We start from the raw sequence: 230,686 nt of genomic DNA on the forward strand, positions 1-230,686 counted from the left end.
CTTCAAAAATTCCGTTAAAACACCGTGCGCCAGATTTCCTGCCGGATCAATCATAGTCGGCTCCACCACAAATTGAAAGCCAGTTTTTTCCTCCTGCAGATTGGCGGTAATCTGTTCACTATAGGTATAAGTGCTGGTTCTTTGAAAATTTTGCAGGTTTTCCATTACCTGCCTGCGCGTGATAACTCCTAAAAGACTGTAGTCTTCCTTAACCACCGGCAGCATATCATAATCTTCAAAAATCATTTTTTGGCTGATATTGGCCAGACTAAGTGTCGGTTTTGCAACTACAGGATTTTTAGTCATCAGCTGATTAAGAATCACATTGGGATCCTTGCCCGCTACATCTCTCATACTGATAACACCGACAACCATATTATGGCTGTTGATGACCGGATAGCGCACATGGTTGGTCTTTTTAATCAGATTGTTATAGTCTTTGACGGTGTCTGTGTCGTGCAGAAAGCCATGATAAATCTTTTCCTCATAAACTTCTTCAACGGTCTTAATATCAGTCTTGATGCGAACATTGGAAAGAGCTTGATTGATAAGTGTGGCAACGGTAAAAGTATCATAGTTAGATATCATAACTGGAATTCCCAGCTGATTGGACGTTTCACGCACTCTTTCAGACACAGGAAAACCTCCTGTTACGAGGATTGCGTTCTTATTTTGCAGAGCCAAAAGCTGAATATTTTCGCGGTCTCCGACAATCAAAAGACCATCCTTGGTCAGATAGCGGTGAATATTGTCAATGGTCATGGCACCGATAGAAAACTTGCTGAATTCATGGCTGAGTCCAGATTGGCCAGAGACACCTTCTGACTCGCTGATATTGGCAATTTCCTTGTAAGTCAGCTTATTTAAGCGCACACGCACCTTTTTTTCAACACGAATAGTCCCGCTGCGCGGCCGAGTCTCAACAATTCCGCGGTTTTCAGCTTCTTTAATAGCCCGATAGGCAGTCCCGTCACTAACTTTCAAATGATTTGAAATGCTTCTGACACTGACGCGTTTGCCGATGGCCAGATTTTCCAAATATTCTAAAATATCTTGATGCTTACTCATCTGTCTTCTCACCTATCCTTCGTTCATATCTTAAATAATCACGCATCTTATGAGTGTAGCGGTCGCTTCCTTTAAACTGTTTGACCAAACTAAAACCGGCTTTTTCTGCTACTCTGGCACTGGCTGCATTCTCCTTATGAATAACAATCTGCAGCAGCTTTAAATCAAATTCCTGAAAGGCCAGAAAAACCAGATTTTTGAGAGCCTCAGTTGTCAGTCCCTGTCCCCAGTAATCCTTATGCAAAAAATAGCCAATCTCCGCCCTTTTAGCCGTCACATCAAGTTTATCAAAACGGATAGCTCCTATCATTTTATGATTTTCCTTGTGCTCTAGAGCCCAGACACCCAAAGGATTTTTCATAAAATAATGAACGAGCAAAAAATCACTCTCAGCCAGACTAGCCTGATGAGGGAAAATAAAAGGCAGATTCTGTTTATTCCCAGTTATTTCATAAAAATCTTTGTGATCTTTAAAGGCAAAGGGACGCATAAAAAGATGCTGGGTCTCAAATTCTGAAAAACGTCCTAACTGTGTCCATATATCCATATTGTTATATTACAGTTTTTCGAGCCAAGAGTCAAAGAAAAATGCAGGCTTTTTTAAGAATTTAAGGGTTATAAAATACTATAACAGTTGTTTAACTAAAAAGAAAAATGCTGTCTGAATTTTTTGGCAGACAGCTATCAATTTTCTAAAAGTCAAAGAAAAAAACGAGACAGTGCAGTTCTTAGCTGGCAGTCCTTGCTTATTTCCGTCTTTTCCATCAAAGAGCTCCCACAACCTTATGAGGCAGGTATTTCTCATCCAGATAAGCCATATCTTCATCAGTCAGTTTTAGATCAAAAGCACCCATGAAATCATCAAGGTATTTTTCCTTAGTAACACCTACAATTGGAGAATCCATACCCTTTTGCCAAAGCCAAGCTAGAGCAATCTGGGCACGCGTATGGTCATACTTATCAGCCAGTTCTGCAACACGTCTGACGATGGCCATATCCTCTCCCTCTGTGCTGTCGTATTTTGTTCTGGCAAAACTGTCCGTATGGCTGCGGGCAGTATCTGCATCCCAGTCGCGAACGACCCGCCCTGCTGCAAAAGGACTGTAAGGAGCTAAGCCGACACCGGAGTCCTTGCAAAACGGAATCATTTCTCTTTCGTCTTCGCGATAGAGCATATTATAGTGATTCTGCATAAGGGAAAACTTGGTCCAGCCGTTTTTCTCAGCAAGGTACTGAGCCTTTTGGAACTGCCAGGCATACATGGCTGATGCTCCCAGATAGCGAACCTTGCCGGAGCGCACCAAGTCATTAAGTGCGGACATGGTTTCTTCAATCGGTGTATTGTAATCCCAGCGATGAATATAAAGAATGTCAATATAATCCATCCCCAAGCGTTTAAGACTGGCTTCAGCCTGATTGAAAATAGCCTTGCGGGAGAGCCCTCTCGTATTGCGGCCTTCATGCTGGCCATCACCAAAGAAAAGTTTGGTTGCAAGAACAATCTCATCACGATCAGCAAAGTCGCGGATGGCCCGTCCCATAAATTCTTCGCTGGATCCCTGCGTATAGGTATTAGCCGTATCAAAAAAATTAATGCCTAAATCCAGCGCCTTTTTCATAATCTGCCGTGTTTTATTCTCATCTAAAACCCAACCTTGATGCTGACCGCCAAGGCGACGGTCGCCAAAGCTCATGCCGCCCAGACAGATTTTTGAAACTTCAAGCCCTGTCTTGCCCAATTTTGTATATTCCATGATCGTTTCCTCCGTTCTTCTATCAGCACTTTTATCCATTTTGACGAACAGCGGCTCTTTGTTTTTTTAGATGTGATAAAAGACTCAGCTTAAATAGTTATTCTGCCGCTTGTTTAACAAGGTTTTCTTCTAAAACTAAATTGTTTTCAGCCAGTTCTTAATGCTGAAAGGACTTGATAAAATCCTGCCTTGCGGTAGCCTAAGACCAGTCCACTGCTCCATCGCCCTTTGCGCATCATAGTAATCAGAACCGCCTGAGGTTGCAAAAGCAGCCACTGCTTTTCCTGTCAGATCAAGATCTTCAAGAACCGTACGGATAATCTTGGGAGGGATTCCCCACCAAATCGGATGACCGATGATAATTTGATCATAAAGAGTCAAATCCGGCAGAGTGCCGCGGTAAGCAGGACGGCTGTCTTCGTCCTTTTGTTCCTGATTGGCTCGGCAGTTTGCATTGGTCCAAGTCAAATCTGCTGCCGTATACTCTTTTGCAGGCAGTATTCGGTAAAGATCGGCTCCTAATTCCTGGGCCAGCATTTCTGCAACTTTTTTCGTGTTTCCGGTATTTGAAAAATAGAGAACAAGCGTCTTTGCCATAGCTTTTTCCTCCTTTGTTTAAGCTGCTTCCATTATAAACCTTGAAGTCAGCTCCAAGTCAAGTAAAATAAGTATTTAAACTTTTGAAAGATCAAAAAACTCTTTCTCCTGGGGTTCAGCCAAATTGGAAAAGTTTGAATTATTCAAGTTTTCTAGACAGACAGGCTTTGTCTCATAGATCGCAAAAAAATCTGGGATCAAAAACAATCCCAGATTTTTACATAGATTTTATTTTACAAACTATGCCAAATATCCTTGTCATATTGTTCAATGGTTCTGTCTGATGAGAAGAAACCAGCTTTGGCAATATTTTGAATCACTTTTTGATTCCATAAATCTTGGTCTTCATAATCTGCCAGCATTTCTTCTTTCTTAACAATGTATTCCTTCAAATCAATCAAGGTCATGAACCAATCTTTATTAATAAGTTCATGGTAAAGGCGTTCCAAGCGTTCTTTTTTACCCAAAGCAAGAATGGCATCACTAACAATGAAATCTACAGCCTCTTTGATAGCAGCATCATTAGTATAGTAGTCTTTAGAAACATAGCCTTGCTTATCGTAGAGATCAATAATAGTATCTGAATCCTTACCAAAAATGTAAATATTATCTGAACCAACCAGCTCAGCAATTTCCACATTGGCACCATCCATAGTACCCAGTGTCAAAGCACCATTAAGCATGAATTTCATGTTACCTGTACCGGAAGCTTCTTTGGAAGCCAAAGAAATTTGTTCTGAAATGTCAGTAGCTGGAATCAATTTTTCAGCCACAGTCACATTGTAATTTTCAACAAGGAAGACATTCAGATAAGGGCTGACCTCAGGATCGTTATTGATTAGTTCTGATAAACAAAGAATCAAATGAATGATGTCTTGGGCAATGGTATAGGCAGGCGCTGCCTTACCACCAAAGATAACGGTAATTTTGCGTTTTGGAAGATTGCCTTTTTTGATTTCCAGATATTTATGAATGACATAAAGAGCATTCATTTGCTGACGCTTATATTCGTGGAAACGCTTGATTTGCGTATCAATAATAGAATTTTCATCAAGATTGATGCCCTTATTTTCCTTAAGATAACGCTTGAGAGCCAATTTGTTGTTAAACTTGATTTTTGCTAACTGTTCATGAACAGTCTTATCATCCGCAAAGGCCAGCAACTTTTCAAGCTCAGTAGCATCTTCAAGATAACCGTCACCAATTAATTCTTTAATATAGGCTGCCAAATCTTGGTTGGCAAATTCCAGCCAGCGGCGGAAGGTGATCCCATTGGTCTTGTTATTGAATTTTTCTGGATAGATATCATAGAAAGGTTTTAATTCACTGTTTTTCAAAATTTCAGTATGAAGAGCAGCAACTCCGTTAACACTGGTTGAAAAATGAATATCCATATGAGCCATGTGAACACGGTCATCCCTGTCAATGATTTGAACAGCATCGTCCTTATACTCACTGCGAACAATACGGTCTAAATGCTCAATGATGGTTACCAAATGCGGCACGACTTCATTAAGATATTCCAAAGGCCATTTTTCAAGTGCTTCTGCCAGAATCGTATGATTCGTATAGCCAATCATGTTTTTAACGATGTCTACCGCTTCATAAAAGTCCAAACCATGCTTTTCATTCAAGAGACGAATAAGCTCTGGAATAACCATGGATGGATGAGTATCATTGATTTGCACATAAGCATAGTCAGCTAAATCATGCAGATTTGAGCCACGTTCGATAGCTTCGTCAATCAAGAGCTGAGCTGCATTGGAAACCATGAAATATTGCTGATAAATGCGCAGCAACTCACCATTTTTATCAGAGTCATCAGGATAAAGGAAAAGAGTAAGGTTCTTCTTAATCTCTGTCTTATCAAAAGTAATGCCGTCTTTAATCAAACCATAATCAAGTCCGTCAATATCAAAGAGATTAAGGTAATTTTTACTATCCTTGTGATAGCCCAAAATATCAATACGATCCAGTTTTGACTTGAGAGTAAAATCACGGAAAGGGATATCATAAGAAATGTCAGTCGGCACCAGCCAAGAATCGTCTTCAATCCAGTAATTCGGTTCAGCTTCCTGCTGATTATCACGAAAAACTTGTTTGAAGAGTCCGCAATGATAGTTGAGTCCTACACCTTCACCATTAATACCAAGCGTTGACATGGAGTCTATGAAGCAAGAAGCCAAGCGTCCCAAACCACCATTACCGAGTGATGGTTCTAATTCCACATCTTCTACTTGACTAATAGATTTGCCAGCTGCAGCTAATTCATCTTTAACTGTCTTATAAAGACCAAGATTAATCAAATTATTTGACAGCAATTTCCCGATTAAGAATTCAGCAGAAATATAATAAACCTTGCGTTTAGACGTATTTTTAGGTATATCTTTTGCCGCTTCTTTGACAAAATGCAAGAGTTGAACATAAATCTCTTTATTACTTAATTGTGATAATTCTTGACCAGTTTTTTCCTGAACGTAGTTAGTAAATTGTTTTTTTGTCATTTTCTTCATTTCCCCTTTGATAAAGTTTTGTTAATTTGCTTAAAAAATCTTTTTTATCTTTTGTTAAATCTTTTGCTCTCATACGCCATTGCCAATTACTGCCAATCGTTGATGGAGTATTCATCCTAGAACTGGATGGTTTATTAAGCAAATCCTGCATGGTCAAAATGGCGGTATTGCTAACAGTTGCAAAGAGCACCCGCAGCATAGCCTGATTGACCGGCTCAATTGGTTTGCGATGAGTATAGGCATCTACAAACTCTTCTTGTTCAACACTAAGACTGTCATACCAGCCGTTAACAACATCATTATCGTGAGTCCCAATATAAGCAACACTGTTAGGAGTATAATGATGAGGAATATCAATACTGTGGCCTGTCAAATCATAAAAACCAAATTCTAAAATTTTCATGCCAGGGAATCCTGTATCTTTTAAAAGCTGTCTTGCTCTGTCATCTACATAACCCAAATCTTCTGCAATAATGGGCAGATCTCCCAGGACATTTTGAACAGCTCTAAAAAGTGCTATACCGGGACCCGGCTGCCATCTGCCCTTCTTAGCAGTCTTGGAATCACCCTCAATTTCCCAATAATCTGAGAAACCTTTAAAGTGATCTATCCGCAAAATATCATAAATTTTGAAACTTTCTTGAATACGGTAAATCCACCAAGCAAAACCCGTTTCACGATGGCTCTTCCAATCATAAATAGGATTTCCCCAAAGCTGACCATCATCACTGAATTCATCTGGCGGACAGCCTGCAACAAACAAGGGCTCTAAATCTACATCCATCTTGAAGAGTTCAGGCATCGTCCAAACCTCAACACTGTCCTTAGCTACATAGATAGGCATATCTCCGATGATTTTTATATTTTTCTTATTAGCATAGGCTTTCAGTAACAGCCATTGCTTAAAGAAGAAATATTGGGTTACTTTATAATAGTTAATCTCATCAGCTAAGAGACGGCGATAGTGTACGAGCCTCTCCTCATCACGCCGAATAGCTTTTTTGTCCCCCCACTCTTGCAGGCCCTTGTGACCAAAATGCTCCTTGATTGCCATAAATTCTGAGTAATCATCAAGCCAAGTATCATTTTCTTTTTCAAACTTAGCAAGTACTTTGATATTAGCTTCATCTGCTAAGAAATTAGCAACAGCCTTTTCTAAAATAGGACGGCGCACTTTAAACAAAAGCGCATAATCAACTGCTTCTTCATTGTCACCAAACGAAACAGTGTTATAATCTTCCTCCTTCAATAAGCCATCTTCTCGCAGCTTATCAAAATCAATGAAGTTAACATTACCCGCAACAGCAGAAAAAGACTGATAGGGAGAATCTCCGTAACTGGTAGTTGTTAAAGGAAGGAGCTGCCAGTAAGTCTGACCTGTTTCTTCTAGAAAATCAACAAAGTCATAGGCAGGCTGTCCAAAAGTACCTATCCCAAATTTTCCCGGAAGAGAGCTGATATGCATCAATACACCGCTTGCACGTTTTTCCATAGTTTTCTCCTGATTTCTTTGTTTCTAAAAAAAGTATAGCGCAAACGTTTGCACAAGTCAAGGATTTTTTGCAAAAAAATAAAAAGCTAGAAATTAAAGTACTGTAATCTCTAACTTTAGAAGGCAGTTAACCCTATTTTCAATATAAAATTTTTTAGTGAACATTTAAAGAATATTTCCTTATGCGCCAGAAAAGCGAGTTTTTCTCCTCCCGGCAGTTCAAAGACCTTGGCTTACATCTTAGGAAGGCAGTTCTATATATCACCACCCCTTCCTATCCTTGTAAGGAAGGTTTTAGCAAAAGACTTTGCCTTCAGTCTCAGGCGAACTTAAAGCAGCATAAGCTCTAGCCTTTTTTAAGATTACGAACACTCTCGCGTTCTTTTAAAGTAAAAGGGACTAGAACCCTTTGATTACCTGACTGATCTTCGCGAATCTTCTCCAGCAGGTAGGATAAACTCGTTCTCCCTAAACGATTAACATTAATATCAAATGTTGTTAAATAAGGATGCAAAATAGTTGCATAGCTAGAATTATTGAAAGAAACAATAGATATATCATCTGGTACTGTTATATTATAATAAGATAAGAATTGAATGATCCTAAGAGAGACGACATCACCAATAATAAGAAGAGCCGTTATCTTTTCTCTCTGAATTTTTTCAATAAAAGCTTCTAATATCGCCGCTTGTTTAGAATCAAAGAGAGCGCTATCATAGGATGTTAAGCCTAATGCCTGCATTCCTTTCTGATAGCCCTTAAAACGCTCAGTATAGATATCACTTTTTTGATCATTGGTAACAAATAGGATGCGTTCATGCCCTTTTTGATTAAGGTAATCCACGGCAGTCTTAGCCATCAATTGATTATCATTATCAATATAAGTCGTTTCATTTTCATAGCCGACTGGGGCACCGATAACAACAAAAGGAATCTTATTCTTTATTAGGTACTGACGTACAGGATCCTTTCTTTCCGAGTAGAGAACAATAAAACCATCAACGCGTCTTTGTCGGTACATCAGCTCTACCTGATTTTTCAAATCGTTTAGAGTGTCACTGGTCGCAATTGAAACCGTAAATTTGTTACGACTTGCTTCATCATTAATAGCAGTTAAAATTTCCATAAAGAAGGGCTCATTTAAGCGATCTGGACTCGTTAAAGGCGGCAAAACGACACCTACACAATCAGTCAAACCGCTAGCTAACATTTGAGCAGCCAGATTAGGCACATAACCTAAATCCGCCATAGCCTGTTTAACCCTATCTTTTGTTTTTTGTGAAATGGAAGAATTATTTTTCAAAACTCGGCTGACAGTGGAAGGATTGACACCGGCTTCTTTTGCGACATCTTTAATAGTAACCATTTGATTGTCCTTTGTACTCTAGTAAGTCTATTTTACAATAGTTCCCTGCCGCTTGCAAGATTAGTAAAATTCTTACACATTTCGAGAATCAGGTACCAGCTTTAATACCTTATCAAATAGCTTTCGAATGCTTACATTGCTATTTTATAAAAGATTTGCTTTTATATTCCCAAGCATGACTATTGGAGCGCAGAATTGATCTCTGCACTGTTCGTCCTACTAGCTAAAATAGCAAGAAAAATAACCTATTATGACTTAGTTGCTGACTGAAGGCAAAGTCTTTTGCTAAGACCTTCCTTGCAGGGTAGGAAGGGGCGGTGATATATAGAACTGCCTTCCTAAGATGTAAGCCAAGGTCTTTGAACTGCCGGGAGGAGAAAAACTCGCTTTCCTGCCACATAAGGGAATGCTCTTTAAATATCAGAGCTTAAAAAATTTTAAAAAAAGACTTGACATTTTTTGCAAACGGTTGCATAATAATTGTTGTAAGAAAAATTACAAAAAAGTTTCAGGAGGAAGCAGCTATGAAAACATGGCAAAAATTAGTCGTCGGTGGTGCGAGTCTTGCGCTTGCAAGCAGCATTCTCGTTGCCTGTGGATCAAAGGATTCCAAATCAAGCGGAGCGGATCCAAAAACAATAAAACTCTGGGTGCCAACAGGAGCTAAAAAGTCTTATGAAGGCATTGTCCAAAAATTTGAAAAGGATTCTAATTACAAGGTTAAGGTTATCGAATCTGAAGATCCTAAAGCTCAAGAAAAAATTAAGAAAGACCCTAGCACTGCTGCAGATGTCTTTTCACTGCCGCATGATCAGTTAGGGCAATTAATTGATTCTGGTGTTATTCAGGAAATTCCTGAAAAATATTCAAAAGAAATTGCTAAAAATGAAACTGAACAGGCTGTTGCGGGGGCTCAATACAAGGGTAAAACTTATGCTTTTCCTTTTGGCATTGAATCGCAAGTGCTTTACTATAACAAAACTAAATTGTCAGCTGACGATGTCACATCTTATGAAACCATTACCAGCAAGGCTACTTTCGGAGCAAAATTCAAACAAGTCAATGCCTATGCAACTGCACCTCTATTCTTGTCAGTAGGAGATACAATCTTTGGTAAAGATGGCGAAGATGCCGCAGGAACTAACTGGGGAAATGATGCTGGTGTTTCTGTCCTTAAATGGATAGCTGCTCAAAAAGACAACAAAGGTTTTGTCAACTTAGACGATAATAATGTCATGTCTAAATTTGGTGATGGTTCCGTAGCTTCCTTTGAATCAGGCCCTTGGGATTATGAAGCTGCACAAAAAGCTATCGGTAAAGATAAACTAGGTGTCGCTGTTTATCCAAAAATTAATATCAATGGTCAAGAAGTTCAGCAAAAAGCTTTCTTGGGAGTTAAGCTCTATGCTGTTAACCAAGCTCCTTCAAAAGGAAATACAAAACGTATTGCCGCTAGCTATAAATTAGCTTCTTATTTAACAAGTGCGGAAAGTCAAGAAAATCAATTTAAAACACAAGGACGTAACATTATTCCGTCTAATAAAACGGTTCAAAGCTCTGATGCCGTTCAAAAAAATGAACTAGCTCAGGCTGTTATCAAGATGGGTTCTTCTTCAGATTATACTAGTGTTATGCCTAAACTAAATCAAATGACAACATTTTGGACTGAAAGCGCAGCAATCCTTAGTGATACTTATAATGGAAAAATTAAGGAAAGTGATTACCTTGCTAAATTAAAACAATTTGATAAAGATTTAGCAGCTGCTAAATAAAACATTATAAGTGAGGGGAGATAAATCTCCTCACTTATTCTTTTAGCTAAATGAAATAATACAGCAAAGGAGATAAACATGATTAATTCATCTTCTCATGATCAGGTATCTGTACTTGAAGCCTTTAAAAAAGGAAAAGCAGATATCAAATTATCGTTTCTTATCATGGGATTTGCCAATTTAATGAATAAGCAATTTATAAAAGGAAGTCTCTTTCTTTTAAGTGAATTAGCTTTTCTAATTGCTTTTGTTACACAGGTTATTCCAGCCTTCTCAGGTTTGATAACTCTTGGCACCAAAACACAAGGGATGCAAGAAAAAATTGTAGACGGTGTTAAAATGCAAGTTGCCGTTGAAGGCGATAATTCTATGCTCATGCTAATCTTTGGCTTGGCATCATTGATCTTTTGTTTCGTTTTCGCTTACATATATTGGTGCAATCTTAAAAGTGCCAGAAATCTTTATGTTATTAAGAAGGAAGGGCGTCACATTCCATCTTTCAAAGAAGACTTTATGACCTTGGCGAATGGACGTTTTCACATGACCTTAATGGCTGTTCCTTTGACTGGTATCCTTCTTTTTACCATCTTGCCACTTGTCTATATGATCTGTCTAGCCTTTACCAACTATGATCATAATCACCTTCCTCCTAAATCACTTTTTGATTGGGTGGGGCTTGCTAACTTTGGCAATGTTTTAAATGGCCGTATGGCTGGAACCTTCTTCCCTGTTCTTTCTTGGACCCTTATATGGGCTGTTTTTGCAACTGTGACCAATTTTCTTTTTGGAGTCATTCTGGCTCTTATCATCAATGCTAAAGGTCTAAAATTGAAAAAGATGTGGCGGACTATTTTTGTTATTACTATCGCCGTCCCTCAATTTATTTCACTTTTGCTAATGAGAAACTTTCTCAATGACCAGGGTCCCCTCAATGCTTTTCTAGAAAAAATTGGACTGATTTCACATTCTCTGCCATTTTTATCCGATCCCACTTGGGCTAAATTTTCAATTATCTTCGTTAATATGTGGGTTGGTATTCCTTTTACTATGTTAATTGCAACAGGAATTATTATGAACCTTCCAAGCGAACAAATTGAAGCTGCAGAAATCGATGGCGCAAGCAAGTTCCAAATTTTTAAATCGATCACTTTTCCCCAGATTCTCTTAATTATGATGCCGTCTTTAATCCAGCAATTTATCGGAAATATCAATAATTTTAACGTTATCTACCTCCTTACGCAAGGGGGCCCAACTAACTCAAAATTTTATCAAGCTGGCAGTACCGACTTACTGGTTACCTGGCTTTATAAATTAACCGTCAATGCTGCAGACTACAACTTAGCTTCTGTTATCGGTATCTTCATTTTTGCCATCTCAGCTATTTTTAGTCTTTTAGCTTATACTCGCACAGCATCATACAAGGAAGGAGCTGTTAAATAATGAAACGAAAAAAACGTCTTCAGCTCGGTTTGATTTATGCCTTATTAGTTTTCTTATCTCTCATTTGGCTTTTTCCTATCATTTGGGTCATCTTAACCAGTTTTCGCGGTGAAGGTACAGCCTATGTTCCTTATTTTATTCCTAAAACATGGACTTTAGATAATTATATTAAACTGTTTACCAACTCTTCTTTTCCATTTGGACGCTGGTTTTTAAATACATTGGTAGTTTCAATAGCTACTTGTATCCTTTCAACATTTATTACCGTAGCAATGGCTTATTCGCTTAGCCGCATTAAATTTAAACATCGTAATGGTTTCTTAAAATTAGCCCTTGTTCTTAACATGTTTCCGGGGTTTATGAGCATGATTGCTGTTTATTATATTCTAAAAGCACTCAGTCTCACTCAAACATTAACCTCATTAGTTTTTGTCTATTCATCAGGAGCCGCTTTAACCTTTTATATTGCTAAGGGATTTTTTGACACTATTCCTTATTCACTAGATGAATCAGCTATGATTGATGGTGCAACACGTAAAGACATTTTCTTAAAAATTACTTTGCCGCTGTCTAAACCCATCATTGTTTACACTGCCCTTCTAGCATTTATTGGTCCTTGGATTGACTTTATTTTTGCTCAGGTTATTCTCGGTGATGCTACCAGCAAGTATACAGTAGCTATCGGTCTCTTCTCTATGCTTCAAGCCGATACTATCAATACTTGGTTCATGGCTTTTGCTGCAGGTTCTGTATTGATTGCCATTCCAATCACCATACTCTTCATTTTTATGCAAAAATATTATGTTGAAGGCATTACTGGCGGATCTGTTAAATAAAAAATAAGGAAGTATATTATGACAACTTTAAAACTTGATAAGATTTACAAAAAATACCCCAATAGTACTCACTATTCTGTCGAAGATTTTAATCTTGACATTAAAGATAAAGAATTTATCGTTTTTGTTGGACCTTCAGGCTGCGGTAAATCAACTACACTTCGTATGATTGCCGGTCTAGAAGATATCACCGAAGGTAACTTCTATATTGATGATAAGCTAATGAATGATGAAGCGCCAAAAGACCGCGATATTGCCATGGTTTTTCAAAACTATGCTCTTTATCCACATATGAGCGTTTACGACAATATGGCTTTTGGTTTAAAACTTCGCAAATATAAAAAAGATGAAATTGACAAGCGTGTGCGGGAAGCTGCTGAAATTCTTGGACTGACAGAATTCCTTGAAAGAAAACCAGCTGATCTTTCTGGAGGTCAGCGCCAGCGGGTGGCCATGGGACGCGCCATTGTTCGAGATGCTAAGGTATTCTTGATGGATGAACCACTGTCAAACTTAGACGCTAAGCTCCGTGTTTCCATGCGGGCAGAAATTGCAAAAATTCATCAGCGCATCGGAGCCACAACGATCTATGTTACCCATGATCAAACAGAAGCCATGACCTTAGCAGATCGTATCGTTATCATGAGTGCCACTCCAAATCCAGATAAGACTGGTTCTATCGGCCGTATTGAACAAATTGGAACACCTCAAGAACTCTACAATGAACCTGCTAATAAATTTGTAGCTGGTTTTATAGGAAGCCCTGCTATGAACTTCTTTGAAGTGACTGTTGAAAAAGGGCGCTTAGTTAATCAAGATGGTCTTAGCCTTGCCCTACCTCAGGGACAAGAAAAAATTCTTGAAAAACAAGGTTACCTAGGCAAAAAAGTTATTTTTGGAATCCGTCCAGAGGACATTTCAAGTGAACAGATTGTTCATGATACTTTCCCAAATGCTGATGTGACAGCTGAAGTTTTAGTGTCAGAACTACTAGGTAATGAAACAATCCTCTATGTTAAATTAGCTAATACTGAGTTTACTGCCCGTGTGAATGCCAGAGACTCTCATAATCCTGGTGAACACGTTAAATTAACCTTTAACGTTGCTAAAGGACATTTCTTTGACTTGAAAACTGAACAACATATCCAATAAGTTAAAAAGAACTGTTTTCTTATTCTATACAAAAAAGCATATCACTAAATTTTCCTTTAATTTAGTTAGATATGCTTTTTTTGTCTAAATATAGCATACAAGCCTATAAAAATAAGGCCCTTTAAGACCTTTATTCTTCAACAATTCGAATGTCTGCTCCGAGATTTCTTAATTTTTGAATGATATCAGAATAACCTCGGAGAATAAATTCAATGTTGGTAATGACTGTTTGACCTTTTGCCATCAGTCCCGCTGTAACAAGTGCTGCGCCTGCACGTAAGTCAGTTGCCTTAACAGGAGCACCTGTCAATTCATTTGGGCCTTCATAAACAATTTGACCGCCTAAAACAGAAATCTTCGCCCCCATTCGTGCCAATTCAGCCACATGGTTAACACGCTTTTCGTAGATGGTATCGCGGATATTGCCACGCCCCTCAGCGGTTAAGAGCAAAGGAGTGATAGGCTGCTGCAAATCCGTTGCAAAACCAGGGTAGGGAGACGTTTTAAGCGACACAGCTTTTAGTCCTCCTTGCTTTTCCACAAAAATACTGTCTTCTTCGATAGTCATGCGCACGCCCATTTCTTCTAATTTTGAAATGAAACTCTCTAAATGTTCATAAAGAACATTAGTGATTTTAACACCCTCACCGATAGCAGCTGCCATAGCAATGTAAGTCCCTGCTTCAATGCGGTCAGGAATGACCTGATGGCGTGTCCCGTGCAGTTTTTCAACACCTTCAATCGTAATAATATCAGTACCTGCACCGCGGATACGAGCTCCCATATTGTTTAAAAGGGTCGCAATATCAATGATTTCTGGTTCCCGCGCAGCATTTTCAATCACAGTACGGCCTTGCGCCTTACTGGCAGCAATCATGGTATTGATCGTTGCACCGACACTGACAGTATCCATATAAATATGGGCACCTTTAAGGGGCTTGCCTTCAGTTGATAAACGCATAGCTTCGCCTTCATAGGAAACGGTTGCTCCCATGGCCTCAAAGGCTTTCAAATGTAAATCAATAGGACGAGGACCTAAGTCACAGCCACCCGGAAGACCGACAACCGCTTGACCGAAGCGTCCCAGCAGACTGCTGTAGAAATAATATGAGGCTCTCAAACTATTGATTTTACCATAAGGCATGGGAATATCTTTCACACCGCGAGGGTCAATCTTAAGACTGTCCTCCTCTCGCTCAACGCTGGCTCCCATCAAAGTCATAATATCAATAAGACTGTCCACGTCACTGATAGACGGTACCCCATCCAGCGTTACAATATCATCTGCTAAAATAATGGCTGGAATCAGGGCGACAACACTATTTTTAGCACCTGAGACAGCAACTTCCCCCTTTAGGGATTTTCCACCATTAATGACAATTTTTCTCATACAAACAAAACTTTCTTAATATAGAATCCTAACCAAATTATTTTATCACATATCAGATAACATTTCAATCCAACTTAGCTGTAACATTCTAATCTCTAGCAGTTAAAGTACAAAAAAAGTGGACTGATCCACTTTTAATCTAGACCTGAACAGCTTCTTTCAAAGCTTCAGTTTTATCAAGTTTTTCCCATGGAAGGTCAATATCCCTACGGCCAACATGCCCATATGCAGCTGTCTGACGGTAAATAGGCCGTTTAAGGTCAAGCATTTTGATAATCCCTGCCGGACGCAAATCAAAAATCTGACGCACTGCCTGCTCAAGTTTACTTTCTGCGACAGTAGATGTTCCAAAAGTATCAACACGAATGGAAACAGGCTGGGCAACACCAATGGCGTAAGCCAGCTGAACTTCTGCTTTCTTAGCTAAACCAGCTGCAACAATATTTTTAGCGATATAGCGCGCTGCATAGGAAGCCGAACGGTCAACCTTTGTCGCGTCTTTACCAGAGAAAGCACCGCCGCCATGACGGGCATAGCCGCCATAAGTATCGACGATAATCTTACGGCCTGTCAAACCAGAATCCCCTTGAGGGCCGCCGATAACAAAGCGCCCAGTCGGATTAATCAAATATTTAGTCCTGTCATCTAAATATTTTTCTGGAATAACCGCCTTAATGACTTTTTCTATAACATCCTGATGAATCTCTTCATTGCTGGCTTCGGGATCATGCTGCGTTGAAATGACAACAGTATCAACACGAACGGGTTTATCATTTTCATCATATTCAACGGTTACTTGTGATTTCGCATCTGGACGAAGATAGGCAATCTCCCCAGATTTACGCAAATCAGCCAATTTTTTCACCAATTTATGAGAAAGTGAAATCGGTAAGGGCATGAGTTCCGGTGTTTCATCAACAGCAAAACCAAACATAAGCCCTTGGTCACCAGCACCAATCAAATCCAGAGCATCTTGCTCATTATGACCGCGAACTTCCAGCGCTTCATTGACTCCCTGAGCAATATCCGGAGACTGCTCTACCAATGACGGATGCACCCCAACTGTTTCTGCTGAGAAACCGTAATCGGTATCTGTATAACCAATCTCAGCAATAGTATCACGTACTATACGATTAATGTCCACATAGGCTTTGGTCGAAATTTCACCAAAAACATGCACAGATCCTGTATAAACAACCGTTTCAGCGGCCACATGGGCATCGGGATCCTGTGCTAAAATCGCATCTAAAATAGCGTCTGAAATCTGATCGGCAATCTTATCGGGATGCCCCTCCGATACCGATTCAGACGTAAACAGTTTACGTTCTGACATAAAATGTCCCCCTTTTAATAAAAATAAGTGCAATGAATCTTGTTGATAATTTAATTGTAAAAACAAAACGACTATCTTCTTGATTCCATTACTTTTACAGAGAAATAAAAAAGATTTTTTCCATTTCTCTTAATGATATCGCAAGAAAACCTATGTCTGTTGATCCTAACGAGTTACGATACCACAAGCTAAAATTCGATTTTATTTTTGGCTTGGGGCTAATAAGCCGCTTAGGAAAAATCCCATAGAATTTTCCGTAGTTTTATGAGCAAGCTGACTTGCCCTAAAACTTAGCGCGTTAAAAAGTTACAAAGAACCGGCAAAAAGTTAAAAACTTTCTAAGTCATCCCCATTTATAAAGATACTTTTTTGTGCTTATGTTTAGATGATGTTGTTGATGGACTTAAGACTGTCCGCAGCAAACAACAGAATTCAAGCACAAAAGCCACCTTTTCGGGACTCATTAACTTTACCATTGTACCATAATTAATCATAAAAAAGTTATATTTTTTCTAATGACTAGGTTATAACTTTTACTAATAGAGAGCTTTAATCCGGCACATACAAGGCACAAATCAGCTTTATGCCAGAAGAGTCAAACTTTAAGCGAAATAAAAAAGCCTCCGATCCATACAAGACCAGAGACTTTAGGAGATTTATGAAAAAGAAAAGTTTTAGGATTCCTATTGCTAGGATGACTATAGTATAAGAATAATTTCTTAATTTATCCTTAAACTTTTCTTTCACAAACCTTAAAGTGTCACAATTAATTAGCATTTGAAAAACCATTAAAGCCTGTTGAGTTTCCTTGATTGAGATGCTTAATAGAATCACTTCCCGGAATAGGCGGCAGACCAAATGAACCTTCTGAAGTAAAAGCCTGCAATAAACCAGGTGTCCAATGAGCCTTGGCTAACTGTTCTGGCGAAATTTCATGTACGATTGTATTTCCCTTACCTTCATCAATCTTTTTACCAAACTGAGGATCAACAATGGTACCGCGCCCTACTGCAATTAAATCTGTATAGTGCTCTATTGCATCTTGAGCGGCTTCTTCAGAAAAAACACCGCCAACAATGATTAATTTTGTCTTATCGTCCAAAATTTCCTTGAAGTATTCTGCAAAAGAGCGATCGGCTCCTTGCGGTTTAGAAGCATAGCCATTCCAAAGAGAAAGGTGAATATAATCCAGTTCATTTTTGATAACCTCCTTAATCAAAGCTAAGGCTTCCTTGTAGGTATAACCAACAGTATCGCCATGAATTTCCTCAGGACTGATGCGATAGCCAACAATAAAATCATCGGGTGCATACTCGGCAACCACCCGTTTGACCTCTCGAACGACCGCCAGAGGAAAGGCCATCCGTTTTTCAAGAGAACCGCCCCATTGGTCTGTCCTGTGATTTGAAAATGCTGAAAAGAATTGCTGAATACCATAGTGGTTAGCACCATGAATTTCTACACCATCAAAACCAGCATCAATAGCACGCTTGGCAGCACGCCCAAAATCTTTAATAATAGCTTCAATTTCCTCACCTGTCATTTCCCGAACAGGATAGGATAAGAATGAAAAATCAAGAGCAGAGGGCGCTAAAACTTCCTTACCTTTGGCTGCTCTGCCCATAGCTTCACGGCCGCCGTGATGAATCTGTAAAATAGCTTTATTTCCATCTTTTTTCAATGCTTGAGCAATGGATTTGATAGAGTCAAAATGATCATCATCATAAATACCTAATTGCTCTGGAACTCCTGCTGGTGTGCAAGGTCCGCCGGTTTCACTGACATAGTGATACTCAGTAATCAAGAGCCCTCCGGCCTGTGAACGCGCTTTGTAATAGTTTAAAGTATCTTCAGAAGCAAAGCCCCCTTCTCTTCCGGAAAAGGTCAGCATCGGCGGCAAAACAATACGATTATGCACAGCAGCACCATGTCTAAAAGTGACTGTGTCTGTCAGTTGATGAACCATTTTCTTTCCTCCTTTTATAGTTTAGCAAAAGCGTTTTCTTATCTTCATTATAGCACTTAAGAAAGAAAAAGGTGGATAAAAACAAGAGCAAGACAAAATTATCCTGCCCTATTAAAGAGGCAGGTCTAGGGAAATAATACAGTGAAAAATCACAAACAGCCAGTCATAGAAAATAGCTATATGATAACACCAACACCCTTCTTTTAAAACTTCTTACCTCCTGTAATTACAGCAAAAGATGGCGCTGTCCGCCCCCACAAATGTCTATTTATGCTACAATATCAGTAAGAAATTCATTTGTGGTTGAGGTTGGCTTATGAAAACTTATGAGAAAATTTATCAGGTGTTGGCACAGACAGATAATTTTGTGACGGGAGAGGTTTTGGGAAAAGAACTCAGTATTTCTCGAACAGCTGTATGGAAGGCTATTCAGACTTTAGAGGGTAAAGGACTTGTCATCGAATCTGTTAAGAATCGTGGTTATCGGCTGCTTTCGGGTGATTTATTTTTACCGGATGAAATTGAAAAGGCAACTGGACTCAAGATCTTTTTCAATGAGAAGAGTTCTTCGACACAGTTGGATGCTAAGGCAGGGATTGAAAAGGGAGATCCAAGTCCTGCTCTTTATTTGGCTCCCAGCCAAAAAGCTGCCAGAGGGCGCTTTAGCCGGCAGTTTTTTGCTCCTGAGGCTGGCGGCATTTACATGTCCTTGCATCTGCATCCAGAGTTACCTTTTAAGCAGCTGCCTTCTTACACGCTGATGGCTGCTACCAGCGTGGTTAAGGCTATTTCTCGCTTGACAGGGATTGAAACCGACATCAAGTGGGTCAATGATATTTACTTAGATGGTAAAAAGGTGGCTGGTATTTTGACTGAGGCTGTCTCATCTATTGAGACAGGTCTGATTACCGATGTTATCATCGGTATGGGCATTAATTTTCATGTCACTGATTTTCCTGAAGAATTGCAGAGCAAGGCAGCTAGCATTTTTTCTGAAAAGCCAACAATCACGCGCAACCAGCTCATCTCTGAAATCTGGAATATTTTCTTTAATATCCCTAAAGAAGATCTGATTAAAGTTTACAAAGAAAAATCACTCGTCTTAGACAGACAAGTGACCTTTGTTGAAAACGATATAACTTATAAGGGAATTGCGACAGATATTAGCGATACAGGACAGCTCATCGTCCAATTGGAAGACGGTCAGGAAAAAGTCCTCAACAGCGGTGAAATCAGTCTTTCTTCTTGGTAGCTGACAACATAGCTTTGGTAAATTTGGTGATAACGTAAGTCTTGCGCAAACTGCGAAAGAGCAAAAGTCCCCAAAAGCCAGCCCAAAAATACTGGCCGTCTAAAACAGCATTGTTCAAAAAAATCGTTTCAATCACGGTTGTAATCAGCATGATCGCAAAATCTTGTTTTAACATACTATTATTGTATCAAAAAAAGAAAATTCATGTCAGAATTTTCTTTTTTTCTTACTCTTCTTCAAGACTAATCTTATCCGCTAAGAAGTCAAAACCTTCTGGAATAAAATCAACTTCTTTTTCAGTCTTTTCTTGATTAGTCTTACTTACTTTGATGCTCTGAGCAAATTCACTGCGGATAGCATTGAAATCAGCCCGCGGAACAGCCATTATCTTAGGGGAAAAACCGAACTCCTGGCTCATGATATTGCCAAATATATCATTTAAATTGGAACGTTTCATGACCTGCTCGGCATTAAAAGCGGCATCAAAAGCTAAAATCGCATTTTCACTGTTAGCAAGGACAGGTTCAGACCCCAGCAAAAGAGCACGGTCTTGCACTGAAATATTGTCTAAGATCACATTCCAGGAGCTTTTAAGAGCATCCAGATATTGGCGGGACTTCTGACTGTCTACCACTGTTTCCTGCATAATGGTCATAACCTTTTCCTTATCCACCTTGTAGCGGAAGGTCTTGGTCTTTTGTAGCTGGGGTTCCTTGGCAGAATCTGCTTTTTTAACAGACTGAAGCGCCTGTTTTAACTCTTTAACTTCTGCTTTTAATCCGTCAATTTCCTGAGCAATATTGGCTGGAAGTTCCTGTGTCTGCGCTTCTTTTTCCTCTTCACTCAGGCGAATGGTCATCATTTCCGCATAGATTTTAGGCTGTGTTCCGTTTTTTATTTCCGGCAGGCTCTTAGTCACGAAATCAATCATTCGGAAAACAGCATCCTGCGACAGAGATAAATTATCCTGAAAGACCTTTCCTTGATGCATATTTTCACCGCCTGACTGAACGACTAAAATATCTCGGAGATAATTAAGCAAATCTGTCGCAAAACGGCTCATACTCTTGCCGCTGTCAAAAATAATCTCCAGATCATTCAAAGCCTGACTGGTATCATGGTTCAAAAGATCTGCCACATAATGATCCAGAGCACTCAGACTGATGCTGCCGGTAATTTCCTCAGCTATTTCCAGCGATACATGCTGGTCAGCAGTCAGGCTGAGAGCTTGATCCAAAATAGAAAGTGCATCCCGCATTCCACCTTCAGCACGTTTAGCAATCAAGCTGAGTGCTTCTTCATCAAAGCTAACCTCTTCTTTTTGAAGAATCTCTGCTAGATGCTCCTGAATAGCTTTGGTTTTGATTGTTTTAAATTCAAAACGCTGTACACGGGATAAAATGGTGGCTGGAATCTTATGCAGTTCTGTAGTTGCCAGAATAAAAACGACATTTCCCGTCGGTTCTTCAAGCGTTTTTAACAGAGCATTGAAGGCACCGGCAGACAGCATATGAACTTCATCAATGATATAAACCTTATAAGTCGCACGGCTGGGAGCATAGGTTGACTTGTCACGGATTTCCCGGATTTCATCAACACCGTTGTTAGAGGCCGCATCAATTTCAATCACATCTTCAAGACTGCCGTTGGTAATATCCTGACAAATATCACAATGATTGCATGGTTCTCCATCTTTTTGATTGGGACAGTTCATAGCCTTGGCAAAAATCTTAGCCGCACTGGTTTTCCCTGTTCCTCTAGGTCCTGAAAACAGGTAGGCGTGACTGATTTTTCCTGAGGCAACGGCCTGTTTTAACGTGGTCGCAACAACTTCTTGCCCAACCATTTCATCAAAAGTCTGGCTTCTGTATTTTCGATAAAGGGCTTGATACATCAGTTTTTTACTCCAAACATGTCAAAATTCCAATCCGTTTTTTCAAGCAAAAGTGCCACAAATCGTTCCAAATAAGTTTGATCAATGGCATCGTAATCTGCAAGCTCCGAAGAGTCCAAATCCAGAACTCCCACTAGCTGGCCGTCTACAACCATAGGCACCACGATTTCTGACTTAGCCGCAGAATCGCAGGAAATGTAGTTGGCATGCTTGGTCACATCCTCCACAATCAGCGTTTGACGCTTCTGAGCGGATTCACCGCAGACCCCTTTGCCAAGAGCAATATGCACACAAGACACCACCCCCTGAAAAGGACCCAAGATCAATTCACGGCCATCAAACAGATAAAAACCTGCAAAAACAGAGCGAGGCAGAGCCGTCTTCAAAAGAGCACTGGCATTAGCCAGATTGGCAAGTGCATTACGCTCATCAGCAAAAAGTGCTTTTGCCTGGGCCAGCATAAGTTTGTAATTTGCGATTTTTTCTTGCTCGTTCATAGTTTCCATTATAACAAAAAAGCTCTCAAAATGTATGATAAAAGAAAATCCCTGCTTCTTCAAGCAAGGAAAGTTTACTAAACAAATCTGCTTCTGTTAAAAAGCATGGTAAAATATCCAAGTCCGCTATTGACTGTTTTCTACTGTATAGTTATCATCGTTTACTAAAACAGCCTGTTGGTTAGTTAATTTAAGCAGCTTGAGCTGTCCTTCATAGACAGCTACTGTCTGCTCGGTGATTTCTTCAAAAGGAGATTCACCCCAATGCGGCAAAACAGAAAAATCAACTAGACCTAAGGCAGCATAATCTGTCAGATCTGATGCTAGACTCTTATCATCCATGATATGACTGTAGAAAATATCTTTTGAAGCAATAATAGCACCAGCTGATTCACCAATATAAACCATCCCCTGATTAATTCGTTTACGAATCAGAGGCAGCAAATTTTTTCTTTTTAATTCCTGCAAAAGATAGAAGGTATTGCCGCCTGAAATGTAGAGACAGGACGCTTGTGCTAGCTTTTCCCGCACCACCGTCTCTGTCGCTGCTGCTATATCCAGAGGAACAACATCAAATTGCAAATCTGCAAGAATATCTCTGCCTTCATCAATATAGTCCCTGTACTCTTCGACATCTCCAGCTGTGGGAATGAAAAGGACTTTCTTTTCCAACTCATATTGTTCTGCGAATTTCTCAAATAGAGGCTGCACTTTTGCAAAATAAGAACATAAGAATAATGTTTTCATGAATTGTCTCCCAGTCATGTTTTTTTAATTTTTTTCTCTAGCTCCAACAGATATTTTTTGCGCTCTTTTCCGCCGCCATAACCGCCCAAACTGCCGTCACTGGCAATAACACGGTGGCAAGGTATCAAAATAGCAATCTGATTAGCTCCGTTAGCATTGCCGACAGCTCTGACCTTGTTGTTATCACCTAGCTTTAGAGCCAAATCTTTATAGGTGACCGTTTTTCCAAGTGGAATTTTCTGAAGCAGTTTCCAAACTGCTTGCTGAAAGGCTGATCCACTCAAATACAGAGGAATGGTAAAACCTGCAAAGGTTCCAGAGAAATAGGCAGCTAGCTCTTTCTCCAATTGCTGTAAAAGAGTATTGGTTCCATGGATAATTCTTGCATTCAGTCTGCTGCGCAGCCGCTCTATTTCTCTTTCCAGTCCTCGTCGATTTTCAAATTCCAAAAGATAGAGATACTCCTCATCCGCCAGAGCCAGCATTCGTCCAATTGGTGTCGCGATAAAAGCAGCCGTCAGCACTTTAATAGTCGTTTTTTTGACTGGATTTCCCATAATACGGCTAAAGGCGTCATTGAAACCGCTAGAGGATTGATAACCCATAGCCAGCTGCTGATCAATGACTGTCTGTCCGTCCTTGATATTCTTAAAAGCCAGGCCCATCCGACGGGCACGCGCGTACTGAACAAAGGTTATATCGTAGACTTCTTTGAATTGTCGCCTAGCAGTTGCCGAATGAAGACCTAACCTCTTGAAATCTTCTTCTCTCCACCGCTTCTCAGGATTAGCTTCTACAGCTGTTATGAGCATTCTGACTTCTTCAGGAAGCTGATGCGGATATGACAGGGGCTGACAGATTTTGCATGGCCGATAACCAGCCAAAAGCGCTTCTTCTGCCTTTTCGTAAAAATCACAGTTTTCAAACTTAGGCTTTCTGGCCCGGCAGGTCGCATGACAAAAAATCCCCGTTGACTTAATGGCCGCAAAGAAAATCCCGTCAAACTGCTCATCTCGTTCCAGCAAAGCTTGATAATAACGCTCTTTTAGCTGTTCATTTTCTATCATTACAGTCTCCTCATTCATCAATTTTTATTATTATACCCTAAACCAAAGTGAATGACTTCCGAAAAATGAACAAGTAATTTAAAAGGTTAAAAACAAAGAACAGATCTTTATCTTCTAACAGAAAATGTTTAAGTTAGCACCTACTGTTTTGCAATCACATAACAAAGCCAAGCTGCCTGCTTTTGACAATCTAGCAAGCGCAAGCCCATTTTATCCAAATAGTTAGCAAACTCTTTATTGTCTTTCAAATCGGGTAAATAATAAGTCACTTTACTTTGCTCGCAAGCAATGATGAACCGCCCATCATCTGCCAGCACGCGCTTGATTTCAGATAGAGCCTGCTGTAAATCCGGCCAATGAAAATGCGTCTGAAAGGCGCAGACAAGCTCAAAACGGCCATCAGGATAAGACAGCTGACTGACGTCCATGACATCAAAAGTCACTCCTTCTAGCTGATAACCTTGCTGGGCTTGGGAAATAGCCTCCGCAGAAATGTCTATGCCCTTGATCTGACTCTGGGGAAAAAGTTGGTGAAGGTAGGCTGTTGATGCCCCATTGCCGACCCCAATATCCAAGATATGCCCATAAGATTTTTGAGGAAGCACAGACAAAGCCCACTGTGCCATCGGTAAGTAGGCCTTATTCCAAATTTTCATCATGCTCCTGCCAATGAATCCTGATGGGTGTTTCGATTGGCTGACGAGATACTTGAGCAAGATGTAAAAGGATACTGCTAAAACGACAAAAACAGCAAGGACTCTTATCATCAATACCTCCCCTTATAGTCTTTCTTAGCTTGTTGCGTGTATTTCTTAATGAAATCCGTCTTAGCATCTGTATAAGCATCACGGTTATGCTCGTACGCTTTCCATAAGGCAAGTTTCAACCCTTCATAGTCTTTGGCAACTTCCGGATGTTCTTTTAAATAATCTCTAAAATAAAGTTCATCATTATTACCCTGATAACGTAAGTGAAGATGAAAAACTTTCTTGGCAAAACCAGCTTCTGTATAGCCCTTATTAAAGGACATTTGATTTCCATCTTCAGACATCAGTAGATAGCCAGCATCTAGCAACTGCTTTTTGACAGATTGGACATCTGCTGTTTTGGGAACTTCCAAGAGGATGTCCACAATATTTTTAGCCCAGATATCGGGAATAGCTGTGCTGCCGATATGCGAAATGCTGCTGATTTCCCCCTTGGAAAACAGCCGCAAGAGAGCCTGCTTTTCTTCTTGATACCACTCCTTCCATTCTTCCTTAGGCGGCACAAGAAAGATTGGAAACAAGTGCCAGAGTTCTTCCAAAGTCATATCTGACAATGGTTTTGTCATACTTTTCTGCCTCCTCTTTTTAAAACTTACACACTCATTATAGCAGAAAATCATCCTTATCAGTAAATCCTTCTGTTTTAACAACGAAAGAACAAATCCCCGGACTCTTTGATAGCTTCTATTTTGTTTGTACAAATAAAATACTTCTTTTAAAATATTAATTTATAAATTTTAAAAGACTCTACTCTTAATAATTTTACAAAGGATTATGTTAAAATAAATTATCACATCCTAAGGAGATACCAGTGACTCACTTAAAATTGGAATTTCAAAAACTCTACTATAACTTAGATAAAATATTATTCTTGTTCTTTAGCCTTTTTGTGGCAATAGAATATGTCTGGATCCCCATTAATTCTTGGATTTCTGAAAAACTGTTAGCCTTGACAGGGTATCTTTATATCTCACCTAACAATATCGTCCCTATTTTCACACGCCACTGGTGGGTAACACTTACTTTTATCTTGCTTTTCATCCTCAATATTATGATCTCCTATTTACAAATTGGTTTTCTTTTTTCAGGTGTTCATCAATTATTAACCCAACATCCCAAAACATTGAGACAGTTCATCAAAACCACTTGGCAGGAATTTTTATCTATCGTTAGGCATATTAGTATTGGAAAAACTTTTTTTCTGCTTATTTATGCCTCCATTCTTCTTCCCTTTCTCAAGCGTATCCTAAATATTTACTATCTCAATAAATTTTTAATTCCTCAGTTTATTTGGGATTATCTAAACAAACAATATCTACTAGCTGGTTTTGTTTTGATTCTGACAGCTGTCTTTTTTCTGCTGGCTAGTCGTTTAATGTATGCTTTACCCAAAATTTATTTTGAACATTGGTCTGTAAAACAAGCTGTTCAATTCAGTTGGCAGCAAACTCAAAAAAAGACCCTAATTTCTCTATTTCGCTTATTCTTGATAATTATCCAAGCTGTCCTTATTTTTCTTTTATTGGCATTTTTAGCTTATGGCATTCAGCTGCTAGCAGATGAACTGCCAGATAAATTTTCTTTAATTTTTGCTACTATAAACTTTGTTTTCATTACATTTGCTTATTATATAAGCATTGCATTCTTTTTAGTTAAATTTGTTTCCTTACTGACAGATAAACATTTACCCAACGATAATAAATGGCTGCGCCAACGTTTCCAATTAAGCATTTTGTTTGTTTCTTCCTTGATTTTTGCTATCAATGGTTTTGCTTATTTAAACCATCCTTTTCAAAGTTTGCCACTCAGCATTTCACATCGCGGTGTTAACAATAACAATGGTGTCCAAAATACATTACAATCTTTGGAAAAAACAACTAGGTTAAAACCTGATTTTATTGAGATAGATATTCAAGAAACAGCAGATAAACAATTTGTCATGATGCACGATGCAAATCTTTCTAACTTGACTGGTCTTGACGGGGAAACTCATGATTTCACACTCAAACAACTCACCCAAATGACTGTCTCTGAAAATGGTCATGCCACAAAAATGACCAGCTTTGATGCTTATTTTGCTAGAGCAAATCAATTGGGGCAAAAGTTACTCATTGAAATTAAAACATCCTCTCGTGATTCAAAAAATATGATGACCCGCTTCCTCAACAAATATGCTAAACAAATCAAAAGCCATAAACATCAAATCCATTCTTTAGATTATCGTGTCATTGATAATGTTAAAAAGTACGATAAATCTCTTGTTGCTTACTTCATTCTGCCTTACAATACTATCTTCCCCAGAACCAAGGCCAATGGTTATACCATGGAATATTCCTCTTTGGATCAAAATTTTATGACTAAATTACTTATTAATCAGAAGAAGATCTACGCTTGGACTGTTAATGATGAAGCAGCCGTGACAGGAATGGTTTTGATGGGAGTTAATGGTATTATTACAGATAACCTGACTGATCTTAAAGCGAATCTTAATGACATTCGCTCTGATAAAAACTATTCCAGCTTACTTTTACTTCATATCCAAGAAATTTTAAATTTATTCTAATCAAACTTAAAAAGCGATAAAGACTTTTATGGCGAATGGTCATAAGTCTTTATCGCTTTTTTAGGGATTTAAAATTCCTATTGTTTCAAATCATACAATGTTTTGAGAATAAAACTAAAAAGAGAGGAGTTTGTCCCTCTCTTTAAATATTAAGATAAGTCCACCCACCATAGTTGACAAAGAGTCAATTTTCAAGGTAAACAGTTGGTGCAGCCAAAAGGAAACAGACAAAGACTGTACTTTCACAGTCCCTGCCTCATCGAATTTATTAGCTGCAGAATAATATTTTATTCTTCTGTGCCAATAAGCTTATCTCCAACGATAGCTGCAAGAATGCCGCCAACAATCGGTGCACAGATGAAAATCCATACTTGGCTGAGCGCTTCACCGCCGACAAAAAGAGCAGGCGCTAAGCTGCGAGCTGGGTTAACTGAAAGTCCAGTAATATTAAGACCAACAAGGATCATCAAAGTCAAAGTCAAACCAATGACAATACCCGCGATTTTTCCGTTCCCCTTGCTTTCAGATGTCACTGTTACAATCACTAAAACAAAGATAAAGGTTGCGATTGTTTCAAAGAGAAAACCTCCCAAAGGTGTGACACCATTTGCCAAGGCGTTTTGTCCAAGTCCAACCTTATCAAGAGACATACCTGAATTCGTCATCAGAAAGAAAACAGCTGCTGAGGCAACAATGGCTCCAACGACTTGTGCTACGATGTAGTTGATTAGTTCTTTAGCATCCATACGTTTGTTGACAAACATAGCGATAGACACGGCCGGATTGAGGTGAGCGCCTGAAACCGCTCCGATCGAATAGGCTGCTGCTACAATGGATAAACCAAAGGCAAGGGCAATGCCAAGGTGGCCAACTCCTCCGCTTCCTACACCATTACCAAAAACAACTGTCCCTGTTCCGACGAAAACAAGAATAAACGTTCCAGTTAATTCAGCAAAAAATTTTTTCATTTTCATGTCCCTCCCTAAATGGATATGTTTAAATACAAACCTATTATAGCCTCTCTTTTCTGATAATTCAATGGATACAGCTTGAAAATACAATAATTTTACAAAATTCGTTTTCAAAACCTTTTGACTTATCATAGATTTATGGAGATCTTTTATGCCCTCTGTTTTTGCAGTCTTTTCCTTATCTGTCTGTTCAGCTTCAGTGCTAAAGGTATCTGGTTTTTCAAAGACCTAACAGCCATATATTAACTTGATAAACAGATACCGCTCGTCCAGAAAAATTCTTTTACCCTAAACCAACTAGCTGCTGCTATCATAAAAAATCACCCTTTCGAGTGATTTTTTCAGCTTAATAGTACTCACCTTGGCGGTAATTCCATGAGTTAAATGTGTCTGATAAATGCATCATGATTTTATCAATATCAAGTCCCTTACGGATAACAACAGGGCAAGGCTCTACTGAGCGGCTGCCAGCTCCTTGTTCAGGAATTAGCTTACCATCAACATCAACCATTGAGACCATAACACCTTGTTCATAGCGCGTTTCCACGGTTTTATCCGGTTGGATAGATGCCACATAATCATCGGCTTCGATAACAAGGTCAACCATTGACTCGATACGCTCACCGATACCTTCAACTTTACCGCGATTTCCTTTACCTGATGGGTTAGCTGAGGAAGCATAGACCATACGGCCTTCCTTTTCCCACATTTCTTTGGCAATTTGTTCGCCAGCTACGCCGAATTTAATAACAAAGCAAGATGTTCCGCGAACGTCTGTCATCAACTCTTCGCGCCCATCACCGTAAGCTTGCAATTTTTCGTAAGCTTCTGGCTTCCACGGCAGGATACAGCCAAGAAGAATGTCTTCATCCCAATGTTTTTGGTAAAAGGCATCAATTTCAGGCGTCAATTGAGCAAGAACTCGCAGCTCATCCATGCTGCCGCACAAAACAACTCCTGGTTTGTTGCGATTGCGCTTTTTAGCTTCAAATTTACGCTCAAGACCCTTTTTATCTGAGGTCATGATAATGTAGCCAACCTTGGTTGGACAGACGATAACGCCGCCTTCGCCCTTAACAATTTCAAATCCTTCTTGCGAAAGATTGCCATCCCAATGGATATGTTTAGTCATTAGTTTTCTCCATCTAAATTAATAATACTTTTTTATTTTATCATGCTTAATCTCTAAAAGCAATGTTATTTATTGATTTTTCAGAACTTTCTAAACTTTATGAAACAGTTTACTGCCAATAAGCGGGACGGTTTTTCTCGTATTCAGTAATAAGGTCTTCATACTGAAGCGTAATACCGATATCATCCAAACCGTTTAAAAGCTTGTGCTTCCATTCACCATCAATGTCAAAAGTGAATTCTCCCACTGGAGAAAAGATTTTTTGCTCATAGAGATCAACTCTCACCTCATCTGTCGGTGCCAGCCCGGCTAATTGGTCACGAACTTCCCGCGGCTGAACAATAGGCAGGATACCGTTGTTTAGATCATTATTGTAGTGGATATCGCCAAAAGAACCTGCTATGATAACCTTAAAACCATAGTCTGCCAAGGCCCAGGCTGCATGCTCGCGCGAAGAACCTGCGCCAAAATTATCCCCAGTGATTAAAATACTGGCCTTACGATATTCCGGCCTATTAAAAACAAAGTCTGGATTCTCTGTGTAATTATGATCCAGATACCGCCATTCGTACATAAGGTACTTGCCAAAACCTTTTTTGTCAATTAATTTCAAAAACTGCTTGGGTAAAATTTGATCAGTATCAATATTGTCATTCATTAAGGGAACCGTTGTCCCACTATAGATTGTAAATTTTTCCATAATTAAACTTGTGCCTCCGGTAAGTGACGAACATCCACAAAGCGGCCTGCAATCGCAGCTGCCGCTGCCATAGCAGGACTGCAAAGATGGGTTTTAGCACCAACTCCCTGCCTATCTTCAAAATTGCGGTTGCTGGTTGAGGCGCAGTGCATACCTTCAGGCACCTTGTCAGGATTCATCCCCAAACACATGGAGCAGCCTGGATCCCGCCACTCAAAACCAGCTTCCATAAAGATCTTATCTAAGCCTAGCTTTTCAGCAGCTCTTTTTACAGGACGGCTTCCCGGAACAACAATAGCTGTCAGATGAGGGGAAATATGTTTACCAGCTACGTACTTAGCAGCTTCTTTTAGATCACTGAGTCTGGCATTTGTACAAGAACCTAAAAAGACATAGCCCAGCTCAATATCCTCGGCTGTCTGCCCCGGTTGCATATCCATATACTGATAAGCACGCTCATCATTCATATCCTTGATTTCAGGAAAGGCTTGACCAAACTCAACTCCCATTGATGGATTGGTTCCCCAAGTAACCATAGGGGCTAGCTCGGAAACATCCATTTCAATGACCTTGTCATACTGGGCATCCCTATCTGAAACTAAGGTTTTCCAATCTGCTACCGCTGCTTCAAAATCCTTAGGAGCACACTCTCTGCCTTTAAGATAGTCAAAAGTCTTCTGATCGGGATTCATAATCCCCATTTTAGAGCCAAATTCAATGGACATATTGCAAATAGTCATGCGTTCTTCCATGCTCAGCGCATCAACAGCTTCACCCACATATTCGACAACATGACCGACCCCAACAGCAACGCCATACTTGGCGATCAAAGCCAAAATATAGTCTTTAGAGTAGACTCCTTTTTGCGGCTGGCCAGTGAATTTGACTAATAATTTTTTAGGTTTCACCTGCCAAATTGTCTGTGTTGCAAAAACATGCTCTACTTCTGTTGTACCGATTCCAAAACCGATAGCTCCAAAAGCGCCGTGGGTGGCCGTATGGCTGTCCCCGCAGACAATAAATTTTCCTGGCTGTGTTCGGCCCGTTTCAGGTCCAACCATGTGCACAATTCCTTGATGTTCAGAACCGTGGTCAGCATGAGGAATCTCAAATTCAACAACATTTCTGGCAAGAGCATCCATCTGCGCCTTAGAGATAAGGTCACGAATGTCATAGATGTTAACCGTCGGCACATTATGATCAAAGGTGCCAAAGGTAAGATCGGGACGGCGGACTTTTCTGCCTGCATCCCGCAGCCCCTGAAAAGCCTGGGGACTGGTAACTTCATGGATATAGTGCTGATCCACATACATAAGCTGAGGTTCGCCTTCCTTACCAGTTACCACATGGCGTTCCCAAAGCTTATCAAAAATTGATTTGCCACTCATATTACATTCTCCAAACTAAATAAATCACAAAGCAATCAATAAAAATGCCTAGATACCAAACCAGATGAAAATACCATTTTCTGGTTTTATGGTGAAAGAGGATCCCGCCCAAAGCAGCACCTAAACCGCCCAAACAAAGACTAAGAAGTAAAAGATTTCTTTCAGAAATCCGCCATTGCTTTTTTACCGCTTTCCCTTTGTCAAGACCATAAAGGCAGAAGACCCCTATATTCCAAATAATCAGTACAAGCCAAAAATAAATCTGCTCTCTCATAGATTAGCAATAATAGCTACCGTCATCTGTTTTGTATCAGCTGAACCACCTAAGTCACGCGTTAGAATGCCTTGCGTCAAAGTCTTATCAACTGCCATTTCAATCATTTCAGCGCTAGCATTTTCACCAAAAGACTCACGCAGCATCATGGCAACTGACAAAATCATTGATATTGGATTGGCAATACCTTGTCCAGCAATATCTGGTGCAGAACCGTGAATTGGTTCATAAAGGCTCGGCCCATTTTCAGAATGGCTGGCAGATGGCATAACGCCAAGAGTACCAGGCAGAACAGAAGACTCATCAGATAAAATATCACCGAAAAGATTTTCCGTTACAACCACATCAAAACGTGCTGGGTTGGTAATCATAATCATAGCTGCGCTGTCCACCAATTGGTGTTCCAAAGCGACATCTGGATATTCTTTGGCCACTTCGTCTGCTACTTTACGCCAGAGTTTTGAGGTTGCCAAGACATTTTGCTTATCAATGCTGGTTACTTTTTTACTGCGTCCACGCGCAATCTCAAAAGCCTTGCGCATGATACGGCGAATCTCATCAGCAGAATAATCATTGATATCACGGGCCGAATCGTCATTCAAAGTATGTTCTCCAAAATAGATACCACCAGTCAATTCACGAACAACAACAAAGTCTACGCCTTCAATACGTTCTGGTTTTAAGGGTGATAAATGCTTAAGAGCATCAAAGATACGCACAGGCCGAATATTGGCAAAAAGATTGAGTTCCTTGCGAATAGCCAAGAGACCCTGTTCAGGACGAACAGGTGCACTGTCATACTGAGGACTGCCAATAGCAGCCAACAAAATAGCATCCGCAGATTTGGCCGCATCCAAAGTGTCCTTAGGCAGCGGATGGCCGCTAGCATCAATACCTGCTCCGCCGAAAGCCTTTGCCTGAGTTTCGTAAGCAAAACCAGTCTTAGCAGCAACTGCTGCTAAGACCTCTAGGCCAGCTGCCATGATTTCCGGCCCAATCCCGTCTCCTGCCAGTGTTACAATTTTTTTCATTCTTCTCTCCTAGTCGTTGCTTGGGTAATCACGTTCTGAAACTTTATGCCCAATTTCACCGGCGTTTTCCTTTTGGACAAAAGTATTAGCATTAATATAGGCAATAGCACTGGCTTTTAGAACATCAAAATCAAGACCAGAAGCATTGAAGATAGTATCCGTATCAACATTTTCAACGGAAACAAGTACACGCGCCTGAGCATCGATACCATCTGTAACAGCCTCGATATTGTAGCTGTCCAGCTTAACCGTTTGATTAAAGAATTTATCAATAGCATTGAAGATAGCTTCTACAGATCCCTTACCATTGGCAATAATTTCAACTTCTTCACCATCTCCATTGACCATGATAACCTGCGCTGTGATGGTATCATCTTCATTTGAAGTCAGTCTCAAATCTTTGAAATGGAAGCCTTCAGGATTTTCAACAGAGGTACCTGCAACTAAAGCTCTGATATCGGCATCAGTAATATCATGTTTTTTATCCGCCAAGGATTTAAATTTAGCAAAGAGAGCCGCAATTTCAGATTCTTCAAAATCCAGAGCCAATTCTTTTAATTTCTCAACAAAAGCGTGACGGCCGGATAATTTTCCAAGTGGTAACGAATTTTTCTTAACACCGACCAATTCAGGCGTGATAATTTCATAAGTCAGAGGATTCTTAAGCACACCGTCCTGATGAATACCAGATTCGTGTGAGAAAGCATTACCGCCGACAACTGCTTTATTTTTAGGAACAGCGATACCTGAAAAACGCGACACCAGCTCAGAAGTATTAACTGTTTCATTGAGAACAATATCTGAAGTAGCCTCATAATAATCCTCACGAATATTGAGAGCTACAGCGACCTCTTCAAGGGCAACATTACCAGCACGTTCACCAATACCGTTGACTGTTCCTTCAACACGTCCGGCACCGTTTTTAATGGCAGCCAGAGTATTTGCTGTTGCCATGCCAAGATCATCGTGGCAGTGAGGACTGAAGATGATTTTGCGGTCGGATTTAACATTTTCAATCAGGTATTTAAAGATATGACCAAATTCTACCGGTGTTGTAAAGCCGACAGTATCAGGAATATTAATGTAAGTAGCACCGGCATCTACAGCCGTTTGAACAACCTGAAGCAAGAAATCAAGCTCAGTACGTGTAGCGTCTTCTGGTGAAAATTCAACCACATCAAATTTTGAACAAGCATAGGTAACATGCTCTGTAATCGCCGCCAGAATCTCTTCTTTGGATTTCTTGAGTTTAAACTCACGGTGAATAGGACTGGTCGCAATAAAGACATGGCATTGAGGAAATTTAGCATCTTTGAGTGCTTCATAGCAGGCATCAATATCAGACTTAACAGAACGTGCCAATCCTGATACGGCTGTCTTTGTCATTGCAGCAGCAATTTGTTTAACAGCTTCAAATGAATCGGGACTGGCTGCCGGAAAGCCTGCTTCAATGGAGGAAATGCCCCATTTTTCCAGCTGCTTAGCGATTGCAACTTTTTCTTTTATCGAAAAATTAACGCCGGGCGTTTGCTCACCATCGCGCAGTGTTGTGTCAAGAAATTCAACCTTATGCATAAGATACCACCTTCTAATTAGAAAAATAAAGTAAAAAAACATCTCACTCAGAAACCCAAGCGAGATGTCTTTTCTTCCCGCTTGGTAAGCCAAACAGGACTAATGCTTTTGCACTAGCCCTCACACCTCAACAACAAAGCGTCATTTCGTGTAAACATTGACTTTTTTTCCTTTCAGATGTAACTTGTTACTATCATACCTTTTTTTAAAAAGATTGTCAATATCATTTAAGTAATTTTCTGAAAAATCAAACAATGAATTCCAGCTGCTTTTTCAAAAACCAAACAGTCACATAAATCAAGCCATCAGCTGCATCAATCTGCGGTAATAAACCGTTGCTTCTATTTATTTTCAGCCCTCTGGCATATTCATCTGGCTGATAATTGAGTTCTTTGATAGCAGCCTGTACTTTCTGGTAAGTGCTGTCTTTGACCCTAAGTCCGTTAAGACACGTAAAACAGTTTCAACACCAACTCCTGCCAATGCGGCAACTTCTTTCATCGTTACTTTCATAGCTTACTCCACTTCACTTTAATATATTTATTGCAGCACTGTCAGAAAGCGTTTTCTATCTTTTTATTCTTTTTTCAGCATCATTTTCATTTTGCCTATTTGCTGGTAAATAAAAAACACAGATTAACCTGTGCTTTAATAAGAATCCTTTAGAATGCTGGCAATTTTGGTATTGATCAAATCAATGGCTACGATATTAGTCACACCTTCCGGAATCACAATATCAGCATAGCGCTTGGTCGGCTCAATGAACTGATGGTACATGGGTTTAACGACCTCAGTGTACTGCTCAATAATACTGTCAAGACTTCTGCCGCGCTCTTCCATGTCACGTTTGATGCGCCGGATAATGCGAATATCATCATCGGTATCTACGAAAAGTTTAATATCCATTAAATTGCGCAGACGCTCATCTTCTAGTACCAAAATGCCTTCAACAATAAAGACATCCTGCGGTTCTTGACGGTAGGTTTTAGCGCTGCGTGTGTGCAGACTGTAATCGTAAATAGGAATATCTACCGGACGCCCCGCCTGCAGCTCTTTGATGTGTTCAATCATCAAGTCCGTATCAAAAGCCAGAGGGTGGTCGTAATTAGTAGTCACACGTTCTTCAAAGGTCAGGTGGCTCTGATCCTTATAATAAGAATCATGCTCAATCATCGCAATCTTAGCACTGGGAAAGTGAGATAAAATTTCCCGTGAAACGCTGGTCTTTCCTCCGCCGGAACCGCCTGTGACACCAATAATAATCGGTTTTTTTCGCATAATAAACAAGAAGGACACTAAAAACAGCTCAATTCCAATAGTACAATCTGGAAAAGTCCAGCAAACAGCATTAAGCCATTGGACAGCTGCATCAGCCCATCGCAAATGAGATTTGTCCTTTTTCATTCCTTTCTTTTACTTGGCAAAAATATCTTCCTATCTATTTTACACTAAATCATGTTATAATGAAATAAAAATTTACAGAGCTGGAGGCATCCTATGCTTAAACTTGGTATTATGGGAACGGGATCTATTTCCCATCAGTTTATTGAAGCAGCTGAGCTGTCGCAAAATTATCAGCTGACAGCTGTTTATTCACGCAGGCTGGAAACGGCTAAAAACTTTTCTGCCCGCTATCATGATGTCTTTTGTTATGAAGATTTGGCTGACTTTTTGAAACATGATTTTGATGTCCTTTATATTGCCAGCCCAAATGCTCTTCACTTTGAACATGCAAAAGCGGCCTTAAAAGCCGGAAAACATGTCATCGTTGAAAAACCTGCTTTTTCAAGACCGGAAGAATTGGCTGAGGTTATTCAGCTGGCTGCCGATACAAAGCGCTTTTTCTTTGAAGCAGCCAGAAATTACCATGAAGGATCACTAGCTGTTATCAAGGACTTTCTGGCTCATAAAACGGTCATTGGTGCTGATTTTTCTTATGCTAAATATTCTTCAAAAATGAAGGATCTGCTTGATGGCAAGATACCCAATGTCTTTTCAGACAGATTTTCAGGTGGTGCTCTTGTTGATTTGGGAATTTACCCTATCTATGCTGCCTTGAAACTGTTTGGTAAACCAAAGAGTGTCAACTATACTGCGACCCAGCTGGAAAATACTATTGATTTAAACGGCAATGGCAATCTGATTTATCCCAACTTTCATGTTTCTCTTAGAGCCGGAAAAAATTATAACGCCTTAGAATATGCTGAGATCTACACGGCAGAAGGTACTTTACGGCTCAATCACATTCAAGGTATCAGCTCTGCTATTTTCCAAAGACACGATGGCAGCCGTGAAAAACTGGCTCTCCCTGAAATAGAGCACCTGATGCTGGAAGAAGTCAATCATTTTGCCCAAATGATGGCAAATCCAGATGAAAGACTTTATCAGATTTGGCTGGAAGATGCAAAATCTGCCAGCCAGATTCTTTATCAAATGCGCCAGAGCGCAGGAATTGTATTTGAGGCGGACAAACAATGAAAACACACTTTCCAACAGGCTGGCAGGATAAACTCCAGCAGCTCCATTTTACAGACTTTACCCAGATTCAAAAGGAGGCCTTTGAGCCTATCAAAAATGGGCAAAACTTTCTGGGCATAAGCCCCACAGGAACCGGAAAAACACTGGCTTACCTTTGGCCCAGTCTGTTGAATCTTCAGGCTAAAAAAGCACAGCAGCTGCTGATTTTAGCACCCAACAGCGAATTAGCCGGGCAGCTGTTTGAAGTTACTAAAACATGGGCCCAACCCCTTGGCCTGACAGCTCAGCTTTTCTTATCGGGTTCCAGTCAAAAGCGGCAGATTGAACGTTTGAAAAAAGGACCTGAAATTCTCCTCGGGACGCCAGGCCGTATCTTCGAGCTGGTCAGACTTAAAAAAATCAAGATGATGGCTGTCAACACCATCGTTCTTGATGAATTTGATGAGCTATTAAACGATTCCCAGTACCAGTTTGTTGAAGGGATCGTCAACCGTGTCCCGCGCAGCCACCAAATGATTTACATGAGCGCTACCAACAAACTCAATCAGGGAGTTTTGGCAGAAGACACCCTTAGGGTCGATCTATCCAATCAACAATTGGACAGCATTTCTCATTATTACATCACTGTGAATAAACGGGAGCGCACAGAACTCCTGCGCAAGCTGTCCAATATTCCTGATTTTCGTGCTCTGATTTTTTTCAACAGTCTGTCTGACTTGGGAGCAAGCGAAGAACGCCTGCAATACAGAAATGTGCCAGCTGTCTCACTGGCCAGCGACATTAATGTGAAATTCCGCAAGGTCATTCTTGAAAAATTTAAAGAGCACGAACTGTCCTTACTTTTAGCAACTGATCTAGTTGCACGCGGTATTGATATTGATGATCTAGAGTATGTTATTAATTTCGACCTCGCACGTGACAAAGAGTCCTATACGCACCGCGCCGGACGCACAGGCCGCATGGGAAAAACAGGAGCGGTTATCACCTTTGTCAGCCATAAGGAAGAACTGAAAAAACTGAAAAGATTTGCCAATGTCTCAGAAATTTTCCTAAAAAATCAAATCTTGCAGATAAAATAAAGCAGGTGTCACCTATATACAATACAAGAAGGGAATGAAGCGAACAACTATGATGGTTGTTTGCCTCACTCTCTTCTTTTATATTGCACTAATGTGTGGCACAGCAGCTGGGAATCGAACTAATCATCTAAGCTAGTTGCAGTATTTACTTAGCGGGGGATTTCTGCCGAACCTTAAAAGGAACAACCGGCAGCTGCCAATTGTTCCCCACTTCCTTATTTCTGTGCATTCCACTATAAAAGGAGCTTATTTCAAATTATCAATGACCTCCTGCAAATGAGAGATAGCTTCTGCAGGCAGGGCTGACTTTGGATTCTTTTGGTTAAACGATTCCAGATACTGCAGGCGAACCTTCATGCGCTGACGGATAATTTTAACGTAAGCCTGATCAAAATTAGGAACTTTGTAGTCAGATGAAGCCAGATATTCAAAGCCTTTGACAGCACCGAATGGTTTAAATTCTGCCGTACCATCCACAACCTGTTCAATCACGTTTAAAGAAGTTTCTTTAGGAATCTTTTGACCTAAATAAGAACCTGTATTGATAATATAACACTTAACGCCCGATTCAAACAGATGCTGGAATTTCAGATAATCTTCCACCAGCGGATAAACACGGAATGGGTTGGCATAAGGTTCGATAATCAAGGTATCCAGACTGTCTGAAGTATTTTCAGCGGTTGAACGTGTAGTGATTAAAGTACAGCCCATCGTTGAAGCCATGACAGGGTCAGTAATTCTGATGAGCGGTGGCAGAGAGTCATCTTTCATAATCCAAAAGATTGATTGAATGGGAGCATCAATGCGGTCAACGCGGTTTGGTGTTGAGAAACGCGATTTGATTGTCCGACCATTGCCATTGCGGACATCTTCTGTTACCAGACGAAGATGACCTTCCTTATCCAGAGCAGCACCGCAATTTTGAACGGTTACAAAATATTTTTGTTCCCTGTGTCCTGCCGGATAATCACTGGTCTTATCGAAATAAGAAGGTTCAAGAGCGATTGTTGAGCCGTCCTCTTCAGAAATGACAAAAGCATCGTCATGCAGCACATTAATATTATATTTGCCATCATGCTTTGCATGCGTCAATGTTGATTTACCAGAGCCAGACAGGCCGAAGAAAGAGGCTACATGCGGTTTCAGGCCTTCTTTTTCAAAAATTTTTAGACCCCCGTGGCAGGCAACAAACTTGTTTCGATTAGCAGTACCCCAAGCCAAAGTCAGCGTAGCTTTCTTCAATTCACCAAAATAGTGAAGACCCAGAATAGCTGCACAGTTGTGATTGGTGTCAAAATAGACCAATCCATCCGGATAATCTGGGTGGCTCCATTCCGGATCTGAGAAGATATAAATATCCGTCTCTTCATAACGTTTGGAATTTTTCAAACGTGCACGATAGGTATCATTTAACATTTGAAAGTTTGTCAGCCATGAATATAGATTATTGATATCATCCTGCGGAACCATCAAATGAGCACGGAGCATGAAAGCTTCATCAAGACCTACGATAGCATCTGCCCGATAAAAAGTGCGGTGTCTGGCTTGGAAAATCGCTTCACGCACAATTTGCAAAATTTTAGCATCTTCTGCACTGTCGCGCCCAAAAATCCGACGAGCTTTGGCAGTCCGGCCGACAATACCGCCAGAATTTTCCAATAAGATTTTAGCATCCCGCGGAAGACCTAAATCTTCAGCGTGAGCAACAGGCGAATCTAAAACGATGGTATTGGGAGCCTTAGCAGCTAAGCGGTAAGCTTCCGCCAGCCCCTTTAGAGAAACTACGTGATTTTCATAAAAAGCAGTTTCGATAGTTGTCTTTAATGCTGAAAAATAGGGGTTATTTTTGCGCATAGACTCTTCTGAAAAATGTTGTCGTGTGACCATTATACTCCTCCTCAAAATATTATCTTCTACCATTATATCACATTTTTATGTAAACGTTATCATTTTTTTGAAAACTAAATGAAACTCAGCAAAAACCGAGTTTCATAAATGTCTATTTGATATCAAATACAACCGATTTAATTCTAGTCATAGCTTCGATAGAGTATTTAACTCCCTGAGTATTGACACCTGATTTTTTAGCACCCAAGAATGGGAAGTTATCTGTACCGCGCTGTGTTTTATTATTGATATGAACGGTACCGACTTCAAGCTGCTCTGCAATTTTGAATGCCAGTGGATAATCATTGGTGAAAACAGCACTTTGCAAGCCAAATTCAGATTGATTAGCAATGTGAACAGCTTCTTCAGCCGAATTGACACGGATAATCGGCAGCACCGGACCAAATGGTTCTTCCCAAGCCAAGCGCATATCCGTTGTAACATTGTCAAAGACTGTCGGATAGATCGTATTGCCCTCACGCTTAATATCTGTAAGAGCTGTTGCTCCTCTTTCTTTGGCGTCAAGAATAAGGCCTTCCACATAATCAGCTGCTTTTGTATCGATCAATGGCGTGATATCAGTATTATCTTCCGGTAATCCAACAGTTAAATTAGAGACCCGCTCAACAATAAGCTCAGCCAATTTATCTGCTACGCTGTCCATCACAAGCACACGCTTAACAGCTGTGCATCGCTGACCTGAGTAGCCAAAGGCACCATCAACGATATTTTTAGCTGTCAGATCGAGATCCGCATCTTCAAGCACGATGGCTGCATCTTTGCCGCCAAGTTCAAGCATAATTGGACGCATACCAGCCAAACGGCCGATATTTTCACCAACCGGTGTCGAACCAGTAAAGTTGATAAAATCAACAGCTTTATGCTCAACAATATAATCACCGATAACAGAACCCCGTCCGGTAATAGTATTAAAGACACCAGCCGGAAGCCCAGCTTCTGCAAAGGCTTCTGCCAAAAGAAGTCCTGAAATTGAACCTTGCGTCGGTGGCTTAAAGGCAACAACATTTCCTGTGATAAGTGCCGGAGCAATTTTTGAGCCAGCAAGGTTTACTGGATAATTAAAAGGTGAGATCGCTAAAACAAGCCCTACTGGTTCACGGCGAACCACGGCAATTTTTCTCTTGCTGGCAGCTTCAAAACTTCCGCCTTCAAGGACTTCACCTTGTGTACGAACTCCTTCAGCAGCCGCAAATTCCATGATTTCTACTGTACGTGTAACCTCACCGACAGATGATTTAAGCCCTTTGGCAATTTCTTTGGAAAGGACAGAACCGATTGCTTCTGCTTTGCTTTGCAAAATGTCAGCTGCTTTACGGATATAGTTAGCACGCTCCACATAAGAAAGCGCACGCCAAGCCGGAAAGGCAGCCTTAGCCGAAGCATAGACATAATCCACTTCATCAGTGCTCATAGCAGGAACAGAACCAAGTTCTTCACCTGAAGCAGGAGCGTAAATTTTAATCTCATCTTGAGAAAGTTTCCACTCACCATTGACATAATTTTTATATTGTTTTGTCAAAGTATATCTCCTTTTTACTGTAATACCCTTATTTTATCATTTTTTTTATATTTTTCAATCTTTTGTTACGATAAGATTCAGAAAATTAAGACAAAATATTTTACTTTCTTTTATTCTCCTAAAAAGGTAGTGATTCAGTTAAAAGTAAAAAATGAAAACTGGAGCAGAAAAAAAGACTGGAAATGGCATTTTCCAATCTTTTTCGTGCTTAATCAAAATCAATGTATTCTTTTTCAAGTTCAAGGACTTCTTCCATGGTAGCACATTCTGTAAGAGCACGCTCGGCAAGTTCCTGCATCTTAACAGTATCCAATTTTTTCATGAGACTGCGGGTGCGCAGAACAGAAGTGGCACTCATTGAAAATTCGTCCAGTCCGATACCAACTAACAATGGAACAGCGGTTTGGTCACCAGCCATTTCACCGCACATACCAGCCCATTTACCTTCAGCATGTGCCGCTTTAACAACGCGGTCAACCAAGCGAAGGATAGAGGGATTATATGGCTGATAGAGATATGAAACTTGTTCATTCATACGGTCAGCAGCCATAGTGTATTGGATGAGGTCGTTTGTACCGATAGAGAAGAAATCAACTTCTTTGGCAAACTGGTCAGCCAGCATAGCTGCTGCCGGAATCTCAATCATGATACCTACTTGAATATCATCAGAGACAGCCACACCTTCTGCCTTGAGATTAGCTTTTTCTTCTTCCAGAATTCCTTTAGCTTTACGGAATTCAGTAAGGAGAGCTACCATTGGGAACATGATGCGCAGTTGTCCATGTACCGATGCACGCAGAAGAGCGCGCAGCTGTGTGCGGAACATTTGATTGCCCGTTTCTGAAATTGAAATACGCAGCGCACGGAAACCAAGGAATGGGTTCATTTCTTTTGGCAAATCGAAATAAGGAAGTTCCTTATCTCCGCCGATATCCATAGTACGAACCACAACTGGTTTACCATTCATTCCTTCAAGAACAGCTTTATAAGCTTCGTATTGCTCATCTTCTGTTGGAAAGTCTTGAGAATCCATGTAAAGGAACTCTGTCCGATAGAGCCCTACGGCTTCAGCACCATTGCTGTTAACTCCTTCAACATCTTTAGGTGTACCGATATTAGCAGCCAATTCAAAATGTTTGCCATCAGCCGTTACTGTTTCAGCATCTTTAAGGAGAGCCCATTCAGCCTTTTGTTTAGCATAGGCTTCACCGGCTGCTTTAAATTCTGCCACTTGCTCATCAGTCGGATTAATAATAACCTGACCAGTGATACCGTTGACAGCAACAATATCTCCGTTTTTAACACGTTCAGTGATGTCATTTGTACCAAGCACAGCAGCAATTTCAAGCGTCCTTGCCATAATAGCTGAGTGGCTGGTGCGGCCACCGATATTAGTCACAAAAGCTTTAACAAAATTAGCATCCAGCTGAGCAGTGTCAGACGGAGTCAAATCATGCGCGATGACAATTGATTCTTCACTAATAGTCGCTGGATTTGGAAGTTCGGCACCGAGAAGGTGCGCTAAAACACGCTTAGCAACATCACGAATATCTGCTGCACGTTCCTGCATATAGGGGTTATCTTCCATGTTTTCAAACAAAGTCACAAACATGTCTGTTACTTCTTTAAGAGCACTTTCTGCATTGACTTGTTTTGCACGGATGTTTTCTTTGATTTGACCAATCATTTCCGGATCTGCAAGAACCATCAAATGAGCATCAAATACAGCTGCAGCTTCTTCGCCAAGGGTATCTACTGCTTTTGCACGGATAAGAGAAAGCTCGTTTTGAGAAGCTTCTAGAGCTGCATCCAAACGAGCTTCTTCGGCCTTTGTATCTTCGACAGAAACTGTCTCAAAGGACAAATCCGGCTGGACAAGCAGATATGCCTTAGCAACGGCAACACCGTCAGATGCTGCAATTCCTTTAAGCATTTCTGTCATATCTTTATGCCAATCCTTCTTTAGTCATTGTTTCATCAATAGCTGCAATTGCATCATCAGCATCTGCACCTTCAGCAGTGATTGTAACGTCTGCACCTTGACCAACACCAAGGCTCATAACACCCATGATTGATTTAAGGTTTACAGCTTTTCCTTTGTAATCAAGTGTAATATCTGAAGCAAATTTACTCGCTGTTTGTACAAGCAAAGTAGCTGGGCGCGCATGAATTCCTGTTTCTGCAACAATGTGAAAATCTTTTGAAGCCATAGTATGGTTCTCCTTTTAATATGTGTTTTTTTGAATTTTCCTAATGATAACCCTTACAATTTTAGATTATAGCATATTGAAATGCGATTTTCAAGAACTAAAGTAACAAATTGGAAGAATAATGCAAATCATTTTCAATAATTTACAGCGCTTTTTTATAAGAATTATGGCTGCTGCCACGGCACCTTACCAACACCTGATACTTCCCTATTTGAAAAATGCCGGAGAGCCTCTAAAGCAAGAAAGAAATGAAATAATGACAAATGTCATAACATCCGCTACTTCCAATATACTAAGAGTTAAAAATTGATTCTGACTTTCTTTTTCAGTTTTAAAAACTATTTCTTTCTTGTTTTATCTTTAAATGAAGCAGCTTGCTTACGAAGCTCAGTAACAAACGGAGCATCAATTTCTTTGAACTTGCTGTAATTTTTTAAAAGACGGCGCTGATTAAAACGCAAGGGGCGGATATTCTTGGCGTGCAGAAAGTCATTCAGATGAAGATGAAATTCTGCCAAACGCTGACTGAAAAGCTCAGCTTGTTCCGCTAAATCATCAATTTCCTGCTTGACAGATTCTCTGATATTTTCCTGCTCTTTTCGAATATGTTCTTCCAAGACAAGAGCGGCTTCATGAAACTGAACAGTATCCACTGCTGTCCAGATAAAATCAGACAGCATCAGAAAAGCAATTGGGGCAGCCCACCAATCATCAATTCTAAGCACAAGTGCCATGACGCTCGGCTGAATCAAGCGAACAAGAATTAAAATCCCAAATCCCCAAAAAAGAGAAATCGCGGGAGCAACCCTTCCTTTCAGGTTACCAAACTCCTGACTGTAATCCCACAATTTCATGTGAAAGAAAGTCTCTAAAAACCAGCCGGCAAAATATTCAAAGGCTGTCGCAATGACAATACCACTCAAAAAAAGACCGAGCAGATGTTTCTGAAAAGGTTCTGTAAAAATCAAAACAGTAGTTACTGCAAAACCATAAACCGGACAGTAAGGTCCAAATAAAAAGCCACGGTAGTCAAACCGCTTGTCCTTAATAGAACAGTAAACCGTCTCCCAAAGCCAGCCTATAAAAGAATAAATGAAGAAAAGAAAAATCACATCCGGAAGTGAATAGGGCATAAACGACCGCCTTTCTTATCAATATGCCAATATTATACCTCTTTAGCTTATTGATGCCAAACAAAATAGCCAAGTTTGCTAGTATTTCCTAACCAACTGAGAAAGGAGAAAATGAAACCGTTCAGCGGCCTGCTTCAAGCCTCAGGTTGAACACCTTAAAATAAGAAAGCAGGGAGAAATCAAATGCCTCAAACACCTGATTTCTCTCCCACCCTCAGTTTTTATAAATTTTCAGCCAGCACTTTGGCAAATGCGCTGGTTGAATAAGACGAAGCATTTCCCGCCAAATCTGCGGTAAAGCAGCCAGCAGCAAAGCTTTTTTCAATAGCTGCTGCAATGAGAGCAGCCGCTTCTTTCCAGCCTATATAATCAAAAAGCATACAGCCTGATAAAAGCAAGGAACAAGGATTAGCCTTATCTTGTCCGGCAATATCCGGTGCCGTTCCGTGGGTTGCCTCAAAGATAGCGTGACCGAATTGATAGTTGATATTAGCTCCTGGTGATATGCCAATGCCGCCAACCTGTGCTGCTAAGGCATCACTGGCATAGTCTCCATTAAGATTAGTCAGGGCAACCACATCAAAACGCTCAGGATTCAAAAGAATCTGCTGCAGGAAATTATCGGCAATAATATCATCAACAACTAAGCGGCCTGAGGCAAGTTCAGCAGCATATTCCTCTTGAGCCAGTTCATAGCCCCACTTTCTAAAACCACCTTCTGTAAATTTTTGAATATTGCCTTTATGCACCAAAGTAACCCTGCTAAGCCCTTTATCCAGTGCATAGTCAATAGCTGCGCGAATCAGACGTTTGCTGCCTTCAACAGAAATCGGCTTAATACCAATACTGCTGCTCTCAGGAAAACGAATTTTTTGAACCTGCATTTCGTCTTGTAAAAAGCTGATAACCTTTTGAACTTCTGCAGTGCCTGCTTCCCATTCAATCCCTGCATAAATATCCTCCGTATTTTCACGAAAAATAGTAATGTCTGTCTTTTCTGGATTTTTAAGCGGACTGGGAACGCCTTTGAAATAGCGGACAGGTCTGACGCAGGCAAAGAGATCCAGTTCCTGGCGGAGGGTAACATTTAATGAACGAATACCGCCGCCAACCGGTGTTTCCAAAGGTCCCTTTATAGCAAGCAGGTGGCTCTTAATCGTCTCTAAAGTCGCATCCGGCAGCCAAACACCCTCTTGATCAAAAGCCTTCTTCCCGGCCAAAACTTCCAGCCATTCAATTTGCCTTGTTCCTTTATAGGCTTTGTCAACAGCTCTGTCAAAAACAAGTTTAGCATTTTTCCAGATGTCACATCCCACACCATCTCCCTCAATATAAGGAATAATAGGGTAAGCAGGAACTTGTAATGTCCCATTTTCAAATCTTATTTTTTCTGCCATTTTATCTCCTTTCTAAAAGAATATATTTTAAATTCCTTTTGCCAGCATAGCGAGAACGCGGACGCAGCAGCTTGTTATTTCTTTGCTGCTCCTGAATATGAGCAATCCATCCTGCCACCCGGCTCATTGCAAAAATTAGAGTAAAGATAGAACTGTCAATTCCTAAAACATGATAAACAGTTGCGGAATAAAAATCAACGTTGGGAATGAGATTTTTGACTTCTTTCATATAAAACTCAATCTCATTGGACAGCTGGTACCAGATATCATTCTGAGTTCCTCGGGTCAGTTCTCTGGCCATTTCCCGCAGGTATTTTTCGCGGGGGTCTTGCTTTTGATAGACACGGTGGCCAAATCCCATTATTTTTTCCTTAGAATTGAGTTTTTTCTGCAGATAAGCCCCCACATCACCGCAATTACGAATTTCCTGCAGCATATCAAAAACCCGTTCATTAGCACCGCCATGAAGCGGTCCCTTCAAAGTTCCGATGGCAGCTGTCACACAAGAATAGATATCAGACATCGTAGAAGCACAGACCCTAGCAGCAAAGGTTGAGGCATTGAGCTCATGTTCAGCATGCAAAATAAGAGCTCGGTTCATGGCTAAGGTTTCAAGTTCATTGGGAATACTGCCTCTTAGCATGTACAGAAAATTCTCAGCAAAACCAAGATCGCTTCGGGGAGCAATCGGGGACAGCCCTTGATGCAGCCTTGCAAAAGCTGCAATGATCGTCGGTATTTTAGCCATCAGCTGAATACTTTGGTCATAAACGGCTTTAGGCGTCTGTTCTTCGGCACTGGGATTGTAGACACCCAGTAAACTGACTGTTGATCGTAAAACACTCATGGGGTGCAGATGCTGCCGCGATTGAATCAAAATACATTGTTCAACGGCATCACTGATTGCATAATTGCTGCGCAGTCTTTTTTCAAACTGTGCGAGTTCAGTCTGGCTGGGCAGGCGAAGGTTCCAAAGCAGGAAAATAACTTCTTCAAACTGAACGTGATTTCCCATCAGCTCAGCAATATCATAACCTGCATAGGAAAGTTTGCCATTCTCAATCGCACTGATTCTGCTTTCACAGGCAACAGTATCCTTTAAACCGTTTGTTTCTGTCATAGATTAACCTCCCTTTAACTTTTTACGAACAACCATAGGAAGAATGCCTCCATTTTCATAGTATTGAAGATCAGCGTCTGCATCAAAACGAAGGAGTGCCTGAAATTCCTTTACTCCTTGGTCCGAAACAGCCCTGACTGTTACCATGTCATGTACCTGAGGTTTTTTGGGAAGGACAACCGTGTAAGTCTCGTATCCTGTTAATTGGAGACTGGCTGCGGTCTGTCCTTCGAGAAATTGTAAAGGCAAAATCCCCATCATAACCAAATTAGAACGGTGAATGCGCTCGAAACTTTCTGCCAGAACAACTTTTACACCTAAAAGACTGGCTCCCTTAGCCGCCCAGTCGCGGCTGGAACCCATACCGTAATCTTTTCCTGCAATAACAATCGTGGAAATGCCTTCCCTCTTGTAATTCATGGCCGCCTCATAAACTGGCAGGACAGCATCTTTATATTTTGTGTAACCGCCAATTTTACCATCAGCCAGTTCATTTTTGATACGAATATTGGCAAAGGTTCCTCTCATCATGACCTCATGATTGCCGCGCCGGCTGCCGTAAGAATTGTAATCTGCATAAGCAACACCTTTTTCTTCCAGATAGCGAGCTGCTGGGCTGTTGCGCGCAATATTTCCTGCAGGCGAGATATGATCGGTAGTGACCGAATCGCCAAATTTAGCCAGCACTTTCAAGTCCGTCAAATCTGCTGCAGCAGCTGAATTGTTTAGATGCTCAAAATACGGCGGATTTTGGATATAGGTAGATTCCTGATTCCATTGATAATTAGCTGAACTTTCAGTTTGAATCTGATTCCACTTTTGACTGTCAGAAAAGACTTGTGCATACTCTTGAGCAAAAAGTTCAGCAGTGACATACTTATCAACATAAGCCATGACTTCTTCCTTGGCAGGCATCAGATCTTCTAAGTAGACCGCCTGATTATCTTTATCGTAAGCCAATGGTTCTGTTGTCAAATCAATTGCGGTGCTGCCAGCCAAAGCATAAGCAACAACCAAAGGCGGACTGGCTAAAAAGTTAGCCTTAACCAAGGGATTGACCCGGCCTTCAAAATTTCTGTTCCCTGAAAGAACAGCGCTGACAAGCAGGTCATTTTCTTGAACGGCTTGGGCAACCGCTTCTGGTAGGCTGCCTGAATTGCCAATGCAGGTTGTGCAGCCGTATCCGACTAGATGGAAGCCTAATTTATCCAGATATGGCTGAAGCCCGCTTTTTTTCAGATAAGCCGTGACAACTTTAGAGCCTGGTGCTAAAGACGTTTTAACTGACTTAGATACACTGAGTCCGCGTTCCACAGCTTTTTTGGCCAAGAGTCCGGCAGCCATAAGAACATAAGGATTGGATGTATTGGTGCAGGAAGTAATAGCAGCAATAGCAACATGCCCGGTTTTTATTTCAATATCTTCATCTTCAAAATGAGCAATTGCTGTTTTATCTAACTCAGTTTTATCTAAACCAAAGCCGCGGACACCTGCTTCCCGCACAAGGCTGGCTTCAAATTCTTCTTTTGCCTGGCTTAATTCGATTAAATCCTGAGGGCGTTTTGGTCCTGCAATGGAAGGCTTAACAGCTGACAGGTCAATTTCGATAATCTTCGTATAAGCAGGCAGTGTTTTGGTGTCATGCCAAAGACAGTTGCGCTTTGCATAGGCTTTTGTCAAAGCAATGTGTTCTTTTGAACGATTGGTCAGCCTCATGTAATTTAAAGTTTCCTCATCAATAGGAAAATAACCGCAGGTCGCTCCGTATTCCGGTGCCATATTAGCGACTGTTGCCCGGTCTGCTAAGGAAAGCTCTGCCAATCCGGGACCAAAAAATTCCACAAATTTTCCAACTACATTTTCCTTACGCAAAACCTGTGTCACTTTAAGCGCCAAATCTGTTGCTGTCGCTATTTTAGGGAGCTGTCCATAAAAGCGCACACCAATAACTTCCGGAACAGGAAAACAGGAGGCTTCTCCCAGCATAGCAGCCTCAGCTTCAATACCGCCGACACCCCAGCCAAGAACACCAATGCCGTTTATCATTGTTGTGTGACTGTCAGTGCCAAACATAGAATCCGGATACAAAAGTCCATCTTTTTCAATAATAACATCACTGAGAAATTCAATATTAACCTGATGAATGATTCCAGTTGCCGGCGGTACTGCCCGATAATTTTCGAAAGATTTTTCAGCCCATTTTAGAAACTCATAGCGTTCATTATTACGCTGAAATTCCAAATCAATATTATAATCAAAAGCTTCCTCACTGCCGAAAGAGTCAACCTGAACGCTGTGATCAATAACTAGGTCCACCGGTATTTCAGGATTGATCAAATCAGGACTGCCGCCATTTTTAACAACAGCATCGCGCATAGAAGCTAAATCCACAACAACCGGAACACCCGTAAAATCCTGCAGGATAACACGGCTGGGTTTAAAGGGAACTTCTCCCTGAGGATTATTGGGATCATAATGGAAAAGAGATTTTATGTTATGTTTTATCACATCTAAATTATCGTATTTCCTTAATAAACTTTCAATTAGAATTCGGATAGTGTAAGGAAGGCTTTCAAGCTCTATATTATAATCTTTAGAAGCTTTTACTAAATCAATGTAATGGTAGTTTTTCTCATTAAGAGAAAAATTTGATGCATAATTAATCATAATAAGTCTCCTTTTTGCGTGAATTAATTAAGATTATACAATTTTCTGAATCATTAAGCAAACATAAACTTGCATTTCATGTAATAAAATGTAACATATATTGTGTCGGCAGCTCAGAGAGACTAAAAACACTATATCTTGTGGATTTTTTCAAATAACCCTACTATATTTTGTGTTTTTTCAAGCAAATTTTCTTGCTTTTTTTCTTAAATTTAGATATGCTAATAAGGCAACTTGTAAAAAAATAAAAAATTTTAGGAGGGAAAAATGGCTAAAATAACTGTTTTTTCAAAAAATAACTGCATGCAATGCAAGATGACTAAGAAATTTCTGGAACAAAACCATGTTGACTTTGAAGAAATTAATATTGACGAACAACCAGAGAAAATCGACTATGTGAAAAGCTTAGGCTTTACTGCTGCTCCTGTTATTGAAGCAGGAGACGCTGTCTTCTCAGGTTTTCAGCCTGCTAGATTAAAAGCCCTTATCTAATATTTTGAACATCAAATCAGCAGTCATCCGCAAGGATTAGTACAAAACTTTCAACTGCTGAGCAAAAATCTCCTTAAAACAGGAAATGGGACAAAAATTGGTAAATCGTTATTAAAATGGCAATTTCGATTTTGTTGCCCCACCTGCACACAGTTTATTAGGTATTGACATGGACCAGCCTTCATAGAATCGGCTAACCTCCAACAGTTTCCCAGACTGTTGGAGCTATCACTTACCTAGCACTTAAACAGTCCAGTGGACTCTTTAAGGTGGACACCTGAAAATTAAGAGGTATCCAGAGAAGAACCGCTCTCAACCGCTGCGTCAAACAGTTGATGCTGCATAGATTGAAAGAGTTTAGGACTTTATACGCAATCTTCCTAGCTCACACCGTTTTGCGGGTGATTGCGCAGCAACTATGGCTGTCTGTCTCAAACTTCTTCTAAGAAATTAAGAAATATAAGGAATAGGAATTTATAGATGAGTCTTAAAAATCTCGGCGATGTCTCTTACTTTCGCCTTAACAATGAAATTAACCGCCCCATCAATGGACAGATTCCGCTTCATAAAGACAAGGAAGCCTTGAGCGCTTTTTTTGCCGAAAATGTTCATCCGAACACCAAATCCTTTGACAGCATTACTGATAAGATTCGTTTTCTGATTGAAAATGACTATATTGAATCAGCTTTTATTGCCAAATACAGACCTGAATTTATTGAGGAACTTTCTCAGTCTCTTTATGACTTTGATTTTCGCTTTAAATCATTTATGGCAGCCTATAAGTTCTATCAGCAGTATGCTCTCAAAACAAATGATGGTGAAGCGTATCTTGAAAATATTGAAGACCGTGTTCTCTTTAATGCTCTTTACTTTGCGGATGGCAACGAAAAGCTGGCACACGATCTGGCAATGGAAATGATTGCTCAGCGCTACCAGCCAGCAACGCCAAGTTTTCTTAATGCTGGCCGCAGCCGCAGGGGTGAGTTGGTTTCTTGTTTCCTCATTCAGGTCACCGATGATATGAATTCTATCGGCCGTTCTATCAATTCAGCTCTGCAATTGTCCCGTATTGGCGGCGGTGTCGGTATTTCTCTCAGCAATCTGCGCGAAGCCGGGGCACCAATCAAAGGTTTTGCCGGAGCAGCCTCTGGTGTCGTTCCTGTCATGAAACTTTTTGAAGACAGCTTTTCTTATTCCAACCAATTAGGTCAACGCCAAGGTGCCGGAGTTGTTTACCTCAATGTCTTTCACCCAGATATCATCGCCTTTCTTTCTACTAAAAAAGAAAATGCCGATGAGAAAGTCCGTGTTAAAACTCTGTCTCTCGGTGTTGTCATTCCGGATAAGTTTTATGAACTGGCTCGCAAGAACCAAGATATGTATCTCTTTAGTCCCTATTCTGTTGAACGTGAATACGGTATTCCTTTCAGCTACATCGATATCACTGAAAAATACGACGAATTAGCGGCCAATCCTAATATTATCAAAACTAAGATTCGTGCCCGCGATTTAGAAACTGAAATTTCTAAACTTCAGCAGGAATCCGGTTATCCTTATGTTGTCAATGTAGACACTGCTAACCGTGCCAATCCGATTGAGGGCAAAATTATCATGTCCAATCTCTGCTCAGAAATTCTTCAGGTTCAAACTCCAAGCCAAATCAACGATGCTCAGGAATTTGTTAAAATGGGAACTGACATTTCATGCAATCTTGGTTCCACAAATGTTGTCAATATGATGGCTTCTCCTGACTTTGGCCGTTCCATCAAGGCCATGACCCGTGCGCTTACTTTTGTCACGGATTCATCAAGCATTGAAGCTGTACCAACCATCAAACACGGAAATAGCCAAGCCCACACTTTCGGACTTGGTGCCATGGGACTTCACTCCTACTTAGCCCAGCACCATATCGAATACGGCAGCCCAGAATCTATTGAGTTTACCAATATCTATTTCATGCTCATGAATTACTGGACTTTGGTAGAGTCAAACAATATTGCCCGCGAGCGGCAGGAAACCTTTGTTGGTTTTGACAAATCAAAATACGCTGACGGCACTTACTTTGATAAGTATGTCACTGGTCAGTTTGTACCAAAATCCGACAAAGTCAAAGAACTCTTCAAAGATCACTTCATTCCTCAGGCTGCTGACTGGCAGGCATTGCGCCAAGCTGTTATGAAGGACGGACTTTACCATCAAAATCGCTTAGCAGTTGCTCCAAACGGATCTATTTCCTATATTAATGATGTTTCTGCTTCTATTCATCCAATTACACAGCGCATTGAGGAACGCCAAGAAAAGAAAATCGGTAAGATTTACTACCCTGCAGCTGGTTTGTCAACAGATACCATTCCTTACTACACATCCGCTTATGATATGGATATGAGAAAAGTTATCGATGTCTATGCCGCTGCGACTGAACATGTGGATCAAGGCCTGTCACTTACACTTTTTATGCGCAGCGATATTCCTCAGGGTCTCTATGAATGGAAAACAGAAAGCAAACAAACAACACGCGATCTGTCTATCCTTCGTAATTACGCCTTTAACAAGGGAATCAAGTCTATTTATTATATCCGCACCTTCACCGATGATGGCGATGAAATCGGCTCAAACCAATGTGAAAGCTGTGTGATTTAACTGAACAGTCAAACTTGGAGCTAAAGCTCCTATGTTTGGCACGCCAACCGCTATCGGCGGTTTGGCTAGTTCACTTACTAACTTCGTAGAAGGTGTATAATCGACACCTTCTACTGCGTGTCGTAACTTTCAATAAACTTAGAGCTAAAGCTCCTATGTTTGACACGCCAACCGCTGTACCGGATTAGCTAGGCTTCTCACTAACTTAGAAAATGAAGTGATATCAACTTCGTTTTCTATGTATCGTAAGTTTACTTTTCTTCTGATGCAATTTAAAACTGCGTCAAAGGGCGAACAGCATGAGCCCCACTCCGATACTTTTCGCAGCGCTATCAAAAATGGCATAGCCGCTTGAGAAGAAGCGTAAAGGCGCTCGCTTGCATCTCTATACCACTTCAGAAAAGTATCAAAAAAAAGAAAAGACGAACTAGCAACATTCTCACCCAATTAGGAGATATTCATGACAACCTACTACAAAGCAATAAACTGGAATGCTATTGAAGACGTTATTGATAAATCAACTTGGGAAAAGTTGACCGAACAATTTTGGCTGGATACGCGGATTCCGCTTTCCAACGACCTAGATGACTGGCGTAAGCTGTCAGCCCAAGAAAAAGACCTTGTCGGTAAGGTTTTTGGCGGTCTGACACTGCTTGACACCATGCAGTCTGAAACAGGGGTTGAAGCTATTCGTGCCGATGTACGTACACCGCATGAAGAAGCCGTTTTAAATAATATTCAATTCATGGAATCGGTTCATGCCAAGTCTTATTCCTCTATTTTTTCAACTCTCAATACCAAATCTGAAATTGAAGAGATTTTTGAATGGACCAATAACAACGAATACCTGCAAAGAAAAGCAGAAATCATCAACGAAATTTATCTTAAGGGCAATCCTCTGGAAAAGAAAGTTGCTAGCGTTTTCCTTGAAACCTTTCTTTTTTATTCAGGTTTCTTTACTCCCCTCTACTACCTGGGCAACAATAAGCTGGCCAATGTGGCTGAAATTATCAAGCTGATTATCCGTGATGAATCGGTTCACGGTACCTATATCGGCTATAAATTCCAGATTGGTTTTAACGAGCTGTCTGAGGAAGAGCAGGATAAATTCCGCGACTGGATGTATGATCTTCTCTATCAATTGTATGAAAATGAAGAAGGTTATACAGAAACCCTTTACGACGGTGTCGGCTGGACCGAGGAAGTGAAAACATTCCTGCGTTACAATGCCAACAAGGCTCTGATGAATCTGGGACAGAATCCGCTTTTCCCAGATACCGCTAATGATGTCAATCCTATTGTGATGAATGGTATCTCAACAGGAACATCAAACCATGACTTCTTCTCGCAAGTCGGAAATGGTTACCTGCTTGGTACTGTTGAAGCTATGCATGACGAAGACTATCTCATGGGAATGGAAAGATAAAGTCAAAAAGAATCGAAACGTAAATGTACTGCCCCCCAAAAAAAGTTAGACAGAAAAATCTAACTTTTGGGGGGCGGTTCAAAAAGTTTCGATTCTTTTTTAGGCATCTTTAATCTGATCCGTCAGAGACATCATCTCTAAAAGACTTTGAGCCGTTTCATAACCTTTGTTACCAGCCTTGGTGCCTGAACGCTCAATTGCCTGATCAATGTCTTCTGTCGTCAGGACACCAAAGATAAGCGGAATCTTACTTTCAAGATTGAGTTGACCAACCCCTTTTGCCACTTCATTGCAGACCAAGTCATAATGATTGGTGCCCCCGCGAATGACACAGCCTAAGGTCAAGATACCATCATAATCTTTATGTGCCAGTAATTGTTGTGCTAAATAAGGAATTTCAAAAGCTCCCGGCACCCAATAAACATCAATATTTTCTTCTGCTAGACCGTGACGCAGCAAATTGTCCTTAGCTCCCGCCAGCAATTTCGAGGTAATAAATTCATTAAATCGAGCAACAATAACAGCAACTTTTTTCTCTTGGTTTACATTAAATTGTCCTTCAAATACAGTCATCTTTTCAGCCTTTCTTATAATTGAATATCGTGTTGAAATTTTTCTTTTTTCGTTTTGAGATAAGTGATATTTTCCTGACGTGCAGGAATTTGAAGAGGCAGGCGTTCCGTTACACTGATATCTGCCGCCTCCAACTGTTGAACCTTGTCAGGATTATTGGTTAAGAGTCTAATCTTTTCTACTCCTAAATAATCCAAAACAGATTTGGCAAAATCATAATGACGCTCGTCTGCTGCAAAACCTAGTTCGATATTAGCATCATAGGTGTCAAATCCTTTATCTTGTAACTGATAAGCGCGCAGCTTATTTTTCAAACCAATACCGCGGCCTTCCTGTCTAAGATAAAGAATAGCACCACTACCTTCCTTTTCAATCAGTTTCATGGCTGTTTCCAATTGTTCACCGCAGTCACAGCGCACTGATGAAAAAATATCTCCTGTCGCACACTCCGAATGAATCCGAAAGAGCGGAGCTTCTTCTTGACTCAGGTCACCTTTTGACAAGAGCAGATTTTCCTTGCCTTGGCTATCCTCAAAAAGGGTTAAGTCAAAATGACCATAGCGGGTGGGTAAGGAAACCTTCACTGCTTCTTGAAAACGTAAATAAGTTGCCAATTCCTCTATAGAAATCAAAGGCATCTGCCATTCTTGAGCCAATTTTTCAAGATCTTCTCGTCTAGCCATGTGGCCGTCATCTTTAAGAATTTCACAAATATAGGCAGCCGCTGTCGAACCAGCTAAGGCAGCTAAATCAAGTGAGCCTTCTGTATGCCCGCGCCTTTCAAGAACACCGCCAGCTTTTCCTATCAAAGGAAAGATATGCCCAGGCCTATGAAAATCATGAGCTTTGCTATTATCAAGCACTAGAGCATGAATGGTAGCTGCCCGATCAAAAGCGGAAATGCCGGTTGAAGTCGTCTTATGATCGACACTGACTGTAAAAGCTGTTCCAAGGTCATCCGTATTTTCCTGCAGCATATCTGATAAATCCAGCCCTTCCGCAATTTCTTTGGAAATAGGTGCACAGATAAGGCCACGTGCATATTTGGTCATAAAATTAATGTTTTCTGCAGTGACTAAATCAGCCAGACCGACTAAGTCTCCTTCAGCTTCGCGATCATCATCATCAACTAGGATAATTAATCCTCCTCTTCTTAAACGCTCAACTGCTCTCTCTATTTTTTCAAACATATGCTCTCCTTTCACCATTCAACTGAGCTTTGATATATTTTCCTAAGATATCTGTTTCGATATTGACAGTATCTCCAAGCCTCAAATGACCAAGATTGGTTCCCTGACGGCTGTGCGGAATCAAAGAAACAGTGAAACCTTTTTCATCACAAGAAACAACCGTCAAGCTGACGCCGTTGATGGCAACTGAACCTTGAGGAATAATTTCACCTTCATGCCCCTTAGGATAGAGGAAAGTCAAAATCAAAGCATTCTCTAGATTCTTCTTAGCTAACAATCTCGTCTGAATATCAATGTGCCCCGTGACAATATGGCCTTCAAAGCGGCTGCTGGCAGACATAGCTGGCTCAATATTGACAGTGTCACCGACATGTTTTTGCGATAAGCACGTCCGTTTAAAGGTTTCTGGCATGATATCGACAGTGAACTGGCGACCTTTTTTAGAAATGCAGGTCAGGCAGGCACCATCAACAGCGATACTGTCACCGATTTTAATCTGAGCCAGTAAAGTAGCCGAAACTTGGCAGGTCAACTGAATGCCTTTGCTACTGTGATGAAGACGAATAATCTTCCCCTTTTCCTGAATTAATCCTGTAAACATGATGCTCACCTTCCTTTCTTGGCAGAAATCCGCCAATCCTGACCAATCTGACTCAAAGACAAATCTGATAAATACTTAACTGAACGCGAAGGTCTCAAACTGCTCATGTCCGGCAAAGCATCTCCCCCAAGAAGAGTCGGGCTCAGATAAAGCAGCCACTCATCCCACAAATCCGCCTCATAAAAAGCATCATGAATGCAGCTGCCGCCTTCAACATAGAGAGACTGGATACCTTCTTGAACTAATCTAGCGACAACTTCAGAGACCGTCCACTGCTCGGCTGTAAAAACCGTTACATGACTGGGCAAGTCTGCTACTTCCTGCTGACTAAAAATATAGACCGGCGCCTTATCATCAGTAAAAATGTGCAAATCCTTTTTAGCAAAGATTCTTCCTCTGCGATCTAAGACAATACGAATGGGAGGATAGAGGCTGCTGTTTTTTCCTAAAAGGCTGGGATTGTCCACCAAAACAGTTTCACTGCCAACCAAAATCGCCTGAAAACAGTCACGCTCCTCATGAATAAATTGATTTGCTACAGAACCAGTTAGCTGGGTTCGTTCACCCTTCAAAGCTATCTTCCCATCTAAACTCATAGCACTTTTTAAAACAATATAAGGTCTTTCCTCCTGATAAAAATGATTGTAATAAGGATTGAGAGCTCGTGCCTCTTCTCCTAAAAGACCAACTTCAACCGATACCCCCTGACTCTCCAGAAACTGCTTGCCTTTCCCTGAAACCATAGGATTAGGATCTAGCTGAGCAATGACCACCCTCTTAATTCCAGCCTCAATAATCGCTTGTGTGCAGGGCGGCTGCTTTCCTGTATGATGGCAAGGCTCTAGAGTGACATAAAGCGTAGCTCCTTGTAACTCTTCAGGAGTTGAACAAGTCTCTATAGCATTTCTTTCGGCATGATAGTCTCCATATTTCAAATGAGCACCGCATGCTATCACTTGATTATCTTTTACAATGACAGCCCCAACAAGGGGATTGGTATAAGTCTGTTTAAAGCCCTTTTTAGCTTCTTCAATAGCTAAAGCCATGAATGTTTTATCCATTTTAACTCCTCTCATTATGAATTCAAATAGACTGTCAACAGGAAAACAGGGAGAGTCTTTTCTTTGCTATATAGCCATTCAGTTTTTCTTTTATAGTCTTTTAGCTTATCTTTTATGACTTCGTTAGTTCGCTTTGCCGTACTCTATCGTTGCCTAGTCCTAAAAGCAAACTAAAAAACGATACAAAACAAAAACCCGCTATCTAAAGATAACGGGGCAAAAGTAAAAGAAACCAAATCAATAAAACAATTAATTAAGAGTACAAGTTCTGCAAAAACAGAAATTGGGTACATTTAAAAACAAAAATGATAGTTTACAATACACCAAAAAACATGAACTGCTTTTTAGCACTCTGATTTTTCTTCTCCCATCCAGACTATACTGTCGGTCCCAGAATCTCACTGGGTCAGCCACTTAAGCAGCTCACGGACTTCATGATTTCAATAAAAGCATGTCACCGTCGGTCGGGAATTTCACCCTGCCCCGAAGAACTCTATTTAATTGACTACAGGATAGCATGCTAAAAATAATTTGTCAACTGTATTAGCTCTCAAGCAAACACCTCTTTTAGAATGGTCAGACCTTGATCCAGTTCTTCTTTGGTTAAAGTCAAAGGAGGCAAAAGCCTGATAACATTGGTTCCAGCTGTAAGCACAATCAAACCTTTATCTCGCGCAGCCTGAACCAAATCAGCTAAATTCGCTGTCGTTTCAATACCAATCATATAACCAAGACCGCGAACTTGAGTGACCTTGAGATTATTAGCTAGGGCTTTTTTCAATTGGTCTTGAAGATAATTGCCATTTTCCCAAGCCTGCTCTAAGAAACCTGCTTGAGTCATAATATCAAGAACGGCTGAGCTGGCTGCCATGGCCAATTTATTCCCGCCAAAAGTTGAACCGTGCGAACCGGGACCAAAGGCGCTACCCAGCTGTGCTTTTGCCAGCATGGCACCGACAGGGACACCGTTGGCTAAACCTTTTGCCAGAGTAAAAATATCCGGCTCAATGCCGTAATGCTCAAACGAATACAGCTTGCCTGTCCGGCCCATGCCTGTCTGAACCTCGTCTATGATAAGCAGCAGGTCATTCTCCTGACAATAGTCAACCAGAGCTGTCACGAAGTCCTGCTTAGCAGGCAGCACACCAGACTCTCCCTGAACCAGCTCCAGCATCACAGCTGCCGTTTGAGCATTTACTAATTTTTTAACAGAATCCAAGTCATTGAAAACAGCGTAGTGAAAATGCGGGACACCCTCACCAAACCCCTCTTTTATCTTGTCCTGGCCGGTAGCAGACATAGAGCCAAATGTCCGGCCATGAAAAGAATCTTTAAAAGTGATGATTTCCTGCTTGCCTGTCGCCTTGCGGGCAATCTTGATAGCAGCCTCATTGGCTTCGGCTCCGCTATTGCAAAAGAAGGCCAGATAATCGCGATTGCCAATCAGTTTTTCTGCTACCTCTTCCTGAAGAGAATTCTGGTAGAGATTAGGGCTATGCCAAATGCGCTCAGCCTGCGCTTCCAGAGCTTTTTTCACCTGCGGATGAAAACCTAAATTGGTCACGCCGATACCCGTTGAAAAATCAAGGTATTTTTTACCATCTGCATCAAACAAATAATTTCCCTGTGCTTTGACAAATTCAATAGCAGCTCTTTTATAATTTTGAAATAATTTACTCATTTTTGTCTCCTGTCACTTCCGAAAGTTTTAGTTGATTGTGTTCTTTACCGGCAGTACTTTTTAGCCTTTATGAATTAAGGTTCCTTCTGTCAGGCCATCGCCGATTAAAACCTGTGCAACCCCTAACTCAACAGTCTTTGCGGCACTTTCAATTTTAGGAATCATACCGCCCGTAATAACACCGCCTATAATCTTTTTAGGAATCTGATCAACCGTTAATTCCGGCAGTACTTGTCCGTTTTCCAAGACCCCTTTGACATCTGTCAGAAGAATCAGTTTTTCAGCTGCCAGAGCAGCTGCTGTCGCCGTAGCCAGATAGTCAGCATTGATATTCAGCATGTCCCCTTCTTTGGAATAGCCTAAGGAAGCCAAAAGCGGGATTTTCCCCTCATTTAACACTTCTAAGACAGGGGCCCTTTGAATACTGGTGACTTCTCCTACGTAACCATAAGTATCCTTATCCAGAAAATCAGCTCTTATCAGTTGCCTGAGCTGCGAGGTCAGCTGCAGATTAGCAAGACCTGACTGAGTGAGTTTCTCACTTAAATCCTTGCCAACAATATCTAATAAGGCCTGACTGACTAGCTTCATGTCCGACTGGCTGGTCACGCGCAGACCCTTGACTTTTTTGATGGAAACCTTGTTTTCCTCCATGAGCCTGTTGATGGCAAAACCGCCGCCATGCACAATAACAAGGTGTTTGCCAGCATCCTGCCAGTCTTTGATCTGACTGAGAAACCCCATACTCAGCTGCTGAGCGGCTACTCCGCCAATTTTAATAACGATAAAATCTTTCATTTATTTTCCTTTGCTAATGGCTCAGCTGCTAAGTCCGATAAAGGGCATTGATTTTCACATAATCATAAGAAAGGTCACACCCCCAAGCGCTAGCTGCTTGTTCACCGGCATGCAGGTCAATACTTATCTTGATCTCATCAGCCTGCATAACAGCCTGCATCTCTTCCTCATCAAAGCTGACAGGGCTGGAAGCAATCATAACAGGAATATTTTCGAGATAGATATCAATATTATCCACAGCGATATCCGCTCCAGCATAGCCCACCGCCGCTAAAATCCGGCCCCAGTTAGGATCTTCACCAAAGACGGCTGTCTTTACAAGACTTGATCCGACAACACTTTTAGCCATCATGCGGGCATCTGCTTCATTGGGAGCATTGAGCACTTCAGCCTCTATAAGCTTGGTGGCTCCTTCACCGTCCTTGGCTATTTTCTTAGCCAGCTCTTGCATAACAAAATGAAGCATGCTCGAAAATTTGTCAAATTCTGGGGTGTCTGGCAGGATTTCGTCATTTAGCGTACAGCCGTTAGACATAACAAGTACCATATCATTGGTTGAGGTATCACCGTCAACTGTAATCTGATTGAAAGTTGTTTCGACATTTTGACTGAGGGCTAATTGCAGCGTTTCGCTTGAAATAACAGCATCACAAGTGATGAAGGCCAGCATGGTTGCCATATTAGGATGAATCATGCCCGAACCCTTGGCGACCCCTGCCATAGTGACCTCATCACGGCCAAATTGCTCGGTGACAGCTACTGTCTTGGTCTGTGTATCAGTGGTCAAAATCGCTTGGGCAAAATCATCTGAATTTCCATTGATAAGAATTTTTGACAATCCCTTTTTCAAGGTGTCCATAGGCATAAGTTCACCAATGACACCTGTTGAGGCAACACCGACAAGGTCACTATCGATACCCAGTTTTTCAGCTGTCCACTGCTGCATGGTCTGGGCATCTTCCATACCCTGCACACCTGTACAGGAATTGGCAACCCCTGAATTCACAACCAGAGCCTGCATCTTTTGCGTTTTTTTGACTGCATTTCTAGTCACAATCAAGGGAGCAGCAATTACCTTATTGGTCGTGTAGACACCAGCAACGCTGGCCGGGACTTCTGAAACAATCCAGCCGAAATCTTTTTTCCGTTTTTTAAAGCCTGCATGTAAACCATCTGCCGAGAAACCCAGCGGACTGGCAATATTTCCTTTAATAACTTTCATAACTCAACTACTAAGAACCTCAAAAACAATCTAAAGAGTCTGTTTCAAGCTCAGAGCGGCTAATGGAGATCTGACTCACCTTAGCCGTCAATAATGCTGTGCTTTTAGGCTTCTTGGTTCTATTCCTTTCTAAACTTATCCACTTTCAGCCTTATAAATAGCTGGGAGACATCAGCAGACCTTCTGTTTCATCAAATCCCATCATGAGATTGAGATTTTGAATGGCCTGACCAGCTGCTCCTTTAACCAAATTGTCAATAACAGATACAACCGTTAAGACATTAGTCACTTCATTGTAAGCAAAACCAATATCTGTAAAATTAGAACCAATGACATTGTGCAGCTCCGGAAGTTCCTCTTGCATGCGGACAAAAACCTTATCAGCATAGCAGGCATCATATATCTGATTAATCTCAGCCTCAGTCAGAGGTTTCTGTAACTTACTGTAGCAAGTTGCCATAATACCGCGGTTGACAGGCAAAAGCGAGGTTGAAAACTGAAGATGCTGCAAATCTTTGTCAAAGAGCTGCAGTTCCTGAACAATCTCAGGGATATGCTGGTGGCGGTTCAGTTTATAGGTCACATAATTATCATGTACATTGACAAAATGACTGGATTCAGACAGGGCCTTACCGGCTCCTGTCAAGCCTGACTTGGCATCAACGATAATGTTGTCTAAATCAGCTGCACCGGCCTTAATCAGGGGCAGCAGAGCAAGTTCTGTTGCTGTCGCATAGCAGCCGGGATTAGAAATAAATTTCTTTCCTTTGACATCAGTAAATTCAGCCAGTCCATAGGTAAATTTATCCAGATCTGACTGTTTGGCAGGTGTTTTTTGATACCATTTTTCATAAATCTCAGCAGGCAGACGGTGATCGCCAGAAATATCAATGACAGGAAAATCCGCAGCAAGGAAGTCTTGGGCCAGCTCCTTAGCAATACCGCTAGGTGTAGCAAAAATAACCAGGTCCGTTTCACTCATAATTGCTTGACTGTCAAAAGCCTGAATTTCTAAATCACAGATTCCCTTTAAGTATGAATAAATATCAGACAATCGTGTTCCAATCTCTTTGCTTGCATAGACCGACACAAGCTCTGCTTCTCTGTGGTTATTCAAGAGACGAACCAATTCTAATCCACTATATCCTGTAATACCAACGATTGAAACTTTCATGCTTAATCTCTCCTTTACTGAGTATGTTGATTATTTTAACGAATATTTATTCATAAGTCAAGAATAAAAATAAATTTAATATAAAAAATCTGTCTGCATATTATTGCGGACAGATGAGAAAATCAGCTGTAATAAAGCATTTTACTTATTTAAAGATAAACAGCAGGAAATAAATAGCAGATGGAAGATTATTCAATATATGAACCATCATGGAATCTCTAATATTGCCGCGGCGCTGATAAGCCAGATAAAGTATAGCACCAAGGCAGGCATAAATCAGAAACTCAAAGACCGTTGTCGCATGAGGAAAAGCAAAGACAGCGGTGGTCACAACACCGGCTAAAATTTTGCGATCATGCTTAAACAAAAGATGATCAGGAAAAGCACGGTAGGCCAACTCTTCAATTATAGGACCGATAATCCCTACTAAAATAATATATAAGAGGGTGTACAAAAAGAAGCCGCCAGCAAAGAAATTGGTTAAACTTTTCAGGCCAGCATCATTGACAGTTGTCTTTTGGCCTGACAGTATTTGATTGATCGAAGTTCCAGCAATAGCAACTGCCCTAGCAGCGAGGAAAAACAGCAGAGCAATAACAATATCTTTAGCAGTCATTTTTTGATCTGCCACTTCTGCTGGTTCATACTTTTTGTGAGCCTTCCACAAGAAATAGATAACAACAGCAATAAATACAATATAAGCAATTCCCAGCCCCCATTTTACAGGCAGAGAAAATGCGAACTGCCTTTGCAAAAGAATCATGGGAAGAATATTGCAAAGCAAAGAGAGAAAAATAAGGCCGATAACTTTAAAAACATTAATGATTAATTTCATAAGAATACTCTTTCTATTTATAATACGCTTTTGTCATTTTAAACTGCATTACCATAATGTAAAGATGGATAACTGCTGCTACCAGAATCCCTGTCACTTCAACTTTTTGAGTGATAAAAGACCAGAAAAAGAGAATGAGATAGATAGCAGGCAAGATAGCTCCGTTTAGATTCATGACAATATCAAAAGACATCTTATAGTTTGCTTCCAGCTCTGCTTCATCCATCTGCATGACATTAGCTTTTAGTTCTTTCAAAGTTGGGACAAGCGGCATTTTAATGTCACGAATACGGCTATAAACTTTGAGAATGTAGGTTTGAAAGACACTACCAGCCACGACAAAGACAAAATCAAAAATAGGAAAAAACAGTTCAGCCTTATCACTAGCAAAAGTAACTTTAAAGGATAGGACCAAGCTAACCATGGCAACACTTGTCGCCACACCATTAAAAACCGTCGCATAAGAATGCTTGCGATTCATAGCTCGATAAAGCTCTTCTGAATCGTCATCATCCATATTTTGATAGCGTTTGTAATCCTTCAACACTTGATAGATACACAATATAGACAAAAGCAAAGCAAGTAAATATACCACCCTCAAAACTAGCGTAAGAGTAACAATAACTGACTCCTGTGAAAAAGGCAGACCATTTTTATCAATATTAAAGGTTGCTACAGTGAAACCAACAACACCCCCCAGAACGCCTCCAATGGTGCCTCCAATAAGTAACTGCTTAGCAAATCTTGCTACAGTTCCGCTTTGTTTCTTCTGTTTCATTCCTCTACCTCCACTAGACTAAAGACATTTTCTACAGGTTCATCAAAGATTTTAGCAATCTTGAAGGCGATAACAACAGACGGTGTGTATTCATTACGCTCAATCAGACTGACTGTCTGGCGGGAAATACCAGCCAGTTTAGCCAGCTGTGTCTGATTGATACCGTTTCTGGCTCGCAATTCTTTGAGCCGATTCTTCAATATCAAAACCATGATTTCCTCCTTTGGACACACGCATTATCTGATTATTTGCTTGTGTTTTGTTGCCCAGATAACACCAGCTAAAGACAGCAGCAGCCATATTAGAAGAATCCAGAAACTCTTATCTGTCAGCTGATAGCTTAACCAGTCTGTACCGGCTCTTGTATAAGCTCCCATGTAAGTGTAAGCAATAAATTTTTCAATCCCTTTATCCATCATTGAAAATAAAGGCAGCAGGAAGGTCAGCATCATGACCGGCATTGCCAAAATGGTTGCGCGAGCCTGAGTATCTGTCAAAAGAGCTACCATCAAAAAAAGCAAAAAGACAACAAGAGAGGTCAAAAGCATGATAATCACATAAGACAGACCCAAGTCAGCAAATTTCACCTCTAGGTAGAGGGGTAAGAGAAACATGTAAAGCACATTTAGAATAAAAGGAAAAAATAAACTTGCCAACACATACTCCCAGCTCTTGACACCTGCTAAACGCAGACTGCGCTGATTATTTTTTTCAGCTTCTTCAGCTACTAAAGTTGGCATGATATAACCAATCAAAGCCGGAATCATCGGCGAAACCAGATACAAAATAACCTCATTCGTATTTTGCATTTTTAAGTTTTTATACATAAATTGATAAAGCAAAACCAGCAAAAATGGCATGAAAATATTGACAATAATCGGTTTATTGGCAAGTATCATTTCTTTTCGGCTCCAAATAAGGGCTCTCATCCGCTTAAACATTTAATTTACCTCCTGTCAGTGAGATGAAGATATCTTCCAAAGTAGGCTCACAAGAATGAATGGTTTCAATTTCATCCACTTGCTCCAGCTGAGATAATTCACTGTAAGGCAACTCTACTTCATGTCCATCAGTATAGAGAAGACGGACACGCTTGTCTTGATAATACTTTTGAATCAAATCTTTGGGACGCCCTGTTTCGACTAATTTTCCTTGATAAAGAAGGGAAACACGATCGCAAAGAAGCGTTGCTTCCTGCATGTCATGTGTTGTCAGAAAGATAGTTGTCCCTTCTTCCTTCAGCTCCAAAAGCCAATCGTGAATCATACGCGATGTTGCCGGATCAAGCCCGCTGGTTGGTTCATCTAAGAAAAGGAATTTAGGGCGGTTAATGAGAGCCCGTACCAAAAGCATGCGCTGCTTCATCCCTGTCGAGAGTTTTTCAGCAGGTTTATTACGGCTTTCATATAAACCGATGCGCTGCAGCAGTTCGTCAACGCGGCTGTTAGAAACCCCGTGCCACTTGCTGTAGACTTGGATATTTTTATAAAGTGTCATTTTCTCATAAAAACCGCTGGTATCACTGACTATACCAATCTGTGCCAAATCTTCGCTGTCCAAAGCAAGTACTTCTTTCCCAAAAATCTTTGCACTGCCGGAATTTATCAATAGCTGCCCTGTTAAAATATTAATCGTTGTCGTTTTTCCAGAGCCAGACGGTCCCAAAAATCCGAAAATTTCACCCTCTTTTATCTCAAAAGAAATACCGTCTAAGGCCGCTTGATCGCCAAAGCGTTTAACCAAATCTCTAACTTCAATAACATTTGTCATTCCAAACCTCCTTTTATTAAGATACAAAGGCGTAAAGCGACACACCGCAAAATAGGAAAACTGACGAAGATGCGACAGCATCTAGGCAGGTTTTATCTTTTTGCACAGTGTCGTAGCCGTGTTCAATTATTAAGATACAAAGGGCGTTAAGAAAGCGAGAAGAAAATAGGAGCCTAACGCCATGCGCTTTGCGCATAAGGCAGGCTATCTTTTTCTCGACGCTTTTAGCCCGTGTTCATTTATTTGCAGTTTTACACCACTTTTTCTCGCTGTTAAAAACAAGAAAAGATTTCTTTGACAATTTTAGTGTAACACATCATTTTATTTTTGACAAGTATAATAGTCAAATTTAAAAGAATAATATGCAAAAAAACGGAAACTAATACTCAATAAAAATCAAAAATAGACTAGGCGACAAAACACAGGCTGTACTGGAGTACGGCAAGGCGAAGTCAACGACCTATAATTTTGATTTTTGAAGAGTATAAATGATTCCCGTTTTTTTTATAAAAGCTATGGATAGGATAAAGCTTACATTTTAGTCAGCGGTAAAAGGACCTCCACCTTGGCGCCAGCGGTTTTAGCATCGTTAGATAAATTCAGGCTACCGCCATGTAAGCGAATGATATTGTCTGCAATAGTTAGCCCAAGACCGCTATGCTGGCGATTATGACGGCTGTTGTCATCTTTGAAAAACTGCAGCTTTGCCTTTTCTAAGGCTGTTCTTGAAAAACCCTGACCGCTATCCAGACAAGTAAACTGAAACAGAGCATCTTCCAGATGACAGACTAATTGCAGCTGACTGCCTTTGGGACTGTGCTCTACTGCATTGGCAATGATATTCATCAGCGCACGTTCCAACAATCCCTTATCCCAATAAGCGGTGAGTTGATTATCAGACAAATCATTGAAAAATTGAACCTTTATATCTTTCGTTGCAGCAAGAGCTTGGCTATTCTGGGATAATTCCTCCAAAAAGGCTGTGACCTTTATTTTTTCAGGATGGAAATCTTGTAATTGACTGTTTTTAGTTAGATAGGACAATTGCTGAAGGTAAGTCTCCACCTGTCCAATGTTCTTCAGACTGTAGCCCACAAATGTCTTTTGGTTTTCTGACAGTTCTGTTTGCATGAGCAGTTCAGTATTTCCTTTAATGACTGTCAGCGGTGTTTTTATATCATGCGTTAGGGCAGTTATTTGATCCTGCTTTTCCTGCTCCAATTGCCAGCTGCGCATCAAAGAATCCCTCAAGGCTGCTCGCATAGTATCCAAACTATTTAAAACTTGATTAAATTCTTTAATACCAGATGATTGTACCGTAAAATCCAAATCCTGCTTAGCTATTTTCTGCGTAGTGGCAATGATTGGAGACAATTGTCGCTGCAGTCTGCGGGCAAAATGAAAAGTTACCAGTACAAAAATCAGCAAATTAATTAAAGCAAAGATAAGAATAGCCAAAAACTGAGCGCTGGGCAGGTAGCGATTCATCCAAGAGAAGCGATAACGTCCAACGAGTTGATAATTCACCACCAGCAGGCCATCCTGACGCTCAAAGGTCATAAAATAGCCGTAAATGCTGGGGTCGGCTTCTTGGCCTTTAGCCACTCGCAAGGCTGCTGCTTGCAGTTTAGAGCTCATATTGCTCTTTTTGATCTTACCAGACTTGTCTAGCAAAATATAACGACTGTCCTTAGGCAATTGCTGCGGGTGAAAGTTTGCCGATTTCTCCAACTGCTTTTTTTGATGCAATAAGATTTTTTCGGTCTGGTTGGCTGGAATGGCCAAACCACTGTTATAGAGCATATTGAAAGCCAAAAGAACCAGCACCGCAGCCAGTGAGCAAGCCAGAATAATAGATAGAAAGTAAGTCCCAAAGATAAGCTTAAGAGAACGCACCGGTCTTTTTACTGCCATTTATACCCTATCCCCCAGACTGTTTCAATCGGCTCCTGCCCAACATTTCTAAACTTGGAGCGAATATTTTTAATGTGCTCTGCAATAGCTGCTGGAGTTCCGCGTTCTTCATAGCCATACAAGTGGTCATAGAGCTGGTCTTTAGAAAAGACCTGACCACGATGCTTGGCTAGTTGCTCGCAAATCTCATATTCTGACTTAGTCAAATCCAAGACTTGGTCACTAACCCTTACCTGCTTGCTGGATAAATCAAAATAAATATCACCCAAAAGCAAGGCTGCATGGCGCTCACGCTTTTCACGACGCAAATGAGCGTTGATACGCGCAAGCAGCTCCTCTACACCAAAGGGTTTAACCAGATAATCATCCGCTCCGTAAGCTAACCCCGTAACAATATCAGCTTCCTGTGTCTTAGCCGTCAGAAACAGGATAGGACAGTCTACCAAGGAGCGAATCTCTCGGCAGAAGCTCAGTCCATCCACATCCGGCATCATAATGTCCAGTAAAATCAAATCATAGCGCGCCAATCTTGAGCGGTCAACCTGTTCGGCGCTCGTGAAAGTCTCTGCCAGATAGTTCTGCAGCTGTAAGGTATTTTTTATCAGAGCCAAAATATCTGCATCGTCATCAATTACCAAAATGCGTGTCATACTAGGAAACCTCCTTCACTAGGATAACATATTTTATTCAACATTGCTCCGTCCTTGCCATCTGTCAAACCAAAGAAGACTGAGAAATAAACCAAGCAAAGTCACTGGAAAGGCAACTTCCAGCCAGAGGAGAAGCTGCTGGGCAAAAATAGGATTTTTATCTGGATATTGCAGCATGCTAAACCAAGTCCCCATCAATCGTGCTGGCCAGGCACAGGGAATAAATTGCCAAATGCCATCACCTAAGCCTGTTAGAAGCAGGGCTGAAATTAGGACTTCAAAAATGCCCAGACCAATAGTTGCCCCGCTGCCAAATAAAAAAGCAAGAACCAGATGCAGTAAATATAAGACAACGGTTGATCCCATTAAAAGCAACCCAGCATAACCGTAAAAGGCAAGATAAAAGATATTGGCATCGGAAGGATACAAGAGGCCAAAGACAGACAAAGCTAAGAAAACAGCGACAATTTCCATCAGGATAAGACTAACAAATTTTACAAAATAAAGGATTTTTCGTTGACTACTTGCTAAGACAGGTTGAAAGCAACCAGCTTCTGCCTCTAATTCAACGACTTTGCTGCAAATAATAGCAATGACTAACGGAAAAGCAAGCCCCAGTACTTGTAAATAGCCACTCGTAATACTTGCCCAAGAATAAGCAGGTGTCAGCCAACCAAAGACAGTAGTTAAAACAGCAACGCCAGCTGGTAAAAGCACATGTATCCAAGGCACAAAGGTACGTTTATATTTTAAAAACTCTGCCCAGAGCAATTGAATCATTACTTAACCTCCTGTTTTTCAAACCAAAGAGCCGTTAGCCAAGTTATCCCTGCAAAAAGAACAAACGCCAGCATTAAACTTAAGCATATAGACCAGCCGCTAGTTGCTAATAGCGGTGCCGCTGCCTCTGAACCTGCTTTTAGTCCATTGGGATATATTTTCATAAAGGGTATCATCAATCTCATACCCCAAGCATAGGGACACAGCCACCAATAAGCGGTCGTTGAAAAAGCAACTCCCAAAATAATATTAGCTGTAAAATTGACTAACAAGGTGATAATTAAGCCCAATTTCTTTGCTAACCATAAACAAAACGGGAATTGCCAAAGGACACTAAGCAGTAAGACCATAGAAGCAAGAAGCGTTTGACTAATAGGATAAGTTTCTCCATAGTGAGGAAAAATAAGATATTTCAACAAGACTAAGAGAAAACAATGCAAGAAACTGCTCAGGGTCAAATAATAGCTAAGGGTTGTAACCTTGGTCAGCCAAAATTTTCTTAAGGAAATTGGCAAGGGAAACACTGCCCGATAGTGCAGCTTTTTCTCTTCATAAGTATTTACTAAAGCAGCAAATAAAGTCAATAGTCCTGGCAAAATCATAACATACCACCAATTATAAGCATCTGTAATCAAATACTGAGGCACCATAAAACTGTGTATCGCTACCAATAACGGCCCTAAAATCAGTAATTTTTTCGCCATCGTCCTCTTCAGTTTTAAACGTTCAGCTTGAAACATGCCCAGCATATCACTCACCTCCCCGATACTTCATAACAACATCAGTAAAGAGCTTTTCTAAATCTTCGCCTTGATGAATTTTATCTTGATAGCCCAGTACGCCATTTGCAATAATTCCGATATGATCCGCTGTCATTTGAATTTCAGACAAAATATGGCTGGAAATAATAACTGTAATCCCCTGCTCAGGAAAGGAACGAATGAGCTCACGCAGTTCCTGAATACCGATAGGATCAAGCCCATTAGTCGGCTCGTCTAAAATCAAGAGTTTGGGATGATTAAGCAGAGCAATCGCGATTCCCAAGCGCTGTTTCATCCCCATGGAAAACTGACCAGATTTTTTTTGACCTGTATTAGTTAAGTCAACAATCTTTAAGACTTCATCAATCCGACTATCCGGTAGTCCTAACATCAAAGTTCTTACCTTTAGATTTTCACGCGCTGTCAGGTTTTCATAAAGCGGCGGCGATTCAATCAGAGCACCAATATTTTCTAAATCCTTGCGGCTCCAGTCATGTCCATCAATCAGAATCTGCCCAGATGTCTTTCTCAGCATTCCTGTGACCATCTTTAAAGTTGTTGATTTACCGGAACCATTGGGGCCTAGCAGACCATAAATCGAATGCCGTTTAACTTTTAAATTGAGCTGATTAACTGCCGTTTGCTGACCAAACTGCTTGGTTAAACCTTTTGTCTCTAACATATAATCCATTATGCTGTCCTCCTTATATAAGATACAAAGCCGTTAAGCGACTCCAAGAATTTTAGGGAACTTGACGACGATGCCCTAAGCATCTAGGAAAGTGACTCTAAATTCACAGAGTCGTCGGCGTGTTCAATTACAATAAGATACAAAGGGCGTTAAAAAAGCAAGAAGAAAATAGGAGACTAGCGCGGTGCGCTTGCGCACAAGATAGACTCTCTTTTTCTCGACGCTTTTAGCCCATGTTCAATTACAACAAGATACAAAGGGCGTTAAAAAAGCAAGAAGAAAATAGGAGACTAGCGCGGTGCGCTTGCGCACAAGATAGACTCTCTTTTTCTCGACGCTTTTAGCCCATGTTCAATTACAACAAGATACAACAGAGGCTTGTTATCTAAGTGCTTTGCACTTGATAACAAACGCCAATCACTATAGTGAATTGGCTGCCTCTCTCACTAACTTCGTTTGGTTAGTGAAATCGACTAACCAAACTGCGTGTCGCAAAGGGCACCCGTGGATAAAGTCAAAATAGAGAGTCCGACAACGAATCACTAAAGATGCTAGGAGGATTCATCTTTTTGACATAGTCCGCAGCCCGTATTCTGGTACCTGTATTAGTTATAAGATAAAAATTTAAGGATTTTATAAGGAAAAAGAAATTAAACATTTTTTTGACCAGCAAAGCGAGACTTTTCGCCGCTCTTTAGGAAGTTTGAGACCTTAAAAACACATCTTACGTCACCTAAGAAAAGTCCTAAAAAAGATTGTGTCTTCAAGTTGATTGAAAGCTTACTTTTATACTCATAAGATCTTTTTATAGTCTGGCATAAGTTTTTCTGATTATGCAAAATACAGTTGGGAGACTATAATGAGAAATAAGAAAGGAGTTAGTCATTTGAAAACACTAAAGGATTATTATCGGCTTTTCTTTGCTAGTGCTGCTATTTTGCTGACGATTTTGGCACAGCTGCTCATTCCTAAGTCTGCTGTTAGTTTCACTAAAATTCAGCCTTGGTATTTATACTTTCTCTGGCTGTCTTTGGTCCTTACACTTGCAGCGGCACTGCTCAGTATTTTTCGCCGAAAAAAGGGAGCCTTCTTTCACAAGAGCTATTTTATTGGTAGCAGCTATTTGCTACTAGCCGTCTATAATCTTGTCACCGAAAAACTGGTCTTACTGCCCGAGATTTTCTTCCCCAGTCCTAATAAAATTTTAGCGGTCTTTGTTAAAAATGGCTCTTTCATTTTAAAATGCGATCTTTTTTCACTGCGGCTGCTGGCTATTTCGTGGGCTATCGGAATTGCTTTAGGTTTACTGACAGGTATTCTAGTGGGTTGGTTTACCTCTTTTAATTATTGGCTGGATCCAATTATTAAAATTCTGGGACCGATTCCGTCTACAGCTTTTGTGCCTATAGCCTTAACAGCTTTCCCTACCAGTTTTGCCGCCAGTATTTTTCTGATCAGTCTCTCTGTCTGGTTTCCTGTGACAATTTTAACCAACTCAGGCATTCAGAATGTCAAAAAGACCTATTTTGAAGTCGCGGATACTCTTGGAGCTACGACTTTTCAAAAAATTGTTCATGTCGCCCTTCCGGCCAGTCTTCCCAATGTTTTTGTCGGCATTTTTAATGGTGCCTGTAGCAGTTTTATCACCCTGATGACAGCAGAAATGCTGGGCGTTAAATATGGTATTGGCTGGTATATCAACTGGCAGAGAGAAGTCTTAGGCTATGCCAATGTCTATGCTGGTCTGATTACCATTGCTATTACTTTCAGCTTAATTATCACGCTTCTTTTCAAGGTTCGTGACAGATTGCTTTCATGGCAGAAAGGATTTATTAAATGGTAGGATCACTCAAGATTAATCACATTCAAAAAGTCTTTAAAGCGACTGATGATGCACATACAGATATTGAGGCTTTGCATCAGATTAATACGACTATTGAACCTGGCGAGTTCATTTCCCTTGTCGGTCCTTCAGGAAGCGGAAAAACAACTCTGCTGCGTATTATTGCAGGTCTAGAGAGAGCCAGTCAAGGTGAAGTTTGGCTGGACGGGCAGATCATTACTCAGCCTTCGCGAAAGCTTGGGTTCGTCTTTCAAGAAGCAACCCTTTATCCGTGGCTGACTGTTTATGATAACATTGCTCTGGGCTTAAAACTAAACAAGGAAAAGGAGCGGCTGGCAGAAGTTAAAGATTATATTAACTTAGTTGGACTAAGCGGTTTTGAAAAAGCTTATCCTCATAATCTATCCGGCGGTATGCAGCAGCGGGTCAATATTGCCAGAGCGCTGATTAACAATCCTGATGTCCTGCTGCTTGATGAACCATTTGGCGCCTTGGATGCCTTTACCAGAAGCAAGATGCAGTCTGAGCTGATTGATATCTGGCAAAAACGCAAGATTACCATGATCATGGTAACCCATGATGTTGAAGAAGCTGTTTTTCTCTCTGACCGTGTATTTGCCATGACCCCAAGACCAGCTGTCATCAAAGAAATTGTTACAGTCGATTTGGACAGGCCTAGAGAAAGAGACTCACAAAATTTTATTGCTATTAAAGAAAAAATCTTACATACATTGAACTTCTAAAGAAAAGAGGACCACCTTATGCAAAAATTCCCAACCCTAAAATTTCTCAAACTTGGACTTATTTTATTTGCCATATCAGTGGGCTTAGCAGCCTGTTCAAATTCCTCTTCGTCAACCTCCAAAAACTATGATGCTTCTGAAAAAGATTCTTACGTCCTAAAAATTTCCGAAAACTCCGATCTTTGCGGTGCTCCACAGCAGATAGCTATTGAAAAAGGCTTCTTTGATAAGGTTGGACTGAAATATAAGGTCGTTAAAATCGGACAGGATACTTCTAATCTTGATGCCTTAAATGCCGGCAAGATTGATGCTTCCAATTCCTTAATGGCAAGTATTATTCAGCCTTTAGCCAACGGTGCTAAGCTAAAAATTACAACTGGTCTGCATACTGGCTGTCTGCAGGTATTAACAAAAGATGGCAAAATCAAATCTGCCGCTGATCTAAAAGGTAAAAAGATTGGGGTGACTGCTGTTGCTGGCAGCCCTGCCATCTTTGCTAAACGTGTTCTGTCAAAGGCTGGTTTGAAGGTTTCTGATGATAAAGGCGATGTCAGCTTTGTCACTTATCAAAGCGATCAGTTAGGACAGGTTCTGGACAAGGGTGAAGTTGATGCCATTGCCCTTGGCGATCCTGATACTGAGGTGCTGAAAAAACAATACGGTTTTAAAACACTGGCCAATTCATCAACTGACAAGGACTTTAAAGATGAATACTGCTGTGTCGCCTATGTAGCAAACGATATAGCCAAGAAACATCCAGCTGTAGCAGCCAAATACACACTAGCCATGCAAAAAGCAGCTGACTGGGTGCAAAAACACAAAAAAGAAACTGTTGATATTCAGCTGAATAAGAACTATGTTGCTGGCAGCAAAGACAGCAATCTCACCAGTCTAAACAGTTATACTTTTGAACCTAGCTATTCCGGTGCTTATGACAGCTTCGATTCTGTAGCCAGCGACTTACGAAAAGTTGGTATTTTATCTAATGATGTTGATCTAAAGGCTTTAAGAAGCAATTCCTTCTTAAAAGTGAAAGATGTCAAATAACTTATATTAAAAAGGTCTGATTCCTCCTTCGTGCGGAATCAGACCTTTTGATAACATTCTAAAATTCTGGCTCTATAATACCTGTAACGGGTGAGATTTCCACCAGAAGTTTAGAGCCTCTTTGAGTACACAAAAAGCCTCAGACGAACGCTTTAGAACTAGACAACTCAAACGCTAGATTTGAGGCGACTAACAAGCTCATCAAAGACATTAAGCGTCAATATCGCAATTTCCCTAACTTCAAGAAGCAAATCTTATTGTCACTGAATATCAAAAAGAGAGAATAAATGTCATTCTCCCCAGAACCTAGCTTTTCGCCAGCCACTGCAGTTGACAAGAAGCCTGAAATTATTAAACAGCCTAAAATCAGCAAATTGACGGTCATTTTTCAGCTATAAATGTAGTTATCGTCTTAAATAAGATTTAGGTTGAAAGCTAATTAACCAATTACCATCTTTTCTGATTTTATATTATTAAAAAAAGTAGTTATAGCTAGTTAGGTGTTGCTGTAACAACAGTAAGATCTCCTCCTGTTTCTGCTACATTGCTAACTTTAATTGTGACAGAAATACTACTAGCTGTTTTAATACTATCTGCTAAACTTTTAGTACAATATAACATCAAGTCTTCATTTTCAGGATCCCCACTATTAACATAAATGAGATACTTTGTGTTATCGGCATTCATTCCCCAAATATCTGTCCAAATTGGTGAGGTTGTAAACTGATATACTTCTCCATCTTTTAGTTCTCCAGCATCATACTTAGCTGTTAATTCAGATGCGCTAATTAAAATAGGTTTAGTTGATGAATTTGAAGAATTTGTAGATGGCGAACTGGATTCTGACGAACTAGAGGTGGAAGAATTTGTAGATGATGAACTTTGAGAAGTTGAAGACTTAGATTCACTAGAGGAACTATGTGATTTATTTATTGAATCTTTATCTTTTTCGTAATCGTTAGGAGTATAAAATGTTACATTCCAACTTTCAGGTGAATAACCATCATCTAAGATAATTGTTGCACCTTTTGGAATAGTTACTTTATAAACTTTTCCAATTGTATAAACCATCTCAAAAGTACCTGTAGAATCCCCTACAGCATCAAGAATTTCTAAAGTTAAATAGGCATTTTTCTTACTGTCATTAGAACTATATTGAATATCAGTCATTACAAAATAATAACTACCTGCTTGAATATCTTCCCCTTCAATATATTTACCTGGCGCAAAAAAAGATTTTGTAGTAATTTTTGGTTTAGGTTTAGGTTTTGATTTTGATTCAAGCTTTAAAACTTTTTCACGACTTACACTTTTATTTCCGATATAATTTACGGTAAAAAAAGTACCCAGTATAGCAACTAAAATAATAATGATACTAACTATACCAATAATAAATTTAATTTTTCTTTTTTTAGATGTCTGATTATTTAGAAAAGCAGTAAAGTTTGAATAACCACTTACACCATTGTTAGTATTATCAGCAAAAATCAAACCATTTTTAATTGCTGTCTCCACTTCTTCTTTACTAGGTTCACGCCCATTCTTCTCTTTAAACAGATGAATCCATTCGCTTTCTTTCATTTTCTCAAGCCTCTCTATTATTAATCTTTACTGATGTTATTAACCTATCAGTAATACAATTATAATATATATATATATATTTGTAAACATTTTGTCATTTTTCTAAAAAACACAGGCTCTAAAAAACCCAAGTCCAAACGAACTTAGGTTTTTTACATATTAGAAATGTTAACCCGCTAGGCTGTTCCAAATGACGGCGATAACAAGAGCCGGCAGGAGATTGGCGACTTTGACCTTTGTATTGAAGGCCAAATTGGTACCGACACAAAAGATGACTGCATTGCCTACGAGAGCTATACCGTCAACTGCTTGAGCCGATAGAAAATTTCCCGCTAAAGCTGCTAAAGCCGTGATACTGCCTTGAAAAATAGCTACTGGAATTGCTGAAAAGACAGCACCTCTGCCCAAAGAGGCCGACAAGATGGCAATGATAATCAAATCCAGTACACCTTTAGCCAGCAAAATAGACGTATCTCCGTAAATACCATCCTGAATAGAGCCGACAACAGCCATGGCACCAACACAGACGGTACAGGTGGCTGTAACAAAACTGTCAACAAACTGATTGTCTCCTTGGCTGCCTGTTTTTTGCTTGAGAAAATCGCCAAATTGCTCAATTCGCGCTTCAATCTGACAGAGTTCACCAAGAACAGCACCAAGAGCTAAACTGATGATGAGCAGAAAACTATGACCGCTTTGAAGCTGATTTTGAGTAACCATCATCATTTTCCCTAAAACACCGGCAATAGCTAAAAAGATGACTGCTACACCTGTTGCCTGCATTAATGTCTTTTGCAGCTGGGGCTTGAGGTGATCTTTAAATCCTAGTCCCAAACCACCGCCAACTATGATTAAAGCAACATTCATTACAGTACCCAAAATTAATATCTCCCCTTATAATACCAAGCTTGTCAAAAAATCAAGAAGAACAGCAATAGACCCTTAAGCACAAGCATTTTAGGCTCCAAAACAGCCACAGCTGTTTGAATTTTAAGGTTCACAGCTGTGGCTCTCTGCCATCATCCCATTCAGCCTTAAAGATAATCGGCAATAGCAGCGAGGAGCTCTTGAATAGCCCCTGCATCTGAACCACCGGCCATGGCCATGTCTGGTTTTCCGCCGCCGCGGCCGGAAACGATTGGTGCCAAAATTTTAATCAAGTTGCCAGCGTGAACATCTTTTGATTTACTTGCTACAAGGACATTGACTTTTCCGCCAATAGTTGCCGCCAATACAAGCACGTCAGAATAATCTTTTTGCTTCCACTTATCCGCAAATGTACGGAGAGCACCAGCGTCAGAAACAGAGACTTGGCTTGCGATATAGCGGACACCATTTGCTTCCTTAACATCTTTAAAGATATCGCCGGCTGCAGCTGCAGCTGCTTTTTCTTTGAGCTCGGCATTTTCCTTTTGCAGTTTATGCAATTGTTCTTGCAGCGAAGCCACCTTATTGGCTACCTGATTCATTTGAGGTGCTTTAAGGGTTGCGGCAATTTCTTTGAGTGTATCTTCTTCTTGACGGTAAGCTTCAAAAGCTTCCTTACTCGTTACAGCTAAGATACGGCGCGTTCCTGAACCGATACCTTCTTCTTTGACAATCTTGAAGATGCCAATTTCAGAAGTATTCTTAAGATGGGTACCGCCGCAGAGTTCAACAGAATAATCCCCAATAGAAACCACACGCACATTTTTACCGTATTTTTCACCAAAGAGAGCCATGGCACCCATACCCTTAGCAGTATCAAGGTCTGTTTCAATGGCTGTCACAGGAATAGCCTTCCAGATTTGCTCATTGACTTCTGCTTCAATACGGCGAAGTTCTTCTGATGTGAGAGCTTCGAAGTGGGTAAAGTCAAAGCGCAAAAACTCCACTTCATTGAGAGAACCGGCTTGGGTGGCATGATTGCCAATAACATTGTGCAGAGCTGCATGGAGAAGATGGGTGGCCGTGTGATTTTTCATGACCCGATTGCGGCGTTCATGATCAATTTCCAAGTGATAAGTTGTCCCTACTGACAAACTAGCCAAGACATCAACCGTGTGCAGGGCTTGACCATTTGGTGCCTTTTGAACATCAGTCACACGGGCAACAATGTCTCCCTTATCATTCTTGATGACACCGTGGTCTGCTACTTGTCCACCCATTTCAGCATAGAATGGTGTTTTAGCAAAGACAAGCAGGGCTTCTCCTTCTGATACAGCTTCTGTGCGTTCATTGTCAGCAATGATAACTGACAGGCTGCTGTCAAGTGCTTCTTTTTCGTAGCTGAAAACAGATTTTTCAGTAATGCTTGACAGGGTTTCATTTTGCATACCCATGGATCCGCCTTTGACAACGCTGGCACGAGCACGCTCTTGTTGTTCTTTCATAGCAGCTTGGAAGCCTGCATGATCAATCTTGAAACCTTGGTCCTCAGCCAATTCTTCTGTCAATTCAACTGGGAAACCGTAAGTATCATAAAGTTTAAAGATGGCTTTTCCATCCAAAGTGTCTTTACCAGCGGCTTTCAAATCAGCTAACAATTCATCAAGCATGCTTGATCCCGCATCAATGGTCCGTGCAAAGGTTTCTTCCTCACGCTTGATAATCTTTTCAATAAAATCTTGTTTTTCAAGCACTTCTGGGTAGTAAGATTCCATAATCTTACCAACGGTTGGCACTAATTTATACAAGAAAGATTCATTGATACCTAAACGGCGGCCATGCATAACGGCACGGCGCAGCAGACGGCGAAGGACATAACCGCGGCCTTCATTCCCCGGAAGGGCACCATCACCGATAGCAAATGAAAGTGAGCGGATGTGGTCAGCGATAACTTTGAAGCTCATATTGTCGCCATCTGGGTCATAAGTTTTACCAGATAATTTTTCAATTTCGCGAATGATTGGCATGAAAAGGTCGGTTTCAAAGTTTGTCTTAGCCCCTTGCATGACAGCAACCAAACGTTCCAAACCAGCCCCCGTATCAATATTTTTATGAGGCAATTCCTTGTATTCAGAACGCGGCACAGCTGGATCTGCATTGAATTGCGAAAGCACGATATTCCAGATTTCGATGTAACGGTCATTTTCGATATCCTCTGCCAAGAGACGCACACCGATATGGTCTGGGTCAAAGTCTTCCCCGCGGTCAAAGAAAATTTCCGTGTCCGGTCCTGAAGGGCCGGCACCAATTTCCCAGAAATTATCTTCAATAGGAATCAAATGGCTAGGATCAACACCGCATTCAATCCAGCGATTGTAAGAATCCTTGTCATCTGGATAGTAGGTCATGTAGAGCTTATCTTTTGGCAAATCAAACCATTCAGGACTTGTCAAAAGTTCAAAGCCCCACTTGATAGCATCATCACGGAAGTAGTCACCGACTGAGAAATTTCCCAGCATTTCAAACATGGTGTGGTGGCGGGCCGTTTTGCCGACATTTTCAATATCGTTGGTACGAATAGCCTTTTGCGCATTGGTAATACGTGGATTTTCAGGAATGACAGATCCGTCAAAATATTTTTTCAAGGTCGCAACACCTGAATTAATCCATAAGAGAGTCGGATCATTGACAGGAACCAAATTAGCTGATGGTTCTACTGAGTGACCTTTTGACTTCCAGAAATCTAGCCACATTTGACGTACTTGTGCACTTGTTAATTGTTTCATAGTTATGATACCAAGTTTGACCAGAAAGCGGCTGAACTTTAAGAACCTGTCTGACATCAGGATTGCAGACAGGTTATCTAAATTTCAAGCTTTCCGATCGGGTTCAATTAGACCTGCTAACAGAACCCTTTTCCCTTTCTTTGTTTTTATAAAATTTAGTTGGAACTGCTGTTTGCTGCGCTGTGTTCCATTTCTTTGACATAGTCAATGGCAATGACAAGTGATATAACCAAATCTGCATACTGATCATCATAAACATCAATGTTATAAGTCGACGTCAGGCGCAGCCACTCCTGAGAAATACTGGCAACTTCCTGACCATCTTTTAGGAGACGAAAATTCATGTCCCAAAAATCACCTTGAATTTCCATGCCTAGATCTTCGATTGTGTAATGAGGTTTAAAAAACGACAGATCTTTTTTCAAGAAAAATGATGAACCATCGCTTAGATTCACATAAAACTTAGGAAGCAAAGCCCACGTTTTCTTTTGAATTTGACTGATCTGCTTGCCCTGCATATCGTAAATTGTAAATGTTTTGGGAATTTGCATAAAACTTCCCACTACCTCGTAAGAAGGTAAACCAGCCTCATCTGTAATAGTAAATTTGCCACCAAGTGACCACATTTTTTGTTTAATCTGAAAGGTCTTCACAGCCTTACCTCCAAAAAAACAAGCTCACTGCACGAAGGGCGAAAAACCGCGGTACCACCTTCATTCAATGAACTTGTCATTCTTATTTTCATATTAAATTTAACAATCAAGCAGCAAGATTTTTCGCTCTGCATAGCTCGCATCAACCGCTATTTTTCTGAAGCAAAGGGATGAAAAATCAATTCTTGATAGGTCAATTATACTGTCTTTTCCAGTATTCGTCAATCCTTGAGGATTCATTCTGACGCTGTCGTTTCAGCATCTGTCGTTTGGTCAGCTGCTGTTGTTGTAGCTGCATCGCTTGAAGTTGCTGTTGTCGTGGTCGAAGCAGACGAGTCGCTTGCTGTTGCATATGGTGAAAGAATATCGCTGAATGTTTTGTCTTTAACTTTCACATTAGCCTTTTTAAAGGCCTTACCGATAACAGTATTGCGGAAATTAGTATCCGTCAGTTTTTGATTGATAATAATTTCTTTCAGGCGCTTTTTATAAGCTTTCCAATCAGCGTTTTTATTCTCTTTCTTAGTCACCTTGACAATGTAATAGACAGGCTTGTAAGTAGAAGAATCCGTTGTCGTGATAACGTCAGATATGCCGTCCTTATCAAGCGCTAAAGCGGCTGTTATAACTTGGCTGGGAAGATCTGTTGAGCCTGAATCAAACGTATACTCTGTCTTGTCACCCTTAGTATTTTCTTTGGCAATTTTAGCAAAGTCTGCGCCGTCTGCTTTGGCTTCTTCTAAAACAGATTTTGCCTTGCTTTCATCATCTAGCTGGATAACCTGAGCAGTTACTTCCGGTTTGTAGTCCTGATAAGCAGCCTTATAGTTAGCATCTGTCAGTTCTTTTTTAGCTTCTTCTTTCACCGCATATTCCAATAATTTTTCAGAACGAATTTGCTTTTTATAAGTTTCCTTGGTGTAGCCGCGAGAAGATAGAATACTTGAGAACGAATCACCGTAATATTTTACTGCTTCGTTGTAAGCCTTGGTTACTTCTTTGTCAGATACCTTGTCTCCGTATTGTTTTTCAAAGACTTTTGAAACGATAAGAGACAGCACAGCTTGTTTAGAAGCAGTTGATTCTTTAACTTCATTATAAAAGTCTGAGACAGTGATGGTGTCACCTTTCATCGTAATGATTTTACTGTTTTGTGTTGTCTTGGAACAGGCTGCCAATGTGACAACAGAAAGCAGGGTAACAAATCCTGTAACAATCGTACGTTTTTTCATTCTTGATAAGCTCCTTTTTGTCATTAACCCTTTTATTATATCATAATTTCTTAAAGATGACTTAATCAGACAGTCTGGCTTCCTCGCTGTTCTTACGAATCATGAGCAGACCGTCGCCAAGCGGCAAGAGACTAGCTGTCAGATCAGGATGCGCTAAAGTCGCATCAAATAATTTCTGCAGACCGCGATAGATGGCTCTTTGACTGCGATGAATTTCTTCAATGGGCTTTGTCACATCACCCCCCTGAAAAACATCATCCAAAATAACAAGACCGCCAACTGCCAGACGCTCTAAAACAGCCGGCAAAAAAACAATATACTTTGACTTGGCCGAGTCCATAAAAACAAAATCATAAGTCTCATCAAGCTCAGTTAAGATATCTGAAGCATCGCCTTCAAGCAGACGAATCTGTCCGCGGCTGTCGTATTTTGCAAAGTTAGCCTTAGCCAAAGCAATCATTTCAGGATTGCGGTCAATCGTTGTAATCTCGGATTTAGGAGCATTTTCAGCCATTAAAAGTGCTGAAAAACCAATAGCGGTTCCAATTTCCAAAATTTTTTGAGGCTGCAGGACCTGCATCAATAAACGAAAATAGGCCGCCGTTTCCTGCGGAATAATCGGTATATTTTCCTTGCGAGCAAAGTCTTCCAACCTCGCCAATCCCCCATCATTTTGCTGCTGCCGCCCTCGCATAAAGGCAAGAACGGCCTCAGAAACAATGGGCCGGCGCATATTGCGGTTGGCATTTTTACTATAAGTTTTAACCATAGTATTTATTATAACAAAAAATGAGAGGCAGGACAGTGAAAATTATGGCATGAAATTTTCTGCCAGACTTTTTCACATTAGTTCAAAAACAATTCAGCTGTGTCAGAGCCCAAAGATTTTCAATTTTTTGATTGATGGGAGAACTTGGCTGAACCAGATTGAGGGATTGAATTCCTGCATTTTCAGCAACCTCAACATCCAGACGCCTGTCACCAATATAATAAGTGTGCTCTTTGTTTAAAGCGTATTTTTCCAGCAGATAAAAAATCCCTTGCGGGTGCGGCTTACGTTTAAAACCTGACACACTGGTCAGCACCTCGGTAAAGTAGTCTTCAATGCCTAATTCTGCCAGCACTGCATTGGTAGAAGCTCCCTTGTGGGTATAGATAAATTGCTCGATGCCCTTTTCTTTTCCCCACTGCAGGACTTCCTTAGCAAAAGGCAAAAGTTTAATTTTGCAATCACGTTTTTGCTGTTCTTCTGTGAAAAAGGCCTTTAACTCAGAAGGCGAAAGCTTCTGCTGCTTAGCCATCTTATCTAAAAGCTGCCCCACAGACTCCTGCAAAATATAGTGCCTAATAAAATCAGCATCAAAAGGCAGATGATAATGCTTGTAGGTCTCATCTAAAGCCTCCATAATGGCATCGTAAGAATCAAGCAAAGTTCCGTCCAAGTCCCAGATAAAAGCTGTTTGCGGCATCGTTCCTCCTAGCTTCTCATACAATAAATAATTATCCTTAAAGAGACCATTTCATTATAACAAACACAGTCAAAAATCGCTAGAAACAATGCCTTTCCCCCATTTCTAACAATTTTTTAAGATTAAATATACTAATATTTTAGTGCCTATGCGCATTCAAAGCAGCATTAGACTTGTCTTTGATTACTTGTACAGGCCTTTTTCAACTAATTTTTCCAGCTCGGTCAGTCGCTCTTCAAAAACCTGAAAAGCCGCATCCAGATAATCTCCCTTGGTCATGTCAACACCTGCTTTGGCAATGATCTTAAGCGGATAGTCTGAGTTTCCCGCCTTGAGATAACTAAGATACTTATCCTTATCCTCCTGACTGCCGTACACAATCTTATGAGCAAGATAGCTGGCAGCAGCAAAACCAGTCGCATACTGATAAACGTAAAAATTATAGTAAAAATGCGGTATTCTGGCCCACTCATACTGAATTTCTGGATTGTCTTTTTTTGCCAAGCCGTAATATTTTTCATTTAAATCAGCATAAAGACTGCTCAGATAATCGCTGGTCAGCACCTCACCTGCTTGGGCTGTCTGGTGAATCAGCTGTTCAAACTCAGCAAATTGGCTTTGCCGAAAGACCGTTCCCTTGAAACCATCAAGGTAATGGTTGAGAATGGCGAAACGCTCTTTATCATCTGTCACCTCTTGTAAAAGCGTCTCTGTCAAAATGTTTTCATTGGTGGTTGAGGCAATCTCAGCCAGAAAAATAGAATAATCTCCATAGACATAAGGCTGATTTTCGCGGGTAAAGACTGAGTGCAGCGAATGCCCTGTTTCATGAACAAGCGTAAACAAATTGTCCAGCGTATCCTGCCAGTTGAGCAGGATAAAAGCATTTGTGTCGTAAGAGCCGCCTGAATAAGCACCTGAGCGTTTGCCTTTATTGACCTGAACATCAATCCAGCGTTCTGTAAAGACACGGTGCACGCGCTCTGCATAATCTTTACCAAAAACTGCCAGCACTTCTTGAGCCTTTTTTAAGGCTTGATCATAGGTAAAACTCATATCTGTCTTTGATAAAGGCGTATAGATATCATACATCTTAAGATCAGCAAGTCCCAAAATCTTCTGACGAAGTTTAACATAGCGCCTAAGCAAGGGAAGATGCTTATTAACAGCTTGCAGCAAAGTGTCATAGACACTCTCTGGAATAAAATTATCAGCCAGTGCTGCCTCACGCGCACTTTTATATTTTCTTGTCTTGGCCTGAAAATTATGAACCTTAACATTGGTCTCTAAGGTCTTAGCATAGGTGTGCTGAAATTGTTCATAGACACTATAATAAGCTTGGTAAGCAGCCTTTCTGACTGTGCGGTCTTTAGATTCCATCAAGGTAATAAAATTGCCGTGCGTCAGCTCAACTTCCTGATTCTGATCGTCCAAAACTGTCGGAAAGACAATATCTGCATTATCCAGAATCTCAAAGGTTTCACCGGCCGATCCAAAAATTTCACCCGCAGCAGCTAGCAGCTCTTCTTCTTTATGAGACAGGACATGTTCCTTTTGCTGAAACAATTTTTCAAAGAAATGACTGTAAGCTGTCAATTGAGGACATTCTGCTAAAAAATGCTGATAATTTTCTTTAGACAGCTGCATAAATTCAGGCTCATAAAAGGCAAAGGTCTGATTAAATTTAGCCGCCAGACTTATTGCTTTAGCCTGAAATTCTTGATATTTGGCGACTGTTGTGTCTTGGTCATTCTTCATAGAAGCATAAACATAAAGTTTTTCCAGACGGCGGCTTAAAGCCAAGTACTGATTAGTAATTTCTAAGAGATTTTGCCCTGAATCCAAAAGATGACCAGCAGCAGTTTTCACCTTTTTTAAATCTGCGCCAAGCGCCTCTTCTTCTTTTTCCCAATCCCTGTCCTTTGCAAAAATGGTGGTCAAATCCCACTGATATTTTTCTTCAATATGATCACGGTTGTTAGACATAAGGTAAGCACCAAGAACACTTAGATACAGCCAAATAAAAAGACATATTCAGGATTTCCATGCTTACAGCAAGCAGCCTAAATTTCAAGTGGCTGACCCGTGTTCTTTCCCTTTCTGCTAATGATATGATTACTCCTCATTTTATCATAAAAAGCAGGCGGATACAGTGTTTGAACAGCTTTATTTTCTTGATGTTGATAATAGCGGAAAAAAGCTGCGCAAAAAGGCTCTAAATCAGTTTGAATTTGACAAAAACCCTCTCTTGCCTCAGGCGGTCTTACCTGCGGGAAAAAATCAGCATCCGACTGCACTATCAGATTACGTCCTTGTAAATAAGCAAGTTCCTGCTGCCGCAGCCAGCGCGGATTCCCCGCCATGAGCTGCTTTTGAACCGCCAAGCCAACCTGCTCGCGCTGTTTAACATGATAGGAATGCAAGTTTTGCTGACGGTAAGGCAGACGCAAAAACTCCATGATATTGGCACCAAAGGGGCAAGTCTTAGTCTGATAATAGATCTTTCCAAATAAATCCTCATAAATCAGATACTTGAGCCGTAATTCACACCGATTAATATCCAATTCCCAGAGATGAAAACCCATATTTTGTGAAAAATAAAGGAACTGTTTTTGCAGGCTGGACAAGCGGCTGCCTAGCCAGAGCTTCTCACCCAGCAGCCAAAGTACCCGATAGCCATATTTCTGATAAGCCTTCGTTCGCTCACGCAGGCAGTCTTCAGACAAGCGTGAGCATTGCACTTCCAGTGCTAGCTTTTCATTGACCAAAAGATCCGCAATCTGCCCCATTTGGGGCAGAACCCGCTCCACTACAACCCGCTCAGTTTTTGACAAACCAGCATAAAGCTCTGCCTTAAGAGACAGATGCTCTGCCGATTCATTTTCACTGTAAAACCGGCATTTCTCAAGACTGATATGGGCAAAATGCGGCCGCATAACAGAACCATGCCTAAGACGAACTGCCTCTCCGCAGGCAGGACAGGTGAAGCGCTGTTTATGAGGAATGACCTCGGCCAGATTAACCAAAATTCCCTGTTCATCAAATGCTGCTAACATAAATGACCTCCTACCTATTTATACGAAAATCAAACATGAGCCGATAGCAGCAAAAATTCCTGCATCAACCAAGAAGCAGGATTTGAGAACTGAATTACAGGATTTCTGTCAACCAATCTGTGTGACAGATACCATAAATAACTTTCTGTAGAAGGACAACCAAACACCTCTATCAAATGCCCAGTATGGCTGCCAGAGGTAATTCTGACTGTATCAAAAATATAGCTGTGGCAGCCCAATGACTATCAATCCAACTAGTATTGTGCCAGTCAAATTAAAATTGGGTTAACCAAAAATCATGTTAGTTCTTTTTGGCTTGATTTTGCTCTTCTAATACCTGAAAAATAGTCGTTTTCAACGTCTCAATAGCTAACTGACTTTCTTTCGTTGAGCGGTTTTCTACAATAGATTGAATGTTGCACAAGACACAGGCCGCATACATCTCTGCAAGAATGGTTCTGCCTTTGACGTGACTGAAACGCTGCAAAAATTGTTCCTTAAATAAGGTTAAAAGATGGGCTTCTAAGCCAAAGTCTCGAAATTCAGGATCCATCAAGAGCTTGATGACATCCTTTTGCGGCTGGTAAAGCTGGCTTGAGAGCGTATCAATAACAGTCATAAATTCTTCCGGCTTTTCAAAGGTCTGCTTCATATAAGGACGAATCTGCTCAATGATTTCCTCAGAAATAGCATCAATAACCTGTTTTTTATTATCATAATGTGCATAAAAAGTTGAGCGGCTGCACTGGGCTTCCTTACAAATAGCATCAATTGTGATATCTGAAAAATAATGGCTGGCTAAACATAGCAGCATAGCTTTTTTGATACTTGTTTTTGTTTTGATAATTCTGCGATCCATAATATTTTTCCTACATTTAGCTTGATTTTGTTCGATAAACGACATATCGCACAAATTGTGCTGTATGATAGTGCTAATATTTATTATACTTGTCTTATAACAAAAATGAAAGCAGGCAGTTAAATGAGATTTACAGGTAATAAACAATTTGATTTTCAAATTGAACGCTTCACATCTCCTTTTATGGATGATCCAGAGGTTTTGAAAGACCGTCAGACAATTGGCTCGCACATTTCTGATTTTACATCTTGGCGGCAATGGTGGCAAGACAGAGCTTATTATTATGAAAAAGTAGGAAAACTAAGAATCGCATCCAGTTATTACAAGGCTGCTATGTTTTACCTCACTATGGAAGATGCAGAAAGAGAAGAACTCTACCAAGGTTTCCTAAGAAACTTTTATGCCAGTTTTACTGATTTCGATTACGATAAAGATCAGGTTCCTTATGAAAAAGGCTTTCTGCCAACTCTTCTCTTAAAAAATCCTAAAGCACGTCGCACGCTCTTAGTCTTAGGAGGCTTTGATGGTTTTCTGGAAGAAATCGCTGGCTTCTTTGCTGGCATGAAAAATACAGACTATAATATTCTTATTTTCGACGGGCCAGGACAAGGCAACACCATCAGTCAAGGGCTGCACTTTAGTCCAGACTTCCATAAACCTGTCTCAGCCGTTTTGGATTATTTTCATCTAAGCAGCGTTGATGCGATGGGGCTGTCTTGGGGAGGTCTCCTCGTCATGGAAGCAGCTGCCTTTGAAAAAAGGATTCGTAAAGTCATCGCCATGGATATCTTTTACACCCCCATGGACACCCTCAAAATGAGTCTGGGCAAAGCATCTTTTTCTAGCCTCTCTTTTCTGCTCAATCTAAGAGCCAAGCCGATTGTTAATTTTCTTATTAACAAAATGGCTAAGAAGGCAGTTGAATTAAGATGGGAACTCAATAACGGTTACATGCTGACAGGGGAAACCAATCCTTATGATCTCTTAGTCAACCTCAAACGGCATAATGCCGGTCGATTCCTCCCCCAAGTCACTCAAGACTGTCTGCTGCTGGCTGGGAAAGAAGATCACTATGTTCCCTACACGCGCATTGCTGATATCATACTGGAATTGACAAATGCCAGAAGCATTCAGGCTAATCTTTTTACCAGCGAGAGCGGCGGTGAAGAACACTGCCAATTTGGACACATGGATTTGGCTTTTAGAGAGATCAAGCATTTTCTTGACCTGACATAAGTACAGTTATTTCAAAGAGTGTAAGCTCGCAAGGTTTCTCCATGGCCCTGCCCTTGGCTGATTTGTCAGTCAGATTATCCAAAGTTCTGTATGAGGGACTTAGGCTAGTTTGACACGGTTAGAATAGATTGAGCTTGAGCGCTTAACAAAAAATCATCCTAATCGGATCTGACTTCAGCAGCTTTGCCATTGTCCCCGCAGATAACCTATCTGCTAAGCTTTGAGGCGGTATCCGCCTAGCAGTATGTGCGTTTCGGACACTTAGTCTTAGCAAATACTGGCTAGCAAAGATCAAGCTGCCAGGCATGGTATATCTGGCAGCTGTCGTATCCCCTGTTTTTTCTGCTTTTACATTTTTATAACATAATAAATTAAAGTTTGCTGGCTGCTGCCTCGTCTACAATAATCACAACATCAGGGTGCTTTTGCAGAATGCTAGCTGGCAGATCCTCTGTGACAGATCCATTAACCATACGTTCGATTGCGTCAGCTTTTTGTTCACCGTAAGCCATAAGAACAATGGTTTTAGACTTCATAACGGAAGCAATCCCCATAGAAATTGCCCGGGTTGGAACATCCTCCAGTTTGTCAAAAAAGCGGCTGTTGGCTTCAATGGTACTGGGACTTAAATCCACAACATGGGTGGTGCTGTCAAAAGCGGTTCCCGGTTCATTAAAACCAATGTGACCATTGCGCCCAATCCCCAAAATCTGAAAATCAATGGGGTGCCCCTCAATCAGCTCTTCATAGCGCTGGGCTTCTGCCTGCAAATCAGCTGCTAATCCATTAGGCAAAAAACTGTCCTTAAAAGGTTTAGCAGCAAAGAGATGCTGCTGCATGAAGTAAGCATAACTTTGAGGATTTTCGGCAGACAGGCCAACGTACTCATCCAAGTTAATGCTGGTCAGCTTAGACAGATCCAACTGGCTGTTGACGATTTCCTTGTAAAAAGCCAAGGGAGTGCTGCCTGTTGCTAAGCCTAAGGTTTTAGCGCCAGCCGCTAATTTTTCTTTGAGAAGGGTGAAAGCAAGCTTTCCTCCTTCTTCTTGATTGTTTATTGTAATGATTTTCATAAAGAACCTCCTTTGGTCTATACCGATTATCTATTTTTATTATACGGTATAGACCAATTTTTGTCAACTTATAAATTCCAGATGGTTACAAACAATCATTCCTATTTTTCTTATAAGCAATCTGGTGAATCCCTTATTTTGTGGCTGGCTGCGGGGCAATCTTGTATATTTTATAGATCATTTTCCAGATGACACTCTTCTGCGGGTGACGGCACCGCAATCCTAAATGCCTATCTCTTCCATTAACAAAAGGCCAAGACAAAAGTCTCAGCCTTTTAAAATAAAAACAAGAGGCAGACCGTCTTATCACAGCGAAAAGAGCTGGCCGATAAGATAGGTTGCAAGCATGGTCAAAAGACCGATAGAAACATTGCGGCGCATAGCCGGTCTAATCGGAGCATCTCCCAGACGGGCACTGACATAGCCGGTAATCAGCAGGGCCACGACTACAACGGCAACCGTAGCAATAATCCGAATGTTTTCTGGAAACAGCATGATAGCCGCCGTCGGAAATAAAGAGCCAATGATAAAAGAAATGAAGCTTGACACAGCAGCATGCCAGGGATTGGTAAATTCACCAAACTCAATGCCATATTTTTCCTCAACCAGCGTTTTAATGGGATTGTTAAGAAAGGCCTTGTTAACCAGAAGCTCTGCTGCTGTCTCGCATTCGCCCTTGATTAGATAAACATTGTAGAGCGATTTTCTGGCGGCAGCCGGATCTCTCTTTAGCAACTGCTGCTCACGAGCAACCGCTGCCTGCTCCGTATCTTTTTGAGTGCTGACACTGACATATTCTCCGCCTGCCATAGAAAAAGCCCCGGCCAAAATAGCTGAAAGACCTGATAAAAAAATGATCCATAAATCAGCTGTTGCACTGGCAACACCAATAACCACACCGGCAATAGAAATGATACCGTCATTAGCTCCCAGAACCCCTGCACGCAGAATATTCAATCGCTTTGAAAAACTTTGTTCCTGTTCCATAGATAACTCCCAACTATTTTTGTCTTTAAAATCTAGAATAAACCAGCATCTGTCAAATCTCCTTTTGATTGCAGATTTTTAGACATGTTTATGAACAATATTATTATACCTTGCATTTAAAATCCTTACAAATAAAATTTGCAAGGATGACTGAAAATCTATCTCATGTTATAATGGTAAAGCTGAAAAAGTGAATACTAGAGGAATAATATGAATACTACTGATTTTGATTTTGACCTGCCCGAAAATTTAATTGCCCAAACACCGCTCAAACAGCGTGACAGCTCCAAACTTTTAGTGATTGACCATAAGACCAAGGCCATGAAAGACACTCATTTTGATCATATCATTGATGAGCTCAACCCAGACGATGCCTTGGTTATGAATGACACGCGTGTACTTCCTGCCCGCCTGCACGGTGAAAAAGTCCAAACGCACGGTCATGTAGAGTTGCTGCTCTTAAAAAACACTCAGGGCGATCAGTGGGAGGTTCTGGCTAAACCCGCTAAACGCCTTAAGGTCGGCAGCCAGATTTCTTTTGGAGATGGCCGTCTAAAAGCTACCATCAAAGAAGAATTGAACCATGGCGGCCGCATTGTGGAATTTTCTTATGATGGTATTTTTCTAGAAGTTTTAGAAAGTCTCGGGGAAATGCCTCTGCCGCCTTATATTCATGAAAAATTAGAAGATCGTGATCGTTACCAGACTGTTTATGCCAAAGAAAATGGCTCTGCTGCTGCTCCAACAGCTGGCCTGCATTTTACAGAAGATCTCTTAAACAAAATCGAAGCCAAGGGTGTGAAATTAGTCTATCTGACCCTGCATGTGGGGCTCGGGACTTTCCGGCCTGTCTCTGTTGACAATGTGGATGAGCACCAAATGCACTCTGAATTTTACAGCCTGTCTCCGGAAGCTGCCCAAACGCTAAAAGATGTCAAAGCACAGGGCGGACGCATTGTTGCTGTTGGAACAACTTCAATTCGCACCTTGGAAACCATCGGCAATAAATTTGCTGGTCAAATCGAAGCAGACTCTGGCTGGACTAATATTTTTATCAAACCAGGTTACCAATTTAAGATTGTTGATGCCTTCTCAACCAATTTTCATCTGCCAAAATCAACTCTGGTCATGCTGGTTTCAGCCTTTGCCGGGCGCGAATTTGTCTTGGATGCCTATCAGCATGCCATTGACGAACACTACCGTTTCTTTAGCTTTGGCGATGCTATGTTTGTCAAATAAAGAATACAAAAACTATTAAAAAGTTAAGCAAAATAAGAGTTTAAATCAAACAGTTCGTTAATCGTATGACGATCTGTTAGTCTTGCCTACAAATACTTCTCAAAAAATTTGAGTGTCTTTTGCCAAGAATCATTCGTATCCGCCATCACTTTTTCAGGGACAATCTTTTTATAACGATGGTTGGGCTGATAGGCTACCGTCATCATATGACCACAATTTTCATAAATCTCGACCTGACAAGGATAGTTAAACTTTTTATCCCGCAAACGATTAGCTATAGTTAAAGCAGAACTGTAGGCATCCCAAATTTCGTCCTTCTTAGAAGCTATTATCAGCAAAGGTTCTTTAAGTCTCTCAGCAGGAATTACAGCCTGTTCATTAACAGGGTTTAGGTCTTTTTTAAAGATACAGCGTCTCAAAAAATCTTTCCACAAAAAGGGGTAATAAGGAATTTCTTGACCTTGATAAGTCCAGGAAGAAGTCTTAGAATTGCGCCACTTTTTAAGACCCTCCAGACAAAGGTAAGAAGGTGAATTAAGCACTAAGCATTTAAAATCTGTGTAATAACTGGCAGCTAAAAGAGCAAATTCTGCCCCCTTTGAACGCCCATAAAGTCCAAGACGCCCACTATCTGCATAGGGGGATTTTTTCAGATAAACGATGGCTTCTTGAATAATTTCAAGCGGAATTTTCTCTAGGTGAGGATTTAATCCCTCTAAAGCAAAATATGCAAGAGCTAGCGTTGTAAAACCATGACTGGCTAATAACTGCGCAATGTTTTGTGCCTTTTCAATTCTGCCATCACTGCCACTTAAAACAATAAGAGCTGGACGCTGAGACTGATTTTTATCATAAAAAAGCCGTCCTTTAGCCTTAGAAAAGTCCACATCTAAGTAACTAATGCTTGGAAGCTGGTAATAGCGCCTAAGGCTGGTCTCTCCCAATAAAGATTGCCCTTTAAAAATACTCATTTTGATGTCATAAAAGGGATTTAAAGGAATGTCCATTAAGTGCTGACTTAATTTTTCTCTCTTATAAGCTTTTGCTTGACTGTTAAAAAAGAGCTCCATAATGGACATATGGCCTTCATGATTAGATTCTGATAAATCCAATATTCCCTTATCATTTGAATAAAATAAGGCTTCTGCCTGCCAAAGAGTTTGAGAAGATAAATTCATTGGAGCATTGATATTATAATAATGCTCAAGATTTAGTCTCACCCTGACTTGGCAGCAAGCTGGTAAATGTTCAATGATAAGATCAAAAGGACTGTCTGCTAAATGATTTTGACTTTTTAGTTTAAATGTTAACATCTTCCCCCTCTGTATGTTAAGCTACTTAACAAAAGTTTTTAAAAAATTACCTTGCTAACCAAGGCAATTCTTGCCAAATTTTTTCCAAATCAGCCATCATAGCTTCCAAGTTTTCTAAAAAATCTTGAGGATAAGCCTGTAAAACAGCCATCACTTGCTGTTCAAGATAGGTGTGCTGTTTTTGATGAACCCGATAAATTTTCTGACCAGCAGGTGTCAGAGAAAGAAAAATTTCCTGACGGTTACTTTCATTAGCAACTTTAACTAAAAGCCCTTTGCCCTCTAATTTTGAAACCATTTGAGTAACCGCACTGCGAGAAATCCCCCGCAATTTTGACAGACCAACTAAATTGATGGGATGATTCTGAGCAATACTAACAAGAGTATGTACCTCTGCTGTATTGAGAGATAAGTCACCTTCTATTACATGCTGATTCTTCTCTAATTGGGCGTAAGCCTCAAGAAAATCTTGAAATTTCTGATTAAAAGCAATAAGTGATTGTTTATCCATAAAAAACCTCTTTGTTAAGTATCTTAACAAACCATCAAAAAAAGTCAAGATATATTAGAATTTTTTCTCACAGATAATTTCTAAACATTTTAACTTTCTATTTCTGTCAGGCATAATCCTGATCTATTCAGGTATTTGATAGCAGCTATGTGCTTGCAGATGGCAAAAAAAATAAACTTGACTGAATATATCAATCAAGTTTTTATCCGTTAATTGCGGTTAACCCGGTGCCATTCATTGATAATATAAGTAAGCTGACACAGCTGCGAATAGCCTACTCCATTAACCTCATCATTTTCAGATGTCACGCCGCCCAAGCCTGCTGTATAAAGCGCAATCAAATAAGGTGTTTGTTCATAGACAATGGCATCAATATTGAGCGCTTCACGGACATAACCCGGTTTTTGACGGATGTCTATATCGGGAAGGTAAGTTTCATAGTAAAGTCCCGGAAAAGACTGCCCCAAATAGTTAAGGATGTCAGCGTATTTATCTTGATGTTTCCAAAGATAGCTAAGCACCTGAATATAATAATCTGTGGTCGTCTTATTGCCATTTTGATCAATTGTTTTAATATCACCCTTGGACTGACCGTAGCGTTTAAACATAGGATAAACCTTATCAAAACCACCCAAGGCCTTAGCCATAGCATAAGCAGGGGTATTTTCAGAATAGATTAATGAATATTCCTGCATCTCAGGGATGGTCATATCATCACCAAACTGGTTGCGGTAAGCCTGATATTCGCCGATATATTCATATTCAAGATCCGTAATGTCATAAGGCTGTTCCAAGGAAAGTTTGCCTTTCTCTACAGCATCAACAGCCAGCATATTTAGAGGCAGTTTATAGGTTGATCCTGCAGTCATTGGCTGTGTCTCATTCATTGCAATCACTTCACCGGTTTTTGTATTCTTGTAAGAAAAAGCAATGCAGGAATGGTCAATCCCCATCTCATCCAGATACGTTTGAACGACCTGAGGAAGAGTCACATTGGCATAATCATAATGCAGCCCGATAGCATCCATTGTTGCTGCATCAGCATCCATAACAGCCTGTTTTTCTTCTGCTGTTTTTTCAACTGCCTGAGGGAGAGTTTTCTTCCCCCCGTGGTCATTTTTTATTGCACTAGTTTCACTGAGACTAGATGAGTTTTTTACCGACGAAGACCCGTTTTGCTTGATAATATTTTTAGGCTGTAAAAGAAAGATGCCTGCCAGTACTGCCAAAGCAAAAACAAATCCTGATACTGATATCATTAATTTTTTTCTATTCACAATTTTCTCCTGATTACCATTATAAAGGACTGGCAGTAAAATGACAAGACTGTTAAAAAATTTTCTTTAGTATTTCAACCATTTATTTTTAACCAGGAAAAATTTTCATTGCTCTAGCTCCCTTGCTAATTCAAAAATAAAATACTATCGACTTTACTGTTGAATGCCGTAGATCCGTTAATCAAAAAAGAGCAGGAAGTCCTGCTCCATATCTTATTTTGCTGCGGCGTAAAGTTCCGCAACCTTATCCCAGTTGATGATTTCAAAGAAGGCTTTGATGTAGTCAGGGCGTACGTTGCGATAGTTGAGGTAGTATGCATGTTCCCAAACGTCAAGGGCCAAGATTGGTTTTAAACCTTGCGAAATCGGTGTATCTTGGTTGGCTGTTGACATTACTTCAAGCTTACCTTCTGCGTTGACAACTAGCCAAGCCCAGCCTGAACCAAAGCGTGTTGCTGCTGCCTGAGTGAAAGCTGTCTTAAAAGCCTCAAATGAGCCAAAAGCTTCGTCAATTGCTGCAGCCACTTCTTTAGTAATCTCTGTTTTTTCTGGTGACAGAAGTTCCCAGAAAAGTGCGTGGTTAAGGTGACCGCCGCCGTTGTTAACAAGAGCCTGACGGATATCTTCCGGAATTTGCTGAACATCAGCCAAGAGAACTTCTAAATTTTCACCAATTTCTGGATGTTTTTCGAGAGCTGCATTAGCATTTGCCACATAGGTAGCATGGTGTTTATCATGATGAAGGGTCATTGTTTCTGCATCAATATAGGGTTCCAAAGCATCGTAAGCATAAGGAAGATTTGGTAAAATAATTGCCATATCAATTACCTCTTTTCTTTTTTATACACCATCATCATATCGTAAAAAAATAGAGCTTACAACTATTCTGCTCATTGTCTTTCATGTGCCATCTTCAAAATGGCCATATCAAACAAATAGTCCTTATCGTAGACGCCTCTTTTTATTTGATAGTCCGCATCAATAAGATAAACCATAGCCTTCTTAAGAAAAGACAGTGACAGACTGCGGCTGTCTCTAAGAGCAAATTTAACTTGATAGGGATTGACCCTTCGGCCTATAATATCAGACAATTCCGCCACTATTTGCTGCTCTGTTTTTCCTTGACTGCCCAGCAATTTAACTTGAGTAAACATACGAAACTGCCCTAGCATAACAGCGATCAATTTGATTTCATCTTCTCCCTGCAGCCGCAAATCACGGATTAAATTACGCGCCTCATCCACCTTACCCAATAAAACCAGCTGAGTCAGATCAAAAATATTATCCTGTAGTGTTTTAGGGATGGCCTTATGGATATCCTGACTTGTCACCTGACCGCCTGCCTTATAGGACTTTAAAAATGTTAGATTTTTGTTTACCTCACTAAAATCAAAACCTGACTTAGCAAGCAGTTCGTCAAAAACGCCGGACTCAAAAACCAAACCTTCCCTGTGAGCCAGCTTTTGAAAATAGGTTCGAAGCTCTGCTTCCTTTAAAAGCTTGGCTTCAAAAATCTGAGCATCTCGCTTCAATAATTTAACCAAGCGTCTCTTGCCATCCAATTTTCCTGAGGCACAAAGGATTAGCTTTGTACTCGCCAGAGGATTAGCTAAATAAGCTTCTAGACGCTTTAATTCTTTATCAGCAAGATAAGATTTTTTAGCCGTCGTGATATCAGCAACATTATCAAAAATGACTATTTTCTCATCAGCAAAAAAAGGCAGGCTCTCCAAATCCATTTCAGCATCCTGATAAACTGTTTCAGCCATATCAAAATAAGAATAATTCAAATCACTGGGATCAAAACCAATCTGATTCAAGAAGAGCTCTTTCATCTGGCTGTACTGCCCAAAATCTTCCCCAGTTAAAACAGTAATTGGGGATAGCTTATCCTTTTTTAAGCTTTCAATCATTTCTATAGCAATCATATTCCTATTATAACAGAATTTTATTAAGAGCATAGCATTCAAATAAAGGCAAACATAAAAAGTCTATCATGTTCAGTCCGTGGGGATCTTAGTTCAAGCTCCTACTTAAAAGCCTTCTGACTCAAACCTTCTTTAATTAACGCTCAATCAGCTGTAAGACTGTTTGAATTAAACAGGTAAATAAAAGGCAGCATTGTTTTAACTCTTTTTATTGAAAGCTAAAATCGACTCGATTATGAATTAATTGCAAGAGGGAATCAGCTGTATCAAACAATTTAAGGTAAAATTAAAGACTTGGGCAAACTGCTCAAGTCTTATTAGAAATTCTAATCATTATTGTTGCTGCTGGTTAGTTGGTGCTTGCTGCTGTACAGGCGCAGTAGCCTGGTTAGTTGGTGTTTGCTGCTGTGGAGTCTGTCCTTGATAAGGATTAGGTGCTTGCATTGGCTGAACTGGTTGTACAGGTGCCTGATAAGGTTTTGTCGGCTGACACAGCAAAATAGTATAGAAAATATTTGCGAACCCAACAAGAACAAATACAATTGCACGCAGGAAAGGCACAAACGACAGCAGTGAAAATACTAGTGCTCCTACCGGAACAAAGATAAGTGACCAATGGAAGCCAGCATCACGCAAGCGGCGAACAGAAATAGCCAGATTCGGTATTAAAATTGCCAAATAAAAGAGAAGAACAAGAACTGTAAGAATAATGATATCAACAGTAAAAAGATTCGGTGTCGGGTCAATCGTTAACGGATCAATCTCTCCAAGGAAAGACTTTGCTATATATTCATAATAATTTAAATAATAAATGGATCCAATCGCAGAAACAAAAGGCATCGTAATCAAGACATTACACAGAACTGCCCACCAATAATCCGTTCGATTGGTTCGACCTGTAAAATTAACATAATTTGTCCAGAATTTTTTATAAGCTGTAAACATAGATAAACTCCCTCGCTATTTTTTACTCTATCAGAATACCACAATTTCCGCAGGAAAACAAGAACGCTTCTATTTCCTGCTTGCTGCAACAGTATGGCAGGGTCTTGTCATATGATTTTCAAAAATCAGCTGCTCTCCCTACTGTGGAATCAGCCATTAGCAAGAGAAAAAACTGGGCAAGTACATTTACAGACTGAACTGACCGCAGTCAGCCCAAACAATGGTGCAGCACTGGCAATACTCCTCACTTAGTTCACTGTTTCAAGTGTCCAATTTTTAATTCCTGTGAAACGAAGGGCACCTTGCTGATCCGTCCGATAAATCTGGCTTCTAACCTTAATTAAACGTTTCAAAGTTTCTTGATGCGGATGCCTGTACCAGTTATTTTTCCCAGCAGAAATAAGGGTTGCTTGAGGTCGGATCTGCCTTAAAAACTCAGCAGAAGAAGCACCTTTAGATCCATGATGTCCTGCTTTTAAGATATCGGTTTTTAGTTTAGGGTAGGCCGCCATTAACTTATCCTCTCCCTCTTTTTCTAAGTCACCTGTAAAAAGAAAACTCAAATTTAGAAGCCTGCCATAGAGAACCACAGAATCATTATTGCCTCCATCTCCGGTTTTAAAAGGATAGAGCACCTGCAGCTGACTGCCCATGATAGGCAGTCTGTCTCCAGCCTTAAGAACACTGACTTTCACCTGCATCTTTTTTAATCTGGCTGCAAAACCTGCATTGGTCAGACTGCCGGAACTGACTAAGACTTGTCCAATTTTAAAAGCCTTTGCGACTGCCTCCATATCTCCCATATGGTCAGTATCCGTGTGTGTAAGAACCAGTTGATTAATTTTACTGACACCGCGGCTTTTCAAATAAGGAATCAGAGTTTTCTCAGCATTGGCATCGCTCATGCGCTGCTGCCACTCAGCTGACTTAGAAAAAGGCACCCGTCCTCCCACATCAATGAGAATTGTTTGTCCTTTGATATCTCGTAAAAAAATGCTGTCCCCCTGTCCAATATCAACCACGGTAACCTCATTGGCCGGGGGATTTTTTGTCATCAAAAATAAGAGAGCAAGAAAAACACTAAGCACAGCAGCCAGCAATCTTTTCTTCCGATAATCGTAGAGCAGGGCCAGAGCCAGCAAAATAAGTATTAATACCCACAAAGACGGTTTACCCAAAACAAAAGGACGGCTGAAAATCTGGTTAATATAAACAATAAATCGCTCTAAAATGATAAAAAATAAGTTAAGATTTGTCAATAATATAAAAGGCGACAAGAAGAAAACAATTGTCAAAACCGGCAGGATAAGACCGTCAAAAATAAAGGAAAAAAACGCTGTTAAAAAGACAGATAAGGGCTGAAAACTGCTAAAATACCACATTAGAAAAGGTAGAACACCCAAAGTCAATGTCAGTATCTGGGCAGCCCATCGCTTTGGCTGAGATAGGTGCTGAAAATCAGCCATTCCTAAAATAAACGCATAGACAAAACTGAGCACTCCGCCTGCTGTTAAGAGAAAATGCGGCATGATAAAAAACATAGTAAAGAGGGTCACTGCAAAATTATCCATCTTTGTAAGACCAAAATTAGACAGGTTCTTCTGCAGCAGGCTTCGGACAACAGATACTGAGAAGCCTGTTAAACCAGCATAAACCAAGGATAAAGGCACCTGCAGCCAATTCATATACTCTCTCCTTAGACCTAAGCGCAAGCCCAAGTAGCGAAAATTACCTATAAAAAAGCCAACCTGCATACCCGAGAGAGCAAAAAGATGAATGATGCCTAAGCTGGAATAAATATCACTCATTTCATCAAAGGACCTGTCTAAATAGCCAAAAAGCAAGCCGGTCATGTAATGGCGCATAGGAGCTGGAAACTTTTGATTGACGGAAACCAAGGCTCGACGCCGCCATTCATGCAGTCTTTCAAAAAAAGTTATGTCTTGCTCAGGCACTACCTTTTCTATCTTCTTGACACTAGCTAGGCGGTAAATCTTTTGTGTTTTTAAATAGCTTCGATAATCAAAACCGCCAAAATTCCGTTGACTGTCTGCTTCAGTCACATTAGCAGATACCTTTATACGGCTCGTTTTCCAAAGATTCTCAAAGTAATGCTTCTCTTTTTGAGATTTTAATGTGTAAAAAGCTTGATAGATGCAATGTCCTGACTTGCCCTGAAAACTAAGACTGTCACCATTAACACTGACAGTATCCGGGATAATTATGAGCTCCTCAGCTCGCTTAGGGACATTTTGATAGTCAGATTCTATCTTTTGATAAGAAAAATAAAAATAAAATCCAAAAAGCAGCAGGAATACGAAGGTTTTTAGACAGGTTTTTTGATCATACTGAGCAAGAAGAAAGATAAAGCTTAAAAAGGCCAAGAACACAGTTATGAAGGAGAAGCGATAGATTAAAAAATAAATCAAAATCGTTAAAAAGGCCAGATAAACAGGTCTTAACGGCAGCATCTTAATCAATACTCACCAAGTCTTTCAGCTTTTCAAATGTTTTTTCGCCAATGCCGGAAATATTTTTTAAGTCATCTATTGACTGAAAGCCGCCGTTAGCTTCACGATAATCAATAATATCCTGTGCCCTTTTTTCACCGATGCCCGATATTGTTTGGAGATCAGCAAGGCTGGCCGTATTTAGATTGATCTTATCCTGTACTGCTGGCTGAGAATTGCTGCTTTGATTAACCGCTGCTTTTTGAGAATTATCAACAACACTGATGTCTTCTCCGATGGATGCGACGTAAATAACAGCCTCATCCTGCAGCTTTTGCGCAAGATTGACTGACTTGCGGTCTGCTTTTTCAGAAAAACCGCCAGCCTTCTCAATAAGCTCGTTAACACGGCTGTCAGCCGGCAGACTGTACACGCCTTGTTTTTTCACTGCGCCTTTGACATCAACCATTATTGTTGAAGCAGCCTGGGTTTGCTTTGTTTGTTCCGAATGAGCAGATAAAGTTGCTGATGAAAGATACTGTTCTTGTGAGCGGTCCAAATGATTCTTATCCTCTTTTCCATTGGAAGACAAAAAATAAAGACCCAGTCCCAAGACAGCAAAAACAACGACTGCAGTAAGGAGCCGCTTATTTTCTCTAAATTTATCCAAAATTTCTTCTATCATATAATCCTCCTTACACCTATTTATTCGTAAACCAAAGAAAAAGCTGAGCAGCTAAAAAAGATTTTATCAAATAGCTCCTTCTTCTGCTTGCTAGGCAAAAATAAAAAATCGTTAGAAAGGCTGACCATTTCATTCAGCTTTTCCAACAATTTTCTTTAAATATAATTTATTTTAACGTCTTTTCCCGATGTTTTTCAGGATTCCAAACAAAGCTGGCAAACCAGGAAAAAAGATAGGTCAACCCCAGCACAAGAGCTACCAGAATCATAGCCGGTATGCGGTAAATTAAGCTCCACCAGCTTGGACGGCTGTCGTCTTTAAAGGTCGCAATTTCTGCATCCATCTGAGCAAATTCCTGTTCAATACGGTGGGAAACCTCTTCAATACCTTCATCATTCATGCGCTTAATATCTGAAATATCAATAGGATTTCCAAAAGTCACATCAATTCGGTCGTGCTTGAGAAGTCCCTTAATCGAAGTGGGACCCGCATAGGCAGCTGGCATGATCTTAACCTTGCTGGTTTTAGCGATAACAGCAACGCCCCCTTTAACATCGGAAGAGTGGCGGCTGCCGCTTGGAAACATAATAAGAGAACGGTCGCTCTTTCTAAGCATCTTTACAGGATAGCGGATAGCTTCAGTTCCCGGATTTTCCCGATTAATCGGAAAAGCTCCGCACATACGAATCCACCAGCCAAAAGCACGGTTGCCAAAAAGCTCCCTTTTAGCCATGAAGATAAATTGTTTGGGCCGAGCTGCAAATGCTAGAAAAATGGGATCCCAGAGAGTACGGTGGGGAGCTACCAAAACATAATTTTCATCCTGAGGTAAGAGCTTATTTCGATGGTGATAATGAATATTGCCATTGGCTGCCCAAATTAAAAAGACAAGCAAAGAGCGCAGGTAAGTGTAAAACACTGTCAATTCTCCTTTAATTAAGATACTAAGGGCGTTATGAAAGCGAGAAGAAAATAGGAGACTAACGCCAGGCGCTTTTGCGCATAAGGCAGGCTGTCTTTTTCTCGACGCTTTTAGCCCGTGTTCAGTTACCAAGATACTAAGGGCGTGAAAAAATCCGTATAAAAATAGGAAACGGACGCCGTGTCAATAAGACACAAGGACGTTTATCTTTTTTACTAGGATTTTAGCCCGTGTTCAGTTATTAAGATACGGCAGAGGATTGTTATCTAAGTGCTTCTCACTTGATAACAAACGCCAATCACCATAGTGAATTGGCTACCTCTCCCGCTAACTTCGTTTGGTTAGTAAGATCGACTAACCAAACGAAGTGTCTCGAAGAGCGTAAGCGGCACACAGCAAAATAGGAAAGCTGGCGAAGATGCTTAGCATCTAGGAAGTCTTTATGCTTAAAAGCCTCCATGTCTGTAATCAGCTAAAACTAAAACAATCGTGTCTCTTGTTGCACAGTGCCCTACAATTTTAATTACATGATAATGATTTCATTATACTAAAAATTTAACGTTTTTAACAGAAGAAATTTCACAGAGCTGCTTTTCAGTGTATAATAAAAGTGTTTGATTTTGATCAGCCACAGCGATTGTTATCTATACAGCTTACTTTATCTGATTTGGTTGGGTGGATTTGTAGCCTTTGGTTTACACCTGCTCTTTCATATCATACAAGCCCTTATCCTTAGACAGTATATTCCGGCTGTCGGAACAGCGCTTATATGCCTGCCAATCAGCTCTGCTATTATCCTTGGCAGTTGCCATCTTCTCCATGTAAACCTAATTGAATTGTTTACTTTTAGTTTGCTAGGAATGCTCCTTGTGATTTTTAATCTTTTTCTTGCCCTTGGGCTCGGCAAAAATTCTCAAGATGGCTGAACAAGTAATGTTTCAAACTATCCTCAGTGCTGCTTTTTTGCTATAATAAAAACTATGGCAAAATCGATTTTAAAGGGAAAAGAGCGCATTGACCAGCTCTTTTCAACTGATGTTAAAATTATTCAAAATAAGGAAGTCTTTTCCTATTCTATTGATAGCGTCCTACTCTCGCGTTTTCCGAAATTCCCCAGCAAGGGACTGATTGTTGACCTTTGTTCGGGTAATGGTGCTGTAGGTCTTTTTGCCTCAACTAAAACCAAGGCCAAAATCATTGAGATTGAAATTCAGGAACGGCTGGCTGACATGGGACAGCGGTCTATTGAACTCAATGGTTTAAGCGGGCAGGTTTCTATGGTTCATGATGATTTAAAAAATCTTATGAAGCATGCACCCAGATCTCGCGTTGACCTCATCCTTTGCAATCCGCCTTATTTCAAAGCGACAGAGACATCTAAGAAAAATGCTAGTCAGCACTATCTTTTAGCTCGGCATGAAATCACAACCAACCTTGACGAAATCTGTCAAATAAGTCAGCAGGCACTGAAAACCAAGGGACGCTTGGCTATGGTGCACCGGCCTGAGCGTTTTCTTGAAATCCTCGATACGTTAAAAAAATATAAACTGGCTCCCAAAAGAGTGCAGTTCGTCTACCCTAAGGCTAATAAAGAGGCTAACATGCTGCTGATTGAAGCCATTAAAGACGGTTCCCCTGATGGTATGAAATTCCTGCCGCCTTTGATTGTCCATAAGGATAATGGTGATTATACCAACGAGATTCACGATATTTACTTTGGCAAAGATCACAAAGCCTATATGTACGTGCTCAAATGTGCTGACGGCAGCCTCTACACTGGTTACACGACCGATATTGACAAACGCTTAGCGGCCCATCAGGCGGGCAAGGGAGCCAAATATACCAAAGCCAGACTGCCAGTTGAATTGGTCTATTTTGAAACATTTAACCACAAAAATGCTGCCATGAGTGCCGAAGCAAAATTCAAACAAAAAACACGCGATCAAAAACTGCATTACATTACCGAAAAAACAAAGGATAAAAACTGAAAACCCGCAGTCTCTTAAGCCTGTCCGCTTTCTTATGTAATACGCAGCACCGCAGCCAGAACTGCTCTTACTCTCTAAAGGTCTGCGGTACTGAGCAGACCCTTAGCTTCCGGCAGCAAAAATTCCTGTAAAATAAGATAAATATCCAGACTGCAGCGCTTAGCAAGATTGTCAGACCACAAAAAATTCTACAGCGCACAAAATTATTACATAAAAATCTCCTGAAATCATTTTGTCTCAGGAGATTTGATTTTTTATCTGTCACATTTATTGCTCTTATTTTGCAGAATATCCGAGATCCTAAAAAATCCCCGGCACCATGATGGAAGCCGGGGATAACGAATGCTCAGGCAAAGCATGAAATACTATTAAATACTTAAGCATCCCATTTAATTCCAGCATTTTTGATAGAAAATTATAACCGGGAAATAGGGGTGTGAATCGAATATCCAGCCAATCCAGCTAAAAGTCCGCCGATTATTGCGCCGCCAACTGTCATCAGCCAGCTGCCTGAAAAACTATAACATAACAGACCAAGTCCTAAGGCTCCAAAAAACAGTCCAACTAATCCTAAAATTATGGATTGCATTTTAATCATCTCCATTTTAATCATCTCCAATCTCCCATTCATTTAAACTAGTGAAATAGGGGCTGTGATTGCAAGTCCTGCAAATCTGCCAGCAAGCGCACCGCTGATTCCCTCTATATACCTAATTATTAACATAGCCATTAGAAGTAAAGAAAAATAAAATATCAATCAACGATTTTTATCTGTCTTTATCCACCTGACAATACCAGCAACCAGCAACATCGTTATTAAACCACAGGCTATAAGTGCTGCTGTACTGGCAACTGTCCCAGATATAGCATCAACTCTATATAGCAACCGCATAATTGAAACAACTGTAAGTATAATCAGCAGCGAGGATTCGATTCTAATCAGGGAAGTCATCTGATTGTCAACTGTCCGTAAAAAACTAGGAAGCAGCAACAAAGTAATAATAATCAAAAATAAACTAGAAAATGTTTCTTCTCCATTATTGAACGGCCAAATCATTAATAAATTAGCAATAACGTTCAGAGATGAACAAAAAATAAACGACCATTTTTTTGTCATTATCAATACCTCAAATGATTGAAAATACTATCATCAAATCATTCTAATCTAATGTTGCTGCACCGTAACCTATCATTCCTCCTGCAGCAGCACATGTAAGTAAATAAGCACCGCCAAGTCCCCATCCAATTGGACCAGAAACTGCACAAAGTCCCATTGTTGCTGCACCATAAGTAGCGACACCGGAAAGTATAGAGTCCACACCATCTCCAGCCTCTAAAGTGGAGAGTAGTTGACTATCTGCAACCTCAAAATTATCAAAGGCCATTGAGTCTAATGTTACTGTGTTCATAAAAAATCCTCCTAAAATTTCACAGTAAGCTTACAAGCTTACAAGTTTTTTAATTTTCACAAATTTCTAGAGAAGCATAAAATGTTTCTAAACGTTCCCTTGTGAAAATCACACGTACATTCTAATCCTTAATTTCTGTTTATTCAAGGGAAGTTGGTTTATTTAATAGAATTGATATCTAACAATAAAAAAAGAAAAATTTCTAAATACTTTTGGAATATTAACTTTGTTTATACAATAGATTAGCTTCTTAGTACAAAACTTCAGTAAATTTCTAATACTAAGCAACTAAACTTTCTTCTTAATATTCAAACTTTTCAAAAAAACTCTCCTGAAACACATGTTTCAAGAGAGTTTGAATGCTTATCTGTCACCTTTATTGCGAATGGTGAAGCCGTTTTTCTTTTCATTTGATGTACGGTGAGGGCGTTTATTTCCTTTATTTTCAAAATCTTTCCGATTTTTATTGGAAGTCCGTTTAAATTCACGACGACCACCATCACGCTGGTTGCGGCGATTGTCTCGTCCTCCTCGACGGTCATCACGACGACGATTGCCACCTTTTCCTTTACCTGCAAATTTAAAGGGCAGCGGTTTTTCACGGGCAATTTCGACCTTAGGCAACATTTCCGGATCCTGAACTGTCAAGGTCAGTATATACTGTGCCAGTTCTTCCGGTGAAAATTCAGCGACTAATTTTTCAGCATCATTGGTAAATTTTTCAAAATTGGAACGAATTTTTTCGTCTGCAAAGTCACCTTCAATTTTCTTAAGCGCAACCTTTTTACTTGCTTGAAAGGCTTCCTCAGCAGTTGCTGGTTTCATGCCTTTCATGCGTTTCTTGGTCAGATTTTCAATGATTTGCAGGTAGCCCATTTCATTTGGAGAGACAAAAGTGATGGACTGACCATGCTTGCCGGCACGGCCCGTACGGCCGATCCGGTGAACATAGCTTTCTGGATCCTGCGGAATATCATAATTGTAAACATGGGTCACACCTGAAATATCGAGACCGCGTGCAGCCACGTCTGTTGCAACCAAAATATCAAGGTTGTCATTTTTGAAATCACGGAGCACACGCAGGCGTTTGCCCTGATCCAAATCCCCATGGATTCCTTCAGCACGGTAGCCGCGCAGTTTTAAGCCGCGGGTCAGCTCATCTACCCGGCGCTTGGTGCGACCAAAAACAATAGCAAGATCTGGCTGCTCCACATCTATAAGGCGGGTCATGGTGTCAAATTTTTCATTTTCCTTGACGCGGATATAGTACTGATCAACCAAGTCTGTTGTCAATTCCTTGGCAGCGATCTTAACATGTTCTGGCTCTTTCATAAACTTGACACCAATACGTTTGATGGCATCCGGCATAGTTGCTGAAAAGAGCAGCGTTTGACGGCTTTCGGGCACACGTGAAATAATTGCTTCAATATCCTCTAAAAAGCCCATGTTAAGCATTTCATCAGCTTCATCCAAAATAAGGGTTTCAACATGATTCAGCTTAAGCGCTTTGCGTTTGATCAAATCAAGCAGGCGGCCCGGCGTTCCAACAACAATATGAGCACCTGACTTCAGAGCCTTTATTTGTTTTTCAATACTGGATCCACCGTAAACCGAACGAACCTTAACACCCTTTTCACGGCCAAAACGGAAGAGTTCTTCTTGAGATTGAACGGCCAATTCACGCGTAGGAGCAATCACAAGCGCCTGCACTAGATTGCTGGCAATATTAATTTTGTTTAAAGTTGGTAGGCCAAAGGCTGCAGTTTTTCCTGTACCTGTTTGTGCCTGACCAATGACATCTTTTCCTGCAAGAGCGAGAGGAATGGTCAATTCTTGGATAGGTGATGGCTCAGTAAAGCCAGCTTTTTCAACAGCAGAAAGAATGTCTTCTGTTAGGTTTAATTCTGTAAATTTCAATGTTTTTGTTTTCTCTTTCTAAAAAGCAGTGCGAAGCTGCTTTATTAAGCTTAGTAGTATGTGCAACCTAACCATTATAACATAAATAGTACAAATTGATAGTTTTTTATTTTGGAATAGAGCAATAACACGCTTTCAAAATAAAATACCTCCGAAAGAGGTGCTGTAAAACCAGCATTACTTTCCGGAGGTTTATTGTTAAGCAAAGAGAACATAACGGCGGATACCACTGTAGGATACATAGCTCATCCATTGATGACCGTCAGCTGTCAAAATCTTATCGTAATGAATACTTTCACCTGCTCTGAATGTGAATTGGGTCGGACTGGATATTTTAGCTTCATTTTTAACACTGACTTCCTTGGTAAAGGTATAGGTACCTTGAGCCGGAAGCTTTGGTTTTGCTGGTGCTGTCGGAGTCGGCTGACTGGAGCTGCCGCCGCTCTTTTGTGCAAGCACGGCTATTGGAGCATAACGGCGAATACCGCTGTAAGATACATAGCTGATCCATTGACGGCCATCCGTTTCTAAGACCTTGTCATAGAAGACCTTATCCCCTTTGTTAAAGAAGAATTGGGTCGGACTGGACATTTTGGCTTCATTTTTAACATCCGTCTTGCCTGTGAAGGTATAGGTTCCAGAAGCTGGAAGTTTTGATTTAGCTGGTGTTGTCGGAGCTGGCTTGAGGCTTTCAACAGTTGTTGCTGCAGATCCGACACCAAGCTGCTGACCGCTGCTCAGCAGGTAGTAAAGGTGAACATGGTATTTACCAGTATTATTTTTGTGTTCACTGATTTTCACAGTCACCTTATAGTTGCCATCTGCCTTCTTGTCAGCTTTATACCACACAATATCATCCTGGCCATTTTGATCGGACCAAACCGAAACCCTGACTTCTTTAATGGCTTGATTGCTTGAAACCTTAGAAATCAGAACATCAAATTGCTGACTGGTCTTATTTTGAATGGTAATACTGCCAGTTGCTTTCGGAGCTAACGGTTTTGGCTGCGGTTTGACTGGTGAATTCAGCGAAGCAATAACCACATAGCGACGGATACCGCTGTAAGAAATGTAGCTGATCCATTGATGATTATCTGCATTTAAGACCTTATCATAATAAACCTGATCACCCTTATAAAAGGAGAATTGGGTTGGGCTGGACATTTTAGGCTGATTTTTAACATCTGCCTGCTTGGTAAAGCGATAAGTTCCAGAAGCCGGAAGAGAGGATTTTGCAGCTGTTGGTTTTGGTGCTGCGGGAACAGAAGCTCTTACTCCAATCGGAGCATAACGGCGAATGCCGCTGTAGGAAATATAACTTAGCCATTGATGCCCGTCAGTATCCAGAACTTTATCATAATATATCTTATCTCCGGCATTAAAGAAGAATTGAGTTACACTGGCCATTTTAGGTTCATTTTTAACAGGCGTCTGCTTTTTAAAAGTGTAGTTGCCTTGGGGTGCAAGAGAAACTGCTGAAGCGCTCGCTTTCTTTTGAACTGACTGTGTTGAAATATGAGACTGTACAGCCTTTACACTGACCTTGCTACTAGCGGTGCGGTCTTGTGTGCTGACTGCAGATTTGCTGCTTGCAGGAGCCGTTTTTTCTATAGGCTGAGCGGCTGGTTTAACCTCGCTTGTCACATCAGAAGTTTTGACTTCACTGACTGGTTTTGAGGAAACTGCTGAAGAATTTTCAGAAGTAGGGCTGATAGCAGTGCTCGTGTTAGCTGCAGGAACCTCTGCTGTTTGCGTATTGCTTTCTGCTTCAGCCGCTTCACTTACAGGCTGAGCAGCAACAGATGATGCTGTGCTATTATCTTGATTAACTGTATTTTCAGAAACAGCTGGCTGAGCAACTGTCCTTTCAGTCGCTGAGAGCGGCTGTGTTACTTCATCGGCAGAAATATTGTGAGTTCCTAGAAACAAGAGGCAGCCAATCAGAACAGAAGCTGCTCCAAATGAGTATTTACGAATTGAAAAACGTTGTGCTTGATGATCCAAATAATCTTTTTTCATGATTTTCTCCTTCTATCTCCCTGTGTTTGAGCAGAGACAGCTGCTGTTTAGCAAAGCTGTTCAACTGATTTTTTAGTAAACAGGTTTTATATTACTTTTTACATCTTTATTGTAACATAAAAGAAATATAACGCAATATAATTGTAACAAAAACAAAATATTGTTTGACCTAATCTCACCAATAACAAAAAGCAAGGCTAAAATCCATCCCCAAGGGATTCATTTGCCTCACTCTTACTGTTAGTATACTTATGATATCCTGCTTCATATTGTTCGTGGACTATAAAAGAAGCAACTATACTTTTTTATTGGCAGTCAAATAGATAAAAGACCGGAGCTTATGTTCCGGTCTTTTATCCAAGACACATCAGTGTCCTTTCTTCTTTTGACGGCGCTTTTCCTGCTTTTGCCGATACCTGAGTTCTTTGGCCGCTTCACGTTCCTGTTTGTTTTGAGAACGACGCTCTTTTTTCAAACTGTCGTGAATTTCCTGCATGGCCATTTGCGCTTTGGTCGAAGTTATTGGCTTTTTCTTTGCCCTATTAATTTCTCGCTGCATGCGCTTGGGATTGCTTTTCTTTGGCGAAAGGGTTAAGCTGCCTGCCTCAATATGTGTGTCAATATGAGCATACTTGCTCTGCCATTTTCCCAAATCTCGATAAATGAAAGTAAGGATATCCTCGTCTTTAGGCTCCTTGCCAAAGACATAACGAAAAGCCTTGTATTGACCCTTAATGTCAACATACTCTACCAGAGCAGCCCAAAAGGCACCGTCAAAATAAACTGTCATTTTCATGCCAGCCCCTCCAAACTAAGAAACAAGGAAGCTTAACCCTTGTTCAATGATATGTATTTGGTATGGGACGACCTTGGAGGGAAGGTTACTGACATCTGATGATGCTTGCAGACTACCAACTGCAATGTGTTTTTATACCGCTTTTATTGTAACAAAAAAACCAAACAGGAACAAATTCCTTGGGAGCTGCTCATAAAAAATGTCTGAACTCGCTCTTGCCAGTTTAGGCTAAGCCTTACCGCGATGGCTGATGATTAAGCTGTCTCTTCTCAAATTGATCATGATTTTACAAACATCGGAAGCATTGGTTTGAATATTAGCTGCAATCGTCTCGTCTTTGAAAAAATCGGAATTGCTGTATAAATTACATAAACCATGATATGAATAGCATCACTGAATTGCACTGATGGTTTCATTTTACCCCAAGCAATAAAAATACATTTATAACCTATAAAGATACCTGCTCTCATCACTATTGCTGCATAAGATAAAGGAAATAAAATATTTGTGCTCTCCAAGGAAAGCCTTCAACCCCTGCTCTGCCAACAAAAAAGAACTGAAACGATCAGTTCTTAACAAAATAACTAAGCAGCTAATACTCATCTTAAGGCAAGGATATTTTATCCTTAAAAGATTGTTTTACATCTTTTCTTCCAATTCAACATCTGGATATTTATCTGCAAACCAGCGCAGGGCAAAATCGTTTTCAAAGAGAAAGACAGGTTTGTCAAAACGGTCACGCGCCAAGATATTGCGGCTGGAGGACATGCGCTCATCAAGATCTTCTTCCTTAATCCAGCGGACAGTCTTTTTCCCCATTGAAGTCATGACCACTTCGGCATTATATTCATTTTCCATACGGTGTTTAAAAACTTCAAACTGCAGCTGACCGACAGCCCCCAGCATGTATTCGCCCGTTTGATAATTGGTATAAAGCTGGATAGCCCCTTCCTGCACTAGCTGTTCAATACCTTTATGGAAAGATTTTTGCTTCATAACATTTTTAGCAGAAACTTTCATGAAAAGCTCAGGCGTAAAAGTTGGAAGAGGTTCAAATTCAAACTTATTTTTACCGACAGTCAGAGTATCCCCAACCTGATAGGTGCCTGTATCATAAACTCCGATAATATCTCCAGCAACAGCATTGGTAACATTTTCTCGGCTTTCTGCCATGAACTGGGTGACGTTTGAAAGCTTGGCACTCTTTCCGGTTCTGCTTAGATTCACTGACATGCCGCGCTCAAATTCACCCGAAACAATACGAACAAAAGCAATCCGATCACGGTGTCTGGGATCCATGTTGGCTTGAATTTTAAAGACAAAACCAGAAAAATCTTTGCTGAGCGGATCGATCATCGTTCCTTCAGTCGTTTGATGCCCATGCGGTTCTGGCGCAAAGTCCAAGAAGGAGTCCAAGAATGTCTGAACACCAAAATTAGTCAGAGCAGAGCCAAAGAAGACAGGTGTCAGTTCTCCTTTCAAGATAGCTTCTTTCGAAAATTCATTGCCGGCTTCCTGCAGCAATTCGACATCTTCTAAAACCTGCTCATAAAAGGGATTGTTGGCAAAAATTTCTGCACCTTTATCAAAATCTGCAAAACGCTCATCACCCTTATAGAGCTCTAAACGCTTATTATACAAGTCATAGAGGCCTTCAAAAGCTTTTCCCATACCGATAGGCCAGTTCATAGGGTAGCTGGCGATACCGAGCACTTCTTCTAATTCTTCTAGAAGATCAAGCGGTTCCCGGCCATCACGATCCAATTTGTTCATAAAAGTAAAGACTGGAATTCCGCGATGTTTAACCACTTCAAACAATTTCTTAGTCTGTGCTTCAATACCCTTAGCTGAATCCACAACCATGACTGCGGCATCCACTGCCATGAGGGTCCGATAGGTATCTTCTGAAAAGTCTTCGTGTCCCGGTGTATCAAGGATGTTGACACGTTTGCCCGCATAATCAAACTGCATAACAGATGAGGTGACGGAAATTCCGCGCTGCTTTTCAATATCCATCCAGTCTGATTTAGCAAAGGTGCCTGTTTTTTTCCCTTTGACCGTTCCTGCTTCACGGATTTCGCCGCCAAAATAGAGTAACTGTTCAGTAATAGTCGTCTTTCCGGCATCTGGGTGACTGATAATAGCAAAGGTGCGGCGTTTTTTAATTTCTTCTTGTAAATTCATAGATCCTCTTTTTACATTCATCATATACAATCTTTGATGTTTATCAGAGACGAAATCATCTAATGATAATCTTCCGTTATTTCAGCATACTAACCCTATTAGTATACTTAATTTTCAGCTTTTTTTCAATCATCTTCAAGCCTTTTGCTGCTATAAAAAAACAGAAGATCATCCTTAACGGACTCTTCTGCCTGTAAATACTTTAAAACACAAGTCTCTTCTTCCCAGTTCTTTTAAAAATCTCATCAATCAGCAGCAGCATAGCTATTAAAACTAAGGACACAGCCAAATACCTCACCCATAAAGCACTTTGGCTGATAAAGGGAGTATAGCGCAGGATTCCATAGTTGCCGCCGGTTACTTTATTAACAAAAACCAAAAAAAGATTAAACCCCAAGGTATAAACAATTATACTGCGCCGGCTGAGGAGACTATTGTCATAGTGATTGAGCAGATAAACCAAACCATTGACCAAAAGAGCATAATGGCCGATAATAAACGAAAAAGCTGTGATATGAGGAAAAGTGTAAGCATCCATGATAGGATAGCCTAGAGCAAAGACGGCCCCGCTTGTCCCCATCAAAGCAAAGTACTGCTTGAGCTTGGTCCCGTCAGGCAGCAGCAAAAGAGCAAACATAGCCAGCCTGCAATGATAGAGTGGCAGGCTGTTAGAAAGAGGAATAGCTGCAAACCAATACCAAGCATAGAGCGCTGTCAGCTGAAAAGCCTGAAAGAATTTAAAGGTTCTGACATAAACAGGATTTTGGTAATATTTAACAGAAGTATAAATCAATAAAAACAGCGCAGCCATCATCACCAGATACCACAAGAGGGAGATCTCGGGCGGCTGTGTCTGCTGGGAGGTTAAAAATGCCTTCATCATAAACTTTCTTTTTATTTTTATGAGCAGCTGGGTTTGCACTTCCAATTTCTGCCTACTTCAGACCTTGAATTTCTTCTGTGCTATGCGATGTTTCCTCAGGGACTGCAAAGTAATTAAACAGTAAAATCGTACAGATGCCAAGACTGACACCATAATCTTCAATCATCGCTATCAAAAAAGCTGACAAAATCAAGATAAAATGATAAAGGGTGAATCGTTTCTTTAAGGTCTGAAGGCCGATCATAATTGGAAACAAAAGATAAACCAGTATCCCCTGACGCATGAGAGAATCAACATAATAATTCTCATTAAAAATTCTGGCGCCGTTTGCATAGTGCAAATCCGGAACCCGTCTAGGCAAAAATTTAAATCCGTAAGCCTTGATATAAGCATGAGCATTTCTCAGACGGCCGGAGAATATTGAATTTAAAAAATCAAAAACAGATGACTTGGGCTGATAAAAATAGGAAAGCAGGGTGCCAAGTACAAAGACTGTGACAATTGATTGAAAGACAAATTTTCCTGATATCTTGTAAGCCAGCAGCTGCTTTTTAAACAAAGAAGTAAGCAAGATAACTGCAAAAATAAGAAGACCTGTCCGTGAATCCGTAATTGAAAAAACCAAAAGACCTAAAACAATCAGCCATAGAAGTTCAGACAGCGGCACTACTTTTTTACGCATGAGTGAAAAATCATAAAATAAACTTACGATAAACATACTCAGGGAATTAGGATGCATAAAACCATAAGAATGACGAACCAGATGTTTTGCAGGTCTATAAAGGGTAACGTCTGGTATCTTGCCGCTGATATAAAACAGCAAAATTCCTATGGCTAAAAGAATTTTAGCATAAAAAATAATCGTAACAAGGTTGGACTGCTTGGGATCAACCGAAACTGACAGTAAGAAAAAAGACAATAAGGAAAAATCCGGAGCAAAATCTATCAAATAAAAATCAGAAGGCAGCAAGATCAAACAGATCCCTACTGCAACTACTGCAAATAAGCTTTCCCTTGACCACTTATGCAAATAAAGATGCCAGATAAAGGTCACAAGGCTCAGCAGCAGAGAAAATAAGGTAAGTTCTACATAAGTATCATCTACCATATAACGTTTAAAAAAGTATGTATAAACGACAGTTATAAGTGCAATAGTATAAAAACATTGGTAAACTTTATTTTTATTTTCTAAGAAAAAGCGCCACTCTTCTTTTATTAAATTCATTTTTTTCTCCAAAAAAGCCCTTCTATCATCAAACTGGACTGCCGCCTAAAAATGAAGTTAAAGCAGCAGTTAATCTGCTTCTAAAAATTCTACGACCTTGCCTAAGTTCATTGAATTTGACCCTTTAAGAAGGATTTGATCCTTAGGCTGCAGGGTTTCCTTAAGTCGCTTAAGCAGCTCTTCAAACTGATCCTGGTCTGTTGTTTTTTTGAAATAATAAACCTTGCCCAGCGGAAATATCTGACTGGCCAACTGAGCCAAATCAGCAATATCTGCACCGTAAAAAATCACAGTATCCAAAACATCCGGATTCAGACTGGTAATCAGATTGGTATGCATCTGAACAGAATCTGAGCCCAACTCTTTCATGTCTGCCAGAAGAGCGATTTTTTTACCGCCTTCATTACTTGGAATAGCCGAAAAGGTTTCCAAAATCAAACGCATAGCCGTTGGATTGGCATTGTAGACATCTGAAAGAATGTCTGCCCCATTGGCAGCTTTTTTCCATTCTGTGCGATTGCGGGTTAGCTGAAGTTCAGACAAGGCAGCAACAATCTTTTTTTCCGGAACATTCAGCAGCTTGCCTACATAAGCGGCAATCATCGCATTGGCAGCATTGTACTTACCGGTAACAGGCAATGTGATCCTCTGCTCCAAAAAGTTAGTACCAAAGGTTAGAAAATCTTTATGCTCTTCTAATTCTGTCACATAAATATCCGCGTCAGAGCCAAAGCGAATAATCTTTTGATTATCCGGCAAGAATTGATTGATAATCTTATCAGCCGGTGCAATCAAAATACCATGGCCATCCATTCCTTGCGTAATCTGCATCTTTCCTTGGGCAATCTTTTCCCGGCTGCCGAAAAATTCCAAGTGCGCCTCACCAATTAAAGTCACCACAGCAATGTGCGGATGAGCCAGATTAGATAAAAGTGCAATATCACCCAAATGGTCCTGTCCCATTTCTAGAACGATTTTTTCGGTATCATCCGGCATATGCAAAACAGTATAGGGAAGGCCAATTTCGTTATTGTAATTGCCTTGGGTCTTATAAGTTTTATAGGTGCTGGCCAAAATATCTGCAATCATGTCCTTGGTCGTTGTCTTGCCATTCGAACCTGTCACAGTAATCACATCAACACGCATTTTTTCCAGATAATACTGAGCTAAATCCTGAAAAGCTTTTAAACAGTCATCAACCAAAATATGGGGTTTTGTATCGGCTAATTCTTTTTCTGAAAAAACGGCAGCAGCGCCGTTTGCAAAGGCCATGTCAATAAAATCATGGCCGTCTCGCGCACCCTTAAGCGGTAAAAAAAGATCGCCTTGCGCAATTTTTCGGCTGTCAAATTCAATCTGATGAAGAGCAAGGTCTTCAAAATGGGTCACATCATTTTTGGCACCAACAGCTTTGGCGGCCTCGTATAAACTTAATTTCATTTATAAATCCTTTTTAGGAAAATTCTAAAATCACTACGCCCATTATACCATAAATACTGGCCAACAAATGTCTTTATGATATAATATTATATTATCCACTGATTAAGTGACTGTTCCTTGCCTATGCGGCAGTGTTTTTCAGCCATCCTAAAAACAGGGTACTTATTTTAGGGAATTACTGTCTTTTGATAATTCTTTGGATGCCTGCTTTCTTGTTTGAAAGCTTGCAATCAAAGCTAAGCACCAGACATTGGGTCTTTTAGCCGCTGAAAGCCGGAGAAATTATTTCTTCATTTTAGGCCTTCTGAGGCATCGCCAAAAGAACAGCCTTTGTTTCTGAATTTTTTGGCTGAGAGCATCACTTTTTGCTTGGGTAAAAAAAGCAAAGTAATTTGCACAGAGTAGATGATTTGCGTCAAGTGTGTGTGAATGGGATGTTGTCACACAACGAAGCTAACGCGCGGTAAATCATTGCATCCGCTGTTTTCAAGTTTACTTGATGAACAGCTCCATTTATATTAAAAGGAGCAAATATGTTATCATTTTTCAAATTTCCCCAATTGACTGTTCAGCGTCTGGTCACCCTTGCTATGGCCATTGCCTTGTCCTTTATCATGGGAAAACTATCCATTCCTATTATACCTCAGCAGCTGGTAATCAGCCTGACCTTCATTCCCAATACTATTATCGGAATGATTGCCGGGCCTGTTTGGAGCTTCATAGCTCTGGGACTGCTTGATATTGTGGACACCCTTTCAGGCAATGCCGGCAATTTTATCATCTGGTGGACCCTTGTAGAAGCCTTTCAAGGACTGCTGTACGGACTTTTTTTCTATAGAAGATCCTTAAGCTGGACTTCTCAGAAAGACTGGTTTCATGTCATTTTAGCAACTACTGTCATTATGCTGGTGGGAAGCTTCATTTTTACACCCTTGCTCATCCAGATTTACTACGGTGTTCCTTTTATGGCTCAGTTTATCGCCGGACGCTGGTTAAAAATTTTTGAGATTCCCATTCGTGTCCTTGTGATTATGACTGTTATTCCACAGCTGCAGCGAATCCCTGAACTACAAAAACTAATGCATAAAACATAACCATAAAAATAAAAATCAGAGAATCATCCCATCTCTGATTTTTATTTTACTCAGCTTAAATTAAATGGCTTTCTCGCTTGGCAAACATCTCTTTTGCCAGCTGAACTAATGTTTCAATTAACTCCGGATAAGTAAGTCCCATATTTTCCCAAAGCAGCGGGTACATGGACCACTGGGTGAAGCCGGGCATGGTATTTAACTCATTGAGAAAAACATCTCCCTCAGCTGTCAAAAAGAAATCACAGCGCGACAAACCGCAACCTCCTAAAGTTCTGAAAGCTGCCGCCGCGTATGAGCGCATTTTTGCAGCCGTGCTGTCATCAACTGCTGCCGGAATAGCCATGGTAATTTTATTGTCAATGTATTTTGCTTCATAATCATAAAAAGCGACATCTTTGACAACTTCTCCGGGCAGGGTTGTATGAACATCCTTATTTCCCAGAATACCGACTTCAATTTCACGTGCATCAACACCTTGTTCAATTAAAATACGGCTGTCGTATTTCAAAGCAAGCTCAATTGCTGCTCTCAGCTCTGCTTGATGACTGGCCTTAGAAATACCCACACTTGATCCCATATTGGCCGGCTTGACAAACACTGGATAAGTCAGTTTAGCTTCGGCCTCAGCCAGCTTAGCCTCTACATCTTCTCCTTCAATAAAAGTCACATAAGCCACCTGAGGAATAGAGATACTTTCCAAAACTTGCTTGGTTGTAATCTTGTCCATAGCTACGCTGGAAGTCAGTATATTGGTTCCTACATAAGGCATCTTTAAAACTTCCAAAAATCCTTGAACAGAACCATCTTCTCCCATTGGTCCATGAAGGACAGGAAAAACGACAGCTCCTTCTTCATAAATATCACTAGGTTTTATTTTTTGAGAAAGAACAAGAGTTTCATTGGTCATTAATTTTTCCGAATCCAAGGGCCGATTGCTAAATTCCTGAGTCTTTATAAAATCACCTTCTTGAGTAATGAAATAAGTTTTGACCAAGAATTTATCATAATTCACTGCTCGCATAACACTCTCGGCTGAGAGTACCGAGACATCACGCTCAGCGGAACGGCCGCCATATAACAAAATCAGTGTTTCTTTTGACATAAATTACCTTTTCTATTTTTCTCATTTTTCATTTATCATATCATAAAAAAAGAACCTTTTCAAAAAATATTGAAAAGGTTCTTTTTAGCAGTTAACCCAGCAAAAACAAGGTGCAGCGTCTGCCGGAAAAAAAGCTTCCTTATAATTCTGTTCGGTTTTCAATAGCACGCAGGAGGGTCACTTCGTCGGCGTATTCAATATCTGAGCCAACAGCCAATCCACGCGCTAAACGTGTTACCTTGATTCCTGCTGGTTTTAGGACACGTGAGATATACATAGCGGTTGCTTCCCCGTCTGCTGTTGCGTTGGTTGCGATAATGACTTCAGTAATGTCACTATTATCCCGCAAGCGTGTCAAAAGGCTTTTCAGATTAATATCATCTGGGCCAATACCGTTCATGGGAGAGATGAGCCCATGTAAAACATGATAGAGGCCATGATACTCCTGAATTTTTTCCATAGCTGACACATCCTTGCTGTCTTCTACCACAAGAATAGTCGAATTATCCCTACTGTCATCTGTACAGATGCTGCAAGGATCATCATCGGTCAGATTGCCGCAGACTGAACAATAGGTCAGCTCCCGCTTGGCAGCTAAGAGGTTTTTGGCAAAGTCATTAACATCTTCATCGCTCATACCAATTGTATAGAAAGCTAGACGTGTCGCCGTTTTAATCCCAATTCCGGGCAGCTTGGTAAAGCTTTCAATCAATTTAGCTATGGGAGTTGGGTAAAGCATTCTTTTTCCTCACTGTTTCATCGGATTCATTTTTTGATAAAGATTGATAATATCCCGCGTAATAGCATGACTGGTTGTCCCATGCAAATCCGTTTCATGCGGCAGAACGACAGCTACAGCAACCTGCGGATTATTGCTGGGAGCGTAGGCGACAACATTCAGATTGGATGTATAGACAGATTTACCGTCTTCACCGGTCACATAGGCTTCGGCCGTACCGGTTTTAGCAGAAATAGGAACGCTGGCACCGTTAGCAAGAGTTTTCCCAGTTGCATAGCTGCCGCCATTAACAACATTATAGAAACCGTCTTTGATGATAGCCATATTATCACTGGAAATTGACACTTCATTTAATACCTTGGTATCAACAGACTGAACCAGCTTGCCCAAACCGCCGGTCTTATTGTTATCATAGATTCCCTCAACTAAATGGGGAGCAATGCGCTTGCCGCCGTTAGCCACAGTAGCGGCATACTGGGCCAGCTGCATAGCCGTATAGTTGTCAAACTGACCGAATGATTCTGTTAAAACATTGGCAACATCAAATTTATCCGGTGTGTAGCCTTTTGATTCTCCCGGCAGATCAATCTCGGTTGCCACACCAAGGCCGTACTGAGCATAAGTTGCCCTCAGCTTTTCCATGGCACTCTTATAGCCATCTGACGACAGAGTCATACCGCTGTAATAATCCTGTCCCATCAGTTTTAAAGCTAACTGAACCATGTAAGTATTAGATGAGTATTCCAAAGACTGACTGGCTGTCAGAGGAGTGGAACCATTGGTAAACCACGATTTGATAGGATTGGAGCCTGCAAACTGGATAGTTTGGTCATTGATTACCTGATTGCCTGACAAGACACCATTTTCCCAGCCAGCAGTTAAAGTCGCTCCCTTAACCACAGAACCGGGTGTAAAAACTTCTGTAATGGTGCCCAGCGCATTTGATGAGACCTCTCCAGATTTGAGATCATGTTCCAGACCGGCCATTGACAAAACAGCACCCGTATTAGGATTTAGAACAACAGCATAGACTCCTTCGGAATATTTAGTATTGCCAGCTGACAATTCAGAAGTAAAATACTGCTTCAGAATCTGTTCAACACCCTTTTGGAACTCAAGATCAATGGTTAATTTCAAGTTCTTGCCCTTGGTGCCTTTGGCGGTCGTTTTATTGCTGACAATCTTGCCTTCCTTATTAACCTTAATGGACTGAACCGTCCGGCTGCCCTGCAGGTAATTTTCATATTGCTTCTCCAAATAAGAAGTCCCAACACGGTCATTCAGCGAATAACCTTTTTTAACATAGTCGCTGGCTTCCTCGGCAGGCAGGCCTGTTTTCTGGCTGGAAACCTTACCGATAATGGAGGTAATTGAATTTTTATCAGCCTTACGCTCCCAGTCTGTCTTAACAGATATACCTTTCAAATCTGATTTGCTGGTAGCCAGCACAGCAATTTGTTCAGCTGTCAGATCTCCCGTTGTCAAAGAAACCGTGTTAAAAACTGATGTTGCATTCATCTGACTGAAAATATAGATAATTTTTTCTTCGTCCTCAGAATAATTAATCGCACTGTCTGGAACGGCTTTGACAGCATTGGCATAGATATCCGATTCTTTCAAATTATTGCCGAAATTATCATACTTTTTCTTATCAGGCAGCTTCTTAACCACTTTTTGATAGGTCTTTGGATCCGCCAAATAATAATCTTTTTTCTGACGCTCAGTCACCTTGCTTTCCGTCAGAGTCACCATGCTGGCTAACTTCTGAGCATTCTTTTTGATGTCTTCAGCAGTCATTGTATTGCTCCTGGTGAAAGCAACAACTTCCTTAACTTCATTTTCAACCAGAGGCACACCCTTGGCATCATAAATCTGACCTCTGGGACTTGACGTTTTTATCGTATAATTTGTTGATTCCGTTAATTTTGCCTTGTAAAATTTAGCATCGTAAATCTGCATCTGTGCCAATCTTAGCAGCAAGATTGTAAACAGGGCTACAATGAAGAAAAATAGGAGATTGATTCTGTTAGAGATAAGAACAAAAGTTCTGGACTGATTTTTCTTTGGTTTCTTTAGTTTGCCTACCATTTTTCCTCCTATTTTCATGAAACTACGTCTTTTATTTTATCACAATTTAACTAAAAACTTGTGACTTTTCTTTAAATCTGAGTAAAATTAACAGTTCTTGCAAGGAAAAAGCAAGACAGAAACTAAGCAATGCTAAACTTGTGATGCCTGTCCTACCGTTAGAGCCGCAGATAAGCCCGCTTGATCTCTGCCTATAGAAAATGAGATTGGAACGCAGCCAATCTCACTTGTTTCTCACTAAATAAATAATCCAGAACCTATTCTCCGAGGTAGTACTCAGCAGTCACGTTCAGATTTTCATCAAATTCAAAGACTAACGGTGGGAAATTAGGAATTTCAACACCCATGATTTCGTCATCTGATAATTGTTTGATGTGTTTGACAAGAGCACGAATCGAATTACCATGTGCACCCACAAAAACATTTTTACCATCTTTAAGTGCCGGAGCAATCTTATCTTCCCAGAATGGCAAAGCACGCTCAAGCGTTACTTTCAGGTTTTCAGCGTCTGGAATAACGGTATCATCAAGACTTGCATAACGGCGGTCAGTATGTGCAGAGTATTGATCGTCTTTAGCCATAGCCGGAGGCAAAACATCATAAGAACGGCGCCAAATGTGAACTTGTTCATCACCGAATTGTTCAGCAGCCTCAGCCTTGTTTTTGCCAGTCAAACCGCCGTAGTGACGTTCATTCAAGCGCCATGACTTTTCAACTGGTACCCAAAGCTGATCAGAGTATTCAAGAGCTAAGTTAGTTGTTTTGATAGCGCGTGTCAAAACTGATGTGAAAGCAAGGTCAAATTCAATACCTGCTTCTTTAATCAATTTACCAGCATCAATAGCTTGTTGCGTCCCTTTTTCTGAAAGATCTACATCAGCCCAGCCAGTGAAAAGGTTAGCTTTGTTCCATTCAGACTCACCGTGGCGAGCGAAAACCAATTTTACCATTAGTTATGTCTCCTTTTTATTTAGGCTTTACGCCATTTACTCTTTCCATTTTACAAAAAAAATAGGTAAAAATCTAGTCAAATCCATAATTTTCTTCAAAAGACTCAATAGTCACTTGTTAATTTTAAACCAATGATTCCAATTAATAATAGAGCCAAAAATAGATAAGATAGAGGTGATAAGCCATCTCCTAAAAAGACAACTCCAACAATCACAGTGCCAATTGCTCCAATTCCAGTCCAAATAGGATAGGCCAAACTCATTGGCAAATCTTTCAAAGCTCTGGAGAGTAGGTAAAAGCTCAACATCATGCCTAGCACAGTTATGGCACTGTAGCCGAGTCGACTGAATCCGTCACTTAATTTCATAGTTGTCGCCCATACGACTTCCAATATACCTGCTAAAATCAAATAAAACCACATCATATCATTTTCCTCCTCAACAAAATAAAATAAAAGGATAACAAGACTATTTCTTTATCCCAAAAGAGATATCCCTACGAAATAGTCTCATTATCCTTATCCACCCTCCGGGGAAGGTGGGGAATGATTATTATTTTAACAACAATGATTATAGGACATTCAGACATGCTTGTCAACTCAGCTCTTGAGGAAATTTTCAAAACTGCTGTGCTGCTAACTTTCAGCGAAAATCCAAGACACTCAACTTTGATCAGAGATTTTTTAACTCTCACGATTGAATTTCAAAGTTCTCAATGCATTAATCACAACTAGAACGGTCACCCCGACATCTGCAAAAATAGCCATCCACATATTAGCCACTCCTCCTGCTGCTAAAAGTAAAACTAAAATTTTCACAATAATTGAAAAGATTGCATTTTCATGAGCAATTCTGATGGTTTTTCTGGCTATCATAATTGCTTGTGCTATTTTGCTTAATTGATCATTCATAACAACAACGTCTGCTGCCTCTATCGCAGCGTCACTACCAAGTCCACCCATGGCAATACCAACGTCAGCTCTGGCCAAAACAGGAGCATCATTGATCCCATCGCCTACAAAGCCCACTGTTTTCTTTGCTTTTCTTTGTTCAAGGCATTGTTCTAACTCTGAAACTTTATCAGCCGGCAATAGGTTCGCCTTGTAGTCAGTTAATTCCAATTCGTCAGCTACAACTTTGGCAACTGTTTCATGATCTCCCGTTAGCATAACCAATTGTCTTATTCCTAACTTGCGTAACTCTCCTAGCGCTTTTTTTGTATCAGGCTTGATACGATCAGAAATAACAATATGTCCTGCATAGACACCATCAATGGCCACATGAACAATCGTTCCAATTTGATGACAGTCTTTCCATTTTACACCGAGATCATCCATGTATTTTGTGTTTCCGACAGCAACCGTCTGCTTGTTCACTCTCGCGCTAATCCCTTGACCTGCAGTTTCAACAACCTCGGAAATCAAGCAATCGTCCTCCTCTTTTTGATAAGCAGCTCGCAACGATTGGGCAATCGGATGGCTGGAAAAACGTTCTACGTGACTAGCTAAGTGTAAGAGTCTTTCTTCCTTAATTTTCTCAGGGTGCAGGGCGGTAACTGTAAAAACACCCTCCGTCAATGTTCCTGTTTTGTCAAAAACAAGCATGTCAAGCTTTGCTAGATTTTCTAAATAATGAGATCCCTTAACCAAAACACCTGCTTTTGAACTAGCTCCGAGACCACCAAAGAAACTCATCGGAATTGAAATGACAAGTGCACAGGGACATGAAATTACAAGAAATGTTAATCCTCTGCCTAGCCAATCTGGAAAAGTGCTGATAAAGTTATTTGAAAAAATTGGCGGCAAAAAGGCAATGAGTACTGCTAAAATCACCACGGTAGGCGTATAAACTGATGCAAAACGAGTCACTAACGCTTCATTTGTAGACTTATTCGCCGCAGAGTTCTCCATTAAATCTAGAATTTTGGATAAGGTTGATTCCTCTAAAGTTCGCATTACTTTGACTCGAATAAGCCCAGTCATATTGACAGTGCCCGATAGCACCTCGTCACCTACCCCAACCGTACGTGGCAAGCTTTCTCCTGTCAAAGCTGCTGTGTCAATTTGCGATTTTCCTTCAACAATGATGCCGTCTACAGCTACCTTTTCACCAGATTTAATTAGAATAATCTGATCTTTTTGAAGTTCTTGTGGCGATACAGTAACTAGACCTCCATCACTTTCCAACTGAACAGTATCAGGTCGTAAACTTAGCAGCTCTGAAATAGATTTTTCACTGCTCCCTTCTGCAATATGCTCAAAAAGTTCACCGATTTGATAGAAAATCATGACAAAAACAGCCTCTGCAAACTCTGGCTTACCTGTCATAAAACTCAATGCAAAAGCACCAAGTGTAGCCAAAGACATGAGAAAATGTTCACTAAAAACCTTGCCTTTACTCATTTTCTTAACTGCTTTAACCAGTACATCATGACCAACTAATAAATATGGTAGTAAATAGAGCAGGGCTTGCAAAGTCAATGATAAATCAGCTATCTTACTAAAAACATAAACTAAAAGTAGAAGCAAAGTTGCCGAAATAATGCCAATAAGTCGTTTTTTATCCTTATTTGCCATATCTAATCCTCCTGATAATGTTCAACCACCGAGGTCAAAATACGGTTGATATGCTCATCCGCTAATGAATAAACCTGATTTTTTCCTTCACGACGAGATGAAACGATATTAAGATGCTTTAGCAAGGTAAGTTGATGGGAAATTGCCGATGGGGTCATTTCTAAAACCTCAGCAAGTTCGCTCGATCGAAGCTCTCCTTGACTCAAACACCACAAAATTTGACTTCTGGTGTCATTTCCCAGAGCTTTAAAAAAATTTGAAACAGCATTTAATAAATCCACTTCTAATAATCTCTTGTTCTCCATTTGCTATTCTCCCGTAAAACAACATATTCAAACGATTGAACATTTGTTCAACTGTTCTTCATTTGTATTATACATTATTATAAAATAATTTACAACTTTTACATCATTTAAGAAGTTAGATTAGCATGTCCATCGTCATTGTTCGGGCAATATTTGCTTTTAGCTTTTTTTAATAGTAAAATAGAGTAAATTATTAAAAATAGGGGATCATTATGCCATCTACTGCAACAACAATCGGAAATTTTGCTTTTGACAACTGTCTGATGAATGCTGCCGGTGTCTATTGCATGACGCGTGAAGAATTAGATGCTATCGAACAGTCTGCAGCAGGGTCATTTGTGACTAAGACCGGCACTCTTGAAGAACGTGCAGGCAATCCTGAACCGCGTTACGCAGATACAGCACTCGGATCTATTAATTCGATGGGACTGCCTAATATGGGCTTCCAATACTATTTGGACTATGTCACTGAGCTGCAAAATCAGCCAAACAGCAAGAATCATTTTCTCTCTCTCGTTGGTATGTCACCAGAGGAAACCCATACAATTTTGAAAGAGATTGAAGCCAGCAGCTATCAAGGCTTGGTCGAACTCAATCTTTCCTGCCCCAACGTGCCCGGCAAACCACAGATTGCCTATGACTTTGAAACGACAGATCAGATTCTTGCGGAAGTCTTTTCCTATTTTACCAAACCTCTCGGGGTCAAGCTGCCGCCTTATTTTGATATTGTGCATTTTGATCAGGCAGCCGCTGTTTTCAATAAATACCCTCTCGTTTTTGTCAACTGCATTAACTCCATCGGCAATGGATTAGTCATTGAGGACGAAAAAGTCGTTATTAAACCCAAAAACGGCTTTGGCGGTATCGGTGGTGATTATGTCAAACCTACAGCCCTGGCTAATGTTCATGCATTTTACCAGCGTCTCAATCCGTCTATTCAAATCATTGGTACGGGCGGTGTCAAATCAGGCCGAGATGCATTTGAACATATTCTTTGCGGTGCTAGCATGGTGCAAATCGGAACTGCTCTTCACCAAGAAGGTCCGCAAGTTTTCGAGCGCATCACCAAAGAACTAAAAGATATCATGGCATCCAAAGGCTATAACAGTCTGGAAGATTTTCGCGGCAAACTCAACTATATTGATTAATAACTGACTTTCTTAACTCTCAGATTCTAATAGCTGAAAAATCTGAGAGTTTTTCTCGCTTTTTTTAGCCGCTATTTTCTTATAAAAGATAAGAATCATTATTATCACCTGCCCAAGTCGCAGGCCCTTCGTTAAAAAACTAAGGGCTTATGCCGCCTATGCATGCATGCTGTTAAAAAGACAGGAAAGTCACTCCCTTGCACCATGCGCATTAGGGTGCCCGTGCTATGGACAGGTCAAATAAAATGAAGAGGAGGTTGGACAAAAAGTCCAACCTCCTCTTCATGAGTATGAATCTCACAAAATTGGCTAAGAATTTGGCTACTAAAACGTCTAAAAATCAAAAACCACACTGTGATTCTTTCTTCTTGATTGGTTTCAAGATTGAGATCACAATGTGGTTTTATTTTGAAGCTAGTTTTTGCCCAGACTCATCAATTAGAGTTCGTTTTAACATCATAAGGGAGCGGTCCTTATCTGGATATCTCTTAATTTTCAGGTGTCCACCTTAAACAGTTTGGGGAACTGTTGGAGGATAGCCGATTTTATGAAGGCTGGTTCATGCCAATAGCTAATAAACTGTGCACAGGTGGGACAACAAAATCGAAATCACCATTTTAACAGCGATTTACCGATTTTTATCCCACTCTCTTTTATGAAAAATCGTCTTTACTATCCTTGTCCGTCTCAGACTGATTTTGCTCTTTTAAATCAGGAGCCTTCATTGTTTTGCTGACAAAAATAACACTGATCATTTTGGCAAGTGAAAAGATAATGAGAAAAACGAGAAACAATTTTTCCATAACAGCTCCCTCTCCTTTGGTTGCAGTACATGCAAGAACTGGCTCCTAACTTCTTCAAACACAAATAACATCAAATCATCTGGTCCGTTCAAGCTTTTATATCTTTTTTTCTCTTTGTTGACATTCCGGACAAAGGCCATATATCAGAAGCTGCGTCCGTGTAACGTCATAGCCGGTTTGCTGGCGCGCCTCCTTCTCAATTGAAGAAATATCGGCATCTGCAAAATCCGTAATCTTACCGTAGGACTCGCAAACAATATGCAGATGCCTATCACCCATAAAATCAAAATATGCCGTATTGTCATTGCTGAGTTTGAGCTCTACAACAAAGCCTTCATCTATCAAAACTTTGAGATTGTTATAAACGGTCGCTAAACTCATGCTGGGATATTGAGGAAGAAGGTCGCGGTAGATCTGCTCCGCACTCGGATGATGGTGAGCATTAATCATATAAGCAATAACTGCCTTGCGGGTCTCCGTAATACGAATATGCTTTCTCTTAAGGTGCGTCAACACATGATTGTAGGCAGCCTGTTTTGGATCATTATCATAGACATGCAGTACCATTCTTAGTCCCAGCTCCTTTCTATTTATCTTTTTTCTATTATACACTATTTTTACTTAAAGGCGTAAAAGAAGGCTTAAACGGCAAAAGAATGGTGCAGCCTTAGCTTATTTTGACAGTATAATCCAGCAAACTTATCGTTTGTCCATAAGATTAGAGCACAACAAAAACCCTGCTATGTGGGCAGGGTTTTTAGACTGTCCTATAATTATTTTACAGCGTCTTTAAGAGCTTTACCAGCTTTGAATGCTGGAACTTTAGAAGCTTTGATTTCGATTTCTTCACCTGTTTGAGGGTTGCGACCTTTGCGTGCTGCACGTTCGCGAACTTCAAAGTTACCAAAACCGATAAGTTGCACTTTTTCACCTTTTGCAAGGTATTCTGATACTGCTGCGAAAACTGCATCAACTGCTGCAGCTGAATCTTTCTTAGTCAATTCAGTAGCTTCTGCTACTTTTGCAATCAAATCTTGTTTGTTAGCCATTTAACAAATCCTCCAATAATTTTATAAGCCTTATAGGCTTTAACAGATTCTATCATACCTAAAAAACTTAGATAGGTCAAGTATTTAATGCCTTTTTAACGGTTTTTCTTTAAAATATCAAAGTTTATTTCATCAGTTGCCAAATTGATAGCTGTAGATTTCAAATAAAGACCGCTGTCATTGTTAATATTTTGCAAATTGATATTAACAACAGACTTCTTGGGGAGAATTTCAACAAAGCTTGGCAGCTTATAGCTGGATTTGATATAACTGAGTACCTCAGCTTCCGGCAAGGGCAGATTGCCTACTGACATTGAGGTCACTTTCAGCTGGATGGCTCCGCTTTTTAGATGATAAGGCTCAAAATAGATATAGAGCGGTACCTGAGATCCCAGAAGCTTATAACTTCCCTGAAATTCAATATTCGTTGATGTCAGGCGCACATTGTAGTTCATATCTTTAGACCGATAGTCATTTAAGTAGCTTGCCAGAGTTTGATTGAGTTCTTCTTTAGTTGTGGTAACGGTTCCGACCTTAACAGGATTTGTTATCGTCTGGCTGCTCTTAGAAGTACCTGCAGAGCCTCCCATTACCCGGATGATAATAACTCCCCAAAAGGCGATAGTAAGAGCTAATAAAAGCAAGAAAGCCCACTTCCACCAGTTTCTTTTAGTTCCAATTCTTTTTTGTTTCACTGATTTTCTCCATTACTGCTTTTGACATAATCTGATAACCGACATTATTGGGATGAAAGCGATCATCCTCGGAAAGGACATTGTTGGTTATCTGGCCAGAATCACTTTCACTGCTCGAACTTCCAACAGCTGCCTGGCCGCTGTCAGTACCCTTATAAAGCAATTCATTAATCGATACAAAATAAACATTCTTATATTCTGCGGTGACCTTCTGTGTTCCTTGGTTCCATTTGTCAATAATTTCCTGCATCTGCGTCAAATCAGGAAAATTTAAATAGTAGGGATTGTAGATGCCAACTACATAGATAGGCAGGTTCTTATTTTTTTGTCTGGCCAGCTCAATAATTTTCCTCAGATGCTTCTGATAGACCTGAGCCGGTTTTGTAAAAGAAGATACCTTCAAATTGGTCAAATCTTTTCGGATAACAGCCATAACATCGTTACCGCCGACTGTCAGTGTCATCAGATTAGCCCTTGTAAGACTTTTTTGAATCTTTTCTTCTTTTGACATCCGTGTCAGAATCTGCTGGCTGGTATTGCCTGAAACCCCGTAATTATCGCTGGCTACATCATAATGATAGCTTGTCTGCAGCTCCTGTGACAGCAGCGGAATAAAACCGCCCTGCTCTGTTGTGTCCCCAACCCCTTCTGTCAGGGAATCACCGATTGCAACATAATTAAACGTTGCTGATTTCTTTATGGGCAGCTTCTGTCCTGAGTGCTTAAGGCCAGACTCTCTGACCGGAATTAAAAAGTAAAATAAAAGACTGAAAATAAGAAGGCTTGCAAGAAAAAAAGCAAGTCCTTTAGGAAGTTTTTTATTCATAGTGCACCATCACCGCAAAAGCTCCTTCACCTGTGTGAGTCTGAATGATTGACCCTGTTTCCAAAACCGTAATTTCTTTTTCAACATAGGCCTGTAATTTATCTCTGAGACTCTTAGCAAGTTCGGCAGTTCCCGCATAAGAAATACCAATCTCAGCAATTTTTCGATCTTTAATGTGAGCAATAAAGCTATCCAGCCATTTATTGAAAGTCTTATTGCCCCGTCCTTTTGTAATTGGATTTAAAACATGGTCTTTGAGCTCCATGACCACTCTGATATTAAGCAAGGAACTGATAAGTCCTGTGACTCGGCCAATCCGTCCGCCCTTAACCAGATTTTCCAATGTTGAAACGCCAATGAATAGTTCCGTTTTCTTTTTAACTTCTTCGATCTTGGCCAAAACCTCTTCTAAGCTGCTGCCATTCTTAGCTGCTTGAGCAGCTGCAACAACTTGGAATTTCATGGCCTGATCCGTAAAAGAAGAGTCCAAAACAGTAACATTTGCTCCAGCAATATTGGCTCCCTGACGCGATGCTTCAACCGTTCCTGATAAAGCATGGGTAATATGGATAGCAACGATCTGCTCTGCCCCTTCTTTGAGAAGGTGCTCATAGGTTTCAGCAAATAATCCCACAGGCGGCTGACTGGTTTTAGGGAGTGTCTTGCTGTTTTTAGCCAGCTCACGAAACTTGCCTTCCTCCTTAAGATTATTATCGGAATAAACCACACCGTCAACCATAACAGTTAAGGGAACTACCGTAATATCCAATTCCTTAACCAATTCAGGCTCAATCGTAATCGACGAATCAGTGATAATTTTAATTTTACTCATTTTTGATCCTGTTTTATTTAGCTTTCTAATTTTATAGTATCGTCTTTATTATACCAAATAATCAGCTTTTAGGGGAAATTTTGCAGAAGAAAAAATAAGAAGGCACTGCAAGCTGTCAATATTTTCAGCTAAAAGGAGTTTCCCTGATATTTACTGAGCGTATTTATCAGTAAAAGCGATTTTAGCAAGAGCATTCTTTGCCCTTTTAAAACGATGAAATTTCCGTGCCTGAGAGCTATTTATACGCTGCTTACTCATTTGTTCAGCAATTCTTTGGCCTGTTCACGGGCAGCTGGGGTGACATTATCTCCTGCCAGCATCTTGGCAATTTCTTCAATTCTTTCATCCGGGGTTAGGAGACGGACAGTTGAAACAGTAGAGTCCTCGCTGCTTTGCTTTTCAATAAAATATTGATAATCACTGATGGCAATAACCTGGGGCAGGTGCGAAATAGCCAGAACTTGACCGTGTTGACCAATCTTATAAATCTTTTGAGCTATAGCCTGCGCCACACGGCCTGATACACCGATATCAACCTCATCAAAAACAATGCTTGTCTTGTCTTCACGGCGGGAAAAGGTTGATTTTATGGCCAGCATCAGCCGAGACAGTTCTCCGCCGGAAGCTACCTTAACCAAAGGTTTGAAGCCTTCCCCTGGATTTGCTGAAATATAAAACTCAACACTTTCATTTCCTTCACGGTTGAACTTTCCCTTGGTGAAAACTACTTTGAAATCGGCTTTATCCATGTAAAGCTCTTTTAATTCCTGCTTGATTTCCTTGGACAGGTGATCTGCAATGGCATGGCGCTTTTGGCTTAACTCTGCCGCTGATGCTACTAAAGACTGCTCCAAGGATTTTAATTCTTTTTCAATACCGTCAAAAGACAGATCATTTCCTGTTAAATGATCATATTCCTTGGCAATATTGTCAAAATAATCCAAGACATCATCTGCTGAACCGCCGTATTTGCGGGTAATCGCATTTATCGTATCCATCCGCGCCTCAATCTGAGCTAAGGCATTGGCATCAAAATCCAGACTATCCAGAATATCTCCCAAACGCTTGCTGACATCTTCCAAAATATAATAAGATTCGCTGAGACTGTCGGATAATTTCTTGTAATCAGTATCGTATTCTTCCAGACTTTGCAGATCATTCATGGCAGATCGAACATTAGCCAGACTGGAAAAATCATCATTGTCCAGTAAAACATAAGCATTGGTCAGAGTATCCACAATGAGCTTGTGATTCATAAGCTTATCGCGTTCTTTTTGCAGTTTCAGATCTTCGCCTGATTTAAGGGCAGCTGCTTCAATCTCAGCAATCTGATACTCCAGCATCTCAATGCGTGCCTGATGTTCTTGTTCATTTTTGCGCTGATCAAGGACACGTTTACGCAGACTTTTATAGCGGTCAAACAGCTCCTGATAAGTCTGCTTAACTGTTTGAAAATTCTCGTCGCCAAATGCATCTAACAGCTGGATGTGTTTTTGCGGACGCATGAGCTCTTCTTGGTCATGCTGACCGTGAATATCCACTAAATACTGACCTACAGCACGTAAGGTTGTCAAATTCACCATCTGGCCATTGATACGGCTGATACTGCGCCCGTTTTGCAGAATTTCCCGGCGAATAATCAATTCATCGGAAGGTTCTATGCCATTATCCTGCAGCAGCTGCTCTAAAAATGGATTGGCATCAACGGAGAAGAAGCCCTCGATTTCTGCCTTAGAACTGCCGTGGCGAATGACATCAGTACTGGCTCTGCTTCCCAGCATCATATTCATAGCATCGATGATAATGGATTTCCCTGCACCTGTCTCACCAGTCAAAACAGTCATCCCCTGCTCAAAGCTCAGTGAGATTTCTTTGATAATGGCAAAGTTTTTTATGGCAATTTCTAAAAGCATGCTCCCTCCTTTTCAATCTAGTCTTTCATCCAAGTCTTAATTTCCTGGCGGATTCTGTCACTGTCCTTAGGACTTTTAGCCAGTAAAAGCAGACTGTTATCATCAGCGATCAGACTAAAAATAAGCCCCTCAAACTGTTCGAGCAAGAAACGTTTAAGCAGGTAGCTGGTTCCCGGCACAACATCAATATGAAGGAAATTTTCCAAACCGGAAATTTCATCCGAGACAGCTTTAATTGAATTTTCTGTAGGTTTAGGCGCAGATGCTTCTTTTCGGGTGTTTCCTTTAGACAGACCGTAGATATATCGACCGTTTGCAGTCGGTACCTTAATAATTCCCACTTCATTAATATCACGGGAAATAGTCGCCTGCGTTGCCTGCAGACCTTCTTTTTCTAAAAGCCTAACCAATTCATTTTGAGTTTCGATATCATTTTCTAAAACAATCTTTTTGATTAATTCTAACCGTTCACGCTTTTTCATTCTTTTTAAATTCCTCGTGTGCTTGTTCCACAACAGCCTCAATACTTACTGCAGCCTTATTTTCAGGCTGGTCTGATTTTTCTAAATGGGCCAAAAATTCAATATTGCCGTGCCCCCCCTGAATGGGCGAAAAAGCCAGACTCTTAACTGTAAAGCCGCAATCTGCCGCAAAAGCTGTTACATCTTTCAAGACGTTTTTATGAACCTGCCTGTCCTTAACAATCCCATGTTTGCCAATTTGCTCACGCCCTGCCTCAAATTGTGGCTTGATTAAAGCAACTACTTGACCAGAATCCGCTAAAATATTGACTAATGCGGGCAAAATTAAAGCCAGCGAAATAAAACTCACATCAATAGATGCAAAGGCCGGCTGACCCTTTATAAAATCCTTTGGTTCTGCATAGCGAAAGTTGTACTGCTCCATACTCAGCACGCGCTCATTTTGGCGCAGTTTCCACACTAATTGATTGGTGCCAACATCAACGGCATAAACCAGCTTGGCACCATTTTGCAGCATAACATCCGTAAAACCGCCTGTTGAGGCACCGATATCCAAGGTTACCTTACCATCTACTGAAAGATCAAAAACCTTTAATGCCTTTTCTAATTTTAGCCCACCGCGGCTGACATATTTTAATTTCTCGCCCTTTAATTTTAATTCAGTTGCTGCATCAATTTTTTCGCCAGGTTTATCATAGCGCTGACCGTTTAAAACAGCCACGACCAAACCGGCCATAACTCCCCGTTTAGCTTGTTCTCTTGTATCAAAGAGGCCTTGTTTGTAAGCTAAAACATCCACTCTTTCCTTAGACATGGAGACGCAACCTTTCTATTATTGTTTCAATTCCTTTAGCATTAAATTGCTCTTCTAAGGCTAATTTTTGGAAAATAGCTTGCGCTTGGTTGAGGGAATCTTCCAAAATATCATAAGACTTATCCAAGCCTAAAAGACTGGGGTAGGTTGATTTTTCAGCACTCAAATCCTTTTGTGGTGTCTTGCCCAACTGAGCAAAATCAGCCGTTACATCTAAAATATCATCACGCACCTGAAAAGCCAAACCGACTAATTCACCTGCCTGACGCAGCTGAGCAAGGGCTTTTTCTGGCAGCTCTGCTATTATTCCCGCCGCCACAAAAGGAAAAGTCAAGAGTTTCCCTGTCTTATTGGCATGAATTTTGGCCAAATCTGCCAAATCCAGCTGAACATGTTCGCCCTTAATATCCAGCATTTGCCCGCCGACCATGCCATAGGTTCCTGCAGCATCTGACAACTCTGCTATCAACCTTACCTTTATATCAGCCTTTAAGTCAGCCTTAGCCAGCAAACCAAAGGGATCTAGAAAAAGACTGTCACCAGCTAAAATGGCTGTCGCTTCATCAAACTTCTTATGATTGGTCAGCTGACCCCGTCTATAATCATCATTATCCATAGCAGGCAGGTCATCATGAATCAAACTGCCGGTATGAATCATCTCTAGGCTTGCCGCCACCTGATAGTGGGCTTCTGTTAAGCTTAAGCCAAAACCTTGCAGAAGCTCTAAAAACAGCAAAGGTCTGATACGTTTTCCGCCAGCGTGAATTGAATATAAAACGGCCTCAATAAGATCTTTGGAGACGGCCTGTTGAGCATAGTAAGCCTGCAGAGCTCGGTCAATTTTTTTAATTTTCTTATCCACAATCAGTCCATTTCCGCTTCGCTGCCATCAGCCTGCATGACTTTGACCAGAGTCTTTTCAGCTGACTCCAATGTTTTTTGTAGGTCTTTAGAAAGCAGCATACCCTTTTGAAATTGAGCAATCGCTTCTTCAAGAGGAACTTCACCATTTTCCAATTGACTCACAATTTCTTCTAAATCTTGTAAATTCTCTTCAAATGTTTTTTTCTTATTTGACATCTTCTACCTCCACTTGAACATAGCCATCTTTCATTTCAAGCTTCAAGTGATCTCCTTTTTTGATTTGCTGGGTTGATTGAATAATATGATTATCCTTTTGAACAATAGCATAGCCACGCGCTACAATCCGAGTCGTATCCAAAGACAAAAGCGCATCCTGTGCCTTTTCAAAACGAGCTAACTTACTGTCATATTGGCTGCTCATATGGCTTAACAGCAAACGCTGATCTTGTTTTAATTGTTCTTGATAACGCTGAATGCGCTGGGATAAATCAAGAGACAGCAGCCTCTGCCTTAGTAGATTCTCCTTGCGGTCATAAGTATCATAAGTCTGCCGCACCTTGGTCAGCAAACGCGTTTTTAAGTGATCCAGCTTTTGAACATAAGCATCATAGAGCCTTTCGGGCTGTCTAAAAATAACTGAGTTCTGTAATTTTCTAACCTGTTCACCCTTTTGTTTAATCAGGCGCATAACCGCTTGGTAAGAGCGCATCTGTCTTTCTTGAAGGAAGGCCAATAAATCAGCCTTGGTCACAGGTGTTGCCAATTCAGCTGCCGCTGTTGGTGTTGCCGCCCTGCGATCCGCCACGAAATCAGCCAAGGTTGTATCCGTTTCGTGTCCAACACTGGAAATAATGGGCAGATGCGATTCAAAGATGGCCTCTACTACAATCTCCTCATTAAAAGCCCAGAGATCCTCAATGGAACCTCCGCCGCGGCCGACAATGAGCAGGTCTAAATCACCGCGTTCATTAGCCAAACGAATGTTGTCAGCCACTTCCTGCGCTGCCCCTTCACCTTGAACCTTGGTTGGAAACAGTAGAATATGAACTCCGGGAAAACGGCGTGAAACTGTGGTGATAATATCTCTGATAACCGCACCGCTAGGACTGGTGACAACACCAATCTTTTTAACAAACTGCGGCAATCTTTGCTTATGTCTATCGTCAAAATAACCAGCCTCAGCCAGCTTTTTCTTAAGCTGTTCAAATTGAATGGCTAGTGCACCAATACCATCTGGCTCTGCCTTTTCAATGATAATGGAATAAGATCCGCTGGGTTCATAGAGCTGTACACGGCCAATAACATTAATTTTCATACCTTCTTCAAGCTCAAAGCCCAATTTTTTATAAATACCGCCCCACATGGTCGCCTGAATGACAGCTTTCTCATCTTTAAGAGAAAAGTACTGATGATTGGGGCGCTTTCTGAAATTGGAAACCTGACCTGTCAGATAAACCCGTTCCAAATAAGGATCGCGATCAAATTTTAATTTCAAATACTTGGTTAAAGAAGATACTGATAAATAATCTGACATAAATCTTATCTAGTAGACAACGAAAAATAACCCTAAACATTATCTGAAACCCATAATTCCAGAACTAATAATATTTGTGATTTTTCAGCAGTCTTTATTCAGGCTCCTTTCTTTTATGCATAGATATAATCATTATACCAAAAAATGAAAATTTATACTGCCTTTTGAGATGGAAAATCAAAGAGACGGCTCACCTATACTTCCCTAAGAATCAAAAACAACAAAAAACTCAGATTCAGGATTAGTCTCATCTGGGCAGTTTGATCCTTCACTTTCAAAAACGGCAAGGCTTGAAAATCTAAAATAAAACGTTTACAATAGAGAACTAGAACAAGCTTACTCTATAAAGAGTTTCTTCAAGAGAAGCTCTCGCCGCAGACTGTTTAACCGTTGACAGCTATCTCGTCAGCATTAATAGTCAAATATAGGAGAATCGCATTATGTTAATGATATTATTGTTCCAGAGACTTGGTATTATCATGATTCTAGCCTTTTTACTGGTCAATAACAGCTATTTCCGACAGCTGATTGAAGAACGTTCCAAACGTGAAAAGCTGGTTCTCATTTTTATTTTTGGTATTTTTGTCATTATTTCTAATATGACAGGGATTGAAATCACTAGCGATAAAAGCTTAGTAGAGCGTCCTATTTTGACGACTATTTCCCATTCAGACTCTTTGGCTAATACCAGAACTCTGGTCATTACAACAGCTAGTCTGGTGGGCGGTCCCTTAGTTGGAACTGTTGTGGGTATTATCGGCGGCATCCATCGATTCTTCCAAGGAAATTTTTCAGGTGCCTTTTATATTGTCAGTTCTGCTTTGGTGGGATACATTAGCGGTCGACTGGGTGATAAATTGAAGGCTAATAACCTTTATCCATCTACTTCTCAAGTCATTGTTATCAGCATTATTGCTGAATGCATTCAAATGCTTTTTGTTGGTTTCTTTACAGGCTGGGATTTGGTCAAACTGATTTTCATTCCTATGATGCTGCTTAACAGTCTGGGATCGACTTTGTTCTTAGCCATTCTTAAAACTTACCTGTCTAATGAAAGACAGCTGCGTGCCGTTCAGACTCGGGATGTTTTGGATTTGACGCAGCAAACCTTGCCTTATCTAAGACAGGGGCTGAGTCAGCAATCAGCTGCTAAAGTCTGCAATATTATCAAGCAGCATACCAATTTTGATGCTGTTGGTCTGACTGATCGGACAAATGTTTTAGCTCATATCGGCGTTGGACAGGATCATCATATTTCGGGACAGCCTGTCAAAACTGACCTCTCAAAAAGTGTCATTTTAAGCGGTCAGCCGCAAGTTGCCTTAGATAAAAAAGCCATTGCCTGTCCAGATCAAGGCTGTCTCCTAAACTCAGCTATTGTTGTTCCGCTCAAAATCAATGATGAGACAGTTGGTGCCTTAAAAATGTATTTTTCCGGTGATAAAAAGATGACTGAAGTCGAAGAAAATCTCGCTCTGGGTCTCTCGCAAATTTTCTCTGGTCAGCTGGCTATCGGTATTGCTGAGGAACAAAATAAATTAGCCAGCATTGCAGAAATCAAGGCCTTACAGTCCCAGATTAATCCACACTTCTTCTTCAATGCTATCAATACTATCAGCGCCTTGATTCGTCTTGATGCCAATAAAGCCCGCTATGCTCTCATGCAATTAAGTACTTTTTTTAGAACCAGTCTGCAAGGCGGTCAAGATAGAGAAATTACTTTAGAACAGGAAAAAGCGCATGTTGATGCTTATATGAATCTTGAAAAGCTGCGCTTTCCTGATAAGTATCAGCTAGACTATTATATTACTGTTCCGAGCAAGATGACCTTGCCTCCCTTTGGTTTACAAGTCTTGGTTGAAAATGCAGTACGCCACGCTTTTAAAGATCGAAAAAAGGATAACCGTATCTGTATTTCTATAACGGATCAGGGAGATTGTTACAAGGTGGCTGTCAGCGACAATGGTCAGGGTATTTCTCCTAATATTATTGACAAATTAGGTCAGGAAACCGTATCCGAAAGCAAGGGAACGGGAACAGCCCTTGTTAACTTGAACAATCGCTTAAACCTGCTTTACGGCAGTGCTAGTCAGCTGCACTTTGACAGTACAGATAACGGAACAACCGTCTGGTATGAGATTCCTTATCAAAAAGGAGATAGAGATGAAAATTTTAATTCTTGACGACGAGATGCTAGCAAGACAGGAGCTTACTTTTTTAATTCAGCAAAGCAAGGAACTTGACCATCCTGATATTTTTGAAGCAGAAGATATTAGCAGCGCTGAAAAAATTCTTTTTCGTCAGCAGATCGATTTAATTTTTCTTGATATTTCACTCAGCGAGGAAAATGGTTTTACCCTAGCCAACCAATTAGAACAGCTAGCACATCCGCCGCTTGTAGTCTTTGCAACAGCCTATGATAATTATGCTGTCAAAGCTTTTGAAAGCAATGCTGCCGATTATATTTTGAAACCTTTTGAACAGGAACGCGTGGATAAAGCCCTAGCCAAGGTCAAAAAAATGCAGCATTTATCTGCAAGAGATGAACCAAGCCTAGCAGATAAGAAAGGCGTTGAATTACTCACATTGACTCTGGCAGACAGAAGTGTCGTCCTCAAGCTGCCAGATATTATAGCTGCCAGCATTGAAGATGGTGAATTGACTGTTAGCACCAAAAGCAATAGCTATACTATCAAGAAAACACTAAATTGGTTTAAATCTCGCGCCAAGACTAATTATTTTTTACAAATTCATCGCAATACTGTTGTTAATCTGGAAATGATTCAGGAAATTCAGCCTTGGTTCAATCATACACTCTTACTGGTGATGGTTAATGGTGAAAAATTTCCAGTCGGACGTTCTTATATGAAAGAGTTGAACGCTCATTTGACCTTATAAATGGATTAATTTCATTCACCCCTCAAAATTTTCATTTGACAATTTTGCATTGGCATTAAGGAGTTGAATATTGCAATTCAGCTTCTTTTTTTTGCAATCGGGGATAATTTTGAAAACGTTTTACACAAAATGAGCTACAATAACATTGTCAAGAAAGGAAGGAGTCATCAGTATTATGAAACACACTAGTAAAGTAACCCAATCAAAATCTGCACCCATGTTTATTCAAATGTCTATTTATGCTGCTATTCTGTTAGTTTCTCAAGTTATCTCAGAATTACTGCCTAAAACCTTACCGATTCCAACCACAGTCATCGGTTTAATCCTGATGTATATTCTCTTATGCAGTCATCTTATCAAGGTTGAATGGGTAGACTCCTTAGGTTCCTTACTCATTAGTATGATTGGTTTCATGTTTGTCCCATCAGGTATTTCCTTAGCGGCTAATTTAAATATTATCAAATCTGAAGGGTTGCAGTTAGTCATTGTTATCAGCCTGTCAACCATCTTGATGCTCATTATTGTGACCTATATGACATCTCTCATTCTATTGCTTAAAAAATTGAGCTTTAGCACTCTTTGGGAAAAATTAACGACTCACAGTTTTGATAAAAAACTGAGTAAGAAAGTAGGGGGAAAATAAAATGGAACTTTTAAAGACACCTGTTTTTGGGATTTGCTTTTCCTTAATCCTTTATACCATTGGACAGTATTTATTCAAAAAAAGCAAAGGATTCTTTCTCTTACAACCCCTCTTCTTTGCTATGGTAGTAGGGATTATCCTGCTTATGGTATTGGCTAAAGGACTGGGAACGAATGTTAAAATATTATATGATCAAGCTTACAAACCGGGAGGAGACTTAATTTTCTGGTTTCTAAATCCCGCAACCATCGCCTTTGCGGTGCCGCTTTATAAGAAAAATGATGCTGTCAAAAAATATTGGAAAGAAATTATCAGCAGTCTGATTATCGGTATGGTCGTCTCCTTAGTTATCATTGTTGCTATTTCAAAGGCTATCGGTTTAAGCCAAGCCAGCACTGCTTCTATGCTTCCTCAAGCAGCCACAACAGCCATTGCCCTCCCTATCGCCCACGCTATTGGCGGCAACACTGCTATCACTGCTATGGCCTGTATCCTAAATGCCGTCATCATCTATGCTTTGGGCAAAAAATTAGTAGCTTTCTTTCACCTCAATAAGAGTGAAATTGGCGTCGGCTTGGGCTTAGGAACATCGGGACACACAGTCGGCGCAGCCTTTGCTCTAGAATTAGGAGAATTGCAAGGTGCCATGGCAGCCATAGCAGTCGTCGTTATCGGGCTTGTCGTTGACTTGGTCATCCCCGTCTTTAGCTACATTATTGGTTTGGCTCACTAAAAACTAAAACTGCTATCGATAAGACAAAAGCCCTTAGCGGAAATTATCCGTTAAAGGGCTTTTTATTAGTTTTAATTTTTGATTAGATATAGAGCAGTTAAAAATTATCTGGTTAATAGAACGATTAAACTAAATTTTAATCTCTTCGTACGTTAAGTCAAATATCTGTTAGATTCACTCATCTCCTTCATCACTCTTGCAATCTCTGCACTGATTCTTGTTGGCAGGACAACATAGGTCTCTTGGCTCAGTTGGTCTGCGATGTAGGAATGGAGAAAGACAGCTGCGGCGGTAACCTCAAAGCGGTCTGAGTGAAATTGGGCAAGAAAGCCTGCAATCATGCCTGCCAAGGTATCTCCCATACCGCCTGTTGCCTGATAGGGACCGCCGACTTGGATGCGCCCGACTTGTTGGCCTTGATAAAGCTTGGTCTGATGAGACTTGGCAACTAGAATGGTTTCTTTTGGAAAATGATTCAGGGCTGCTTGTGTTGTTTTTTCTGTTTGCTCTGAGATGGTCAGTCCCGACAGTCTTTCCCATTCTTTTTGATGGGGCGTGAGGACAACTTTGGCTGTTGGCCAGCTGACTGGCTTTCTTTGGGCCAAGAGATTGAGGGCAGAACCATCAATGACCAAAGTCTGCTCCGCTGTAACGGTTTGCCAAACCAGATCAAAGGTCTTCTTAGCCAAGTCATCTTCAGCTAAGCCCGGTCCGATGAGAACCACATCTGCTGCTCTTACTTGTTCTAACAGACGGTTTCTTTCTGTCATATCAAAGGCCATAGCCTCAGGCAAATGACTGTGCAGAGCTGTAATATTGTCCTTGTGGGTAGCAACCGTCACCAAACCAGCTCCGCTATTGACACAAGCAAGGGCAGCCATAATGATGGCACCCCCGTATGGATAATTGCCGCCAATCAAAAGGGCACGGCCAAAAGTCCCCTTGTGACTGTCAAGAGGACGCGGCTGAATGATTTGTTTAGCTAAAGATTCATCAATAATCATCTGGTCACACTTCTTAAAGCTGCTTGGTAGGTTTGTTCCAAAAGCATGGTGATAGTCATCGGACCGACACCGCCTGGAACAGGAGTTATGAGACTGGCTTTCTTAGCGACTTGGTCAAAGTTAACATCACCGATCAGTTTGCCATTTTCGTCACGATTCATGCCAACATCAATGACAACAGCGCCTTCTTTGACAAAGTCTTCAGTGACAAAATGACCTTGACCGATAGCAACAATAAGCACATCAGCACATCTTGCCACTTCTGATAAATGTTTCGTTCTGGAATGCGTCAAGGTAACTGTTGCATTTTTTTCGAGCAATAACTGCGCCATGGGCTTACCAACAATATTGGAGCGGCCAATAATAACCGCATGCTTGCCTTCAAGATCCACCTGATAAGCACTCAGCATTTCCATGATGCCAGCTGGTGTGCAGGGAACCATGACTGATCTGCCGCTCCATAAATGTCCTGTATTCATGGGATGAAAACCATCAACATCCTTATGCGGATCAATAGCCAAAATGATTTTTTTATCATTAATATGAGCGGGAAGAGGCAGCTGTACCAGTATACCGTGAATAGATGGGTCTTGATTATAGCTTTCGATTACATCTATTAATTCTTCTTCACTGATGGCATCTGACAGGCGCACTGTCTCGCTTTTGAAACCAGCTTTCTTAGCTGCGCGCTCTTTATTATGGACGTAGACCTGACTGGCCGGATTATCTCCCACCAAAATGACTGCTAATCCCGGAACAAGATTGTATTTTTCTTGCATGCGTGCAACTTTCTCAGCCAGCTGAGCCTGCATCTTCTGTGCCAGTGCTTTACCATCAATAATTTCTGTCATTCTAATCTCCTGAAATAAATATTACTTTAATTATACCAAAAAAGGTGAGCAGATAATATGCTGCTGCACCTTTTTCTTATATTTAAATGTTATAAGCGGTTCAAATTAAGAAACACATTTTTAATGCACTTTATTAGAACGCTTTATCTCGTCTTTAACAGGACAGGCACAGTCACAATCACCGCAAGACCCTTTTTGTTTAATATAGTGACGTATACTTAGAACAACTGCAAGGACGATCAAAGCTGCAATAATTATAGTTGACATAGAGCTTCCTTTCGATTTAATCGTTGGCTAGACCCAGATTGTCTAGACTGATGACTTTTTCTTTTATTTGACGTGGCTTTCTGATGATAAAGTAAATCATTACAAGCAATACAACAACAGCCAATCCTGTCCAGAACCTTATTGGCTTGTCATAAAGAGCAACTAAGCCAATCTGATAAATGACCAAACTAATAAGGTAGGCAAGTCCTGTTTGATAAGCAATCGCTATTAAGGTCCACTTGAGGTTTCCCATCTCACGTTTGATAGCACCAATAGCTGCAAAACAAGGAGCACAGAGCAGATTAAAAGTTAAAAATGAATAGGCTGCCAAGGCTGTGTAATCTCCCTGCAGGCTGCTCCACAGCGAATGCGTAGTTTCCGTTGCATCTGGGTTATTATAGAGAATTCCAAAAGTTGCCACTACCGTTTCCTTAGCTGCAAGACCTGTAATAGCAGCAACCGTTGCCTTCCAGTTTCCAAAACCAAGTGGTGTAAAAATCCAAGCCAAGAGACGCCCAAGACTAGCTAAGATACTGTTTTCTGTATTAACTGCCTGCAAAGTAAAGTTATAGGAACTCATAAACCAAATGAGAACAGTCAAGCTAAAAATAATAGTTCCAGCACGCTTGACAAAACTCATAGCTTTACCAAAGGCATAACGTAAAACAGCCTCAGCTTTTGGCAAATGATAGCTTGGCAGTTCCATGATAAAAGGACTAGTATAACCGCCTAAAAAACTGGTTTTCTTAAGAGCAATCCCTGATAAAATAATGGCAATCATTCCCATGAAATAAGCACTGGGAGCAATCCAAGGATTATGCGGGAAAAAGGCACCTGCTATCAAAGCGATAATAGACAGCTTAGCCGAACATGGCATAAAGGTTGCTGTCATAATAGTGATACGCCGATCACGCTCATTTTCAATGGTCCGGCTGGCCATGATGCCCGGAACACCGCAGCCTGTTGAGATCAGCATCGGAATAAAGGATTTTCCAGAGAGACCGAAACGTCTGAAAATCCGATCCATAACAAAGGCAATTCGGCTCATATAACCAATATCTTCTAGAATGCCCAAACAGACAAAGAGAACAAAGATTTGCGGTAAGAAGCCAAGCACCGTTCCAACACCGGCAACAATTCCATCAACAATTAAGGATTGCAGCCAAGCCTGTACTTTCAAGGCTTCTAAAATACTTGTCACAAAGTCGGGCACATATTTGCCAAAAAGGACATCATTGATCCAGTCTGTTCCAATCGTTCCTACTGTTTGAATGGATAGATAATAAACCAAGAACATGACAATTGTAAAGATAAGCAAGGCCAAGATACGATTGGTGACAATCTTATCAACCTTATCAGAAGCAGACATCTTAAAGTCACTGTCCTGACTTTGTGCCATTTGACTAACACGCTCAATAAAGGCATAACGCTGATTAATGACGATAGATTCTGAATCTTCGGTAAAGATTTCCTCTGTGATTTGAATGATATCTTTTATTTCCTTCTTTTGAAAAGGAGATAAGTTTAATTCCTCTTCAACCAGACGGTCGCGCTCAAAGAGTTTGATGGCATAAAAACGGCTTGAGCGTTCTGGCACCGTCTGACCCAGCACTTCAATAATTTGAGCAATAGCTGCTTCAAATTTGGCATCATAAGTTGGATACTGAATATTATCAACACTGTTTTTCGTTGTTTGACTGGCTTTTTTGACAGCCTTATCAACCCCTGTATTTTTCAAAGCACTGGTCGCGACAACCGGCACGCCCATCTGATAAGCTAACTTATCGCTATTGATAGCTTTGCCTTGACTTTTCAAAACATCACTCATATTAAGAGCAATGGTTACAGGAATTCCCGTTTCAATTAACTGCGTTGTCAGATAAAGATTGCGCTCTAGGTTTGTCGCATCCACTATATTTAAAATACTGTCAGCATGATTGCTGAGCAGATAATCACGCGCCACCTTTTCTTCAGGACTGTAAGGAGACATGGAATAAATCCCCGGCAAATCCTGCACATTGACACCCTTTAGTTTTCTGACTTGGCCGCTTTTGCGTTCGACAGTTACACCAGGCCAGTTCCCAACATGCTGACGGGTGCCTGTCAGTAAATTAAAAAGACTGGTTTTTCCGCTGTTGGGATTCCCAATCAAAGCAATTTCTGTCATTTTTTCCTACCTATCTATCTTTACAACACTGATCATTTGCGCTTCCGATTTTCTAAGAGTCAGCTCATAGCCGCGCAGGCTAATCTCTATCGGATCTCCCAAGGGAGCGACCTTGCGAAGATAAACCTTGGTATGACGTGTCAGTCCCATATCCATTAAACGGCGTTTAGCCTCATTGACAGCAAATATATTGTCAATATAAGCAAATTCGCCGACTGGCAGCTCTGATAAAGGAAGTACTTCTTCATTTTCCTTATCTTCACCGACATCTATTTTAGCTAAAATAGAGTCATCAAAAGCAAGACGGCTTGATTTTAACATGACAATAGCGCTGGATTTTGTTTTTGAAATCAGCTTAACACGGTTGCCGACTTTCAAACCAAGATTAGAAAGATGCCTTATGCTGGTCTCCGGCAGATTGATGCTGACAATTTTATAAGGGGTGTTTATCTTTGCTTCTTGTAATATCACTACCACACTCTCCTTTTATTGGTCAGGTTAAGACCTTCCTGTCCTCATTATAGCATATAAAATGCCTTGATTTAAGCGTTTTTCAAAGATTGGAATCATTCCAAAAACCTCAAATGTATCAGAAACCGTCTTTTATTTTGGACAAGGAATAGACCTGACAATGGTATCAAGAGAATGTTTTTTAACCCTTTAAGATAGGAAAGGGTCCATGTTTGTGAAAAGACATAAAACACTTAATCGCTGGAAAACTTAAAGGCTGCCGTTCAGACCACCTGACAGCAACCTAAAAAGGACTCCGCTTTGTACACTGCAAAGCGAAATCCCTGACAAATTTTCTATTTGACTTAGAAAAGCAAAGCACAAATTTTGGTCACTTTTATTTACAAGACTTTTCCTAAGAAATCCTTGGTTCTTTCTTCTTTAGTATTTTCAAAGACTTCCTCAGGTGTTCCTTCTTCAACAATGACACCGTCATCCATAAAGATGACACGGTCGGCTACTTCACGTGCAAAGCCCATCTCGTGCGTTACAATAGCCATGGTCATCCCTGATTTAGCCAAATCCTGCATGACACCTAGCACTTCTCCAACCATCTCTGGATCAAGGGCAGAAGTCGGTTCATCAAATAAAAGAGCATCTGGATCCATAGCCAAACTACGGGCAATAGCAATCCGCTGCTGCTGACCGCCTGACAAGCTTTGCGGGTAAGCATCTGCCTTATCTCGCAAACCTACCTTATCCAAGAGCTGATAAGCCTTTTCTTCTGCTTCTTCCTTACTAAGTCCCTTAGTTTTAATTGGAGAAAGAGTAATATTTTCTAAAACAGTCATATTAGGAAAAAGATTAAACTGCTGGAAAACCATTCCCATCTTCTCACGCATTTTAAAAATATCATTGGATTTATCTGTAATATCTACACCCTCAAAAGTAATGCTTCCTTTGGTCGGTGCTTCCAGAAGATTCAGCGTCCGCAAAAAAGTTGATTTCCCAGAGCCAGACGGTCCAATAATTACCAGAACTTCTCCTTGTTTGATATCAAGGTCAATCCCTTTAAGCACCTCATTCTTACCGAAAGATTTATGCAAATTTTTAATACTGATAAGTGTTTCTGACATTAGTTTGTATCCCCTTTACCAAAACGATTTTCAAGATATTTGACAAGTGCTGACATCAGAGTTGTCACCATCAAGTAATAAAAGGCACCAAATAACAGGGGGGTCAAAGGCAGATAGGTTGCCGTTACAACTGACTGAGCGCCATTCCACAGCTCCATAACACCAATGGTCTGTAAAAGCGAGCTGTCCTTAATAATAGTGATAAATTCATTCCCCAAAGCAGGTAAAATATTTTTGAAAGCCTGCGGTAAAATAACATAACGCATCGCATTAACAGGCTTAATTCCTAATGAATAAGCAGCTTCTAACTGGCCCTTAGGCACAGCCTCAATACCGGCACGGACAATTTCTGAAATATAGGCGCCGCTGTTTAGCGACAAGACAATAATTCCGGGCAGCAGCCGTGAAAAATCTAGGTCCAAAACACCGAATTTAACAATGGGCATATTGGCAAAATGCAGAACAACGAAGGAAATCATAATCTGCACGACCATGGGCGTTCCGCGGAATATCCAGACATAAAATGACACCAGCCAGTTTAAGAATTTGATGTTGCTGCGTTTAATCAAAGCCACCAGAACACCGATAATAGTCCCGAAAAACACCACACAGGCCGAGATTATGATTGTAACCAGCACCCCATAATTAAAATAGGCCCAATATTTAGGTAAAAATGAAAAGTCCATAAACTGCTCCTCTGAAATGATATGACATATTATATTATATTTTGAATAAAAATACAAGCTCTTCTGATTAATCCTCAAAATTCAAAAAAGCAGAACCAGGTCTGGTTCTGCCCTTCATAGTCCCCATTAATAAAGTAAATCATAAATTTCCATTGCAATCAAATCAATACTGTCAAAAGTATAAGTTTCGCGTGCAGCAACATCCCGCAGTGTAAACACAGGACCGTTTTCTGGATCATTATTAAATGAAACTTCAGCAACGACAGCACCATCACGCTCAAAATGACGTTTCAAATTACTGCTGTCAGTTGTCATCAATTCTAAACGATTAATAATTCTCACTAAATGTGATTCCATGATATTCTCCTATCCGTTTTTTAACTCTTCTTATTTTAACACAAATAAGGCAAAAAAACAGTAAAATCATTCATTTTAGAGATTTTTTAGAGATTGATAGATAATCGCTTTTATAGAATGCAGGCGGTTTTCTGCCTCTTGGAAAATGATGCTGCTGTATTTTTGAAAAATAGTATCTGTAATTTCAAGCTCCTTATAACCATACTTTTCATAGATTTCCTGACCAATTTCAGTGTTAAGGTCGTGGAAAGCTGGCAGGCAGTGAAGGACAATAGCTTTGGGATTATTGACCTGATCAAGAAGACCCTGATTGATCTGATAAGGCAGAAGCAAATCAATTCTTTCTTTAAAGTCAACTTCTTCTCCCATAGAAACCCAAACATCTGTGTAAAGAATATCAGCATCGACAACCGCCGCAGTATCATCAGTAACTGTGATTTCTCCTCCTGTCTGATGCTTTTTAGCCAAATCAACAATTTCTGGTTCAGGCTGCAGTTCTTTAGGTGCAATGATTTTAACATTAATCCCCAAAATAGCTGCCGTCACCAGCAGGGAATTGGCCACATTGTTACGGCCGTCTCCCAAATAGGCCAGTGTCAGACCCTCTAATTTACCAAAGTGTTCTTTGACTGTCATAAAATCAGCAATCATCTGTGTAGGATGCCAAGTATCTGTCAAGCCGTTCCAGACAGGAACTCCCGAGAATTCAGCCAGCAGCTCCGCTCTTTCTTGTGTAAAGCCGCGGTACTCAATACCATCAAACATAGAACCTAGGACTTTAGCCGTATCAACAATTGATTCTTTTTTCCCTAATTGTATTTCATTGCTGCCTAAATAGGTCACATTCATTCCCAAATCCTGCCCCGCAACAGTGAAAGCACATCTGGTTCTCGTTGACGTTTTTTCAAAAATAAGAGCAATATTTAAGCCTTCCAGATATTTATGGGGAATTCTGTCATATTTTAGTTTCTTGAATTGCATAGAAAGGTCAATCAGGGCTTCTAGTTCTTCTTTCGTATAATCTATCTCTTTTAAAAATGATTTTGCAGCTGTCATTCGAATCTCCTTGTATTTTTATACTATATTTTTACATTTTTATTCACGATTGTCAAGTGTCTTTTTAAAATGCCTGCCAGCAGCAAATGTTATGTTGCAATCCTTTGTCTAAACCTTATCAAAGGTCTAACTTTCAATCTTTTTACTTGATTTATATCCAGATGGTGCTATAATTAATTTATAAAGTTTGACCATTATTGACCAAATGGGCTAATGTTCAAATCTTGTATTCTATGACGAAAGAGGTAGTAATTATGCTCTGTCAAAATTGTAATTTAAATGAAGCGACTATTCACTTGTACACAAGTGTTAACGGTCAGCAAAAGCAGGTTGATCTCTGCCAAAATTGCTATCAAATTATGAAAACAGATCCTGAAAACAACTTTTTGAATAATCCTTCCCATCAAAATTCTTCATCTATTAATCCTTTCTTTGATGATTTCTTTGGAGATTTGAATAATTTCCGAGCCTTTAATCAAGATCTGCCAAACTCCCCGCAGACTCAGTCAGGCGGCAATGGCGGCGGAAATAATCGGCGTCCCGGTGGACCTCGTCAGCAGGGTCCTCAAAGACCAAACGGTCTGCTGGAAGAATTTGGCATCAATTTAACAGATATTGCCCGCAAGGGAGAAATTGATCCTGTTATCGGCCGTGACGATGAAATTACCCGGGTCATTGAAATTCTCAACCGCCGAACTAAAAACAATCCTGTTCTCATCGGAGAACCCGGTGTTGGTAAGACGGCTGTTGTTGAAGGACTTGCTCAAAAAATTGTTGACAACGATGTCCCTCAAAAACTGCAAGGCAAAAATGTCATCCGCCTTGATGTCGTCAGCCTCGTCCAAGGTACAGGCATCAGAGGACAGTTCGAGGAGCGGATGCAAAAATTAATGGAAGAAATCCGGCAGCGCCAGGATGTCATCCTCTTCATTGATGAAATCCATGAAATCGTCGGTGCCGGTTCTGCCGGTGATGGCAACATGGATGCCGGTAACATTTTGAAGCCCGCTCTGGCCCGTGGAGAACTCCAGCTAGTCGGTGCTACAACGCTCAATGAATACCGAATCATTGAAAAAGATGCCGCTCTGGAGCGTCGGATGCAGCCAGTCAAGGTTGATGAGCCTAGTGTTGAAGAAACAATCACCATTTTAAAGGGTATTCAGCCTAAATACGAAGACTACCATCATGTCAAGTATACTGACGAAGCTATCGAAGCAGCTGCCAATCTGTCTAACCGCTATATCCAGGACCGCTTCCTGCCAGACAAGGCCATTGACCTGCTGGACGAATCTGGTTCTAAGATGAATCTGACGCTTAACTTTGTAGATCCAAAAGAAATTGATCACCGCTTGGCTGAAGCTGAAAATCTAAAAGCTCAGGCAACTCGCGATGAAGATTACGAAAAGGCAGCCTACTTCCGCGATCAGATTGCCAAATATAAGGAAATGCAGTCTGCTAAGATCGATGAACAAAACACACCAATCATCACAGAAAAGAATATTGAAGCCATTGTTGAACAAAAAACTAACATTCCTGTTGGTGAGCTCAAAGAAAAAGAACAATCGCAATTAATCCATCTGGCTGATGATTTAAAACAGCACGTTATCGGACAAGATGCGGCCGTTGACAAAATTGCTAAGGCTATCCGGCGCAACCGTGTCGGGCTGGGAACACCAAACCGGCCAATCGGAAGCTTCCTCTTTGTAGGACCTACCGGTGTCGGCAAGACGGAACTGTCCAAGCAATTAGCTATTGAGCTCTTTGGTTCTGCCGACAGTATGATTCGCTTTGATATGAGTGAATATATGGAAAAACATGCTGTCGCTAAACTTGTCGGAGCTCCTCCAGGATACGTTGGCTATGAAGAAGCCGGACAGCTGACGGAAAAAGTCCGCCGCAATCCATATTCTCTCATCTTACTTGATGAGGTTGAAAAAGCCCATCCAGATGTCATGCACATGTTCCTGCAGGTCTTGGATGACGGCCGCTTGACTGATGGTCAGGGTCGCACAGTCAGCTTCAAAGATACCATTATTATCATGACTTCCAATGCCGGTACAGGAACGTCTGAAGCCAGTGTTGGCTTTGGTGCCAGCCGAGAAGGCCGGACGAATTCTGTTCTCGGTGAATTAGGCAACTTCTTCAGTCCCGAATTCATGAATCGTTTTGACGGCATCATCGAGTTCCAAGCACTGAGCAAGGACAATCTGCTGAAAATCGTTGACCTCATGCTGGATGACGTTAATAACCGCTTAGCAGTTAATGACATTCATCTTGATGTTACTGACAAGGTTAAGGAAAAATTGGTTGATCTGGGTTACGATCCAAAAATGGGTGCGAGACCGCTTCGCAGAACTATTCAAGATCATATTGAAGATGCCATTACCGATTTCTACCTTGAAAACCCTGATCAAAAGAACTTAAAAGCTGTCATGACCAGCCAGGGAAATATCAGTATCAAGGCTGCTAATCATAAGGTTGAAACAGTAGCTAATACAGCGTCAGAGGCAGAATAGACCTGTAAAGAAGGCTGAGACAAAGGTCTTGGCCTTTTTTAATCTTCCTAGTGGTTAGTTCAGAGCGTATCCAAAACCCAAACAGTCCAGAGGCGGCTCCTGCTTCAACTTTTTAGCTGCAGTTGGTTTTGATTTTACACTGCACTAGGCAAAGAAGCTGTTTTTTAGTATAATAATAAACACTATTGAGATGATAACTGTGAAGGAGACTACATGAACCATCCAACTTTTGGCCAAAAAAAAGCAAACATTGATTATAAAGAGCGCTTTGGTGTCTATGCTGTTATTCCCGACAGCACTATGGAGAAAATTATCCTTGTTCAGGCACCAAACGGAGCCTGGTTTTTGCCGGGCGGTGAAATCGAAAAAGGCGAAAATCAACTGCAGGCCTTAGAACGAGAACTCCTTGAAGAACTAGGCTTTAGCGCTGCTATTGGTCAATACTATGGCCAAGCAGATGAATATTTTTACTCCAGCCACAGGGATACTTATTTTTACAATCCTGCTTATATTTATGAGGTAACAAGTTTTACAAAAGTTGGCAGGCCTCTTGAAGATTTCAATCACCTGGCCTGGTTCTCTGTTTCGGAAGCCAAGGAAAAATTAAAACGCGGCAGCCACAAATGGGGTATTGAATGTTGGCAAAAAGAGCACCAGAAAAACTAAATTCAGGCAGCATTTCTGCTCAAATCATGCTATAATATTATTACGAAACTACTACAGGAGGAAAGTTATGCGATTGATTAACACGACCAGCAGCCACCAGCGTCTGGTAAAAAATCAGCTGCAGCATACAGATGCGACACTTGTTGAAACTTATTCAGCCGGCAATACTGATGTTATTTTTACCCAAGCCCCTAAACATTATGAACTTTTAATTTCAAATAAACACCGTGCTATTAAAGACAGTGAAATTGAAGCTATCCGAGAATTTTTCCTCAAGCGTAAAATCGATAAAAATATTATTCTTTTAGATCAATTAAAAACCTTGCATACAGCAAATCTGATTGAAATTTCCATTCCGATAATTAACTAAAGTTAGGAACTTGCCTTCCTAACTTTTTCTTTAACCTGTCATGCCTTAGACATTGGCAATTGTTCTTATTGAGTCCTCTAACTTGCTTTTTGCACTAGTGCTGGTGATAGAATTGCTTACAATTCTATCACCAGAGATCAATTCGAGACTTTGGATCAGCAAAAAGGAATGAAAGTCAGAAACGAGGTCGCTTTTGCCCCCTCACTACATAAAGAATGCAAAAAATAAAATCAGATTTTGATTTTAACTGAGCATTAGACGAAAAAGACTTGGTCTCATCTTCACTTAACGGAAGATAAGTTCCAAGTCTTTTTGATTACTTATTTTCAAATCCTTGAACAAGAGCTTCTGGGAAATGCTCCTCCAGAATAGCTGCACAGTGATCGCAAATAACAGCATTATAAGAGCGTTCTTTAACACTTTCATCCACACGGCGGCAGCGGTCGCAGACCTGACCTTTGGCATGCTCAACAGCAAATGCGACATCTTCAAAAGCAAGTGCTGACTCTGGTGCTGCTTCTTGGGTCAATGTTAATTGTGATACAATAAGCAGCTGAGCCACATCGCTGTCAAGAGCTGTAAGAAGAGTCTGGACTTCCTCACTTGCATAAATAGTCAGATGGGCTTCAAGCGATTTACCGATGATCTTGGCATTGCGGGCTTCTTCAAGAGCCTTTTGCGCTTGATCGCGAAGCGACATGAAAGCGTCCCATGTGTCTAAAATCTCATCTTGATTGGCAAAATTTTGGGCCTGGGGCATTTCTGCCAGCTGTACAAACTCTTCTTTTTCATGTTCAAGATAGGACCAGATTTCTTCGCTGGTATGCGGCAAGATCGGTGTCAGCAGTTTTGTAATCTTGACTAAAATATCATAGAAAACAGTCTGCATCTGACGGCGGGCCAAGCTGTCTGCTGCTTCAATATAAACCACATCTTTGGCAAAATCAAGGTAGAAAGCTGACAGATCAATCGTCACAAAATTAACAACGGCCTTATAAATCGCCATGAAGTCATAGTCCTTGTACGCTTGATTAATGGCAGCCACCAGCTTGTTAAACTTAATGGTCATGTATTTATCAGCAGAGCGAAGGTTTTCAAAGGCAACCCTATCTGTCTGAGGATTAAAGTCAGCCGTATTGGCTAGCAAGAAACGAAGGGTATTTCTGATTTTACGATAGGTTTCTGATACCTGTCCTAAAATTTCCATAGATACGCGGACATCGCTGTTGGTATCAACAGAAGCCACCCACAGGCGCAGAATTTCAGCACCGTATTGTTTGGCAACATCATTTGGTGAGATAATATTGCCTTTTGATTTGGACATCTTTTCACCCTTGCCATCAAGCACAAAACCTTGAGACAGAACTGATTTATAAGGAGCATGCCCATTAACTGCAACAGAAGTAATCAAGGATGAATTAAACCAGCCGCGGTATTGATCGCTTCCTTCCAAATAAAGATCAGCAGGATAAGCGAGCTCTGGACGTGTATTTAAGACACCGTTCCAAGATGACCCTGAATCAAACCACACATCCATGATATCAGTTTCTTTGGTGAATTCCCCGTTAGGCGAACCCAGATGTGTAAATCCTTGAGGAAGCAGATCTTTGGCATCGCGCTGCCACCAGACAACAGACCCGTGTTCTTCAAACAGATCAGCAACATGATCCGTAACTTCCTTAGTCATAATGGCTGTTCCGTCTTCTGCATAGAAAATTGGCAGCGGCACTCCCCATGCACGCTGGCGGGAAATGACCCAGTCGCCGCGGTCACGGATCATATTGTAAAGTCGTGTCTTGCCCCAAGAAGGATAGAAATTAACTTTGTCAATCTCATCAAGAATGTCCTGACGGAATTTTGAAACCGAGGCAAACCACTGCGGCACTGCCCGCCAGATAATTGGTTTTTTCGTTCGCCAGTCAAATGGATAGGAGTGAGTAATGACCTCAGAAGCCAGCAGCAGATTACCTAATTTTTCCTTGACTGTCGGCAGAACCTTATCATAGAACTGCCCTTGAAAATCAGGACCGGCATTTTCCATCATAATCCCGCGCTCATCAACGGTAACAGCTACTTCAAGGCCATATTTGATCCCTACATTGTAGTCATCCTCACCAAAACCAGGAGCTGTATGGACAATTCCTGTACCAGAATCAAGCGTAACATGGTCGCCGTTCATAACCAATTCTTCCACATCATCATCCCATGGATGGGCTGTGACGATGCGGTCAAGCTCAAGTCCCTTATAAACTGCCAGAGTTTCTGGATTTTCCCAGCCAAAACGCTCTGATAATTCCAAAAGCAAGGCCTGTGCCACTACGAATTTACGTTCATCATTGGCCGGTTTCACCACAGCATAATCCATATCCGGACCAACAGTCAGACCCCGAGAGGCTGTAATGGTAAAAGGTGTTGTAGTCCAGACAGCAATATAAGTATCCGTATCCAAAACTCCCTTACCATCCTTAACACGGTTGGCATAGTAAAGTGAAGTAGATTCAATATCGTGATACTCAATTTCTGCCTCTGCCAGAGCAGATTCTGATGACCATGACCAGTAAACTGGTTTGGCACCGCGATAGATATAGCCCTTGTCAGCCATTGCACCAAAGACACGAATCTGAGCGGCTTCATATTCAGGCACCAGAGTTACATAAGGATTCTTCCAGTCACCAGCCACACCCAAACGCTTAAAGTCCTCACGCTGCTTATCAACCTGACTTAAAGCATAGTCGCGGCACATTTCCAAATATGTAGCCAAATCAAGTTCTTTGCGCTTAACACCTTTTTTAGCTAAGACTTGTTCAATAGGAAGTCCATGGGTATCCCAGCCCGGTACATAAGGAGCACGAAAACCAGACATAGACTTAGAACGTACAATAATGTCTTTTGAAATTTTATTGAGAGCATGCCCTAAATGGATATTACCATTAGCATAGGGAGGACCATCATGCAGGAAGAAGGATGGTTTATTGGCATTTAATTCCTGACGTTTAGCATAAATGTCGGCTTCATCCCATTGTTTTTGCCACTGCGGCTCTTTGTTGGGCAGCCCCGCACGCATGGGAAAAGGTGTTTTACCAAGGTTAAGCGTTTCTTTTAATTTCATTGTAACTCCTTATTCATTCTTCAATTCATTTGTAAAGGGATAACTGAGCTGTAAGAGCAAAGTCTCTGCTGGTTCCTGAGTAAAGAACAAAAAAAGAACCTTCATCAAAGGACGAAAGTTCGTGGTACCACCTTAGTTCAGACAGACAATGCCTATCCCTCTTGGCTTGTAAGGTAAGCTAAGCCTTCTATCCTAATTATTCAGATAGAAACTAACAAAATGATAAGACTTAATCAAGGGAGTGCAGATCTTCCACCATCACCTGCTCGCTGAACCTATTCATTAAGCTTGTGTTTTTGTTATTCGTTAATATTTAATTTAAAGGTTTGTGTCTCGTTCAAATTTAACTCTTCAGGCGTATCAGGCGCTGTTTCATGATTTGCTTCAATAATAATCGGCTGCTCATTGTCAGCTTGTGTTTCTTCCAATTTCTTATTGCTTTCAGCAACACGGCGGTGCAAATCTTCCAACTCTTCTGGAGTAAACTGACGCGTTACATCAATGGGCTCAGTATCTTCAGTATCCGGTACATGTTCATCTAAAACCTGTTCAACAACTTCTTTGAAGGCAGCATCTGAATTTTGCAGATAAACCGCTGTTGGCTGCAAAAGTTCTGTCCATTCCGGAGAATTAGCAAGAGTCAGCTGACCTTCTACCACAGATAAAAGGTGCTGATGGAACACACGGCTTTGGCGTTTCAGCTCTTCTGTTTCAACAGCAATACGCTTAGCTTCATCCGTAGCATCACGCAGAATTTCGTTAGCCTTTGCTTTGGCTGCATCAATCAATTGCTGAGACTCGTAAGTAGCCTTATTTAAAATGTTCGTTGACTCTGTACTTGCTGATGCCTTAACCTTCTCAGCTGTCTCCTGAGCTAAAATGACAGACTGACTAAGTGACTCTTTCATTTCATCAAAGTAGCCAAGTTTGTCTTCTAATTCCTTGATACGGTTATCTTTTTCACGATTCGTGCGTACCAATTCTTCATAGTCATCAACAACAATATCCAAGAACTCTTCAACTTCTTGAGTATTGTAGCCAAACATTTTCGTTCCAAAAGTTTTATCTTTAATTTCAAGTGCTGTAATTGCCATTTTATTCTCCTTATTTATGTATGATTCGGTCAATGGTCAGTTTATGTTTTCCATGCTTCGAAAAACCATTATCGCGTTTTACAGTAAATCTTCCGTAACCTCTGACACTGATTAAATTACCAACTTCAACCAGATGAGATACCTTAGGCTGAATGAGGTAATCCAGCTTCACCTTTTCGCTTTCGATTAACTTACTTGCCGTTCCCCGAGAAATCTTCAGAACTGCTGCAATAATTTTGTCTAATCGCATACTTGATGCTAAGATATCAACTTCTTTGGTACTGGATTGATTTTCCAGCTGTCTGTCAAAGGGGACTTCTTCAAAAATAACCGCCGCTCTTCCTATTTTACTCACCTGGATACTTAAATAGGAAACCATGCTTTTCTCAACAAAAACCTGCGCGCGATTTTCTTGAACTAAAATATCACCTAAAATATGACGTTCAATGCCTAATTTATTAATCAAGGTTCCCATAATCTGAGCATGCGTCAAATGATTAAATTTACTGTTGTATTTAATGTCCAGCAAGCTGATACCAAAGTCTGCCAGATCCAAACTATAGTAAGCCGGTGCTATCAGCAGCCGAGCATATTCGGAAGGTATAAAATCCGAGCTGACATAACATTTTAGATCTGTCTGCCCTACAATACTCTTCATGACTGCAATTTCTCTGGGATTTAAAAAATCCGTAAGACAAAAACTGTAGGTATCTTCTGCCTGTTTAATTAAATCATAAGCCTTTTCAACTAATTCTTGCTCTTCTAACCTAAAGTGCTGATAAATCTCTTGTTTTGCCATGTTAAATAAGAAGATTAAATAAAAACTGTTTTAATAAATTCAAAAGCAAAATAATGATAATGATTGTAAAATCCAGTCCTGCAAACTGCAGATTAAAACGTCTGAAAGGTTTTATGACTGGTTCCACAATATCAACTAACAGTCTCCCAAGCCAAGTATGGTAAGCATCAGGAAACCATGATAAGAGAGCATAAATCACCAGCAAGAAAGAATAGACTTCAATCGCTCTTGCCAGGATAAGCACAATATACACTAACATCGTTTAACGTCTCTTCATGTCGTAATTAAAGCTGACATCCTGACCATTGGCAGCAAGACTCATTTCTTCAATATCAACAATAACATTGATTGGTGTCAAAAGATACATTGATGCGCCAACCTTTTGCAGATTCCCTGCCAGCACCTTACTCGCTCCATCAATAAAGTCTAAGCAGCGTCTAGCTTGGGCTTCAAGCATATATTGAAAATCAATCAGCACACACTCATTTCGAATCAGCAGATCAACAATTTCCTCTGCATCCTCATATTTACGAGGGAATTTAAGGGCAATTGTTGTTTTTTCCTGCGCAGACTGCTGAGCATTATTGCGGCGGGTTGGCAGCGGGTGAATATTTTCTTCACTTGCTGGACGGCGCCCCTGTCCTGACTGTCCTTGGCTAGGCTGGTGACTTTTCTTTGCGTTTTGCTGTGTCTGCTGAGCAGCAGGACGTTTAGCAGATTCCTGCTGTCGAGCCGGTACAGCAACAGGTTCTTCCACTTCGCTGACTTCATCAGTGTCAAAGTAAGAAATAATTCTGTTAAAGCTATCTCTAAGTGCCATACGTATCTCCGTTTCATTTAAAGAATGCACTGCCTATCCGGACAAAGGTTGCACCATTTTGAACTGCAATCGGAAAATCACCGCTCATCCCCATGCTCAATTCATCCAAAGGCATATTCTTTAAGTTTTTTTCTTTTAGATTTTTTCTCAATGCATTGGCTTCGCTGAAAATTTTTGCCAATTCCTGCTCAGAAGCGTCTATTGGCGCCATCGTCATCAAACCAACAACTTTAATCTTATCAAATTTTTGAATTTCTTCAAGTATATTATCTACTTCTGACACTTTGAAACCATGTTTGCTTTCCTCGCCAGAAATATTAACTTGCAAAAAGCATTTAATATCATGTTCAGCCCGTTTTTGAATTTCAGCAGCCAACTTTACAGAGTCAAGGGCATGGAAATAATCAACTAGGTTGATAACATCCTTAACCTTACGCCGCTGCAAACTGCCAATCAGGTGCCATGTCAAATCATAGACCTGTAAAGCTTGATATTTGTCGAGAAACTTGTCAACCCTGTTTTCAGCAATATGCTTAACCCCTGTTTGAACAAGCTTTTCTGCCGTTTCACTGTCAGTATATTTAGTAACTGCAATAACAGTGACATCATCCTTACTGCGTCCGGCCGCCTGAGCACAGGCAGCGACTTCCTGAAAAATGCGATCTTTATTTGCTTGTAAGTTCATTGTTAACGGTTTTTAAAGAAAGGAGGTGTTTCCAATTCATCATCATCGTCTGAGTCAGCTGAAAAACTGCTCATTTTTAATTGACTGTCAATTTCACCTTCAGTAGGGCGGGCAATGCTTTCACGGCGAAGATCCCAGTCACCAAAGGCAGACTGCTGAGGCTGTGACTCTGATTGTGTTTGTCTTGGCTCTGCCGCTGGCATTTCATGGGATTCATTCAAATCAAAATCAAAATTTTGACGGCGTTCAAAGTTTGGCTGTGAAGCGTTTGAAGAAGGAGCTTGCTGCTGAGGTCTCGGCTGATTGTAAGGCTGTGACTGACGGCGAATGCCGGACACTTGCTCAACACGGTCAGGACGAACACCTGTAGCAACTACGGTCACGCGAATCTCGTCTTTCATAGATTCATCAATTGCTGTACCGAGCCAAATATTGACTCCGTGGCCTGCAGCCTGATTAACAATTTCCGAAGCTTCTTCAGCTTCTGTCAGTGTCATATCAAGACCGCCGGTAACATTGACAATGACATCTTCTGCCCCATCAATTGTTGTTTCAAGGAGCGGTGAATAAGTCGCTTTGCGAGCGGCTTCAATAACACGCTCTTCCCCGGTTCCGACACCAATTCCCATCAGTGCATTTCCTTTATTTGCCATGACTGTTTTAACATCAGCAAAGTCAAGGTTAATCAAACCGGGACTGGTAATCAAATCGGTAATCCCCTGTACACCTTGGCGGAGCACATTATCAGCTTCACTGAGTGCTTCAAGAAGCGGTGTTTTCTTATCAACAATTTCAAGCAAATTATTATTTGAAATAATAAGAAGGGTATCTACTTCATCGCGAAGTTCATCAATACCTTCAATTGCATAATTGCCGCGCTTGCTGCCTTCAAAACCAAACGGCCGTGTAACAACAGCAACGGTCAAGGCACCGACTCCTTTAGCAATGCGAGCGATAACCGGAGCAGCTCCTGTACCAGAACCACCGCCCATACCAGCAGTGATAAAGACCATATCAGCACCACTGAGAGCTTCTGTTAAGGCTTCTTCGCTTTCCTCTGCGGCTTTGCGGCCGATTTCAGGCTGGCCGCCGGCACCCAGTCCGCGAGTCAGTTTAGGACCGAGCTGAATCACCGTTTCAGCTTTAGAGCTGCTCAGAGCTTGGATATCGGTATTGGCTGCGATGAATTCAACACCAGAAACGCCTTCGTCAATCATGCGGTTGATAGCGTTGCCGCCGCCGCCGCCGACTCCAATTACTTTAATTACTGCACCTTGTACAGATGCTGCATCGAATGAAAATGCCATTTTAATCTTTCCTCACTTTAATTTTAATCAAACATACTGCCAAAGATACCACGTACGCGGTCACTCATCTTTTGTTTTGGCTTGGCTGCTTCTCCTTTTTTAGGAGGAAGCTCTTCCAGCTGCGACTCAAGAGTGGTAGATTCTTGTGTTTGAGCGAAACTTCTAGTTTTAGGAGCAACACCTGTCGGTTTAATATCAATTGGTTTTCTTCTCAATTTTTCATCACCAGAAACAGCTCCCTGTGCCAAGATATCAACCTCAGTCAGTGTCCCTACATACTCAACAATACTGATAATGTTAGCAAACATAGGGTTTCTGATACCTACTTGATTTGGAACATGAAGTTTGACATTGGCACCAAAGATTTCCTGAGCAACCTCTACAACACCGGGCATAATTGCAGCACCGCCAACGATAACGATACCGCCGGGCAGATCAAGCAGTCTGCCGCGTTCCAGATCTTGTTTGATACGATCCAGCAAGTGGCGGACACGTGCTGAAATAATTTCCGAAAGGTAACGTTCAGTGATCTCTATTGGATTTCTTTCACCGACAACTTCTACCTGCACTGTTTCTGTTGAGCTGGCTTCAGAGACATTGGCTTCTCCGAAATTAAATTTAAGTGCTTCAGCAACTTGGTGCGATGTTTTAAGAACTTTAGAAATATCCTTAGTGATGTAATCGCCGCCCTCTGCATAGGTATTTGTAAACTGCAGTTCTTGGGCACGCATTGAAGCAACGGTGGTCTGACCGCCTCCCATATCAATCACAGTGGCACCAAATTCGCGTTCTCCTTCGTTTAGCACTGATTTTGCCAGAGCAAGCGGCGAAATAATAATATTTTCAACCTCAATACCTGCACGCTCCACTGTTTTACGAAGATTATGCAGAATCGTGCTTGGACCAGTATAAATTAAGCCGCGCATTTCTAAGCGGATCCCCATCATTCCGCGAGGATCGCGGATACCCTGAAAACCATCTACAATGAACTCCTCCGGAATCAGGGAAATAACTTCACGTTCCGGTGTGATGCTCTTGGTCAAGGCTGAGCGAACCACACTGTCAACATCTTCGTCTTTGATTTCTTTAGATTCGTTGGGGACAGGAATCATTCCTTGGGTAGGCTCAATCTGCAGCAGATTTGCCGGCAGACCGACATTCACCTTGCTGATTGACATCCCCGCTTTTTCTTCAGCTTCTTCAATCGCTGCTTTAATAGCGTCTGCTGCAGTGTCTATATCAATGATAATACCATCTTTTACACCCGAACTTTTAACATTACTGACACCGATAACGTTCATACTGCCGTCAATAAATTCAGCAACCAAAACTTTAATCGAGCTTGTTCCTATATCCAATCCTGTAAAAAAGCCATTTCTAGCCATTCACTCGACCTCTCTATCTTTCCATTCTATTACTGTCAAAAACAGAATTATTCAGAAAATATTATACCATAAAAAAACGTAAAATGTTAAGCTTTTTACGTTTTTTGTTATAGAAACTTAATTTCTTGATTCTCATGAAAATCATGGAGCAGCAGTCGCTTCTGTCACCTGCTGAGTAGTTTCGCCTGACTCGGCAGACGAAGAAGACGAGTTGTCATCCGCTGACGGCTCGCTTGATTCTTCCTCAGAAGAGCTTTGACTGGTTGCAGATGACTTGTGTTCGGCAAGAGCAGCTTCAATATCTGAATTGGTACTGTAGAGACCAACTTCCATATCAACAATGCTGCTCCCTGTCAGATTCTTCTTGATTTTAGGATAGTAAGGCAGTTTGCTGTCAATTTCTGACAAAGGAACACGGACAGTATTGCCGTCTGTCATTTCCAGCAAAAGCAAATCTTTCGTAGAGTTCGAATTAGCTGAGGAAATAGTCTTAATTTCCTTAACTAATGCTTGATCTAATTTTGCTAATTTTTTAACGAGTACCTGTACATCCTGCACTTTATCAAGATTGATGGTCAAAAAAGATTCAGGCAGTTCTGAGGCATTGACTGTATCGGCCTGTGCACCGTTTTCTAAAATAGGGATATAGCCATTGTCAGTCTTCCTATAAGCAATGATGCTGCGCTCTTTTACCTTCAGCGTAAAATTATTAGGAAAATGGTAAATCAGATGGGCTTCTTTAATCCATTTATCCTTGGCTTTTAAGGTAGTCTCAAAACGGCTCCTGTCAAAAATCAAAGCTGTTAGATAATCTGATTTCTTAATACCTGAGCGTTCAATCAGCTGAGCTTCAATGGTATTTTTATTGCCTGAAACCTTTACCTTTTTTTGACGGCTGAACGGGCTGACCATAAACAAAGAAAACAGCAAAACCAGCACTGAAACGGTGATTACCAAAAAGGCCTGCCAAAAATCTTTGCGGGGAATGACCCGTGGTCTTTTCTTCTTGGGCTTTTTAACTTTCGCTTGTTTTTCTTTTGGCTTTTCCTGCTCAGCATCTCTGTCAGACACAGGCTGCTCTTTCGCCTTTGATTTGGCTTCTTTAGAGACATCTTTGTCAGTCTGAAACTGAGCTCTTTTTTCAGCTATCTTTTTTTCATTTAGTTTTTCTTTTTCAAGCTTTTCTTCCTGTTTTTTTCTGAGAAATTCCAAATTGCGCTGCTGCCACTCTGTTAAAGGAATTTCTTGCTTTTCTGTGTCTTTTTTATCTTTTGCCATTATTTTCCTTTTTTTCAGTTCCTATATCTTTTAACAAAAGACTGTAAAAATTGTCCGGAGAGGTAATCTCGTTTGACGAGGCCATATTCTTTTTATAAAAATCTTGATTAACTAGTAAGTTTTCGACTTTTTCAGTCAAATTAGCAGTATCTAAATATTCTTCAGGCAATTGCTGAGCATAACCTTTGTTTTCAAAATAAGCAGCATTTTCCAGCTGATCCCCGCGGCTGGCCTCTTTACCCAAAGGAACAATCACATGCAGTTTGTTCATCGCCAGAAGTTCAAAAATAGTATTGGATCCGCCGCGTGTAATAACAACATCTGCCAAATCCATGAGAGGCTGATAAAGGTCAGTTACATAATCTACCCGATAAAGATTTGGGCTCAGGCTGTTTAGCTCCTTATCGCCAGAAATATTGATAATATTATAATGTTCTATCAGCTCTGGTGTTTGTGAAATAAAATCATTAAAGATTTTTGCACCGGCTGATCCCCCAATAAAAAGCAGTGTTTTCAAATCAGGGTTAAACTGTTCTTTGACAGCCTCAATCTGCTCCGCCGCTGCTTGACTCAAATCTTTCCTGTCAATTTTAGTAATGGCGCCGACATGCTTTGTTTTAGCCAATGTATCTGCCTGTTCAAAAGTAGTATACATGGTCGTTGCAAACTTATAAGCAATTTTATTGGCCAGCCCCATTGATAAATCTGATTCGTGAACGAAAACCGGCACCCTTAAAAACTTGGCTGCGATCACAGGCGGAACTGATACAAAGCCGCCTTTAGAAAACAGCAGCTGCGGTCGAATTTTAGCAATAACAGCCAAAGACTGCAAAGTACCCCAGCCAACCTTAAAAGCATCCAGCAGATTTTGCCAGGAAAAATAGCGCCGCAGTTTGCCAGTCGCAATCGAATGAAAGCTAACATCAAGACCTGACTGCTTAATCTGCTCGTGTTCAATTCCGTGTTTATCACCAATGTAGTGCACTTCCCAGCCATCTTTAAGAAATTTAGGAATAAGAATCAAATTGAGAGTAACATGGCCGACAGTTCCGCCGCCTGTAAAAACAATTTTCTTTTTTGCCATGCTAGTCTCCCTTGATAGCTTCGAAGGCCGCAATAAACTCATCTCCGCGCACTTCAAAATTTTTATACATATCCCAGCTGGCGTTAGCCGGACTCAGCAGGACAATGTCTCCGGATTCAGCACTTTCAAAAGCAAGTTTTGCAGCCCCGGCTACATCTTCGGCTTCTAAATAGGCCACCTTTGCCTTATCTGCAGCACGCTTAACCCGAGGAGCTGATTCTCCTAAGATTACCATCTTTTTTAAACCGACAAGGTCGGGAATTAGGTCATCAAATTCATTGCCGCGGTCAAGTCCTCCTGCAATCAGAATAACTTTTGGGTTATCAAAGCCTGATAAAGCTTTCTGAGTCGCTAATATATTAGTTGACTTACTGTCATTATAAAATTTAACCCCACTGACTTCACCCAAATACTGCAGACGGTGTTTAACCCCGCCAAAATGAGCCAAGGTCTCTTTGATGGCCCCATCTGACACTCCGGATAATTTGGCCACAGCGATTGTTGCCAAAGCATTTTCAATATTATGGCTGCCCGGAACACCAAGCTCATCTGCTTTCATGACTGCTTGACCTTTAAAACAAAGCATTCCATCTTCTAAATAAGCACCGTCAACCTTTTCTTTTGTTGAAAAAGGCACAACCTTAGCATTGGTCCTTGCAGCCAAATCCTTGGCAAGTTCCTGATTAAAATTAAGGATAATGGTGTCAGCTGCCATCATATTTTTTTGGATATTCCACTTAGCCTCAACATAATTCTCGAAAGAGCCGTGGTAGTCGATATGTGTTGGCATCAAGTTCGTAATAACAGCAATTTGCGGGTGAAACTTTTCCGTTCCCATCAGCTGAAAGGATGACAGTTCCATAACCAAAGTATCTGTAGAAACTGCCGACTGAGCTACCTCACTGGCTGGATAGCCGATATTGCCTGATAAAAGCGCTGGCTGCCCGGCATGATTTAAGACATCTGCAATCATGGTCGTTGTCGTTGTCTTACCGTTAGAACCTGTAATGCCAATAATAGGTGCCTCCGAAATCAAATAAGCCAACTCAACTTCTGTGATAACTGGAATATTTTTATCTAAGGCACGGGTAACCATAGGGTTAGTATAAGGAATTCCTGGATTTTTAACCATATAAGCAAATTCCTCATCCAAGAGTTCTAAAGGATGGCTGCCGCAAATGACTTTGATGCCTTCTTCCAAGAGAGCCTGTGCAGAAGGATTTTCATCAAAAGGTTTGCCATCATTGACCGTTACAATGGCACCCAGTTTTGCTAGGAGGCGTGCGGCTGCTTCTCCCGATCGCGCTAAGCCCAGCACCAATACTTTTTTATTTTCAAATGTTTCGACATGTTTCATTTTGATATTTCTGACCTTCTCATTAACTATATACTCTAATATTTTACCCTGAATAGAAGACTTTTTCAAGATTTTAAAATAAGATGGGGACTTTCTTTCTCATCAAAGAGCCGCATGATAACATTTGGTAGAGGAAAGAGTTTGTTTAAGGATCAGCTGACCATTCATTCCTTTTTGACCTAACTCATAAATTTGTACTTTATCCGCCTGACTTAATTTTATAAAAACATACTAAGATTAGTAGTGAGGAAATCTCCAACGGGAGAAAGTACTCACTGCTTTTTCTTTATGTTAAAGTAGAGGTGTCTTGTTAAGTCGTGGGTGCTTTTGACGCTAGACGTCGCAATAAAAACTGGCAAGACACCTGTTTTAGGAAGAATGTTATCAAAGTATGTGGGGCGCCAGACGTCGCGTATTGAAAATGACATCACTAAAACAAGGAATCATTCAAGACAAAGAGGTAATAGCATGCGAGTAGTATTTGGGATTGACGTGAGTAAGGTAAGTTCAGAAGTGGCTATTCTAGTCAACGGCGAGAAGGTTCATGGCTATACCATGCCCAATGATGCCATTGGCTTTGCTCGGCTACTTGGCGATTTGAAAACCGTCCACAAGCCAGAAATCATCTTTGAAGCAACAGGTGTCTACTCTCGCCGTCTCCAAGCTTTTCTAGAAGATAATGGCTATGCTTACACACGACTTAATCCCTTAGAAGCTAAGAAGCAACTGGATAGCTTGCGTGTGCGTAAAACCGATCAAATTGACGCTGAAAAACTGGCTCAATCTCAATTTGTGCTGAATCGTAAACCGACTTATGTCCAAGAAGAAGTCTACCAAAACTTGCGGGATCTCAGCCGTTTCTATCAGAATCTGACTGAGGACATTGTTCGGGCCAAAAATCGTCTGCACAAGGTTTTGCAAGTCACTTTCCCAGAGTTGGAAAATATCTTGGCAACACCAACCGGTGAGCAATACTGGAACTTAGTTACTGCGTTTCCTTGCAAGGACTTCGTGCTTGAGGTAGGCAAAGATGAGCTCTCGGAGAGCATCCTTCAGTCCACTTCAAAACGGATTTCTGACAAACGTGTCGCTTACTTAGCAGAGAAGCTGACAGCACTAGCCAATCAGTCTTATTGTGCCGTTAAGAAAACCTCTCCAATGTTCGAAGAGATCCGTTACTATGCACAAGAATTACTCAGACTTTCTGAACGCAGGAAAGCTGTCTTAGACCAAATGGTTACTCTAGCTAAGCCTTTACCAGAATATGAGATCCTTCTCTCTATTCCTGGTATCGCTGAAACAACTGCAACAAGCATTATTGGTGAACTCGGTGACATTCGTCGGTTTCAGTCTGCCAATCAAATCAACGCCTTTATCGGCATTGATCTTAGGCACTATGAATCTGGAAACTTTTTGGCACAGGAACACATTACCAAACGCGGCAACCCTTATGCCAGAAAGATTCTTTTCAAATGCATTCACAATATCGCTTCAGCCAGTCATACCAATCCTTGCCATATCGCCGACTTTTATGAGAAACGAAAAAGACAATCGCAAACGACTTCAACTAAGCCGCACACGATTGCCTCCATACATCGTCTCATTCGGACAATGTATTACCTCATAACGCATAACAAACTTTACGATTATACTTCAACCCAAAATCAATAAAGGGGTTATGCACTATTATTGTAACACCTTATCAAAAAAATCACAAAATAAGGTGTTGGTTTAGTGTACACTTTTTAGATTTAAACAACTTAAAAAGATACAGTAGACTTTAAACATCTACTATATCTTTAAAAAATAGTTCTCAAAACCGTTGATAGACTTGACAAATGGTAGAAAGAGGTAACCTATGAAAATCGGAGAAAAACTAAAATCAGCACGCCAGCAATCACATCTTACTCAAGAAACAGTCGCTGACTTAATCTCAGTCTCAAGGCAAACCATCTCTAACTGGGAAAATGAAAAATCCTATCCCGATATCATCAATCTGATCAAACTCAGCGATCTTTATGACGTTAGTTTGGATACCCTGTTAAAGGGAGATGGAAAGATTATTGAACATCTAGATAAAATAACTAATATTGTCAAAAGCAATCAGAAACTACAGACTTTTTTGTTGACTTACTTATTGATGATAAGCAGTCTGCTGCTTTTGTCCTTAATTTTCCTAAAGAGCTATTATTTTTTCTTGCTGTTAAGTTTTGTCATGATTTTAAGTGTGCTTATCTTATTTTATCAAATCATAAAAAAAAAATTTAGAAGGTGATAACAATGATGGTAGGACAAATCATATTAACAATCAGTCTTTTTCTCTTTTTGAGCGGTGCTATCTTTACCAGCTATCAAATTTTTAAAATTGTCGAACTTGATGCGCGAGCTAGAGGTTTGAACGCTCCTAAGCTCTGGGGACTGTCTGCTGCCGGCCGAGGAAATCTTATCGGCCTTATTCTCTATTTCAAACATCGAGAAAATTATCCTATCAAAAACTTCCCACCTAACAAGCAGGCAGAAAGCTTAAAACGTAAGAGATGGGCTGTTTTTGCCCTTTTTTAGCTGGACTGGATGCTGTTGGTATTGTTTTAGCCACTTGTTGGCTCAATTAAGTTTAAAAATCGTCTGCCGTTAAGGAAAATTCCTCTCTGGCATCATCCTCCAGAGCAGTGACAGTTACACCTAAAAGACGGACACCAAAATGATTTTCTGTCAGACTATCAAAAATTTGATGAGCAGAACGTTCAATAACTGCAAAATCTTGTGTTGCTATGTCTAAAGTCTTTCGTTTTGTTAGGGTCGAAAAATCCGAGTAACGAACTTTGATGACGATAACTTTTCCCTTTCTCTCATTTTTTATTAAGCTGTCGGACACCCGTCTTGCATTTTTGGAAAGTTCCACTTTAATGTCCTCATCGCTGTAAAGGAGTTTACTGTAAGTTCTTTCACTGCCGATAGATTTTCGAATGCGGTTATTTTTGACAGGTGAATTGCTGATGCCGCGCGCCTTCCGATAGAGATCAAAGCCAAAACGGCCGAACAGATCGATCAGAGTCATTTCTGGTATTTGCTGCAAATCTTTACCAGTAAACACATTGAGCTCATGGAGTTTCTCAACCGATTTTTTACCCACACCGTAGAATTTTTCAATAGGCAGATCAGCTAAAAATTCCTCTGCCTCATCAGGCAAAATGACCGTCAAACCGCGAGGTTTATTATAATCACTGGCTAATTTAGCCAGAAATTTATTATAGGATACCCCGGCCGAACAGGTCAGATGCAGCTCATTCCAGATATCGTGCTGAATCAATTTAGCTATTTTAACAGCAGACTTAATCTTTGGCTTATTCTCCGTAACATCTAAATAGGCCTCATCAATACTCATAGGCTCTACCAAATCTGTATAACGTTTGAAAATATCTCGCACTTGCATGCCAATTTCACGGTATTTGGCGTAATTGCCCCTGACAAAGACAGCCTGCGGACATCGTTCATAAGCCTCTTTGGAAGACATGGCTGAATGTATTCCAAATTTTCGCGCTTCATAATTGCAGGTTGAAACTACACCGCGTCCGCCTGTCTGCCGGGGATCCGCGCCGATAACTAAGGGCTTGCCCCGCAGTTTGGGATCGTCCCGTTCTTCCACCGCAGCAAAAAAAGCATCCATATCAATATGAATGATCTTTCGCGATGTGTCATTAATCAGCGGAAAAATTAACATTGGACCTCCTTAGCAGGATCCTAAAGCATAAACGAATAAGTTACTCTCACCAAGGTTTTCTTCGACCAGAAGATCAACACTGCCCAATAAAAAGGCCCAGACTGGTGACAATTCTGTGGCCAATCATCTGAACTGGACTTGCCTTATTGAGTGACAGGCCGAGGAATTCCTCAATTAGCGCTAACAAAACTTCAAATAAGAAGGGAGCTGTCGTATATAAGGCCCACCATAAAAAAGTATACTCTGCAACACTTATTTGTTTTATAGCAGACAGATCTCCTTTAATATTTTAATGATTCTATTATCATTATACTCTATTTAGTTAATTTTTTCATTTATAGTACAGTTAAGCTTATTTTAACAATCTGTATTATAAAAGAAAGTGTTTACAACTAAAGCTTTTTGGTTGTGAAAACGGTTACTGTGTGATAAAATGTAACTGAAAAATGTAACAGATAGACTGTTACTAGAAAAAGAGGATATTTCATTATGGCAACTGTTAAAACTAACACTGACGTTTTTGAAAAAGCTTGGGAAGGTTTTAAAGGGACTGACTGGAAAAACAAGGCCAGTATCGCTCGCTTTGTACAAGCTAACTACACACCTTATGATGGTGACGAAAGCTTCTTGGCAGGGCCAACTGAACGTTCTTTGAAAATCAAAAAGATTGTAGAAGAAACTAAGGCTAAATATGAAGAAGCTGGCCGTTTCCCAATGGATACCCGTCCAACATCAATCGCTGACATTCCAGCTGGCTATATTTCAAAAGATGATGAATTGATTTACGGTATCCAAAACGATGAACTGTTCAAACTGAACTTCATGCCAAAAGGCGGTATCCGTATGGCTGAAACAGCTCTCAAGGAACACGGCTATGAACCAGACCCAGCTGTTCACGAAATTTTCACCAAATACGTTACAACTGTTAACGATGGTATCTTCCGTGCTTATACGTCTAACATTCGCCGTGCCCGTCACGCTCACACTGTAACCGGTCTTCCAGATGCATACTCACGCGGACGTATTATTGGTGTTTATGCACGTCTTGCTCTTTACGGTGCTGACTACTTGATGCAGGAAAAAGTTAACGACTGGAATGCTATCTCTGAGATCGATGAAGAATCTATCCGCCTTCGTGAAGAAGTTAACTTGCAATACCAAGCTCTTGGTGAAGTGGTTAAATTGGGTGACCTTTACGGAGTTGATGTGCGCCGTCCTGCTATGAACGTTAAAGAAGCTATCCAATGGGTTAACATCGCCTTCATGGCTGTCTGCCGTGTCATCAACGGTGCCGCTACTTCTCTTGGACGTGTACCAATCGTTCTTGATATCTTTGCAGAACGTGACCTTGCCCGCGGAACCTTTACTGAAAGTGAAATTCAAGAATTCGTTGATGATTTCGTTATGAAACTTCGTACTGTTAAATTTGCACGTACTAAAGCTTACGACGAACTTTACTCAGGTGACCCAACCTTCATCACAACTTCTATGGCTGGTATGGGTGCTGACGGACGTCACCGTGTCACTAAGATGGACTACCGTTTCTTGAACACACTTGATAATATCGGTAATGCTCCAGAACCAAACTTGACAGTTCTTTGGACTGACAAGCTGCCATATTCATTCCGCCGCTACTGTATGGTAATGAGTCACAAACACTCTTCCATCCAATACGAAGGTGTGACAACAATGGCTAAGGATGGTTACGGTGAAATGAGCTGTATCTCATGCTGTGTATCACCGCTTGACCCAGAAAATGAAGAACAACGTCATAACATCCAGTACTTCGGTGCTCGTGTAAACGTCCTTAAAGCTCTTCTTACAGGTCTTAACGGTGGTTACGACGATGTTCACAAAGACTATAAAGTATTTGACATCGAACCTATCCGCGATGAAGTTCTTGACTTTGATACTGTTAAAGCTAACTTCGAAAAATCACTTGACTGGCTGACTTCAACTTACGTAGATGCTCTTAACATCATTCACTACATGACAGATAAGTACAACTACGAAGCTGTTCAAATGGCCTTCTTGCCAACTAAACAGCGCGCTAACATGGGATTCGGTATCTGTGGTTTTGCAAATACTGTTGATACTCTGTCAGCTATTAAGTATGCTACTGTTAAACCAATCCGTGATGAAGATGGCTACATTTATGACTATGAAACAACCGGCGAATACCCACGTTGGGGTGAAGATGATCCTCGCTCAAACGAATTGGCAGAATGGCTGATTGAAGCTTATACTACTCGTCTTCGCAGCCACAAACTTTACAAGAACGCTGAAGCTACTGTATCACTTCTTACTATCACTTCAAACGTTGCTTACTCTAAACAAACTGGTAACTCGCCAGTTCACAAGGGTGTTTACCTCAACGAAGATGGCAGCGTAAACTTGTCTAAACTTGAATTCTTCTCACCAGGTGCCAACCCATCTAACAAAGCTCGCGGCGGATGGTTGCAAAACCTCAACTCTCTTGCAAGCCTTGACTTTGCCTATGCAGCTGATGGTATCTCATTGACAACGCAAGTTTCACCAAAAGCACTTGGTAAAACATTTGACGAACAAGTTGATAACTTGGTAACTATTCTTGACGGTTACTTCGAAAACGGCGGTCAGCACGTTAACTTGAACGTTATGAGCCTCAAAGATGTTTATGACAAGATTATGAGTGGTGAAGATGTCATCGTTCGTATCTCTGGTTACTGTGTAAATACTAAATACCTTACACCAGAACAAAAGACTGAATTGACACAGCGTGTCTTCCACGAAGTTCTTTCAATGGACGATGCTGCTGAAGCTATTTCAGGTCAAAAAGCTTAACCTTTAAAGCTAGCAGACGAGATTGGGATAGTATGTCTCAATCTCGTTTTTAGTGATTGCTATTTTAAAAAAAAACAGCAGTAATGCCTATGAAAATAAAACAAACACGCGATACCTTATCAACTACCTATCTTGATGCGGTTAAAATTAGAAATATCGTTTTCGTCCAAGGACAAGGTGTCCCATTAGCTATTGAAGTTGATAAAGACGAAGCGCATTGTATTCACTTCGTCCTTTACGACGATAATGACAAGCCTCTTGCCACCTGCCGGCTTCTGCCCAATCAGCAAAAAGATTCTGTGACCCTGCAGCGAATGGCTGTCCTTGATAGCTACCAAGGCCTGAGCTTAGGCCGGAAAATTCTGCAAGCAGCGGAAAAATTTGCCAAAGAGCAAGGCTTTAAAAAAGTTACCCTTCATGCTCAGATGGGCGCTTACAATTTCTATGCTAAAAATGGCTACACACCAGTAGGTGAGCGATTTTTAGAGGCCGGTATTGAACATATTATTGTTGAAAAAATTTTCTAAAGTAAAAAGGCTGGAATGGATCTGCGTGCTGACTGACAGTCAGGCAGAGTTGCTTCCAGCTTTTTCATTTAATTTTTTCTATCCATTTTTTTGAAAGCAGGCCACCTTGGCCTGCTTCTTTTATTTGCTTAAGCTGTTAACTCCTGCTCGATCAGAGCTATCAGCTCATTACGGTCCAATATCCATTGAGCCCGCTCATCTTTTTCGTAGGTTCGGTTGCTTAGAAAAATAGCTGCACGCTGCTTGGGAATATTAATAAGAACAAAAGTTCCCGTATAGCCAGTATGCAAAAGCCAGTCACCTTCCAAATCCCATGCCAGACTGCGCTCCTTAGCACTAAGGGAATAATTTTTAGTCAGACGTCTTGCAAAATCATCAGTCAGACAGTGATTGGCAAAAATTTCCAAATCTTTAAGTGTTGAAAATAATCCAGCTGAACCCGTATGAACACCTAAAACCTGAGCCTTAGGGTCATGGACCCTTCCTGATGGAATTCCTCTGACTGTCGGAACAGCTGAGGAGACCGGACCAAATGTTGTTTTACTCATGTTCCAAGGTTTAAAAATTTCCTGTTCAAAAAGAATATCTAAGGACTGACCAGTCAGATTTTCCAGCATAAAACCAAGTAAAATAAAATTAATATCTGTATATTTGAAAGACTTATCTGCGGTCACTTTAATGTGATTAACAGCATTTCTCAGCTCGGCTGCTGACAGACTGTTCCGATTGGGAATATAGGGATCAATACCGCTGGTGTGTGTCAGAAGCTGACGCAGCGTAACTGACTTATCATGAAAAGCAGGATAGTAAAACTGCAAAGACTGATCCAGTTCTAAAAGGCCGCTGTTTAGCATGAAAATACAAACAGTTCCAACACCGATAACCTTAGAAACACTGGCCAAGTCGTAAAAGAGATTAGGCCTTGTTCTTTCTAGAGGGGACGTCTCCCCCAGATAAAACTCTTGCCAGCTGTCATTTTCATAAAGTGCAAGACTTGCTCCTAAATAGATATGCTGGCTGATTTGGTCCTGAATCTTAGTTATTATCTTTTGATGGCTCATGGTAATTTACGAAACCAAATTTCAATGCGGCTGGGATCCGACAGAACCAAAACTTTTTCTTTTTTATCCAAATAGACGTCCTGTCCCTTTTCTTCAAGGTAGGCCTTCAGCTCTGCCAAATCATAGTCTGGAGCTACCTTAACTTCCAAAATTTCCAAATCCCAGGCGATATGCGGAGCAATTTCCAAATCATCTCCCTGCCCTTCGACAAAATCTACAGACAGCGGAAATTGATTTTGGAAAAGTCTTTGATAAAATTGCTGTGATTTACTTTTATCAGGAACATTTAAGATAAGTTTTTCCACCCTATAGGCAGACAGTCCTTTAAAATCCTCCTGCAGCCGGATATCTGGCTCTTCTACTTCTTTGAGAGTGCTCAGTTCATCTTCAGCATGAAGCAAAAAAAGATCATTGTCCGGTGACAGAGCTTCAAAAGCATAGCCCTTTGCCCCTTTAAAAATCCTGACAGCCTCAGCCCCGTTCGCTAATAAAGCCGCAATCTCATCGGCCTTATCAGCCTTGATAATTATTTTTTGCAGCTTTTTCAAACCTTTAACCGCTCTGGTTCTAACATCAGGTGATTCTTCAATAATAAAACGACTCCCAGAATGAGACCAATCCGTAAAAATAGCCAGTGCATTTTCTTCAGAAAACAGCCTAAAGCCCAAAGTCTTCTGATAAAAATCAATATTTTTATCGCGGTCATTAACCCTCAGAACCGGCGAGTGAAAATCCATTTGTTCAAATAAGCTCATTGTCCTATCCTCCCTTAATATTTCCATTTTAGACAAAATATGGCTATTTGACAAGAAATTATGTGCTCCATCAGGCATTTTCTATTAAAAAGGCAGCAAAAATCTGTTCCTACCTCATCATTCAATCTTATGGTTAAGCTGGACTGCTGCTCTTTTCAGCAGCCGTTGGGAAAGAAGTCACCATTTCGGTGTCATGCTCAAGTTCAGCTGCTTTACTTTTTCTAAGTACTTTATCTGTTTGTCCAATTTATCCGTTAAAAAGAAAAAGCCGGGGATTTCTCCCGGTCTTTAGATATTATTTCAAGTATAAATATTTAAATAAGGCAACGCCTGCGATAGCGGCAAGAATTGGTGCAATAACCGGCACCCACGCATACCACCATTTAGAATCACCTTTGGACTTACCAAGAACTGATTCTGGCAAGAAATGGTGAAGAAGACGCGGACCTAAGTCACGTGCAGGGTTAAGGGCAGGTCCTGTAGGTCCTCCTAAAGCTGCTACAAGAGCCATAACAAGGAAACCTAAGCCAAGGTGAGCTACTGCTAAACCAGAGTTAACATTAGCACCTACAGTCAGACCAACTTGAGAAAACTTAAAGGTAGATGATGTTACATCAGTCCCCATAGTATTCAATTGTTGAATAATTTCACCGCCAAAATAGTTTTTGGTAAGAGCAAGCGCACCAAAGAAAAGAACGAATGAACCGGCAAACTCATTGAGGAAACCGTTAATCAAGGACGCTTTCTTAGTTGCATCTGTGTCATCATCAACAGCTGATGCTGTTGAGAAAGTACCTAAAATAGCATTGGCATCTTCAGTTTGTCTGTAGTATGGTGCATGGGTTGCTACAACAACCAACTGACCAAAGATAGCTCCTAAAAACTGAGCCGCAATGTAAGGAAGGACTTGTTTCCATGGGAAAAGTTCTGAGACAGCAAGACCGAGCGTGAAAGCTGGGTTAATATGGTTGCCAGATACATTACCAAACATCAAAGCAGGCAGCATAACACCAAAACCATATCCTAAAGTGATGATTACCCAACCACTTTTATGACCTTTTGTTCCTTTTAATTCAACATTTGCAACGGCACCATTCCCCAAAATAATAAGGAGAGCTGTACCAATAAACTCTGTGATATACTTCACAGTCCATGTAACATCCATTTGTCTTTTTATCCTCCGAGTTCAAATTTTTTAGACATGTACCATTTTATCAAGTATAATAGATAATGTAAAGCCTCTTGAAAAATTAAAAACGTTTACTTTGAAAGGTTCCTTATGAATTACAATCAATACAGCTACATTCAGACATCGCTCCCTCAGGCAGAAAAAGAGCTGCAGGAGCTGGGATTTCGCTTAAGCAGTCAACAAACAAATAAGGAAAATTTGGCTGAGTTCATCAGTCGGATTTATTTTCACAACCCTGATAAAGATTATGTCTTTCAGAGCCTGATTGCTGACAGCAAGACTGATTTTGCTGCTTTTTTACAGTCTTCCCAAGAGCTGACAGATGAGATTTTCTATCTGCTTGCACTGCAGCTTTTAGAATTCATTCCCCATGCCGATTTCACAAGCAGCAAGTCTTTTGTCAAAGAAATCAATTTTCCACTGACTTTTGATTCTGATTATTTTCTGCTGAATCTCTATCAGCTGCTGGCAACTCGCACCAAAAACGGCATGACCCTCATTGACCGCTTAGTCAGCCAGGGTTTTCTTTCAGCTGACAATAGTTACCATTATTTTAATGGCAAAAGCTTAGCAACCTTTGACACGGCTGATGTGACCCGTGAAATCGTTTATGTTGAGGCACCGCTTGATAGCGATAAAGATGGAAAACGAGATCTTATTAAGCTCAATATTATCCGCCCTAAAACCGAGGAACTGCTTCCTGTTATCATGACCGCCAGTCCCTATCATCAGGGTATCAACGAAAAGCAATCTGACCAAAAACTACATCAAATGGAAGGTGAGCTGCCCGTCAAGCGAGCTGGTCATATCAAGGTTGCTGAGCCTGATTTTCAGCCGCTTGACACAAGCCTTCCTGACCTGCCGACAGGGCCCGCTCAGGAGAGCTTTTCCCATATTAGCAGTTATAGCCTCAATGACTATCTTCTGGCCCGCGGCTTTGCTAATATTTATGTATCCGGTATCGGCACCAAAGATTCTGAAGGCTTTATGACTAGCGGTGATTATACCCAAATTGAATCCTTCAAAGCTGTCATTGATTGGCTAAATGGCAGGGCAGCTGCCTACAGCAGCCACAAGCGTGACCGGCTGGTGATTGCCGACTGGACAAATGGCTCAGTTGCCACGACCGGAAAATCTTATCTGGGTACCATGTCCACTGGTTTAGCAACAACAGGAGTTGAGGGGCTTAAGGTTATTATTGCGGAGTCTGCTATTTCTTCTTGGTATGGCTATTACCGGGAAAACGGACTAATCTGCAGTCCTGGCGGTTATCCAGGCGAAGATTTGGATGTACTTACCGAGCTGACCTATTCGCGCAATCTAACAGCTGGTGATTATTTGAGAAACAATTCCCACTACCAAGAGATGCTCAAAGAACAGTCCGAACAAATAGACCGTATTAGCGGCGACTACAATCAGTTTTGGCATAACCGCAATTATTTACCTTATGCGCACAAAGTCAAGGCACATGTAGTTTATACGCACGGCCTGCAGGACTGGAATGTCAAACCTAACCATGTCTATGATATTTTAAATGCCCTGCCTTCCCATGTAGAAAAACATGCCTTTTTACATCAGGGTGAGCATGTTTATATGCATAATTGGCAGTCTATTGATTTTCGTGAAAGCATGAATGCCCTCCTGACGAAGGAACTTTTAGGGCTGGCTAACGGCTATCAGCTGCCTGCTGTTATTTGGCAGGATAATTCACAGTCCCATACATGGAAACATTTAGAACATTTTGGCAGCGATCAGACTGTTCAGTTTTCTCTTGGAGAAGATCAGCAGATGATTGACAATCATTATCCTGCTGCCGAGTTTAAAGGCTACAGCAAGGACTATCACCGTTTCAAAGCAGATCTCTTCGCTAAAAAAGCTAACGCAATAACTGTTGATCTGCCGATTCAAGAAGACCTCCTCATCAACGGCCAAATCACCTTAAATATCAGGCTCAAATCCAGCAGCAGCAAGGGAATCCTCTCAGCTCAAGTCTTAGATTTCGGCTGGAAAAAGCGTTTTTCTGATTCGCCAAGTATTGTAGAGCTCAACAGCATTGATAACGGCCAGAATTTCTCCCCTGAAGCCCTTCGTGAACTGCCCTACAAGAAAACACCTTACCGGGTTATCAGCAAAGGCGTTCTCAATTTACAAAACCGCACAGTTCTGTCAAAAATCGAAGATATCATTCCCAGAGAATGGATGACTGTACAATTTAAGCTGCAAGCAAGTATTTACCAGCTCAAAAAAGGAGATACGCTCAGACTTATTCTCTATACTACCGACTTTGAACATACCATTCGCGATAACAGCAACTATGCTCTGACGGTGGACTTAGCCAAGTCATCACTGGACATTCCGCACACGTCACTTGCAAAGTAAAATTCTCAAACTGTAAACGCAAAAAAGCGGCGAATCAGAAATCGGATCTTAACCGACAACTGAATTCGCCGCTTTTACAGTTCATGAAATCTGTGCTCTTTATTAGCCGACAGAGCCTTCCATTTCATAAGAAATAAGACGGTTGAGCTCAATCGCATATTCCATTGGCAGCTCCTTGGTGAAAGGTTCGACAAAGCCCATGACAATCATTTCGGTAGCCTGGCTTTCTGTCAAGCCGCGGCTCATTAAATAATAGAGCTGCTCTTCAGAAATTTTTGACACCTTGGCTTCATGCTCTAAGGCCACCTGAGAATTGTGAATTTCATTGAAAGGAACTGTATCAGACCGAGAAAGTTCATCCATAATAATGGTGTCACATTCAATATGGCTGACAGATTTTTGAGAATTTCTGCCGAATGTTACCTGACCTCGATAATTAACTTCTCCGCCTCCTTTAGAAATGGATTTGGAAACAATCGAAGAGCTGGTACGAGGGGCATTGTGAATCATCTTGCCGCCAGTATCCTGAACTTGCTTGCCATTAGCAAAGGCAATTGACAGCATGGTCCCACGCGCACCTTCTCCATCCAAAATAACAGACGGATACTTCATCGTTGTATGGGAGCCTAAATTGCCGTCAATCCATTCGACTGTGGCATTTCTATCAGCTTTGGCCCGCTTAGTCACCAAATTATAGACATTATCCGACCAATTTTGAATAGTCGAATAGCGCATATAAGAGCCTTCCAGAGCATAAACTTCAACAATGGCAGCATGCAGACTGGCGGTAGAATAGATGGGTGCTGTACATCCCTCAACATAATGAACACTGGCTCCCTCATCAACAATGATCAGGGTCCGCTCAAACTGTCCGGTTTCTTCATGGTTCATCCGAAAATAGGTCTGTAAGGGAATATCACATTTGACCCCTTTAGGAACATAAATAAAAGTACCGCCTGACCAAAAAGCAGCATTTAACGCTGAGAGTTTATTGTCCCCCGGTGTCACCAATTTCGCAAAATACTTCTTAAACAAATCAGGATATTCCTTGAGAGCCGTATCCGTATCAGTAAAGATAATTCCCAGACGGTCATATTCATCTTTCATGTTATGATAGACAACTTCTGATTCATACTGAACAACAGCGCCGGCCAAGTAATTGCGCTCTGCTTCTGGAATTCCAATCCGGTCAAAGGTTTCCTTTATCTTCTCAGGGACATCATTCCAGGAATATTCTGCCTGCTTTGAAGCCTTCTGATAGTATATAATCTCATCAAAATCAAGCTCAGACAGATCTGGCCCCCAATCCGGCATAGGCATTTTATGAAAGGTTGCAAGGGCCTTGAGACGGAAATCAAGCATCCATTCGGGTTCTCCCTTAGCTCGGGAAAGTGCACGCACAGCAACTTCTGTCGCACCTTTTCCAGTTGAAATAATCGGCTCGATATCGTCATGAAAGCCAAATTTATAATCACCTAAATCAATAGGCTTAGGAGTTACTTGTGTATTTGTTTCAGACATTGATTCACCTTCTTTAATATATCTAATATACTAAAATTTCTGATATTTTGCCATTTTTCGGACAGCATTTCTTTTTGCGTGCATCAAACTAAAGCCAATGTCTTGAGGCATGCAAAAAATAAGCCTCACATTTTAACAATGTCATCTTAGGCAGTTTTTCTGTGCTTAAACAAATCTGCGGAAAAATAAACTACTCCCCCTTTTATGCAAAACAGTACAAATTTAGGGATTTAAGTTACTGCTCAAAAATGATATAATCAATAGTGTACTTCAAGGCGCTTTCTTCCAAGAAAGTACCTGCTGTGACAGCTGCAAAATAAAGCAACAATATTAAAAAAACAAGGCTCAACCCCTTGCTACGAAAGGAATCTAGAAATATTTATGATGAATATGCAAGACCCCTAGTTCAGTTCTGTAAGTCTTGTAATCGTCAGAAACATTGATTTAAAAGGGTTTTAGATTCTCACAATTTTACAAAATGCATTAAAAATTTTAAAAGTGGTCACTTTTTGGTCACTCACTTACTAGCATTTTGAAGTACAATTGAATAATAACATTCCTATAAACTATATAACGTAGTTTTTCTATAGTTTATAGGAATCCAAAAAGCATGTTTTTGAACCTGCTTTTCCTTTATTTTATTACTTGCCCCAATCCCCAATAAATTCAGATGTTACAAAACTTAAATAGACATTTCTCATATATGAGAAATGTCTCAGACTGAAGACAAAGCTCTTGGAATTGCATTTCTAAGAGCTTTTTGCTCTGTTTAGGAGTATACTAAAAGAAAACGATTTGTGAGGTAAAGCCATGTTTCACAAAGAAAAGCCCGACTATAATCGTCATCAGTACGGGTTCTATACGCTTGACCAGCTTGTTCCTGAGGATCACTTTCTACGTAAAATCGAGGCCGTGATTGATTTTGACTTCATCTATGCCTTGGTTGAGGACACTTACTCTTGTGATAATGGGCGTCCGAGTTTAGACCCTGTGATGCTTATCAAAATCCCTCTCATCCAATGTTTTTATGGTATTCGCTCCATGCGTCAGACCATTAAAGAGATTGAGGTGAATATTGCTTATCGTTGGTTTTTAGGACTAACTTTAGATGACAAGGTTCCTCATTTTACGACCTATGGTAAGAATTACAGTCGGCGTTTCCAAGACAAACAGGTCATTTCTGAAATTTTTAATCAGGTGCTGAATCAATCCCTGATGGCTGGTTTGATTGACCCCAATGAGATTTTCGTGGATGGTACTCATGTCAAAGCTGCTGATAACAATCACAAGTATCGCACGGAAATGGTGAAACAACAGGCTAAATTTATGAGTGACCAGCTGGAACTTGAGATTGATTTGGACAGGAAAAAGCACGCAAAAAAGTCGCTAAAGCCCGCCACAAAAAGCGAGGCTAAAGAAAAGAAAGTCTCAACGACTTACCCGGAGAGCGGTTGGTTTCATAAAAGTGAGCATAAAGAAGTTTTTGCCTATAATGCTCAGGTTGCCTGTGACAAACATGGCTGGGCCTTAGCTTATAGTGTGGAAGCAGGGAATGTCCATGATAGTCAAGCTTTTCCTGCGCTTTTTGCCAAACTTGAGCCCTTCAGTCCTCACTTCCTTATCGCTGATTCAGGTTATAAAACTCCTTCTATCGCAAAATTCTTGCTGGATAAAAACATCACCCCTGTTTTTCCTTACACCAGACCGAAAGGAAAGAAAGGGATGTTACAGCCTAAGGATTTTGTTTACGATGCCTATTATGATTGTTACCTTTGCCCCGAAAATCAGACATTAGAGTATTGTACAACGACTCGTGAGGGCTATCGGGAGTATAAGAGTAAGGCCAAGATTTGTGCCACTTGTCCTTTATTAGGGAGCTGCACAGAGAGTCAGAAGCATCAAAAAGTCGTCACGAGACATCTTTGGAAAGAGGATATGGAGATTTGTGAGGACATTCGCTGTCAAAGAGGGATGAGGGAACGCTACTAACATCGAAAAGAAACAATTGAACGCCTCTTTGGGACAGCTAAAGAATATCACAATCTCAGATATACAAGAGAGATTGGCAAGTCCAAAATGGAAGACAAGGTTGGGCTGATTTTAGCGTGTTTAAATCTCAAAAAGCTAGTAAAAATGATGGCAGGAACGCCTTTTTATTTTGGACAGTTTCAGCTTTCTTATCCATTTTTCATCTTAAAGATAAGAGACACCAAAAAAGACAAACCTCCAAAAAGAAGTTTGTCTTCGGTCTGACAGGAAGCTAAAATTTAGCTTCCTGTTTTCTGTTCTGAACAATTACCTATCTTCTCCCAACATATTTTTTAATTAAATTTGTCTCTCATTAATTAATCTAGTTAAAAAATTATTTTGGCTTTTCTCAAATAAAATTACAGCTTTATACATTCTCTCAATTTCTTTCATTTGATCATAATCATCTGAATTTTCGTAATAATTCTTCTCATACATATAATTTGAGTCGTTTAATAAAACATCTTCGAATAATGATTCTCCATTTTCTAAGTATTCAATTAATTCAAATATGAGCATTTCATCTTCTTTTATATAAATTGCTTTAACTTTGCTATAAATGTCGTGTAACTCATTCTTCAGGAATTCATAATTCTCTTTTAATGTATTCCAAATTTTTTCATCTGAATTTAAATGAGGTTCTTCGTAGATTTTATCAAGTGGAAAAATTTCTGTATCAGGTTTTCTTAACTTTATTGTTATAAGTTCCCAAAATTGTTTATAAAAAGCCTCAACATAATCAAATGAATTATCTTCATTTCTCATAGTCAAATGATTACAAAGATTTCTGCTTTGGTCTCGAATAAAGCCTTCGGCATCGAATTTCTCTTTTGCGTTTTCAAAGATTTTTTTAACATCATTATTCTTCCTTGCCTCTATCTGAGTTTTCACAAATAAGAGTAGGTCGTTATTTTTTAAAACAGAATCCCTTACGTTATCAAAGTGTGCTCCGTAATTGATAAAGTTATCCAATTGCTTGAAACCATCATCTATTTCTTCCGCAATAGATTCAAAATCTTCTTTCTTTTTCAACTCAAAATTAACTGTCGAACCACACCTATAACTTTCTAAATCTTCATTACTAATTTGTTTATGTATCCAATCTTGAAATTCTTCATCATTATTTAAATATGTAAATGATTTATAAAATAACATTAGACTGTCTCGAAAGAATATATTTTTGATTTCTTCAAAGTCCTCATCTTCATACCTCATTACATAGCTCTCATCAATAATTTTTGATTTTAACCTATCTCTATCTCCCCAACTATTGATTAATGTTTTAATATAGTTGAAATACGTCCGTTCAAATTCATGTAAAACGTTACTGTATTTTGGAGTATCGATAAAAATACTTTGAAATCGATTGTTGTCAAATGAGTAACTACTAAAAGGGGTATCACTATAGGAGTTAAATAATTCTCCTATTCGCTTTAAATTAGCCTGTGATGGATAATCTTTTCCATTTTTCCATCTAGAAATTTGTGCTTCACTAACACCAATCAGTTTTGCTAGGCTTTTTTGAATCGCATTTTTTTCATCGGTATCTACATCAAATCCTATTAGTTTTAGTGATTGTAAAGTATCTAAAAATTCTCTTTTTTGATTTCCATTGAGAGTTAAATAATCTGATTCTTCCGTTGCATATTCTTGTTTATATGACTTAGAAACTGTAGTTAAAAATTCAATAAAGTCCGAAAAATTCTTATGGAACGTTTCCTTTCTATCAGCATTAAGAGATTTCTGAAGCCGTATATCACGTTTCATACTGTCTTCTTGAATATACATTACTAATTGTCTATCAATCTCTACCCTGAGCTGTTTAAATGCTGTTAAACTATCTCTATTAAGCGAAAGATTGATATTATAAATTTTTTCAAAGTTTTGAAGAAATTTATAGAATTTATCGAGTAATTCAAAAGTAGGCTTTGAATTTCCTGTTTTCCAATTGGTAAATGTATTTTTCGAAAAATCTAATTCTTTTGTAAGGTCTTTAGTCGTAATGCCAAAGTCCTTTTTTATTTGTATTAAAAATTCATTTAATAATTTACTAAATTTTGTTTCTTTCATAATTGAATTATATCAAAAAATCCCATCGTTTTTTTAAATGCCTAATTTGTAGTTTTTCGAATTGCTATCATTGTTATCGAAGAAGTTAATTCTTCAAAAAATTAAACATCGTTCTAATTGATGGCCATCAAATGGACGGATTGAAACATATATGACAATAAGACACTAAAAGTCTTATGTTGCATACAATTGTTTCGCCGTTTATTTGGTTGTGCCTTTTTGTCACGCTTGGCGTTCAATACTTGCTCATTGTTTTTCCTTTCCGTCCTAGGACAGAAAGGAAAAACATATGCTCAATTCTAAAATAAAAACTATCTATTGTGAACTGCTTGGAGAATCTCTAAAACAAAAACTACAAAAACTGGAAATCCCTCAAAATTCGGTCTCCTATTACTTTGCTGATGAAATTAAACTCATTCCAGCTACTACCATTAGCCAAATTTTAAAAGGAAAGAGAAATATAACACTAGACACAGTCGAAGCTTTACAAGATACTTTGGAACTCCCAAATATGAAAAGTGTTTTCTTTCCAAATATCAATTTTTGTGAATCTCTAATTCACAAGCTCATCCAATTTATTCTAACAGATGAACACTTTAATGGGGAGAATACTAAAAAACTCTTTCAAATCAAAGAAAAACAAATTCAAAAGAATATTTTTCACTTAGCAATTTCTCTCTATGAGTACTTTCCTGATTTTCCTTATGAAGAAACATCTTATCGAATTGCTGATAGTTTAACAGAATGGTTTATTGAATTTGTTGCATTAGTAGCACAATTATAAGTTTAAAACTTTCAAAAAATTCGAAATCGGATTATTGGCTAATATTCTATGATATGGATGCACTTGGCCAAGTGTTGAAAATGATAATTTTTGAATTAATAGAAATGAGGTAACTCACATGAAAACACGCAATCGTAAAACTGGCTATTCCTCTAATACTGCAAAAGAATACATTGATAACAAACAGGCTATTCACTGCCTAAGTACCGAACTAGAGCCACAACTAAAATTTGAAGATAATCAGCCTACTGGCGAAATCATTGCCTACAAGGCTTGGTTCTCTCAAAAAGGACTCCCTCCTTTCCAAGTAAAATTTGAGTCAGAAATTGACCTGCCAAGTTACATGGCTATGGTTGAATTTGACACTCTTGAAGCTTGTGAGGTTGGCTTTAATGTCTATTTCCGTGCTCAAAATATCAAGGAGGTCAAATAATGACTAAGAGAGAATTAGAACAATACCTTCTTCAGTCTTTAAATATGGGACTTGGAGCGTTGATGCAAGGTGAGACTAGCTATACAAATAGCTTTGATACCAAAATTATGTCTGATGGGTTCCTGTTTATTCCACGGCTTCCAGCAGGTTATATCATTGATGATGACTTGTATCAAAAAATCTTCCTGATTGCCAATGCATCACTTTACCCACGCTATACCCTACTCAAACAGAACTCTGCCTATTTCATGGCACTTGATACAGATGATATTCATGTACAACGTGGACTATTCTTTCCTTGGAAAAAAGGTGTTTCTGAGCGTCTAGTTATCTCAGACCTAGAGGAATTTGCTGGTGGACAAAATAAATATATCTTGCCTATCATGAAGAATCTATTTCTTAACTATAACAAGGTTACTTCACTAGCTATCGCTGGGAACAGTGGTTCAGGTAAGTCCTATGCGCTTACATACTTCCTGAGCTTACTCAAAAACTTCTCAGAGCTTATCATTGTTGACCCTAAATTTGATACTCCGTCACGCTGGGCACGTGAGAATGGTATTGCCGTGATTCACCCCCAAAAGAATCGCTCAAAATCTGATTTTGTTTCTGAAATCAATGAAAATCTGAGCTCATGCTTAGGACTCATTCAGCAACGACAAGAAATCTTATATGACAATCCTGAACATCAGTTTGACCATCTTACGATTGTCATTGATGAAGTCCTAGCTTTATCGGAAGGAGTCAACAAAACCATAAAAGACTCTTTCTTCTCTCTACTTTCACAAATTGCTCTACTTGGACGTGCTACGAGGGTTCATCTGTTACTGGTCAGCCAACGCTTTGACCACAATACCATCCCTGTATCAGTCCGTGAACAGCTCAATGTCCTCATTCAGATTGGCAATATCAATAAGAAAACGACACAGTTTTTATTTCCTGACCTTGACCCTGAGGGCATTGTCATTCCTATAGGCAAAGGAACAGGGCTTATTCAAATTATTGATAATGAACACCCTTATCAGGTGCTTCCGCTTCTTTGTCCTACTTACTACACCAAGAAAGGTATTTTGTAGCTATGAAAAAAAGCTTCTTTCAACGAACATATAACCTCGTTAATAACCTACTTCTATTGGGATTCCTCAGTGTGGTTATTAGTCTGGCTATGAGTTATCTTAGCTTCTTAATCGGAGAAATAACTCTATCAAGACTTACAAGTGAAATCAGTCTTGTTCAATCAAAGCTAAATATAGCTGAGTATTACACCAGCTTTTTGGGTGCTCTGCTAGTAATTAGTGCTATCTTTTTGATAAATACAGAACTATTAGAGCGTTTCTTGTATGATTCCATTTGGAATTACTTCAAGTCCATCTATCAAACGATACGCTTGCGGCACTTCTTGAAACAGGATGAAAAGTCTGAATCAGTTATTACCGTTGATAATCAGACGACTGTTACAAAGTTCAATCCAATTCTCAAGAACTTCAATAAAACCGTCACCAAGTGTACTGTAGATGTTCGAAAAGAATCCGTCTCAGTCTTTATCAAGTATCCTAGCACTCAGCAAGCACAGCAGTTACTGAGAGAAATGGAAGCTCATATCAAAGAAGAAATTTCAAGCAGAAATCCTAATTACTACTTCTCTTCTCCAAGTAGGGAAGGTAATAAGCTCTGGTTCAAAGGTGCTAAAAGATAAGCTAAAGGCGGTACTTGGCTCACAACGTGAAAGCCAAAAGTACCGCCTTTAATAATCTATTTCAGCCATGTAATGGGGCTACTACGACCCCCATTACATCAATAATCAGTAATCAACATTACCAAAATACTGATAAAAATCTCCTAATAAATAAGACCAATAGAAATGAGATAACTGCCTATGGCAAAAGATAAACGCTCGAACAAGTGGGCATTTCTACTCTATAAAGAAAGCGCTCCTGACAATTATTTGGATATTCTTGAAGAAATGCATATTCCATTTGTCCTAAGTCCTTGGCATGACAAAGATGTCAATAAGGAGACTGGGGAATTTAAAAAAGCTCACAAACATGGGGCTCTATTCTTTGACTCTCTAAAGAGCTATTCCCAAGTTTCTGAATTACTTACCAGTAAGTTAAACACACCAGCCCATGTAGAAATCGTAATGAGTCCTAAGGGAATGTATGACTATTTTATACACGCGGAAAATCCTGACAAAACTCGCTACAACATTGAAGATATTGAATCGGGCTGTGGCTTTGAGTTGGATAAGTTTCTTATTGATAATAATAGTGATGAATTTCTCTCATCGGTCATTGATATCATTGAGGAGCACAATTTCACTGAGTTTAACAACCTCGTTAGATATGCACGCAAAGAAGACACTGTATTACTAAATCTCATCGTAGATAAGACCTACTTCTTTGCCAAGTATCTTGATTCACGAAGACATAGCACAAACAAAGAAAGGAAAACGGATGATTAACATTGTAGATAAAGATGACCTTATGGTATTAACAGGGTATTCACAAAGTCAGTGTAAAAAATTGATTCGCAAAGCAAAAATCAAATTAGTTTCTGATGGGTTCTCTTGGTATGATAATAAGCGTGTCGGACGTGTTCCAATTAAGACTATAGAAGACATACTCGGCTTTAAGTTATCTTATAAAAATGGTATAATTCATGATGTACTTCAGAATGCTGGTCTACATGATACAGGAGAACAGCAATGACAGTTACAAAACAAACAAACGGAAAATGGTCTGTAGATATCAGTGATGGTTTTAGTCATTTGACAGGCGAGCGTGTCCGTCACCGTAAAAAAGGGTTCAAAACTCGTAAGGAAGCTGAACAGTATGAAGCGGATTACAGGCTTAATCATCTTCATAAGCACAAGCCTAACGATAAAATAAGTATCAATTACCTCTATTCTCTGGTTCGTCAAGAAGACGAATTGAGAGGAAACAAAAGAGGAACAATTGATACACAAGAATCCTATTATACCCAATATGTTTCCAAATTCTTCGCTAATGCTGATATGAAACTTGTTACGGTCAACGATATTAAGGAATATCGTGACTGGCTCATCCAGACACCAAGCGTAAAAGGAGGAACATTGTCAAACAGTCATATCAATCAACAAATGATTTTCATTCATAAGCTGTTTGAGGTAGCGATTGCTAAACGTTTTAGGACTGATAACCCTTGTAACGGACTCAAGCGTTTGCCTGAGCAACACAAGGAAATGTCTTATTACACACCTGAACAGTTTAAAATCTTTGATAGTTGTTTTACCGAAAGTGAATATCGCTATCAGCTACTTTATCGGGTATTAATGTTCACAGGTGCACGGCTTGGTGAAGCCTTGGCACTCACTTGGAATAAGGTGAACCTTGATGAGAATTATATCGATATTGTGTATAGTGCTTATTATCGTAAGAATCAAGTTCATATTGGAGCAGTGAAAACAACTCAATCACGAAGACGTATTTACATTCATTCTGCCTTTGCTGAAGAGTTGAAACAATGGAAAGAGCAACAGGGAGAACTCCTTTCAGAGTTCACAGAGGACCTTGAAAGTCTTCAAATCTTTCAAGACTCTCCTGAAAGCCTGACTTCTGCCAATGTCACCAATTTCAAGACAAAACTGAAAAAGCGACTACCTGAGAACATGAAGATGATTCGCAATCACGATTTCAGACATTCTCATGCTGCCTTCTTAATCAATCAAGGCCTAAGAAATGGAGAAGGAAAAGATTATATCTTCTTCACTCTCATGAAACGTTTGGGACATTCATCTATCAACACTACCATCAATGTTTACTCTCACCTTTTCCCATCACAACAAAAAGAGGTCGCCAATGCCTTTGATAACTTCTAAAAAAGTGGTCACGATTGGTCACCATTTCAAAACAAACAAGGTCTAACCCCTTGCTACGAAAGGAATTTAGAAATATTTATGATGAATATGCAAAACATGATGAAGCAAGCTCAAAAGCTCCAGAAACAAATGGAGAAAAAACAAGCTGAACTAGCTGATACGACTTTTGTCGGTAAATCGGCTCAAGATCTCGTTGTAGCTACCTTTACAGGTGATAAGAAACTTGTTTCTATTGATTTTAAAGAAGCCGTTGTTGATCCTGAGGACATTGAGACACTGCAGGATATGACCGCTCAAGCTGTAAACGATGCTCTCAGTCAAATCGAGGACGCTACACAAAAAACTATGGGAGCCTTTGCCGGTAAACTGCCATTTTAAAACTAGTCAAAAAATGGTATAAAAAAGCCCAGCGGACTGTGTAAAACAGAAACTTAAAAAATAAGACAGCGACTGTCCAAACCGCCGCGGCATCAGCCAATACAAAATTCAGGGAGTGGGATCAACCCAAAAATTGAAAATTTTGGTTCTCACCGCTCCCTAATTTCTAGGCGGTGACCTGAAACGGTCTCTCCCCAGACCGTTTCACTCCCACCCCCGCACAGTTGAATCGGTCAGCTCAAGAGCGTAAAACGCGAACGAAACTGCCATTCAACAGTGGCTCATCGGCACTAAAGTGCCTAATGAACTGTGCAGGGGAAACTCTAGGCTAGCTAAAGCTAACAGAGTTTCTCCATGCTTTCGCTGTCTGGTCAATTCCCTCAATTCTTGAATGGTTTCATCGAGGACGAAACTTCGAGGAAGCAGACCAATCCGTGTTCATTTATCAATCCAATGTGCATCTTTTTTATCCGTTTTCTGACCAGGGATGGCCTTCATATGGGCTGGCTGAGCGAGTATCAACTTGAAATCATCACATAGAGCATGCCAGACAGGCCGCCAATAGACACCTGTGCTTTCCATACCAAGGGCTTTCACATGAAATGGACGAAGAAAATCATGGCAAGCACATAGGCCTTTAGTTGTTGTCTCAAAGGTAGCCATCTCACGCTTTGGACGAGTTGAGATGAGTGAGCCGTGTAGGATACAGACAACAATATTGGCTTGATGGACATCAATACCTGCACAAGAGTGATAGAGAACATCCATGATAATTCCCTCCTTCTAAAAATATGAGAGCTTATCTACCGAATTTTAATCGTATTTTTATACTCATGCTTATTGCATATTTTAGGGTACTCGTCAGTAGAGTGGATCAGTTTGTCCCTCGATGACTAACATCATTAAGTCGTCAACCACAAAGCCCTCACTAAGATTATACACCTAGTGAGGGCTTTATATTCGTTTTCATTATTCTGTGGGTGAGGGCGAAGCCATCATGGATGTCTTGCCCAAGCTCTTCTTTTATTTACCAAACAATCTCGCAAAGAAGCCTTTTTTGATACCTTCCTGCTGATTTTGAATCTCTTCAACCTCTGCCTTGGCTTCATCCAGCTCCAGCTTCAGCTGTTCCTTATCCTGCATGGCTGTCAGGGTCAGCTGCTGCTGCTGATCAATTTGTTTATCCTTTTCAGCAATTTGAACATCCTTGATGCGCAGCTGTTCATCTTTTGAATCCAGCTGGCTGTCTTTGGCCTTAAGCTGCTCATAAAGGCGCGTGATCTCAGTATTTTTTTCATCGATTAAAATTTCAAGAAATTCCCGCTGCTTAACTTCTTCGCTGACTGGCTCGTCTTCAAAGATTGTTTTCTTGTAAATTTCCTCTAATTTAATAAGGCCGGCACGATTGACAACCGTAACCCCCTTGTCATTTTTTTCAACGTATTCTTCAGGAAAAGATTTAACACGGTTATTGACCGCTTGCCGGCTCACTCCCAGAATTTCAGCCAATTCGCTGACTGTCTTTTCAATTGCCATAATATCCTCATTTTTACAGAATTTATACTATGAAAATAGTATCATATCACCCTTAATCTGTCAATTTATGGCAGGACAGGCAGCGTTTTTAAGGAAGCTGTCAAAGCCAGTAATTTTATGCTAGAATGAATATATGACACATTTTGATACTATTGTTATCGGTGGCGGTCCCGCCGGTATGATGGCCAGTATTTCTGCCGGCTATTACGGACAAAAAGTCCTCCTCATTGAGAAAAACCGCAAACTGGGCAAAAAGCTCTCAGGCACTGGCGGTGGCCGCTGCAATGTCACAAATAACGGCACTCTTGATGATCTGCTGGCAGGCATCCCTGGCAATGGGCGTTTTCTCTACAGCGTCTTCTCCCAGTTTGACAACCACGATATTATCCACTTTTTTGAGGAAAATGGGGTAGCCCTGAAAGTTGAAGACCACGGGCGCGTCTTTCCGGTAACGGATAAGTCACAGACAATTATCCGCGCTCTGGCAGCAAAAATTCAAGAAACCGGCGGCACCGTTCTGACCAATACAGAAGTCATTTCAGTCAAGAAGAAGGATGGTCTCTTTCAGATCAAATCAAAAGACGCAGCATTTACCTGTCAGAAACTAATTGTTACAACCGGCGGAAAATCTTATCCTTCTACCGGCTCAACAGGATTTGGCCATGAAATTGCCCGCCATTTCAAGCTGGAAGTAACTCCCCTTGAAGCAGCCGAAAGTCCGCTGCTAACAAACTTTCCCCATAAGGCCTTGCAGGGGATCTCACTTGATGACATCACCCTTAGCTGCGGCAAACACCATATGACTCATGATTTGCTCTTTACGCATTTTGGGCTGTCTGGTCCTGCTGCGCTTCGTCTATCCAGCTTTGTCTCCGGCGGTGAAACAGCTAACCTAGACTTCCTGCCACAGATGACATCTGCTGACCTGCTCAGCTATTTTCAGGAAAATCGGGAAAAATCCTGCAAGAATGCTCTCAAAGGTTTGATACCGGAACGCGTGGCTGACTTTCTGACGGCAGACCTGCCGGATAAGATCAAGCACTTATCCCCAAGCCAAAGACAAGAACTTGCGGATAAGCTTAAAAAACTGCCTATCAAGATTACTGGCAAGATGTCTCTGGCCAAATCCTTTGTGACAAAAGGCGGTGTTGAACTAAAGGAGATTGACCCCAAGACCTTGGAAAGCAAGAAAGTGCCCGGCCTCCATTTTGCCGGCGAAGTGCTGGACATCAACGCCCATACCGGCGGCTTTAACATCACTGCAGCTCTCTGTACAGGTTGGGTTGCAGGGAGCAGCTCTCTGTAACTTAATTCGTCTTTGCATAAGATGACTGGTTCAACAGTCTATATATGCTTTTCTTTACTAAATTACTAAAGAGTTTGAGGCAAAGGTCTTAAACTCTTTCAATCTATGCAGCATCAATATTTGACGCAGTGGTTTATTGGGAGTTCTTGTCCCATTCTCTTTTACTGATACCCCATCTAAGTGCTCTGCCAAATGCCTTCACAGCAGTATTTGCGCTGAGCTCATGACTGTTTAAATTTTTCAAGGAATTTAGCCCTGAGCTGATCTCTGGTAGTTTCCAGATTTTTTAGCTGATTGACCTGATGAATGCCGTAAGCAATGTTGTAGGCTGAAGTCACAAAACGCGGCACAACCTTGCAGCAAATTTCTTGCTCAAAACGATAAAAGAACAAATTATAGGAGCTGCAGCGGCCACCGGCAAAGTCATTGAGCACGTAATCACTGAGCAGCTGGACACTATCTGCTAAGCGATCCAAGTCACCGCTATTAGAAATTCTGACATTAAATTCTGTAAAGTCCTGTAAGGGATACAAGGATATGCTAATTTCGATCGCATATTTTGCTTCTTTATATATTTCCAGTCCTGCAAAAGTTCTCTTATCCAAAGCTGCATAGGCATCTATATCTTTAAAGCCTACAAGCTGTGAATGCGGGTGTCTGAGGCTCCCGCCAGACAAGGGACCATAATTACGAAAGAGAACAACACTGCGATAGTCTTTGCGGGCTTCAAGCTCTGCCCATTTTGCAAACATAAAGGCGAAAAGCTGACGGTTAATGGACAAATCATAAGCTGAGATATCACCCTCGTGCCAGCTAGACTCAATAATTAGGGTCTGATAACTGTCTTGCAAAACAGGAAACTTATTTTCAACCCAAATCATATCCTTTTTCGTATCTAAAATTTTACCCAGCTCCGTCTGCTCGCAAAAGGGACAGACATCTTTGTTGCTAGGCTTTTGACTGGCAATATTGGGATTAAAAGTGAGCTTACGGTAAGTCATGATTTTTCCTTTTCTAACTGTTTATGAGACTATTCTAGCATAATTTTTTATGATTGAAGCAAAAAGAACCGGCTCTTTGCCGGATCTTGTTTACAGCTTGGATATAGATTATTTGCTGACTTTTTATCGTGCAGATTTATTAATACAGCGATTGTAGGCAGCATAGGTTTTTTCATCGAACAGGACCCATTTAATGAGGTCAAAGGCATCTGGATACTTCTGGATATAGCTGCTAACCTCAGCACAGGCAATTTGGGCAGCCTCATCAACAGGAAAATGATAGACGCCTGTTGATATGGAAGGGAAAGCAATCCTGCGAATGCCATACTGAGCGGCTAGCTTCAGCGATTCACGATAACAGGATGCCAGCAGTTCAGCTTCGTTTTTCCCGCCGCCCTGCCACACTGGACCAACTGTGTGAATAATGTAGCGGCAGGGAAGATTATAAGCCTTTGTCAGCTTTGCCTGACCGGTCTTACAGCCTCTAAGTTGCCGGCACTCTTCCAACAGCTCTTTGCCTGCAGCCCTATGAATCGCTCCATCTACACCGCCGCCGCCCAATAAAGTTTGGTTGGCTGCATTGACGATGGCATCAACGTCTTTGACCTTGGTAATGTCCCCTTGAATAAGCTCTAACATAAACTCTACCTCAATGATTTTTAGTGAAAATCTACTTAACATCCTGCTCACAGCCAGCTATTTTTAAAATAACAGACGAATCACGGCCATGGCCGCAATTCCTGTTAAGACAGCATAAAGTAAATTTTTGGACTTATAGGCAATGTAAAAAGTAGGGAGACTGGCTAAAACTTCCAGCCAGTGGACTTGCGGTAAACTTCCTATCTTTTCACTGAGAAGACTGGAAAAAGTCAAGGCAAAAAGAATGGATACCGGCAGATACTTCAGAAAACGCACCACAATATCAGGCAGCCCCTTATATTTAACCAAAATAAAAGGCGCAATCCGAGGCAGCCAGCTGACTACAAAGCCCAATAAAACAGCAGTTAAGACATAAGAATCAAGACTCATCCAGCACTACCCCCACTCCGCAGCCAATCAAAGTTGAACACAGCACTGCCAAAGCTTCTGACAACAGCATTGAAAGCAGCACAAAACTCACTGCAACTGTTATCAAAACCAGGACAACCTTTTTGGTGCCGTCTGTCAGCACCATGGCATCAAATTGACTGACTAAAAGCCCGATAAACATAGCAATCAGGGCAAAATCAAGACCGAAATTTTCTGGATTTGGAATGGTGTTGCCCAGTAAAGTTCCTGCAACACTAGCCCATACCCAGGCCAAATAACTCAGAAGATTATTGCCGTGCATCCAGCTGGCTTGGATGTTTTTATTGTGGACATTTTCCCCCAGCAGAACGCCGTAGCTTTCATCGGTAATCAGTGTACCGATACCGATATTCTGCCAAAGGCTGGACTTGGTAAAAATCGTTGTCGCATGCAGACTCATAAGCATATTGCGCAGATTAACTAAAAAAACAGTTAGGGTAATAGTTCCCAGATTCGCACCTGAAACAAACATAGCAACCATGGCAAACTGAGCAGAACCTCCGTAAATCAAGAGACTCATCAAACCAACCTCTAAAGGAGACAGGCCGGCAGCTGCTGCCACAATACCAAAGGCAAGTCCTATTGAAATATAGCCTAGTGCTGTTGGTGCAGCATCCTTCATTCCTTCCCAAAATCCTTTTTCCTGCATACAAACTCCCTCACAATTCATTTCACATTTCATTATAGCACACAAAAATACTCTTGAGTATGGAATCAAGAGTATTTTTATCTGTTTCCTTTTAGAGCTTATCTTCCTCTATCGCCTCAATCATGTCTAATCTCTTTTGATGACGGCCGTCTTCATATTCTGCATTCAGCCAACTGTCTACAATCATCTTGGCCAATTCAATTCCTACAACACGCGCTCCAAAAGCAAGAACATTGCTATTGTTGTGCTCGCGGGAAAGTTTGGCCGAATAAGGCTCACTGCAGATCACACAGCGAACGCCCTTTACCTTATTGGCTGAGATTCCGATGCCTACTCCCGTGCCGCAGATTAAGATTCCCTTGTCAACCTGACCACTGACGACTGCTTGAGCAACCGCCTTGCCTGATAGGGGATAGTCAAAACGTTCCAGACTATCTGTTCCAAAATTAATAACTTCATAACCGTACTTTTTTCTGATGTAGGCACTGATAGCCCTCTTATAGACTACGGCAACATGGTCATTGCCGATTCCGATTCTCATAGTTTTTTTAGCTCCTTCATTAACTCTTGGTAGCTTTTCCCCTGGTCAAAAAGCGCACTGGTCCCTAAAACAAACCCATCACAGCCCATTTTTGACAGCTCAGTTATAATTTGGGGACTGCAGGCTCCGTCAATGATGATTTTGTAATGGTAGTTTTCCTTCATATCAAGTAAAACTTTGATTTTTTCTTTAACGGCTGTCAGAAATGCCTGTCCGGCGAAGCCCGGATTAACTGTCATTACTAAAAGGTAGTCACACAAGTTCAAAACTTCTGTCACCGTTAAAGGGTTGGTATCAGGGTTAATGGCAAGACCTGCCAACCTCCCTCGGCTTTTGATATAGGCAAGCGTCTTTGAAACATAGCGCTCACTTTCAGGATGGATATAAAGCAAATCAATACCGGCATTGATGAACCAATCGATCTTGCTGCCGGGATTTTCGATCATGAGGTGGCAGTCTACCATTTTATCAGTATTTCGTCGGACAGCTTTAATAGCCATCATTCCCATTGCTATATTAGGGACAAAACTGCCGTCCATCACATCGCAGTGAAAAATATCGGCACCGGCTAAATCAAGTTCTGCCACTTCTTTTTTGAGATTGCCAAAATCAGCACACATCATGCTGGGACACAATAATTTTGACATACCTATTCTCCTTTTTTAAGTGAAGAATCCTCTTCCTGAAAATATCAGCAATTAGATTCTCATCATCAGAAGCAGGCATCATTTTACCTTCAGCGTGACAATATCATTAATTGTGGAATCGAATCGGTCAGAAATTACGGTAAGGTGTTTCAAATCAAAGGCCTTAACATTGGAGGTCTTGTGAAATTTTGAGCTGTCACACAGGAGAAACAAGTGGTTGGAATGTTCCTTAACAATTCTTTTTTTAACAGCTTCCGCCAGTGTCGGTGTCGTTCCGCCGCTGGCTTTTGACAGACCGTTTATGCCTAAGAAAGCCTTGTCAAAATACAGGTTGTCTAAATTTTCTTCGGTCAGACTGCCCTTCAACGAAGACGTTTTAGGATTGTATTCACCGCCCAGCAGAATAATTTTAGCAGCGATCGGTTCACGAAAGGCTAAAATATCGGTATTGGTCGTGTAAATGGTTATCCTCCTGTCAAAAATCTTCTCAAAAAGAGCCGAGCAAGTCGAGCCTGAATCAAGATAAATCACATCACCGTCTGCAATTTCTCTGGAAGCAATCTTAGCAATTTTTGCTTTCTTATCGCTGTTTAGAATACTTTTTTGCGAAATCGGTATCTCTCTGACTGTCGAATTAAGCTTGACAGCTCCTCCTGACAGAGCTTCAATCTTACGAGCTTTTTCCAATTCTTTCAAATCCCGTCTCAAGGTTGAAATTGATACACCGCTTATCAATTCTTGCAGCTGGTCAATTTTTACAATTTCCTTATTTTCAATAATTTCTAATATTTTTTGCTGTCTCTCATATGGAATCATTATCAGTCACCTTCACTTTATAGTAATAATGATACCATATTTACCCTGCATTTTCATTTACGCTAATTGATCTTCTTTTGCCGTGAAAATATAGCCTAAAATGCCGCCGACAAGCACTGAGATAGCAAGACCGATGATGCCGTTGATAACATTAGCATTCCCCGCAATAAAAGCCGGAAAAGTTGTCACACTGCCAAATACAAAGGCATTGGTCACCACTTTGGTAAAGCCTAAATAAGCTCCACCAACAGCCCCGCCGATAATTTGAGCCAGAAACAGTTTTTTATTTTTGACCAAGAGACCAAATAAGGTTGGCTCAATGATAGCTGATAAAGCAATTGTTACCACACCGGTCAAGGCAAAATTTTTCAGATTTTTGTCCTTTCCCTTGAGATAAACGCCGATTGCTGTTCCGATAACAGCAAAGTTACAGGCAAAGGTGAGAGGACAGATATAGTCGAAACCATTTTGAGAGATATTATTAATCATGATCGGATTGACTGCCCAGTGAATACCAAAGCTGACCAGTACACTCCAGCCACCGCCAATGACAACTCCTGTTAAAAGTCCGCTTCTTTCAATCAGCCAGTTAACACCATTAGCAATTAATTCACCGCCATACACACCCATAGGTCCGATAACAATTACCGTTAAAGGCACCATGATTAATAGAGAAATTAAGGGAACCATAACTAATTTCAGCGTCTCAGGAATATGCTTATCCAGCCATTTATAGAGGTAAGAATAAGCCCAGATAGTTAAAATAATGGGAACTACAGTTGAATTATAGTTCATCAAAACAACCGGAATACCAAAGAAATCAGTCATTGCTCCATTTCCTGTTTTACCCAGCAAGGCAATAAAATCCGGATGCAAAAGGGCAGCCCCAATCAAAGCAGATATATAAGGACTGGCACCAAAGCGTCTGGCAGAGGTAAAAGCCAGCAAAACAGGCAGGAAATAAAAGACACTCATTGACGCAGCAAATAAGATTGTATAAGTTCCGCTTTTTTCACTCACTAAACCCAGCTGTACTGCAAGAATGAGCAGACCTCTTAAAATACCAGAACCAGCTAAGGCTGGCAAGAGAGGCGCAAAAATTCCAGAAATAGCTGAGAAAACTTTACTGACGAGATTTCCGCCTTCTTCTCCCCCTTCACCAAGGCTGTTACTTTCATTTCCCTTAACCAGAAGTTCAAATTCATCATAGACATGAGGAACCTCTGTTCCAATCAAAATCTGATACTGGCCGGCCTTGTTGATGACATCTACAACTCCTTCAACATTTTTGATTGCTTCATCATCTGCTTTGGAGCTGTCTTTTAAGTTTAAACGCAGTCTTGTTGCACAATGTGTCATATTCAAAATATTTTCAGAGCCGCCAGTGTGACTCAGAATATCCTTGGCTGTTTTTTTGTAATCGACCATTTTATTCTCCTTTAGGTTGAAAGAAAAGTTAATTTCCTTTAAAAAACTCAAGCATCAGCTGACTTGCTGCCACTGCATCATTCTTGTCAATAACAGACTGTATATATTCCAGCCCCATCTTATCAATTAAACGCTCAAAATGCTCAATCATTTGTATATTTTGCTCACATTCCTTTGAAGCATTCTCAATAACAGGAAAAGTATCAAAATAGATAACTCCGTCAAAGTCGTGCTTTTTCAAATAATATAAGAGTTCTAGCGTCTTAAAAGGTGTTGAAGTTCCAACCATAAGCCCATCATCGTTAAGGCCATAGCCGTCATTGAGATGAATGCCGTAAAGTTTTTTTCGACTGCCAAAAATATCGGCCGCAAAGGCTGGGTTTTCATGCTTCATCAGCATATGACAGTAGTCCAATGTCACTCCAACATTTTCTCTGTTGACATCGTTCAGCATCATACCAGTCACACCCATACTGTCAATAAAAGCGTATGCCCGAGGCTGAAAAGGCTTGTACTCAATACTAACCTGCAAGTCAGGAGCATAGTCGGCAATCGCTTGATAAGCAGCCGTCAGCTGTTGCCAGACCTTTTGATAATTGATTTGAAAACTGTAATCAAAACCATCAAAGCCCAGCCAAATAGTAATGACTTTGCCGCCTGCCTGACGGCAGTAATCCACAGCATCCTTGCACAGCTGCATAGCCTCATTAGCAATCTGAGGGTCGGCATTTCCTAGTTCGCCATTGATAAATCGATCTCTAAAACGCAGGGCAAGTCCGTTCAGCCTTAAATGATTGTCAGCAAGCAGAGCCTTCATCTCTTTTGCCTCCCAGCCCTTCACATGTTCTGGATAGTTGAGATCTACATATCCCAGACCAAGTTTTTTGAAATGTTTGAACACCTCCTTGATAGCATTGTTACTTACTGGCAAAAATGAATTGATACGTGTTGCTAATTTCATGTTTTTCTCCTTTTTGTAGCTACAAGTGTATTATAATCTTTTTATAATTCAATTTCAATCATTTTTTGTCATTTTTTTTAATATTTTTTCATTTATTTCCGTGTTTCCTCTTTTAAGACAAAAAATAAGAAGCAAGAGACCAAGCAAAAACCCATTAGAATAGTAAAAGTCCTAAAATCGTGTTACCAAAAACATTGATTTTAGGACTTTTTAGCATTATTCTTTTTTAAATTTGAGTTTTTACTCGGTCTCTTGGAACTTGCTTTTTAACTGCATGTTTAGTCTAAGCCGTCAAAAGCCAAACTTGGTTTAGCATTTAAATCAAGTTCTGCAAAGCGGCCCTTTTCATATTCAACAGCTGCAGCATAAGCAATCATACCAGCATTATCACCGCAAAGACGTAAGGGCGGAATAACAACTTCTGCTTCTGTAATTTCATCTGCCAAACGTTCACGAAGACCTTGATTGGCTGCTACACCTCCGGCAACAACTAGGGTTTTCACGGGATAAGCTTGCAAAGCTTTTTTCGTCTTTGCTAAAAGAATATCTAAAACCGCTGCTTGAAAAGAGGCACATAAATCTTCCACGGGCAGCTCTTCTCCTTTTTGCTGAGCATTGTGATGAAGATTAATAAAGGCTGATTTAAGTCCAGAAAAGGAAAATTCAAGATTATCTTCCTTAATCATAGCACGCGGAAAATCATAAATATCTTGCCCCTTATGAGCCAGTTGATCAATCTCACGTCCGGCAGGATAAGTCAGCCCCATGACGCGGCCTACTTTATCATAGGCTTCACCGACAGCATCATCACGTGTCTCACCAATAATTTTGTAGTTTCCTGCTTCAGAAACATAAACAAGCTCTGTATGACCGCCTGACACCAAAAGTGCTAAAAGCGGGTATTGCAAATCAGCAATGCTCTGTGCTGCCATCAAATGCCCCGCCATATGATTAACTGGAATTAACGGCAAATGATTGGCCCAGGCAAAAGCCTTGGCAGCTGCCATTCCAACCAACAGAGCTCCTACAAGACCCGGACCATAGGTTACTGCTACAGCTGCTAAATCGCTCGCCCCAATTCCAGCTTCTTTTAAAGCATCCTGAATACACAGTGTAATAACCTCCACATGGTGACGGCTAGCGACTTCCGGTACCACACCGCCAAAACGTTTATGACTTTCTACCTGACTGGCAATAATATTGCTTAAAAGCTGATCTTCATTTTTTAAAACTGCCACACTAGTTTCATCACAAGATGATTCAATGGCTAAAATATATCTATCTGTCATTATTTTCTTCTTACCTTAATAACCTAGCAAACCTTCACGTTTCATTAAAATAGCATCTTCTTTGGGATTATGATAGTAGTCCTTTCGTTTAGCAACAATCTGAAAGCCAAATTTTTGATAGAGAGCCTGCGCTGTTTGATTGGAAGCTCTCACTTCCAAAAAAATCGGAAGCTCATCCCTCGTTAACATTTCCAACAATTGGCTGCCCAATCCCTGCCCTTGATAAGCTTTTTTAACAGCTAGGTTGGTCAGTTCTATTTCTCCCACCAAGTGCTGTATGGATAAAAAACCTACGATTTCCTTGTCATCATAAGCAAAAAAATAGTCTGCTTCCGGACGGTTTATATCTGCTAGAATTTGCTCCTTGCTCCAGGGAGCAATGTCATAAACATCTTTTAAAATAGAAAAGAGAGTAACTGCTATTTCTTGATTTTTCTCATCTTTCATCACTACACCCGTTTGATATAAGCATCCCCTGATTCCTCATGAGTTTTGAGCCAATTTTCTTCTGCTTCTACTCTCTTGAGATAGTTAGGAACAAAGCTGTGCACATCAGCTGGAGTCAGTTTTTGACCTGCCTGACCGATTTTAAAAGCAGATGGAAGGACTTCCAACACTTTAGCTTCAGGAAAGGTCTGACTTATTTCCTCACGAAAGGCGGCTACTTCTCCTACAAAGGTGACTTGCTCTTTCCCTTTTAAATGTTCTAAAACAGTATCAAAAAAAGCATGCCTGTCAGCCTCCACAGCTCTGCCATTTTCATAAAAACCAACATAGACATTACGGCGTCTGGCATCCATGATAGGAACAATGAGGCCTTCACTTGGACTGTTAAGCGCCAGCGCCGCTAAACTGGATACCCCAACCAAATCAATAGTAAGAGTATAAGCCAAGGTCTTAGCAGTTGCTACAGCCACGCGCAGACCTGTATAAGAGCCTGGACCTTCAGCAACAACAATCCTATCCAAATCCTGAGGACTTAAATTAACCGATTGCATCAAAAAATCAATAGTTGGCATCAGACTGATGCTATGATTTTTTTTGATGGCAAGAGTTGTGTCAGCCAATAACCTATCATCTTCTAAAATAGCGACAGAGAGTGCTGTGCTAGATGTGTCAAATGCTAAAACTTTCATGCAATTCCTTTCAATCTTCATTCCAGAGGGAGCGACGTTTAAGTTTTTCCTCGTAAAAACTGCCCTTAGTAAACTCCCTTAAAGCTTGACTGAAGTGTTCAATTTCTGGATATTCTTTTGCTAAATTTTGGTCAAATATACTTTCTCGCTCTTTAATTTTGGGAAGCAATTTTTGACCTGCGGGCGTTAAAGAAAGAAGAAAACTGCGGCCGTCTTTACTGGATTTCTCCTTTTTGACCAATCCCTTCTTAATAAGAGACTGCACCAGTCGGCTAGGACTTTTCTCCTCACAGATCAGCAGATTTCCCAATGCTTTTAAAGACAGCGGAGCATACTCATCTAGTACGATCATGACCTCTCCTTGATTGGGAGTTATTCCTAAAGGTTCTAATAATCTGCTTAATTCCTTCATGGCCAGTTTTTCAGCACTTCTAAATAAATACCTAAACTGAGAGTCCTTTGATGACATTTATCCATTCCCTTTTAAAAATAAGTTTAATCTCTTTTCTATTTTACACTAGTTTGGCTAAATTGTTGACAATTAACTATTAAAAATATAAAATGACTCTAAAAATAGATGACATGTCATCTATTTTTAAAAGACCTATTCACGTTTTCTAAATTATTCAAATCAGAAAAGGAACTTATCATGACAGACACTGCTCTATCAAAAAATCAAAGAACTGCTAAACATGCCTTCGTAACCGGTGCTACTGGACTTTTGGGCAATAATCTTGTTCGTGCTTTACTTGAGCAAGGTATAAAAGTCACTGCTTTAGTGCGCTCCATGGAAAAAGCTAAACTGCAATTTGGCGATTTACCCATCCAATATGTTAAAGGGGATATTCTTAATCCGGAAAGCTACCGGTCCTACTTATCCGACTGTGACAGTCTTTTTCATACAGCAGCTTTTTTCCGGGATAACCATAAAGGCGGAAAACATTGGCAGGAACTCTACGATACTAATATCACAGGAACTATTAATCTAATGCAGGCTGCTTATGACGCCGGTATCAGATCAATAGTTCATACTTCGTCTATTGCCGTACTAAAAGGTGAGCGCAATCAGCTTATTGATGAGACCATGTCACGAGATCCTAACACTAAATTAAATTATTATCGCAGTAAAATTCTAAGTGAAGATGCTGTGCGAAATTTTCTTAACAGTCATTCAGACCTATTTCTCTGTTATGTTCTGCCCGGCTCTATGTATGGTCCCGGGGATATGGGACCGACAGCTACCGGACAGCTGATTTTGGATTACATGCAGCAAAAATTACCAGGTATTATCAGCAAAGCCAGCTATAGTGTCGTTGATGCTAGAGATGTTGCCGCCATTCATATTTTAGCTCTAAAATACGGACGCAGAGGTGAGCGTTATTTGGCAGCAGGCCGTCATATGACTATGGAAACCATTATCAAAACCTTGGAAGAAATTACAGGTATCCCTGCCCCCAAACGTCATATTCCAAGTTTTCTGGTTCAAATCTTAGCACAGTGGAATGAGCTTTATCATAAGGTTACTGGTAAACCTGTTCTAGTCAGCAAGGAGGTTGCAGATATTACAGCAGAAGAATATCTTCGGACATATTTTAACCATGAAAAAACTGAGCAGGAACTTGGCGGACAATTCAGACCTTTTGAAGAAACCTTGTTAGATACTGTCCGCTGGTACCGCAATCATGGCTATCTGAACTAATATTAAAAGGAGCTTTTCTATGGAAAACTTAAGACCTTTGGGGCACTCGAACCTTCTCCTATCTCCTATAGGACTGGGAACTTGGCAATTTAGCAATCATGGTAAAAACTGGTGGAAACCTATTACAAGTCATTCGGTCTATAATATCATTAAGGCCTCTTTGCAAGGGGGCATTAATTGGCTTGATACCGCTGAGTATTATGGACATGGAAATTCAGAAAAATTTATCGGCAGTACTCTAAAACTGTTGGAAATAGAAGACAGCCTGACAGAACATATCTATATTGCTGATAAATGGTTTCCACTTTTGCGTTCTGCCAAAACAATTAGACAGACTTTCAGCGACAGACTGAGTAACCTGCAAAGACCCTGCATTGATCTCTACCAAATTCATCACCCTACTTCCATTTCCTCACTCAAAAAACAGGCTGAAGCATTGGCAAACCTGCAAGAGGAAGGACTCATAAAAGCCATTGGAGTCAGTAATTTTTCAGCCCATCAAATGGCTAAAACCGACGATCTTCTCAAGTCTTTCGGTCTGAGACTGGCTTCTAATCAAGTAAAATACAACCTTTTACATCGCAAACCAGAGCGAAATGGCGTTTTAGATGTTGCTAAAGAGCGGGGAATCTCTCTTATCGCCTACAGTCCTTTGCAGCAAGGTGTACTGACAGGTCGCTTTCATGCCAATCCAGACAGCATCAAAAAGCTCTCCACGTTGCGGCGATTAAATTCCGGACTAAGCAGCCGCAATCTTAAAAAAACTCAACCCTTAATCGATTTTCTGCAAAAACTGGCTGACAAATATAATAAGACACCTGCTCAGATTTCTCTTAATTGGCTGATCCATGCACATGGCAGCACCACTTTCGCTATCCCTGGTGCCAGCAATCTCAAACAAGCTAAAAGCAATCTTGAAGCACAAAACTTTAGGCTGACTGAAGCTGACCTGCAAAAATTAAGCGAAATCAGTGATACAGTCAGTTAGTGCGGCCTTTATTTAAGCTAAAATAAACTGTAAAAAATCTGTCAACTGCTTTTGTCTAAATACTTTCTAACTAAAAACAGACGCCTTTGCAGATCTAATATAATATTTTTCCTCAATATTTTTACTAACGTCTTAAATTATGGTATAATCTTAATAATTGCAACGAATCAAGGTTAAACCTATTACTCATAAAAATTTCATAATTTCCTGTCAAATATAGCAAGATCTTATATTTGACCGATTTTTTGTAGTTTGGATTAATCATGATATAACAGAAAGGAATAAAATGATTTACAAAGTTTTCTATCAAGAAACCAAAGACCGCAGTCCGCGCCGCGAACAGACAAAAGCTCTCTATCTCGATATTGATGCTAAGGATGAACTTGAAGGACGCATCAAAGCCCGCCAAATCGTAGAGGAAAAAACACCTTACAATATTGAATTAGTTGAATTGCTCTCAGATAAGCACCTCGAGTATGAAAAAGAAACAGGTGCCTTTGAACTAACGGAGTTCTAAAATGGCAAATATTAATTTAAAAGCCGAAGAAGTCGGTGTTTATGCTATTGGCGGACTGGGAGAAATTGGTAAAAATACTTACGGCATTGAATACCAAGATGAGATTATCATTGTTGATGCCGGGATTAAATTTCCTGAAGATGATCTCCTTGGCATTGACTATGTCATCCCAGATTATTCTTATATTGTAGATAATATTGACCGCATCAAGGCGCTCGTCATTACACACGGTCACGAAGACCATATTGGCGGCATTCCTTTTCTTTTGAAGCAGGTCAATATTCCTATTTATGCAGGTCCTTTGGCCCTTGCTCTTATTCGCGGTAAATTGGAAGAGCACGGTCTTTTGCGCGATGCTAAATTGTACGAAATTAACCATAATACTGAGCTAACCTTTAAAAACCTCAGCGTCACTTTTTTCCGTACGACTCATTCCATTCCGGAGCCACTGGGGATTGTTATTCATACGCCTCAAGGAAAAATTGTCTGCACTGGTGACTTTAAGTTTGACTGGACACCAGTTGGTGAGCCGGCAGATATCCACCGCATGGCTGCGCTGGGCGAAGACGGTGTCCTTTGCCTCTTATCAGACTCAACTAACGCTGAAATTCCGACCTTTACCAATTCTGAAAAAGTTGTCGGACAGTCTATTATGAATATTATTGAAGGCATTCACGGACGCATTATTTTCGCTTCTTTTGCCTCTAATATTTTCCGTTTGCAGCAAGCTGCCGAAGCAGCTGTAAAAACAGGACGCAAAATCGCTGTTTTCGGACGCTCCATGGAAAAAGCCATTGTCAACGGTATCGAACTGGGTTATATAAAAGTGCCTAAGGGAACTTTTATTGAGCCTAACGAAATCAAAGAATATCACGCCAGCGAAATCATGATTATGTGTACAGGTAGTCAGGGAGAATCCATGGCGGCTCTTTCACGGATTGCTAACGGCACACATCGGCAAGTTCAGCTGCAGCCCGGTGACACTGTCATTTTCTCATCCAGCCCAATTCCCGGTAACACAACTAGCGTCAATAAGCTAATCAATACCATTCAGGAAGCCGGCGTTGAAGTCATTCACGGCAAGGTCAACAATATCCATACATCCGGACACGGCGGCCAGCAGGAACAAAAACTCATGCTGCGCCTAATCAAGCCAAAATTCTTCATGCCGGTTCACGGTGAATACCGCATGCAGAAAGTTCATGCCGGTTTGGCTATTGATACTGGGGTTCCTAAGGATAACATCTTCATCATGGAAAACGGTGATGTTCTGGCTTTAACAAAAGATTCTGCTAGACGTGCCGGACATTTCAATGCTCAGGATATTTATGTAGATGGTAATGGTATCGGTGATATTGGTGCGGCAGTTCTGCGCGATCGCCACGATCTCTCTGAGGATGGGGTTGTTTTGGCTGTAGCCACTGTCGATTTCAAGACAAAAATGATTCTGGCTGGTCCAGATATTCTCAGCCGCGGTTTTATTTACATGCGGGAATCTGGTGATCTCATTCGCAGCAGCCAGCGAATTCTTTTCAATGCTATTCGCATTGCTCTAAAAAATAAAGAAGCTAGTATTCAATCGGTCAACGGAGCCATCGTCAATGCACTCAGACCTTACCTTTATGAAAAGACTGAGCGCGAACCCATTATCATTCCTATGATATTGACACCGGACAAACAGTGATGAATACAAAAAAAGATAGAAGCCGATGCTGCTTCTATCTTTTTTAGGTTAGGTCAAGAGCGTAAAACGCGAACGAAACTGCCATTCAACAGTGGTTCATTGGTGCTAAAGTACCTAATGAACTGTGCAGGTGAAACTCTAGGTTAGCTAAAACTGACAGAGTTTCACCTAACCACTGCCTTATGATCTTACAACGAACTCTAATTGAAGAGGCTGGACTTTTTGCCCCAGCCTCTTATTTAGCTATTAGGATAAATATAGCTGACATTACCCGGTGTACCGCTGTTGTTTGGATCAAACCAGCCGCGGTAGTTATCAAGCCACTGCTGATCTTTATAATTTGATTCCAAAACTTGAATTTTGCCATCTTCACCAACAGCTGTTACGTAGGCAACATGTCCATAACCGCCATCTGTCCAACACATGATGGAACCGACTGCAGGAGTATTGCCGACACTGTAACCCTGCGCTGCTGCGCTGGCAGCCCAGTCACCGCCGTTGCCCCACCAATCACCGGCCCATGATGCTACTTCCTTAACTCCCCAGGTACATTGACCAACGGGATAGGTGTTGCCATCGGCTGCCTGTGCTGCTTCTGTAGAATCTGCAGCTGGTGCTTGCGTCTGGCTAGTGTCTGCAGGCGCTGCAGAACTGTTAACCGTTAAGGTCTGTCCCGGTAAGATAAGACTGGTAATCTCTTTTCCGTTAAGTGCTGCCAATTCATAGGCATCCATATTGTACTTTTGGGCAACACTGAAAAAAGAATCGCCTTCTTGAAGGGTATAAGTGTCTGCATTTGCTATTTTATTTCCTAAAACAACTGTTGCTGCCGTAGCTACAACGGTAAAGGCTGCTTTTTTAAAAAACTGATTTTCCATAACTTCTATTCCTATCTTCTCCTTTTAGTAGTAATAACATCATATCGAATAATTATTTCAAACTTTTTAAGAAAAAGAACTTTTTCCATTACTAATTGATAACAAGAAAAGTCTGGGACACAATGTGCCCAGACTTATTAAATGTCAAAAATTCTCTGTGGTCTCTTATTGTTTTCATTGCAAAGACTAATAGCAAAAATGTCCAATTACTTCCTGTCATTATACCCATTTGGATGGCTTGAGTGCCATGCCCATGCTGAGGCAATGATTTTTTCTATGTCGTCAAATTGTGGTTTCCAACCAAGAACTTCACGCGCTTTTTCAGATGATGCAATCAAGGTATCTGGGTCACCAAGGCGACGGTCAGCTAGTTCTGCAGGAATTTCTTTGCCAGTCACTTTACGAGCTGCTTCGAGAATTTGAAGATTTGAAAATCCTGTTGAAGAACCAAGATTGAATGCCGTTGACGGATTACCTTCACGAAGGTATTTAACTGCAAGCAAATGCGCATCTGCTAGGTCAAATGGGTGAACATAATCACGGACATTTGTGCCATCTGGCGTGTTATAGTCGTCCCCAAAAATCATGATTTTTTCACGCACACCTTGTGCTACTTGCAAAATAATTGGTAACAAATGTGTTTCTGGACCATGGTCTTCACCGATTGAGCCGTCTGGTTTTGCACCAGCAACATTGAAATAACGAAGCGGTACAAATTTGATACCGTAAGCTTGGTCAGACCATTTCATGATGGTTTCCATCATGAGTTTACTTTCGCCATAGGGATTGATTGGGCGTTGTGGTGTTGTTTCTTTGATTGGAATTTCATCTGGAAGGCCATAAGTTGCTGCTGTTGATGAGAAAACAATGTATTTCACGCCAAATTCATTCATCACTTCAAGCAATTTGACCATGCCTGCTGTATTATTATCAAAGTATTTTAAAGGTTTTTCCATTGATTCAGCAACCAATGAATAAGCCGCAAAGTGAATGACTGCGTCAATATCTGGATTTTCTGTAAAGACTTTACGCATAAAATCTTGGTCAGCAAGGTCGCCTTGATAAAATGTCGCATCAGGGTGAACCGCAGCACGGTGTCCTGTCACTAAACTATCAACCACGACGACTTTTTCTTCTCCTTTTTCAACCAAACGGTCAACCATGTGAGAACCGATGTAACCAGCCCCACCAAGCACTAAAATTGACATGTATTTCTCCTATTCTAACCCCACGCTATCTACAAAACGCATAAAGGCTGCTTGCCCTTTTTCATCACGTTTGTAAACACCTGCGTCTTCTAAAACACGAACAAAGGTTTGCCCGACAGCTAGTTTGACGATTTCTGAAACAGTTGCTTCGCTCACATCAGGATGGTCTGCTTTGATGGCATCCGCCCAATCTTTGTGATAGTCTGCTACTTCATTATACTGGCTCAGGAGGTATTTTTCAACCTCTGTCAGTTCATTTTTGAGCCTTGGCGGCAAAATAGCTAAGCCCATGACCTCAATCAGACCGATATTTTCTTTTTTGATATGCTGCACATCAGCGTGCGGATGATAAACACCGTCTGGAAATTCAGTGGTCGTGTGATTGTCACGCAAAACAATATCCAGTTCAAAGACTCCATCACGTTTACGCGCAATTGGTGTCACGGTGTGGTGCGGTGTGTCTCCTGTATAAGCAACAACGTCAACACTATCATCAGAATAATCACGCCATGCCAAGCGAATGCTTTCAGCCAGTTCAATCAAACGGTTTTTATCAGCGCTACGCAAACGAATAACAGACATGGGCCAGTTGACAATGCCAGCTGTCACATCAGAAAAGCCTTTGAAGTGAAATTCACGGTCTAGCTCTGCTATTTCCATAGGAAAAACATGACGGCCACCTTGGTAGTGATTGTGGGTCAAGATAGACCCACCAACAATTGGTAAATCAGAATTTGACCCTGCAAAATAGCCTGGGAACATATCCACAATTTCCAATAATTGCGCAAAAGTATCCTTGCTAATAACCATTGGCACATGCTGGGTGTCGAGGAAAATGCAGTGCTCATTGAAATAAGCATAGGGTGAATACTGGAAGCCCCATTTTTCATCACCTAACTTCATACGGATAATGCGGTGGTTAGCGCGGGCAGGGTGGTTAATCCTACCTTGGTAACCTTCATTTTCCATGCAAAGTTGGCATTTTGGATATGAAGAAGCTTTGACCAGTTTAGCTTGTGCGATAGCTTTGGGGTCTTTTTCAGGTTTTGATAAATTGATTGTGATTTGAATATCGCCATATTGTGATGGTGTTGTAAAGGCAATATTTTTAGCAATGGCTGCTGTTTTGATGTAGTCATTACGCTTGCTAAGGTCGTAAAAATCTGAGATAGCTTGCCAGGGAGATTTTGCATAAGTATCCCAGAATTCACGGTTCACCTGACTTGGGACAGGCGTGATAAAATTCATTAGCTCAGCACCCAAACACTCTTTTTCTTCAGCCAATTCACCAACCTTGCCATTTTGCACGGCTAGATCAACCAGTTCATCTTTGAGAGCAATAAGCTCTGTTTGCTTCGTTTCTTGCTGTGCGCCTTCTTCGCCAACAAGAGCAAGGACACGATTACGCAAGTAAAACATATCATCTGCTGTGTAGTCGCTAACTGCAATGACTTTAGCAACAAAAGTATCTAAAAGTTTCATTTTTCTTCTCTAATCTTACTTATTTTCGAGACAAGACACGTGAGCCAGCTGCAATTTCAGCAATGTAGAAAGCTGGCGCATAGCCAATGATTTCTGTATAAACCTTGCCAACATTTTGGGTGAATTCATCAACTTTATCTTTAGCGACAATGGCAATACCGCAGCCACCAAAGCCCGCTCCTGTCATACGAGCTCCAAGGACACCTTCTTGTCGCCAAGCGGTATGAGCAAGGGTATCAAGCTCAATACCAGTCACTTCGTAATCATGCTCAAGTGATACATGTGAGGCATTGACCAAACGACCAAATTTTTCAAGTTCACCCGCAATCAAAGCTTCTTTAGCTTGAAGAGTGCGTTGATTTTCCCAAACAGCGTGACGAGCACGTTTGAGACGATTAGCATCTTTAATGAGATAACTGTATTCATCAAAGGCTTGCAAATCAAGTTCACCAAGCGTCTTGATATCAAGCACTTGATTGAGTTCTTCAACGGCTTTTTCACATTCGGCACGGCGTTCATTGTATTTTGAATCAGCCAATTCACGGCGTTTGTTAGTATTCATGATAACAATGACATTGTCACCTAAGTCAAGCGGCACAAGGTCGTATTCTAATGTGTTGGTATCAAGGTAAATAGCTTGCTTGTCAGCTCCCATACCAATAGCAAATTGGTCCATGATTCCTGAATTAACGCCGATAAATTCATTTTCCGTTTGTTTACCAATTTTTACTAAATCTAGACGTTCCAATTTAAGATTAAACAACTCTTCTGCCACGATACCTGTTAAAAGCTCTAGTGAAGCTGATGATGACAAGCCTGAACCGTTTGGAATATTCCCATTGACGTAAAGGTCAAAACCAGTAGCAATCGTATGCCCAGCTTCTTGCAAGAATTTGATAACTCCTTTTGGATAATTGGTCCAGCTGTCTTTTTTATCAAAGACAAGATTAGCAAGGTCAACCTCGATAATGCCTAAATCAGCAAAGTTTGCTGAATAAAAACGAAGTTTTTGGTCAGCACGTTTGCGAGCTGCACCGTATGTTCCAAGTGTGATAGCCGCTGGGAACACATGACCTCCATTGTAGTCCGTATGTTCACCAATCAAATTGATACGTCCTGGTGAGAAAAAGGTTGCGTCTGCTTCATTGCTAAATACGGCTGTGAAGGCTTCTTTTAATTCTGTAACTTTCATGAGGGTCTCCTTTGTAATTGCTTTGCTTTCATTTTACAGCCTCAGCAAAGACCAGTCAATATTTTTACTAAAATTTTACTAAAGTTTTTGTTTGTGCTATACTTAAAGCAGAGAGGTAATTTTTATGGCAACACTGAAAGATATCGCTAAACTAGCCAATGTGTCCCAAGCAACTGTTTCCAGAGTTTTAAACAAGGATAAAACGTTGTCTGTCAGCCAAGAAACCAGACATCGTATTTTAACCATCGCTAACGATCTTGCTTATCAAAAACATTTGAAAACCACTAATTCTCCTAAAGCTAGGCAAAAGATTGCTATTGTGCAATGGTACAGCCAGGAAGAGGAACTTAATGACCTTTATTATTATTCAATCCGTCTTGGAATTGAAAAACGGGCTCAGGAAATGGGTTACGATATTGTCCGTTCCTTCAACAACGAGAGCTTAGACTTGCCTAAAGATATTGTCGGTTTGATTGCTATTGGCAAGTTCAGCACCCATCAAATTGCAGAGCTGGAAAACTTATCTGACAAACTGGTTTTTGTTGACAGCGATACGCTCAATGCCGGACATCCTTGTGTCACAACAGACTTTGACAATGCTGTTATCAAAGTCTTGGATTATTTTTTAGAGCAGGGCTTAACTAAAATCGGGATGATTGCAGGCGAAGAACACACAACTGATGGAAAAGAAATTCTCATTGATCAGCGTTTTCGTACCTATAAAAATTATGCTTCTGAACATGGTCTTTACAAGCCTAATCATGTCTTTATTGGCTCCTTCTCCACAACCTCAGGATATGAGCTGATGAAAAGGGCCATCGCAGAGTTAGGAGATGACCTGCCACAAGCATTCTTCGTTGCCAATGACACTTTAGCTATAGGTGCTCTACGCGCCCTTCAAGAAGCCAACATCAGCGTCCCAAACCGTGTCAGTCTGATTTCTTTTAATGATACTCCGCTGACACAGCAAGTTTTTCCGACGCTATCAAGCGTTACTGTTTTTACCGAAGAAATGGGACGTACTGCTGTCGATGTCCTCAACAGACAGCTCCTTAACCTTGATGTCATTCCAAGCATGACCAGATTAGCAACCCAACTGACACTAAGAGACAGCAGCTTATAACCTGAGACACCAGAGGTGTCATGTAGATTTTTATAGGACAAGAACAATTGTAATTGATACTCAATGAAAATCAAAAGTAGCCTAGGAAACGAAGCCGACGATAGAACTGGAGTTCATCAAGGCAAGTTGACAACGGATAATTTTGATTTTCGGAGAGTATGAGTATAAGAAAAAATTGATGTGCTGTGACATCATGTAAAACTAAAAAGGAGACGACTTGCTTTAATCGTTTCCTTTTTAATTATAAGCTATCGAACTTTGATACAAAAGGCATCCCAAGGCTGCAGTTTGTGATTAACAAGAGCCGCGCTTTCATTTGTATTGCTGATAAGCGTTTCTTGATAGGTGGCAGATGTCTCGAAAACCTGTTCTTGATCGGAAAGATTGACAACAATAAGATAGGCTTCTTCGGCGGTCTGCCGCAAATAGGTAAAGACCTTGTCTGCTGTATCAAGTAATTCAAAATCAGCATCAACTAACCAAGCCTTCTCCTTGCGAAGCTGCACTAGTTTTTGATAAGTATAAAAGATTGAATTCGGGTTTTCTAAAGCTGTTTCGACATTGATTTTTTTATAATTTGGATTAACTGCTAACCACGTTTCATTTGCTTTGGAAAAGCCTGCATTTTGTGAAGCATCCCATTGCATAGGTGTTCTGGCATTATCACGGCCAATCATGCGGATACTATCCATAACTTCTGCTTCAGTTCTGCCTTTTTGAAGAGCTTCTTTAGCATAATTAAGGGACTCAATATCATCTACTTCCGTCAAATCTTTAAAGGGATAGTTGGTCATACCGATTTCTTCACCTTGGTAAATGTAAGGCGTACCACGCATGAGATGTAGAAGAATAGCTAATGCTTTGGCTGATTTCTCACGATATTTTCCTGTATCGCCCCAAATAGAAAGCACCCGCGGCAGATCATGATTATTCCAAAAAAGTGAATTCCAGCCTTGTCCTAATTCTAACTCCGTCTGCCACTTGCTAAAAATAGCTTTAAGAGCTGGAACATTCAATTCTTTTTCATAATCCCATTTAGGAGCATTAGGTTTATGCTGAAGACCAATGTGTTCAAATTGGAAGACCATGGAGAGTTCATGATGATCTGGATTTGAGTATTGTTTAGCAATTTCAGGTGTCGCTCCCCAAGTTTCCCCAACCGTCAGCAGATCATGCTGACCAAAACTAGCAGCATTCATTTCCTTAAGATAATCATGCAGTTTTGGACCATTATTGACAATATGCTGATCAGGAATTTTTCCAATCATATCAATAACATCCATGCGAAAACCACCAATTCCTTTATCAATCCAGAAATTCATCATATCATAAATCTTCTGACGCAAGGCTTTATTTTCCCAGTTGAGATCTGGTTGCTTTTTACTAAAGAAATGCAAATAATATTGACCAGACTTATCATCATACTGCCAAGCGGAACCACTGAAAATAGATTCCAAATCATTTGGCTGATCCCGCCAAATGTAAAAATCACGTTCTGGACTATCAGGATTGTCACGCGCTTCTATAAACCAAGCATGTTCATCTGAGGTGTGATTAACCACCAAATCCATGATAATTTTAATGCCGCATTTTTTGGCTTGCGCCAGCAATTCATCCATATCTGCCATACTGCCAAAAATATCAGCAATAGCTTCATAGTCTGCAATATCGTAGCCATTGTCATCCATAGGACTGTCATAAACCGGAGAAAGCCAAATAGCTGTAATTCCTAGTTTTTGCAGATAATCAAGCTTACTCGTAATTCCTTTAAGGTCACCAACCCCGTCACCATTTGCATCCATAAAAGATTTAGGATAAATTTGATAAATAGTTGCCTTATGCCACCAATGTTTTTGCATCTTATCACCACCTTTATTTATCATTAGTATCAAGTGATTTCCTGCTCAATAATCAGAAAATTTTATTTTCACCGAATGGCTACTTCTGTCTCTGCATCAAAGAAATGGCCCTTAGCCACATTAAAAGTGAGGGAGACTTTTTCTCCTGGTTCATGGAAATCCCTGGCATCAACACGTGCTGCAAATTCGGTCTGACCCAATTTGAGGTAAAGCATGGTTTCAGAACCCAGTAGTTCAGAAACCACTACCTCTGCATCAAGGCTAGCATCTGGATAAGTTTCCTGAACCAAGAGACTGCTCGAGATGTCCTCCGGACGAATGCCGAAAATAACCTTCTTATTCTTATAACCTTTGGCTTCAAGCAGCTTGAGCTGACCCTCTGTCACCGCTATATGAAGACCAGCATTATTAACCAGATATCCATTCTCAATCGTCACCTCAAAGAAGTTCATGGCCGGACTGCCAATGAAACCTGCCACAAATTTATTGGCCGGCTGGTTATACAATTCCTGCGGCGTTCCTACCTGCTCTACGCGGCCAATAGTACCTGAGCCGTCTTCATTTTTGGTAGAAGACATGATGACAATACGGTCAGCCAAGGTCATGGCTTCGGTCTGGTCATGGGTCACATAGATGGTTGTAGCACCGATACGACGGTGAATCTTAGCAATCTCTGCCCGCATGGATACCCGTAGCTTGGCATCGAGGTTTGAGAGCGGCTCATCCATCAGAAAGACCTTGGCATCCCGCACAATAGCCCGTCCCATGGCTACCCGCTGGCGCTGACCGCCAGAAAGATCGGCTGGTTTACGCTCAAGAAACTCTGTTAACCCGAGAATCTGCGCAGCTTCCTTCACCCGCTCATCAATAGCGTCCTTAGAATATTTGCGGAGTTTGAGCCCAAAGGCCATGTTGTCATAGACACTCATGTGCGGATAGAGGGCATAGTTTTGAAAAACCATGGCAATGTCACGGTCCTTAGGAGCCTTGTCATTGACCACCTCACCATCAATCTTTAACTCCCCCTTGGTGATGTCTTCCAAACCAGCCACCATGCGAAGGGTTGTTGATTTTCCGCATCCTGAAGGACCGACAAAGACGATGAATTCCTTGTCCTTGATGTCCAAGTCAAAATCTTCAACCGAATAATGACTGCTGTTGGGATACTTTTTGTAAATGTGATTTAAATTTAATTCAACCATAGTCTCTCTCCTAAATTATTCAAAGGTTACTGTTTGATGATTTTCGGTCACACTGTAAGTGAGGTCTTTAAGATTAATCTCTGCTTGTGCGACGTGACTGCCAGCTTTATTGTGACGTTTAATGATAATGGTTGCCTCATCTGGCGTCTCCACTTCAATACCGCCATCTAAATCAAAGGCTTCTGACTGATTGCGGTAAGTAAAGAGTTTTAAAAGAGCCTTGACAATAGGACGCTCCACTTCCTGAGCGATTTCCTCCTTGGTATAATAGTGGCGATTGATATTACGTCCCTCTTTAGTGCTCTCCAGTAAGTCAAGGTCATTTTTGCCCGCTAAAAATCCCACATAATAAACTTGAGGAATTCCTGGTGCAAAGGCTTGTATCAGACGGGCGATAAAGTATTTTCTGTCGTCATCGCCAAGGGCTGAATAGTAAGTTGAATTGATTTGATAGATATCCAAATTATTGTATTCAGCTGTTGAATATTTGCGATTGACATTGGCACCAACTTTATAGAGCTGGTCTGAGGTATAGGCAATTTCCTCGTCCGTTAAAATATCCTTGACATCCACCACACCAATCCCATCATGCGTATCCAGCGTTGTAAACTGCTTCATAGGACTCATTTTGAGCCATTTGGCCAGACGGTCAGCCTTGCCTGAATAGAGGCTGTAGAGTGTCACCATAGGCAGAGCAAAGTCATAAACAAAATAATCGTGATCGGCAATCTTAAACTGGATGGTATAATGTTCATGAATTTCTGGCAAGATGTCTACCCCAGATTGAGCTGCAATATCACGCACTTTAGCTAACAAATCCCAAATCTCTGGCTCCACAAAGAAATCGTTAGTATCCAATTTCTTAACCGCATAAGCGAAAGCATCCAGACGGATGAGATCGCAGCCATTAGCAGCCAAATGCTCAATGGTCTGCTTAATAAAGGCCATCGTCACTTCTTTGGTCACATCCAGGTCAATTTGTTCTTCCCCAAAAGTATTCCAAAGATGCTCAACAGAGCCATCCGCAAATTGAATCTCTTGTTTGGGGGCACGGTCTTTACGCTTGTAAATCAAATCCACGTCGGCCTGTGTCGGACGCATGTCAGGCCAGAACTTATCCCAGTTGAGAAACAAGTCCTTATAAGCACTGGCCTCATGTTTTTCCTGATAATCCTTGTAGTATTTTGACTGACGGGACAGATGATTGATCATAAAATCAAACATGAGGTAATACTTCTCACCCAGCTTTTTCACGTCACTCCAGTCACCGAAGGCAGGATCAACCTCATCATAATCAACCGGTGCAAAGCCGCGATCGCCGGTTGAAGGAAAGAAGGGCAGCAGATGCACACCGCCGACAGCAGTACCGAAGTAGCGCTCCAGATTGTCTTGCAATTCTTTTAAGTTCTTACCCAGACTGTCCGAGTAAGTGATTAACATTGTTTTATTCTGAATTCCCATAATGATTCCTTTGTTTTATTTTCGATGATTTATAGCCTTGTAAATACCCAGACACAGTTGAAGACGACCTATGAACTTGGCAAAATAATAATTCTTCCTAGAACGCTCGTGTTCTTCGTCTAAATTTCTACTTTCACTGTGCCCGCTATAAGCTTTAAATCTTACGACGTGAGAAAACAAAATCGATAATATTTTGTTTTCGAGCTAGTAAGGGGGCTAGCTAATCCGCCATTGCGGTTAGCCTTATTTGATGAGGTGCTTTAGCAACCATCAAATATAGCAAGTTAAGTTGAACTCGGGCTACGGGCTTGGTGAAAAAGAGGAGCCTCCTTGTGTCTGAGTGACACCGCGTCACCTCCCTATTTTCACTGTGCCCGCTATAGGCCCTCTGTATCCTTATTTCACCGCTCCATTACTCATACCAGCAATGATATGTTTTTGGAAAATGAGGTAGACAATCGTAATGGTAATGATTCCTACGATGTAAGAGGCAAAACTTGGGCCATAGTCATTAAAGTATTGCCCGCTGTAATTATATTGGAAAAGCGGGAGCGTCCACATACTTGAATCCTTATTAAGAATCAACAAAGGCAGCATAAAGTCATTCCAGAACCAAAGCGCATTAATAATCAAGGTTGTTGCATGCATTGGTTTTAACATAGGAAAAATAATTTTACGATAAGTTGTAAATTTATCCGCACCATCAATCTCGGCAGCTTCATCTAAACTGTCAGGAACACTTAATTTAATATAACCAACATAAAGAAAGAGGGTCTGCGGAATAGCATAAGTCAAATAGAGAATAATTAAGCCCCACATATTAGCTAGCCCTAATTTGCTCATCATAACCGTAATAGGAATCATAATAACTTGGAAGGGGACGAAAATTCCTAAAATCAAAAGACTGTACATGATATTAAAGGCACGTCTTTTAGACATATTACGGGCAATGGAATAAGCTGCTGCAGGAATAAAGAGCATAACCACTAGAACTGATAAGATGGTGATAACCGTTGAATTCCAAAAATATCCTCCAACACCATCAGCTAACAAACGTTTATAGTTATCCAAAGTAATGGGATTTGGAAAAGCAAAGAAATGATTCATAATATCCTTAGTTTTCTTAAAAGAACTAAAGACAGTGACCAAAAGGGGAATTAGAATTAAAATACCGCCTGCAGCCAAAAGAACATATTTCCAAAAATAATTCAATTTTTCGTCTTTTTTCATAACACTAATCTCCTTTAAACTTCAAATTTCTTAGAGAGTTTAATCTGCAGTACAGAAACAATTCCAATGATAATAAACAGAATCAAAGCGATAGCATTGGCATAGCCGTACTGATTGCTCTTAAAGGCATAGTTGTAGACCAAAAGACCTAGTGATGTTGTTGAATTATTTGGACCACCACCTGTTAAAGCAAAGATTTGGTCAAAGGCTGTTAAACCCGCTTTCAAAGCCATGATGAACACCATGGAAATACTTGGAAGTAAATAAGGCAGCTCGATTGACCAAAAAGTCTGTCTGCTGTCAGCACCATCAATTGCTGCTGCTTCGACAATTTCTGATGGAATACTTTGAAGACCTGAGAGAAAAAGAATGATAGGCATGGCGACACCTTGCCACAAAAGAACGAAAATTGAAGCAATAACAGCCCCGTTCGCTGTTCCCAACATACTTGTTTCTAAAAATTTAAGTCCCAAAGCACTGCCGATTGCTGGGAGGCCATAATTAAAAACTTGCTTAAAAATCAAAGATACAGTTAAGCCAGATAAAACAGCTGGGAAGAAGAACCAGGCTCTGAAAAAAGTTTTTCCTTTTATTTTAGCATTGAGAGCACGCGCGATAATGATGCCAAGGACAATTTCACCAACAATCAAGGCCAGAGTCAAAATTAAAGTAAAGCCAATAGCTTTCATAAATTTCCCATCAGTCATCAAAATCTTATAATTATTGATACCAACAAAATCAAAATTATAGGTCAGACCAGTCCAATTGGTAAAGCTGTAGAAAGCTCCTTGAATCATAGGGAAATAAAAGAATACAGCTTGTAAGATAAGGGGAACAATTAAAAATGCCCAACCCCAGTATTTGTTTAAAAATTTTCTGATAGTCATTCCTTATTCCTCCTAATCAACATCTGCTTTCATTGGATTAAAGAAAGCGTTAAGACCGTCGGCCAGCCCCTTACCATTTTTTGTCATTAGATAGTTTGTCGTCGTCGTGAAGAAATCATCTTCACTATTCCAATGCTGACCTAACCATACATAATGCTTATCGGTAAAGGCTAATTTATTCAGGGGCTGCAAAGGTGAATTCTTGTCTTCCTTAACCCCCTTAACTGCTACTGGTGAACCATCAACATCATAATATTTTTGCATAGCTTTAGCAGTTGTCATATATTTAATAAATTTTTCAGCCTCTTTAGGGTGCTTTGTTTTAGCGGAAATTGATAGGGCTAAATCTCCAGCTCCAACAGTTATTCCATCTCCAGACTTTTTACTCGGAAAAGCAAAGGTGCCAATTTCAAATTTTGGATCTTGCTGTTTAATAGCTGGCAATGCCCAGGAACCATTTGGTGTCATGAGAGCTTTTTCATTAGCAAAGGCCACAAGGGCATCATTATAGGAAGCACCTTTCCAGTTTTTTTGCTGGTTGCCCTCATCGGCTAAAAGATTAAGACGTGTCATGTCTTCTTTAAGCACTTTATCACTAGTCTTAATCGAATTTGGTTGTGAAAAACGAAGGTATTTATTGGCAGCATCTGCACTGCCAGTAATTGAAATCAAGGATAACTGATGGTAACCGTTTAAGGTCCAGCCTTCTGTTCCTGCTAGAGCAAATGGTGTTTCTTTCTTCGCCTTGATTTGTTCTACCAATTTAACGAACTCATCCCAAGTTTCAGGAACCTTTAAGCCCAGTTCTTTAAATTTCGTTTTATTATAATAAATCCCTGAAACATTAGCTGTCAAAGGAACGCTATAAACTTTTTTGTTAATCTTATATTCATTGGCATAGTGATTTTTTAAATTATTAAGATATGCTTTACCAGTCATATCATAAAAATAACCTGCTTTTGCCCATTCTTGAAAGTCCATATTTTGAGGATAAATATTAATGACATCAGGCACATCTCCTGCCAAGACGCGTGTCTTCAAGACTGTACCAGCATCTGGAACACTGGTCATCTTAACATGGATTTTAGGATTTTCTTTTTCAAAATCTTTAATGATTTCTTTTAAAGTAGCATCCATTTCTTTCTTCTGGTTAAAATATTCAATCGTAACTTTACCATCCTTTGATTGCGATGTCCGACCTTTACCACATGCAGCCAGTGTGACACTTACCAAACCAACAGCACCTAATAAACCAATCTTTTTATACCATTTCATAAATGTCTCCTTTTACTTTTTAATAAAATAGTATTGTTTACTCAAATAATCACCCTGAGGCATATCAACCGTTAAACCAGCATACATTAATTCCGCACCGGAAAACTCCTGCCCAGTTTCCTTTAGAATATAACTTGCCTCCTCATCCAGATCTTTTAATTTCAGAGTTGTCTCCATCTCTTCAATCGTCGATAAAAGACGTACATAAGTCACAAGCACCTGATTGTCATACTTGTACTGCACGGCTACTTCGTTTGAGTGAGCGTCAGGGTTGATTAAGCGATAAAGTGCGCCAAATTGCACAACAGACCTTATCTTTTTATAATGAGCAACTTGATCAGCAATAATCCTCCTTTCTTTTTCTGACAGGTCTGTTAAATCCAGCTCATAGCCTAGATTTCCCATCATTGCGACATGACCTCTTGTTTCAAGAGGTGTTTTACGGCCCATCTGATGGTTAGGGACTGCCGATACATGAGCTCCCATGGAGATAACTGGGTAAAGATAGGAGGAACCATACTGTATAGGCAATCTTGCAATGGCATCTGTATTATCGCTGGACCATACTTGAGGAAAATACCGCATCATCCCCAAATCATTACGGCCGCCCCCGCCCGAACAGGATTCAAATAAAATCCTGTGATGTTTTTCCGTTAAGTAGGAAACAATATCATATAAACCGAGCATATAAGCATGGGACTGCATCTGGGTTTCTAAGTAAGTTTTACCATTGCCGATATTAGTTATATTGCGGTTGTAATCCCATTTAACATAATCAATCTCATTTTCTGTCAGAATATCGTCAATAACAGTTTTAACATATGCAACAACATCAGGATTGGCTAAATTCAAGACCAATTGATTGCGCGAATAGGTATGTTCTCGCTTGTCTGTCTGAATAGCCCAATCTGGGTGAAGCCTATAAAGTTCGCTGTCAATTGATACCATCTCCGGTTCAAACCAAAGACCAAATTTCAGACCTTTAGCATGAATTTCCTTAATAAAATCTTTAAGGGAACCGCCTAGTTTTTCTTCATTAACAAACCAATCACCGAGTGCTCTATTATCATCAAAACGATTGCCAAACCAGCCATCATCAAGCACAAATAATTCAATGCCCAAATTGCTGGCTTCATCTGCCAACTTCAGCAATTTGCTCCGATTAAAATCAAAGTAGGTTGCTTCCCAATTATTAATGAGAATGGGACGTTCTTGGGCGGCAAAATTTTTCGGAATAATATGATCCTTAATAAATTCTTGGCTTTCCTGTGTCAAGTCTGTCAGCCCTTCACTCGCATAAGTTATTAAGGCTACAGGTGTCTCAAAACACTCACCTGCTCGCAGTTCCCATGAAAAATTGTCATCATTTAATCCTATGCCCAACCGAACTTCATTTAGTTGATTTTTCTGAATAAAGGCTTGAAAATTTCCACTATAAATTAACTGTAAAGCAAGAGCCTCTCCATAAGATTCATTACTGTCATGCTCTGTTAAAATAAGAGAAGGAGTTTGAGCATGACCCGAAGCTCCCCGATTGGAACTCACTTTAAAAAAGCCCTGTTCAAGCCGATGGCGGCGAACAGTTTTTTCTCGGGCATAAGCCCCTTGCAAAGTCAGCACATCATAATTACTGGCGGGCAAATCAAACATGGCTGACAAAGCCCGATGCAGGACAACTGGCTGATCAGATAAATTTTCAAATCTGATAAAAGTTGATAAGGTACTGCTATCATCATAAGCAGTATAATAAATAATCATGCGCAGCTTTGCCAAATCATCTTCCAGAATAAGGGCTAGAGTTTCAGCAGTTTCTTCTGTATGCGGATTGGGCAAGCCCTGCGCCTTAACAATTCCCTTAATGATCTTAGCCTTTTTAAATTTAAATTGCGTCAAATCATTATTATCATGCTGAAGAATTAAAGAAGGTGTTCTAAAATCACCAAAGCCATGTACACCAAATACCTGTCTTTGTGTATCATAACTATAGTTCCTATTAGCTGCTGCTGGATTTCCTGAGAAGGCGTGATCCTTTTCAAAGACTGTATTTGAAAAGTGATAGCTCTCAACTTTTCTGCCTAAATGTTTTAACAGTAAGTCGCCATTTCGCTCTTCAATAATCAGCGATGACTTTTTGGTATGTATGTAAAAAAGGTTATCTTTTATAACAATAGTCATTTAACTCTCCTTTCTTATTTCTTTTATTATATATTTTGTAAGCGCTTTTAAAAATAGGTGTTTGTTTCTAAAATATGGTAAAATGTTTCCTATAAGGAGTTATGATATGAATATTTTAAATACCTATAATGAATTTGATATTAATAATTTTGACCTGAGTATTGACCATTATGGTTCAGAAAAATGCGACAAAGGCTACTCTTTCGGTCCTGCAATTCGAGATAATTACGTCATTCACTTTATCCTTGAAGGAAGAGGACAATTTACCATAAATGACCAAACAGTTAAATTAAGAGCAGGTGATATTTTTATTTTACCCAAAGATATGACCACTTTTTATCAGGCAGATTCACAAATACCCTGGCATTACATCTGGGTAGGGTTCAGTGGTTCTCAGGCAGAAAGTATTCTTAAAAAATCAAGCCTTTGGGAAAATTTCTATGCTCATTCAAGTTTTATGTCAAAGATACTTTTACAGATGAAAAAAATTATACAGTTTTCTGATCAACCTTTGACAGATATAGGGGAATTATCAATGATTGGCGAACTCTATAAACTTCTAGCTGCCCTTATTGAAGAATTTCCCAAAACAAACTCTGAGGATAACCAATTAACAAAAACTTATATTAAACAGGCTAAAAAGATGATTCATTCTCAGTATGGCTCGCCTCTTAGAGTCAATGATATTGCCAAAAAATTAAACCTTAGCAGAAGTTATCTTTACAAAATTTTTAAAGATAATACTAATATCTCTATCAAAGATTATATTCTTCATATTAAAATGGATAGAAGCAAAACTTTACTAGAAAATCCAGACTTAAGCATTACTGAAATCTCCAATTCTGTGGGCTTTACAGATCCACTCGCCTTCAGTAAAACCTTTAAGAAATATTTCGGTAAGAGCCCCAGGACATTTAGAAAAGAGAGCCAAAAGAAATAAAAATTTCCCGACTATTCTGATTTCCTCTACAAAAATAATGGAAACTCCATTCGCAAACGTTTGCGATACACCTTTATTGTAGCACTATTTTAATTTTTGTAAAGCGCTTTCTTAGAAAATGTAGTGATCCTGCACCGATTGAGCCTTTTTCGGGCAGTTTAAGACAGAGAGCTGCAAGCTCAAAACCTACAAGACCTTTGAAGAGTTGAGCGCTGATATTGACCACTATATCTATTTTTACAACAATCACCCTTATCATAAGAGAAGCACAAGGGCCTCGCTCCTCATTTCGAGAGGAGCGAGGCCCTTGCCTAATCTTTTATTATGTGACCGTCTGCTTGACAGAGCTATTCATTCGGAATACCTTAACATCAGAAAACGGTGAGAAATCAAATGCTTAAGTGATTAATTTCTGTCCTACTCTCATTCCGTAACCATCATCCTAAGGTTTTGATCAATCTTTTCAGCTGTCTTACGGCCTTCTCGGATTCCCCAGATAACCAAGCTAGGACCGCGGCGTGCATCACCCGCAACAAAAACTTTTTCGTTGCGAGTTGAATAATCATCATAGACACATTCTACTTGGAATTGATCAAAGAGAGATTTTTCAGCTCCTGTGAAGCCCATAGCTAGAAGTACAAGATCAGCTTGAATCGTTTCTTCACTACCTTCAATGACTTTGAAACCGGGGCCAACTTTGACAGTCCTAGCGGCAGTTACCTGACCATTTTCTCCTAAAAATTCTACAGTAGAAGTTGTGTAGGCCGTTAATTCACTATCCTGTACAAAATTAGCTTCTTCTTGTCCATAACCTGTGCGATTAATCATTGGATATTGCGGCCAAGGATTTGTTGGCAGACGTTTTTCAGGCAATTGCGGTGTAATTTCTAATTGCTTAACACTAGCAGCCCCCAAGCGAACAGCAGTACCGATACAGTCATTCCCTGTATCACCACCACCAATGACTAAAACATGTTTTCCTTCAAGTGAGCGAGGAAGCTGCTCTGCCTTGCTGTCTAAAAGGTTCTTTGTGGTCTCTGTTAAGAAATCAACTGCAAATCGAATACCCTTTAAATCACGGCCCGGAACCTCTAAATCACGAGGTACACTGGCACCTGTTGCCAAGATAACACGGTCAAATTTATCCAATAATTCCTCTGCTGTAATGTCACGCCCAATTTCTGTATTGGCAACAAAGTTAATACCAATCTCAGCCATGGTATCAATACGGCGCTGAACAACCTTTTTATCCAGCTTCATATTTGGGATACCATACATGAGTAAACCGCCAAAACGATCAGAGCGTTCAAAAACAGTTACGCTGTGGCCAAGTTGATTGAGACGCCAAGCTGCCGACAAACCAGCAGGCCCTGACCCAACGACTGCCACTTTAAAGCCTGTACGTTCAGCTGGGCGGCCTGAATCAGCTACCCAGCCTTCTTCAAAGGCATTATCAATAATAAAACGTTCGTTATCATGGATAGTCACACCAGAGCCATTCAAACCTTCTGTACAGGCCTTTTCACAAGGAGCTGGACAAACACGGCCTGTCATCTCTGGTAATGGGTTGGTACGAGTCAGGCGTTCAAAAGCACGTCTGAAGTCACCTTTGTAGACCAGATCATTCCATTCAGGAATCAAATTATCGTTGGGACAACCTGAAACGGCACGTCCGCCGCCATAGAAAGTTCCTTCATGACAGAAAGGAATACCGCAGTTCATACAGCGTGCAGCTTGCTTTTGACGTTCTTCAACGGATAAGGTTGTTTGTAATTCTTTAAAGTCTTTAATACGTTCGTTAACAGGACGATATGGATTGTCCTTGCGATTATATTTTAAAAATCCAAATGGGTCTGCCATATCATTTTCCTCCTGTTACACTGGCCAACAAAGCCTGACGCTCTTGGGCTGTGGCATCTCCGCCAGTAGCCACTTCAAATGTATGCAATTCAAGTTCATCACCGCTCAGACCTTTTTGGCTGAGAGCATGTTCAATATCATTAATTTCATGGAAATCACTTGGGTAAACCTTGACGAATTTTGTCACTTCTTCATCCCACTTATCCAAAAGGCGTTTAGCTTTGGCGCTGCCTGTATAATCAAAATGTTTTTCAACCATTTCTTTTAAGACTTCATCACCGCGGGTTTCTCCAACTTTATAGAGGTCAACCATATCCATGTTAACTTTTTCAGCAAAGTCGCCATTGATATCATAAACATAAGCAACACCGCCGCTCATGCCAGCAGCAAAATTACGGCCTGTCGTTCCAAGAATAACCGCAACACCGCCTGTCATATATTCACAGCCATGAGCTCCGACACCCTCAACAACAACCTTGGCACCTGAATTACGAACACAAAAACGTTCACCAGCACGGCCAGCAAAGTAAGCTTCTCCCTTGACCGCACCAAAGAGTGACACATTCCCAACAATTGGTGAATTTTCAACATCATAAGCAGCATCATGCGGTGGTTTAACAATTAAACGGCCGCCTGACATTGATTTGGCAATGTAGTCATTGGCTTCACCAATCAAAGTGTATTCAAGACCTTGTGTAATATAGCTTGCAAAACTTTGACCTGCGATACCGGTGTAACGGTATTTAATTAGGCCTTCTTTCACTGTGTCATTGCCATAGCGCTCTGCCATCCAGCCGGCCATACGGCTTCCTACTGAACGATCAACATTATTAATAGTATTTTCAACAGTAACGCTGGTTTCATTTTCGATTGCTGCCGCAGCAAAACCATCTAACTCTTTCCATTGGCGTTCTTCAGCAAAAGGATCTTCATTTTTCCGACCAATTGGGAAACTATTACCAATAACTCTTGAGAAATCAAGAGATTTTGCTTTACCTTGTGCCACAAATCTTGATTTCAAGACTTCCGCGTGACCAACCATCTCATCAACAGAACGAAAACCTAGTTCTGCCATATACTCCCGCAGCTCCTCTGCCATAAACATCATCATGTTAATCACATGTTCAGGTTTACCAGCAAAATGTTTACGGAGTTCAGGATTTTGAGTCGCCACACCGACAGGACAGGTATTAAGCGAGCAAACACGCATCATGACACAGCCAATCGAAATCAGTGCTAGACTTGCAAATGAATATTCTTCAGCACCTAATAATGTTGCAATAGCAATATCACGGCCTGTCATCAACTTTCCATCAGTCTCCAAAGTCATACGCTGACGAAGACGATTCATGGATAAGGTTTGGTGCGCTTCAGCCAAGCCCATTTCCCATGGAAGCCCAGCATCACGAACAGAATTGCGAGGCGAAGCCCCTGTACCGCCATCATAGCCTGAAATAACAACCTTATCAGCACCAGCTTTAACACAACCTGTAGCGATAGTACCAACACCTGTACTTGAAACTAATTTGACATTAATTTTAGCATAAGGATTGATGGCTTTGAGGTCATAAATAAGCTGCGCCAAATCTTCAATAGAGTAGATATCATGGTGAGGTGGTGGTGAAATCAGGCGAACACCGGGCGTTGCACCGCGGATTTCAGCAACCCAAGGGAAGACTTTTTGACCAGGAAGCTGTCCGCCTTCACCAGGCTTAGCACCCTGTGCTAATTTAATTTGCAGTTCTTCTGCGGACATAAGATATTCTGCATTGACACCGAAACGACCAGAAGCCACTTGCTTAATTTTAGAATTAATATTGCGGCCATCGGCTTGCGGCTTGAAGCGTTTGCGGTTTTCACCGCCCTCACCAGAATTTGATTTAGCACCAATAGCATTCATAGCTTCAGCGATTGTTTCATGTGCTTCCTTAGAAAGTGAACCAAAACTCATGGCACCAACTTTGAAGCGTTTAACAATTTCCTTGGCGGGTTCAACTTCTGATAAATCAACCTTGGGACGATTAGAATTAAATTCCCAAAGAGACCGCAGAGTCGTCGGCTGTTTTAGAGCCTCATTATCCAATTCGGTTGAGTATTGCTTAAAGAGACCGTAATCCCCGAGGCGAATAGATTGCTGGAAATTATAAATTGTCCGCGGATTAAAGAGGTGATACTCACCATCTGTCTTATACTGATAGGAACCGCCGGAAGGCAGGAAATCATTGGCTCTTGGTCCAAAAGCGAAATCAACACGCTCTAAATATTCTTTTTCAATTTGATTTAAAGTCAATCCTTCAATACGTGTAGCCGTTCCCCTAAAATATTGCTTAACAACATCAGAGGAAAGTCCAAGGGCTTCAAAAAGCTGAGCTCCTTTATAGCCAAGTACCGTTGAAATTCCCATACGGCTCATGACCTTGACAATCCCTTTTTCGGCAGCCTTACGGTATTTTTCAAAAGAATCGCTGGTCTTATCAAAGGCTTCTAAGGTTGCATAAGCACCATAAGGGTGGATAGCTGTCGCGCCAAAACCAACCAAGGTTGCAAAATGATGAACTTCAAAAGCTTCTGCCGTATCAACAACAATTGAAAATTGACTAGCTTTTCCTTTGACAACCATATAATTATTCAAACCAGAAACTGCCAGCAAAATAGGAATCGCGATGCGCCCTTTAGTAACACCTCGATCTGACAAAATGATAATCTTACTACCCTGATTGACCGCTTCGTCAGCTTTTTTGAAAAGATCTTCCAAAGCATATTGCAGGCGATTATTATCAGAATCTCCTAAATCATAGACTGTTGATAGAGTTGTTGCTTTGTAACGCTTATCTGTCAGATTGGCTAATTTTGCAAAATCCTGACTGGAAAGTACAGGACTGTCAACCTGAACCTTGACACAATTATCAGCACTATCTTGGCGAATATCCCCATCACCGCCTAAAAAGACTGTCGTTGAAACCACTAACTGCTCACGAATGGCATCAATAGGAGGATTGGTTACTTGAGCAAATTGCTGTTTAAAGTAAGTGAAGAGAGATTGCGGCTTCTTTGACAATACCGCCAAGGGGCTATCAAATCCCATTGAAATAACAGGTTCTTCCCCTTTTTCAGACATAGGCAGAATAACCGTACGGATCGTTTCATCTGTGTAGCCAAAAATCTTCCACATTTGATTAACATCATAATCATTGGCAATTTCTTCCTGCTCAGCAAAATCATCCAAGAGGGCAATATTTTCTTTTACCCACTCTTGGTAAGGGTGCTGTTTAGAATAAGTTTCTTTGACTTCTTCATTTTTCAATACCAAGCCTCTTTTGGTATCAATGAGCATCATATTGCCGGGTCCAAGAACACCCTTTTCAACAACTTGACTAGGTTCTATATCAACTACACCGGACTCACTTGAGCAAATCAAAAAGTTATCTTTGGTACGGGAATAGCGGCTAGGACGAAGACCATTACGGTCCAAACGAGCCCCGACCATCTCACCGTCAGTAAATACCAAAGCAGCTGGTCCATCCCAAGGAGCAACAAAACTAGAAGCATACTCGTAAAAAGCTGTTAATTCTTCTGAAAGACCAGCTTCCCTACCCCAAGCCTCAGGCACCATCATCAGCAAGCTTTGCGGAATATCGCGGCCGTGACGGTAGAGATACTCCAAACAATTTTCCAGCTTAGCAGAGTCTGAATTTTCTTCATTATAAACTTCAATTTGATGGCTGTGCATCCAATTTTCAGCCCCGCGAAGCGTATTGATTTCCCCGTTATGCGCCAAAAAACGGAAAGGCTGAGCACGATCCCAAGATGGGAAAGTATTTGTTGAAAAGCGAGAATGGGTTAAGGCAATGTGTGATTTGAACCGTTCATCTGACAAATCAGGATAAAACAGACGAACCTGAAAGGCATGCAGCATGCCTTTATAAACGATTGTTTTGCTTGACAAGGAGCAAATAAAAAGCTCATCTGCAGCAAACGTTTTTTCCAACTTGCGGCGCAGACGGAAAAGCCTATCTTCAAATGCGCGTCCACTCTGTGTTTCAGTTGGCTTTTCAATGAAGAGCTGCACAAAACTTGGCATAATTTCTTGAGCAGCTGGACCACAATTATCATAATTAAAGGGAACATCACGTGACAGTAATATATGAAAACCTAATCTTTTGATTTCACTAATCAGACTGTCTGCTAAAATGGTTTTTGCCACTTTATCTTGGGGAAGAAACAATTGGGCAACGGCATAGTCTCCTAATGGCGGTAAATCAACTTCTTCCTCTTGAGCTTTTAATCTGAAGAATTCATCTGGCATGGCTAACAATACACCAGCTCCGTCTCCTGTATCAGGCTCTGCACCTGTACCGCCGCGATGATTCATTCTCTCTAACATCGTTAAGGCATAATCAATCAACTGATGGCTAGCAATCCCATCAATCTGAGCAACAAATCCCATACCGCAGGCATCCGATTCAAAAGACGGATCCCACAGAGTTGTTTGTTGTGCCTTTTTAATAACCTCTCTCATACCTTTACTCCTAACCACATTCAACTAAGTCTCAAATTTTTGAATAGACGGTTAAATTATACCACATATTTATGCAGAAAAACAAATTATCGTAAAAAAATTCTGAAAATTCAATTATTTAGTAGACAAAAAAACAGCCACAACTGGCTGTTTTTTTACTTTAATAAAGATCCAAATAGTTGTCAACTTCCCATTGTGATACAAAGGCAGCATAACTTGACCATTCAATACGCTTAGCTTCAAGGAAACTTGTGTAAATATGATTACCCAAAGCAGCTTTAACCACTTCATCTTCTTGTAAGGCTTTCAGCGCATTGTGAAGAGTTGACGGAAGATCCGCAATGCCAGCTGCCTTACGTTCTTCAACAGTCATTACATAAATATTTGATTCTACAGGTGCCGGTGCTTCAATTTTGTTTTCAATACCATCAAGTCCAGATTCCAAAAGAACAGCCAAGGCTAAATAAGGATTAGCTGTAGGGTCAACCGAACGCAGTTCCAAACGTGTGCTGACACCGCGCGAAGCAGGTACACGAATCAACGGAGAACGGTTACGTCCTGCCCAAGCGATATAAACCGGAGCTTCATAACCAGGAACCAAACGTTTGTATGAGTTAACAGTTGGATTCATGATAGCAGTGTAGCTGTAAGCATGTCTCACTAAACCGCCCAAGAACTGATAAGCAGTTTCAGACAGTTGCATTCCTTTTGGATCTTTTGGATCAAAGAAAGCATTCTTACCATCGTTGTTAAACAAAGACATGTTACAATGCATTCCTGAACCGTTAATACCAAATTTAGGCTTAGCCATAAAGGTTGCATACAAGCCATGTTTACGAGCGATTGTTTTAACAACTAATTTGAACAGCTGAATTTTATCACAGGCTGTTAAAACATCAGCATATTTAAAATCAATTTCATGCTGGCCAATAGCTACTTCGTGATGGCTGGCTTCGACTTCAAATCCCATTTTAGTCAGGACATTAACAATCTCACGGCGTGTGTTATCCGCAAGGTCCGTAGGAGCTAAGTCAAAGTATCCGCCTTTATCATTTACTTCAGTAGTCGGATTGCCAAATTCATCCATTTTGAAAAGGAAAAACTCGGGCTCTGGGCCAAGGTTAAAGGATTGATATCCAAGATTTTCCATATGACGCAAAGCTTTTTTCAAATTACCGCGCGGATCACCGGCAAAGGGTTCCCCTTCTGCTGTATAAATATCACAGATTAAACCAGCAACGGCTCCGTTTTCATCTCCCCAAGGGAAAACAGTCCAAGTATTAAGATCAGGATAAAGATACATATCTGATTCATTAATACGTACAAAGCCTTCAATTGAAGAGCCGTCAAACATCGCTTTATTTGCAAGTACTTTATCTAGTTGTTCCTCAGTAGCTGGGATTTCGACGTTTTTCATGATTCCCAAGATGTCTGTAAACATTAAACGGAGGAAAGTAACATTTTTCTCCTTAACTTCGCGACGAATGTCTGCTGCTGTGATTGCCATAATGGCCTCCTTTTAAAAATTAGATTTCACGTTACGCACTTATATACGTAAACCGCCAAGATGTTGTGTCGGACTCGAAAAACGGCCCTGATTTCGGAGTTCGTCATGCAAGATTCGTCGAACATCCGCATCTGTCAAAGCCTTTTGCTTTTTCAAGGCACGATCTTTGCGATCAGCATACTCTCTCTTGATAGCTGCGATATTTAATCCTTCATCCAAGAAGTCCTTGATTTCCAGTAAAACATCCATATCATTCAGCGAGTACAGACGTCGATTTCCAGAACTGCGATCCGGAGTCAGCAATCCTTGGTCCTCATAATAACGAATCTGACGAGCAGTTAAATCCGTTAATTTCATTACAGTCCCGATAGGAAAGACTGCCATTGATCGCCGAAGTTCTTTTTCTTTCATGATTTCCTCCTTTCATTGTCTATTATATTCTGAAAATTTATGGCTGTCAAGCCTATATGTTATATTTTCTAACATAAACATCAAACTTTTTCTTTCTTAAACCATTTTCGTATCTTATCGATGTCCGAATTAACAGTGATGGCAATGAAAACACCCATGAAAGTTTCGAAAATCCTAGCAAAAATATAAAGAATTGTTTCATCCTTGGGAATGGACAAGGTAATAATAAGCAAGGCTGAAACACCGCCGATAATCCCTGTTTTATTGTTCATGGCAACATTAGTCATAATAGTCAGCATGGTAAATATGGGAACAAAAACAACTGTGACCCAATATTGATAGTGAAACAGACTATTGATGAAAAAAAATACGAGCGAGTAAACACCTCCGATACTATTGCCGACTATGCGCGACGTCCCAAAATGGACACTTTTATCAAAGTCCTCACGCAAACTAAAAACAGCCGTCAAAGCACCAATTTGAAGGCCTTTCCAGCCAAATACGCC

At 40.6% G+C, this 230,686-nt stretch carries 202 protein-coding genes, 9 pseudogenes and 2 riboswitches (2 of these 213 only partly in view); of the genes and pseudogenes, 52 read left to right on the forward strand and 159 right to left on the reverse strand.

From position 1 onward, the window contains the following. From spxR to SRA_RS06645, 7 genes are all read right to left on the reverse strand, one after another. A protein-coding gene (gene spxR / locus SRA_RS06615; protein WP_003089010.1) for a CBS-HotDog domain-containing transcription factor SpxR crosses the window boundary here: on the reverse strand, positions 1 to 1,068 show its 5' portion. The gene continues 216 nt to the left of window position 1, outside the view; 1,068 of the gene's 1,284 nt are visible here — the first part of the coding sequence; it begins with the start codon at positions 1,066 to 1,068; the stop codon falls past the left edge of the window. Further along, positions 1,061 to 1,615, reverse strand: coding sequence for a GNAT family N-acetyltransferase (locus SRA_RS06620; RefSeq protein ID WP_003089013.1), 555 nt, complete (start codon positions 1,613 to 1,615; stop codon positions 1,061 to 1,063). The genes spxR and SRA_RS06620 overlap by 8 nt, the downstream gene beginning before the upstream one ends. A gap of 217 nt (positions 1,616 to 1,832) precedes the next feature. Then, positions 1,833 to 2,822: an aldo/keto reductase gene (locus SRA_RS06625; RefSeq protein ID WP_003089016.1), complete on the reverse strand. Its 990-nt coding sequence runs from the start codon at positions 2,820 to 2,822 to the stop codon at positions 1,833 to 1,835. Between the two features lie 135 nt (positions 2,823 to 2,957). After that, positions 2,958 to 3,419, reverse strand: a complete 462-nt coding sequence (locus SRA_RS06630; RefSeq protein ID WP_003089018.1) for a flavodoxin — start codon at positions 3,417 to 3,419, stop codon at positions 2,958 to 2,960. A gap of 233 nt (positions 3,420 to 3,652) precedes the next feature. Beyond that, a complete protein-coding gene (gene glgP / locus SRA_RS06635) occupies positions 3,653 to 5,923 on the reverse strand; it encodes a glycogen/starch/alpha-glucan family phosphorylase (RefSeq protein WP_003089021.1) in 2,271 nt (756 codons plus the stop codon). Continuing rightward, entirely contained in the window at positions 5,901 to 7,424 is a 1,524-nt protein-coding gene (malQ, locus tag SRA_RS06640; RefSeq protein ID WP_003089024.1) for a 4-alpha-glucanotransferase, read from the reverse strand. The genes glgP and malQ overlap by 23 nt, the downstream gene beginning before the upstream one ends. 346 nt (positions 7,425 to 7,770) lie before the next feature. After that, a complete protein-coding gene (locus SRA_RS06645) occupies positions 7,771 to 8,790 on the reverse strand; it encodes a LacI family DNA-binding transcriptional regulator (protein WP_003089026.1) in 1,020 nt (339 codons plus the stop codon). Between the two features lie 524 nt (positions 8,791 to 9,314). On the opposite strand from SRA_RS06645, the gene SRA_RS06650 reads away from it, so the two are divergent. From SRA_RS06650 to SRA_RS06665, 4 genes are all read left to right on the forward strand, one after another. After that, positions 9,315 to 10,562, forward strand: coding sequence for an extracellular solute-binding protein (locus SRA_RS06650; RefSeq protein WP_003089030.1), 1,248 nt, complete (start codon positions 9,315 to 9,317; stop codon positions 10,560 to 10,562). 78 nt (positions 10,563 to 10,640) lie between these two features. Continuing rightward, entirely contained in the window at positions 10,641 to 12,002 is a 1,362-nt protein-coding gene (locus SRA_RS06655) for a carbohydrate ABC transporter permease (RefSeq protein ID WP_003089032.1), read from the forward strand. Then, a complete protein-coding gene (locus tag SRA_RS06660; RefSeq protein ID WP_003089034.1) occupies positions 12,002 to 12,838 on the forward strand; it encodes a sugar ABC transporter permease in 837 nt (278 codons plus the stop codon). The genes SRA_RS06655 and SRA_RS06660 overlap by 1 nt, the downstream gene beginning before the upstream one ends. Positions 12,839 to 12,856: 18 nt before the next feature. After that, complete coding sequence (locus SRA_RS06665) at positions 12,857 to 13,990, forward strand: ABC transporter ATP-binding protein (protein WP_003089036.1); 1,134 nt, start codon at positions 12,857 to 12,859, stop codon at positions 13,988 to 13,990. A 130-nt stretch (positions 13,991 to 14,120) separates the two neighbouring features. On the opposite strand, the gene murA is transcribed toward SRA_RS06665, so the two are convergent. The 3 genes from murA to SRA_RS06685 all read right to left on the reverse strand — a co-directional run bounded on the left by murA (position 14,121) and on the right by SRA_RS06685 (position 18,679). Beyond that, a complete protein-coding gene (gene murA / locus SRA_RS06670; RefSeq protein ID WP_003089037.1) occupies positions 14,121 to 15,380 on the reverse strand; it encodes a UDP-N-acetylglucosamine 1-carboxyvinyltransferase in 1,260 nt (419 codons plus the stop codon). A 139-nt stretch (positions 15,381 to 15,519) separates the two neighbouring features. Then, positions 15,520 to 16,713, reverse strand: coding sequence for a methionine adenosyltransferase (metK, locus tag SRA_RS06675; RefSeq protein ID WP_003089039.1), 1,194 nt, complete (start codon positions 16,711 to 16,713; stop codon positions 15,520 to 15,522). A 766-nt stretch (positions 16,714 to 17,479) separates the two neighbouring features. Further along, the gene (locus tag SRA_RS06685; protein ID WP_003089044.1) at positions 17,480 to 18,679 is read right to left on the reverse strand and encodes an NADH-dependent flavin oxidoreductase; all 1,200 of its coding nucleotides are present in this window, start codon (positions 18,677 to 18,679) and stop codon (positions 17,480 to 17,482) included. 316 nt (positions 18,680 to 18,995) lie between these two features. Between SRA_RS06685 and birA the strand changes: the two genes are divergently transcribed. Further along, positions 18,996 to 19,931: a bifunctional biotin--[acetyl-CoA-carboxylase] ligase/biotin operon repressor BirA gene (gene birA, locus SRA_RS06690; protein WP_003089045.1), complete on the forward strand. Its 936-nt coding sequence runs from the start codon at positions 18,996 to 18,998 to the stop codon at positions 19,929 to 19,931. Here birA and SRA_RS06695 read toward each other — a convergent pair. From SRA_RS06695 to SRA_RS06725, 7 genes are all read right to left on the reverse strand, one after another. Next, positions 19,912 to 20,106 (reverse strand): DUF3272 family protein, encoded by a 195-nt coding sequence (locus tag SRA_RS06695; RefSeq protein ID WP_003089053.1) that lies wholly within the window; start codon positions 20,104 to 20,106, stop codon positions 19,912 to 19,914. The two genes, birA and SRA_RS06695, sit on opposite strands and share 20 nt — an antisense overlap. Positions 20,107 to 20,157: 51 nt before the next feature. Then, positions 20,158 to 21,825: a DNA polymerase III subunit gamma/tau gene (dnaX, locus tag SRA_RS06700; RefSeq protein WP_003089057.1), complete on the reverse strand. Its 1,668-nt coding sequence runs from the start codon at positions 21,823 to 21,825 to the stop codon at positions 20,158 to 20,160. Further along, positions 21,825 to 22,322, reverse strand: a complete 498-nt coding sequence (locus tag SRA_RS06705) for a GAF domain-containing protein (RefSeq protein ID WP_003090722.1) — start codon at positions 22,320 to 22,322, stop codon at positions 21,825 to 21,827. Before SRA_RS06705 ends, dnaX begins: the two co-directional genes overlap by 1 nt. Positions 22,323 to 22,448: 126 nt before the next feature. Then, positions 22,449 to 23,069 (reverse strand): Type 1 glutamine amidotransferase-like domain-containing protein, encoded by a 621-nt coding sequence (locus tag SRA_RS06710; protein WP_003089069.1) that lies wholly within the window; start codon positions 23,067 to 23,069, stop codon positions 22,449 to 22,451. Between the two features lie 14 nt (positions 23,070 to 23,083). Beyond that, positions 23,084 to 24,136, reverse strand: a complete 1,053-nt coding sequence (locus SRA_RS06715; protein ID WP_003089070.1) for a bifunctional transcriptional activator/DNA repair enzyme AdaA — start codon at positions 24,134 to 24,136, stop codon at positions 23,084 to 23,086. A gap of 140 nt (positions 24,137 to 24,276) precedes the next feature. Further along, positions 24,277 to 24,903 carry a class I SAM-dependent methyltransferase gene (locus SRA_RS06720; RefSeq protein ID WP_003089071.1) on the reverse strand — a complete coding sequence of 209 codons (627 nt, stop codon included), beginning with the start codon at positions 24,901 to 24,903 and terminating at the stop codon, positions 24,277 to 24,279. Beyond that, the gene (locus SRA_RS06725; RefSeq protein ID WP_003089072.1) at positions 24,903 to 25,469 is read right to left on the reverse strand and encodes a GrpB family protein; all 567 of its coding nucleotides are present in this window, start codon (positions 25,467 to 25,469) and stop codon (positions 24,903 to 24,905) included. Before SRA_RS06725 ends, SRA_RS06720 begins: the two co-directional genes overlap by 1 nt. Positions 25,470 to 25,729: 260 nt before the next feature. Here SRA_RS06725 and SRA_RS06730 point away from each other — a divergent pair, with 260 nt between their 5' ends. Further along, entirely contained in the window at positions 25,730 to 27,466 is a 1,737-nt protein-coding gene (locus SRA_RS06730) for a glycerophosphoryl diester phosphodiesterase membrane domain-containing protein (protein ID WP_404827189.1), read from the forward strand. 287 nt (positions 27,467 to 27,753) lie between these two features. On the opposite strand, the gene SRA_RS06735 is transcribed toward SRA_RS06730, so the two are convergent. From SRA_RS06735 to udk, 9 genes and pseudogenes are all read right to left on the reverse strand, one after another. Continuing rightward, complete coding sequence (locus SRA_RS06735; protein WP_003089082.1) at positions 27,754 to 28,434, reverse strand: MIP/aquaporin family protein; 681 nt, start codon at positions 28,432 to 28,434, stop codon at positions 27,754 to 27,756. Between the two features lie 349 nt (positions 28,435 to 28,783). Beyond that, positions 28,784 to 29,569 (reverse strand): L-threonylcarbamoyladenylate synthase, encoded by a 786-nt coding sequence (locus tag SRA_RS06740; protein WP_003089084.1) that lies wholly within the window; start codon positions 29,567 to 29,569, stop codon positions 28,784 to 28,786. A 109-nt stretch (positions 29,570 to 29,678) separates the two neighbouring features. Next, complete coding sequence (gene leuD / locus SRA_RS06745; protein WP_003089086.1) at positions 29,679 to 30,269, reverse strand: 3-isopropylmalate dehydratase small subunit; 591 nt, start codon at positions 30,267 to 30,269, stop codon at positions 29,679 to 29,681. A 2-nt stretch (positions 30,270 to 30,271) separates the two neighbouring features. Beyond that, positions 30,272 to 31,657 (reverse strand): 3-isopropylmalate dehydratase large subunit, encoded by a 1,386-nt coding sequence (leuC, locus tag SRA_RS06750; protein ID WP_003089088.1) that lies wholly within the window; start codon positions 31,655 to 31,657, stop codon positions 30,272 to 30,274. A 1-nt stretch (position 31,658) separates the two neighbouring features. After that, the gene (locus SRA_RS06755; protein WP_003089090.1) at positions 31,659 to 31,931 is read right to left on the reverse strand and encodes a DUF1294 domain-containing protein; all 273 of its coding nucleotides are present in this window, start codon (positions 31,929 to 31,931) and stop codon (positions 31,659 to 31,661) included. Then, positions 31,928 to 32,962 carry a 3-isopropylmalate dehydrogenase gene (gene leuB / locus SRA_RS06760; protein WP_003089092.1) on the reverse strand — a complete coding sequence of 345 codons (1,035 nt, stop codon included), beginning with the start codon at positions 32,960 to 32,962 and terminating at the stop codon, positions 31,928 to 31,930. The genes SRA_RS06755 and leuB overlap by 4 nt, the downstream gene beginning before the upstream one ends. A 9-nt stretch (positions 32,963 to 32,971) precedes the next feature. Next, positions 32,972 to 34,537 (reverse strand): 2-isopropylmalate synthase, encoded by a 1,566-nt coding sequence (locus SRA_RS06765; RefSeq protein ID WP_003089093.1) that lies wholly within the window; start codon positions 34,535 to 34,537, stop codon positions 32,972 to 32,974. A gap of 280 nt (positions 34,538 to 34,817) precedes the next feature. Continuing rightward, a pseudogene (locus tag SRA_RS10360) lies at positions 34,818 to 35,050 on the reverse strand (LacI family DNA-binding transcriptional regulator); the annotation flags it as partial. Between the two features lie 135 nt (positions 35,051 to 35,185). Beyond that, a complete protein-coding gene (gene udk, locus SRA_RS06770; protein WP_003089098.1) occupies positions 35,186 to 35,815 on the reverse strand; it encodes a uridine kinase in 630 nt (209 codons plus the stop codon). 219 nt (positions 35,816 to 36,034) lie between these two features. Between udk and SRA_RS06775 the strand changes: the two genes are divergently transcribed. Together SRA_RS06775 and SRA_RS06780 are read left to right on the forward strand one after the other, a co-directional pair. Continuing rightward, on the forward strand, positions 36,035 to 37,015 hold the full coding sequence (locus SRA_RS06775; RefSeq protein WP_003089099.1) for a Gfo/Idh/MocA family protein: 981 nt from the start codon (positions 36,035 to 36,037) through the stop codon (positions 37,013 to 37,015). After that, positions 37,012 to 38,094 (forward strand): DEAD/DEAH box helicase, encoded by a 1,083-nt coding sequence (locus tag SRA_RS06780; RefSeq protein WP_003089100.1) that lies wholly within the window; start codon positions 37,012 to 37,014, stop codon positions 38,092 to 38,094. The genes SRA_RS06775 and SRA_RS06780 overlap by 4 nt, the downstream gene beginning before the upstream one ends. Positions 38,095 to 38,340: 246 nt before the next feature. On the opposite strand, the gene SRA_RS06785 is transcribed toward SRA_RS06780, so the two are convergent. The 8 genes from SRA_RS06785 to acnA form a co-directional block, all read right to left on the reverse strand. Further along, entirely contained in the window at positions 38,341 to 39,981 is a 1,641-nt protein-coding gene (locus tag SRA_RS06785; RefSeq protein WP_003089101.1) for a phosphoenolpyruvate carboxykinase (ATP), read from the reverse strand. Positions 39,982 to 40,093: 112 nt separating this feature from the next. Further along, positions 40,094 to 41,521, reverse strand: a complete 1,428-nt coding sequence (locus SRA_RS06790; protein WP_003089102.1) for an NADP-dependent glyceraldehyde-3-phosphate dehydrogenase — start codon at positions 41,519 to 41,521, stop codon at positions 40,094 to 40,096. Positions 41,522 to 41,729: 208 nt separating this feature from the next. Next, the gene (ptsP, locus tag SRA_RS06795) at positions 41,730 to 43,463 is read right to left on the reverse strand and encodes a phosphoenolpyruvate--protein phosphotransferase (protein WP_003089103.1); all 1,734 of its coding nucleotides are present in this window, start codon (positions 43,461 to 43,463) and stop codon (positions 41,730 to 41,732) included. Positions 43,464 to 43,467: 4 nt separating this feature from the next. After that, entirely contained in the window at positions 43,468 to 43,731 is a 264-nt protein-coding gene (locus SRA_RS06800) for a phosphocarrier protein HPr (protein ID WP_003089104.1), read from the reverse strand. 338 nt (positions 43,732 to 44,069) lie between these two features. Then, positions 44,070 to 44,864 (reverse strand): putative ABC transporter permease, encoded by a 795-nt coding sequence (locus SRA_RS06810; protein WP_003089106.1) that lies wholly within the window; start codon positions 44,862 to 44,864, stop codon positions 44,070 to 44,072. 221 nt (positions 44,865 to 45,085) lie between these two features. Further along, positions 45,086 to 46,261: an NADP-dependent isocitrate dehydrogenase gene (gene icd, locus SRA_RS06815; RefSeq protein WP_003089108.1), complete on the reverse strand. Its 1,176-nt coding sequence runs from the start codon at positions 46,259 to 46,261 to the stop codon at positions 45,086 to 45,088. Between the two features lies 1 nt (position 46,262). Continuing rightward, positions 46,263 to 47,381, reverse strand: a complete 1,119-nt coding sequence (locus tag SRA_RS06820; RefSeq protein ID WP_003089111.1) for a citrate synthase — start codon at positions 47,379 to 47,381, stop codon at positions 46,263 to 46,265. Positions 47,382 to 47,384: 3 nt separating this feature from the next. Next, the gene (acnA, locus tag SRA_RS06825) at positions 47,385 to 50,048 is read right to left on the reverse strand and encodes an aconitate hydratase AcnA (protein ID WP_003089112.1); all 2,664 of its coding nucleotides are present in this window, start codon (positions 50,046 to 50,048) and stop codon (positions 47,385 to 47,387) included. A 267-nt stretch (positions 50,049 to 50,315) separates the two neighbouring features. Between acnA and SRA_RS06830 the strand changes: the two genes are divergently transcribed. The 3 genes from SRA_RS06830 (at position 50,316) to nrdF (ending at position 54,606) form a co-directional block, all read left to right on the forward strand. Next, positions 50,316 to 50,540, forward strand: a complete 225-nt coding sequence (locus tag SRA_RS06830) for a redoxin NrdH (protein WP_003089114.1) — start codon at positions 50,316 to 50,318, stop codon at positions 50,538 to 50,540. Positions 50,541 to 51,020: 480 nt separating this feature from the next. Further along, positions 51,021 to 53,180: a class 1b ribonucleoside-diphosphate reductase subunit alpha gene (gene nrdE, locus SRA_RS06835; protein ID WP_003089116.1), complete on the forward strand. Its 2,160-nt coding sequence runs from the start codon at positions 51,021 to 51,023 to the stop codon at positions 53,178 to 53,180. 460 nt (positions 53,181 to 53,640) lie between these two features. Further along, the gene (gene nrdF / locus SRA_RS06840) at positions 53,641 to 54,606 is read left to right on the forward strand and encodes a class 1b ribonucleoside-diphosphate reductase subunit beta (protein ID WP_003089117.1); all 966 of its coding nucleotides are present in this window, start codon (positions 53,641 to 53,643) and stop codon (positions 54,604 to 54,606) included. Between the two features lie 99 nt (positions 54,607 to 54,705). On the opposite strand, the gene ribH is transcribed toward nrdF, so the two are convergent. The 18 genes from ribH to SRA_RS06930 all read right to left on the reverse strand — a co-directional run bounded on the left by ribH (position 54,706) and on the right by SRA_RS06930 (position 71,085). Next, positions 54,706 to 55,179: a 6,7-dimethyl-8-ribityllumazine synthase gene (gene ribH / locus SRA_RS06845; protein WP_003089118.1), complete on the reverse strand. Its 474-nt coding sequence runs from the start codon at positions 55,177 to 55,179 to the stop codon at positions 54,706 to 54,708. A 14-nt stretch (positions 55,180 to 55,193) separates the two neighbouring features. Further along, positions 55,194 to 56,369, reverse strand: a complete 1,176-nt coding sequence (locus SRA_RS06850; protein ID WP_003089119.1) for a bifunctional 3,4-dihydroxy-2-butanone-4-phosphate synthase/GTP cyclohydrolase II — start codon at positions 56,367 to 56,369, stop codon at positions 55,194 to 55,196. Next, complete coding sequence (locus SRA_RS06855; protein ID WP_003089121.1) at positions 56,362 to 56,970, reverse strand: riboflavin synthase; 609 nt, start codon at positions 56,968 to 56,970, stop codon at positions 56,362 to 56,364. Before SRA_RS06855 ends, SRA_RS06850 begins: the two co-directional genes overlap by 8 nt. Before the next feature lie 5 nt (positions 56,971 to 56,975). Further along, a complete protein-coding gene (gene ribD / locus SRA_RS06860) occupies positions 56,976 to 58,031 on the reverse strand; it encodes a bifunctional diaminohydroxyphosphoribosylaminopyrimidine deaminase/5-amino-6-(5-phosphoribosylamino)uracil reductase RibD (protein WP_003089123.1) in 1,056 nt (351 codons plus the stop codon). Between the two features lie 355 nt (positions 58,032 to 58,386). Then, a riboswitch (FMN riboswitch) is annotated at positions 58,387 to 58,526 on the reverse strand. A 55-nt stretch (positions 58,527 to 58,581) separates the two neighbouring features. Continuing rightward, positions 58,582 to 59,712 (reverse strand): acetylornithine transaminase, encoded by a 1,131-nt coding sequence (locus tag SRA_RS06865; protein ID WP_003089125.1) that lies wholly within the window; start codon positions 59,710 to 59,712, stop codon positions 58,582 to 58,584. Positions 59,713 to 59,772: 60 nt separating this feature from the next. Further along, positions 59,773 to 60,510: an acetylglutamate kinase gene (argB, locus tag SRA_RS06870; RefSeq protein WP_003089126.1), complete on the reverse strand. Its 738-nt coding sequence runs from the start codon at positions 60,508 to 60,510 to the stop codon at positions 59,773 to 59,775. A 28-nt stretch (positions 60,511 to 60,538) separates the two neighbouring features. Further along, entirely contained in the window at positions 60,539 to 61,732 is a 1,194-nt protein-coding gene (gene argJ / locus SRA_RS06875; RefSeq protein ID WP_003089128.1) for a bifunctional glutamate N-acetyltransferase/amino-acid acetyltransferase ArgJ, read from the reverse strand. A 151-nt stretch (positions 61,733 to 61,883) separates the two neighbouring features. Next, entirely contained in the window at positions 61,884 to 62,906 is a 1,023-nt protein-coding gene (gene argC, locus SRA_RS06880; RefSeq protein ID WP_003089129.1) for an N-acetyl-gamma-glutamyl-phosphate reductase, read from the reverse strand. A 145-nt stretch (positions 62,907 to 63,051) separates the two neighbouring features. Then, positions 63,052 to 63,741, reverse strand: coding sequence for a CPBP family intramembrane glutamic endopeptidase (locus SRA_RS06885; RefSeq protein WP_003089131.1), 690 nt, complete (start codon positions 63,739 to 63,741; stop codon positions 63,052 to 63,054). A 13-nt stretch (positions 63,742 to 63,754) separates the two neighbouring features. After that, positions 63,755 to 64,519, reverse strand: coding sequence for a DUF3169 family protein (locus SRA_RS06890; RefSeq protein WP_003089132.1), 765 nt, complete (start codon positions 64,517 to 64,519; stop codon positions 63,755 to 63,757). After that, positions 64,516 to 64,731, reverse strand: coding sequence for a helix-turn-helix transcriptional regulator (locus SRA_RS06895; protein WP_003089134.1), 216 nt, complete (start codon positions 64,729 to 64,731; stop codon positions 64,516 to 64,518). The genes SRA_RS06890 and SRA_RS06895 overlap by 4 nt, the downstream gene beginning before the upstream one ends. A 24-nt stretch (positions 64,732 to 64,755) precedes the next feature. Then, entirely contained in the window at positions 64,756 to 65,460 is a 705-nt protein-coding gene (locus SRA_RS06900; protein WP_003089136.1) for an ABC transporter permease, read from the reverse strand. After that, positions 65,453 to 66,289, reverse strand: coding sequence for an ABC transporter ATP-binding protein (locus SRA_RS06905; protein ID WP_003089137.1), 837 nt, complete (start codon positions 66,287 to 66,289; stop codon positions 65,453 to 65,455). The genes SRA_RS06900 and SRA_RS06905 overlap by 8 nt, the downstream gene beginning before the upstream one ends. A 531-nt stretch (positions 66,290 to 66,820) precedes the next feature. Further along, the gene (locus SRA_RS06910) at positions 66,821 to 68,203 is read right to left on the reverse strand and encodes a HAMP domain-containing sensor histidine kinase (RefSeq protein WP_003089140.1); all 1,383 of its coding nucleotides are present in this window, start codon (positions 68,201 to 68,203) and stop codon (positions 66,821 to 66,823) included. After that, positions 68,194 to 68,853 carry a response regulator transcription factor gene (locus tag SRA_RS06915; RefSeq protein WP_003089143.1) on the reverse strand — a complete coding sequence of 220 codons (660 nt, stop codon included), beginning with the start codon at positions 68,851 to 68,853 and terminating at the stop codon, positions 68,194 to 68,196. Before SRA_RS06915 ends, SRA_RS06910 begins: the two co-directional genes overlap by 10 nt. A 33-nt stretch (positions 68,854 to 68,886) precedes the next feature. Further along, positions 68,887 to 69,633, reverse strand: coding sequence for a lantibiotic immunity ABC transporter MutG family permease subunit (locus tag SRA_RS06920; RefSeq protein WP_003089144.1), 747 nt, complete (start codon positions 69,631 to 69,633; stop codon positions 68,887 to 68,889). Continuing rightward, positions 69,633 to 70,382, reverse strand: coding sequence for a lantibiotic immunity ABC transporter MutE/EpiE family permease subunit (locus SRA_RS06925; RefSeq protein WP_003089146.1), 750 nt, complete (start codon positions 70,380 to 70,382; stop codon positions 69,633 to 69,635). Before SRA_RS06925 ends, SRA_RS06920 begins: the two co-directional genes overlap by 1 nt. A gap of 1 nt (position 70,383) precedes the next feature. Beyond that, positions 70,384 to 71,085, reverse strand: coding sequence for a lantibiotic protection ABC transporter ATP-binding protein (locus tag SRA_RS06930; RefSeq protein ID WP_003089149.1), 702 nt, complete (start codon positions 71,083 to 71,085; stop codon positions 70,384 to 70,386). Positions 71,086 to 71,941: 856 nt separating this feature from the next. Between SRA_RS06930 and SRA_RS06935 the strand changes: the two genes are divergently transcribed. The 4 genes and pseudogenes from SRA_RS06935 to SRA_RS10225 all read left to right on the forward strand — a co-directional run. After that, positions 71,942 to 72,928, forward strand: a complete 987-nt coding sequence (locus SRA_RS06935) for an ABC transporter permease (RefSeq protein ID WP_126417946.1) — start codon at positions 71,942 to 71,944, stop codon at positions 72,926 to 72,928. Further along, entirely contained in the window at positions 72,922 to 73,671 is a 750-nt protein-coding gene (locus SRA_RS06940; RefSeq protein ID WP_003089152.1) for an ABC transporter ATP-binding protein, read from the forward strand. The genes SRA_RS06935 and SRA_RS06940 overlap by 7 nt, the downstream gene beginning before the upstream one ends. A gap of 18 nt (positions 73,672 to 73,689) precedes the next feature. Then, complete coding sequence (locus tag SRA_RS06945) at positions 73,690 to 74,718, forward strand: ABC transporter substrate-binding protein (protein WP_003089155.1); 1,029 nt, start codon at positions 73,690 to 73,692, stop codon at positions 74,716 to 74,718. A gap of 128 nt (positions 74,719 to 74,846) precedes the next feature. Continuing rightward, positions 74,847 to 75,005: pseudogene (locus tag SRA_RS10225) on the forward strand (ISL3 family transposase); the annotation flags it as partial. Positions 75,006 to 75,210: 205 nt separating this feature from the next. On the opposite strand, the gene SRA_RS06950 reads toward SRA_RS10225, so the two are convergent. The 10 genes from SRA_RS06950 to SRA_RS06995 all read right to left on the reverse strand — a co-directional run bounded on the left by SRA_RS06950 (position 75,211) and on the right by SRA_RS06995 (position 87,221). Then, entirely contained in the window at positions 75,211 to 76,299 is a 1,089-nt protein-coding gene (locus tag SRA_RS06950) for a hypothetical protein (RefSeq protein WP_003089160.1), read from the reverse strand. 168 nt (positions 76,300 to 76,467) lie between these two features. Further along, positions 76,468 to 77,187 (reverse strand): DUF554 domain-containing protein, encoded by a 720-nt coding sequence (locus SRA_RS06955; protein ID WP_174267040.1) that lies wholly within the window; start codon positions 77,185 to 77,187, stop codon positions 76,468 to 76,470. Between the two features lie 146 nt (positions 77,188 to 77,333). Next, positions 77,334 to 79,952 carry an alanine--tRNA ligase gene (gene alaS, locus SRA_RS06960; protein ID WP_003089164.1) on the reverse strand — a complete coding sequence of 873 codons (2,619 nt, stop codon included), beginning with the start codon at positions 79,950 to 79,952 and terminating at the stop codon, positions 77,334 to 77,336. Positions 79,953 to 80,107: 155 nt separating this feature from the next. Beyond that, positions 80,108 to 80,605 (reverse strand): LURP-one-related/scramblase family protein, encoded by a 498-nt coding sequence (locus tag SRA_RS06965; RefSeq protein WP_003089165.1) that lies wholly within the window; start codon positions 80,603 to 80,605, stop codon positions 80,108 to 80,110. 236 nt (positions 80,606 to 80,841) lie between these two features. Further along, a complete protein-coding gene (prsA, locus tag SRA_RS06970; RefSeq protein WP_003089169.1) occupies positions 80,842 to 81,837 on the reverse strand; it encodes a peptidylprolyl isomerase PrsA in 996 nt (331 codons plus the stop codon). A 61-nt stretch (positions 81,838 to 81,898) separates the two neighbouring features. Then, positions 81,899 to 82,606, reverse strand: a complete 708-nt coding sequence (locus SRA_RS06975) for an O-methyltransferase (protein ID WP_003089171.1) — start codon at positions 82,604 to 82,606, stop codon at positions 81,899 to 81,901. Positions 82,607 to 82,688: 82 nt separating this feature from the next. Further along, positions 82,689 to 83,306, reverse strand: coding sequence for an HAD-IA family hydrolase (locus SRA_RS06980; RefSeq protein ID WP_003089173.1), 618 nt, complete (start codon positions 83,304 to 83,306; stop codon positions 82,689 to 82,691). A 183-nt stretch (positions 83,307 to 83,489) separates the two neighbouring features. Then, complete coding sequence (gene pepF, locus SRA_RS06985) at positions 83,490 to 85,292, reverse strand: oligoendopeptidase F (RefSeq protein WP_003089174.1); 1,803 nt, start codon at positions 85,290 to 85,292, stop codon at positions 83,490 to 83,492. A gap of 77 nt (positions 85,293 to 85,369) precedes the next feature. After that, on the reverse strand, positions 85,370 to 86,362 hold the full coding sequence (locus tag SRA_RS06990; RefSeq protein WP_003089179.1) for a competence protein CoiA: 993 nt from the start codon (positions 86,360 to 86,362) through the stop codon (positions 85,370 to 85,372). A 301-nt stretch (positions 86,363 to 86,663) separates the two neighbouring features. Beyond that, positions 86,664 to 87,221 carry a TetR/AcrR family transcriptional regulator gene (locus SRA_RS06995; RefSeq protein ID WP_003089181.1) on the reverse strand — a complete coding sequence of 186 codons (558 nt, stop codon included), beginning with the start codon at positions 87,219 to 87,221 and terminating at the stop codon, positions 86,664 to 86,666. 123 nt (positions 87,222 to 87,344) lie between these two features. Between SRA_RS06995 and SRA_RS07000 the strand changes: the two genes are divergently transcribed. Further along, entirely contained in the window at positions 87,345 to 88,457 is a 1,113-nt protein-coding gene (locus SRA_RS07000; RefSeq protein ID WP_003089184.1) for an alpha/beta fold hydrolase, read from the forward strand. Between the two features lie 371 nt (positions 88,458 to 88,828). On the opposite strand, the gene nagB is transcribed toward SRA_RS07000, so the two are convergent. Beyond that, a complete protein-coding gene (gene nagB, locus SRA_RS07005) occupies positions 88,829 to 89,530 on the reverse strand; it encodes a glucosamine-6-phosphate deaminase (RefSeq protein ID WP_003089185.1) in 702 nt (233 codons plus the stop codon). Between the two features lie 306 nt (positions 89,531 to 89,836). Then, positions 89,837 to 90,517, reverse strand: a complete 681-nt coding sequence (locus SRA_RS07010; protein ID WP_003089187.1) for a VIT1/CCC1 transporter family protein — start codon at positions 90,515 to 90,517, stop codon at positions 89,837 to 89,839. 210 nt (positions 90,518 to 90,727) lie between these two features. On the opposite strand from SRA_RS07010, the gene queA reads away from it, so the two are divergent. Then, positions 90,728 to 91,756 (forward strand): tRNA preQ1(34) S-adenosylmethionine ribosyltransferase-isomerase QueA, encoded by a 1,029-nt coding sequence (queA, locus tag SRA_RS07015; protein WP_003089189.1) that lies wholly within the window; start codon positions 90,728 to 90,730, stop codon positions 91,754 to 91,756. A gap of 86 nt (positions 91,757 to 91,842) precedes the next feature. Here the strand turns inward: queA and SRA_RS07020 are convergent, their stop codons facing one another. The 9 genes from SRA_RS07020 to SRA_RS07060 form a co-directional block, all read right to left on the reverse strand. Then, on the reverse strand, positions 91,843 to 93,069 hold the full coding sequence (locus SRA_RS07020) for an acyl-CoA thioester hydrolase/BAAT C-terminal domain-containing protein (RefSeq protein ID WP_003089191.1): 1,227 nt from the start codon (positions 93,067 to 93,069) through the stop codon (positions 91,843 to 91,845). Between the two features lie 46 nt (positions 93,070 to 93,115). Further along, a complete protein-coding gene (locus SRA_RS07025) occupies positions 93,116 to 93,580 on the reverse strand; it encodes a MarR family winged helix-turn-helix transcriptional regulator (RefSeq protein WP_003089195.1) in 465 nt (154 codons plus the stop codon). A gap of 209 nt (positions 93,581 to 93,789) precedes the next feature. After that, a complete protein-coding gene (locus SRA_RS10010) occupies positions 93,790 to 94,839 on the reverse strand; it encodes a serine hydrolase (protein ID WP_223101714.1) in 1,050 nt (349 codons plus the stop codon). Positions 94,840 to 95,070: 231 nt separating this feature from the next. Next, entirely contained in the window at positions 95,071 to 95,676 is a 606-nt protein-coding gene (sodA, locus tag SRA_RS07035; RefSeq protein ID WP_003089201.1) for a superoxide dismutase SodA, read from the reverse strand. 71 nt (positions 95,677 to 95,747) lie between these two features. Then, positions 95,748 to 96,785 (reverse strand): DNA polymerase III subunit delta, encoded by a 1,038-nt coding sequence (holA, locus tag SRA_RS07040; protein WP_003090709.1) that lies wholly within the window; start codon positions 96,783 to 96,785, stop codon positions 95,748 to 95,750. Positions 96,786 to 97,118: 333 nt separating this feature from the next. Continuing rightward, entirely contained in the window at positions 97,119 to 97,730 is a 612-nt protein-coding gene (locus tag SRA_RS07045) for a DUF805 domain-containing protein (RefSeq protein WP_003089215.1), read from the reverse strand. 248 nt (positions 97,731 to 97,978) lie between these two features. Then, positions 97,979 to 100,201 (reverse strand): DNA internalization-related competence protein ComEC/Rec2, encoded by a 2,223-nt coding sequence (locus SRA_RS07050; protein WP_003089219.1) that lies wholly within the window; start codon positions 100,199 to 100,201, stop codon positions 97,979 to 97,981. Between the two features lies 1 nt (position 100,202). Then, on the reverse strand, positions 100,203 to 100,865 hold the full coding sequence (locus SRA_RS07055; protein ID WP_003089221.1) for a helix-hairpin-helix domain-containing protein: 663 nt from the start codon (positions 100,863 to 100,865) through the stop codon (positions 100,203 to 100,205). 166 nt (positions 100,866 to 101,031) lie between these two features. Beyond that, the gene (locus SRA_RS07060; protein WP_003089224.1) at positions 101,032 to 101,784 is read right to left on the reverse strand and encodes a lysophospholipid acyltransferase family protein; all 753 of its coding nucleotides are present in this window, start codon (positions 101,782 to 101,784) and stop codon (positions 101,032 to 101,034) included. A 656-nt stretch (positions 101,785 to 102,440) separates the two neighbouring features. Between SRA_RS07060 and SRA_RS10015 the strand changes: the two are divergent. Continuing rightward, a pseudogene (locus SRA_RS10015) lies at positions 102,441 to 102,721 on the forward strand (HXXEE domain-containing protein); the annotation flags it as partial. Positions 102,722 to 102,767: 46 nt separating this feature from the next. Next, complete coding sequence (locus tag SRA_RS07065) at positions 102,768 to 103,775, forward strand: GIY-YIG nuclease family protein (protein WP_003089235.1); 1,008 nt, start codon at positions 102,768 to 102,770, stop codon at positions 103,773 to 103,775. Positions 103,776 to 104,190: 415 nt separating this feature from the next. Here the strand turns inward: SRA_RS07065 and SRA_RS07070 are convergent, their stop codons facing one another. From SRA_RS07070 to SRA_RS07120, 10 genes are all read right to left on the reverse strand, one after another. After that, on the reverse strand, positions 104,191 to 104,388 hold the full coding sequence (locus SRA_RS07070) for a hypothetical protein (RefSeq protein ID WP_003089239.1): 198 nt from the start codon (positions 104,386 to 104,388) through the stop codon (positions 104,191 to 104,193). A 144-nt stretch (positions 104,389 to 104,532) separates the two neighbouring features. Next, entirely contained in the window at positions 104,533 to 104,892 is a 360-nt protein-coding gene (locus tag SRA_RS07075) for a hypothetical protein (RefSeq protein ID WP_003089240.1), read from the reverse strand. A 43-nt stretch (positions 104,893 to 104,935) separates the two neighbouring features. Then, a complete protein-coding gene (locus tag SRA_RS07080; RefSeq protein ID WP_003089243.1) occupies positions 104,936 to 105,184 on the reverse strand; it encodes a hypothetical protein in 249 nt (82 codons plus the stop codon). Between the two features lie 363 nt (positions 105,185 to 105,547). Then, complete coding sequence (cshA, locus tag SRA_RS07085; protein WP_003089246.1) at positions 105,548 to 107,101, reverse strand: degradosome RNA helicase CshA; 1,554 nt, start codon at positions 107,099 to 107,101, stop codon at positions 105,548 to 105,550. Between the two features lie 198 nt (positions 107,102 to 107,299). Continuing rightward, positions 107,300 to 109,120 carry an SH3 domain-containing protein gene (locus SRA_RS07090; RefSeq protein ID WP_003089249.1) on the reverse strand — a complete coding sequence of 607 codons (1,821 nt, stop codon included), beginning with the start codon at positions 109,118 to 109,120 and terminating at the stop codon, positions 107,300 to 107,302. A 367-nt stretch (positions 109,121 to 109,487) separates the two neighbouring features. Continuing rightward, positions 109,488 to 109,916, reverse strand: coding sequence for a YjdF family protein (locus tag SRA_RS07095; protein WP_003089251.1), 429 nt, complete (start codon positions 109,914 to 109,916; stop codon positions 109,488 to 109,490). 639 nt (positions 109,917 to 110,555) lie between these two features. After that, entirely contained in the window at positions 110,556 to 112,100 is a 1,545-nt protein-coding gene (locus tag SRA_RS07105; RefSeq protein WP_003089258.1) for a peptide chain release factor 3, read from the reverse strand. 202 nt (positions 112,101 to 112,302) lie between these two features. After that, positions 112,303 to 112,980, reverse strand: a complete 678-nt coding sequence (locus tag SRA_RS07110; protein WP_003089262.1) for a YwaF family protein — start codon at positions 112,978 to 112,980, stop codon at positions 112,303 to 112,305. Between the two features lie 55 nt (positions 112,981 to 113,035). Then, entirely contained in the window at positions 113,036 to 114,208 is a 1,173-nt protein-coding gene (locus SRA_RS07115; RefSeq protein ID WP_003089263.1) for a hypothetical protein, read from the reverse strand. A gap of 69 nt (positions 114,209 to 114,277) precedes the next feature. Continuing rightward, positions 114,278 to 115,648, reverse strand: a complete 1,371-nt coding sequence (locus SRA_RS07120) for a UDP-N-acetylmuramoyl-tripeptide--D-alanyl-D-alanine ligase (RefSeq protein WP_003089265.1) — start codon at positions 115,646 to 115,648, stop codon at positions 114,278 to 114,280. Between the two features lie 395 nt (positions 115,649 to 116,043). Further along, positions 116,044 to 116,133, forward strand: a riboswitch (THF riboswitch). A gap of 48 nt (positions 116,134 to 116,181) precedes the next feature. Here SRA_RS07120 and SRA_RS07125 point away from each other — a divergent pair. After that, positions 116,182 to 116,742 carry a folate family ECF transporter S component gene (locus SRA_RS07125; RefSeq protein WP_003089267.1) on the forward strand — a complete coding sequence of 187 codons (561 nt, stop codon included), beginning with the start codon at positions 116,182 to 116,184 and terminating at the stop codon, positions 116,740 to 116,742. 55 nt (positions 116,743 to 116,797) lie between these two features. On the opposite strand, the gene SRA_RS07130 is transcribed toward SRA_RS07125, so the two are convergent. The 7 genes from SRA_RS07130 to SRA_RS07160 form a co-directional block, all read right to left on the reverse strand. Then, positions 116,798 to 117,844 (reverse strand): D-alanine--D-alanine ligase, encoded by a 1,047-nt coding sequence (locus tag SRA_RS07130; protein WP_003089269.1) that lies wholly within the window; start codon positions 117,842 to 117,844, stop codon positions 116,798 to 116,800. Positions 117,845 to 117,983: 139 nt separating this feature from the next. Further along, positions 117,984 to 118,583, reverse strand: a complete 600-nt coding sequence (gene recR, locus SRA_RS07135; protein WP_003089271.1) for a recombination mediator RecR — start codon at positions 118,581 to 118,583, stop codon at positions 117,984 to 117,986. 9 nt (positions 118,584 to 118,592) lie between these two features. Beyond that, a complete protein-coding gene (gene pbp2b, locus SRA_RS07140; RefSeq protein ID WP_003089273.1) occupies positions 118,593 to 120,671 on the reverse strand; it encodes a penicillin-binding protein PBP2B in 2,079 nt (692 codons plus the stop codon). Positions 120,672 to 120,928: 257 nt separating this feature from the next. Next, positions 120,929 to 121,621, reverse strand: a complete 693-nt coding sequence (locus SRA_RS07145; protein ID WP_003089274.1) for a phosphoglycerate mutase — start codon at positions 121,619 to 121,621, stop codon at positions 120,929 to 120,931. Positions 121,622 to 121,725: 104 nt separating this feature from the next. Beyond that, on the reverse strand, positions 121,726 to 122,046 hold the full coding sequence (locus SRA_RS07150) for a DMT family transporter (RefSeq protein WP_003089277.1): 321 nt from the start codon (positions 122,044 to 122,046) through the stop codon (positions 121,726 to 121,728). Between the two features lie 258 nt (positions 122,047 to 122,304). Next, entirely contained in the window at positions 122,305 to 124,197 is a 1,893-nt protein-coding gene (locus tag SRA_RS07155) for a heavy metal translocating P-type ATPase (protein ID WP_003089279.1), read from the reverse strand. A 2-nt stretch (positions 124,198 to 124,199) separates the two neighbouring features. Then, complete coding sequence (locus tag SRA_RS07160) at positions 124,200 to 124,502, reverse strand: ArsR/SmtB family transcription factor (protein WP_003089281.1); 303 nt, start codon at positions 124,500 to 124,502, stop codon at positions 124,200 to 124,202. Between the two features lie 212 nt (positions 124,503 to 124,714). On the opposite strand from SRA_RS07160, the gene SRA_RS07165 reads away from it, so the two are divergent. Both SRA_RS07165 and SRA_RS10470 read left to right on the forward strand, forming a co-directional pair. Further along, the gene (locus SRA_RS07165) at positions 124,715 to 125,650 is read left to right on the forward strand and encodes a dihydroorotate oxidase (protein WP_003089283.1); all 936 of its coding nucleotides are present in this window, start codon (positions 124,715 to 124,717) and stop codon (positions 125,648 to 125,650) included. A gap of 278 nt (positions 125,651 to 125,928) precedes the next feature. Next, positions 125,929 to 126,162 (forward strand): annotated as a pseudogene (locus SRA_RS10470) (hypothetical protein); the annotation flags it as partial. Positions 126,163 to 126,303: 141 nt separating this feature from the next. On the opposite strand, the gene SRA_RS10235 reads toward SRA_RS10470, so the two are convergent. The 12 genes from SRA_RS10235 to xseA form a co-directional block, all read right to left on the reverse strand. After that, complete coding sequence (locus SRA_RS10235; protein WP_003089285.1) at positions 126,304 to 126,453, reverse strand: hypothetical protein; 150 nt, start codon at positions 126,451 to 126,453, stop codon at positions 126,304 to 126,306. 96 nt (positions 126,454 to 126,549) lie between these two features. Beyond that, on the reverse strand, positions 126,550 to 127,020 hold the full coding sequence (locus SRA_RS07170) for a Fur family transcriptional regulator (protein WP_003089286.1): 471 nt from the start codon (positions 127,018 to 127,020) through the stop codon (positions 126,550 to 126,552). 206 nt (positions 127,021 to 127,226) lie between these two features. Beyond that, entirely contained in the window at positions 127,227 to 127,502 is a 276-nt protein-coding gene (locus tag SRA_RS07175; protein ID WP_003089289.1) for an HU family DNA-binding protein, read from the reverse strand. 95 nt (positions 127,503 to 127,597) lie between these two features. Beyond that, a complete protein-coding gene (locus tag SRA_RS07180) occupies positions 127,598 to 128,197 on the reverse strand; it encodes a YpmS family protein (protein WP_003089290.1) in 600 nt (199 codons plus the stop codon). Beyond that, positions 128,172 to 129,023, reverse strand: a complete 852-nt coding sequence (locus tag SRA_RS07185; RefSeq protein ID WP_003089291.1) for an SGNH/GDSL hydrolase family protein — start codon at positions 129,021 to 129,023, stop codon at positions 128,172 to 128,174. Before SRA_RS07185 ends, SRA_RS07180 begins: the two co-directional genes overlap by 26 nt. Next, positions 129,016 to 129,855: a DegV family protein gene (locus SRA_RS07190; protein ID WP_003089294.1), complete on the reverse strand. Its 840-nt coding sequence runs from the start codon at positions 129,853 to 129,855 to the stop codon at positions 129,016 to 129,018. Before SRA_RS07190 ends, SRA_RS07185 begins: the two co-directional genes overlap by 8 nt. A 254-nt stretch (positions 129,856 to 130,109) precedes the next feature. Then, positions 130,110 to 131,768 (reverse strand): DNA repair protein RecN, encoded by a 1,659-nt coding sequence (gene recN, locus SRA_RS07195; protein ID WP_003089298.1) that lies wholly within the window; start codon positions 131,766 to 131,768, stop codon positions 130,110 to 130,112. 17 nt (positions 131,769 to 131,785) lie between these two features. Then, the gene (locus SRA_RS07200) at positions 131,786 to 132,250 is read right to left on the reverse strand and encodes an arginine repressor (RefSeq protein ID WP_003089300.1); all 465 of its coding nucleotides are present in this window, start codon (positions 132,248 to 132,250) and stop codon (positions 131,786 to 131,788) included. Beyond that, positions 132,237 to 133,064, reverse strand: a complete 828-nt coding sequence (locus SRA_RS07205; RefSeq protein WP_003089303.1) for a TlyA family RNA methyltransferase — start codon at positions 133,062 to 133,064, stop codon at positions 132,237 to 132,239. The genes SRA_RS07200 and SRA_RS07205 overlap by 14 nt, the downstream gene beginning before the upstream one ends. After that, positions 133,057 to 133,926, reverse strand: coding sequence for a polyprenyl synthetase family protein (locus SRA_RS07210; protein WP_003089307.1), 870 nt, complete (start codon positions 133,924 to 133,926; stop codon positions 133,057 to 133,059). Before SRA_RS07210 ends, SRA_RS07205 begins: the two co-directional genes overlap by 8 nt. A 2-nt stretch (positions 133,927 to 133,928) precedes the next feature. Further along, positions 133,929 to 134,144 carry an exodeoxyribonuclease VII small subunit gene (locus SRA_RS07215; RefSeq protein WP_003089310.1) on the reverse strand — a complete coding sequence of 72 codons (216 nt, stop codon included), beginning with the start codon at positions 134,142 to 134,144 and terminating at the stop codon, positions 133,929 to 133,931. After that, a complete protein-coding gene (gene xseA / locus SRA_RS07220; RefSeq protein WP_003089313.1) occupies positions 134,134 to 135,462 on the reverse strand; it encodes an exodeoxyribonuclease VII large subunit in 1,329 nt (442 codons plus the stop codon). Before xseA ends, SRA_RS07215 begins: the two co-directional genes overlap by 11 nt. A 440-nt stretch (positions 135,463 to 135,902) precedes the next feature. On the opposite strand from xseA, the gene lytS reads away from it, so the two are divergent. The 4 genes from lytS to lrgB all read left to right on the forward strand — a co-directional run bounded on the left by lytS (position 135,903) and on the right by lrgB (position 139,736). Then, positions 135,903 to 137,645 (forward strand): two-component system sensor histidine kinase LytS, encoded by a 1,743-nt coding sequence (gene lytS / locus SRA_RS07225; RefSeq protein ID WP_003089315.1) that lies wholly within the window; start codon positions 135,903 to 135,905, stop codon positions 137,643 to 137,645. Beyond that, positions 137,626 to 138,360: a LytR/AlgR family response regulator transcription factor gene (locus tag SRA_RS07230; protein ID WP_003089316.1), complete on the forward strand. Its 735-nt coding sequence runs from the start codon at positions 137,626 to 137,628 to the stop codon at positions 138,358 to 138,360. Before lytS ends, SRA_RS07230 begins: the two co-directional genes overlap by 20 nt. Positions 138,361 to 138,535: 175 nt before the next feature. Beyond that, positions 138,536 to 139,003 carry a CidA/LrgA family protein gene (locus tag SRA_RS07235; protein ID WP_003089318.1) on the forward strand — a complete coding sequence of 156 codons (468 nt, stop codon included), beginning with the start codon at positions 138,536 to 138,538 and terminating at the stop codon, positions 139,001 to 139,003. A 1-nt stretch (position 139,004) separates the two neighbouring features. Beyond that, positions 139,005 to 139,736, forward strand: coding sequence for an antiholin-like protein LrgB (lrgB, locus tag SRA_RS07240; RefSeq protein ID WP_003089319.1), 732 nt, complete (start codon positions 139,005 to 139,007; stop codon positions 139,734 to 139,736). A gap of 152 nt (positions 139,737 to 139,888) precedes the next feature. Here the strand turns inward: lrgB and SRA_RS07245 are convergent, their stop codons facing one another. The 9 genes from SRA_RS07245 to argF form a co-directional block, all read right to left on the reverse strand. After that, a complete protein-coding gene (locus SRA_RS07245; protein ID WP_003089322.1) occupies positions 139,889 to 140,740 on the reverse strand; it encodes an NAD(P)H-hydrate dehydratase in 852 nt (283 codons plus the stop codon). Next, on the reverse strand, positions 140,737 to 141,591 hold the full coding sequence (locus SRA_RS07250) for a bifunctional methylenetetrahydrofolate dehydrogenase/methenyltetrahydrofolate cyclohydrolase (RefSeq protein WP_003089324.1): 855 nt from the start codon (positions 141,589 to 141,591) through the stop codon (positions 140,737 to 140,739). The genes SRA_RS07245 and SRA_RS07250 overlap by 4 nt, the downstream gene beginning before the upstream one ends. 120 nt (positions 141,592 to 141,711) lie before the next feature. Continuing rightward, positions 141,712 to 141,858: a FeoB-associated Cys-rich membrane protein gene (locus SRA_RS10025; protein WP_037610332.1), complete on the reverse strand. Its 147-nt coding sequence runs from the start codon at positions 141,856 to 141,858 to the stop codon at positions 141,712 to 141,714. Positions 141,859 to 141,874: 16 nt separating this feature from the next. After that, on the reverse strand, positions 141,875 to 144,025 hold the full coding sequence (feoB, locus tag SRA_RS07260) for a ferrous iron transport protein B (protein WP_003089326.1): 2,151 nt from the start codon (positions 144,023 to 144,025) through the stop codon (positions 141,875 to 141,877). Between the two features lie 6 nt (positions 144,026 to 144,031). Beyond that, positions 144,032 to 144,496 carry a ferrous iron transport protein A gene (locus SRA_RS07265; protein WP_003089329.1) on the reverse strand — a complete coding sequence of 155 codons (465 nt, stop codon included), beginning with the start codon at positions 144,494 to 144,496 and terminating at the stop codon, positions 144,032 to 144,034. A 380-nt stretch (positions 144,497 to 144,876) separates the two neighbouring features. Next, a complete protein-coding gene (locus SRA_RS07270; protein WP_003089331.1) occupies positions 144,877 to 145,611 on the reverse strand; it encodes an amino acid ABC transporter ATP-binding protein in 735 nt (244 codons plus the stop codon). Next, positions 145,611 to 146,297: an amino acid ABC transporter permease gene (locus SRA_RS07275; protein WP_003089332.1), complete on the reverse strand. Its 687-nt coding sequence runs from the start codon at positions 146,295 to 146,297 to the stop codon at positions 145,611 to 145,613. Before SRA_RS07275 ends, SRA_RS07270 begins: the two co-directional genes overlap by 1 nt. Before the next feature lie 126 nt (positions 146,298 to 146,423). Continuing rightward, the gene (locus tag SRA_RS07280) at positions 146,424 to 146,654 is read right to left on the reverse strand and encodes a DUF1797 family protein (RefSeq protein WP_003089333.1); all 231 of its coding nucleotides are present in this window, start codon (positions 146,652 to 146,654) and stop codon (positions 146,424 to 146,426) included. Between the two features lie 75 nt (positions 146,655 to 146,729). Continuing rightward, positions 146,730 to 147,710: an ornithine carbamoyltransferase gene (argF, locus tag SRA_RS07285; RefSeq protein ID WP_003089335.1), complete on the reverse strand. Its 981-nt coding sequence runs from the start codon at positions 147,708 to 147,710 to the stop codon at positions 146,730 to 146,732. A 254-nt stretch (positions 147,711 to 147,964) separates the two neighbouring features. Between argF and SRA_RS07290 the strand changes: the two genes are divergently transcribed. The 3 genes and pseudogenes from SRA_RS07290 to SRA_RS07300 all read left to right on the forward strand — a co-directional run bounded on the left by SRA_RS07290 (position 147,965) and on the right by SRA_RS07300 (position 151,262). Then, entirely contained in the window at positions 147,965 to 150,226 is a 2,262-nt protein-coding gene (locus SRA_RS07290) for an ATP-dependent Clp protease ATP-binding subunit (protein ID WP_003089336.1), read from the forward strand. A 190-nt stretch (positions 150,227 to 150,416) separates the two neighbouring features. Next, positions 150,417 to 150,892: pseudogene (locus tag SRA_RS07295) on the forward strand (NUDIX domain-containing protein). 67 nt (positions 150,893 to 150,959) lie between these two features. Continuing rightward, positions 150,960 to 151,262 carry a DUF1827 family protein gene (locus SRA_RS07300; RefSeq protein ID WP_003089340.1) on the forward strand — a complete coding sequence of 101 codons (303 nt, stop codon included), beginning with the start codon at positions 150,960 to 150,962 and terminating at the stop codon, positions 151,260 to 151,262. A gap of 316 nt (positions 151,263 to 151,578) precedes the next feature. Here SRA_RS07300 and ileS read toward each other — a convergent pair whose 3' ends face one another. The 11 genes from ileS to murD all read right to left on the reverse strand — a co-directional run bounded on the left by ileS (position 151,579) and on the right by murD (position 164,180). Next, the gene (gene ileS, locus SRA_RS07305; protein ID WP_003089342.1) at positions 151,579 to 154,371 is read right to left on the reverse strand and encodes an isoleucine--tRNA ligase; all 2,793 of its coding nucleotides are present in this window, start codon (positions 154,369 to 154,371) and stop codon (positions 151,579 to 151,581) included. Positions 154,372 to 154,670: 299 nt separating this feature from the next. Next, complete coding sequence (locus SRA_RS07310) at positions 154,671 to 155,465, reverse strand: DivIVA domain-containing protein (RefSeq protein WP_003089343.1); 795 nt, start codon at positions 155,463 to 155,465, stop codon at positions 154,671 to 154,673. A 10-nt stretch (positions 155,466 to 155,475) separates the two neighbouring features. After that, a complete protein-coding gene (locus SRA_RS07315; RefSeq protein ID WP_003089345.1) occupies positions 155,476 to 156,264 on the reverse strand; it encodes a YlmH family RNA-binding protein in 789 nt (262 codons plus the stop codon). A 1-nt stretch (position 156,265) separates the two neighbouring features. Then, on the reverse strand, positions 156,266 to 156,523 hold the full coding sequence (locus tag SRA_RS07320) for a YggT family protein (RefSeq protein ID WP_003089347.1): 258 nt from the start codon (positions 156,521 to 156,523) through the stop codon (positions 156,266 to 156,268). Positions 156,524 to 156,526: 3 nt separating this feature from the next. Then, positions 156,527 to 157,084, reverse strand: a complete 558-nt coding sequence (locus SRA_RS07325; protein WP_003089348.1) for a cell division protein SepF — start codon at positions 157,082 to 157,084, stop codon at positions 156,527 to 156,529. A gap of 13 nt (positions 157,085 to 157,097) precedes the next feature. Then, positions 157,098 to 157,769 carry a YggS family pyridoxal phosphate-dependent enzyme gene (locus SRA_RS07330; RefSeq protein ID WP_003089349.1) on the reverse strand — a complete coding sequence of 224 codons (672 nt, stop codon included), beginning with the start codon at positions 157,767 to 157,769 and terminating at the stop codon, positions 157,098 to 157,100. Between the two features lie 2 nt (positions 157,770 to 157,771). Continuing rightward, positions 157,772 to 159,076 carry a cell division protein FtsZ gene (ftsZ, locus tag SRA_RS07335; RefSeq protein WP_003089350.1) on the reverse strand — a complete coding sequence of 435 codons (1,305 nt, stop codon included), beginning with the start codon at positions 159,074 to 159,076 and terminating at the stop codon, positions 157,772 to 157,774. A gap of 23 nt (positions 159,077 to 159,099) precedes the next feature. Further along, complete coding sequence (ftsA, locus tag SRA_RS07340; protein WP_003089351.1) at positions 159,100 to 160,461, reverse strand: cell division protein FtsA; 1,362 nt, start codon at positions 160,459 to 160,461, stop codon at positions 159,100 to 159,102. 141 nt (positions 160,462 to 160,602) lie between these two features. Next, a complete protein-coding gene (locus SRA_RS07345) occupies positions 160,603 to 161,739 on the reverse strand; it encodes a cell division protein FtsQ/DivIB (RefSeq protein WP_003089352.1) in 1,137 nt (378 codons plus the stop codon). After that, positions 161,726 to 162,823 (reverse strand): UDP-N-acetylglucosamine--N-acetylmuramyl-(pentapeptide) pyrophosphoryl-undecaprenol N-acetylglucosamine transferase, encoded by a 1,098-nt coding sequence (locus SRA_RS07350; RefSeq protein WP_003089353.1) that lies wholly within the window; start codon positions 162,821 to 162,823, stop codon positions 161,726 to 161,728. Before SRA_RS07350 ends, SRA_RS07345 begins: the two co-directional genes overlap by 14 nt. A 1-nt stretch (position 162,824) precedes the next feature. Then, a complete protein-coding gene (gene murD / locus SRA_RS07355; RefSeq protein ID WP_003089355.1) occupies positions 162,825 to 164,180 on the reverse strand; it encodes a UDP-N-acetylmuramoyl-L-alanine--D-glutamate ligase in 1,356 nt (451 codons plus the stop codon). A gap of 468 nt (positions 164,181 to 164,648) precedes the next feature. Here murD and SRA_RS07360 point away from each other — a divergent pair, with 468 nt between their 5' ends. From SRA_RS07360 to SRA_RS07370, 3 genes and pseudogenes are all read left to right on the forward strand, one after another. Further along, on the forward strand, positions 164,649 to 165,851 hold the full coding sequence (locus SRA_RS07360) for an IS110 family RNA-guided transposase (protein WP_003089357.1): 1,203 nt from the start codon (positions 164,649 to 164,651) through the stop codon (positions 165,849 to 165,851). Between the two features lie 187 nt (positions 165,852 to 166,038). Then, positions 166,039 to 166,455: a helix-turn-helix domain-containing protein gene (locus SRA_RS07365; protein WP_003089359.1), complete on the forward strand. Its 417-nt coding sequence runs from the start codon at positions 166,039 to 166,041 to the stop codon at positions 166,453 to 166,455. A gap of 5 nt (positions 166,456 to 166,460) precedes the next feature. Then, positions 166,461 to 166,792, forward strand: a pseudogene (locus SRA_RS07370) (hypothetical protein). Between the two features lie 2 nt (positions 166,793 to 166,794). On the opposite strand, the gene dinB reads toward SRA_RS07370, so the two are convergent. After that, entirely contained in the window at positions 166,795 to 167,901 is a 1,107-nt protein-coding gene (dinB, locus tag SRA_RS07375) for a DNA polymerase IV (protein ID WP_003089361.1), read from the reverse strand. A gap of 489 nt (positions 167,902 to 168,390) precedes the next feature. Between dinB and pflB the strand changes: the two genes are divergently transcribed. After that, a complete protein-coding gene (gene pflB / locus SRA_RS07380; RefSeq protein WP_003089362.1) occupies positions 168,391 to 170,724 on the forward strand; it encodes a formate C-acetyltransferase in 2,334 nt (777 codons plus the stop codon). A gap of 89 nt (positions 170,725 to 170,813) precedes the next feature. Next, the gene (locus SRA_RS07385; RefSeq protein WP_003089364.1) at positions 170,814 to 171,251 is read left to right on the forward strand and encodes a GNAT family N-acetyltransferase; all 438 of its coding nucleotides are present in this window, start codon (positions 170,814 to 170,816) and stop codon (positions 171,249 to 171,251) included. A 128-nt stretch (positions 171,252 to 171,379) separates the two neighbouring features. On the opposite strand, the gene SRA_RS07390 is transcribed toward SRA_RS07385, so the two are convergent. The 3 genes from SRA_RS07390 to gla all read right to left on the reverse strand — a co-directional run bounded on the left by SRA_RS07390 (position 171,380) and on the right by gla (position 174,232). After that, entirely contained in the window at positions 171,380 to 172,312 is a 933-nt protein-coding gene (locus SRA_RS07390; RefSeq protein ID WP_003089365.1) for a serine hydrolase domain-containing protein, read from the reverse strand. Beyond that, positions 172,309 to 173,067, reverse strand: coding sequence for a CppA family protein (locus SRA_RS07395; RefSeq protein WP_003089369.1), 759 nt, complete (start codon positions 173,065 to 173,067; stop codon positions 172,309 to 172,311). Before SRA_RS07395 ends, SRA_RS07390 begins: the two co-directional genes overlap by 4 nt. A 295-nt stretch (positions 173,068 to 173,362) precedes the next feature. Continuing rightward, positions 173,363 to 174,232 (reverse strand): aquaglyceroporin Gla, encoded by an 870-nt coding sequence (gene gla / locus SRA_RS07400; protein ID WP_003089372.1) that lies wholly within the window; start codon positions 174,230 to 174,232, stop codon positions 173,363 to 173,365. A 114-nt stretch (positions 174,233 to 174,346) separates the two neighbouring features. Between gla and SRA_RS07405 the strand changes: the two genes are divergently transcribed. Beyond that, the gene (locus SRA_RS07405) at positions 174,347 to 176,635 is read left to right on the forward strand and encodes a Xaa-Pro dipeptidyl-peptidase (protein ID WP_003089375.1); all 2,289 of its coding nucleotides are present in this window, start codon (positions 174,347 to 174,349) and stop codon (positions 176,633 to 176,635) included. 102 nt (positions 176,636 to 176,737) lie between these two features. Here SRA_RS07405 and sufB read toward each other — a convergent pair whose 3' ends face one another. Then, positions 176,738 to 178,156 (reverse strand): Fe-S cluster assembly protein SufB, encoded by a 1,419-nt coding sequence (gene sufB, locus SRA_RS07410; protein WP_003089378.1) that lies wholly within the window; start codon positions 178,154 to 178,156, stop codon positions 176,738 to 176,740. Positions 178,157 to 178,966: 810 nt separating this feature from the next. Between sufB and SRA_RS07415 the strand changes: the two are divergent. Next, a pseudogene (locus SRA_RS07415) lies at positions 178,967 to 180,485 on the forward strand (IS1182 family transposase). Here SRA_RS07415 and SRA_RS07425 read toward each other — a convergent pair. Then, positions 180,482 to 182,254, reverse strand: coding sequence for a helix-turn-helix domain-containing protein (locus SRA_RS07425; RefSeq protein WP_003089386.1), 1,773 nt, complete (start codon positions 182,252 to 182,254; stop codon positions 180,482 to 180,484). The pseudogene SRA_RS07415 and the gene SRA_RS07425 overlap by 4 nt on opposite strands. 289 nt (positions 182,255 to 182,543) lie before the next feature. Between SRA_RS07425 and SRA_RS07430 the strand changes: the two genes are divergently transcribed. The 8 genes from SRA_RS07430 (at position 182,544) to SRA_RS07465 (ending at position 187,705) form a co-directional block, all read left to right on the forward strand. Continuing rightward, positions 182,544 to 183,038 carry a helix-turn-helix domain-containing protein gene (locus SRA_RS07430; protein ID WP_003089388.1) on the forward strand — a complete coding sequence of 165 codons (495 nt, stop codon included), beginning with the start codon at positions 182,544 to 182,546 and terminating at the stop codon, positions 183,036 to 183,038. Between the two features lie 118 nt (positions 183,039 to 183,156). Further along, entirely contained in the window at positions 183,157 to 183,471 is a 315-nt protein-coding gene (locus tag SRA_RS07435) for a hypothetical protein (RefSeq protein WP_003089390.1), read from the forward strand. Next, positions 183,471 to 184,547 (forward strand): ATP-binding protein, encoded by a 1,077-nt coding sequence (locus SRA_RS07440; RefSeq protein ID WP_003089392.1) that lies wholly within the window; start codon positions 183,471 to 183,473, stop codon positions 184,545 to 184,547. Before SRA_RS07435 ends, SRA_RS07440 begins: the two co-directional genes overlap by 1 nt. A gap of 2 nt (positions 184,548 to 184,549) precedes the next feature. After that, complete coding sequence (locus SRA_RS07445) at positions 184,550 to 185,167, forward strand: hypothetical protein (RefSeq protein WP_003089394.1); 618 nt, start codon at positions 184,550 to 184,552, stop codon at positions 185,165 to 185,167. Positions 185,168 to 185,347: 180 nt separating this feature from the next. Beyond that, a complete protein-coding gene (locus SRA_RS07450; RefSeq protein ID WP_003089395.1) occupies positions 185,348 to 185,932 on the forward strand; it encodes a replication protein in 585 nt (194 codons plus the stop codon). Beyond that, positions 185,925 to 186,179 carry a DUF3173 family protein gene (locus SRA_RS07455; protein ID WP_003089397.1) on the forward strand — a complete coding sequence of 85 codons (255 nt, stop codon included), beginning with the start codon at positions 185,925 to 185,927 and terminating at the stop codon, positions 186,177 to 186,179. Before SRA_RS07450 ends, SRA_RS07455 begins: the two co-directional genes overlap by 8 nt. Then, complete coding sequence (locus SRA_RS07460; protein ID WP_003089399.1) at positions 186,176 to 187,327, forward strand: site-specific integrase; 1,152 nt, start codon at positions 186,176 to 186,178, stop codon at positions 187,325 to 187,327. The genes SRA_RS07455 and SRA_RS07460 overlap by 4 nt, the downstream gene beginning before the upstream one ends. 78 nt (positions 187,328 to 187,405) lie before the next feature. Beyond that, positions 187,406 to 187,705, forward strand: coding sequence for a YbaB/EbfC family nucleoid-associated protein (locus SRA_RS07465; protein WP_003089401.1), 300 nt, complete (start codon positions 187,406 to 187,408; stop codon positions 187,703 to 187,705). A 354-nt stretch (positions 187,706 to 188,059) separates the two neighbouring features. Here the strand turns inward: SRA_RS07465 and SRA_RS07470 are convergent. Beyond that, positions 188,060 to 188,473, reverse strand: a pseudogene (locus SRA_RS07470) (IS110 family transposase); the annotation flags it as partial. A 255-nt stretch (positions 188,474 to 188,728) separates the two neighbouring features. Next, a complete protein-coding gene (locus SRA_RS07475; RefSeq protein WP_003089405.1) occupies positions 188,729 to 189,241 on the reverse strand; it encodes a DUF536 domain-containing protein in 513 nt (170 codons plus the stop codon). Between the two features lie 133 nt (positions 189,242 to 189,374). On the opposite strand from SRA_RS07475, the gene aao reads away from it, so the two are divergent. After that, positions 189,375 to 190,547: an aminoacetone oxidase gene (gene aao, locus SRA_RS07480; protein WP_003089407.1), complete on the forward strand. Its 1,173-nt coding sequence runs from the start codon at positions 189,375 to 189,377 to the stop codon at positions 190,545 to 190,547. 221 nt (positions 190,548 to 190,768) lie between these two features. Here aao and SRA_RS07485 read toward each other — a convergent pair whose 3' ends face one another. The 13 genes from SRA_RS07485 to SRA_RS07545 all read right to left on the reverse strand — a co-directional run bounded on the left by SRA_RS07485 (position 190,769) and on the right by SRA_RS07545 (position 200,552). Next, positions 190,769 to 191,548, reverse strand: a complete 780-nt coding sequence (locus SRA_RS07485; protein ID WP_003089409.1) for a DUF4931 domain-containing protein — start codon at positions 191,546 to 191,548, stop codon at positions 190,769 to 190,771. Positions 191,549 to 191,671: 123 nt separating this feature from the next. Continuing rightward, complete coding sequence (locus tag SRA_RS07490; protein WP_003089411.1) at positions 191,672 to 192,187, reverse strand: O-acetyl-ADP-ribose deacetylase; 516 nt, start codon at positions 192,185 to 192,187, stop codon at positions 191,672 to 191,674. 63 nt (positions 192,188 to 192,250) lie between these two features. Beyond that, entirely contained in the window at positions 192,251 to 192,577 is a 327-nt protein-coding gene (locus SRA_RS07495; RefSeq protein ID WP_003089413.1) for an AzlD domain-containing protein, read from the reverse strand. Continuing rightward, positions 192,567 to 193,265, reverse strand: a complete 699-nt coding sequence (locus SRA_RS07500) for an AzlC family ABC transporter permease (RefSeq protein ID WP_003089415.1) — start codon at positions 193,263 to 193,265, stop codon at positions 192,567 to 192,569. The genes SRA_RS07495 and SRA_RS07500 overlap by 11 nt, the downstream gene beginning before the upstream one ends. Positions 193,266 to 193,356: 91 nt before the next feature. Beyond that, positions 193,357 to 193,806 (reverse strand): ribose 5-phosphate isomerase B, encoded by a 450-nt coding sequence (gene rpiB / locus SRA_RS07505; protein ID WP_003089417.1) that lies wholly within the window; start codon positions 193,804 to 193,806, stop codon positions 193,357 to 193,359. Next, positions 193,803 to 194,453 carry a ribulose-phosphate 3-epimerase gene (locus SRA_RS07510; protein ID WP_003089419.1) on the reverse strand — a complete coding sequence of 217 codons (651 nt, stop codon included), beginning with the start codon at positions 194,451 to 194,453 and terminating at the stop codon, positions 193,803 to 193,805. The genes rpiB and SRA_RS07510 overlap by 4 nt, the downstream gene beginning before the upstream one ends. 78 nt (positions 194,454 to 194,531) lie before the next feature. After that, positions 194,532 to 195,269: a DeoR/GlpR family DNA-binding transcription regulator gene (locus SRA_RS07515; protein ID WP_003089422.1), complete on the reverse strand. Its 738-nt coding sequence runs from the start codon at positions 195,267 to 195,269 to the stop codon at positions 194,532 to 194,534. 57 nt (positions 195,270 to 195,326) lie between these two features. Continuing rightward, a complete protein-coding gene (locus SRA_RS07520) occupies positions 195,327 to 196,697 on the reverse strand; it encodes a PTS transporter subunit EIIC (protein ID WP_003089424.1) in 1,371 nt (456 codons plus the stop codon). Between the two features lie 28 nt (positions 196,698 to 196,725). Beyond that, positions 196,726 to 197,658, reverse strand: coding sequence for a sugar phosphate isomerase/epimerase family protein (locus tag SRA_RS07525; RefSeq protein WP_003089426.1), 933 nt, complete (start codon positions 197,656 to 197,658; stop codon positions 196,726 to 196,728). Between the two features lie 278 nt (positions 197,659 to 197,936). Continuing rightward, positions 197,937 to 198,947, reverse strand: a complete 1,011-nt coding sequence (gene tsaD, locus SRA_RS07530; RefSeq protein WP_003089427.1) for a tRNA (adenosine(37)-N6)-threonylcarbamoyltransferase complex transferase subunit TsaD — start codon at positions 198,945 to 198,947, stop codon at positions 197,937 to 197,939. A gap of 15 nt (positions 198,948 to 198,962) precedes the next feature. Continuing rightward, positions 198,963 to 199,397, reverse strand: a complete 435-nt coding sequence (gene rimI / locus SRA_RS07535; RefSeq protein WP_126417952.1) for a ribosomal protein S18-alanine N-acetyltransferase — start codon at positions 199,395 to 199,397, stop codon at positions 198,963 to 198,965. Continuing rightward, positions 199,397 to 200,083, reverse strand: a complete 687-nt coding sequence (gene tsaB / locus SRA_RS07540) for a tRNA (adenosine(37)-N6)-threonylcarbamoyltransferase complex dimerization subunit type 1 TsaB (protein WP_003089432.1) — start codon at positions 200,081 to 200,083, stop codon at positions 199,397 to 199,399. The genes rimI and tsaB overlap by 1 nt, the downstream gene beginning before the upstream one ends. A gap of 10 nt (positions 200,084 to 200,093) precedes the next feature. Next, positions 200,094 to 200,552, reverse strand: a complete 459-nt coding sequence (locus SRA_RS07545; RefSeq protein WP_037611166.1) for a MarR family winged helix-turn-helix transcriptional regulator — start codon at positions 200,550 to 200,552, stop codon at positions 200,094 to 200,096. A 180-nt stretch (positions 200,553 to 200,732) separates the two neighbouring features. Between SRA_RS07545 and SRA_RS07550 the strand changes: the two genes are divergently transcribed. From SRA_RS07550 to rnjA, 4 genes are all read left to right on the forward strand, one after another. Then, positions 200,733 to 201,782, forward strand: coding sequence for an SDR family oxidoreductase (locus SRA_RS07550; RefSeq protein ID WP_003089435.1), 1,050 nt, complete (start codon positions 200,733 to 200,735; stop codon positions 201,780 to 201,782). A 19-nt stretch (positions 201,783 to 201,801) separates the two neighbouring features. Further along, positions 201,802 to 202,770 (forward strand): aldo/keto reductase, encoded by a 969-nt coding sequence (locus tag SRA_RS07555; RefSeq protein WP_003089437.1) that lies wholly within the window; start codon positions 201,802 to 201,804, stop codon positions 202,768 to 202,770. 286 nt (positions 202,771 to 203,056) lie between these two features. Further along, positions 203,057 to 203,287 carry a DNA-dependent RNA polymerase subunit epsilon gene (locus tag SRA_RS07560; RefSeq protein WP_003089440.1) on the forward strand — a complete coding sequence of 77 codons (231 nt, stop codon included), beginning with the start codon at positions 203,057 to 203,059 and terminating at the stop codon, positions 203,285 to 203,287. A gap of 1 nt (position 203,288) precedes the next feature. Further along, positions 203,289 to 204,971, forward strand: a complete 1,683-nt coding sequence (rnjA, locus tag SRA_RS07565) for a ribonuclease J1 (RefSeq protein WP_003089442.1) — start codon at positions 203,289 to 203,291, stop codon at positions 204,969 to 204,971. Positions 204,972 to 205,210: 239 nt separating this feature from the next. Here rnjA and SRA_RS07570 read toward each other — a convergent pair whose 3' ends face one another. From SRA_RS07570 to SRA_RS07585, 4 genes are all read right to left on the reverse strand, one after another. Next, entirely contained in the window at positions 205,211 to 205,849 is a 639-nt protein-coding gene (locus SRA_RS07570; protein WP_003089443.1) for a COG3942 and LysM peptidoglycan-binding domain-containing protein, read from the reverse strand. A 206-nt stretch (positions 205,850 to 206,055) separates the two neighbouring features. Next, complete coding sequence (gene galE, locus SRA_RS07575; RefSeq protein WP_003089445.1) at positions 206,056 to 207,057, reverse strand: UDP-glucose 4-epimerase GalE; 1,002 nt, start codon at positions 207,055 to 207,057, stop codon at positions 206,056 to 206,058. Positions 207,058 to 207,066: 9 nt separating this feature from the next. After that, a complete protein-coding gene (gene galT / locus SRA_RS07580) occupies positions 207,067 to 208,539 on the reverse strand; it encodes a UDP-glucose--hexose-1-phosphate uridylyltransferase (RefSeq protein WP_003089447.1) in 1,473 nt (490 codons plus the stop codon). 19 nt (positions 208,540 to 208,558) lie between these two features. Continuing rightward, on the reverse strand, positions 208,559 to 209,731 hold the full coding sequence (locus tag SRA_RS07585) for a galactokinase (protein WP_003089449.1): 1,173 nt from the start codon (positions 209,729 to 209,731) through the stop codon (positions 208,559 to 208,561). 124 nt (positions 209,732 to 209,855) lie between these two features. Here SRA_RS07585 and SRA_RS07590 point away from each other — a divergent pair, with 124 nt between their 5' ends. Then, entirely contained in the window at positions 209,856 to 210,854 is a 999-nt protein-coding gene (locus SRA_RS07590) for a LacI family DNA-binding transcriptional regulator (protein ID WP_003089454.1), read from the forward strand. 248 nt (positions 210,855 to 211,102) lie between these two features. On the opposite strand, the gene dexB is transcribed toward SRA_RS07590, so the two are convergent. From dexB to SRA_RS07625, 7 genes are all read right to left on the reverse strand, one after another. Then, the gene (gene dexB / locus SRA_RS07595) at positions 211,103 to 212,713 is read right to left on the reverse strand and encodes a glucan 1,6-alpha-glucosidase DexB (protein ID WP_003090861.1); all 1,611 of its coding nucleotides are present in this window, start codon (positions 212,711 to 212,713) and stop codon (positions 211,103 to 211,105) included. Positions 212,714 to 212,781: 68 nt separating this feature from the next. Beyond that, positions 212,782 to 213,915, reverse strand: a complete 1,134-nt coding sequence (locus SRA_RS07600) for an ABC transporter ATP-binding protein (RefSeq protein ID WP_003089458.1) — start codon at positions 213,913 to 213,915, stop codon at positions 212,782 to 212,784. Positions 213,916 to 213,930: 15 nt separating this feature from the next. After that, positions 213,931 to 215,376, reverse strand: coding sequence for a sucrose phosphorylase (gene gtfA / locus SRA_RS07605; protein WP_003089460.1), 1,446 nt, complete (start codon positions 215,374 to 215,376; stop codon positions 213,931 to 213,933). A 396-nt stretch (positions 215,377 to 215,772) separates the two neighbouring features. Next, positions 215,773 to 216,606 (reverse strand): carbohydrate ABC transporter permease, encoded by an 834-nt coding sequence (locus SRA_RS07610; protein ID WP_003089462.1) that lies wholly within the window; start codon positions 216,604 to 216,606, stop codon positions 215,773 to 215,775. 14 nt (positions 216,607 to 216,620) lie between these two features. Continuing rightward, positions 216,621 to 217,493, reverse strand: coding sequence for a carbohydrate ABC transporter permease (locus SRA_RS07615; protein ID WP_003089465.1), 873 nt, complete (start codon positions 217,491 to 217,493; stop codon positions 216,621 to 216,623). A 12-nt stretch (positions 217,494 to 217,505) separates the two neighbouring features. Continuing rightward, positions 217,506 to 218,768, reverse strand: coding sequence for an extracellular solute-binding protein (locus SRA_RS07620; protein WP_003089467.1), 1,263 nt, complete (start codon positions 218,766 to 218,768; stop codon positions 217,506 to 217,508). Positions 218,769 to 218,780: 12 nt separating this feature from the next. Then, entirely contained in the window at positions 218,781 to 220,943 is a 2,163-nt protein-coding gene (locus SRA_RS07625; RefSeq protein WP_003089468.1) for an alpha-galactosidase, read from the reverse strand. Between the two features lie 106 nt (positions 220,944 to 221,049). Between SRA_RS07625 and SRA_RS07630 the strand changes: the two genes are divergently transcribed. Both SRA_RS07630 and SRA_RS10565 read left to right on the forward strand, forming a co-directional pair. Beyond that, positions 221,050 to 221,883 (forward strand): AraC family transcriptional regulator, encoded by an 834-nt coding sequence (locus tag SRA_RS07630; protein WP_003089469.1) that lies wholly within the window; start codon positions 221,050 to 221,052, stop codon positions 221,881 to 221,883. Between the two features lie 193 nt (positions 221,884 to 222,076). After that, positions 222,077 to 222,268, forward strand: a pseudogene (locus SRA_RS10565) (hypothetical protein); the annotation flags it as partial. A 38-nt stretch (positions 222,269 to 222,306) separates the two neighbouring features. Here the strand turns inward: SRA_RS10565 and SRA_RS07640 are convergent. From SRA_RS07640 to SRA_RS07660, 5 genes are all read right to left on the reverse strand, one after another. Continuing rightward, the gene (locus SRA_RS07640; protein ID WP_003089472.1) at positions 222,307 to 223,743 is read right to left on the reverse strand and encodes a glutamate synthase subunit beta; all 1,437 of its coding nucleotides are present in this window, start codon (positions 223,741 to 223,743) and stop codon (positions 222,307 to 222,309) included. A gap of 1 nt (position 223,744) precedes the next feature. Continuing rightward, complete coding sequence (gltB, locus tag SRA_RS07645) at positions 223,745 to 228,262, reverse strand: glutamate synthase large subunit (RefSeq protein ID WP_003089473.1); 4,518 nt, start codon at positions 228,260 to 228,262, stop codon at positions 223,745 to 223,747. A 160-nt stretch (positions 228,263 to 228,422) separates the two neighbouring features. Continuing rightward, complete coding sequence (gene glnA, locus SRA_RS07650) at positions 228,423 to 229,769, reverse strand: type I glutamate--ammonia ligase (RefSeq protein WP_003089474.1); 1,347 nt, start codon at positions 229,767 to 229,769, stop codon at positions 228,423 to 228,425. A gap of 39 nt (positions 229,770 to 229,808) precedes the next feature. Beyond that, positions 229,809 to 230,180 carry a MerR family transcriptional regulator gene (locus SRA_RS07655; RefSeq protein ID WP_003089475.1) on the reverse strand — a complete coding sequence of 124 codons (372 nt, stop codon included), beginning with the start codon at positions 230,178 to 230,180 and terminating at the stop codon, positions 229,809 to 229,811. Between the two features lie 80 nt (positions 230,181 to 230,260). Further along, a protein-coding gene (locus tag SRA_RS07660) for an FUSC family protein (RefSeq protein ID WP_003089477.1) crosses the window boundary here: on the reverse strand, positions 230,261 to 230,686 show its 3' portion. 93 nt of this gene lie beyond the right edge of the window; only the last 426 of its 519 coding nucleotides appear in the window; its start codon lies off the right edge, out of view; it ends in the stop codon at positions 230,261 to 230,263.

Source organism: Streptococcus ratti FA-1 = DSM 20564 (genome assembly GCF_000286075.1).
Taxonomy (GTDB): Bacteria; Bacillota; Bacilli; order Lactobacillales; family Streptococcaceae; genus Streptococcus; species Streptococcus ratti.

Bases quoted from the DNA above. Each gene is read 5' to 3' on its own strand.
- SRA_RS07245 (WP_003089322.1), bottom strand. From the start codon at position 140,740: ATGATTATTGATGAATCTTTAGCTAAACAAATCATTCAGCCGCGTCCT.
- recN (WP_003089298.1), bottom strand. From the start codon at position 131,768: ATGCTTTTAGAAATTGCCATAAAAAACTTTGCCATTATCAAAGAAATC.
- SRA_RS07020 (WP_003089191.1), bottom strand. From the start codon at position 93,069: ATGTTAACATTTAAACTAAAAAGTCAAAATCATTTAGCAGACAGTCCT.
- SRA_RS07545 (WP_037611166.1), bottom strand. From the start codon at position 200,552: ATGTCATCAAAGGACTCTCAGTTTAGGTATTTATTTAGAAGTGCTGAA.
- SRA_RS06620 (WP_003089013.1), bottom strand. From the start codon at position 1,615: ATGGATATATGGACACAGTTAGGACGTTTTTCAGAATTTGAGACCCAG.
- SRA_RS07235 (WP_003089318.1), top strand. From the start codon at position 138,536: ATGAAACACACTAGTAAAGTAACCCAATCAAAATCTGCACCCATGTTT.
- SRA_RS07275 (WP_003089332.1), bottom strand. From the start codon at position 146,297: ATGGACTTTTCATTTTTACCTAAATATTGGGCCTATTTTAATTATGGG.
- SRA_RS07130 (WP_003089269.1), bottom strand. From the start codon at position 117,844: ATGTCAAAAGAAACACTGATTTTGTTATATGGCGGCCGTTCCGCTGAG.
- SRA_RS06765 (WP_003089093.1), bottom strand. From the start codon at position 34,537: ATGCATAAGGTTGAATTTCTTGACACAACACTGCGCGATGGTGAGCAA.
- SRA_RS07075 (WP_003089240.1), bottom strand. From the start codon at position 104,892: ATGACAAAAAAATGGTCGTTTATTTTTTGTTCATCTCTGAACGTTATT.
- SRA_RS06940 (WP_003089152.1), top strand. From the start codon at position 72,922: ATGGTAGGATCACTCAAGATTAATCACATTCAAAAAGTCTTTAAAGCG.
- SRA_RS06780 (WP_003089100.1), top strand. From the start codon at position 37,012: ATGAAAACACACTTTCCAACAGGCTGGCAGGATAAACTCCAGCAGCTC.
- SRA_RS07520 (WP_003089424.1), bottom strand. From the start codon at position 196,697: ATGGTCGATTACAAAAAAACAGCCAAGGATATTCTGAGTCACACTGGC.
- SRA_RS06995 (WP_003089181.1), bottom strand. From the start codon at position 87,221: ATGGATCGCAGAATTATCAAAACAAAAACAAGTATCAAAAAAGCTATG.
- SRA_RS07630 (WP_003089469.1), top strand. From the start codon at position 221,050: ATGAATATTTTAAATACCTATAATGAATTTGATATTAATAATTTTGAC.
- dexB (WP_003090861.1), bottom strand. From the start codon at position 212,713: ATGCAAAAACATTGGTGGCATAAGGCAACTATTTATCAAATTTATCCT.
- SRA_RS06775 (WP_003089099.1), top strand. From the start codon at position 36,035: ATGCTTAAACTTGGTATTATGGGAACGGGATCTATTTCCCATCAGTTT.
- ftsA (WP_003089351.1), bottom strand. From the start codon at position 160,461: ATGGCTAGAAATGGCTTTTTTACAGGATTGGATATAGGAACAAGCTCG.
- dinB (WP_003089361.1), bottom strand. From the start codon at position 167,901: ATGTTAATTTTTCCGCTGATTAATGACACATCGCGAAAGATCATTCAT.
- gla (WP_003089372.1), bottom strand. From the start codon at position 174,232: ATGGATGTTACATGGACTGTGAAGTATATCACAGAGTTTATTGGTACA.
- SRA_RS07585 (WP_003089449.1), bottom strand. From the start codon at position 209,731: ATGAAAGTTACAGAATTAAAAGAAGCCTTCACAGCCGTATTTAGCAAT.
- SRA_RS07055 (WP_003089221.1), bottom strand. From the start codon at position 100,865: ATGATAGAAGAAATTTTGGATAAATTTAGAGAAAATAAGCGGCTCCTT.
- rnjA (WP_003089442.1), top strand. From the start codon at position 203,289: ATGGCAAATATTAATTTAAAAGCCGAAGAAGTCGGTGTTTATGCTATT.
- SRA_RS07435 (WP_003089390.1), top strand. From the start codon at position 183,157: ATGAAAACACGCAATCGTAAAACTGGCTATTCCTCTAATACTGCAAAA.
- SRA_RS07110 (WP_003089262.1), bottom strand. From the start codon at position 112,980: ATGAAGGCATTTTTAACCTCCCAGCAGACACAGCCGCCCGAGATCTCC.
- SRA_RS07215 (WP_003089310.1), bottom strand. From the start codon at position 134,144: ATGTCAAATAAGAAAAAAACATTTGAAGAGAATTTACAAGATTTAGAA.
- gltB (WP_003089473.1), bottom strand. From the start codon at position 228,262: ATGAGAGAGGTTATTAAAAAGGCACAACAAACAACTCTGTGGGATCCG.
- SRA_RS10010 (WP_223101714.1), bottom strand. From the start codon at position 94,839: ATGATATCAGTATCAGGATTTGTTTTTGCTTTGGCAGTACTGGCAGGC.
- SRA_RS07190 (WP_003089294.1), bottom strand. From the start codon at position 129,855: ATGAGTAAAATTAAAATTATCACTGATTCGTCGATTACGATTGAGCCT.
- SRA_RS06920 (WP_003089144.1), bottom strand. From the start codon at position 69,633: ATGATTCAATTGCTCTGGGCAGAGTTTTTAAAATATAAACGTACCTTT.
- SRA_RS06820 (WP_003089111.1), bottom strand. From the start codon at position 47,381: ATGACAGAAACAAACGGTTTAAAGGATACTGTTGCCTGTGAAAGCAGA.
- SRA_RS06650 (WP_003089030.1), top strand. From the start codon at position 9,315: ATGAAAACATGGCAAAAATTAGTCGTCGGTGGTGCGAGTCTTGCGCTT.
- SRA_RS07350 (WP_003089353.1), bottom strand. From the start codon at position 162,823: ATGGCAAAAAAGAAAATTGTTTTTACAGGCGGCGGAACTGTCGGCCAT.
- SRA_RS10235 (WP_003089285.1), bottom strand. From the start codon at position 126,453: ATGGAAAAATTGTTTCTCGTTTTTCTCATTATCTTTTCACTTGCCAAA.
- SRA_RS07325 (WP_003089348.1), bottom strand. From the start codon at position 157,084: ATGGCACTTAGAGATAGCTTTAACAGAATTATTTCTTACTTTGACACT.
- SRA_RS07430 (WP_003089388.1), top strand. From the start codon at position 182,544: ATGCTCAATTCTAAAATAAAAACTATCTATTGTGAACTGCTTGGAGAA.
- leuD (WP_003089086.1), bottom strand. From the start codon at position 30,269: ATGGAAAAATTTACAATCTATAGTGGGACAACGGTTCCCTTAATGAAT.
- SRA_RS07170 (WP_003089286.1), bottom strand. From the start codon at position 127,020: ATGGTACTGCATGTCTATGATAATGATCCAAAACAGGCTGCCTACAAT.
- SRA_RS06950 (WP_003089160.1), bottom strand. From the start codon at position 76,299: ATGAAAGAAAGCGAATGGATTCATCTGTTTAAAGAGAAGAATGGGCGT.
- SRA_RS07175 (WP_003089289.1), bottom strand. From the start codon at position 127,502: ATGGCTAACAAACAAGATTTGATTGCAAAAGTAGCAGAAGCTACTGAA.
- lrgB (WP_003089319.1), top strand. From the start codon at position 139,005: ATGGAACTTTTAAAGACACCTGTTTTTGGGATTTGCTTTTCCTTAATC.
- SRA_RS07205 (WP_003089303.1), bottom strand. From the start codon at position 133,064: ATGTCTAAGGAAAGAGTGGATGTTTTAGCTTACAAACAAGGCCTCTTT.
- icd (WP_003089108.1), bottom strand. From the start codon at position 46,261: ATGGCAGAAAAAATAAGATTTGAAAATGGGACATTACAAGTTCCTGCT.
- ileS (WP_003089342.1), bottom strand. From the start codon at position 154,371: ATGAAATTAAAAGAAACGCTTAACCTTGGTAAAACACCTTTTCCCATG.
- galE (WP_003089445.1), bottom strand. From the start codon at position 207,057: ATGTCAATTTTAGTGCTTGGTGGGGCTGGTTACATCGGTTCTCACATG.
- SRA_RS07465 (WP_003089401.1), top strand. From the start codon at position 187,406: ATGATGAATATGCAAAACATGATGAAGCAAGCTCAAAAGCTCCAGAAA.
- SRA_RS06830 (WP_003089114.1), top strand. From the start codon at position 50,316: ATGGCTAAAATAACTGTTTTTTCAAAAAATAACTGCATGCAATGCAAG.
- ptsP (WP_003089103.1), bottom strand. From the start codon at position 43,463: ATGACAGAAATGCTTAAAGGAATTGCAGCATCTGACGGTGTTGCCGTT.
- SRA_RS06915 (WP_003089143.1), bottom strand. From the start codon at position 68,853: ATGACACGCATTTTGGTAATTGATGACGATGCAGATATTTTGGCTCTG.
- metK (WP_003089039.1), bottom strand. From the start codon at position 16,713: ATGTCAGAACGTAAACTGTTTACGTCTGAATCGGTATCGGAGGGGCAT.
- SRA_RS06740 (WP_003089084.1), bottom strand. From the start codon at position 29,569: ATGACTAAACATATCCATTGGGATGGCAATCTTTCGCAAGAAGGATTT.
- SRA_RS07280 (WP_003089333.1), bottom strand. From the start codon at position 146,654: ATGGAATCACATTTAGTGAGAATTATTAATCGTTTAGAATTGATGACA.
- SRA_RS07555 (WP_003089437.1), top strand. From the start codon at position 201,802: ATGGAAAACTTAAGACCTTTGGGGCACTCGAACCTTCTCCTATCTCCT.
- gtfA (WP_003089460.1), bottom strand. From the start codon at position 215,376: ATGGGAATTCAGAATAAAACAATGTTAATCACTTACTCGGACAGTCTG.
- xseA (WP_003089313.1), bottom strand. From the start codon at position 135,462: ATGTCAGATTATTTATCAGTATCTTCTTTAACCAAGTATTTGAAATTA.
- SRA_RS07320 (WP_003089347.1), bottom strand. From the start codon at position 156,523: ATGTTAGTGTATATTGTGCTTATCCTGGCAAGAGCGATTGAAGTCTAT.
- SRA_RS06925 (WP_003089146.1), bottom strand. From the start codon at position 70,382: ATGCTGGGCATGTTTCAAGCTGAACGTTTAAAACTGAAGAGGACGATG.
- SRA_RS06800 (WP_003089104.1), bottom strand. From the start codon at position 43,731: ATGGCTTCAAAAGATTTTCACATTGTTGCAGAAACAGGAATTCATGCG.
- malQ (WP_003089024.1), bottom strand. From the start codon at position 7,424: ATGGAAAAACGTGCAAGCGGTGTATTGATGCATATCAGCTCTCTTCCG.
- alaS (WP_003089164.1), bottom strand. From the start codon at position 79,952: ATGAAACAATTAACAAGTGCACAAGTACGTCAAATGTGGCTAGATTTC.
- SRA_RS06720 (WP_003089071.1), bottom strand. From the start codon at position 24,903: ATGATAAGAGTCCTTGCTGTTTTTGTCGTTTTAGCAGTATCCTTTTAC.
- SRA_RS07080 (WP_003089243.1), bottom strand. From the start codon at position 105,184: ATGAACACAGTAACATTAGACTCAATGGCCTTTGATAATTTTGAGGTT.
- recR (WP_003089271.1), bottom strand. From the start codon at position 118,583: ATGCTTTACCCAACTCCCATAGCTAAATTGATTGAAAGCTTTACCAAG.
- SRA_RS07250 (WP_003089324.1), bottom strand. From the start codon at position 141,591: ATGACAGAAATTATTGATGGTAAAGCACTGGCACAGAAGATGCAGGCT.
- SRA_RS07145 (WP_003089274.1), bottom strand. From the start codon at position 121,621: ATGGTAAAATTGGTTTTCGCTCGCCACGGTGAGTCTGAATGGAACAAA.
- SRA_RS07510 (WP_003089419.1), bottom strand. From the start codon at position 194,453: ATGTCAAAATTATTGTGTCCCAGCATGATGTGTGCTGATTTTGGCAAT.
- nrdE (WP_003089116.1), top strand. From the start codon at position 51,021: ATGAGTCTTAAAAATCTCGGCGATGTCTCTTACTTTCGCCTTAACAAT.
- prsA (WP_003089169.1), bottom strand. From the start codon at position 81,837: ATGAAAAAACGTACGATTGTTACAGGATTTGTTACCCTGCTTTCTGTT.
- SRA_RS06855 (WP_003089121.1), bottom strand. From the start codon at position 56,970: ATGTTTACAGGATTAATTCAGGAAAAGGGGAAGATTATTCGTCTTCAT.
- rpiB (WP_003089417.1), bottom strand. From the start codon at position 193,806: ATGAGAATCGGAATCGGCAATGACCATGTTGCCGTAGTCTATAAGAGG.
- SRA_RS07115 (WP_003089263.1), bottom strand. From the start codon at position 114,208: ATGAATTTAATAAAAGAAGAGTGGCGCTTTTTCTTAGAAAATAAAAAT.
- SRA_RS07515 (WP_003089422.1), bottom strand. From the start codon at position 195,269: ATGATTCCATATGAGAGACAGCAAAAAATATTAGAAATTATTGAAAAT.
- SRA_RS06890 (WP_003089132.1), bottom strand. From the start codon at position 64,519: ATGAAACAGAAGAAACAAAGCGGAACTGTAGCAAGATTTGCTAAGCAG.
- birA (WP_003089045.1), top strand. From the start codon at position 18,996: ATGAAAACTTATGAGAAAATTTATCAGGTGTTGGCACAGACAGATAAT.
- SRA_RS06810 (WP_003089106.1), bottom strand. From the start codon at position 44,864: ATGCCCTATTCACTTCCGGATGTGATTTTTCTTTTCTTCATTTATTCT.
- SRA_RS07445 (WP_003089394.1), top strand. From the start codon at position 184,550: ATGAAAAAAAGCTTCTTTCAACGAACATATAACCTCGTTAATAACCTA.
- SRA_RS06905 (WP_003089137.1), bottom strand. From the start codon at position 66,289: ATGACAAATGTTATTGAAGTTAGAGATTTGGTTAAACGCTTTGGCGAT.
- aao (WP_003089407.1), top strand. From the start codon at position 189,375: ATGACACATTTTGATACTATTGTTATCGGTGGCGGTCCCGCCGGTATG.
- SRA_RS06625 (WP_003089016.1), bottom strand. From the start codon at position 2,822: ATGGAATATACAAAATTGGGCAAGACAGGGCTTGAAGTTTCAAAAATC.
- SRA_RS07405 (WP_003089375.1), top strand. From the start codon at position 174,347: ATGAATTACAATCAATACAGCTACATTCAGACATCGCTCCCTCAGGCA.
- SRA_RS07460 (WP_003089399.1), top strand. From the start codon at position 186,176: ATGACAGTTACAAAACAAACAAACGGAAAATGGTCTGTAGATATCAGT.
- SRA_RS06885 (WP_003089131.1), bottom strand. From the start codon at position 63,741: ATGAAATTAATCATTAATGTTTTTAAAGTTATCGGCCTTATTTTTCTC.
- SRA_RS06665 (WP_003089036.1), top strand. From the start codon at position 12,857: ATGACAACTTTAAAACTTGATAAGATTTACAAAAAATACCCCAATAGT.
- SRA_RS07070 (WP_003089239.1), bottom strand. From the start codon at position 104,388: ATGATTAAAATGGAGATGATTAAAATGCAATCCATAATTTTAGGATTA.
- pbp2b (WP_003089273.1), bottom strand. From the start codon at position 120,671: ATGGTAGGCAAACTAAAGAAACCAAAGAAAAATCAGTCCAGAACTTTT.
- SRA_RS06710 (WP_003089069.1), bottom strand. From the start codon at position 23,069: ATGAAAACATTATTCTTATGTTCTTATTTTGCAAAAGTGCAGCCTCTA.
- SRA_RS06930 (WP_003089149.1), bottom strand. From the start codon at position 71,085: ATGGATTATATGTTAGAGACAAAAGGTTTAACCAAGCAGTTTGGTCAG.
- tsaB (WP_003089432.1), bottom strand. From the start codon at position 200,083: ATGAAAGTTTTAGCATTTGACACATCTAGCACAGCACTCTCTGTCGCT.
- leuC (WP_003089088.1), bottom strand. From the start codon at position 31,657: ATGAGTGGCAAATCAATTTTTGATAAGCTTTGGGAACGCCATGTGGTA.
- SRA_RS06630 (WP_003089018.1), bottom strand. From the start codon at position 3,419: ATGGCAAAGACGCTTGTTCTCTATTTTTCAAATACCGGAAACACGAAA.
- SRA_RS06655 (WP_003089032.1), top strand. From the start codon at position 10,641: ATGATTAATTCATCTTCTCATGATCAGGTATCTGTACTTGAAGCCTTT.
- SRA_RS07500 (WP_003089415.1), bottom strand. From the start codon at position 193,265: ATGCAGGAAAAAGGATTTTGGGAAGGAATGAAGGATGCTGCACCAACA.
- sufB (WP_003089378.1), bottom strand. From the start codon at position 178,156: ATGTCTGAAACAAATACACAAGTAACTCCTAAGCCTATTGATTTAGGT.
- SRA_RS06660 (WP_003089034.1), top strand. From the start codon at position 12,002: ATGAAACGAAAAAAACGTCTTCAGCTCGGTTTGATTTATGCCTTATTA.
- SRA_RS07290 (WP_003089336.1), top strand. From the start codon at position 147,965: ATGCTCTGTCAAAATTGTAATTTAAATGAAGCGACTATTCACTTGTAC.
- SRA_RS07315 (WP_003089345.1), bottom strand. From the start codon at position 156,264: ATGGCAAAACAAGAGATTTATCAGCACTTTAGGTTAGAAGAGCAAGAA.
- SRA_RS06975 (WP_003089171.1), bottom strand. From the start codon at position 82,606: ATGGTTAAAACTTATAGTAAAAATGCCAACCGCAATATGCGCCGGCCC.
- SRA_RS07360 (WP_003089357.1), top strand. From the start codon at position 164,649: ATGCGAGTAGTATTTGGGATTGACGTGAGTAAGGTAAGTTCAGAAGTG.
- SRA_RS07560 (WP_003089440.1), top strand. From the start codon at position 203,057: ATGATTTACAAAGTTTTCTATCAAGAAACCAAAGACCGCAGTCCGCGC.
- SRA_RS07065 (WP_003089235.1), top strand. From the start codon at position 102,768: ATGGCAAAATCGATTTTAAAGGGAAAAGAGCGCATTGACCAGCTCTTT.
- queA (WP_003089189.1), top strand. From the start codon at position 90,728: ATGAATACTACTGATTTTGATTTTGACCTGCCCGAAAATTTAATTGCC.
- SRA_RS07655 (WP_003089475.1), bottom strand. From the start codon at position 230,180: ATGAAAGAAAAAGAACTTCGGCGATCAATGGCAGTCTTTCCTATCGGG.
- SRA_RS07160 (WP_003089281.1), bottom strand. From the start codon at position 124,502: ATGGAGAACAAGAGATTATTAGAAGTGGATTTATTAAATGCTGTTTCA.
- glnA (WP_003089474.1), bottom strand. From the start codon at position 229,769: ATGGCAATCACAGCAGCAGACATTCGTCGCGAAGTTAAGGAGAAAAAT.
- SRA_RS07025 (WP_003089195.1), bottom strand. From the start codon at position 93,580: ATGGATAAACAATCACTTATTGCTTTTAATCAGAAATTTCAAGATTTT.
- SRA_RS07330 (WP_003089349.1), bottom strand. From the start codon at position 157,769: ATGAACTTACAAGCAAATAAAGATCGCATTTTTCAGGAAGTCGCTGCC.
- SRA_RS07200 (WP_003089300.1), bottom strand. From the start codon at position 132,250: ATGAAAAAGCGTGAACGGTTAGAATTAATCAAAAAGATTGTTTTAGAA.
- SRA_RS07600 (WP_003089458.1), bottom strand. From the start codon at position 213,915: ATGGTTGAATTAAATTTAAATCACATTTACAAAAAGTATCCCAACAGC.
- SRA_RS07495 (WP_003089413.1), bottom strand. From the start codon at position 192,577: ATGAGTCTTGATTCTTATGTCTTAACTGCTGTTTTATTGGGCTTTGTA.
- dnaX (WP_003089057.1), bottom strand. From the start codon at position 21,825: ATGTATCAAGCCCTTTATCGAAAATACAGAAGCCAGACTTTTGATGAA.
- SRA_RS07425 (WP_003089386.1), bottom strand. From the start codon at position 182,254: ATGAAAGAAACAAAATTTAGTAAATTATTAAATGAATTTTTAATACAA.
- sodA (WP_003089201.1), bottom strand. From the start codon at position 95,676: ATGGCAATTATTTTACCAAATCTTCCTTATGCTTACGATGCTTTGGAA.
- SRA_RS07120 (WP_003089265.1), bottom strand. From the start codon at position 115,648: ATGAAATTAAGTTTATACGAGGCCGCCAAAGCTGTTGGTGCCAAAAAT.
- SRA_RS07485 (WP_003089409.1), bottom strand. From the start codon at position 191,548: ATGACTTACCGTAAGCTCACTTTTAATCCCAATATTGCCAGTCAAAAG.
- ftsZ (WP_003089350.1), bottom strand. From the start codon at position 159,076: ATGGCATTTTCATTCGATGCAGCATCTGTACAAGGTGCAGTAATTAAA.
- SRA_RS06895 (WP_003089134.1), bottom strand. From the start codon at position 64,731: ATGGTTTTGATATTGAAGAATCGGCTCAAAGAATTGCGAGCCAGAAAC.
- SRA_RS07440 (WP_003089392.1), top strand. From the start codon at position 183,471: ATGACTAAGAGAGAATTAGAACAATACCTTCTTCAGTCTTTAAATATG.
- SRA_RS07230 (WP_003089316.1), top strand. From the start codon at position 137,626: ATGAAAATTTTAATTCTTGACGACGAGATGCTAGCAAGACAGGAGCTT.
- SRA_RS07450 (WP_003089395.1), top strand. From the start codon at position 185,348: ATGGCAAAAGATAAACGCTCGAACAAGTGGGCATTTCTACTCTATAAA.
- nagB (WP_003089185.1), bottom strand. From the start codon at position 89,530: ATGAAAATCATTACAATAAACAATCAAGAAGAAGGAGGAAAGCTTGCT.
- SRA_RS06865 (WP_003089125.1), bottom strand. From the start codon at position 59,712: ATGAGTAAATTATTTCAAAATTATAAAAGAGCTGCTATTGAATTTGTC.
- murA (WP_003089037.1), bottom strand. From the start codon at position 15,380: ATGAGAAAAATTGTCATTAATGGTGGAAAATCCCTAAAGGGGGAAGTT.
- ribD (WP_003089123.1), bottom strand. From the start codon at position 58,031: ATGGATAAAACATTCATGGCTTTAGCTATTGAAGAAGCTAAAAAGGGC.
- SRA_RS07590 (WP_003089454.1), top strand. From the start codon at position 209,856: ATGGCAACACTGAAAGATATCGCTAAACTAGCCAATGTGTCCCAAGCA.
- SRA_RS07550 (WP_003089435.1), top strand. From the start codon at position 200,733: ATGACAGACACTGCTCTATCAAAAAATCAAAGAACTGCTAAACATGCC.
- SRA_RS07090 (WP_003089249.1), bottom strand. From the start codon at position 109,120: ATGAAAAAAGATTATTTGGATCATCAAGCACAACGTTTTTCAATTCGT.
- pepF (WP_003089174.1), bottom strand. From the start codon at position 85,292: ATGTCTAACAACCGTGATCATATTGAAGAAAAATATCAGTGGGATTTG.
- SRA_RS10025 (WP_037610332.1), bottom strand. From the start codon at position 141,858: ATGTCAACTATAATTATTGCAGCTTTGATCGTCCTTGCAGTTGTTCTA.
- nrdF (WP_003089117.1), top strand. From the start codon at position 53,641: ATGACAACCTACTACAAAGCAATAAACTGGAATGCTATTGAAGACGTT.
- udk (WP_003089098.1), bottom strand. From the start codon at position 35,815: ATGCGAAAAAAACCGATTATTATTGGTGTCACAGGCGGTTCCGGCGGA.
- SRA_RS06705 (WP_003090722.1), bottom strand. From the start codon at position 22,322: ATGAACGAGCAAGAAAAAATCGCAAATTACAAACTTATGCTGGCCCAG.
- SRA_RS06755 (WP_003089090.1), bottom strand. From the start codon at position 31,931: ATGAGAGAGCAGATTTATTTTTGGCTTGTACTGATTATTTGGAATATA.
- argC (WP_003089129.1), bottom strand. From the start codon at position 62,906: ATGAAAGTTTCAATCGTTGGTATTACAGGATATAGTGGATTAGAATTG.
- SRA_RS07105 (WP_003089258.1), bottom strand. From the start codon at position 112,100: ATGAATTTACAAGAAGAAATTAAAAAACGCCGCACCTTTGCTATTATC.
- SRA_RS07490 (WP_003089411.1), bottom strand. From the start codon at position 192,187: ATGTTAGAGCTTATTCAAGGGGACATTACCAAGGTCAAAGACGTTGAT.
- SRA_RS06980 (WP_003089173.1), bottom strand. From the start codon at position 83,306: ATGCCGCAAACAGCTTTTATCTGGGACTTGGACGGAACTTTGCTTGAT.
- murD (WP_003089355.1), bottom strand. From the start codon at position 164,180: ATGAAACATGTCGAAACATTTGAAAATAAAAAAGTATTGGTGCTGGGC.
- acnA (WP_003089112.1), bottom strand. From the start codon at position 50,048: ATGATTAATTATGCATCAAATTTTTCTCTTAATGAGAAAAACTACCAT.
- SRA_RS07390 (WP_003089365.1), bottom strand. From the start codon at position 172,312: ATGAGCCATCAAAAGATAATAACTAAGATTCAGGACCAAATCAGCCAG.
- tsaD (WP_003089427.1), bottom strand. From the start codon at position 198,947: ATGACAGATAGATATATTTTAGCCATTGAATCATCTTGTGATGAAACT.
- SRA_RS07525 (WP_003089426.1), bottom strand. From the start codon at position 197,658: ATGAAATTAGCAACACGTATCAATTCATTTTTGCCAGTAAGTAACAAT.
- SRA_RS07345 (WP_003089352.1), bottom strand. From the start codon at position 161,739: ATGGCAAAAGATAAAAAAGACACAGAAAAGCAAGAAATTCCTTTAACA.
- SRA_RS07610 (WP_003089462.1), bottom strand. From the start codon at position 216,606: ATGAAAAAAGACGAAAAATTGAATTATTTTTGGAAATATGTTCTTTTG.
- SRA_RS07165 (WP_003089283.1), top strand. From the start codon at position 124,715: ATGCCATCTACTGCAACAACAATCGGAAATTTTGCTTTTGACAACTGT.
- SRA_RS06900 (WP_003089136.1), bottom strand. From the start codon at position 65,460: ATGTTTAAGCGGATGAGAGCCCTTATTTGGAGCCGAAAAGAAATGATA.
- SRA_RS07010 (WP_003089187.1), bottom strand. From the start codon at position 90,517: ATGGAACAGGAACAAAGTTTTTCAAAGCGATTGAATATTCTGCGTGCA.
- SRA_RS07050 (WP_003089219.1), bottom strand. From the start codon at position 100,201: ATGCTGCCGTTAAGACCTGTTTATCTGGCCTTTTTAACGATTTTGATT.
- pflB (WP_003089362.1), top strand. From the start codon at position 168,391: ATGGCAACTGTTAAAACTAACACTGACGTTTTTGAAAAAGCTTGGGAA.
- SRA_RS07475 (WP_003089405.1), bottom strand. From the start codon at position 189,241: ATGGCAATTGAAAAGACAGTCAGCGAATTGGCTGAAATTCTGGGAGTG.
- SRA_RS07150 (WP_003089277.1), bottom strand. From the start codon at position 122,046: ATGATGTGGTTTTATTTGATTTTAGCAGGTATATTGGAAGTCGTATGG.
- SRA_RS07365 (WP_003089359.1), top strand. From the start codon at position 166,039: ATGAAAATCGGAGAAAAACTAAAATCAGCACGCCAGCAATCACATCTT.
- SRA_RS06990 (WP_003089179.1), bottom strand. From the start codon at position 86,362: ATGTTAGCAGCATTTGATGAACAGGGAATTTTGGTTAATCTGGCCGAG.
- SRA_RS07640 (WP_003089472.1), bottom strand. From the start codon at position 223,743: ATGGCAGACCCATTTGGATTTTTAAAATATAATCGCAAGGACAATCCA.
- glgP (WP_003089021.1), bottom strand. From the start codon at position 5,923: ATGACAAAAAAACAATTTACTAACTACGTTCAGGAAAAAACTGGTCAA.
- SRA_RS07095 (WP_003089251.1), bottom strand. From the start codon at position 109,916: ATGAAAATGACAGTTTATTTTGACGGTGCCTTTTGGGCTGCTCTGGTA.
- SRA_RS07045 (WP_003089215.1), bottom strand. From the start codon at position 97,730: ATGTTTACAGCTTATAAAAAATTCTGGACAAATTATGTTAATTTTACA.
- SRA_RS06785 (WP_003089101.1), bottom strand. From the start codon at position 39,981: ATGGTCACACGACAACATTTTTCAGAAGAGTCTATGCGCAAAAATAAC.
- lytS (WP_003089315.1), top strand. From the start codon at position 135,903: ATGTTAATGATATTATTGTTCCAGAGACTTGGTATTATCATGATTCTA.
- SRA_RS07300 (WP_003089340.1), top strand. From the start codon at position 150,960: ATGCGATTGATTAACACGACCAGCAGCCACCAGCGTCTGGTAAAAAAT.
- SRA_RS07455 (WP_003089397.1), top strand. From the start codon at position 185,925: ATGATTAACATTGTAGATAAAGATGACCTTATGGTATTAACAGGGTAT.
- SRA_RS07310 (WP_003089343.1), bottom strand. From the start codon at position 155,465: ATGGCAATTACAGCACTTGAAATTAAAGATAAAACTTTTGGAACGAAA.
- holA (WP_003090709.1), bottom strand. From the start codon at position 96,785: ATGATTGCTATAGAAATGATTGAAAGCTTAAAAAAGGATAAGCTATCC.
- SRA_RS06715 (WP_003089070.1), bottom strand. From the start codon at position 24,136: ATGATAGAAAATGAACAGCTAAAAGAGCGTTATTATCAAGCTTTGCTG.
- SRA_RS07185 (WP_003089291.1), bottom strand. From the start codon at position 129,023: ATGAATAAAAAACTTCCTAAAGGACTTGCTTTTTTTCTTGCAAGCCTT.
- argF (WP_003089335.1), bottom strand. From the start codon at position 147,710: ATGACAGCTGCAAAATCATTTTTAAAAGAGATAGATTATACGAAAGAA.
- leuB (WP_003089092.1), bottom strand. From the start codon at position 32,962: ATGAAAAAAATTGTAACACTGGCAGGAGACGGGATTGGGCCGGAAATC.
- SRA_RS06725 (WP_003089072.1), bottom strand. From the start codon at position 25,469: ATGACAAAACCATTGTCAGATATGACTTTGGAAGAACTCTGGCACTTG.
- SRA_RS06735 (WP_003089082.1), bottom strand. From the start codon at position 28,434: ATGAAAAAATTTTTTGCTGAATTAACTGGAACGTTTATTCTTGTTTTC.
- SRA_RS07620 (WP_003089467.1), bottom strand. From the start codon at position 218,768: ATGAAATGGTATAAAAAGATTGGTTTATTAGGTGCTGTTGGTTTGGTA.
- feoB (WP_003089326.1), bottom strand. From the start codon at position 144,025: ATGACAGAAATTGCTTTGATTGGGAATCCCAACAGCGGAAAAACCAGT.
- argB (WP_003089126.1), bottom strand. From the start codon at position 60,510: ATGAAAGATTTTATCGTTATTAAAATTGGCGGAGTAGCCGCTCAGCAG.
- galT (WP_003089447.1), bottom strand. From the start codon at position 208,539: ATGAAACTTTTAGATACTTTTGTTGCTAAAGTCATTGCAGTTAGCGAC.
- SRA_RS07385 (WP_003089364.1), top strand. From the start codon at position 170,814: ATGAAAATAAAACAAACACGCGATACCTTATCAACTACCTATCTTGAT.
- SRA_RS07155 (WP_003089279.1), bottom strand. From the start codon at position 124,197: ATGGCAAATAAGGATAAAAAACGACTTATTGGCATTATTTCGGCAACT.
- ribH (WP_003089118.1), bottom strand. From the start codon at position 55,179: ATGACTGTATTTGAAGGACAATTTAATGTAAACCAAGAGAAAAAAGTT.
- SRA_RS06685 (WP_003089044.1), bottom strand. From the start codon at position 18,679: ATGGTTCATCAACTGACAGACACAGTCACTTTTAGACATGGTGCTGCT.
- SRA_RS07570 (WP_003089443.1), bottom strand. From the start codon at position 205,849: ATGGAAAATCAGTTTTTTAAAAAAGCAGCCTTTACCGTTGTAGCTACG.
- SRA_RS07625 (WP_003089468.1), bottom strand. From the start codon at position 220,943: ATGACTATTGTTATAAAAGATAACCTTTTTTACATACATACCAAAAAG.
- SRA_RS06910 (WP_003089140.1), bottom strand. From the start codon at position 68,203: ATGGCAGTAAAAAGACCGGTGCGTTCTCTTAAGCTTATCTTTGGGACT.
- SRA_RS07125 (WP_003089267.1), top strand. From the start codon at position 116,182: ATGTTATCATTTTTCAAATTTCCCCAATTGACTGTTCAGCGTCTGGTC.
- SRA_RS06695 (WP_003089053.1), bottom strand. From the start codon at position 20,106: ATGTTAAAACAAGATTTTGCGATCATGCTGATTACAACCGTGATTGAA.
- SRA_RS07615 (WP_003089465.1), bottom strand. From the start codon at position 217,493: ATGACTATCAGAAAATTTTTAAACAAATACTGGGGTTGGGCATTTTTA.
- SRA_RS07395 (WP_003089369.1), bottom strand. From the start codon at position 173,067: ATGAGCTTATTTGAACAAATGGATTTTCACTCGCCGGTTCTGAGGGTT.
- SRA_RS06645 (WP_003089026.1), bottom strand. From the start codon at position 8,790: ATGGTTACTATTAAAGATGTCGCAAAAGAAGCCGGTGTCAATCCTTCC.
- argJ (WP_003089128.1), bottom strand. From the start codon at position 61,732: ATGAAAGTTATTAAAGGAAATATTGCCAGTCCGCTGGGTTTCTCGGCA.
- SRA_RS07000 (WP_003089184.1), top strand. From the start codon at position 87,345: ATGAGATTTACAGGTAATAAACAATTTGATTTTCAAATTGAACGCTTC.
- SRA_RS06850 (WP_003089119.1), bottom strand. From the start codon at position 56,369: ATGTTTGAAAAAATAGAGAGAGCAGTTGAGCGTTTAAGAAGAGGAGGA.
- SRA_RS07270 (WP_003089331.1), bottom strand. From the start codon at position 145,611: ATGTCAGAAACACTTATCAGTATTAAAAATTTGCATAAATCTTTCGGT.
- SRA_RS06945 (WP_003089155.1), top strand. From the start codon at position 73,690: ATGCAAAAATTCCCAACCCTAAAATTTCTCAAACTTGGACTTATTTTA.